Annotated in this window: 214 protein-coding genes, 1 tRNA gene and 3 pseudogenes (2 of these 218 only partly in view); 107 read left to right on the forward strand and 111 right to left on the reverse strand. The window is 66.6% G+C overall.

Annotated elements, in window-relative coordinates:
* Positions 1-138, reverse strand: partial view of an alpha/beta fold hydrolase gene (locus VXM69_RS15475; protein ID WP_367189857.1) — the start only. It extends 753 nt beyond the left edge of the window; the window shows 138 of its 891 coding nt (coding positions 1-138); its start codon is at positions 136-138; its stop codon lies off the left edge, out of view.
* Positions 139-244: 106 nt separating this feature from the next.
* Here VXM69_RS15475 and VXM69_RS15480 point away from each other — a divergent pair, with 106 nt between their 5' ends.
* On the forward strand, positions 245-1,141 hold the full coding sequence (locus VXM69_RS15480; RefSeq protein ID WP_034186292.1) for a LysR family transcriptional regulator: 897 nt from the start codon (positions 245-247) through the stop codon (positions 1,139-1,141).
* A 36-nt stretch (positions 1,142-1,177) separates the two neighbouring features.
* Here the strand turns inward: VXM69_RS15480 and VXM69_RS15485 are convergent, their stop codons facing one another.
* The 4 genes from VXM69_RS15485 to copC all read right to left on the reverse strand — a co-directional run bounded on the left by VXM69_RS15485 (position 1,178) and on the right by copC (position 4,164).
* A complete protein-coding gene (locus tag VXM69_RS15485; protein WP_200088286.1) occupies positions 1,178-2,113 on the reverse strand; it encodes a LysR family transcriptional regulator in 936 nt (311 codons plus the stop codon).
* 167 nt (positions 2,114-2,280) lie between these two features.
* The gene (locus VXM69_RS15490; protein WP_034186294.1) at positions 2,281-3,054 is read right to left on the reverse strand and encodes an SDR family oxidoreductase; all 774 of its coding nucleotides are present in this window, start codon (positions 3,052-3,054) and stop codon (positions 2,281-2,283) included.
* 169 nt (positions 3,055-3,223) lie between these two features.
* The gene (locus tag VXM69_RS15495) at positions 3,224-3,724 is read right to left on the reverse strand and encodes a DinB family protein (protein WP_367189858.1); all 501 of its coding nucleotides are present in this window, start codon (positions 3,722-3,724) and stop codon (positions 3,224-3,226) included.
* Positions 3,725-3,789: 65 nt separating this feature from the next.
* On the reverse strand, positions 3,790-4,164 hold the full coding sequence (gene copC / locus VXM69_RS15500) for a copper homeostasis periplasmic binding protein CopC (protein ID WP_034186296.1): 375 nt from the start codon (positions 4,162-4,164) through the stop codon (positions 3,790-3,792).
* A 114-nt stretch (positions 4,165-4,278) separates the two neighbouring features.
* Between copC and VXM69_RS15505 the strand changes: the two genes are divergently transcribed.
* The gene (locus tag VXM69_RS15505; protein WP_049032542.1) at positions 4,279-4,995 is read left to right on the forward strand and encodes a pseudouridine synthase; all 717 of its coding nucleotides are present in this window, start codon (positions 4,279-4,281) and stop codon (positions 4,993-4,995) included.
* 105 nt (positions 4,996-5,100) lie between these two features.
* Entirely contained in the window at positions 5,101-5,289 is a 189-nt protein-coding gene (locus VXM69_RS15510) for a hypothetical protein (RefSeq protein WP_034186298.1), read from the forward strand.
* On the opposite strand, the gene VXM69_RS15515 is transcribed toward VXM69_RS15510, so the two are convergent.
* Positions 5,272-6,309, reverse strand: coding sequence for an NAD-dependent epimerase/dehydratase family protein (locus tag VXM69_RS15515; RefSeq protein ID WP_367189859.1), 1,038 nt, complete (start codon positions 6,307-6,309; stop codon positions 5,272-5,274). The two genes, VXM69_RS15510 and VXM69_RS15515, sit on opposite strands and share 18 nt — an antisense overlap.
* A 107-nt stretch (positions 6,310-6,416) precedes the next feature.
* Between VXM69_RS15515 and VXM69_RS15520 the strand changes: the two genes are divergently transcribed.
* The 3 genes from VXM69_RS15520 (at position 6,417) to VXM69_RS15530 (ending at position 9,396) form a co-directional block, all read left to right on the forward strand.
* On the forward strand, positions 6,417-7,448 hold the full coding sequence (locus tag VXM69_RS15520; protein ID WP_034186300.1) for a CDP-6-deoxy-delta-3,4-glucoseen reductase: 1,032 nt from the start codon (positions 6,417-6,419) through the stop codon (positions 7,446-7,448).
* Between the two features lie 294 nt (positions 7,449-7,742).
* A complete protein-coding gene (locus VXM69_RS15525) occupies positions 7,743-8,927 on the forward strand; it encodes an acetylornithine transaminase (protein ID WP_034186301.1) in 1,185 nt (394 codons plus the stop codon).
* Between the two features lie 13 nt (positions 8,928-8,940).
* Positions 8,941-9,396 (forward strand): GNAT family acetyltransferase, encoded by a 456-nt coding sequence (locus VXM69_RS15530; RefSeq protein WP_034186302.1) that lies wholly within the window; start codon positions 8,941-8,943, stop codon positions 9,394-9,396.
* 21 nt (positions 9,397-9,417) lie between these two features.
* Here VXM69_RS15530 and VXM69_RS15535 read toward each other — a convergent pair whose 3' ends face one another.
* From VXM69_RS15535 to VXM69_RS15570, 8 genes are all read right to left on the reverse strand, one after another.
* Positions 9,418-10,089 carry a DUF2278 family protein gene (locus VXM69_RS15535; protein ID WP_034186303.1) on the reverse strand — a complete coding sequence of 224 codons (672 nt, stop codon included), beginning with the start codon at positions 10,087-10,089 and terminating at the stop codon, positions 9,418-9,420.
* 346 nt (positions 10,090-10,435) lie between these two features.
* Positions 10,436-11,152 carry an ABC transporter ATP-binding protein gene (locus tag VXM69_RS15540; protein WP_034186304.1) on the reverse strand — a complete coding sequence of 239 codons (717 nt, stop codon included), beginning with the start codon at positions 11,150-11,152 and terminating at the stop codon, positions 10,436-10,438.
* Positions 11,152-11,928, reverse strand: coding sequence for an ABC transporter ATP-binding protein (locus tag VXM69_RS15545; RefSeq protein ID WP_034178806.1), 777 nt, complete (start codon positions 11,926-11,928; stop codon positions 11,152-11,154). Before VXM69_RS15545 ends, VXM69_RS15540 begins: the two co-directional genes overlap by 1 nt.
* Positions 11,929-11,952: 24 nt before the next feature.
* Positions 11,953-13,122 carry an ABC transporter ATP-binding protein gene (locus VXM69_RS15550; protein ID WP_034186305.1) on the reverse strand — a complete coding sequence of 390 codons (1,170 nt, stop codon included), beginning with the start codon at positions 13,120-13,122 and terminating at the stop codon, positions 11,953-11,955.
* Between the two features lie 18 nt (positions 13,123-13,140).
* A complete protein-coding gene (locus VXM69_RS15555; protein WP_006478051.1) occupies positions 13,141-14,091 on the reverse strand; it encodes a branched-chain amino acid ABC transporter permease in 951 nt (316 codons plus the stop codon).
* 211 nt (positions 14,092-14,302) lie between these two features.
* A complete protein-coding gene (locus VXM69_RS15560) occupies positions 14,303-14,977 on the reverse strand; it encodes a hypothetical protein (protein WP_049031336.1) in 675 nt (224 codons plus the stop codon).
* Between the two features lie 269 nt (positions 14,978-15,246).
* Positions 15,247-16,227, reverse strand: a complete 981-nt coding sequence (ispH, locus tag VXM69_RS15565) for a 4-hydroxy-3-methylbut-2-enyl diphosphate reductase (protein WP_034186307.1) — start codon at positions 16,225-16,227, stop codon at positions 15,247-15,249.
* A gap of 2 nt (positions 16,228-16,229) precedes the next feature.
* Complete coding sequence (locus VXM69_RS15570; RefSeq protein WP_034186308.1) at positions 16,230-16,685, reverse strand: peptidylprolyl isomerase; 456 nt, start codon at positions 16,683-16,685, stop codon at positions 16,230-16,232.
* A 136-nt stretch (positions 16,686-16,821) separates the two neighbouring features.
* On the opposite strand from VXM69_RS15570, the gene radC reads away from it, so the two are divergent.
* From radC to nadB, 4 genes are all read left to right on the forward strand, one after another.
* On the forward strand, positions 16,822-17,595 hold the full coding sequence (gene radC, locus VXM69_RS15575; RefSeq protein ID WP_034186309.1) for a DNA repair protein RadC: 774 nt from the start codon (positions 16,822-16,824) through the stop codon (positions 17,593-17,595).
* A gap of 235 nt (positions 17,596-17,830) precedes the next feature.
* On the forward strand, positions 17,831-18,064 hold the full coding sequence (rpmB, locus tag VXM69_RS15580; RefSeq protein ID WP_367189860.1) for a 50S ribosomal protein L28: 234 nt from the start codon (positions 17,831-17,833) through the stop codon (positions 18,062-18,064).
* Positions 18,065-18,081: 17 nt separating this feature from the next.
* Positions 18,082-18,249: a 50S ribosomal protein L33 gene (gene rpmG, locus VXM69_RS15585; RefSeq protein WP_006478046.1), complete on the forward strand. Its 168-nt coding sequence runs from the start codon at positions 18,082-18,084 to the stop codon at positions 18,247-18,249.
* Between the two features lie 161 nt (positions 18,250-18,410).
* The gene (nadB, locus tag VXM69_RS15590; protein WP_034186310.1) at positions 18,411-19,997 is read left to right on the forward strand and encodes an L-aspartate oxidase; all 1,587 of its coding nucleotides are present in this window, start codon (positions 18,411-18,413) and stop codon (positions 19,995-19,997) included.
* 98 nt (positions 19,998-20,095) lie between these two features.
* On the opposite strand, the gene nadC is transcribed toward nadB, so the two are convergent.
* From nadC to purN, 6 genes are all read right to left on the reverse strand, one after another.
* Complete coding sequence (gene nadC, locus VXM69_RS15595) at positions 20,096-20,977, reverse strand: carboxylating nicotinate-nucleotide diphosphorylase (protein ID WP_034186311.1); 882 nt, start codon at positions 20,975-20,977, stop codon at positions 20,096-20,098.
* Entirely contained in the window at positions 20,974-22,110 is a 1,137-nt protein-coding gene (gene nadA / locus VXM69_RS15600; RefSeq protein ID WP_034186339.1) for a quinolinate synthase NadA, read from the reverse strand. The genes nadC and nadA overlap by 4 nt, the downstream gene beginning before the upstream one ends.
* 246 nt (positions 22,111-22,356) lie before the next feature.
* Positions 22,357-23,553 carry an acyl-CoA desaturase gene (locus VXM69_RS15605; RefSeq protein ID WP_034186312.1) on the reverse strand — a complete coding sequence of 399 codons (1,197 nt, stop codon included), beginning with the start codon at positions 23,551-23,553 and terminating at the stop codon, positions 22,357-22,359.
* A 220-nt stretch (positions 23,554-23,773) separates the two neighbouring features.
* Positions 23,774-25,156, reverse strand: coding sequence for a mechanosensitive ion channel domain-containing protein (locus VXM69_RS15610; RefSeq protein ID WP_059560318.1), 1,383 nt, complete (start codon positions 25,154-25,156; stop codon positions 23,774-23,776).
* Between the two features lie 18 nt (positions 25,157-25,174).
* The gene (locus VXM69_RS15615) at positions 25,175-26,440 is read right to left on the reverse strand and encodes an RsmB/NOP family class I SAM-dependent RNA methyltransferase (RefSeq protein WP_367189861.1); all 1,266 of its coding nucleotides are present in this window, start codon (positions 26,438-26,440) and stop codon (positions 25,175-25,177) included.
* The gene (gene purN / locus VXM69_RS15620; protein ID WP_367189862.1) at positions 26,437-27,099 is read right to left on the reverse strand and encodes a phosphoribosylglycinamide formyltransferase; all 663 of its coding nucleotides are present in this window, start codon (positions 27,097-27,099) and stop codon (positions 26,437-26,439) included. Before purN ends, VXM69_RS15615 begins: the two co-directional genes overlap by 4 nt.
* A 123-nt stretch (positions 27,100-27,222) precedes the next feature.
* Between purN and VXM69_RS15625 the strand changes: the two genes are divergently transcribed.
* From VXM69_RS15625 to dut, 5 genes are all read left to right on the forward strand, one after another.
* On the forward strand, positions 27,223-28,215 hold the full coding sequence (locus VXM69_RS15625) for a bifunctional riboflavin kinase/FAD synthetase (RefSeq protein WP_367189863.1): 993 nt from the start codon (positions 27,223-27,225) through the stop codon (positions 28,213-28,215).
* A gap of 102 nt (positions 28,216-28,317) precedes the next feature.
* Positions 28,318-31,155: an isoleucine--tRNA ligase gene (gene ileS, locus VXM69_RS15630; protein ID WP_367189864.1), complete on the forward strand. Its 2,838-nt coding sequence runs from the start codon at positions 28,318-28,320 to the stop codon at positions 31,153-31,155.
* A 2-nt stretch (positions 31,156-31,157) separates the two neighbouring features.
* A complete protein-coding gene (gene lspA / locus VXM69_RS15635) occupies positions 31,158-31,658 on the forward strand; it encodes a signal peptidase II (RefSeq protein WP_034186318.1) in 501 nt (166 codons plus the stop codon).
* A 67-nt stretch (positions 31,659-31,725) separates the two neighbouring features.
* Positions 31,726-32,937: a bifunctional phosphopantothenoylcysteine decarboxylase/phosphopantothenate--cysteine ligase CoaBC gene (coaBC, locus tag VXM69_RS15640; protein ID WP_124456210.1), complete on the forward strand. Its 1,212-nt coding sequence runs from the start codon at positions 31,726-31,728 to the stop codon at positions 32,935-32,937.
* 55 nt (positions 32,938-32,992) lie between these two features.
* Positions 32,993-33,439, forward strand: coding sequence for a dUTP diphosphatase (gene dut / locus VXM69_RS15645; protein WP_034186320.1), 447 nt, complete (start codon positions 32,993-32,995; stop codon positions 33,437-33,439).
* 54 nt (positions 33,440-33,493) lie between these two features.
* Here dut and VXM69_RS15650 read toward each other — a convergent pair whose 3' ends face one another.
* The 4 genes from VXM69_RS15650 to clpS all read right to left on the reverse strand — a co-directional run bounded on the left by VXM69_RS15650 (position 33,494) and on the right by clpS (position 38,491).
* Positions 33,494-34,264, reverse strand: coding sequence for a hypothetical protein (locus VXM69_RS15650; protein WP_124609500.1), 771 nt, complete (start codon positions 34,262-34,264; stop codon positions 33,494-33,496).
* Positions 34,265-34,396: 132 nt separating this feature from the next.
* Positions 34,397-35,776, reverse strand: coding sequence for an amino acid permease (locus VXM69_RS15655; protein ID WP_034186341.1), 1,380 nt, complete (start codon positions 35,774-35,776; stop codon positions 34,397-34,399).
* A gap of 103 nt (positions 35,777-35,879) precedes the next feature.
* Complete coding sequence (gene clpA / locus VXM69_RS15660; RefSeq protein WP_034186321.1) at positions 35,880-38,180, reverse strand: ATP-dependent Clp protease ATP-binding subunit ClpA; 2,301 nt, start codon at positions 38,178-38,180, stop codon at positions 35,880-35,882.
* Entirely contained in the window at positions 38,177-38,491 is a 315-nt protein-coding gene (gene clpS, locus VXM69_RS15665; RefSeq protein WP_006398529.1) for an ATP-dependent Clp protease adapter ClpS, read from the reverse strand. Before clpS ends, clpA begins: the two co-directional genes overlap by 4 nt.
* 290 nt (positions 38,492-38,781) lie before the next feature.
* Between clpS and VXM69_RS15670 the strand changes: the two genes are divergently transcribed.
* Together VXM69_RS15670 and VXM69_RS15675 are read left to right on the forward strand one after the other, a co-directional pair.
* Positions 38,782-38,949 carry a hypothetical protein gene (locus VXM69_RS15670; protein WP_154233702.1) on the forward strand — a complete coding sequence of 56 codons (168 nt, stop codon included), beginning with the start codon at positions 38,782-38,784 and terminating at the stop codon, positions 38,947-38,949.
* An 88-nt stretch (positions 38,950-39,037) separates the two neighbouring features.
* A complete protein-coding gene (locus VXM69_RS15675; protein WP_006488945.1) occupies positions 39,038-39,241 on the forward strand; it encodes a cold-shock protein in 204 nt (67 codons plus the stop codon).
* Between the two features lie 180 nt (positions 39,242-39,421).
* Here the strand turns inward: VXM69_RS15675 and VXM69_RS15680 are convergent, their stop codons facing one another.
* Entirely contained in the window at positions 39,422-41,020 is a 1,599-nt protein-coding gene (locus VXM69_RS15680; protein ID WP_367189865.1) for a multicopper oxidase family protein, read from the reverse strand.
* 621 nt (positions 41,021-41,641) lie between these two features.
* On the opposite strand from VXM69_RS15680, the gene VXM69_RS15685 reads away from it, so the two are divergent.
* Positions 41,642-41,866 (forward strand): hypothetical protein, encoded by a 225-nt coding sequence (locus tag VXM69_RS15685; RefSeq protein ID WP_034186323.1) that lies wholly within the window; start codon positions 41,642-41,644, stop codon positions 41,864-41,866.
* A 123-nt stretch (positions 41,867-41,989) separates the two neighbouring features.
* Here the strand turns inward: VXM69_RS15685 and VXM69_RS15690 are convergent, their stop codons facing one another.
* Together VXM69_RS15690 and icd are read right to left on the reverse strand one after the other, a co-directional pair.
* Positions 41,990-44,218 (reverse strand): NADP-dependent isocitrate dehydrogenase, encoded by a 2,229-nt coding sequence (locus VXM69_RS15690; RefSeq protein ID WP_367189866.1) that lies wholly within the window; start codon positions 44,216-44,218, stop codon positions 41,990-41,992.
* A gap of 277 nt (positions 44,219-44,495) precedes the next feature.
* Entirely contained in the window at positions 44,496-45,752 is a 1,257-nt protein-coding gene (icd, locus tag VXM69_RS15695) for an NADP-dependent isocitrate dehydrogenase (protein ID WP_006478026.1), read from the reverse strand.
* A gap of 278 nt (positions 45,753-46,030) precedes the next feature.
* Between icd and VXM69_RS15700 the strand changes: the two genes are divergently transcribed.
* The 6 genes from VXM69_RS15700 to VXM69_RS15725 all read left to right on the forward strand — a co-directional run bounded on the left by VXM69_RS15700 (position 46,031) and on the right by VXM69_RS15725 (position 53,259).
* Positions 46,031-46,609, forward strand: a complete 579-nt coding sequence (locus VXM69_RS15700; protein ID WP_069707082.1) for a pseudouridine synthase — start codon at positions 46,031-46,033, stop codon at positions 46,607-46,609.
* Between the two features lie 281 nt (positions 46,610-46,890).
* A complete protein-coding gene (locus tag VXM69_RS15705) occupies positions 46,891-47,106 on the forward strand; it encodes a hypothetical protein (protein ID WP_011352970.1) in 216 nt (71 codons plus the stop codon).
* Between the two features lie 159 nt (positions 47,107-47,265).
* On the forward strand, positions 47,266-47,766 hold the full coding sequence (locus VXM69_RS15710) for a DUF192 domain-containing protein (RefSeq protein ID WP_069707081.1): 501 nt from the start codon (positions 47,266-47,268) through the stop codon (positions 47,764-47,766).
* A 219-nt stretch (positions 47,767-47,985) separates the two neighbouring features.
* Positions 47,986-50,097 carry an elongation factor G gene (fusA, locus tag VXM69_RS15715; protein ID WP_034186327.1) on the forward strand — a complete coding sequence of 704 codons (2,112 nt, stop codon included), beginning with the start codon at positions 47,986-47,988 and terminating at the stop codon, positions 50,095-50,097.
* A gap of 165 nt (positions 50,098-50,262) precedes the next feature.
* A complete protein-coding gene (locus tag VXM69_RS15720) occupies positions 50,263-51,273 on the forward strand; it encodes a HoxN/HupN/NixA family nickel/cobalt transporter (RefSeq protein ID WP_034186328.1) in 1,011 nt (336 codons plus the stop codon).
* A gap of 297 nt (positions 51,274-51,570) precedes the next feature.
* Positions 51,571-53,259 carry a hypothetical protein gene (locus VXM69_RS15725; protein ID WP_367190188.1) on the forward strand — a complete coding sequence of 563 codons (1,689 nt, stop codon included), beginning with the start codon at positions 51,571-51,573 and terminating at the stop codon, positions 53,257-53,259.
* Positions 53,260-53,286: 27 nt separating this feature from the next.
* Here the strand turns inward: VXM69_RS15725 and VXM69_RS15730 are convergent, their stop codons facing one another.
* On the reverse strand, positions 53,287-54,132 hold the full coding sequence (locus VXM69_RS15730) for an aldo/keto reductase (RefSeq protein WP_059560297.1): 846 nt from the start codon (positions 54,130-54,132) through the stop codon (positions 53,287-53,289).
* Between the two features lie 166 nt (positions 54,133-54,298).
* On the opposite strand from VXM69_RS15730, the gene VXM69_RS15735 reads away from it, so the two are divergent.
* Positions 54,299-55,045, forward strand: coding sequence for a GntR family transcriptional regulator (locus tag VXM69_RS15735; protein WP_034191129.1), 747 nt, complete (start codon positions 54,299-54,301; stop codon positions 55,043-55,045).
* Between the two features lie 21 nt (positions 55,046-55,066).
* Here the strand turns inward: VXM69_RS15735 and VXM69_RS15740 are convergent, their stop codons facing one another.
* Together VXM69_RS15740 and VXM69_RS15745 are read right to left on the reverse strand one after the other, a co-directional pair.
* Positions 55,067-56,458: a CoA transferase gene (locus tag VXM69_RS15740; protein ID WP_367189867.1), complete on the reverse strand. Its 1,392-nt coding sequence runs from the start codon at positions 56,456-56,458 to the stop codon at positions 55,067-55,069.
* 185 nt (positions 56,459-56,643) lie between these two features.
* A complete protein-coding gene (locus VXM69_RS15745) occupies positions 56,644-56,967 on the reverse strand; it encodes a DUF2917 domain-containing protein (RefSeq protein ID WP_034191131.1) in 324 nt (107 codons plus the stop codon).
* 218 nt (positions 56,968-57,185) lie between these two features.
* Here VXM69_RS15745 and mdtD point away from each other — a divergent pair, with 218 nt between their 5' ends.
* Both mdtD and VXM69_RS15755 read left to right on the forward strand, forming a co-directional pair.
* On the forward strand, positions 57,186-58,622 hold the full coding sequence (gene mdtD / locus VXM69_RS15750) for a multidrug transporter subunit MdtD (protein ID WP_034191132.1): 1,437 nt from the start codon (positions 57,186-57,188) through the stop codon (positions 58,620-58,622).
* Between the two features lie 191 nt (positions 58,623-58,813).
* Positions 58,814-60,088: an EAL domain-containing protein gene (locus VXM69_RS15755; protein WP_367189869.1), complete on the forward strand. Its 1,275-nt coding sequence runs from the start codon at positions 58,814-58,816 to the stop codon at positions 60,086-60,088.
* Between the two features lie 19 nt (positions 60,089-60,107).
* Here VXM69_RS15755 and VXM69_RS15760 read toward each other — a convergent pair whose 3' ends face one another.
* The 3 genes from VXM69_RS15760 to VXM69_RS15770 all read right to left on the reverse strand — a co-directional run bounded on the left by VXM69_RS15760 (position 60,108) and on the right by VXM69_RS15770 (position 62,361).
* Positions 60,108-60,713: a methyltransferase domain-containing protein gene (locus VXM69_RS15760; RefSeq protein WP_059560288.1), complete on the reverse strand. Its 606-nt coding sequence runs from the start codon at positions 60,711-60,713 to the stop codon at positions 60,108-60,110.
* Between the two features lie 84 nt (positions 60,714-60,797).
* Positions 60,798-61,844 carry a 2-dehydropantoate 2-reductase gene (locus tag VXM69_RS15765; RefSeq protein WP_367189870.1) on the reverse strand — a complete coding sequence of 349 codons (1,047 nt, stop codon included), beginning with the start codon at positions 61,842-61,844 and terminating at the stop codon, positions 60,798-60,800.
* On the reverse strand, positions 61,837-62,361 hold the full coding sequence (locus VXM69_RS15770) for a DUF962 domain-containing protein (RefSeq protein ID WP_069707063.1): 525 nt from the start codon (positions 62,359-62,361) through the stop codon (positions 61,837-61,839). The genes VXM69_RS15765 and VXM69_RS15770 overlap by 8 nt, the downstream gene beginning before the upstream one ends.
* An 81-nt stretch (positions 62,362-62,442) precedes the next feature.
* On the opposite strand from VXM69_RS15770, the gene VXM69_RS15775 reads away from it, so the two are divergent.
* Together VXM69_RS15775 and chrA are read left to right on the forward strand one after the other, a co-directional pair.
* Positions 62,443-63,150 (forward strand): Crp/Fnr family transcriptional regulator, encoded by a 708-nt coding sequence (locus tag VXM69_RS15775; protein ID WP_367189871.1) that lies wholly within the window; start codon positions 62,443-62,445, stop codon positions 63,148-63,150.
* 87 nt (positions 63,151-63,237) lie between these two features.
* The gene (chrA, locus tag VXM69_RS15780) at positions 63,238-64,449 is read left to right on the forward strand and encodes a chromate efflux transporter (protein WP_367189872.1); all 1,212 of its coding nucleotides are present in this window, start codon (positions 63,238-63,240) and stop codon (positions 64,447-64,449) included.
* A 104-nt stretch (positions 64,450-64,553) separates the two neighbouring features.
* On the opposite strand, the gene sodB is transcribed toward chrA, so the two are convergent.
* The gene (gene sodB, locus VXM69_RS15785; protein WP_011352986.1) at positions 64,554-65,132 is read right to left on the reverse strand and encodes a superoxide dismutase [Fe]; all 579 of its coding nucleotides are present in this window, start codon (positions 65,130-65,132) and stop codon (positions 64,554-64,556) included.
* A gap of 227 nt (positions 65,133-65,359) precedes the next feature.
* On the reverse strand, positions 65,360-66,742 hold the full coding sequence (gene xseA, locus VXM69_RS15790) for an exodeoxyribonuclease VII large subunit (protein ID WP_059560276.1): 1,383 nt from the start codon (positions 66,740-66,742) through the stop codon (positions 65,360-65,362).
* Positions 66,743-67,192: 450 nt separating this feature from the next.
* On the opposite strand from xseA, the gene lpxK reads away from it, so the two are divergent.
* The 5 genes from lpxK (at position 67,193) to VXM69_RS15815 (ending at position 71,104) form a co-directional block, all read left to right on the forward strand.
* Complete coding sequence (gene lpxK / locus VXM69_RS15795) at positions 67,193-68,221, forward strand: tetraacyldisaccharide 4'-kinase (protein WP_367189873.1); 1,029 nt, start codon at positions 67,193-67,195, stop codon at positions 68,219-68,221.
* Positions 68,202-68,396, forward strand: a complete 195-nt coding sequence (locus VXM69_RS15800) for a Trm112 family protein (RefSeq protein ID WP_006482216.1) — start codon at positions 68,202-68,204, stop codon at positions 68,394-68,396. The genes lpxK and VXM69_RS15800 overlap by 20 nt, the downstream gene beginning before the upstream one ends.
* A 93-nt stretch (positions 68,397-68,489) precedes the next feature.
* Positions 68,490-69,281: a 3-deoxy-manno-octulosonate cytidylyltransferase gene (gene kdsB / locus VXM69_RS15805; protein WP_034191140.1), complete on the forward strand. Its 792-nt coding sequence runs from the start codon at positions 68,490-68,492 to the stop codon at positions 69,279-69,281.
* Positions 69,282-69,489: 208 nt separating this feature from the next.
* A complete protein-coding gene (gene adk, locus VXM69_RS15810) occupies positions 69,490-70,152 on the forward strand; it encodes an adenylate kinase (protein ID WP_034191141.1) in 663 nt (220 codons plus the stop codon).
* A 193-nt stretch (positions 70,153-70,345) separates the two neighbouring features.
* Positions 70,346-71,104, forward strand: coding sequence for an SDR family NAD(P)-dependent oxidoreductase (locus VXM69_RS15815; RefSeq protein WP_034190560.1), 759 nt, complete (start codon positions 70,346-70,348; stop codon positions 71,102-71,104).
* Positions 71,105-71,169: 65 nt separating this feature from the next.
* Here the strand turns inward: VXM69_RS15815 and VXM69_RS15820 are convergent, their stop codons facing one another.
* Both VXM69_RS15820 and murJ read right to left on the reverse strand, forming a co-directional pair.
* A complete protein-coding gene (locus VXM69_RS15820) occupies positions 71,170-72,012 on the reverse strand; it encodes a tetratricopeptide repeat protein (protein ID WP_034190561.1) in 843 nt (280 codons plus the stop codon).
* Positions 72,013-72,020: 8 nt separating this feature from the next.
* Entirely contained in the window at positions 72,021-73,571 is a 1,551-nt protein-coding gene (gene murJ / locus VXM69_RS15825; protein WP_034190559.1) for a murein biosynthesis integral membrane protein MurJ, read from the reverse strand.
* Positions 73,572-73,875: 304 nt separating this feature from the next.
* Between murJ and rpsT the strand changes: the two genes are divergently transcribed.
* Positions 73,876-74,148 (forward strand): 30S ribosomal protein S20, encoded by a 273-nt coding sequence (rpsT, locus tag VXM69_RS15830; protein WP_006482211.1) that lies wholly within the window; start codon positions 73,876-73,878, stop codon positions 74,146-74,148.
* A gap of 152 nt (positions 74,149-74,300) precedes the next feature.
* Here rpsT and VXM69_RS15835 read toward each other — a convergent pair whose 3' ends face one another.
* On the reverse strand, positions 74,301-74,621 hold the full coding sequence (locus VXM69_RS15835) for a DUF3579 domain-containing protein (protein WP_011546046.1): 321 nt from the start codon (positions 74,619-74,621) through the stop codon (positions 74,301-74,303).
* 413 nt (positions 74,622-75,034) lie between these two features.
* Between VXM69_RS15835 and argF the strand changes: the two genes are divergently transcribed.
* Positions 75,035-75,964, forward strand: a complete 930-nt coding sequence (gene argF / locus VXM69_RS15840; RefSeq protein WP_034190558.1) for an ornithine carbamoyltransferase — start codon at positions 75,035-75,037, stop codon at positions 75,962-75,964.
* Between the two features lie 93 nt (positions 75,965-76,057).
* Here the strand turns inward: argF and murB are convergent, their stop codons facing one another.
* Positions 76,058-77,107, reverse strand: coding sequence for a UDP-N-acetylmuramate dehydrogenase (murB, locus tag VXM69_RS15845; RefSeq protein ID WP_124670943.1), 1,050 nt, complete (start codon positions 77,105-77,107; stop codon positions 76,058-76,060).
* A 137-nt stretch (positions 77,108-77,244) separates the two neighbouring features.
* Here murB and VXM69_RS15850 point away from each other — a divergent pair, with 137 nt between their 5' ends.
* The gene (locus VXM69_RS15850; protein ID WP_011885818.1) at positions 77,245-77,730 is read left to right on the forward strand and encodes a YajQ family cyclic di-GMP-binding protein; all 486 of its coding nucleotides are present in this window, start codon (positions 77,245-77,247) and stop codon (positions 77,728-77,730) included.
* A 79-nt stretch (positions 77,731-77,809) separates the two neighbouring features.
* On the opposite strand, the gene plsY is transcribed toward VXM69_RS15850, so the two are convergent.
* The gene (plsY, locus tag VXM69_RS15855) at positions 77,810-78,448 is read right to left on the reverse strand and encodes a glycerol-3-phosphate 1-O-acyltransferase PlsY (RefSeq protein ID WP_034190556.1); all 639 of its coding nucleotides are present in this window, start codon (positions 78,446-78,448) and stop codon (positions 77,810-77,812) included.
* A gap of 116 nt (positions 78,449-78,564) precedes the next feature.
* Positions 78,565-79,056, reverse strand: coding sequence for a Cys-tRNA(Pro) deacylase (gene ybaK, locus VXM69_RS15860; protein WP_034190555.1), 492 nt, complete (start codon positions 79,054-79,056; stop codon positions 78,565-78,567).
* A 237-nt stretch (positions 79,057-79,293) separates the two neighbouring features.
* Between ybaK and VXM69_RS15865 the strand changes: the two genes are divergently transcribed.
* Entirely contained in the window at positions 79,294-80,856 is a 1,563-nt protein-coding gene (locus tag VXM69_RS15865) for a class I adenylate-forming enzyme family protein (RefSeq protein ID WP_367189874.1), read from the forward strand.
* A 35-nt stretch (positions 80,857-80,891) separates the two neighbouring features.
* Here the strand turns inward: VXM69_RS15865 and xerD are convergent, their stop codons facing one another.
* The 3 genes from xerD to queG all read right to left on the reverse strand — a co-directional run bounded on the left by xerD (position 80,892) and on the right by queG (position 83,609).
* A complete protein-coding gene (gene xerD / locus VXM69_RS15870; RefSeq protein ID WP_367189875.1) occupies positions 80,892-81,842 on the reverse strand; it encodes a site-specific tyrosine recombinase XerD in 951 nt (316 codons plus the stop codon).
* Positions 81,842-82,309: a methylated-DNA--[protein]-cysteine S-methyltransferase gene (locus tag VXM69_RS15875; protein WP_034190552.1), complete on the reverse strand. Its 468-nt coding sequence runs from the start codon at positions 82,307-82,309 to the stop codon at positions 81,842-81,844. Before VXM69_RS15875 ends, xerD begins: the two co-directional genes overlap by 1 nt.
* Before the next feature lie 64 nt (positions 82,310-82,373).
* Positions 82,374-83,609: a tRNA epoxyqueuosine(34) reductase QueG gene (gene queG, locus VXM69_RS15880; RefSeq protein ID WP_034190551.1), complete on the reverse strand. Its 1,236-nt coding sequence runs from the start codon at positions 83,607-83,609 to the stop codon at positions 82,374-82,376.
* A gap of 17 nt (positions 83,610-83,626) precedes the next feature.
* On the opposite strand from queG, the gene tsaE reads away from it, so the two are divergent.
* Positions 83,627-84,178, forward strand: coding sequence for a tRNA (adenosine(37)-N6)-threonylcarbamoyltransferase complex ATPase subunit type 1 TsaE (gene tsaE, locus VXM69_RS15885; protein ID WP_034190550.1), 552 nt, complete (start codon positions 83,627-83,629; stop codon positions 84,176-84,178).
* The gene (locus tag VXM69_RS15890) at positions 84,160-85,683 is read left to right on the forward strand and encodes an N-acetylmuramoyl-L-alanine amidase (RefSeq protein WP_034190549.1); all 1,524 of its coding nucleotides are present in this window, start codon (positions 84,160-84,162) and stop codon (positions 85,681-85,683) included. The genes tsaE and VXM69_RS15890 overlap by 19 nt, the downstream gene beginning before the upstream one ends.
* A 45-nt stretch (positions 85,684-85,728) precedes the next feature.
* On the opposite strand, the gene VXM69_RS15895 is transcribed toward VXM69_RS15890, so the two are convergent.
* A complete protein-coding gene (locus VXM69_RS15895; protein ID WP_175028951.1) occupies positions 85,729-86,607 on the reverse strand; it encodes an EamA family transporter in 879 nt (292 codons plus the stop codon).
* Between the two features lie 227 nt (positions 86,608-86,834).
* Here VXM69_RS15895 and VXM69_RS15900 point away from each other — a divergent pair, with 227 nt between their 5' ends.
* Positions 86,835-87,716 carry a pirin family protein gene (locus VXM69_RS15900; RefSeq protein ID WP_367189876.1) on the forward strand — a complete coding sequence of 294 codons (882 nt, stop codon included), beginning with the start codon at positions 86,835-86,837 and terminating at the stop codon, positions 87,714-87,716.
* 52 nt (positions 87,717-87,768) lie between these two features.
* Positions 87,769-88,617, forward strand: a complete 849-nt coding sequence (gene trxA, locus VXM69_RS15905) for a thioredoxin (protein WP_034190546.1) — start codon at positions 87,769-87,771, stop codon at positions 88,615-88,617.
* A 109-nt stretch (positions 88,618-88,726) separates the two neighbouring features.
* Here the strand turns inward: trxA and VXM69_RS15910 are convergent, their stop codons facing one another.
* Positions 88,727-89,584 carry a ThiF family adenylyltransferase gene (locus tag VXM69_RS15910; RefSeq protein WP_034190545.1) on the reverse strand — a complete coding sequence of 286 codons (858 nt, stop codon included), beginning with the start codon at positions 89,582-89,584 and terminating at the stop codon, positions 88,727-88,729.
* Positions 89,585-89,712: 128 nt separating this feature from the next.
* Here VXM69_RS15910 and pdxH point away from each other — a divergent pair, with 128 nt between their 5' ends.
* From pdxH to VXM69_RS15925, 3 genes are all read left to right on the forward strand, one after another.
* Entirely contained in the window at positions 89,713-90,357 is a 645-nt protein-coding gene (pdxH, locus tag VXM69_RS15915; protein ID WP_124670948.1) for a pyridoxamine 5'-phosphate oxidase, read from the forward strand.
* Positions 90,358-90,478: 121 nt separating this feature from the next.
* The gene (locus VXM69_RS15920) at positions 90,479-91,699 is read left to right on the forward strand and encodes a cyclopropane-fatty-acyl-phospholipid synthase family protein (RefSeq protein WP_034190543.1); all 1,221 of its coding nucleotides are present in this window, start codon (positions 90,479-90,481) and stop codon (positions 91,697-91,699) included.
* Positions 91,700-91,722: 23 nt separating this feature from the next.
* Positions 91,723-93,024, forward strand: a complete 1,302-nt coding sequence (locus VXM69_RS15925; RefSeq protein WP_367189877.1) for a DUF72 domain-containing protein — start codon at positions 91,723-91,725, stop codon at positions 93,022-93,024.
* A 38-nt stretch (positions 93,025-93,062) separates the two neighbouring features.
* On the opposite strand, the gene msrA is transcribed toward VXM69_RS15925, so the two are convergent.
* Positions 93,063-93,623, reverse strand: a complete 561-nt coding sequence (gene msrA, locus VXM69_RS15930; RefSeq protein WP_034190541.1) for a peptide-methionine (S)-S-oxide reductase MsrA — start codon at positions 93,621-93,623, stop codon at positions 93,063-93,065.
* Positions 93,624-94,212: 589 nt separating this feature from the next.
* On the opposite strand from msrA, the gene VXM69_RS15935 reads away from it, so the two are divergent.
* From VXM69_RS15935 to VXM69_RS15945, 3 genes are all read left to right on the forward strand, one after another.
* Complete coding sequence (locus VXM69_RS15935) at positions 94,213-95,619, forward strand: selenium-binding protein SBP56-related protein (protein ID WP_367189878.1); 1,407 nt, start codon at positions 94,213-94,215, stop codon at positions 95,617-95,619.
* The gene (locus VXM69_RS15940; protein ID WP_034190539.1) at positions 95,616-96,281 is read left to right on the forward strand and encodes a hypothetical protein; all 666 of its coding nucleotides are present in this window, start codon (positions 95,616-95,618) and stop codon (positions 96,279-96,281) included. Before VXM69_RS15935 ends, VXM69_RS15940 begins: the two co-directional genes overlap by 4 nt.
* Before the next feature lie 281 nt (positions 96,282-96,562).
* Positions 96,563-97,072 (forward strand): flavin reductase family protein, encoded by a 510-nt coding sequence (locus VXM69_RS15945; protein ID WP_069707051.1) that lies wholly within the window; start codon positions 96,563-96,565, stop codon positions 97,070-97,072.
* Here the strand turns inward: VXM69_RS15945 and VXM69_RS15950 are convergent.
* Positions 97,059-97,559, reverse strand: a complete 501-nt coding sequence (locus tag VXM69_RS15950; RefSeq protein WP_006477992.1) for an Lrp/AsnC family transcriptional regulator — start codon at positions 97,557-97,559, stop codon at positions 97,059-97,061. The two genes, VXM69_RS15945 and VXM69_RS15950, sit on opposite strands and share 14 nt — an antisense overlap.
* A gap of 130 nt (positions 97,560-97,689) precedes the next feature.
* Here VXM69_RS15950 and kynB point away from each other — a divergent pair, with 130 nt between their 5' ends.
* From kynB to VXM69_RS15980, 6 genes are all read left to right on the forward strand, one after another.
* Positions 97,690-98,331: an arylformamidase gene (kynB, locus tag VXM69_RS15955; RefSeq protein WP_034190537.1), complete on the forward strand. Its 642-nt coding sequence runs from the start codon at positions 97,690-97,692 to the stop codon at positions 98,329-98,331.
* A 28-nt stretch (positions 98,332-98,359) separates the two neighbouring features.
* On the forward strand, positions 98,360-99,610 hold the full coding sequence (kynU, locus tag VXM69_RS15960; protein ID WP_367190189.1) for a kynureninase: 1,251 nt from the start codon (positions 98,360-98,362) through the stop codon (positions 99,608-99,610).
* A 68-nt stretch (positions 99,611-99,678) separates the two neighbouring features.
* A complete protein-coding gene (kynA, locus tag VXM69_RS15965) occupies positions 99,679-100,602 on the forward strand; it encodes a tryptophan 2,3-dioxygenase (protein WP_367190190.1) in 924 nt (307 codons plus the stop codon).
* 256 nt (positions 100,603-100,858) lie between these two features.
* The gene (gene dalD, locus VXM69_RS15970) at positions 100,859-102,253 is read left to right on the forward strand and encodes a D-arabinitol 4-dehydrogenase (RefSeq protein ID WP_034190534.1); all 1,395 of its coding nucleotides are present in this window, start codon (positions 100,859-100,861) and stop codon (positions 102,251-102,253) included.
* Between the two features lie 83 nt (positions 102,254-102,336).
* Complete coding sequence (gene xylB, locus VXM69_RS15975) at positions 102,337-103,818, forward strand: xylulokinase (protein WP_367189879.1); 1,482 nt, start codon at positions 102,337-102,339, stop codon at positions 103,816-103,818.
* A gap of 47 nt (positions 103,819-103,865) precedes the next feature.
* Entirely contained in the window at positions 103,866-104,879 is a 1,014-nt protein-coding gene (locus VXM69_RS15980; RefSeq protein ID WP_080287921.1) for a sugar-binding transcriptional regulator, read from the forward strand.
* Between the two features lie 19 nt (positions 104,880-104,898).
* On the opposite strand, the gene VXM69_RS15985 is transcribed toward VXM69_RS15980, so the two are convergent.
* Positions 104,899-106,110 carry an MFS transporter gene (locus VXM69_RS15985; RefSeq protein ID WP_367189880.1) on the reverse strand — a complete coding sequence of 404 codons (1,212 nt, stop codon included), beginning with the start codon at positions 106,108-106,110 and terminating at the stop codon, positions 104,899-104,901.
* A gap of 163 nt (positions 106,111-106,273) precedes the next feature.
* Here VXM69_RS15985 and VXM69_RS15990 point away from each other — a divergent pair, with 163 nt between their 5' ends.
* A complete protein-coding gene (locus VXM69_RS15990; RefSeq protein WP_034190530.1) occupies positions 106,274-107,158 on the forward strand; it encodes a LysR family transcriptional regulator in 885 nt (294 codons plus the stop codon).
* 19 nt (positions 107,159-107,177) lie between these two features.
* Here the strand turns inward: VXM69_RS15990 and VXM69_RS15995 are convergent, their stop codons facing one another.
* The 8 genes from VXM69_RS15995 to VXM69_RS16030 form a co-directional block, all read right to left on the reverse strand.
* Positions 107,178-108,287, reverse strand: a complete 1,110-nt coding sequence (locus VXM69_RS15995; protein ID WP_034190529.1) for an ABC transporter ATP-binding protein — start codon at positions 108,285-108,287, stop codon at positions 107,178-107,180.
* A gap of 55 nt (positions 108,288-108,342) precedes the next feature.
* Complete coding sequence (locus tag VXM69_RS16000) at positions 108,343-109,056, reverse strand: HAD family phosphatase (RefSeq protein ID WP_069707175.1); 714 nt, start codon at positions 109,054-109,056, stop codon at positions 108,343-108,345.
* Positions 109,053-109,904, reverse strand: a complete 852-nt coding sequence (locus tag VXM69_RS16005) for a carbohydrate ABC transporter permease (protein ID WP_034190527.1) — start codon at positions 109,902-109,904, stop codon at positions 109,053-109,055. The genes VXM69_RS16000 and VXM69_RS16005 overlap by 4 nt, the downstream gene beginning before the upstream one ends.
* Complete coding sequence (locus tag VXM69_RS16010) at positions 109,901-110,854, reverse strand: carbohydrate ABC transporter permease (protein ID WP_006496497.1); 954 nt, start codon at positions 110,852-110,854, stop codon at positions 109,901-109,903. The genes VXM69_RS16005 and VXM69_RS16010 overlap by 4 nt, the downstream gene beginning before the upstream one ends.
* A gap of 112 nt (positions 110,855-110,966) precedes the next feature.
* Positions 110,967-112,292, reverse strand: a complete 1,326-nt coding sequence (locus VXM69_RS16015; protein WP_034190525.1) for a sugar ABC transporter substrate-binding protein — start codon at positions 112,290-112,292, stop codon at positions 110,967-110,969.
* A gap of 68 nt (positions 112,293-112,360) precedes the next feature.
* Positions 112,361-113,722, reverse strand: coding sequence for a D-tagatose-bisphosphate aldolase, class II, non-catalytic subunit (locus VXM69_RS16020; protein ID WP_069707176.1), 1,362 nt, complete (start codon positions 113,720-113,722; stop codon positions 112,361-112,363).
* A complete protein-coding gene (locus VXM69_RS16025; protein WP_034190523.1) occupies positions 113,710-114,666 on the reverse strand; it encodes a sugar kinase in 957 nt (318 codons plus the stop codon). Before VXM69_RS16025 ends, VXM69_RS16020 begins: the two co-directional genes overlap by 13 nt.
* Positions 114,667-114,744: 78 nt before the next feature.
* Complete coding sequence (locus tag VXM69_RS16030; protein WP_034190522.1) at positions 114,745-115,521, reverse strand: L-iditol 2-dehydrogenase; 777 nt, start codon at positions 115,519-115,521, stop codon at positions 114,745-114,747.
* A 330-nt stretch (positions 115,522-115,851) separates the two neighbouring features.
* Here VXM69_RS16030 and VXM69_RS16035 point away from each other — a divergent pair, with 330 nt between their 5' ends.
* Genes VXM69_RS16035 through VXM69_RS16050 form a run of 4 tightly spaced genes read left to right on the forward strand, consistent with a single transcriptional unit; the run spans position 115,852 to position 118,960 of the window.
* Positions 115,852-116,313: a Fur family transcriptional regulator gene (locus VXM69_RS16035; protein ID WP_011546084.1), complete on the forward strand. Its 462-nt coding sequence runs from the start codon at positions 115,852-115,854 to the stop codon at positions 116,311-116,313.
* Positions 116,314-116,359: 46 nt separating this feature from the next.
* Positions 116,360-117,286 carry a metal ABC transporter solute-binding protein gene (locus VXM69_RS16040; protein WP_367189881.1) on the forward strand — a complete coding sequence of 309 codons (927 nt, stop codon included), beginning with the start codon at positions 116,360-116,362 and terminating at the stop codon, positions 117,284-117,286.
* A gap of 14 nt (positions 117,287-117,300) precedes the next feature.
* Entirely contained in the window at positions 117,301-118,185 is an 885-nt protein-coding gene (locus VXM69_RS16045) for an ABC transporter ATP-binding protein (RefSeq protein ID WP_049033512.1), read from the forward strand.
* Positions 118,178-118,960 (forward strand): metal ABC transporter permease, encoded by a 783-nt coding sequence (locus tag VXM69_RS16050; protein ID WP_034190519.1) that lies wholly within the window; start codon positions 118,178-118,180, stop codon positions 118,958-118,960. The genes VXM69_RS16045 and VXM69_RS16050 overlap by 8 nt, the downstream gene beginning before the upstream one ends.
* Before the next feature lie 113 nt (positions 118,961-119,073).
* Here VXM69_RS16050 and fghA read toward each other — a convergent pair whose 3' ends face one another.
* From fghA to VXM69_RS16065, 3 genes are all read right to left on the reverse strand, one after another.
* Positions 119,074-119,922, reverse strand: coding sequence for an S-formylglutathione hydrolase (fghA, locus tag VXM69_RS16055; protein WP_034190518.1), 849 nt, complete (start codon positions 119,920-119,922; stop codon positions 119,074-119,076).
* A gap of 16 nt (positions 119,923-119,938) precedes the next feature.
* Positions 119,939-121,045 carry an S-(hydroxymethyl)glutathione dehydrogenase/class III alcohol dehydrogenase gene (locus VXM69_RS16060; RefSeq protein WP_124609875.1) on the reverse strand — a complete coding sequence of 369 codons (1,107 nt, stop codon included), beginning with the start codon at positions 121,043-121,045 and terminating at the stop codon, positions 119,939-119,941.
* 225 nt (positions 121,046-121,270) lie between these two features.
* Positions 121,271-122,722, reverse strand: a complete 1,452-nt coding sequence (locus tag VXM69_RS16065) for a xylulokinase (RefSeq protein ID WP_367189882.1) — start codon at positions 122,720-122,722, stop codon at positions 121,271-121,273.
* 439 nt (positions 122,723-123,161) lie between these two features.
* Here VXM69_RS16065 and VXM69_RS16070 point away from each other — a divergent pair, with 439 nt between their 5' ends.
* Positions 123,162-124,538, forward strand: a complete 1,377-nt coding sequence (locus VXM69_RS16070) for a nucleobase:cation symporter-2 family protein (protein ID WP_367189883.1) — start codon at positions 123,162-123,164, stop codon at positions 124,536-124,538.
* A gap of 144 nt (positions 124,539-124,682) precedes the next feature.
* Here VXM69_RS16070 and VXM69_RS16075 read toward each other — a convergent pair whose 3' ends face one another.
* From VXM69_RS16075 to VXM69_RS16090, 4 genes are all read right to left on the reverse strand, one after another.
* Positions 124,683-125,246 carry a chloramphenicol phosphotransferase CPT family protein gene (locus VXM69_RS16075; RefSeq protein WP_226228171.1) on the reverse strand — a complete coding sequence of 188 codons (564 nt, stop codon included), beginning with the start codon at positions 125,244-125,246 and terminating at the stop codon, positions 124,683-124,685.
* Between the two features lie 187 nt (positions 125,247-125,433).
* Positions 125,434-126,957, reverse strand: coding sequence for an efflux transporter outer membrane subunit (locus tag VXM69_RS16080; protein WP_367189884.1), 1,524 nt, complete (start codon positions 126,955-126,957; stop codon positions 125,434-125,436).
* On the reverse strand, positions 126,957-130,157 hold the full coding sequence (gene bpeB / locus VXM69_RS16085; RefSeq protein WP_034191218.1) for an efflux RND transporter permease BpeB: 3,201 nt from the start codon (positions 130,155-130,157) through the stop codon (positions 126,957-126,959). Before bpeB ends, VXM69_RS16080 begins: the two co-directional genes overlap by 1 nt.
* A 15-nt stretch (positions 130,158-130,172) precedes the next feature.
* Positions 130,173-131,447 carry an efflux RND transporter periplasmic adaptor subunit gene (locus VXM69_RS16090; RefSeq protein ID WP_367189885.1) on the reverse strand — a complete coding sequence of 425 codons (1,275 nt, stop codon included), beginning with the start codon at positions 131,445-131,447 and terminating at the stop codon, positions 130,173-130,175.
* Positions 131,448-131,846: 399 nt separating this feature from the next.
* Here VXM69_RS16090 and VXM69_RS16095 point away from each other — a divergent pair, with 399 nt between their 5' ends.
* A complete protein-coding gene (locus VXM69_RS16095; RefSeq protein WP_034189098.1) occupies positions 131,847-132,488 on the forward strand; it encodes a TetR family transcriptional regulator in 642 nt (213 codons plus the stop codon).
* Between the two features lie 37 nt (positions 132,489-132,525).
* On the opposite strand, the gene VXM69_RS16100 is transcribed toward VXM69_RS16095, so the two are convergent.
* Positions 132,526-133,197 carry a cysteine hydrolase family protein gene (locus tag VXM69_RS16100; RefSeq protein WP_049029735.1) on the reverse strand — a complete coding sequence of 224 codons (672 nt, stop codon included), beginning with the start codon at positions 133,195-133,197 and terminating at the stop codon, positions 132,526-132,528.
* A gap of 151 nt (positions 133,198-133,348) precedes the next feature.
* On the opposite strand from VXM69_RS16100, the gene VXM69_RS16105 reads away from it, so the two are divergent.
* On the forward strand, positions 133,349-134,338 hold the full coding sequence (locus tag VXM69_RS16105; RefSeq protein WP_034189096.1) for a helix-turn-helix domain-containing protein: 990 nt from the start codon (positions 133,349-133,351) through the stop codon (positions 134,336-134,338).
* A gap of 27 nt (positions 134,339-134,365) precedes the next feature.
* Here the strand turns inward: VXM69_RS16105 and VXM69_RS16110 are convergent, their stop codons facing one another.
* The 6 genes from VXM69_RS16110 to VXM69_RS16135 form a co-directional block, all read right to left on the reverse strand.
* Entirely contained in the window at positions 134,366-135,073 is a 708-nt protein-coding gene (locus VXM69_RS16110) for an SRPBCC domain-containing protein (RefSeq protein WP_034189095.1), read from the reverse strand.
* 28 nt (positions 135,074-135,101) lie between these two features.
* Positions 135,102-135,461: a DUF427 domain-containing protein gene (locus tag VXM69_RS16115; protein ID WP_034189094.1), complete on the reverse strand. Its 360-nt coding sequence runs from the start codon at positions 135,459-135,461 to the stop codon at positions 135,102-135,104.
* A 136-nt stretch (positions 135,462-135,597) separates the two neighbouring features.
* Positions 135,598-136,035, reverse strand: coding sequence for a carboxypeptidase-like regulatory domain-containing protein (locus VXM69_RS16120; RefSeq protein ID WP_034189093.1), 438 nt, complete (start codon positions 136,033-136,035; stop codon positions 135,598-135,600).
* Positions 136,036-136,135: 100 nt separating this feature from the next.
* Positions 136,136-137,617, reverse strand: coding sequence for a DegQ family serine endoprotease (locus tag VXM69_RS16125; protein WP_034189092.1), 1,482 nt, complete (start codon positions 137,615-137,617; stop codon positions 136,136-136,138).
* A gap of 111 nt (positions 137,618-137,728) precedes the next feature.
* Positions 137,729-139,075 (reverse strand): ATP-binding protein, encoded by a 1,347-nt coding sequence (locus tag VXM69_RS16130; protein ID WP_034189091.1) that lies wholly within the window; start codon positions 139,073-139,075, stop codon positions 137,729-137,731.
* Between the two features lie 3 nt (positions 139,076-139,078).
* Positions 139,079-139,741 carry a response regulator gene (locus tag VXM69_RS16135; RefSeq protein WP_034189090.1) on the reverse strand — a complete coding sequence of 221 codons (663 nt, stop codon included), beginning with the start codon at positions 139,739-139,741 and terminating at the stop codon, positions 139,079-139,081.
* A 186-nt stretch (positions 139,742-139,927) separates the two neighbouring features.
* On the opposite strand from VXM69_RS16135, the pseudogene dacB reads away from it, so the two are divergent.
* From dacB to VXM69_RS16150, 3 genes and pseudogenes are all read left to right on the forward strand, one after another.
* Positions 139,928-141,459 (forward strand): annotated as a pseudogene (gene dacB / locus VXM69_RS16140) (D-alanyl-D-alanine carboxypeptidase/D-alanyl-D-alanine-endopeptidase).
* Between the two features lie 338 nt (positions 141,460-141,797).
* Entirely contained in the window at positions 141,798-142,712 is a 915-nt protein-coding gene (locus tag VXM69_RS16145) for a sterol desaturase family protein (RefSeq protein ID WP_059560424.1), read from the forward strand.
* 95 nt (positions 142,713-142,807) lie between these two features.
* Positions 142,808-143,947: an SGNH/GDSL hydrolase family protein gene (locus tag VXM69_RS16150; protein WP_367189886.1), complete on the forward strand. Its 1,140-nt coding sequence runs from the start codon at positions 142,808-142,810 to the stop codon at positions 143,945-143,947.
* Between the two features lie 82 nt (positions 143,948-144,029).
* Here VXM69_RS16150 and VXM69_RS16155 read toward each other — a convergent pair whose 3' ends face one another.
* The 6 genes from VXM69_RS16155 to pyk all read right to left on the reverse strand — a co-directional run bounded on the left by VXM69_RS16155 (position 144,030) and on the right by pyk (position 150,831).
* Entirely contained in the window at positions 144,030-145,058 is a 1,029-nt protein-coding gene (locus tag VXM69_RS16155; RefSeq protein ID WP_367189887.1) for an L-threonylcarbamoyladenylate synthase, read from the reverse strand.
* Positions 145,059-145,069: 11 nt separating this feature from the next.
* Positions 145,070-146,266: a 5-(carboxyamino)imidazole ribonucleotide synthase gene (locus VXM69_RS16160; RefSeq protein WP_034189085.1), complete on the reverse strand. Its 1,197-nt coding sequence runs from the start codon at positions 146,264-146,266 to the stop codon at positions 145,070-145,072.
* Positions 146,267-146,346: 80 nt separating this feature from the next.
* The gene (purE, locus tag VXM69_RS16165; RefSeq protein WP_034189110.1) at positions 146,347-146,868 is read right to left on the reverse strand and encodes a 5-(carboxyamino)imidazole ribonucleotide mutase; all 522 of its coding nucleotides are present in this window, start codon (positions 146,866-146,868) and stop codon (positions 146,347-146,349) included.
* A gap of 21 nt (positions 146,869-146,889) precedes the next feature.
* A complete protein-coding gene (locus VXM69_RS16170) occupies positions 146,890-147,780 on the reverse strand; it encodes a phosphoribosylaminoimidazolesuccinocarboxamide synthase (protein WP_034189084.1) in 891 nt (296 codons plus the stop codon).
* A gap of 233 nt (positions 147,781-148,013) precedes the next feature.
* Positions 148,014-149,078 (reverse strand): class II fructose-bisphosphate aldolase, encoded by a 1,065-nt coding sequence (fba, locus tag VXM69_RS16175; protein ID WP_034189083.1) that lies wholly within the window; start codon positions 149,076-149,078, stop codon positions 148,014-148,016.
* Positions 149,079-149,394: 316 nt separating this feature from the next.
* On the reverse strand, positions 149,395-150,831 hold the full coding sequence (pyk, locus tag VXM69_RS16180) for a pyruvate kinase (RefSeq protein WP_034189082.1): 1,437 nt from the start codon (positions 150,829-150,831) through the stop codon (positions 149,395-149,397).
* Here pyk and VXM69_RS16185 point away from each other — a divergent pair.
* Positions 150,830-150,958, forward strand: coding sequence for a hypothetical protein (locus VXM69_RS16185; protein WP_021164118.1), 129 nt, complete (start codon positions 150,830-150,832; stop codon positions 150,956-150,958). The genes pyk and VXM69_RS16185 overlap by 2 nt on opposite strands.
* A 157-nt stretch (positions 150,959-151,115) precedes the next feature.
* Here the strand turns inward: VXM69_RS16185 and VXM69_RS16190 are convergent, their stop codons facing one another.
* The 3 genes from VXM69_RS16190 to VXM69_RS16200 all read right to left on the reverse strand — a co-directional run bounded on the left by VXM69_RS16190 (position 151,116) and on the right by VXM69_RS16200 (position 153,667).
* Complete coding sequence (locus tag VXM69_RS16190) at positions 151,116-152,312, reverse strand: phosphoglycerate kinase (RefSeq protein WP_034189081.1); 1,197 nt, start codon at positions 152,310-152,312, stop codon at positions 151,116-151,118.
* A gap of 279 nt (positions 152,313-152,591) precedes the next feature.
* Complete coding sequence (locus VXM69_RS16195) at positions 152,592-152,915, reverse strand: AzlD domain-containing protein (RefSeq protein ID WP_034189080.1); 324 nt, start codon at positions 152,913-152,915, stop codon at positions 152,592-152,594.
* Positions 152,912-153,667, reverse strand: coding sequence for an AzlC family ABC transporter permease (locus VXM69_RS16200; protein WP_059560435.1), 756 nt, complete (start codon positions 153,665-153,667; stop codon positions 152,912-152,914). Before VXM69_RS16200 ends, VXM69_RS16195 begins: the two co-directional genes overlap by 4 nt.
* A gap of 194 nt (positions 153,668-153,861) precedes the next feature.
* Here VXM69_RS16200 and VXM69_RS16205 point away from each other — a divergent pair, with 194 nt between their 5' ends.
* From VXM69_RS16205 to VXM69_RS16230, 6 genes are all read left to right on the forward strand, one after another.
* Entirely contained in the window at positions 153,862-154,785 is a 924-nt protein-coding gene (locus VXM69_RS16205) for a branched-chain amino acid transaminase (protein ID WP_034189078.1), read from the forward strand.
* 50 nt (positions 154,786-154,835) lie between these two features.
* Entirely contained in the window at positions 154,836-155,030 is a 195-nt protein-coding gene (locus VXM69_RS16210; protein ID WP_367189888.1) for a zinc-finger domain-containing protein, read from the forward strand.
* Positions 155,031-155,170: 140 nt separating this feature from the next.
* Positions 155,171-156,208 carry a lipopolysaccharide heptosyltransferase II gene (gene waaF / locus VXM69_RS16215; RefSeq protein ID WP_034189077.1) on the forward strand — a complete coding sequence of 346 codons (1,038 nt, stop codon included), beginning with the start codon at positions 155,171-155,173 and terminating at the stop codon, positions 156,206-156,208.
* Between the two features lie 115 nt (positions 156,209-156,323).
* Complete coding sequence (locus VXM69_RS16220; protein WP_034178922.1) at positions 156,324-156,770, forward strand: nuclear transport factor 2 family protein; 447 nt, start codon at positions 156,324-156,326, stop codon at positions 156,768-156,770.
* 34 nt (positions 156,771-156,804) lie between these two features.
* Positions 156,805-157,842: a hydrolase gene (locus VXM69_RS16225; RefSeq protein WP_034189076.1), complete on the forward strand. Its 1,038-nt coding sequence runs from the start codon at positions 156,805-156,807 to the stop codon at positions 157,840-157,842.
* Positions 157,835-158,419, forward strand: a complete 585-nt coding sequence (locus VXM69_RS16230; protein WP_059560438.1) for a DUF2946 family protein — start codon at positions 157,835-157,837, stop codon at positions 158,417-158,419. The genes VXM69_RS16225 and VXM69_RS16230 overlap by 8 nt, the downstream gene beginning before the upstream one ends.
* Positions 158,420-158,458: 39 nt before the next feature.
* On the opposite strand, the gene VXM69_RS16235 is transcribed toward VXM69_RS16230, so the two are convergent.
* Complete coding sequence (locus tag VXM69_RS16235; RefSeq protein WP_069706286.1) at positions 158,459-160,153, reverse strand: M48 family metalloprotease; 1,695 nt, start codon at positions 160,151-160,153, stop codon at positions 158,459-158,461.
* 178 nt (positions 160,154-160,331) lie between these two features.
* Here VXM69_RS16235 and moaC point away from each other — a divergent pair, with 178 nt between their 5' ends.
* Both moaC and VXM69_RS16245 read left to right on the forward strand, forming a co-directional pair.
* Positions 160,332-160,811 carry a cyclic pyranopterin monophosphate synthase MoaC gene (gene moaC / locus VXM69_RS16240; RefSeq protein ID WP_367189889.1) on the forward strand — a complete coding sequence of 160 codons (480 nt, stop codon included), beginning with the start codon at positions 160,332-160,334 and terminating at the stop codon, positions 160,809-160,811.
* 139 nt (positions 160,812-160,950) lie between these two features.
* Positions 160,951-161,934, forward strand: coding sequence for a tyrosine-type recombinase/integrase (locus tag VXM69_RS16245; protein ID WP_367189890.1), 984 nt, complete (start codon positions 160,951-160,953; stop codon positions 161,932-161,934).
* Between the two features lie 107 nt (positions 161,935-162,041).
* Here VXM69_RS16245 and VXM69_RS16250 read toward each other — a convergent pair whose 3' ends face one another.
* A complete protein-coding gene (locus tag VXM69_RS16250; RefSeq protein ID WP_367189891.1) occupies positions 162,042-162,584 on the reverse strand; it encodes a hypothetical protein in 543 nt (180 codons plus the stop codon).
* 25 nt (positions 162,585-162,609) lie between these two features.
* Positions 162,610-163,185, reverse strand: coding sequence for a hypothetical protein (locus VXM69_RS16255; protein ID WP_367189892.1), 576 nt, complete (start codon positions 163,183-163,185; stop codon positions 162,610-162,612).
* 83 nt (positions 163,186-163,268) lie between these two features.
* Here VXM69_RS16255 and VXM69_RS16260 point away from each other — a divergent pair, with 83 nt between their 5' ends.
* Positions 163,269-163,691 carry a transcriptional regulator gene (locus VXM69_RS16260; RefSeq protein ID WP_367189893.1) on the forward strand — a complete coding sequence of 141 codons (423 nt, stop codon included), beginning with the start codon at positions 163,269-163,271 and terminating at the stop codon, positions 163,689-163,691.
* Between the two features lie 33 nt (positions 163,692-163,724).
* On the opposite strand, the gene VXM69_RS16265 is transcribed toward VXM69_RS16260, so the two are convergent.
* Complete coding sequence (locus VXM69_RS16265) at positions 163,725-164,300, reverse strand: hypothetical protein (RefSeq protein WP_367189894.1); 576 nt, start codon at positions 164,298-164,300, stop codon at positions 163,725-163,727.
* Between the two features lie 136 nt (positions 164,301-164,436).
* On the opposite strand from VXM69_RS16265, the gene VXM69_RS16270 reads away from it, so the two are divergent.
* From VXM69_RS16270 to VXM69_RS16285, 4 genes are all read left to right on the forward strand, one after another.
* Positions 164,437-164,571: a hypothetical protein gene (locus tag VXM69_RS16270; protein WP_367189895.1), complete on the forward strand. Its 135-nt coding sequence runs from the start codon at positions 164,437-164,439 to the stop codon at positions 164,569-164,571.
* Between the two features lie 111 nt (positions 164,572-164,682).
* The gene (locus VXM69_RS16275; RefSeq protein ID WP_367189896.1) at positions 164,683-165,648 is read left to right on the forward strand and encodes a DUF932 domain-containing protein; all 966 of its coding nucleotides are present in this window, start codon (positions 164,683-164,685) and stop codon (positions 165,646-165,648) included.
* 88 nt (positions 165,649-165,736) lie between these two features.
* Complete coding sequence (locus VXM69_RS16280; protein WP_367189897.1) at positions 165,737-166,735, forward strand: YqaJ viral recombinase family protein; 999 nt, start codon at positions 165,737-165,739, stop codon at positions 166,733-166,735.
* 15 nt (positions 166,736-166,750) lie between these two features.
* The gene (locus VXM69_RS16285; RefSeq protein ID WP_367189898.1) at positions 166,751-167,653 is read left to right on the forward strand and encodes a hydrolase or metal-binding protein; all 903 of its coding nucleotides are present in this window, start codon (positions 166,751-166,753) and stop codon (positions 167,651-167,653) included.
* A gap of 15 nt (positions 167,654-167,668) precedes the next feature.
* Here the strand turns inward: VXM69_RS16285 and VXM69_RS16290 are convergent.
* Together VXM69_RS16290 and VXM69_RS16295 are read right to left on the reverse strand one after the other, a co-directional pair.
* Positions 167,669-168,831 (reverse strand): IS3 family transposase gene (locus VXM69_RS16290; RefSeq protein WP_175907396.1). Its coding sequence is split into 2 segments (ribosomal slippage): positions 167,669-168,576 and positions 168,576-168,831, totalling 1,164 coding nucleotides; the frame shifts between segments, so codons are not numbered across the junction.
* A 51-nt stretch (positions 168,832-168,882) separates the two neighbouring features.
* Positions 168,883-169,092, reverse strand: a complete 210-nt coding sequence (locus VXM69_RS16295) for a hypothetical protein (RefSeq protein WP_367189899.1) — start codon at positions 169,090-169,092, stop codon at positions 168,883-168,885.
* Positions 169,093-169,552: 460 nt separating this feature from the next.
* On the opposite strand from VXM69_RS16295, the gene VXM69_RS16300 reads away from it, so the two are divergent.
* The 9 genes and pseudogenes from VXM69_RS16300 to VXM69_RS16340 form a co-directional block, all read left to right on the forward strand.
* The gene (locus VXM69_RS16300; RefSeq protein WP_367189900.1) at positions 169,553-171,943 is read left to right on the forward strand and encodes a type I restriction-modification system subunit M; all 2,391 of its coding nucleotides are present in this window, start codon (positions 169,553-169,555) and stop codon (positions 171,941-171,943) included.
* Positions 171,934-173,196, forward strand: coding sequence for a restriction endonuclease subunit S (locus VXM69_RS16305; RefSeq protein ID WP_367189901.1), 1,263 nt, complete (start codon positions 171,934-171,936; stop codon positions 173,194-173,196). The genes VXM69_RS16300 and VXM69_RS16305 overlap by 10 nt, the downstream gene beginning before the upstream one ends.
* Entirely contained in the window at positions 173,193-176,249 is a 3,057-nt protein-coding gene (locus VXM69_RS16310) for a type I restriction endonuclease subunit R (protein WP_367189902.1), read from the forward strand. The genes VXM69_RS16305 and VXM69_RS16310 overlap by 4 nt, the downstream gene beginning before the upstream one ends.
* Positions 176,239-176,970: a M48 family metallopeptidase gene (locus VXM69_RS16315; RefSeq protein ID WP_367189903.1), complete on the forward strand. Its 732-nt coding sequence runs from the start codon at positions 176,239-176,241 to the stop codon at positions 176,968-176,970. Before VXM69_RS16310 ends, VXM69_RS16315 begins: the two co-directional genes overlap by 11 nt.
* 29 nt (positions 176,971-176,999) lie before the next feature.
* On the forward strand, positions 177,000-177,425 hold the full coding sequence (locus VXM69_RS16320; protein WP_367189904.1) for a DUF3293 domain-containing protein: 426 nt from the start codon (positions 177,000-177,002) through the stop codon (positions 177,423-177,425).
* Between the two features lie 70 nt (positions 177,426-177,495).
* The gene (locus VXM69_RS16325; protein ID WP_367189905.1) at positions 177,496-178,371 is read left to right on the forward strand and encodes a DUF3883 domain-containing protein; all 876 of its coding nucleotides are present in this window, start codon (positions 177,496-177,498) and stop codon (positions 178,369-178,371) included.
* 76 nt (positions 178,372-178,447) lie between these two features.
* Positions 178,448-178,861, forward strand: a complete 414-nt coding sequence (locus VXM69_RS16330) for a transposase (RefSeq protein WP_080298168.1) — start codon at positions 178,448-178,450, stop codon at positions 178,859-178,861.
* Positions 178,858-179,205, forward strand: a complete 348-nt coding sequence (gene tnpB, locus VXM69_RS16335; protein WP_038785480.1) for an IS66 family insertion sequence element accessory protein TnpB — start codon at positions 178,858-178,860, stop codon at positions 179,203-179,205. Before VXM69_RS16330 ends, tnpB (VXM69_RS16335) begins: the two co-directional genes overlap by 4 nt.
* Positions 179,206-179,256: 51 nt before the next feature.
* Positions 179,257-180,186 (forward strand): annotated as a pseudogene (locus VXM69_RS16340) (IS66 family transposase); the annotation flags it as partial.
* A gap of 24 nt (positions 180,187-180,210) precedes the next feature.
* On the opposite strand, the gene VXM69_RS16345 reads toward VXM69_RS16340, so the two are convergent.
* Genes VXM69_RS16345 through VXM69_RS16355 form a run of 3 tightly spaced genes read right to left on the reverse strand, consistent with a single transcriptional unit; the run spans position 180,211 to position 182,676 of the window.
* A complete protein-coding gene (locus VXM69_RS16345; RefSeq protein ID WP_367189789.1) occupies positions 180,211-181,776 on the reverse strand; it encodes an IS66 family transposase in 1,566 nt (521 codons plus the stop codon).
* Between the two features lie 31 nt (positions 181,777-181,807).
* A complete protein-coding gene (gene tnpB, locus VXM69_RS16350) occupies positions 181,808-182,158 on the reverse strand; it encodes an IS66 family insertion sequence element accessory protein TnpB (protein WP_121863073.1) in 351 nt (116 codons plus the stop codon).
* Positions 182,134-182,676, reverse strand: coding sequence for a transposase (locus VXM69_RS16355; RefSeq protein WP_175907237.1), 543 nt, complete (start codon positions 182,674-182,676; stop codon positions 182,134-182,136). The genes tnpB (VXM69_RS16350) and VXM69_RS16355 overlap by 25 nt, the downstream gene beginning before the upstream one ends.
* Between VXM69_RS16355 and VXM69_RS16360 the strand changes: the two genes are divergently transcribed.
* The gene (locus tag VXM69_RS16360) at positions 182,677-183,375 is read left to right on the forward strand and encodes an IS66 family transposase (RefSeq protein WP_367190191.1); all 699 of its coding nucleotides are present in this window, start codon (positions 182,677-182,679) and stop codon (positions 183,373-183,375) included. It abuts the gene before it with no gap.
* Positions 183,376-183,563: 188 nt separating this feature from the next.
* Here the strand turns inward: VXM69_RS16360 and VXM69_RS16365 are convergent, their stop codons facing one another.
* The 4 genes from VXM69_RS16365 to VXM69_RS16380 form a co-directional block, all read right to left on the reverse strand.
* The gene (locus VXM69_RS16365; RefSeq protein ID WP_367189906.1) at positions 183,564-184,142 is read right to left on the reverse strand and encodes a hypothetical protein; all 579 of its coding nucleotides are present in this window, start codon (positions 184,140-184,142) and stop codon (positions 183,564-183,566) included.
* Positions 184,143-184,269: 127 nt separating this feature from the next.
* On the reverse strand, positions 184,270-185,028 hold the full coding sequence (locus tag VXM69_RS16370) for a hypothetical protein (RefSeq protein ID WP_367189907.1): 759 nt from the start codon (positions 185,026-185,028) through the stop codon (positions 184,270-184,272).
* A 339-nt stretch (positions 185,029-185,367) separates the two neighbouring features.
* Positions 185,368-188,322 (reverse strand): DUF927 domain-containing protein, encoded by a 2,955-nt coding sequence (locus VXM69_RS16375; protein ID WP_367189908.1) that lies wholly within the window; start codon positions 188,320-188,322, stop codon positions 185,368-185,370.
* A 134-nt stretch (positions 188,323-188,456) separates the two neighbouring features.
* On the reverse strand, positions 188,457-189,278 hold the full coding sequence (locus VXM69_RS16380) for a hypothetical protein (protein WP_367189909.1): 822 nt from the start codon (positions 189,276-189,278) through the stop codon (positions 188,457-188,459).
* 351 nt (positions 189,279-189,629) lie between these two features.
* Between VXM69_RS16380 and VXM69_RS16385 the strand changes: the two genes are divergently transcribed.
* The 5 genes from VXM69_RS16385 (at position 189,630) to VXM69_RS16405 (ending at position 195,625) form a co-directional block, all read left to right on the forward strand.
* Positions 189,630-189,953 (forward strand): cyclic pyranopterin monophosphate synthase MoaC, encoded by a 324-nt coding sequence (locus tag VXM69_RS16385; protein ID WP_367189910.1) that lies wholly within the window; start codon positions 189,630-189,632, stop codon positions 189,951-189,953.
* A 113-nt stretch (positions 189,954-190,066) separates the two neighbouring features.
* Positions 190,067-192,760, forward strand: coding sequence for a type VI secretion system Vgr family protein (locus VXM69_RS16390; RefSeq protein WP_034189072.1), 2,694 nt, complete (start codon positions 190,067-190,069; stop codon positions 192,758-192,760).
* Positions 192,753-193,658, forward strand: coding sequence for a hypothetical protein (locus VXM69_RS16395; protein WP_034189071.1), 906 nt, complete (start codon positions 192,753-192,755; stop codon positions 193,656-193,658). Before VXM69_RS16390 ends, VXM69_RS16395 begins: the two co-directional genes overlap by 8 nt.
* A gap of 76 nt (positions 193,659-193,734) precedes the next feature.
* Positions 193,735-194,895, forward strand: a complete 1,161-nt coding sequence (locus VXM69_RS16400) for a hypothetical protein (RefSeq protein WP_034189109.1) — start codon at positions 193,735-193,737, stop codon at positions 194,893-194,895.
* A 295-nt stretch (positions 194,896-195,190) separates the two neighbouring features.
* Entirely contained in the window at positions 195,191-195,625 is a 435-nt protein-coding gene (locus VXM69_RS16405) for a hypothetical protein (protein WP_226194303.1), read from the forward strand.
* A gap of 181 nt (positions 195,626-195,806) precedes the next feature.
* Here VXM69_RS16405 and VXM69_RS16410 read toward each other — a convergent pair whose 3' ends face one another.
* The 9 genes from VXM69_RS16410 to recA all read right to left on the reverse strand — a co-directional run bounded on the left by VXM69_RS16410 (position 195,807) and on the right by recA (position 204,974).
* A complete protein-coding gene (locus VXM69_RS16410) occupies positions 195,807-196,157 on the reverse strand; it encodes a TonB family protein (protein ID WP_034189070.1) in 351 nt (116 codons plus the stop codon).
* A gap of 450 nt (positions 196,158-196,607) precedes the next feature.
* Entirely contained in the window at positions 196,608-198,386 is a 1,779-nt protein-coding gene (locus tag VXM69_RS16415) for a PglL family O-oligosaccharyltransferase (RefSeq protein ID WP_367189911.1), read from the reverse strand.
* Between the two features lie 152 nt (positions 198,387-198,538).
* The gene (locus VXM69_RS16420; protein ID WP_034189068.1) at positions 198,539-199,135 is read right to left on the reverse strand and encodes a pilin; all 597 of its coding nucleotides are present in this window, start codon (positions 199,133-199,135) and stop codon (positions 198,539-198,541) included.
* Positions 199,136-199,230: 95 nt separating this feature from the next.
* On the reverse strand, positions 199,231-199,935 hold the full coding sequence (locus VXM69_RS16425; RefSeq protein ID WP_034189067.1) for a TerC family protein: 705 nt from the start codon (positions 199,933-199,935) through the stop codon (positions 199,231-199,233).
* Positions 199,936-200,091: 156 nt separating this feature from the next.
* A complete protein-coding gene (gene sucD / locus VXM69_RS16430; RefSeq protein WP_006477916.1) occupies positions 200,092-200,973 on the reverse strand; it encodes a succinate--CoA ligase subunit alpha in 882 nt (293 codons plus the stop codon).
* 69 nt (positions 200,974-201,042) lie between these two features.
* Positions 201,043-202,209 (reverse strand): ADP-forming succinate--CoA ligase subunit beta, encoded by a 1,167-nt coding sequence (gene sucC, locus VXM69_RS16435; protein ID WP_006477915.1) that lies wholly within the window; start codon positions 202,207-202,209, stop codon positions 201,043-201,045.
* A gap of 68 nt (positions 202,210-202,277) precedes the next feature.
* On the reverse strand, positions 202,278-202,886 hold the full coding sequence (locus VXM69_RS16440; protein ID WP_034189066.1) for a DUF2889 domain-containing protein: 609 nt from the start codon (positions 202,884-202,886) through the stop codon (positions 202,278-202,280).
* 145 nt (positions 202,887-203,031) lie between these two features.
* Complete coding sequence (gene recX / locus VXM69_RS16445; RefSeq protein WP_301742371.1) at positions 203,032-203,901, reverse strand: recombination regulator RecX; 870 nt, start codon at positions 203,899-203,901, stop codon at positions 203,032-203,034.
* The gene (gene recA, locus VXM69_RS16450) at positions 203,901-204,974 is read right to left on the reverse strand and encodes a recombinase RecA (RefSeq protein WP_034189064.1); all 1,074 of its coding nucleotides are present in this window, start codon (positions 204,972-204,974) and stop codon (positions 203,901-203,903) included. The genes recX and recA overlap by 1 nt, the downstream gene beginning before the upstream one ends.
* Before the next feature lie 188 nt (positions 204,975-205,162).
* Between recA and VXM69_RS16455 the strand changes: the two genes are divergently transcribed.
* The 5 genes from VXM69_RS16455 to VXM69_RS16475 all read left to right on the forward strand — a co-directional run bounded on the left by VXM69_RS16455 (position 205,163) and on the right by VXM69_RS16475 (position 210,598).
* On the forward strand, positions 205,163-205,891 hold the full coding sequence (locus tag VXM69_RS16455) for a response regulator transcription factor (RefSeq protein WP_034189063.1): 729 nt from the start codon (positions 205,163-205,165) through the stop codon (positions 205,889-205,891).
* Positions 205,892-205,908: 17 nt separating this feature from the next.
* Positions 205,909-207,456, forward strand: a complete 1,548-nt coding sequence (locus VXM69_RS16460) for a sensor histidine kinase (protein WP_034189062.1) — start codon at positions 205,909-205,911, stop codon at positions 207,454-207,456.
* Positions 207,457-207,683: 227 nt separating this feature from the next.
* Positions 207,684-209,342, forward strand: coding sequence for an MFS transporter (locus VXM69_RS16465; protein WP_367189913.1), 1,659 nt, complete (start codon positions 207,684-207,686; stop codon positions 209,340-209,342).
* Positions 209,343-209,504: 162 nt separating this feature from the next.
* Positions 209,505-209,581, forward strand: a tRNA-Met gene (locus tag VXM69_RS16470).
* A gap of 324 nt (positions 209,582-209,905) precedes the next feature.
* Positions 209,906-210,598 (forward strand): hypothetical protein, encoded by a 693-nt coding sequence (locus tag VXM69_RS16475; RefSeq protein WP_367189914.1) that lies wholly within the window; start codon positions 209,906-209,908, stop codon positions 210,596-210,598.
* Positions 210,599-210,671: 73 nt separating this feature from the next.
* Here the strand turns inward: VXM69_RS16475 and VXM69_RS16480 are convergent, their stop codons facing one another.
* Complete coding sequence (locus tag VXM69_RS16480) at positions 210,672-211,646, reverse strand: LysR family transcriptional regulator (protein ID WP_049034673.1); 975 nt, start codon at positions 211,644-211,646, stop codon at positions 210,672-210,674.
* 176 nt (positions 211,647-211,822) lie between these two features.
* A complete protein-coding gene (locus VXM69_RS16485; protein ID WP_049034671.1) occupies positions 211,823-212,794 on the reverse strand; it encodes a GlxA family transcriptional regulator in 972 nt (323 codons plus the stop codon).
* Between the two features lie 117 nt (positions 212,795-212,911).
* Between VXM69_RS16485 and VXM69_RS16490 the strand changes: the two genes are divergently transcribed.
* The gene (locus VXM69_RS16490; protein WP_049034669.1) at positions 212,912-213,595 is read left to right on the forward strand and encodes a DJ-1/PfpI family protein; all 684 of its coding nucleotides are present in this window, start codon (positions 212,912-212,914) and stop codon (positions 213,593-213,595) included.
* Positions 213,596-213,654: 59 nt separating this feature from the next.
* On the forward strand, positions 213,655-213,966 hold the full coding sequence (locus tag VXM69_RS16495; RefSeq protein WP_034189052.1) for a cupin domain-containing protein: 312 nt from the start codon (positions 213,655-213,657) through the stop codon (positions 213,964-213,966).
* Positions 213,967-214,012: 46 nt separating this feature from the next.
* Here the strand turns inward: VXM69_RS16495 and VXM69_RS16500 are convergent, their stop codons facing one another.
* The 4 genes from VXM69_RS16500 to VXM69_RS16515 all read right to left on the reverse strand — a co-directional run bounded on the left by VXM69_RS16500 (position 214,013) and on the right by VXM69_RS16515 (position 218,590).
* Positions 214,013-214,297 carry a PAAR domain-containing protein gene (locus VXM69_RS16500; protein ID WP_034189051.1) on the reverse strand — a complete coding sequence of 95 codons (285 nt, stop codon included), beginning with the start codon at positions 214,295-214,297 and terminating at the stop codon, positions 214,013-214,015.
* Positions 214,298-214,442: 145 nt separating this feature from the next.
* Positions 214,443-215,645, reverse strand: coding sequence for a porin (locus tag VXM69_RS16505; RefSeq protein ID WP_367189915.1), 1,203 nt, complete (start codon positions 215,643-215,645; stop codon positions 214,443-214,445).
* A 116-nt stretch (positions 215,646-215,761) separates the two neighbouring features.
* Positions 215,762-217,234 (reverse strand): amidase, encoded by a 1,473-nt coding sequence (locus VXM69_RS16510; RefSeq protein ID WP_367189916.1) that lies wholly within the window; start codon positions 217,232-217,234, stop codon positions 215,762-215,764.
* A gap of 39 nt (positions 217,235-217,273) precedes the next feature.
* Entirely contained in the window at positions 217,274-218,590 is a 1,317-nt protein-coding gene (locus VXM69_RS16515) for an MFS transporter (protein WP_367189917.1), read from the reverse strand.
* Positions 218,591-218,789: 199 nt separating this feature from the next.
* Here VXM69_RS16515 and VXM69_RS16520 point away from each other — a divergent pair, with 199 nt between their 5' ends.
* Positions 218,790-219,707 (forward strand): LysR substrate-binding domain-containing protein, encoded by a 918-nt coding sequence (locus VXM69_RS16520; protein WP_049029828.1) that lies wholly within the window; start codon positions 218,790-218,792, stop codon positions 219,705-219,707.
* Between the two features lie 9 nt (positions 219,708-219,716).
* On the opposite strand, the pseudogene VXM69_RS16525 reads toward VXM69_RS16520, so the two are convergent.
* Positions 219,717-220,100: pseudogene (locus tag VXM69_RS16525) on the reverse strand (MAPEG family protein).
* 422 nt (positions 220,101-220,522) lie between these two features.
* On the opposite strand from VXM69_RS16525, the gene VXM69_RS16530 reads away from it, so the two are divergent.
* Together VXM69_RS16530 and VXM69_RS16535 are read left to right on the forward strand one after the other, a co-directional pair.
* Positions 220,523-223,630, forward strand: a complete 3,108-nt coding sequence (locus VXM69_RS16530) for a biosynthetic peptidoglycan transglycosylase (protein ID WP_301742357.1) — start codon at positions 220,523-220,525, stop codon at positions 223,628-223,630.
* 304 nt (positions 223,631-223,934) lie between these two features.
* On the forward strand, positions 223,935-224,180 hold the full coding sequence (locus tag VXM69_RS16535; protein ID WP_034189046.1) for a DUF1272 domain-containing protein: 246 nt from the start codon (positions 223,935-223,937) through the stop codon (positions 224,178-224,180).
* Positions 224,181-224,207: 27 nt separating this feature from the next.
* Here the strand turns inward: VXM69_RS16535 and VXM69_RS16540 are convergent, their stop codons facing one another.
* Positions 224,208-224,912: a FadR/GntR family transcriptional regulator gene (locus VXM69_RS16540; RefSeq protein WP_343727954.1), complete on the reverse strand. Its 705-nt coding sequence runs from the start codon at positions 224,910-224,912 to the stop codon at positions 224,208-224,210.
* 134 nt (positions 224,913-225,046) lie between these two features.
* Here VXM69_RS16540 and dgoD point away from each other — a divergent pair, with 134 nt between their 5' ends.
* Positions 225,047-226,195 carry a galactonate dehydratase gene (gene dgoD, locus VXM69_RS16545; RefSeq protein WP_034189044.1) on the forward strand — a complete coding sequence of 383 codons (1,149 nt, stop codon included), beginning with the start codon at positions 225,047-225,049 and terminating at the stop codon, positions 226,193-226,195.
* A 123-nt stretch (positions 226,196-226,318) separates the two neighbouring features.
* On the opposite strand, the gene VXM69_RS16550 is transcribed toward dgoD, so the two are convergent.
* On the reverse strand, positions 226,319-227,251 hold the full coding sequence (locus VXM69_RS16550) for a CopD family protein (RefSeq protein ID WP_034189043.1): 933 nt from the start codon (positions 227,249-227,251) through the stop codon (positions 226,319-226,321).
* 375 nt (positions 227,252-227,626) lie between these two features.
* Between VXM69_RS16550 and VXM69_RS16555 the strand changes: the two genes are divergently transcribed.
* Together VXM69_RS16555 and VXM69_RS16560 are read left to right on the forward strand one after the other, a co-directional pair.
* A complete protein-coding gene (locus VXM69_RS16555; protein WP_034189042.1) occupies positions 227,627-228,391 on the forward strand; it encodes a c-type cytochrome in 765 nt (254 codons plus the stop codon).
* A gap of 19 nt (positions 228,392-228,410) precedes the next feature.
* Positions 228,411-228,430: the beginning of a cytochrome c gene (locus VXM69_RS16560; RefSeq protein ID WP_034189041.1), read on the forward strand. The gene runs 1,279 nt beyond the window's last position; 20 of the gene's 1,299 nt are visible here — the first part of the coding sequence; the start codon lies at positions 228,411-228,413; the stop codon falls past the right edge of the window.

Here is a 228,430-nt window from a genome sequence, read left to right on the forward strand (position 1 = left end):
CGTCTCGGCCACCGCGGCCCAGCCGACGGGGCTGTCCGGCCAGCCGTGCAGCAGCACGGCCACGCGCTCGCCGCGCGGATTCCATTCGAGATAGGCAATATCGAGCGACGCGGTCGTCGCATGCATATAGGTCGTCATCGTGTACTCCGTTGGGCCAGCCTGAGCGCACGATGGTAGGCCGGCATTTCATCACGATTCACGGAGTATCATGATTCATTCATTGAATTCCACGTTGAATCGACCGATGGAACCGCTGACCGATCCTGCATCGACCGCGCTCGACATCACGCTGCTGCGTACCTTCCTCGAAGTCGTCGACAGCCGCGGGTTCGCACCGGCCGCCGACCGCCTCGCGCTCACTCCGTCGGCCGTCAGCGGCCACATCAAGCGGCTCGAACAGGCGGCCGGCACCGTGCTGCTGGCGCGCACGACGCGGCGCGTCGCGCTCACGCCGGCCGGCGACACGCTGTACGCCTACGCGCGCAACATCGTCGACATGGAGCGCGAAGTGCGCGCCCGGCTGCGCGGCGCGCCGGCGCACGGGCCGCTGCGCATCGGCGCGTCGGAGGACTTTGCCGGGGCGTGGCTGCCGCAGGTGCTGCGCGCGTTCCGCGACCGCTACCCGCGCACGTCGATCGAGCTGAAGGTCGGGATCACCGCGTCGCTGCTGCGCGAACAGACGCTCGGCCGGCTCGACGTCGTATTCGGCAAGCAGTGCCGGCAGGTCGATACACCGGGCGAACTGCTGTGGGAAGAACCGCTCGTGTGGGCCTACGCGTCGGATCGCGCGCTCGACGCGGACGGCGAAGTGCCGCTCGCGCTGTTTCCGCAGCCGTGCGTCTATCGCGAAGCGGCCGTCGCGGCGCTCGCCGCCGCGCTGCGGCCGTTCCGCGTACGGTTCGAGAGCAGCAGCATGGCCGGCTGCGTGTCGGCCGCGCTCGCCGGCTTCGCGGTCACCGCGCTTGCACGCAGCCAGCTGCGCGACGGCCTGCGCGAATGCGGGCCGCGGGACGGGCTGCCCGCGCTGCCGGCCGCGCGCTTCTATGCGTTTGCCGCGAAGCCCGACGGCCCAGGCGCGGCATTGATCGACGCGGTGCGGGATGCCGGGCGCGACAGGCGATTCGCGGCACCGGACGGCTGAAACATGCGCGACGGCGGCCGCGCCACCCGGCTGCCGTCAGTCGCCTTCCGTGCCCGGCCCCACCGCCGTCCCCGTCAGCGCATCCGTCATCAACTCGCCGAACCACTCGACGAACGCATTGAGCCGGCGCGACCGATGCCGGCGATGCGGATACACGGCCGACACGTCCATCGGCGCGGCGCGGTGGCCGGGCATCACGTCGACGAGCGCGCCGTTTTCCAGCAGATGCTCGACGTCGAACCGCGGAATCTGGATCAGCCCCATGCCGGCAATGCAGCCGGCGATGTAGGTTTCCGCATTGTTGACGATCACGCGGCTCGGCAGCGTCAGCATGTGCGTCTGCCCGTCGACGCAGTACTCCCATCCGAGCTCGCGCCCCGTCGTCGGCGACGCATAACCGATCGCCCAGTGCCCGTGCGCGAGCGCATCCGGATGCTCGGGCACGCCGCATTCGCGCAGGTAGTCGGGACTCGCGCAGTTGATCAGCGTGAACTGCCCGAGCGGCCGCACGACGAGGCTGCTGTCCGCGAGCCGCCCGACGCGGATCGCGCAGTCGACGCCCTCCTGCACGAGGTCGATCGAGCGGTCGGTCGAGCCGAGCGACAGTTGCAGCTTCGGGTAGCGGCGGAACAGCGACGGCAGCGCGGGCGCCACGACGCGGCGCGCGATCCGGCTCGGCACGTCGACGTTCAGCCGTCCGACGACGTCGCGGTCGCGGCGGCGGAACAGGCGGTCGAGTTCGTCGGCCTCCGCGAGCAGGCGCCGGCCGCGCTCGAGCAGCAGCGCGCCGTCGGCGGTGAGCTGCACCTGGCGCGTCGTGCGATGCAGGAGGCGCGTGCCGAGCCCCGTCTCGAGCTGCTGGACGGCCGCCGACACGGTTGCGCGCGGCACGTCGAGCGCGTGCGCGGCCTTGATGAAGCTGCCCATTTCGGCAACCTGCAGGAAGATTCTGACCTGATCCAGCTTGTCCATCGGCGGGGGAACGTAGGTTCGGACGGCGGTCGCCGCCAGCCGCCGCCCATCGCGGCACGGTCCGGCGGCACAACGAAAACGGGCGCGCGGCCTCGCGGCTGCACGCCCATTCATTGTCCACGCAAACGCGCCATTGCGGTGCGCCGCGCGGCGCGTGAACGGCCCCGTTACTTCGTGGTGTACCCGCCGTTGATCAGGATCGTCTGGCCCGTGATCCACCAGCCGTCGGTGACGAGATGGCGGATGAACGGCACGACGTCCTCGATGTCGGTCAGGCCGGTCTTGCTGAACGGCGACAGCGCGGCCGCCGTCTTGTGATACGCGACCGCGTCGGCGCCCTCGGCCGGATAGAAGAACGGCGTATCCATCGGGCCCGGCCCGACGGCCGTCACCGAGATCCCGCGGGCGCCGTATTCCTTCGACGCCGCGCGCGTGAAGTGCTCGACCGGCGCCTTCGACCCTTCGTACGCCGCATAGAACGGCGTGAACGCGCCGAGCAGCGACGTCACGAGCGTGACGAGCTTGCCGTGATCCTCGAGATGCCGCCCGGCTTCCTTGATGAAGAAGAACGCGGACTTGCTGTTGACCGCGAACATCTCGTCGTACTCGGCCTCGCTGATCTCGGTGAACGGCTTCTTCAGCACCTTGCCGACCGTGTTGATCGCGATGTCGATCTTGCCGAAGCGCTGCTTCGCGTCGTCGAACAGCTTCTCGACCGCGGCGGCCGTCGTCAGGTCGCCCTGGAACGTCGCGGCTTCCGCGCCGGCCGCGCGCACGGCGGCGGCCGTTTCCTCGGCCTGGGCCTGCGACGCCGCGCTGTTGTAGTGAATCGCCACCGCCTTCGCGCCGTGGCCGGCCAGATCCCGGGCGATCAGGCCGCCGAGATTCTTCGCGCCGCCTGCGATCAGGACGACCTTGTCTGCGAGCGTATGAGTTGCCACGGTTGACTCCTTTTTCGATGAGCGAAGCTAGGAGTGTAGGCACGTGCCACGCGCGGGTCAGCCGGTCGCGGCTGGATGGATTATCCAGAAAACCGATCCAATCCGGACGCAAATCCGTGGTCTGCCGTACCGACGGCGGCACCGGATCATGCTTGCCAAGGCCGGCGCTTCAGCGCGCGTAAAGCGCCGCGTCGATCTTGCCGAGCAGCCACTGCATGCCGGCCAGATGCTGCTGGTCGTGGCTGCACAGGTAGTGGACGAGCCCGCGCACGGTCAACGGACCGTAGCCTTCGAACTCGCCGGTGCGCTCGAACTGCTCGGGCGTGAGGCGCGACAGCAGCTCCAGCGTTTCGCGTCGCGCGTCGCGGATCGCCGCGAGCACGCCCGACGCGTACGCATCGGTGTAGCGGCGCTCGATCGCGAGCGCGTCGCCGTCGAGCGACATGAGCAGCGGCCGGTCTTCGTCGAGCATCCGCCGCAACCGCACCTGATAGCCGTCGATCTCGATGTCGCGCACGTGGCAGAGCTGCCCGAGTGGCGAGAAATGCTCGCTCGGAATCCCGGCCCAGTCGTCGGGTGTCCAGCGCGCATAGCCGTCGGGCACGGCCGCGAAATGCGCTTCGAGTTGACGGGGGAAATCGGCGAGTGCATCGAGCGTCGTCGGATTCATGCGGGAAACTCCCTGTCGGATAAGGGCGACGACAACCCTGGCACGGGCCTGCCGCCGCCGTTGCGTCACTTCACGCTGAAGCCGTACGCGCCCTGCGTGCGGTGCCCGTCGGTCGCGACGGCCACCCATTTCACCGTATAGGCACCGGCGCCGACTGCCGCGAGCGGCACCGTCATCCGCTTGCGGTTCGACGCGTCGATGCGCGCACGGCCGTCCGACACCGTCTTGCCGCCGCCGTCGACGACGACGATCGAGCTGAATGCCGGCTCCAGCGGCTCGGTGAAGTCGATCGTGACGGCAGCCGGCGCGGTCGCCACCGCCGCGCCCGCCGCCGGATCGCTCTTCGCGAGATGCGCGTGCGCGAAAGCAGCCGACGAGACGGTGGCGGCAACGATGACGGCGGCCGCCTGGCGACCGAACGGGAATGAATCGAAACGCATGGACTTTCCGTGAAGCATGAACGGGTGCCGCACCCCGCGCGGCGTTCCGGCAGCTTACCAGCGCAGGCGCGTTCATGCCGGTCATCCGCCGCCGCTTGATAGAATGCGCGCGCTATGGATCTCGAAAGCATTCTCTACACCCAGGGCTTCGGCTCGCGCCGCCAGTGCCGCGGCCTGATCGAAGCGGGCCGCGTCGCCGTCGCGGGCACGGCCGCGACCGATCCGGACGCCACCTTCGATACCGACGGCCTCGTATTCGAGGTCGACGATACGGCGTGGCCGTTCCACGAACGCGCGTATCTCGCGCTCAACAAGCCCGCCGGCTACGAATGCTCGCGCGATCCGCAGCACCACGCGAGCGTGTTCAGCCTGCTGCCCGCGCCGCTCGTCGCGCGCGGCGTGCAGTGCGTCGGCCGCCTCGACCAGGACACGACCGGCCTGCTGCTGCTGTCCGACGACGGCCAGTTCGTGCATGCGTACACGTCGCCGAAGCGCAAGGTGCCGAAGACCTACGTCGCGACCGTGCGCCACCCGCTCGACGACGCGCAGTTGAACGCGCTGCGCGGCGGCGTGCAGCTGCACGGCGAGCCGAAGCCGATCGCGGCCGTCGCCGCCGACGCGCGCGACACGCACGCGCTCGCGCTGACCGTCCTCGAAGGCAAATACCACCAGGTCAAGCGCATGGTGGCGGCGGCGAGCAATCGCGTCGAATTGCTGCACCGCGAAAGCATCGGCGGCTTCACGCTGCCGGACGATCTCGCGCCGGGCGCGTGGCGGTGGCTCGACGACGCCGACCTTTCAGCGCTGCGCAATCCCGTCAAAACCCTGTAAGGGAAAATCCGCACGACCGTTCGGTGCCCGGCCGCGTCTGGGCCGCAGGTTCCCCCGCTATACTGAAATCACAAGCTGCACGAGCAGCGATGCAGGGGAGACATCATGAACCTCAACCATTCTTTCGAACTGTCGTCGGTGATGATCGCGTTCGCGGTCATCGGTGTCATCGTGATCGGCGGCCTGCTGGCCATGATGCACATGAAGCACAAATATCATCCGAACCTGATTGGCGCACTGATCGGGGCGCTGCTGTGCTTCCTGCTGATCGAGGCGTTACCGGCGCTGACCTGAGGCGCTGCCCGGCGCGAGCGTTTGAAGGAAATCGTCTACGGTCGGATAGCGCAACGTCACGCACAATTCGGCCTTGAGCCGTGCGTTGGACAGGCGTCGCGACTCCCGCATGAACGACAGCAGCGTCGGTTCGAGCTGGCGTTCGGCGTCCGCGCGGCTGACGCGCGGCGGCCTCGGCAGGCCGAGCACCCGCGCGACCCGGTCGAAATACTCCCCCATCCGCAGTTCGCTGTCGTCCGACGCGTGCACGGCGCGCGCCGGCCTGCCGCGCTCGGCCGCGCGGCGCAGGATCGCCGCGAGATCATCCGCGTGGATGTGGTTCGTGTAGACGTCGTCGGCCGGCTCGAGCGCCGGCGTGCCGCGCTCGAGCCGGCCGACCGGCAGGCGGTTCGCCGCGTAGATGCCGGGAATGCGCACGATGCGCGCGGACAGCACGCCGCGCACCGTCGCCGCACGCAGTTGCCGCTCGGCCGACACGCGTCGGAACGCGCGCGGATTCGCGGGGCGCAACGGCTGCGTTTCGTCGATGCGCGCGCCGCCGCAGTCGCCGTATACGCCCGTCGTGCTCGCGTAGACGAGCCTCGGCGCGCGAAGGCCGTCGGGTACAATACGCGCTCCCCGAACGGGTGCGCCGGCCTGCCGTGCAGCGGTGCGCAGCGTTCGGAGCCGGCCGACCGCCGGTGCCGGCGGGGTCGCTGGCCGACGCGCGGGCATGGACGTTGCGGCGATCAGCGCACGCGTGCGCCGGTCGTCACGGCCGTCGGCCTGCGGCGGTGCGAGATGCAGAATCGTGCGAGCGAGACCCGCGAGGCGGCCGAGCGTCGCCCGGCGATCGAGGTCGCCGACGATCGGCGTCGCGCCCGCGGCCCGCAGTTCGTCGCGGCGGGCCGGGTGGCTCGTCAGCGCGAAGATCCGCAGGTTGCGGCGCGTGTCGCGCCATTGCGCGACGCAGCGCATGCCGACGTCGCCGCAGCCGACGATCAGTGCGCGCGGCCGGCGCAGGATTCGTGTCGCGATCATGTTGGTTGCGAAATCAGTAGCGGCCGTTGCGCGACGCGCAACGGTCTTGCATTGTAGCTGCCGTGCGCGACATGCACGGTCCCCCCATTTTGTTCTAGTTTGGTTCTATGGCATTCAACGTCACTCTCAAGCAAAGCGGCCGGCAATTCCAGGTCGAGTCGGACGAAACCGTGCTGGCTGCCGCGCTGCGCCAGAACGTCCATCTGCCGTACGGCTGCAAGAACGGCGCATGCGGCTCCTGCAAGGGCCAGATCGTGTCGGGCCAGATCGAACAGGGCCCGCACGCCGCGTCGGCGCTGTCGAACGACGAACGCACGCGCGGCCTCGCGCTGCTGTGCTGCTCGAAGGCCCAGTGCGATCTCGAAATCGACGTGCGTGAAATCGCCGGCGTCGACGGCGTGCAGGTCAAGAAGCTGCCGTGCCGGATCGCCGCGCTCGAACGCAAGGCCGACGACGTGATGGTCGTGAAGCTGCAGCTGCCCGCCAACGAGCGCCTCCAGTACCTCGCGGGCCAGTACGTCGAGTTCATCCTGAAGGACGGCTCGCGCCGCAGCTACTCGATGGCGAACGCGCCGCACGAGGAAGGCCCGATCGAGCTGCACATCCGCCACATGCCGGGCGGCAAGTTCACCGACCACGTGTTCGGCGCGATGAAGGAGCGCGACATCCTGCGCTTCGAAGGCCCGCTCGGCACGTTCTTCCTGCGCGAGGACTCCGACAAGCCGATCGTGCTGCTCGCGTCTGGCACGGGCTTCGCGCCGATCAAGGCGATCATCGAGCATGTGAAGCACTCGGGCATCACGCGCCCGATGACGCTCTACTGGGGAGCCCGCCGCAAGAAGGACATCTACCTCGACGAACTCGCCGAGCAGTGGGCACGCGAGATCCCGAACTTCAAGTACGTGCCGGTGCTCTCCGAGCCGGACGCCGGCGATCAATGGACCGGCCGCACGGGCTTCGTCCATCGCGCGGTGATCGAGGACCTGCCTGATCTGTCGGGCTACCAGGTGTATGCGTGCGGAGCGCCGGTCATGGTCGAATCCGCGCAGCGCGACTTCACGCAGCACCACGCGCTGCCGGCCGACGAGTTCTACGCGGACTCGTTCACGAGCGCCGCCGACCTCGCGCATCCGGTCTGAGCGGCGGGCCCGCCCGCGTCCCGCGCCGCACGCCGCGATGTCACATTCGCGGCATCGCGGCGGTTTACAGTGAGGCGCGGGATGCCTTATGCTTGCGCACATGAACTGCTTCCTGTCCACCCTTCGACGTCGCCGCTCGCCGCTCCGCCCGGATGCCGCCGGCTCGTCACGGACTCGCGCGTAACCCACACCGCTTCACCGGTTACGCACAAGCTGTTCGAACCCACCAGCCACGGCCTTCCGTGGCTTTTTTATTGCCTGTTTCCCTTTCAACGTCCGCTGGAGTCTGCTGCCATGCCCCTGAACGATTTTCCGATCGACTCGCTGATGTACATCACGAACCGCCCCGACATCGTGTTTACCCACGGCAAGGGTTCGTGGCTCTACGATCACACGGGCAAGCGCTATCTGGACTTCATCCAGGGCTGGGCCGTCAACAGCCTCGGCCACTGCAACGACGGTGTCGTCGAAGCGCTGAAGACGCAGGCCGAAAAACTGCTGAACCCGTCGCCGGCGTTCTACAACGAACCGATGGCGAAGCTCGCGGGCCTGCTCACGCAGCACAGCGTGTTCGACAAGGTGTTCTTCACGAACAGCGGCGCGGAAGCGAACGAAGGCGCGATCAAGCTCGCGCGCAAGTGGGGCCGCAAGTTCCGCAACGGCGCGTACGAGATCATCACGTTCGACCACAGCTTCCACGGCCGCACGCTCGCGACGATGTCGGCGAGCGGCAAGCCCGGCTGGGACACGATCTACGCGCCGCAGGTGCCGGGTTTCCCGAAGGCCGAGCTGAACAACATCAACTCGGTCGAGAAGCTGATCACCGACAAGACCGTCGCCGTGATGCTCGAACCGATCCAGGGCGAAGGCGGCGTGATTCCGGCGACGCGCGAATTCATGCAGGCGCTGCGTGCGCTGACGAAGCAGCACAACCTGCTGCTGATCGTCGACGAAGTACAAAGCGGCTGCGGCCGTGCGGGCACGCTGTTCGCGTACGAACTCGCCGGCATCGAACCGGACATCATGACGCTCGGCAAGGGCATCGGCAGCGGCGTGCCGCTCGCGGCGCTGCTGTCGAAGGCCGATGTCGCGGTGTTCGAGGCCGGCGACCAGGGCGGCACCTACAACGGCAACCCGCTGATGACGGCGGCCGGCTACTCGGTGATCTCGCAGCTCGTCGCGCCCGGCTTCCTCGAAGGCGTGCGCGCCCGCGGCGAATACCTGAAGCGCAAGCTGCTCGAGCTGTCGGAGGAGCGCGGCTTCGAAGGCGAACGCGGCGAAGGCCTGCTGCGCGCGCTGCTGCTCGGCAAGGACATCGGCCCGCAGATCGTCGAGAAGGCGCGCGACATGCAGCCCGACGGCCTGCTGCTGAACGCCGCGCGGCCGAACCTGCTGCGCTTCATGCCCGCCCTGAACGTGACGACCGACGAAATCGACCAGATGATGGCGATGCTGCGGTCGATCCTCGACACGCTCTAAGGAGACCGCCGCGATGGATGCCGCCGCCGATGCTGTCGCAATCCGCCCGTTCGACCGCGCCGATACCGATGCCGTGCTCGCGGTATGGCGCGACGCGTTCCCGCAATACGACGAAGCCGATGCGCCGCCGCACCGCGATCCGCTGCGATCGATCGCGCTGAAGCTCGCGACGCAGCCGGAGCTGTTCTTCGTCGCGACCAGCGGCGCGCGCGTCGTCGGCACGCTGATGGCGGGTTTCGACGGACATCGCGGCTGGCTCTACTCGTTCGGCGTCGCGAACGACGTGCGCCGGCTCGGCGTCGGCCGCGCGCTGATCGCGCATGCGGAACGCGCGCTCGCCGCGCGCGGCTGCCTGAAGATCAACCTGCAGGTGCTGCCCGGCAACGACGACGCGTGCCGCTTCTATGCGGCGCTCGGTTATCGCGTCGAGGAGCGCATCTCGTTCGGCAAGACGCTGCCGGCGGCGTGATGCCGGCGGCAGCGGCCCCTCTCAGCGCGTGATCGGCCCCGCGCCCGGCAGCGGATTGCCGAGCGCGTCGGTCGGCACGGCCTGCTGCTCGAACGCCGCGAAATACGCGGCCCACTGCGACGCGCTCACGCGCACGATCAGTGCGCCGTCCTGCCACACGTCGTTGTGGTCGTTATGGTCGTCGCCCGCGCGATGCAGATAGTTCGAGCCCGTCGAGCCCTGGTTCATGTGCGTGTCGTGAATGCCGTTGCCTTCCTTATAGGTACGGCCGAACACGACGACGTCGAGGCCCTGTGACTGCGCGGCGTTCACGAGCCGCAGCAGCGACGGAATCGGCTCCGGATTCTCGGTGCCGTCCATCACCGCACTCGCGCGCCACGCACCCGTCTCGTTCAGGATGTCGCTGCGCAGGTAGTCCAGTGCCGGCAGCGCGGCCTGCCCCGTGAGGTCGGTGTAGCCTTCGGCCGCGGCCGCGAGCGTCTCGGTGACGGGATGGTGGAAATCGTAGACGAGCTTGTAGTTCAACAGGTCGTCCGCATCGCTGGTGCCGACGTTGATCGCGACATCCCAGTCGCCCGACGGCAGCGCCAGCGTCAGGTGGATGTGATACTGGATCTCGCTGCCGTGCGGCGAGCCCTTCAGCTTCGCCACCGATGTCACCTTCGCCTTCACGAAACCGTAGTCCAGACTCATGCGTGCTCTCCGTGTTCGGATGGACCGTCGATGCTACGCGGCCCGTGTGTCGGTTTGCGGGCGACCGGCTGCGGGCGACCGGCTGCGGGCGACCGATTGCAGGCGACCGGCTGCGGGCGACCGATTGCAGGCGACTGATTGCAGGCGACCGGCTGCGCTCCATCATGCCCGCGCCGCATGCGCACCGCACCAGTCGAATGGAGTCGCGTCCGCGCACACAGTTCGGCACGAATCGCACAGCATGAAAAAAGGCTGTCACGGCATCCCGTGACAGCCTTTCGACAGCCCTGGCACAACGCACGCGGCATCTGCCGCCGCGCGTCACCGGGCCTGCGCCTTCTCTCGCTTACTCGCCCAGATACGCGGCGCGCACCTTCGGATCGTCGAGCATCTGCTTCGCGTCGCCTTCCATCGTGACCGTGCCCGAATCCATCACGTAGCCGCGGTCGGCCGCCTGCAGCGCGAGGCGCGCGTTCTGCTCGACGAGCAGCACCGTGATGCCCTCCTTCGAGATCTCGCGCACCACTTCGAAGATCTTCTCGACCATAATCGGCGACAGACCCATCGACGGCTCGTCGAGCAGCAGCAGCTTCGGCTTGCTCAGGATCGCGCGCGACATCGCCAGCATCTGCTGCTCGCCGCCCGACAGCGTGCCCGCGAGCTGCGACGCACGCTCCTTCAGCCGCGGGAAGAAGCCGAACATCCGGTCGACGTCCTTCTTGATCTGCTCGGTGTCGTTGCGCAGGTACGCGCCCATCTGCATGTTCTCGATGATCGACATCCGCGCGAAGATCCCGCGGCCTTCCGGCACCATCGCGAGGCCGCGCTTGAGCAGCTCGTGCGGCGGAATGCCCTTGATCGACTTGCCGTCGTACTCGATGTCGCCCGCCGAGTACGGCTTCAGGCCCGTGATCGCCTTCATCGTCGTGGTCTTGCCCGCGCCGTTCGCGCCGATCAGCGTCACGAGCTCGCCCTGACGGACTTCCATGTCAACGCCCTTGACGGCCTGGATGCCGCCGTAGTTGACCTGCAAGCCCTTGATTTTCAACATTGCCGCTGCCATCAGTGCACCCCTGCGCCGAGATATGCCTCAATCACCTTCGGATTCTTCTGCACGTCCTGCGGCAGACCCTCGGCGATCACCTTGCCGTAATCGAGCACCGTCATCCGGTTGCACAGCCCCATCACGAGCTTCACGTCGTGCTCGATCAGCAGGATCGTGCGGCCGTCCGAGCGGATCTTGTCGAGCAGGCGCGTGAGTTCGACCTTCTCGGTCGCGTTCATCCCGGCCGCCGGCTCGTCGAGCGCGAGCAGCTTCGGATCGGTGGCCAGCGCGCGCGCGATCTCGAGACGGCGCTGGTGGCCGTACGACAGGTTGCGCGACGTGTAGTCCGCGTACTGCAGCACGCCGACGTACTCGAGCAGCTCGATCGCGCGTTCCTTGATCTCGCGCTCTTCCTGGCGCTCGGCCGGCGTCTGGAACACCGCGCCGAGCAGCCCGTGCTTGGTGCGCACGTGGCGGCCCACCATCACGTTCTCGAGCGCCGTCATGCCGCCGAACAGGCGGATGTTCTGGAACGTGCGCGCGATGCCGGCCTTGGCCACCTGGTGCACGGCCGTCGGCGTGTAGTTCTGGCCGTCCAGCTTGAAGTCGCCGGAATCCGGCGTGTAGAGGCCCGTGATCACGTTGAAGAACGTCGTCTTGCCGGCGCCGTTCGGGCCGATCAGGCCGTAGATCTCGCCTTCCTTGATCTGCAGGCCGACGTCTGACAGTGCCTGCAGGCCGCCGAAGCGTTTGTTCACGCCCTGCACGGACAGTCGGATTTGCTTGTCGCTCATGTGTATATCCCCTGTGTCCGTCGATTAAGCGCGCACCGGCTTCTTGCTGTTGCGCTTCGCCAGTTTCGCGATCTTGTCCTCGTGCTTCGGCGCGGGCCACAGGCCTTCCGAGCGGTACAGCATGATGACGACCATCGCGAGGCCGTACAGCGCCTGACGGATCACTTCCGTATCGACGATGTCGTGGCCGAACAACGCATGCTGCAGCGGGCTCATCGTCGAGCGCAGGAATTCCGGGAAGATCGCGAGCAGCACCGCACCCAGGATCACGCCGGGGATGTGGCCCATGCCGCCGAGCACCACGCAGGCGAGCACCACGATCGATTCCCAGAACGTGAACGATTCCGGCGACACGAAGCCCTGGAACGAGCCGAACATCGCGCCCGACAGGCCGCCGAACGACGCGCCCATCGCGAACGCGAGCAGCTTCACGTTACGGGTGTTGATGCCCATCGCCTTCGCCGCGATCTCGTCTTCGCGGATCGCTGCCCACGCACGGCCGATGCGCGAGTGCTGCAGGCGCGTACAGACCCAGATCACCAGCAGCGAGCACAGCACGAACAGGTAGTAGTACATGTAGACCGACGGCAGCTGCAGGCCGAACAGCGAGTGCGTCTGCGACAGGTTGAAGCCGCCGACATGCACCGGATCGATGCCCGTGATCCCCTTCGGGCCGTTGGTGATGTTCACCGGACGGTCGAGGTTGTTCATGAAGATCCGGACGATTTCACCGAAGCCGAGCGTCACGATCGCCAGGTAGTCGCCGCGCAGGCGCAGCGTCGGCGCGCCGAGCAGGATCCCGAAGGTCGCCGCCAGCGCCATCGCGATCGGCACGATGATCAGGAACGGCACGTGCAGGCCGTTCGGCGCGAGCGCCGCGATCCACTCGAACTGCGAGGTCAGGTGCGGCGAGCTCAGCAATGCCGCCGTGTATGCGCCCACCGCGTAGAACGCGATGTAGCCGAGGTCGAGCAGGCCGGCGAAGCCGACCACCACGTTCAGGCCCAGCGCGAGCATCACGTACAGCATCGCGAAGTCGAGCACGCGGACCCAGTAGTTGCCGCCGGCCGAGCCGATCACGATCGGCGCCGCGATCACGAGGACGGCGGTCAGCAGGCCGATGACGATGGTCTTGGCGGTGTTGCGCTCTTCGACGAGCGACGTCGAGGATTCGATCGGTTGAATGGATGTCATGTTGTTTGCTCCCTTCCGTTACGCGCGATCCGCGACCCGTTCGCCCAGCAGGCCCGACGGACGGAACACCAGCACGATGATCAGCACGACGAAGGCGAACACGTCCTGGTAGTTGCTGCCGAATACGCCGCCCGTGAGGTTGCCGATGTAGCCGGCCCCGAGCTGCTCGATCAGGCCGAGCAGCACGCCGCCGACCATCGCGCCGCCGAGGTTGCCGATCCCGCCGAGCACCGCGGCGGTGAACGCCTTCATGCCGGGGATGAAGCCCATGTAGAAGTGCACGTTGCCGTATTCGGAGGCGATCATCACGCCGGCCAGCGCGGCGAGCGCGGAGCCGATCATGAACGTCGCGGAGATCACGAAGTTCGGGTTCACGCCCATCAGGCTGGCCGTATTCGGGCTTTCGGCGATCGCGCGCATCGCGCGGCCGAGCTTGGTCTTGTGCACGAGCAGCAGCAGGCCGCCCATCACGATGAACGCGACCGCGATGATCACGATTTCAGTCACGGAGATCACGGCGCCCGGCGTCGTGTCGGTGGCCTTGATCACGTTGATCGGATCGGTCGGCAGCAATTGCGGGAACGGCAGCGGGTTGCGCGACCAGATGATCATCGCCGCCGTCTGCAGCAGGATCGACACGCCGATCGCGGTGATCAGCGGCGCGAGGCGCGGCGCGCGGCGCAGCGGCCGGTACGCGACGCGCTCGATCGTGAAGCCGACGAACGCGCAGACGACCGCGGCGATGCCCAGGCCGATCGTCAGCGTCGCGACGTTGCCGAGTCCGGGAAAATGGTTCTGCAGCACGGTGATGGCCGACAGCGCGACCATCGCGCCGATCATCAGCACGTCGCCGTGCGCGAAGTTGATGATGCCGAGAATGCCGTACACCATCGTGTAGCCCAACGCGATGATGGCGTAGACACTGCCGAGCACCAGCCCGTTGAGAACCTGCTGGACGAAAATATCCATTTAAAGCTCCTTGGCCCGTGCTGCCGGAGGACGTTGCGCCCCGCGGGTAAGCGAGGAATCGCGCCTTCTCGGCGACACTGCGGGTACTAGTCGATACCGGTAAGGGTGGATCGTCCCGGCGCGCGCCGCCCGGCCTGTACGGCCGGACCTGCCGCCGGGGCGGATACAAAAACGGCACCGCACTGTTCCGGTGCCGTCATGAGTCCCGTCGCTAAATCGTCACGACGTCGAGGACGGTGTTCGTGGCCTCCTTGAAGTCGTGGGGCAGCATGCCGAGACGGCCTTCGTCCGGTTTCCCGGCATCCGTGCCTTGGCCCGTCCGGCGCGACGCAAGCGCCGCCCCCGGACGGATCGGATTCCGCGCCGCGCCGCCCGTCAGGACATGGCGGCCGCCGCACCCGACATTCGTCAGGACTGCGTCGGAATCCATCGTACGAACCAGACCGCGCGCCATGACCGGATCGGTCGTGGCGGCACGCTGTTTCATCGAATTGAAATGAAGGGGGGCCGGCGACATCTGCGCGCTGCCCGCGGCGGCGCGAGCGGCCGGCATCCGTCGAGCGGCGCGACCGGTCACCGTCGCGCCGCGACCGGCGGCTTGCCGCGACACGACCGGCATGCCCGCTGCCGGAGCGTTCGTCACGCCAAGCGCGTTGATTTCGTCAATCGTCAAACGTGCCCCGTATTCCTTGTCGTTACCCAATTGCGCGATACGGCACGCCGATGGCGCCGCACGACCGGGTCCGGCGACGCACGCGCCGCTGGCCGGCGGCGCCGCGAACGCCGCAGCCTTCCTGCCCGCCCTGTCGCCGCTCTTTTTGCTGCATCCGGCAAGCATTGCAACCGGTGCGGCGGCGGACTCGGCGTAAGCCAACTTCACATGCATCGAATGGTCTCCCGCGCCTTGCCAAAACCCGATTTCAAAGCCATTCCGGCTTGAAAACGGGCGCATTGTAACTCCATTTATAGGACGCCAATAATCCTGATTCGATGGGGTTTTCCTGCATTGCAACCAATTTTGAGAGACGGCTGGAAACATCGGGCGCAACCGGGTTGCACCATGCTTGCGAATATTGGTTGCGATTGTGATTTCGAGGCACCAAAAAAAGCGCGCCGGGAGGCGCGCTTCGGTGTTCCGCGGGTGCAATGCGGCAATCAGGCGGCAGGCGGCAGGTTCAACCCGCGCGGCAGCGGAAACGACACGTTTTCCTCGATGCCGTCGAGCGCGCGGACATTGCGCACGCCGAGCTCGCGCAGCCGCGCGATCACGGCCTGGGCGAGCACTTCCGGCGCCGACGCGCCGGCCGTCACGCCGATACGGCGCTTGCCGGCGACCCATGCCGGATCGATCTGGTCGGGTGCATCGACCATGTACGCGGCCACGCCGCGCTTCTCGGCCACTTCGCGCAGGCGGCTCGAATTCGAGCTGTTGGGGCTCCCGACGACGATCACGACGTCGCACTGCGGCGCCATGAACTTCACCGCGTCCTGGCGGTTCTGCGTCGCATAGCAGATGTCCTGCTTCTTCGGCTCGCGGATCTTCGGATACTTCGCCTTCAGCGCGCCGATGATCTCCGCGGCGTCGTCGACGGACAGCGTCGTCTGCGTGACGAGCGCGATGCGCTCGGGATCGGCGAGTTCGAGCTTCTGCACGTCCTCGACGCTCTCGACGAGATGCATGCCGCGCTCGACCTGCCCCATCGTGCCTTCGACTTCCGGGTGGCCCTTGTGCCCGATCATGACGATGTCGACGCCATCCTGGCGCATCTTCGCCACTTCGACGTGCACCTTCGTGACGAGCGGGCAGGTTGCGTCGTAAATGCGCAGCCCGCGCACGTCGGCCTCGTCGCGCACGGCCTTCGACACGCCGTGCGCACTGAAGATCACGGTGTTGCCGGCCGGCACTTCCTCGAGTTCCTCGACGAAGATCGCGCCTTTCTTCTTCAGATCCTCGACCACGTACTTGTTGTGGACGATTTCGTGACGGACATAGATCGGCGCACCGTGCATCGCGATCGCACGCTCGACGATCTCGATCGCGCGGTCGACACCCGCGCAGAACCCGCGCGGCTGGGCCAGCAGGATTTCGGCATCGGCGGCAACGGTTTGCCCGGACAGCGTATCGGTGTTGCTCATGATTACAGGATTCCGATGATTTTCACTTCGAACGTGAGCGCCTGGCCCGCGAGCGGATGATTGAAGTCGAACAGCGCCGAGGTCTCGCCGACCTCCTTCAGCACCCCTGCGTACCGGCCGCCGTCCGGTGCGTTGAACTCGATCAGTTCGCCCGGCGTGAAATCGTCGCCGACCATCCCGTTCTCGCGCAACGTCGACAGCGTCACGCGCTGGAGCATGTCGGGATTGCGGGGACCGAACCCCTGTTCCGGGGCTAGCTGAAAAGTCGAGTGGTCGCCCACCCGGAGCCCGAGCAGAATCTGTTCGAGCGAGGGCGCCAGTTGCCCCGCGCCCAGCAGCAGCGTGGCCGGCTTGTCGGAGAAGGTGTTGACGATGTCGGCGCCGTCGGCCAGTGCCAGCCGGTAATGCAACGTGACGTGGGAACCGGGCTTCACTTCGGATAGATCGATGAGGCTCATGAATTACTCGTTCAGTCGGCGCCCGATACGGCCGAATGGCCCGGCGCAAAGTCAATATTGTAAGTCACCTGAGCGAGCAAGGCGGAAAGTGCGACGACGTCGCGCACACCACCCTGCCGCCAATGGAGTTCCAAGCATGCTGTCACCCTGCCTCGCCCTGCCGCCGGCCGAATGCCGGGACAATGCCGATGCACCGGCCGATCCGCCCGGCCGCGTCATCCCGATTCGCCGGCGCAAGCGCCGCCCGGCCGACTGGCGGCCCGAGCGACCGCGCGAGCGCTTGCTGGAGCGCGGGCCGGCCGCGCTGACCGACGACGAACTGATCGCGCTGCTGCTCGGCACGGGCAAGCCCGGGCACGATGTCTTCATCACCGCCCGCGCACTGGTCGATCGGTTCAGGACGTTGCGCGGGCTGCTCGAAGCGAGCACCGACGATTTCGAGGCGCACCCCGGCATCGGCCCCGCGCGTGCCGCGCGGCTGGCCGCGATCATCGAGATCGCCCGGCGCGTGCTGAACGAGAAGGCGCAGGTGCGCACGCCGATCGATTCGCCCCGCGCCGTCGAGGATTGCCTGCGGCTGAGGATCGGCACGTGTCCGCACGAGGTGTTCGTCGCGGTGTACCTCGACGCGCGCAACGGCCTGATCGACATGGAGGAAATCACGCGCGGCTCGCTCACGCGGATGGCCGTCTATCCGCGCGAGATCGTGCGACGCGCGATGGTGCACAACGCCGCGTCGCTGATCGTCGCGCACAACCATCCGTCGGGCGCCGTACAGCCCAGCGCGGAAGACCGTCGCCTCACCCGCGTGCTGAAAGATGCGCTCGAACTCGTCGACGTGCGGCTGCTCGACCACATCGTCGTCGGCACCGGCGACACTTTTTCGTTCGCACGCGCCGGTTGGCTGTAGACTGTGCCGCGGCAGCCCGCCCCGGGCGCCGCAACGACGAAGCGAAATTAGGTTTGATTTTTCTGAACTTTTTCTGCTAGAATCGTCGTCTGTCTTTTTCCAACCAGTTCTAGCCATCGAAGGGCCTTGTCTGTAAGGGCTACGGCGTTCTGAGTGCAGCCATGGATCACGTGGCGGTGCGATGGAACCTTCACCGGCGATCGAACCCCGAATTTAGCGTATTAGGAGTGCTCTCATGGCACGCGTATGCCAAGTAACTGGGAAAGCGCCGATGAGCGGCAACAACGTTTCCCACGCCAACAACAAGACGAAGCGCCGCTTCCTGCCGAACCTGCAAAACCGCCGGTTCTGGGTAGAGAGCGAAAACCGCTGGGTGCGCCTGCGCGTTTCGAACGCCGGCCTGCGCCTGATCGACAAGAACGGCATCGATTCCGTGCTCGCTGAGCTGCGCGCACGCGGCGAAGCCTAAGCCCAAGGAGCACAATCATGGCAAAAGGCGCACGCGACAAGATCAAGCTCGAGTCCACCGCTGGTACGGGTCACTTCTACACGACCACGAAGAACAAGCGCAACATGCCGGAAAAGATGGCGATCAAGAAGTTCGATCCCGTCGTCCGCAAGCATGTGGAATACAAAGAAACCAAGATCAAGTAATCTCCGGTTTCTGCCAGCCTGACGGCGACCGAAAAGCCCCGCTCCTGCGGGGCTTTTTGTTTTGCGCGCACGCTCCGGCCCGACGCGGTATGCTCTTCCCTTTCCGCGGCCACGGCTGCCGGAACGCACAAGATCAAAAGCGTAAACGATGGAGATGCAGCATGAAATTCGACGTGGCGATCGTCGGCAGCGGCCTGGCAGGGCTGTCGGTCGCACTCAACCTGGCCAGCACGCGACGTGTCGCGCTGATCGCGAAACGTTCGATGATGGAGGGGGCAAGCGATAACGCGCAAGGCGGTATCGCGGCGGTCCTCGACTCGGCGGACAGTATCGAGAACCACGTCGACGACACGCTGGTCGCCGGTGGCGGGCTGTGCGACGAAGGCGCGACGCGCTACATCGTCGAGCACGGCCGCGAAGCGATCGAATGGCTGATCTCGCAAGGCGTGCCGTTCACGAAGGACGACGCGGCCGAACTCGGTTTTCACCTGACGCGCGAAGGCGGCCACAGCCACCGCCGGATCATCCACGCGGCCGACGCGACCGGCCATGCGGTGCTCGCGACGCTATCCGAGCGCGCGCGCCAGCATCCGAACATCACGTTCTTCGAGAACCACCACGCGATCGACCTGATCACGTCGGACCGGCTCGGCCTGCCCGGCCGCCGCTGTCACGGCCTGTATGCGCTCGACGTCGACAACGACCGCACGATCACGATCGAGGCGCCGCACACCGTGCTCGCCACGGGCGGTGCCGGCAAGGTCTACCTGTACACGACGAACCCCGACACCGCGACCGGCGACGGCATCGCGATGGCGTGGCGCGCGGGCTGCCGCGTGTCGAACATGGAATTCATCCAGTTTCACCCGACCTGCCTGTTCCATCCGTATGCGAAGTCGTTCCTGATTTCGGAAGCCGTGCGCGGCGAAGGCGGCCTGCTGAAACTGCCCGACGGCACGCGCTTCATGCCCGCGCACGACCCGCGCGCCGAGCTCGCGCCGCGCGACATCGTCGCACGCGCGATCGACTTCGAGATCAAGAAGCGCGGGATCGACTGCGTGTATCTCGACATCAGCCATCAGCCGGAAGCGTTCCTGCGCGAACACTTCCCGACGATCCATGCGCGCTGCCTCGAATTCGGCATCGACATCGCGAAACAGCCGATTCCCGTCGTGCCGGCCGCGCACTACACGTGCGGCGGCGTCGTCACCGATCTCGCCGGACGCACCGATCTCGCGGGCCTGTATGCGGTCGGCGAGACGTCGTGCACCGGGTTGCACGGCGCGAACCGGCTCGCGAGCAACTCGCTGCTCGAATGTCTGGTGATCGGCCGTGCGGCCGCCGAAGCAATCGAGGCGGCCGGCTTCGACGCCGACACGCCGGCGACGCTGCCCGCATGGGACGAAAGCCGCGTGTCGGATGCCGACGAGGAAGTCGTCGTTGCGCACAACTGGGACGAACTGCGCCGCCTGATGTGGAACTACGTCGGCATCGTGCGCACCGACAAGCGCCTCGAACGCGCCAAGCACCGGCTGTCGCTGCTGCGCGACGAAATCCACGAGTACTACGCGAACTTCCGCGTGACGCGCGACCTGCTGGAACTGCGCAACCTCGTCGATGTGGCGACGCTGATCGTGAAGAGTGCGCAATCGCGCCGCGAAAGCCGCGGGCTGCACTACAGCCGCGACTGGCCGCATACGCTGCCGAAGGCATTGCCGAGCGTGCTCACGCCGCGCGCGCGCCGCTGAGCGTATGCCCTTCCCGGCTACTGCCGGGGAGCGCCCACGAAAAAAGCCGCTGGCGTTTGCGCGCCAGCGGCTTTTTTGTCTGACCCGACGACGTTCGGTCAGTCGACGATCCGCATCGAATAGTCGGTCGCGCGCACGTCCTTCGTCAGCGCGCCGATCGAGATGCGATCGACGCCCGTTTCGGCGAACGCACGCACCGTCTCGAAATTGACGCCGCCCGAGACCTCGAGCACGGCCTTGCCGGCCGCGACACGCACGGCTTCCCGCATCATGTCGAGCGTGAAGTTGTCGAGCAGCACCGACTGCGCACGATGCGCGAGCGCCGTATCAAGTTGCGCGAGCGTCTCGACCTCGATCTGCACGGGTACGCCCGACTCCAGCGCAAATGCCGCATCGAGCGCCTCGCCGACCCCGCCTGCCGCCGCGATGTGGTTCTCCTTGATCAGGATGCCGTCGTACAGCGCGAGGCGCTGGTTCTCGCCGCCGCCGACGCGCACCGCATACTTCTGCGCAAGCCGCAGGCCCGGCAGCGTCTTGCGCGTATCGAGGATCTTCGCGCGCGTGCCTTCGATGCGATCGACGTAGCGGCGCGTCGCGGTCGCGACGCCCGACAGCAGCTGCAGGAAATTCAGCCCGTTGCGCTCGGCCGTCAGCAGCGCGCGCGCCGGCCCGTCGAGTTCGCAGACGGTCGAATCGGGCGTCATGCGGTCGCCTTCGCGATAGCGCCATTGCACGGTGATCGACGGATCGATCCGGGCGATCACCGCCTCGAACCACGGCACGCCGCACAGCACGGCTTCCTCACGCACGATGATCCGCGCCCGGCGGCGCCCGCCGGCCGGCACGAGCCGCCCGGTCTGGTCGCCGGTGCCGACGTCTTCCGCGATCGCGTCGGCCACGTTGCGCGCGATCGCGTCGTCGAATGCCGCGCCGTATTGCTCACGAACGCTGTCGAACAGCGGGGATACGGCGTCGCTCATGCGGCCCCCACGTTCGCAAACAGCCCCTGGTCGCGCTGCAGGTCACCGCTCGCCTGCACGCGCTTCTTGTGCGCGGCCGCGAACTCGAGCATCCGGTCGATCGGCAAACGCGCACGCTCGCCGATCGCGGGATCGACGAAGATCTCGTTGTGGCCGCGTTCGAGCACGTCCGCAAGGTTCGCGAGGCCGTTCATCGCCATCCACGGGCAGTGCGCGCAGCTCTTGCAGGTCGCGCTGTTGCCGGCCGTCGGCGCGGCGATGAAGGTCTTGCCGGGCGCGGCGAGCTGCATCTTGTGCAGGATGCCGAGATCGGTCGCGACGATGAAGTGCGTCGCGTCGAACTTGACCGCCGCATCGATCAGTTGCGTGGTCGAGCCGACGACATCGGCCTGCGCGACGACGTTTTCCGGCGACTCGGGATGGACGAGCACCTTCGCGTCCGGATATTCGGCGCGCAGCAGGTCGAGCTCGATACCCTTGAACTCGTCGTGGACGAGGCACGAGCCTTGCCACAGCAGCATGTCCGCGCCGGTTTTCTTCTGGATATAGCTGCCGAGATGGCGGTCCGGCGCCCAGATGATCTTCTCGCCGCGCGCGTGCAGGTCGGCCACGATTTCGAGGCCGATCGACGACGTGACCATCCAGTCCGCGCGCGCCTTCACGGCCGCGCTGGTGTTCGCGTAGACGACGACGGTGCGGTCCGGATGCGCATCGCAGAACGCCGAGAATTCGTCGACCGGACAGCCGAGGTCGAGCGAACAGGTCGCGTCGAGATCGGGCATCAGGATCCGTTTGTTCGGGCTCAGGATCTTCGCGGTTTCGCCCATGAAGCGCACGCCGGCGACGACCAGCGTCTGCGCGTCGTGATCGCGGCCGAAGCGGGCCATTTCGAGCGAATCGGCAACGCAGCCGCCCGTTTCGTCGGCCAGCTCCTGCAGCTCGGCATCCACGTAGTAGTGGGCGACCAGTACGGCCTTTTCACGGGCGAGCAGCGTCTTGATGCGCGCCTTCAATGCAGCGCGCTCCTCGGCGGACGGCGCGTCGGGCACCTTGGCCCATGCCTGCCCCACGCCGCACACGGTCCCTGCCGCGACGGGCCGGTCGTACTCGACGGGTTTGATCGTCGATTGCATCTCCATATCTCCTGTCGATCCGAGTGAGCGCTTTGGCGCTCACTCGGATCCCATGCTTCGCGGTCGGCCGGAGTGGGGTGCTCGGCGCCTGCTCCGCTCCCCTGCTCGCCCGGGGCACCCGCTCGCCACCGCCCCAAGCTTCATACCAATCCGCCCTGCCGAACGCCCATCAAAACCGGCGGCCCAAATGAAAAAACCCCGCCAACGCGGGGTTTGTGACGTCCTGAGATTCTAATCGATTTCGAATCAGGCGTAGCGACGCAGGCGCGTCGCGAATTCCTGCAGCGCCTTGATGCCGCTTTGTTCCGCGCGATGGCACCAATCCTGCAATTGCGCGAGGAGCTGTTCGCGCGACGCGGTCGAACGATCCCAGATCGCGGCCAGGTCCTGGCGCAGCTGGAAGTACGTATGCAGCTTCTGGCTGTTCGCGAAGATTTCCGGCAGCAGCTTCTTCTGCGGCTCGTCGAGGCCGTCGGCGTCCTTGTGGAACCACTTGCGCGCACCGCGCATCAGCTGGTACTTCTCGCTCGAGCCGAGTTCCTTCAGGTGCGCGAGCTCCTGGCGGTACGCACGCTTCACGGCCTTGCCGTAGCGCGCCATCACTTCGTAGCGGTTCGACAGCACGGCCTGCAGCGTTTCCTGGTCGAGCACCGTCTTCGGCTTGTTCAGGCGCGGCGTGGGCGCAACCTTCTTCACCTTCGCGAGACCGAACGCCGACATGATGCGGATGTACATCCAGCCGATGTCGAACTCGTACCACTTGTTCGACAGCTTCGCCGACGTCGCGAACGTGTGGTGGTTGTTGTGCAGTTCTTCACCGCCGATCACGATGCCCCACGGGAACAGGTTCGTGCTCGCGTCGGCCGAGTTGAAGTTGCGATAGCCCCAGAAGTGACCGAAGCCGTTGACGACGCCAGCCGCCCAGAACGGGATCCAGACCATCTGCACGGCCCACACGGTCAGGCCGATCACGCCGAACAGCGCGACGTCGATCACCATCATCAGGCTGATGCCGAGAATCGGGTACTTCGAATAGACATTGCGCTCGACCCAGTCGTTCGGCGTGCCGTGGCTGAACTTGCGCATCGTCTCTTCGTTCTTCGCTTCCGCGCGATACAGTTCCGCGCCCTCGAGGAACACCTTCCAGATCCCGCGCGTCTGTGGGCTGTGCGGATCTTCCTCGGTCTCGCACTTCGCATGGTGCTTGCGGTGAATCGCGGCCCACTGGCCCGTCAGCATGCCGGTCGTCATCCACAGCCACAGCCGGAAGAAGTGGCTCGCGATCGGATGCAGTTCCAGCGCACGATGCGCCTGGCAGCGGTGCAGATAGACCGTCACGCCGATGATCGTGACGTGCGTGACGGCGAGCGCGAACAGCGCGACCTGCCACCACGAAAAACGCAGGAGCCCGTGGGAAAGAAAATCGAGCAGGGAATTCAACAAGGCAGTTACCTGTGATGAGAGCGACGCCGGCTCGCGCAGGCGTCAGAAAAATGAAAGCATACCGCGTATAGACTTGGATTCTACTTCAACCGTTCCAAGTCTTTGTAAAAAATGAATATTTTCTTGCCCTGGCGCAACCGGAGCAGTCCACGGGCGGACTTGGACGGGCGTGCGATCCGGTTCCGGCCGCGGGGTCAAAGCATTTGACGGCCGGCGCGCGCTATGCAGCCGGTGCGCGCCCGTTCGCCGCGCCGTTCGCGGCCGCCGGATCGAGCCCGGCCGTCGTACCGGCGGCGGGAAAACCGTCCGGCAATCCGACCACGCGCACCTCGCGCTGCGGAAACGGAATCGAGATCCCGTGCTCGCTGAACAACCGCCAGATGTTGCGGTTCACGCTCGAACGCACGCCCGACGTGCCTTTCGCGGAATCCTCGATCCAGAAACCAAGCTCCAGGTCGATCCCGTCCGCACCGAAACTCACCAGATACGGCGTCGGCGCGGGCTCCGCCAGCACGCGCGGCACGTCCTTCGCCGCGTCGGCGAGCAGCGCGAGCGCGTGCTCGACGTCGCTCGTGTACGCGACCTGCACCGCGACCTTCGCATAACCGCGCGTCAGGTAAGACGACTGGTTCTGTACGACGTCGGTGATCAGCTTCTCGTTCGGGATCAGTGTCTCGTTACCGTCGAGGCCGCGCACGACCGTGTAGCGCGTGCGGATCTGCGTGACGACGCCCTGCAGCCCGCCGACGCTGATCGCGTCGCCGAGCCGCAGCGAGCGGTCGAGCAGGATGATGAAGCCCGACACGTAGTTGCTCGCGATCTTCTGCAGCCCGAAGCCGAGACCGACGCCCACCGCGCCGCCGAACACGCCGAGCACGGTCACGTCGATGCCGACCAGCGACAGCCCGATCAGGATCGCCGCGAATACGAGCAGCGCGCGGCCGACCCGCGACAGCACGACCTTCAGGTTCGCGTCGAGCGTGCTCGCGCGCGTGAGGCGATCCTCGAGCACCGAGCCGAGCCACATCGCGACCATCAGCGTCACGCACACCCACAGCGCGCCCGAGATCACCGACAGCAGCGTGAGATGCGCATTGGCGACGCGGAACTGCACGCTGTCGAGCCAGCCGAGCACGTCGCGCTGGATCCCGAGCACGGTCAGCACCATCGCGGCCCACACGACGGTCGACACTACCTTCTCGACGATCGACAGCCACGCATGCGTGTGGCCGTCGCGCGCGAACACGCGCCGCGCGAAGAAGAACAGCACGTAGATCAACCCGATGCCGAACAGCGGCACGAGCGCGAGCTGCAGCAGCGACGTCGACATGAACGGGTCGAACGCGAGTTGCGCGGCGCCGACGAAGACGCTGCCGAACAACGGGAACAACGCGCGCTTCAGGCTTTGCGCGCCCGCGCCGGGCGCACGTCCGGCCGCCCGGCGGCGCGCATCGATGCGGCCGTGCACGAAGCGCGCGGTCACCCACGCGAAGCACAACGCGCCGACGAGAATCGCCGCCTGCCAGATCATCACCGGCTGGTGGAAGTCACGAATGACCGATTCCAGCCGGTGCGACAGCAGGCGGCTCTGCAGATTTTCCATCGTCCGTCCGGGCAGTCGTTACTGCGCGGCGCGCCGTTCGAGCACCGCGGCGAAGAAGCCGTCGGTCGCGTGTCGATGCGGCCACAGCGACAGGTAGTCGCCCGTCTCCAGCTCGATGCGCTGGTCGGCCAGCACCTTCTGCGCCGGCACCAGCACGAACTCGGGATGATCGGCCAGGAACTGTTCGACGATGCGCTCGTTCTCGGCGTCGAGCATGCTGCAGGTCGCATAGACGAGCCGCCCGCCCTTCTTCACGAGACGCGCGGCGCTCGCGAGGATCGACGCCTGCTTCGGTGTCAGCTCGTCGATCGCCGTGCGCGACTGGCGCCACTTCAGGTCCGGATTGCGGCGCAGCGTGCCGAGGCCGCTGCACGGCGCATCGACCAGCACGCGGTCGATCTTGCCGGCGAGCCGCTTGATCTTCGCGTCGTGCTCGCTGTCGATCAGCACCGGGTTCACGTTCGACAGCCCGCTGCGCGCGAGGCGCGGCTTCAGCTTCGCGAGGCGCTTCTCCGACACGTCGAACGCATAGAGCCGCCCGGTCGAGCGCATCATCGCGCCCAGCGCGAGCGTCTTGCCGCCCGCACCGGCGCAGAAGTCGACGACCATTTCGCCGCGGCGCGGCGCGACCAGCGAGCACAGCAGCTGGCTGCCTTCGTCCTGCACCTCGATCGCGCCTTCCTCGAACAGCTTCAGGCGCGTCAGCGCCGGCTTGCCGACCACCCGCACGCCGAACGGCGCGAACGGCGTCGCGCCCGCCTCGATGCCGCTCACGCGCAGCGCTTCGATCACCTGGTCGCGCGTCGCCTTCTGCGCGTTGGCACGCAGGTCGAGCGGCGCCGGGTAGTTCAGCGCGGCGGCAAGCTGCGCGAGCTCCTCGCCATCGAAACGGGCCGACAGCGCCTGATGGATCCAGTCGGGCAGGTTCGAGCGAATGCGCACCGGCAGGCTCGCCGGATCGATCTTCGACACGTGCTCGAGCCAGGCGGACTCGGTGTCGGACAGGAACGGCTTCAGCGCATTGCGGCCGACCGTCTGCATCAGGCCGAGCAGCGTCAGGCGCCGCGCCGGCGTACCCGTGCCGCTTTCGGCGAGGTGCGAAAACTCCATTTTCCGGCGCAGCACCGCGAACACGGCCTCGGCGATCACGCCGCGCTCGGCGTGCCCGAGCTTCGGGTGCGCGCGGAAGAACCGGCTCGTCGTCGCATCGGCGGGGCCGGCGAATTTCAGCACCTCGGCCAGCAAAGTCTCGGTCTGGCCAATCAGGAATCCGTGCAGCTTCATACGCCCTCGCTCGTTTCGGTATGCGGTTGATCCGCGAAAATCCAGCGCGCCTCTTCCGGCGCGACCACTGCACGGCCGTTCTCGAGGCGCAGACGCCCCTCGACGAACCAGCGCACCGCGCGCGGATACAGCACATGCTCGACGCTCAGCACGCGCCGCGCGAGCGCGGCCGCGTCGTCGCCGGCGCGCACGGGCACCGCGCCCTGCGCGACGATCGCGCCGCTGTCGAGCTCGGGAATGACGAAATGCACGCTCGCGCCATGCAGCGCGACGCCCGCGTCGAGCGCCTGCTGATGCGTATGGATACCCTTGAAGCTCGGCAGCAGCGACGGATGGATGTTCAGCAGCCGGCCTTCGTATCGTCTGACGAATGCGGGCGTGAGGATGCGCATGAAGCCGGCGAGAACGACGAGATCGGGGGCGAAACGGTCGATCTCGGCGGCGAGCGCCGCGTCAAAGCTGTCGCGGCCGTCGAACGGCCGGTGGTCGACCACCGCCGTCGCCACCCCGTGCGACGCGGCAAAAGCCAGGCCGGCCGCATCGGGCCGGTTGGCGATCACGGCGGCAATCTCGGCCGGCCAGCGTTCCTGCGCGCATGCGCGGACGATGGCCTCCATGTTGCTGCCGCGACCGGAAATCAGGATCACGAGTTTTTTCATCCGCGAATTTTACCATTCGCCCCCGCGTTTCCCGCCTTCTCGGCCGCCGGCCCGTCCGAACGTTTATAATCTTCTGCTTTGCGGCATCCCACCGCCCATTCCCCGACCGCTGCATCCGCTATCGTGAAAGTCTTCCGCGGCCTGCCCAACGCCGAGAGCCGTGCCCCGTGCGCGCTGACGATCGGCAACTTCGACGGTGTCCATCGCGGCCACCAGGCCCTGCTCGCGCGCGTGCGCGCGGCAGCGGACGCGCGCGGCCTGCCCGTGTGCGTGATGACGTTCGAGCCGCACCCGCGCGAATTCTTCAATCCGGCCGGCGCGCCGCCGCGCATCGCGATGCTGCGCGACAAGCTCGAGGCGCTGCGCGATCACGGTGTCGACCGCGTCGTCGTCGAGCACTTCAACCATACGTTCGCGAGCCAGTCGCCGCAGGCGTTCGTCGAACGCACGCTGGTGAACGGGCTGCACACGCACTGGATGATGGTCGGCGACGATTTCTGCTACGGCGCGAAACGCGCGGGCACCTTCGACACGCTGAAGGCGGCCGGCGAGCAGTACGGCTTCGAGGTCGAGCAGATGGGCACGGTGGCCGGCAGCGACGGCACGCGCATTTCCAGCTCGGGCGTGCGCGCCGCGCTCGCGGCCGGCGATCTCGACGCGGCCGCGCAGGCGCTCGGCCACGGCTACGCGATCAGCGGCCACGTCGCGCACGGGCTGAAGCTCGGCCGCGACCTCGGTTTCCCGACGCTGAACCTGCCGATCGCGCACAAGCGGCCGGCGCTCGCGGGCATCTTCGTCGTGCAGGTGCACGGCCTCGGCCCCGACCCGCTGCCGGGCGTCGCGAGCCTGGGCCTTCGCCCGACCGTCGACGATTCCGGCCGCGTGCTGCTCGAAGTGCACCTGCTCGACTGGCATGGCGACGCGTACGGCAAGCTCATCCGCGTCGAATTCCTGAAGAAGCTGCGCGACGAGGCGAAATTCGACGACCTCGAGGCGCTGTCGCGCGCGATCGCCCTGGACGTCGCGAACGCGCGCGCGTACTTCATCGAACGCGACCGTGCGCCGGGCAGCCGTGCCACGGGCTTCTCGACGTCGGCAACCGACCGAATTAGCTGATCCGGACGGCGGCGCCCGGCGCCGCACCCTCGCGCCGCCCACTCGCGCGCATCCCCGATTCACGACGCCCGAGCGTCTCCCGATTTAGATAGCGATCCCATCATGAGCAACAAGAAAGCCGATTCGAAACCGCAGGCCAAGTATCCGGTCAACCTGCTCGACACGCCGTTCCCGATGCGCGGCGACCTGCCCAAGCGCGAGCCGCAGTGGGTCAAGGAATGGGAGGAGCGCGGCCTCTACGAGAAGATCCGCGCGGCCAGCAAGGGCCGGCCGAAGTTCATCCTGCACGACGGCCCGCCGTATGCGAACGGCGACATCCACCTCGGCCACGCGGTCAACAAGATCCTGAAGGACATCGTCGTCAAGTCGCGCAACATGGCCGGCTTCGACGCGCCGTACGTGCCGGGCTGGGATTGCCACGGCATGCCGATCGAAATCCAGATCGAGAAGCAGTTCGGCAAGTCGCTGCCGGCAGCCGAAGTGATGAGCAAGGCGCGTGCGTACGCGACCGAGCAGATCGAGAAGCAGAAGGTCGGCTTCAAGCGCCTCGGCGTGCTCGGCGACTGGGCGAACCCGTACAAGACGATGAACTTCGTGAACGAGGCGGAAGAGATCCGCGCGCTCGGCAAGATCATCGAGAAAGGCTACGTGTACCGCGGGCTGAAGCCGGTGAACTGGTGCTTCGACTGCGGCTCGGCGCTCGCCGAGGCGGAAGTCGAGTACAAGGACCGCACCGATCCGACGATCGACGTGATGTTCGCGTTCGCGGAACCGGAAAAGACCGCGCAGGCGTTCGGCCTGCCGGCACTGCCGCGCACCGAGGGCGGCATCGTGATCTGGACCACCACGCCGTGGACGATCCCCGCCAACCAGGCGCTGAACCTCCATCCGGAAATCGTCTACGCGCTGGTCGACACCGAGCGCGGGCTGCTGATCATCGCGCAGGAGCGCGTCGAAGCCTGCATGGCCGACTTCAAGCTGACGGGCCGCGTCGTCGCGACCGCGCCGGGCGTGAAGCTCGCCAACCTGCGCTTCCACCACCCGCTCGCATCGGCCCACCCCGGCTACAAGCGTACGGCCCCCGTCTACCTCGGCGACTACGTGACGACCGACACGGGTACCGGCGTCGTGCACTCGTCGCCCGCGTACGGCATCGAGGACTTCATGTCGTGCAAGGCGCACGGGATGACCGATTCGGACTTCATCAACCCGGTGATGGGCGACGGCCGCTACATCGAATCGCTGCCGCTGTTCGGCGGCCTGTCGATCTGGGACGCGAACCCGAAGATCGTCGACGCGCTGAACGCGGCCGGCTCGCTGCTGCGCAGCGAGAAGTACACGCACAGCTACATGCACTGCTGGCGCCACAAGACGCCGATCATCTACCGCGCCACGTCGCAGTGGTTCGCCGGCATGGACGTCACCCCGCGCGACGGCGGCAAGACGCTGCGTGAAACGGCGCTCGAAGGCGTCGACGCAACCGCGTTCTACCCGTCGTGGGGCAAGCAGCGCCTGTTCAGCATGATCGCGAACCGTCCCGACTGGACGCTGTCGCGCCAGCGCCAGTGGGGCGTGCCGATGGCGTTCTTCGTGCACAAGGAAACCGGCGAGCTGCATCCGCGCACGCTGGAGCTGCTCGAGGAAGTCGCGAAGCGCGTCGAGCAGTCGGGCATCGAGGCGTGGCAGTCGCTCGACCCGCGCGAGCTGATCGGCGACGACGCGAACCTGTACGAAAAGAACCGCGACACGCTCGACGTGTGGTTCGACTCGGGCACGACGCACTGGCACGTGCTGCGCGGCTCGCACAAGGATCAGCTGCAATTCCCGGCCGACCTGTACCTCGAAGGCTCGGACCAGCATCGCGGCTGGTTCCACTCGTCGCTGCTGACCGCGTCGATGATCGACGGCCGCGCGCCGTACAAGGGCCTGCTCACGCACGGTTTCACGGTCGACGGCGAAGGCCGCAAGATGAGCAAGTCGCTCGGCAACGGGATCGACCCGCATGAAGTCGCGAACCGCCTCGGCGCGGAAATCATCCGTCTGTGGATCGCGTCGACCGACTACTCGGGCGAACTCGCGATCTCCGAGGAAATCCTGAAGCGCGTGACCGAAGGTTATCGCCGCATCCGCAACACGCTGCGCTTCCTGCTCGCGAACCTGTCGGACTTCGACTTCGCGCAGCACGCGGTGCCGGTCGACGAATGGCTCGAGATCGACCGCTATGCGGTCGCGTTCTCGCAGCAGTTGCAAACGGAGCTGCTCGGCCACTACGAGAAGTACGAATTCCACCCGGTCGTCGCCAAGCTGCAGACGTACTGCTCGGAAGATCTCGGCGGCTTCTACCTCGACGTGCTGAAGGACCGCCTGTACACGAGCGCGGCCGACTCGCGCGCGCGCCGCTCGGCACAAACGGCGCTGTACCACCTGACGCACGGCCTGCTGCGCGTGCTCGCGCCGTTCCTGTCGTTCACGGCGGAAGAAGCGTGGAAGGTGTTCCAGCCGGCCAGCGACACGATCTTCACGGAAACCTACTATGCGTATCCGGAGGTCGCCGGCTCGGCCGCGCTGATCGAGAAGTGGGCGCTGCTGCGCGAGGTGCGCGGCAACGTGACGAAGGCACTCGAGGAAGCGCGCACCGCGAACCGCATCGGCTCGTCGCTGCAGGCCGAAGTCGCCGTGCACGCGAGCGGCGCGCGTTACGACGCGCTCACGAGCCTCGGCGACGACCTGAAGTTCGTGCTGATCACGTCGGCCGCGACGGTCGTCAAGGTCGACGACGAAGCGCAGGAAAGCGTCGACGTGGCCGCCTCGAAGTACCAGAAGTGCGAACGCTGCTGGCACTACCGCGAAGATGTCGGCGCGCACGCCGATCATCCGACGCTGTGCGGCCGCTGCTTCTCCAACCTGTTCGAAAACGGCGAAATCCGGAGCGCTGCTTAAATATGGCGAAAACCCTGTCGAAACCGGCCAGCGGCGCGCTTGCGCCCTGGCTCGGCATTTCGCTGATCGTGATCCTGTTCGACCAGTTGTCGAAGATCGCGATCCTGAAAACGTTCGCGTACGGCGCGCAGCACGCGCTGACGTCGTTCTTCAACCTCGTGCTGGTGTACAACCGCGGCGCCGCGTTCGGCTTCCTGTCGACCGCCGGCGGCTGGCAGCGCTGGGCGTTCACCGCGCTCGGCATCGGCGCGACGCTCGTGATCTGCTTCCTGCTGAAACGCCACGGCCAGCAGCGGCTGTTCAGCCTCTCGCTCGCGCTGATCCTCGGCGGCGCGCTCGGCAACGTGATCGACCGGCTCGTCTACGGCCACGTGATCGACTTCCTCGATTTCCACCTCGGCGCCTGGCACTTCCCGGCGTTCAACCTCGCCGATTCCGCGATCACGGTCGGCGCGGTACTGCTGATCTACGACGAGCTGCGTCGCGTGCGCGGCTCGCGCTAAACGCGCATACTCGGCGTCGACGGCCGGCTTCGCGCCGGCCGTTCCGTTTGACCCTTGGAGGCCTGAGTTGGCACACGCAGAACTCGCAGGAAAACACCTCGTTCTCGGCCTGACGGGCGGCATCGCCTGCTACAAGATCGCCGAGCTCACGCGGCTGCTCGTGAAGGCCGGCGCGACCGTGCAGGTCGCGATGACCGAAGCGGCCACCCAGTTCATCACGCCCGTCACGATGCAGGCGCTGTCGGGCCGGCCCGTCTACACGAGCCAGTGGGATGCGCGCATCGACAACAACATGGCGCACATCGACCTGTCGCGCGAGGCCGACGCGATCGTGATCGCGCCAGCATCGACGGACTTCCTCGCGAAGCTCGCGCACGGGTTTGCCGATGACCTCCTGTCGACGCTGTGCGTCGCACGCGACTGTCCGCTGCTCGTCGTCCCCGCGATGAACCGCCAGATGTGGCAGAACCCCGCCACGCAGCGCAACGCCGCGCAACTGCGCGCGGACGGCGTGTCGGTGCTCGGCCCGGATTCGGGTGCGCAGGCATGCGGGGAAGTCGGCGACGGCCGCATGCTCGAGCCCGAGGCGATCTATGAAGCCATCGTCGCGCACTTCGCGCCGAAGGTGCTCGCGCACCGGCGCGTGCTGATCACGGCCGGGCCGACGTTCGAACCGCTCGATCCCGTGCGTGGCCTGACGAACCGCTCGAGCGGCAAGATGGGCTTCGCGCTCGCACGCGCCGCGCAGCAGGCCGGCGCCGACGTGCATCTCGTCGCGGGGCCGGTCGCGCTCGACACGCCGTGGGGCGTGTACCGCCAGGACGTGCAGACCGCGCAGCAGATGTACGACGCGGTGATGCATGCGGTCGCCGATGCCGACATCTTCATCGCGGTGGCCGCGGTGGCCGACTGGCGCGTCGATCAGCCGGCCGAGCACAAGATGAAGAAGACGGCCGACCGCAAGATGCCGGCGCTCGCGTTCGTCGAGAACCCCGACATCCTCGCGTCGGTCGCGGCGCTGCCCGATCCACCGTTCTGCGTCGGTTTCGCGGCCGAAAGCGGCGACCTCGACGTACACGGCGACGAAAAGCGCAAGCGCAAGAACGTGCCGCTGCTCGTCGGCAATCTCGGCCCGCTGACGTTCGGCCGCGACGACAACGAAGTCGTGCTGTTCGAAGCGGCCGGCCTCACGCGCCTGCCGCGCGCCCCGAAGGACGAACTCGCGCATGCGCTCGTCGCGGAAATCGCGAAGCGCCTGCCCGACAACCGCCTGATCTGATCACCCGCGCGGCGGCGCTGGCCGCCGCGCCCTTCCCGACCGATTCGACGACCGCATGAAACTCGACCTGAAGATTCTCGACGCGCGCATGCGCGACTACCTGCCCGCCTACGCGACCACCGGCAGCGCGGGCCTCGACCTGCGCGCGTGCCTCGACGCCCCGGTCACGCTGCGGCCGGGCGAAACGACGCTCGTCCCGACGGGCCTCGCGATCCACCTCGCCGATCCCGGCTATGCGGCGCTGATCCTGCCGCGCTCGGGCCTCGGCCACAAGCACGGGATCGTGCTCGGCAACCTGGTCGGCCTGATCGACTCCGACTACCAGGGCCAGTTGATGGTCTCGACGTGGAACCGCGGCCAGACCGAGTTCGTGCTGAACCCGTTCGAACGGCTCGCGCAGCTCGTGATCGTGCCGGTCGTGCAGGCGCAGTTCAACATCGTCGACGATTTCGCCGAGAGCGATCGCGGCGAAGGCGGCTTCGGCAGCACCGGCCGCCACTGATCGGCATCACACGAAAAAGGGGCCGCGCGGCCCCTTTTTCTTTTCCGTTCATCGTCACTCGCCGGCCGGCTGCGCGATCCGCGCGGGCACCGGTTCGCGCCGCCGCGCCTGCGCGATGCTCGCATAGATGACCATCGCGACCAGCACGGCGAGCAACACGGCCGACGAGCCGACCGTCCCGAGCGCGAGGCCGCCCTTCGCGACCGGCTTCGTCAGCAGGTCGCCGACCGTCGCGCCGAACGGACGCGTGAGCACGAACGCGGCCCAGAACAGCAGCACGCCGGAGATCCGCGTGAAGTAGTGCGCGAGCACGATCACCGCCAGCAGCCCGCCGATCAGCAGCGCGCCGCCGCCGAAGCCGAGCCCCGAGCTGTCCGCGAGGAAATCGCCGAGCGCGGTGCCGAGCGTGTTCGAGAACAGGATCGCGATCCAGTACAGCAGTTCGACCTTGCGCGTGCGGATCAGGTCGACCGACAGCGATTCGCCGCTCAGGCGCCAGACCGCGAAGATCGCCAGCAGGATCGCGACGAGGATCGACGAACCGGCTGCGTAGCCGAGGCCGAGCGTGCGGTCCATGAAGTCGGACATCGTCGTGCCGGCCGTGCTCGTCGCGACGATCACGGCCCAGTAGACCGCCGGGCGATAGCGCGTCGTCCGGAGCTGGGCGCCCAGCGTCACGAGAAAGAAACCGAACAGCAGGATCGAGCTCACCGCGTAGCCGACGTTCAGCGTCATCGACAGCAGGTCGCCGCCGGTTTCGCCGAGCGTCGTCGCGCAGATCTTCATGATCCAGAACGCGAGCGTGATTTCGGGAAGTTTGTTCATTCGAACCCCATTTGCAGGAAGCGGCGAGCCGGCGCGTGCCGGCCCGCCTTGCGGACAGGATCGAATGTAGTCGCCGCCGGCTTAACGGAACCTTAGCGAACGTGAAGCCGGTGCACGAGTACGCCGGCGCCGTCAGCGCGCGTGTTCGTGCCGGTAATGCAGCGCGTACGCGAGCGTCAGCAGCACGGCGAACACGACGCCGACCACCATCGTCATCCGGAATTCGCGCGTGAACGCGGTGGTGAGCAGGATCGCCGCGACGAGCGCCGCGCCGAGCAGGCTGCCGAACGGGTGGCCCCACATCCGGAACGCGAGCACGGGGCCGCGATACCGCGCACGGAAGCGCAGGTGCGTGATGAAGATCATCAGCCACGTGAACAGCGCGCCGAACATCGCGATCGCCATCATCACCGTGAACGCGGTGTCGGGCGCGAGCGCGACCAGCACGGCCGCGACCGCGACGCCGCTGGTCGAGATCCACAGCGCCGCGCGCGGCACGCCGTTCGCGCCGAGCCGGCCGAACACCGCGGGCGCGAGCCGTGCGCGCGACAGGCTGAACATCATCCGCGTCGTCACGTAGAGCTGGCTGTTCATCGCCGACAGCGCCGCGACCAGCAGCACGAAGTTGATCACGCCGGCCGCGTACGGCACATGCGTCGCGGCCATCACCTTCACGAACGGGCTCTCGTCGGTACCGGCCGCCGTCCACGGCACGATCGCGAGCATCAGCGACAGCGTCAGCAGGTAGAACAGCACGAGCCGGAACACCGTCGAGCGGAACGCGCGCGTGACCGCGTGCTGCGGATCGCGCGCCTCGCCGGCTGCGATCGCGACGGCTTCGATGCTCATGTAGCTGAAGATCGCGACGATCACCGCGACCCAGGTGCCCCACGGCCCCTTCGGCATGAAGCCGCCGTGCGCGGTGTAGTTGGCGAAACCGATGCCCGATGCGGCCGGCGCCGACCAGACCAGATACGCGCCGAGCACGATGAACACGACGATCGCCGCGATCTTCAGCAGCGAGAACGCGTATTCGACCGTGCCGTACAGCGTGACGCTGGCGAGATTCACGGCGATCAGCAGCGCGGAGAAGCCGATCACCCAGTACCAGCCGGGTACGGCGGGGAACCAGTACTTCATGAACACGGCGATCGCGCTGATTTCGGTACCGATCGCGAATACGACCGCGAACCAGTACGCATAGCGCACCAGAAAGCCCGCGAGCGGGCCGACGTAGTGCTCGGCATACGCGCCGAACGAGCCGGCCGTCGGGTGCGCGACCGTCATTTCCGCGAGCGCGCCCATCAGCAGCAGCGCGATCAGCGCGCCGATCGCATAGGACACGAGCACGCTCGGGCCCGCGAGCCCGATCGCGAATCCGCTGCCGAGGAACAGCCCCGTGCCGATCGCGCCGCCGATCGCGATCATCGCCATCTGCCCCGACGTCAGCGCGTGGCGCAACCCTTGTTCGCGCGCGACGATATCGTCGAACGACCGTTGTTGTTGTGTCACTGCGTTACCACTCCCCTGCACCACCATCGCGCCGCCGGCGCCGGATAAAACGAAACGGCGCGGAGAACTTCCCGCGCCGTTCGCATGAACAACGAATTATCGCTTACTCGACTTCGACCGTCTCTTCGTTCGGCTTGTGCGGCGGATTCGCCAGCTTGTCGAACGACAACTGCACCTTGTCGTTTTCGTCGACGTCGACCGTCACGTGACCGCCGTTGAGGAGCTTGCCGAACAGCAGCTCGTCGGCCAGCGCGCGCCGGATCGTGTCCTGGATCAGCCGTTGCATCGGCCGCGCGCCCATCAGCGGGTCGAAGCCGTGCTTCGCGAGATGCTTGCGCAACGCGTCGGTGAAGAGCGCGTCGACCTTCTTCTCGTGCAGCTGTTCCTCGAGCTGGATCAGGAACTTGTCGACCACGCGCATGATGATTTCCTCATCGAGCGAGCGGAAGCTGATGATCGAATCCAGGCGGTTGCGGAACTCCGGCGTGAACAGGCGCTTGATGTCGGTCATCTCGTCGCCCGTTTCGCGGCGCGTCGTGAAGCCGATCGTCGCCTTCTGCATCGACTCGGCGCCCGCGTTCGTCGTCATGATGATGATGACGTTGCGGAAATCCGCCTTGCGGCCGTTGTTGTCCGTCAGCGTGCCGTGGTCCATCACCTGCAGCAGCACGTTGAAGATGTCCGGATGCGCCTTCTCGATTTCGTCGAGCAGCAGCACGCAATGCGGCTTCTTCGTGACGGCTTCGGTCAGCAGGCCACCCTGGTCGAACCCGACGTAACCCGGCGGCGCGCCGATCAGGCGGCTCACCGCGTGACGCTCCATGTATTCCGACATGTCGAAACGGATCAGCTCGATGCCGAGCGTGAACGCGAGCTGGCGCGCCACTTCGGTCTTGCCGACGCCCGTCGGGCCGGAGAACAGGAACGCGCCGATCGGCTTGTCCATCTTGCCGAGCCCCGCGCGCGCCATCTTGATCGAGGCCGCGAGCGCGTCGATCGCCGGATCCTGGCCGAACACGACGCTCTTCAGGTCGCGGTCGAGCGTCTGCAGCTTGCTGCGATCGTCCTGCGACACGCTTTGCGCCGGCACGCGTGCGATCTTCGAGATGATTTCCTCGATCTCGCTCTTGCCGATCGTCTTCTTCTGCTTCGACTTCGGCAGGATGCGCTGCGCGGCGCCGGCCTCGTCGATCACGTCGATCGCCTTGTCCGGCAGGTGACGATCGGTGATGAAGCGCGCCGACAGTTCGGCCGCGGCCGACAAGGCACCCGACGAATACTTGACGCCGTGATGCTCCTCGAAGCGCGATTTCAGCCCGCGCAGGATCGCGACCGTCTGCTCGACGCTCGGCTCCGTCACGTCGACCTTCTGGAAGCGCCGCGACAGCGCCGCATCCTTCTCGAAGATGCCGCGATACTCGGTGAACGTCGTCGCGCCGATGCACTTGAGCGTGCCCGACGACAACGCCGGCTTCAGCAGGTTCGACGCATCGAGCGTGCCGCCCGACGCGGCGCCCGCGCCGATCAGCGTATGGATTTCGTCGATGAACAGGATCGCGTGCGGGCGCTCCTTCAGTTCCTTCAGCACCGTCTTCAGACGCTGCTCGAAATCGCCGCGGTACTTGGTGCCCGCGAGCAGCGCGCCCATGTCGAGCGAGTACACCTGCGCGTTCGCGAGGATGTCCGGCACTTCGCCGCGCGTGATGCGATACGCGAGCCCTTCGGCGATCGCGGTCTTGCCCACGCCGGCTTCGCCGACGAGCAGCGGATTGTTCTTGCGGCGACGGCACAGCACCTGCACGACGCGCTCGACTTCGGGCTCGCGCCCGATCAGCGGATCGATGCGGCCGTCCTTCGCCATCTGGTTCAGGTTCTGCGTGAACTGCGCGAGCGGCGTTTCCTTCTGCGCGTTCGCGTCTTCGCTTTCCGCGTTCGCGTCGGTCGACTTCGCGGCTTCGCCGTTGTTCGTCTTCGCGATGCCGTGCGAAATGAAGTTCACCACGTCGAGGCGCGTGACGCCCTGCTGCTGCAGGTAGTACACGGCGTGCGAATCCTTCTCGCCGAAGATCGCGACCAGCACGTTCGCGCCGGTGACTTCCTTCTTGCCGTTCGACGTCGACTGGACGTGCATGATCGCGCGCTGGATCACCCGCTGGAAACCGAGCGTCGGCTGGGTATCGACATCGTCGGTACCCGGGACGGTCGGTGTGTTGTCGTGGATGAAATTGCGCAGGTTCTGACGCAAGTCCTCGATGTTTGCCGCGCACGCGCGCAACACCTCGGCTGCCGTCGGATTATCCAGCAGGGCCAGCAGCAGGTGCTCGACCGTGATGAACTCATGGCGCGCCTGGCGTGCTTCCATGAACGCCATGTGCAGGCTGACTTCCAATTCCTGGGCAATCATGCTTCCTCCATCACGCACTGCAGCGGATGCCCGGCCTGCCGCGCATGGGTAACGACTTGCTCAACCTTGGTCGACGCGATGTCCCGCGTATAGACCCCACATACCCCTCGCCCTTCGCGATGGACCTTCAGCATGATCTGCGTGGCCGTCTCGCGATCCTTCTTGAAATACTCCTGGACCACCATCACGACGAATTCCATCGGCGTGAAGTCGTCGTTCAGCAGCACCACCTTGTACATCGAAGGCGGCTTGAGCTTCTGCTGCTTGCGTTCCAGGACGGTACTGTCCTGCTTGTCCGGGATAATCGCCATACACCCATTCTAAACAACTCGGACAGGCCCGCAATCCTGCCATAACCCGACCGACCGGCCGGCGCCCTCCCCGGTATCCCGGAACACGCTATCGTCTTCGTGCCATACGAAAGCCGGCTGCGGTGCCGGCTTTCACGCGTGGCGCGGAACACGAACCGTCAGGGGGCAACTGCACCGGAGCGTCGTGTCCGCATCCAGTATCCCACAAGCCGGGACGACTCGAACGCGTGTCACTCGAGCCTGGTATATGAGCCGATTATGCGGCTTTTCAAGCCCCGGCGCTCGGCGGCATGCTGCAAAGCAAAGCCGGAAAAACCCTGAAAATGGGTTCTTTACAACGACCCTCTAAACGTCTAAAAATTCCTCTTGACACTCCAATAAAGAGCGCCAACAATCAAGCTGGCACTTTTTTCAATTCGCCGGTTGGCGAAATGAATGAGGCCGAGGTGAGCTTGTGAGGGGGGAACGGCTGCATTTTCCGGTCGTTTAGCTTTTCGAGCGTGCTCGTGGTAAGTAGCAGCGACTGTGTGACAGGGGAAGTAGGAAATGGCAACTGGTATCGTTAAATGGTTCAACGACGCGAAGGGCTTCGGTTTCATCACTCCCGACGAGGGCGGTGAGGATCTGTTTGCGCACTTCTCGGCTATCACCATGAATGGCTTCAAGACGCTGAAGGAAGGCCAGAAGGTGAGCTTTGACGTCGTCCAAGGGCCGAAGGGCAAGCAAGCGTCGAACATCCAGGCCGTATAAGGCATCGGATATCTGACGAAGAAACCCGGCGCATTGCGCCGGGTTTCTTTTTTGGAGGCCGGCCATTCGATAATCGATTGGCCGGCCTTTTCGTTCAATCCCGATAATTGAACACACATTGTCTTGTCACACATGCAGATCGGATATCGATCCCGCACGTGAAACATATTCACGACTTCGTTACACGACCTTCAGCGTGCCCATCATGCCGAGATCCTCGTGTTCGAGAATGTGGCAATGAAACATGCGCTCTCCGGGCATGTCTTGCGTGACGAGAATCGACACGGTTTCACCGCTGCGCACGTTCACGGTATCGCGCCATGCGCGCAACGGTTCGGTCGTGCGCGCGCCGCCCGACGCGCGCTCGATCACCTGGAACTGCGTGCCGTGCAGGTGGAACGGGTGATCCATGTCGGTGCCGTTGCGGATCTCCCAGCGCTCGACGTCGCCGCGGCGGCTCGTCAGCGTTGCACGGTGCGCCGCATAGGTTTCGCCGTTGATCATGAAGCGCATGCCGGCCGGCCGGCCGTGCGCCGCGCCCTTCATCATCGCGTCCATGTCCATTTCCTCGCCGAACTCGACCGTCTTGCGCGCAACCGGTTCGCCCAGCGGCGGTACCGTGCGCAGCGTGGCCGGCAACGCGCGCGCGGCGGCGGGCGCGAACGCGACATCGGCCAGTGCCAGCGCCGGATCGGCCGGCAGGCTGCCGTGGCCGTCGTCGTGCGACATCGCCATCTTGCGGCGGTCGTATTCGGCCGCCTGCAGCACCGCGCGCGATGCGCGGTCGCCCGCGCGCACGAGCAGCTCCGCACGCTCGCCCGGCGCGATCAGCAACGACGTCACGCGGCGCGGCGCATCGAACAGCCCGCCGTCGGTACCCACGTGCTCGAACGCACGGCCGTCGTCGAACGCGACGCGCAGGTAGCGCGCGCTGCACGCGTTCCACACGCGCCAGCGCTCGTCGCCCGCGATGTCGATGCGCGGCCGGCGCGCGCCGTTGACCAGGACGAACTGACCTTCGCGGCCGTTCATCCAGTCCATCATGTCGTTCGGCGCAATCGTGCCATCGCGCGCAAGCTTCAGGTCCGACACGAACAGGTTGCGCTCGGGCCAGCCGGCGAGCGGATCGTCCGCGGCGCGCACGATGAACGGGCCGGCCAGCCCGCGAAATACCTGCTCGGCCGTCATCATGTGCGGATGCGGGTGGTACCAGTAAGTGCCGGCGCTGCCCTTCGGTAGCGTGAAACGGTACACGCGCGACGCGCCGGGTGCGACGGGATCGGACGGATTGCCGTCCTGGTCGGGCGGCACGGGCAGGCCGTGCCAGTGGATCGTCGACGGCTGCGGCAGCCGGTTCACGAACTTGATTTCGACCGTGTCGCCCTCGCGCACGTCGATCAGCGGGCCGACGACGGGGCCTTGCGCGCCCGCGCCGAACTGCCAGAACGTGGTCGGCCGCGTGCCGCGCAGCATCGGGCGCGCGACGGGTTGCGCGACCAGCGTCGCCCGGAACGTACCGGGCTCGCGGCTTTCGTTCGCGAGCGTGCGCAACGTCGCGAGCGGCGCGCCGGCCGGCAGCGCGTCGGCGGCCGCGAGCGCGGCCGGCGCGGGCTTGCCGTGCCCCGCATGGTCCGCCATCCCCGACATGCCCGGCATGTCGTCCATCGAATCCATGCCGGCCATGCCCGCATGACCGGCATGCTGCGCCCACGCGGTGCGCGCGAACAGCGACGCGGCTGCGACGCCGATGGCGCGCGACAGGAAGGTTCTCCGTCTCATCAATCGATCCTCGTTATCCATGCAGCGTCGCACGACCGCCACGACGCACGCGCCGGCCGGCCGGACCGCCGGTGCGCGACGCGAAACCTGATGCCCGCGTCATCATAACCGCTGGCTCCGCTCGAACGGCGCCGCCCCGGCCGGGCGGCGATACGCCGCAGCGCTACTGCTTACGGCCCTTCGGCAGCGATCGCCCCTGCCCTGAACCATGCCCGCCGCCGCATCCAGCCGCCCGTTTCGCCCCTACCGTCGGCCACCCGGTCGGCGCGTGTCGCGCCACCCCTCCACGAAACCGCCAATTTTTCACGATGCGGAACAAGTCCCTGCGTTGTAAAAATTCGTGGTGCAGGGCACAAATTTCCCGTTTCGCGATGGCAAAAAACGTTCCGCAATACGGAACATAGAAAATAATCTATTGTTTTTAAACATGAATTTTTGTTTCGAGAAGCCGTTCTAGTTGCACCATCCAACCGGGTCGCGGACGTAGACTTTGTTCCATGCACTGACGCTTCGCCACGACGTTCGATACGGAACCCGGCGCAAGCAGCCAGTCGGGCCACAGCCGGCCGAGCCGGCAGGCGGCACACCAGAATCGCTTGTGATCAGAAAGGGAGAACGGAAATGAAGGGATTTCGCTTTGGTTCAGCGCTCGGGTCGTTCTACATCCTGCCGGGTAACGGCGGCTGGGAAGCGACGTTCGGCAACGCCCTGCTCGGCGCATTCTCGTGCCCCGAAGTCGCGGCCGACCACATCTCCCGCGGCGACTGCGAACACCTGTCCGAACTGGACACGGCCACGCTCGAGGTGCCGCACGAAATCGCCGAATGGGAAATCGTTCACGTCTGAATGGCAAGTCTGCAACGAAAAACGCCCCGGGCGACCGGGGCGTTTTCATTGGATGTCGGACGGCGAACGGCTAACCGCGCCGCGTCGACATACGCATCGGCTCGCGCGATCGCGCGGCCCGCGTCAGACGACTGCGTCGACGATGCCGTTCAGCGTCGCGCTCGGGCGCATCGCCTGGCTCGTCAGGTCGACGTTCGGACGGTAGTAGCCGCCGATCGCCTGCGCCTTGCCTTGCGCGGCCGCCAGTTCTTCCAGGATGCGCGCTTCGTTGTCGGACAACGACTTCGCCACGCCTTCGAACTGCGCCTTCAGTGCGGCGTCCTCGGTCTGCTCGGCCAGCGCCTGCGCCCAGTACAGGCACAGGTAGAAGTGGCTGCCGCGGTTGTCGAGGCCGCCGACCTTGCGCGCCGGCGACTTGTTCTCGTCCAGGAACTTGCCGGTCGCCTGGTCGAGCGTCTTCGCGAGCACGACCGCCTTCGGGTTCTGGTATGCGTTGCCGAGGTGTTCGAGCGACGCGGCCAGCGCGAGGAATTCGCCGAGCGAATCCCAGCGCAGGAAGCCTTCCTCGACGAACTGCTGCACGTGCTTCGGTGCCGAGCCGCCCGCGCCCGTTTCGAACATCCCGCCGCCGGCCATCAGCGGCACGATCGACAGCATCTTCGCGCTGGTGCCGAGCTCCATGATCGGGAACAGGTCGGTCAGGTAGTCGCGCAGCACGTTGCCGGTGACCGAGATCGTGTCCTTGCCCGCGCGGATGCGCTCGAGCGAGAAACGCGTCGCGTCGACCGGCGTCATGATGCGGATGTCGAGACCGTTCGTGTCGTGATCCTTCAGGTAGCGTTCGACCTTCGCGATGATCTGCGCATCGTGCGCGCGCGCCGGATCGAGCCAGAACACGGCCGGTGCGCCGGTCGCACGCGCGCGATTGACCGCGAGCTTGACCCAGTCCTGCACCGGTGCGTCCTTGGTCTGGCACATGCGCCAGATGTCGCCCGACTCGACCGCGTGCTCGAGCAGCACGTTGCCGGCTTCGTCGGTGACGCGCACGACGCCGTCCGCCGGGATCTGGAACGTCTTGTCGTGCGAACCGTATTCTTCGGCCGCCTGCGCCATCAGGCCGACGTTCGGCACGCTGCCCATCGTGACCGGATCGAATGCGCCGTGCTGCTTGCAGTCCTCGATCACGGCCTGGTAGACGCCTGCGTAGCAGCGGTCCGGAATCACGGCCTTCGCGTCGTACAGCGCGCCGTCCGGGCCCCACATGCCGCCCGAATCGCGGATCATCGCCGGCATCGACGCGTCGACGATCACGTCGCTCGGCACGTGCAGGTTCGTGATGCCCTTGTCCGAGTTGACCATCGCGAGGCGCGGGCGCACCGCGTATTCGGCTTTCACGTCGGCTTCGATCGCTTCGCGCGTGTCGGCCGGCAGGTCCTTCAGGCGCGCGTACAGGTCGCCGATCCCGTTGTTCGGGTTGAAACCGACCTGCGCCAGCACGTTCGCGTGCTTCGCGAGCGCGTCGCGATAGAACACCGACACGAAGTGACCGAACAGGATCGGGTCCGAGACCTTCATCATGGTCGCCTTCAGGTGCACCGAGAACAGCACGTCCTGCGCCTTCGCGTCGGCGATCTGCGCGTCGATGAAGCTGCGCAGCGCATTGCGGCTCATCACCGATGCGTCGATCACTTCACCGGCCTTCACGGCCGTCTTTTCCTTCAGCACCTTCTTCGCGCCGTCGGTCGTCGTGAGCTCGATCTTCACGCTGCCGGCCTCGGCGATCAGCGCCGACTTCTCGCTGCCGTAGAAGTCGCCTTCGCTCATGTGCGCGACGTGGGCCTTCGACGTCGCCTTCCATGCGCCCATCTTGTGCGGATGCTTGCGTGCATAGTTCTTGACCGACAGCGGCGCGCGGCGGTCGGAGTTGCCTTCGCGCAGCACCGGGTTCACCGCGCTGCCCTTGATCTTGTCGTAGCGTGCCTTGACCGCCTTCTCTTCGTCCGTCGACGGGTCTTCCGGGTAGGCCGGCAGCTTGTAGCCCTGCGCCTGCAGTTCGGCGATCGCGGCCTTCAGCTGCGGCACCGATGCGCTGATGTTCGGCAGCTTGATGATGTTCGCTTCCGGCTTCAGCGTGAGCTGGCCCAGCTCGGCCAGATCGTCGGAACCCTTCTGCTCGGGCGGCAGGATGTCCGCGAAGGCCGCGATGATGCGGCCGGCGAGCGAGATGTCGCGCGTTTCGACGGCGACGCCGGACGAGCGCGTGAAGGCCTTGACGATCGGCAGCAGCGAATAGGTCGCGAGCGCGGGCGCTTCGTCGGTGAGGGTGTAGATGATCTTGGGCGAAGTGGACATGGTCGATGCGTTGCTACGTGAAATGGGACTGAGGAGCGCCGGCGGGTAACCGGCGGGGAGCGACCAGGTCGGTCGCGAAAGGGGCGCCGGGTTCAGCCGGGCGATGGTGTTGCGAGGGCCGTCATGTTCTACCTTGCAGGGCCTCCGGGCCGCTTCGCGGCGCCGCGGCCCGCATGCCGGACCGCCCTGCCAACAAACCTGCCATCCACGAAACGCTCCGGCGCCGGCAGTCAGCACCGGAGCGGCCGGCATGCGCCGGCCCACCCCGGAAGGGGTCTTACATGTTCTCGATCAGCACTTCGCCGAAGCCGGAGCACGACACCTGCGTCGCCCCTTCCATCAGGCGCGCGAAGTCGTACGTGACGCGCTTCTGCAGGATCGACTTCTCCATCGCGGCGATGATCGTGTCGGCCGCTTCCGTCCAGCCGAGGTGGCGCAGCATCATTTCCGCCGACAGGATCTCGGAACCGGGGTTCACGTAATCCTTGCCCGCGTACTTCGGCGCCGTGCCGTGCGTCGCCTCGAACATCGCGACCGAATCCGACAGGTTCGCGCCCGGCGCGATCCCGATGCCGCCGACCTGCGCGGCCAGTGCGTCGGAGATGTAGTCGCCGTTCAGGTTCAGCGTCGCGATCACGTCGTATTCGGCCGGGCGCAGCAGGATCTGCTGCAGGAACGCGTCGGCGATCGAATCCTTGATCACGATCTCGTTGCCCGTCTTCGGGTTCTTCACGCGCATCCACGGGCCGCCGTCGATCAGCTCGCCGCCGAATTCCTTCTGGGCCAGCGCGTAACCGGCGTCACGGAACAGGCCTTCCGTGAACTTCATGATGTTGCCCTTGTGCACCAGCGTGACCGACTTGCGATCGTTGTCGATCGCGTACTGGATCGCCTTGCGCACGAGACGCTCGGTGCCTTCCGTCGACACGGGCTTGACGCCGATCCCCGAGGTTTCCGGGAAGCGGATCTTCTTCACGCCCATTTCGTCCTGCAGGAACTTGATGACCTTCTTCGCCTGCTCGGAACCCGCGGCCCATTCGATGCCCGCGTAGATGTCTTCCGAGTTCTCGCGGAAGATCACCATGTCGATCTTCTGCGGCTCGCGCACCGGCGACGGCACGCCCTTGAAGTACTGGACCGGGCGCAGGCACACGTACAGGTCGAGTTCCTGGCGCAGCGCGACGTTCAGCGAACGAATGCCGCCGCCGACCGGGGTCGTGAGCGGCCCCTTGATCGACACCACGTATTCCTTCAGCACCTGCAGCGTCTCGTCCGGCAGCCACACGTCCGGACCGTACACCTTCGTCGCCTTCTCGCCCGCGAAGATCTCCATCCAGTGGATCTTGCGCTTGCCCTTGTAGGCATGCGCGACCGCCGCGTCGACGACCTTGATCATGACCGGCGTGATATCGAAGCCCGTACCGTCGCCTTCGATATAGGGAATGATCGGCTGATCGGAAACGTTGAGCGAGAAGTCCTTGTTGACGGTGATCTTGTCACCGCCTTCCGGAACCTTGATGTGCTGATACGGCATGATCGACTCCAGTGACGTGGCTGAGCAGGTGATGCTGGTCGAAGCTGCGCGCGCGGCGGGGGCGCGGCATGGCCACCCCGTGACGGGCAACAGCGAGCCGCTATTCTAGCGCCCCAACCGGGCACTTCGGCATGAACCGCGGCACTGCGTATCAAGACCTCACTTATGTCTTATATAAGACAGAGGACTTGCCGTTCCGTATTATGCATTAAGATTCCGCCATTTGCCATAGACCGCCCGCCTCCGCGTCCCGCGGCGCGCCGGGCGGGCGCCCCGCCATGAACCTGATCGCCCTCAACAAGCCGTTCGGCACGATTTGCCAGTTTTCCGCGCACGAGACGCGCCCGTCGCTCGGCGACTGGGTAAAAACGCCCGGCGTGTATGCGGCCGGCCGGCTGGACGCGGACAGCGAAGGCTTGCTGCTGCTCACCGACGACGGCGCGCTGCAGGCGCGCATCGCGGAGCCGCGCCACAAGCTCGTGAAACGCTACTGGGCGCAGGTCGAGGGCGCGCCCGGCCCGGCCGACCTGAAGGCGCTCGCGCGCGGCGTCGACCTCGGCGACTACGTGACGCGGCCGTGCCGCGCCGAATTCATCGAGCCGCCCGACACGCTGTGGCCGCGCACGCCGCCGATCCGCTATCGCGCCGCGATCCCGACCACGTGGATCGAACTCGCGATCACCGAGGGCAAGAACCGGCAGGTGCGCCGGATGACCGCGGCCGTCGGCTTCCCGACGTTGCGCCTGGTGCGCGTCGGCATCGGCGCGCTGGACATATTTGCGCTCGGCATTGCGCCGGGCGAAACAATCGCACTGCCGCCGAGCGCGCCATGGGACGGTTTCGCGCCCGCCGGATGACGAATTCGGGAGGCGCGCATTTTTCGTCATCTTTTTCGTCAACCGCCCGCGAAGATCGCGCGTTAAACCACGCAGATGCCAACCTTAGCTATCCGGCATTGGCAGCCGAACCCGTGTTTGCGTCACGAAAGCGACGTTTTTCTCGAATACGATTCGGCGCCCGCAGCGCAATGAGAAATTTCTCGAAGCGTCTGTCAACCGAAAGGTGGATGGCACCGTTAGACGACATGACTCCTATTGCCGGGTCATTTGGTTAATTAACTAAAGCTGAGGAACACAACATGAACAAACTGATCGCCGCTCTGGTCGCTGGCCTCTTCGCAACGGCTGCTTTCGCACAAGCTTCGGCTCCGGAAGCTGCTCCGGCAGCAGCAGAAGCTGCTTCGGCACCGGCTAAGCACGCTGCCAAGAAGCACCACGCTGCCAAGAAGCACCACAAGGCATCGAAGAAGGCTGCAGCAAGCGACGCAGCAGCACCGGCAGCTGCTTCGAACTAAGTAAGCAAGCTGTAATAACGCAGTCAAGAACACGCAGTCTTGCCGTTCTTACGGCGTTGAAAGGCAGATCACCGCAAGGCGATCTGCCTTTTTCTTTTTGTGCCCGCCGGCGCGCATCGCGTACCATGCGGGTCTCGTTTTCCAGACAGGAGCCATGCTGTGCAATTCTCCCTGCGCTCGTCGCTCGGCCGCCTAGCGCGCGCCGCCGTCTTTCCCGCCGCGCTCGCCGTCCTCGCGCTCGGCATGCAGGCCGCCGCCGCGCAGGTGCCGCCCGGCGCCAAGCAGCCGAGCGAGTTCCCGCGCGTGAAGCTGCGCGCCGGCATGTACATGATCGACGCGGCCGTCGCCGCGAACGACGCCGACCGCGAACAGGGGCTGATGTACCGTTCGCAGCTCGCGCCCAACGAAGGCATGCTGTTCGTCTTCAACGAGAACGCCGTGCACTGCTTCTGGATGAAGAACACGCTGATCCCGCTGTCGATCGCGTTCATCCGCGCGGACGGCACGATCACCGACATCGACGAGATGCGGGCGGAGACGACCGACAACCACTGCCCGCGCAACAACGGCGTCTACGCGCTCGAAATGGGCAAGGGCTGGTTCGCGGCCAAGGGCATCAAGCCCGGCATGAAGCTCGACGGCCTGCCGAAGGCCCAGTAACGGTCTTTTCCGCGGCGGCGCGCCGCGCACCGACCGAAGCCGGCCGCCCGCTGCGCGCCGGTTTTTTTTCGCCTGCCGGCGGCAACGCCCCGCTTGATTCCGCCGCTGCTGGCCGCATCTGCAAAAGCCACGCGCAAGCGCTATGCTTGAAGTCTCGCTTGTTCCAGCCCGGGCCGGCCCAGTCGGCCCGCTTAAGATCCGAACCACCAGGAGGTTCACGTGCCCCGCAAAACCCCCATCGAGCGCTATCGCAATATCGGGATCAGCGCTCACATCGATGCCGGCAAGACCACGACGACCGAGCGCATCCTGTTTTACACCGGCGTGAGCCACAAGATCGGTGAAGTGCACGACGGCGCGGCCACGATGGACTGGATGGAGCAGGAGCAGGAACGCGGCATCACGATCACGTCGGCGGCGACCACGGCCTTCTGGAAGGGTATGGCCGGCAACTATCCGGAACACCGCATCAACATCATCGACACGCCCGGGCACGTCGACTTCACGATCGAAGTCGAGCGCTCGATGCGCGTGCTCGACGGCGCGTGCATGGTCTACGACTCGGTCGGCGGCGTGCAGCCGCAGTCCGAAACCGTATGGCGCCAGGCAAACAAGTACAAGGTGCCGCGCATCGCGTTCGTCAACAAGATGGACCGCATCGGCGCCGACTTCTTCCGCGTGCAGAAGCAGATCGGCGAGCGCCTGAAGGGTGTCGCCGTGCCGATCCAGATTCCGATCGGCGCCGAAGATCATTTCCAGGGCGTCGTCGATCTCGTGAAGATGAAGGCGATCGTGTGGGACGACGAAAGCCAGGGCGTGAAGTTCTCGTACGAGGAGATCCCCGCGAACCTCGTCGAGCTCGCGCACGAATGGCGCGAGAAGATGGTCGAGGCGGCGGCCGAAGCGAGCGAGGAATTGCTCGAGAAGTACCTGCACGACCACGAGTCGCTGACCGAGGACGAGATCAAGGCCGCGTTGCGCAAGCGCACGATCGCGAACGAGATCGTGCCGATGCTGTGCGGCAGCGCGTTCAAGAACAAGGGCGTGCAGGCCATGCTCGACGCGGTGATCGACTACCTGCCGTCGCCGGTCGACGTGCCCGCGATTCTAGGCCACGACTTCGCCGACCCGGAAAAACCGGCGGAACGTCATCCGAGCGATGACGAGCCGTTCTCGTCGCTCGCGTTCAAGATCATGACCGACCCGTTCGTCGGCCAGCTGATCTTCTTCCGCGTGTATTCGGGCGTCGTCGAGTCGGGCGACACGGTGCTCAACGCGACGAAGGACAAGAAGGAACGGCTCGGCCGGATCCTGCAGATGCACGCGAACGAGCGCAAGGAAATCAAGGAAGTGCGCGCGGGCGACATCGCGGCGGCCGTCGGGCTGAAGGAAGCGACGACGGGCGACACGCTGTGCGATCCGGCCAAGCCGATCATCCTCGAGAAGATGGAATTCCCCGAGCCGGTGATCTCGCAGGCCGTCGAGCCGAAGACGAAGGCCGACCAGGAAAAGATGGGCCTCGCGCTGAACCGTCTCGCGCAGGAAGATCCTTCGTTCCGCGTGCAGACCGACGAAGAGTCCGGCCAGACGATCATCTCGGGGATGGGCGAGCTCCACCTCGAAATCCTGGTCGACCGGATGAAGCGCGAATTCGGTGTCGAAGCGACGGTCGGCAAGCCGCAGGTCGCGTATCGCGAGACGGTGCGCACGACGGCCGCCGACGTCGAGGGCAAGTTCGTCAAGCAGTCGGGCGGCCGCGGCCAGTACGGCCATGCAGTGATCACGCTGGAGCCGAACCCGGGCAAGGGCTACGAGTTCCTCGACGAGATCAAGGGCGGCGTGATTCCGCGCGAGTTCATCCCGGCCGTCGACAAGGGCATCACCGAAACGCTGAAGAGCGGCGTGCTCGCGGGCTACCCGGTCGTCGACGTGAAGGTGCACCTGACGTTCGGCTCGTACCACGACGTCGACTCGAACGAAAACGCGTTCCGGATGGCCGGCTCGATGGCGTTCAAGGAAGCGATGCGCAAGGCGAAGCCCGTGCTGCTCGAGCCGATGATGGCCGTCGAAGTCGAGACGCCCGAGGAATTCATGGGCAACGTGATGGGCGACCTGTCGAGCCGTCGCGGCATCGTGCAGGGGATGGAAGACATCGCGGGCGGCGGCGGCAAGCTCGTGCGCGCCGAAGTGCCGCTCGCGGAGATGTTCGGCTATTCGACGTCGCTGCGTTCGGCCACGCAGGGCCGCGCGACCTACACGATGGAGTTCAAGCAGTACGCGGAAACGCCGGCCAACGTGTCGGAAGGCGTGATCAGCGCGAAAACGAAGTAAGCGCCGGGCGCGCGCGCCCCGTCGCATGCACGCAAGGCCCGTCCGGTTCCGGACGGGCTTTTTTTTCACCCGGCGCGCGCGGGGTTCGCGGCTTTTTGATCGGCATGCCAGGCATTTTTTTCGCGTGCCACAATGGATGGCGAATTGTCAGATGGAACCCGCCCGATGCCGCCCACCCCTGCCCTGCGCCGCCTGCTGATCCTTTATGCCGGCCTGATCACCGCGAACGTCGCGGTCTGGCTGTGGGCGCTCGCGGTGCTGCGCGACCATCCGCTGCTGCTCGGCACCGCGGCAATCGCGTACGGGCTCGGGCTGCGTCACGCGGTCGACGCCGATCACATCGCCGCGATCGACGTCGCGACGCGCAAGCTGATGCAGGATGGCCAGCGTCCGGTGAGCGTCGGTTTGTTCTTCTCGCTCGGCCATTCGACCATCGTGATCGCCGCGACGCTCGGCATCGCGCTGACCGCGTTCGCGCTGCGCGACCGGTTCGATGCGTTCCGTGAAATCGGCGGCACGATCGGCACGGCCGTATCGGCCACCTTCCTGCTCGTGCTCGCGTGCGTGAACCTGCTGATCCTGCGCGACGTCTGGCGACGCTATCGCGGCGCATCCGGTCACGCGCACGACGATGCGCATGTACACCGCCCTGCCGGGCTCGTCTCGCGACTGCTGCGCCCGCTGTTCCGGTTCGTGTCGAAGAGCTGGCACATGTATCCGGTCGGCGTGCTGTTCGGGCTCGGTTTCGATACTGCAACCGAAATCGGCCTGCTCGCGATCGCCGCCGCGCAGGCGAGCCAGGGGCTGCCGGTCTACACGGTCATGCTGTTTCCCGCGCTGTTCACCGCCGGCATGACGCTGATCGACTCGACCGACAATGTGCTGATGATTCAGGCATACGGCTGGGCGATGGACGATCCGCAGCGCAAGCTGCTCTACAACGCGAGCATCACGTTCGTGTCGGCGGCCGTTGCACTGGCGATCGGCGGGATCGAGGCGGCCGGACTCCTGGCCGACAAGCTGTCGCTGACGGGCCCCGTGCGCGATACGCTCGATGCGCTCGGCGATCGCTTCGGCTCGATCGGCTACGGCATCATCGCGCTGTTCCTCGTCTGCTGGATCGCGTCGATCCTGTTCCATCGCTGGCAGCGCGCAGCCGACGCGCCCGCACGCTGAGCCGCCCGCGAACGCTCAGACGTTTCAATCCGGAAACAAAACACCCCCACGACGTTGCATGCGCCCGTCGCGTGCTCACGTGCGCGTTGCGCGACGGGCACAAGCGGCCGATGGCACGAATCTCGCAGAGAGGGATTCGCACGGCGGGCCCGCGTGCCGATCCGCGTTCGCGGCTGGCGTCAAGCGTCGGCCCGAACGCAATCGGCCGCCGACCGGACAACGAATCCTTGCTGGCCCCCTGCACCACACGTAGATAGTCGCGCGGCAACGAGGCATCGCGCGCATGGGGAGGCCATGATGCATAAGACGAAACAACCGTCCCGCCCGGCGGGACGGCGCCCTCGTGCAACCTTGCTGGCCGCAGCCGCGTTGGCGTGCTGCTGCTCGTATGCCGTCGCACAAACCACCACACCCGACTCCGCACCCGACGCAAGCGCCAGCGCGGACACCATCATGACGCTGGTCGCGGACGCTTCGTCATGCGCCGCCAATCCGGCCGCGTGTGCGGGGCAGGTTCATGCCGGTCATGGGATCGGCGGCGGTAAAGGTGCCGGCCCAAGTGGCAGCGGCGGCGGCAGTCCTGGGCCGGGTAACGGCAATGGCGGCGGCAGCGGTGCAAATAACGGGAACGGCGCCGTCGGGCCTGCCGGTGTCGGTGGAGCGACAGGCGGCACATCCGGCGGTACGAGCGGCACGGGTCGCGGAGGCAACGCGTCCGGTAACGGTGGTTCAGGTGGCGGTACTTCGGGCAGCGGTACTTCGGGCAGCGGTACTTCGGGTGGCGGCACTTCGGGTGGCGGCACTTCGGGTGGCGGTACTTCGGGTGGCGGCACTTCGGGTGGCGGCACTTCGGGTGGCGGTACTTCGGGTGGCGGTACTTCGGGTGGCGGTACTTCGGGCGGCGGTACTTCGGGTGGCGGTACTTCGGGTGGCGGTACTTCGGGCGGCGGTACTTCGGGTGGCGGTACTTCGGGTGGCGGTACTTCGGGCGGCGGCACCTCGGGCGGCGGTACTTCGGGTGGCGGCACTTCGGGTGGCGGTACTTCGGGTGGCGGTACTTCGGGTGGCGGTACTTCGGGTGGCGGTACTTCGGGTGGCGGTACTTCGGGCGGCGGTACTTCGGGCGGCGGTACTTCGGGTGGCGGTACTTCCGGAAGCGGAGGCCATGGCGGACACGGAGGTGGAGGCGACGGAGACGGTGGTGGTCATGGCAATGGTGGCGGCCATGGCGACGGTGGCGGCCATGGCGACGGTGGCGGCCACGGTGACGGCGGTGGTCACGGTAATGGTGGCGGCCACGGCGATGGCGGTGGTCACGGCGATGGTGGCGGCCACGGCAACGGTGACGGTGGTGGTCACGGCAATGGCAACGGCAGTGGCGGCTCAGGCAACGGCAATGGTGCCGGCGGCAATGGCGGCCATGGCAGTGGTAGCGGTAATGGCGGTTCGGGCAACGGCAACGGTGGTCACGGTAACGGCGGCGGCAACGGCAATGGCGCTGGCGGTAACGGCGGCCATGGCAGTGGCAGCGGCAATGGCGGTTCGGGCAACGGCAACGGTGGCCACGGTAACGGCGCCGGCAACGGCAATGGCGCTGGCGGTAACGGCGGCCATGGCAGTGGCAGCGGCAATGGCGGTTCGGGCAACGGCAACGGTGGCCACGGTAACGGCGGCGGCAATGGCAATGGCAACGGCAGTGGCGGCGCTGGCAACGGTGGTGCCAACGGCGTTGGCAACGGCAATGGCGCTGGCGCTGGCGGTAACGGCGGCCATGGCAGCGGCGGCGGCAACGGCAATGGGGCCGGCAGCAACGGTGGCCAAGGCAACGGCAATGGTGGCCACGGTAACGGCGGCGGCAATGGCAACGGTAACGGCAGTGGTGGGGCCGGCAATGGCGGCGCCAACGGTGTCGGCAATGGCCACGGTACCGGCAACGGCAATGGCGGCGGTCACGGCAACGGCGGATCGTCCGGCGGCAACCACTGACCGGAAGCGTTACCCGGCCGGGTGCCGTCAGAGCATCTCGAGCGCGCGCTTGCTGCGAGGCGGACGGAAGTATGCGTCAAGCTGGGCGCGCTCGTCCTCGCTCAATTCGAGATCGAGCGCGGCGCGATTGTCGCGCACGTGCTCGATCCTCGACGCCTTCGGGATCGCGAATACGCCCGGCTGCGCGAGCACCCATGCCAGCGCGACGCGCATCACCGATACGCCGCGCAGCCGCGCGATCTCGTCGAGCGGCGAACGCTTCGGCAACCGTCCGTGGTCGACCGGGCTGTATGCCATCGCCGGGATCCGGTGGTCGGCGAGCCACGGCAGCAGGTCGAATTCCGGGCCGCGCCGCGCAATGTTGTAGAGGATCTGGTTGGTCGCGCAGGCGCCGCCGCCCGCCCCGCCGACGAGTTCCTCCATATCGGCCGTATCGAAGTTGCTCACGCCCCAGTGACGAATCTTGCCCGCGCGCCGCAGCGTCTCGAAACCCTCGACCGTCTCCTCGAGCGGCACCGAGCCCCGCCAGTGCAGCAGGTACAAGTCGAGGCGATCGGTGCGCAATCGCTTTAGGCTCGCGTCGCACGCGGCGACGACGCCGCGCCGGCTCGCATGATGCGGATAGACCTTGCTGACGAGAAAGACGTCATCGCGCAGGCCCGCGAGCGCCTCGCCGACGAGTGCCTCGGTCGCGCCGTCGCCGTACATCTCGGCCGTATCGACCAGCGTCATCCCGAGTTCGACACCTTCACGCAGCGCGGCGATCTCGTCCGCCCGGCGGGCCGGCCGCTCGCCCATTTCCCAGGTGCCCTGGCCGAGCTTCGGAATCGTCTCGCCGTCCGGCAGGACGACCGTGGCGATCGTGTCTGTCATGCGTTCCTCGTTGCGGATTCGTGGCCGCGCACCGCGGCCGAAGCATGGAATACGACGTGTCAGTGTAGTCAATCGGCGCGGCGTCGGCCTATTGCACGGCAAAAACCGGCTATAACGGTGCCGCATGATGACTTAGAATGGCCGCAACCTGATCGATACCCATTCCATGAAGGCACCCACGGACGACCGGTGGCAAGACCTGCGCCCCGACCCCGACAACGACACGCCGCTGTACCTGCAGCTCGCCCGCAAGCTCGGCGATGCGATCCACGACAACCGCTGGACGGCCGGCGAGGCCCTGCCTTCGGAGCGCGTGCTGTCCGATGCGCTCGGCGTATCGCGCATCACCGCGCGCAAGGCGATCGCGCTGCTCGTCGAGCAGGGCTTGATCCGCCGCACACAGGGCGCGGGCAACTTCATCCAGCCGCGCTACGAGGATCCGCTGTCGCGACTGTCGAGCTTCAGCGAAATGCTCGAGCGCCGCGGCTTCAAGCCGAGCTCGCAATGGCTCGCGCGCGAAATCCAGCCGGCGAACCGCGACGAAGTGATCCAGCTCGGACTGTCGCCGGCCGCATCGGTGACACGCCTGAAACGCCTGCGTCTCGCCGACGGCATCGTGATGGCCGTCGAGAACTCGACGTTCCCCGCCACACTGATTCCCGATCCGCAGGCGATCGCCGGCTCGCTGTACAGCTATCTCGAAGCGCGCGGCACGCCGATCGTGCGCGCGCTGCAGCATTTCCGCGCGGTCAACGCGACCGACGAGATCGCCGAACAGATGGGCATCGCGCCGCACGACGCGCTGCTGCTGATCACGCGGATCGGCTATACGTCGGACCAGCGCGCCATCGAACTGACCGATACCTACTGCCGCAACGACTACTACGACTTCGTCGTCGAACTGCGCAAGTAACACCGGCCGCGCAGCCGGCATCTACAGCCAGCGCGCATCGTCGGTGCCGGGCGGCACGGGCGGCCGCGCGAACGCCGGCGGCGTGGCCGACAACCGCTCGGCCGGGCGCACGGTGTCGAGCATGCCGAACGGCGACGCGACGCGATCGATCCGGTCGCGCACGTCGGCAGCCGCGAGATCGGGCGCATGCAGGCCGTCCTGCACATTGCCGAACGACTGCAGCCAGCGCCCCGTCTGCGCGAGCGACATCCGCACGTGCCAGCTTCCCCCTTCGCACGATCGCCGCGCGAGCGCGATCATCGCGCCGAACGCCGCGAGATAGCCGGTCGCATGATCGAGCGCCTGGCAAGGCAGAGGGCGCGGCGCATCCGCATGGGCGGCCTGCTGCTCCCGCCATGCGATCCCGCTCGCCGACTGCACGAGACTGTCGAAGCCGCGCCGCCCCGCCCACGGCCCCGCATGCCCGTATGCCGAGATCGACACGCACACGATGCCGGGCCGCCGCTGCGCCAGCGCCTGCGGCGCGAAACCGCGGGCGGCGAGCGAGCCGGGCCGGTACGACTGCAGGAACACGTCCGCGTCGCGCACGAGCGCGTGCAGCGTCTCGACACCCGCCGTATCGCGCAGGTCGATCCATGTCGAACGTTTGCCGCGCCCGTTGTCGATCACGAGCGGCGCGATGTTCGGCAGGTGCGGCCCGTTGACGAGCAGCGTCTGCGCGCCGTGCGACGCGAGCGTGCGGCCCGCGACCGGGCCCGCCATGATGCGCGTGAGATCGAGCACGCGCACGCCCGCGAGCGGCGGCCCGGCTTCGCCGCGGCCGATCGGTTCGAGCGGCGCATCGCCGATCCGCTCGATGTCGAACAACGGCAGCGACGCGATCGCGCGCGCCTGCTCGTGCGCCGCCCATTCGTCAGGGGTTCTGATCAATGCCGCGCACAGGCCGGCCTCGGCCAGCGCGGTGTCGAGCGCCGCGCCGTCCCATCTGCGGATCGCCGCGGCGACGTCGGCGCGCTGCGCGCCGCAACCGAGTACGGCGAGGATCCCGCGCAGGTGATGCGGGAAGTTCGCATGCAGCTGGATCCAGCGCCCGTCGCCCGTCTCGAAGAAGCCCGTCACCGGATGACGCAACTCCGGCGGCGGGCCGTCGTCCACACGCAGGTAGCGTTCGCTGCGGAACGCGACCAGCGCATCGCGCACCGACACGTCGACGGATTGCGCGACGCCCGTGCGAAGCCGGTGACATTCGGCCGCCGCGAGCCCGGTTGCCGCGATCGTCGCTGCCGCGAGCGTGCCGACATGAAACGTCGACGGCAACGTCGGGTCCCGCCCCGTCACGGTCACGCGGGCGAGCGCGTCGCGATCGCCGTGTGCGCTTTGCCACAGATGCGTCAATGCGAATTCCGGCGTCATGGTGAAGGGGCGATGGAGGACACGGAATCGAGTCTAGAATTCGCGCCCGGCGCAATCAATCCCGATCGCGCGAATCGATGCGCGGGCACGCTTCAGGAGGCCGGCAAGCGCGATCGGCGCCAGATCCGTCCGCGGCGCCGGGTACCTCCGCCATCCGCCGCGTTCGCGCAAGCGCCCCGCGCACGCTACATCGGCAGCGACGCGGCCGCGTGGCGCCGGCCGTCCCGCCACGCGACGAGCGGCCGCCACCACGCATGCACAACACGCGCGGCCGGTGCCGCGTGCGGCCCGAACGCGAACGTCGCGCCGCGTGGCCCCGCGCTGACCCATACGCGCACGCCGGGCTCGAACGTCAGCGAATCGCCGGCGCGCAGCCAGTGGTCGTCGAGCCGGCCCTCGACGGTCACCCACACGTCGCCGTCCGCCACCTGCAGTGCGGTGCGATCGACGATCCGCCACCGTGCGGCCGGCTCGTCGCCGTCGATCACGTAAAGTCGCAGTTCGCGCATGGCAGCCTCCTGGTCGCACGGTTTCGATGGCACCAGTATTTCGGACAGTGACAGCACGCGGACAGATACGGCTGCAGACACTTTTAGCTGAACTGTACTGGTCGAGCGACGAGGACGGCATCCGACCGCCGGATTTCGCGTCACGCCGGGTGCCGAACCTGCACGGCCCATCGGGTTTCCCTACAATGTCGGCTGTCCCGCGCCACCGCCCCGCTCCCATGTTCCAGCGCCCGCCTGCCGCCGCCCCCGGCGAAAAAAATCTCACCGTGATGCTCTGGCTCGTTGCGACGGGCTTCTTCATGCAGACCCTCGATTCGACGATCGTCAACACGGCGCTGCCGTCGATGGCCGCGAGCCTCGGGGAATCGCCGCTGCGGATGCAGTCGGTCGTGATCGCGTACTCGCTGACGATGGCGGTGATGATCCCCGTGTCGGGCTGGCTCGCCGATACCTTCGGCACGCGACGCGTGTTCTTCAGCGCGATCCTGGTGTTCTCGCTCGGTTCGCTGCTGTGCGCGAATGCGCATACGCTCTCGCAGCTCGTCGCGTTCCGCGTCGTGCAGGGAGTCGGCGGCGCGATGCTGTTGCCGGTCGGGCGGCTCGCGGTGCTGCGCACCTTTCCGGCCGAGCGTTATCTGCCCGCGCTGTCGTTCGTCGCGATCCCGGGCCTGATCGGCCCGCTGATCGGACCGACCCTCGGCGGCTGGCTCGTGAAGATCGCGTCGTGGCACTGGATCTTCCTGATCAACGTGCCGGTCGGCGTCGCGGGCTGCATCGCGACCTTCTACTCGATGCCCGATTCACGCAACCCGGCCGTCGGCCGCTTCGACCTGAAGGGCTATCTGCTGCTGACGATCGGCATGGTCGCGATCTCGCTGTCGCTCGACGGGCTCGCCGATCTCGGCATGCAGCACGCCGCCGTGCTGGTGCTGCTGATCCTGAGCCTCGCGTGCTTCGTCGCGTACGGGCTGTACGCGGTGCGTGCGCCGCAACCGATCTTCTCGCTCGACCTGTTCCGGATCCACACGTTCAGCGTCGGGCTGCTCGGCAACCTGTTCGCGCGGATCGGCAGCGGCGCGATGCCGTACCTGATCCCGCTGCTGCTGCAGGTGAGCCTCGGCTACTCGGCGTTCGAGGCGGGGCTGATGATGCTGCCGGTCGCGGCGGCCGGGATGTTCTCCAAGCGGATCATCACGCGGCTGATCACGCAGCACGGCTACCGCAAGGTGCTGCTCGCGAACACGATCATGGTCGGCGTGATGATGGCAAGCTTCGCGCTGATGCGCGACTCGGTGCCGGTGTGGGTGAAGGTCGTGCATCTCGCGCTGTTCGGCGGCTTCAACTCGATGCAGTTCACCGCGATGAACACGCTGACGCTGAAGGATCTCGGCACGGGCGGCGCGAGCAGCGGCAACAGCCTGTTCTCGCTCGTGCAGATGCTGTCGATGAGCCTCGGCGTGACGGTCGCCGGCGCGCTGCTCGCGACGTTCACGGGCATGCTGCGCACCGTGACGCCGAGCAATACGCTGCCGGCGTTCCACGCGACCTTCATCTGCGTCGGGATCATCACGGCCGCGTCGGCGTGGATCTTCGCGCAGCTCGCGCCCGAGATCCGCAGCACCGCGCGCAAGACCGACCCGTCCGAGCGCGCGTGACGCGCGGTGCGCCGTTTCGGGGGCCGCGCCGCCGCCACGCGCACCAGGACGGTGCAGACCGCCCCCGGCAACGCACGCGCCGATGCGCCCCGTCCCGGCCGCGACGGGCGGCCGCACGCGGCGCGATGCCGTGCATGCTTCTTGCTGGCCTATTCTCTAGGTAAACTGGCAGTCTTCCATCGGCCGACATCATGAGCATGATCGAAATCGATCCCCCCGGCTTTCAGCCGCCCCGCCCCGTCGCCGGCGACGACGGGAACCGGCGCACCGTGCTGTACGGCGGATACACCGTGTTCAGCGTGTTCCAGCCCGTTTTCTCGGTGTCGCACCGCCGCGCGATCGGCTATCACGCGTCGCTGCGTGCGCACGACGAGGAAAGCCGCCAGGTGGCGTCGCACGAGGTTTTCACGCAGGCGGCGCGGCGCGGCGACCTGCTCGAACTCGGCCGGCTCGCCGAATCGTTGCATCTCGGTAACTTCCACGCGTTCGACAGTCACGACGAATGGCTCTTCCTGAGCCTGCATCCGGCCGCGCTGATGGACACCGTCTACGGCGACGCGCTGCTCGCGAACCTGAAGGCGCTCGGGCTGCCGCCGCACCGCGTGGTGCTCGAGGTACCCGAGCAGGCCGGCGGCGAAACGCCGCGCTACGCGGCGATCGTCGACGGGCTGCGCAAGGCCGGCTTCCTGATCGCGCTGGGCGGGTTCGGCGCGAAGCATTCGAACATCGACCGCGTGTGGCACCTGCATCCCGACATCGTCACGCTCGACCGCGGCATCCTCGCGCAGGCGAGCGAGCACTCGCACCTCGAACGCGTGCTGCCGGGACTCGTGTCGCTGCTGCACGAATCCGGCCAGCTCGTGCTGATGGGCGGCCTGTCGACCGAACGCGACGCGCTGATCGCACTCGAATGCGACGTCGATTTCGTGCAGGGCCAGTATTTCGCGGGGCCGAGCGTCGACCCCGTGCAGCCGCAGGCCGCCGCGGGCTGCATGGATACGCTGTCGGCCGCACTGCGGCTGCGCGTCGCGCAACGCGAACGCACGCAGGCGGAACGGCTCGCGCCGTACGTCGCCGCGCTCGAGGAAGCGAGCCAGAAGCTCAGCGCGGACGCGCCGCTCACCGACGCGGCCGCCGCCGTGCTCGGGCTGCCGGAAACCGCGCGCTGCTTCCTGCTCGATGCATCGGGGCGCCAGATCGGCGACAACGTGCTCGCGCGCGGCAGCGTGTCGCAACGCGCGAAGCGCTTCCGTCCGCTGCTGCATTCCGAAGGGGCCAGCTGGGAGCGCCGCCCGTACTTCATCGACGCGATGCGGGCGCCGGGCCGCGTGCACCTGACGGCGCCCTACCTGTCGATCAACGAGGCGCACCTGTGCGTGACCGCGTCGATCGCCGCGCCCGCTGCGACCGGCATGCAGGTGCTCTGCGTCGACATCAACTGGGAAGCGGCGCTCAACCGCGAGTAAGCGCGACGGCGCGCCGCCGTCACGCGGCGCCGCCCGCCTTGCGCACGATCAGCCGGTGTACGCGCTTGCCGGACGACGCGCCGACGACCTCGTGCTCGTCGATCACCTGCACGTCGGCGCCGAGTGCCGCATGCATCCGCGCCGAATCCAGTGCCGTATAAAGTCGGCCGCGCTCGTCGCGCGACGTGCCGTGTCCCGCCACCCGCCAGCTCAGGTACAACGTGCCGCCCGGCATCAGCAGATCGGCCAGCCGCGCGGCCGCCGCTGCCGCATCGGCCTGTTCGAGGTGCATGACGACCGTCTCGCACAGTACGTTGCGAAACGCGCCGGACGGCACACCGGCCAGCGCCGGCAGCGCGGCGAGCTCGAAGCGCAGGTCCGGATGGTGCCGGCGCGCCTCGTCGAGCAGCGCGGCGCTCGCGTCGTAGCCGCGGACGTCGAAACCGCACGACGCGAGCCAGGCCGTGTCGCGGCCGGCGCCGCAGCCGACGTCCGCGGTCGGCCCCGGCGAGAAATATTGCTCGAGCAGCGCGTACATGTCGTCGGGCGCGGCCTGGTCGAGCCAGTCCTGCGCATATCGCGCGGCATGGGCGTCGTACGCGTCGAGCGTCGGGCGATCCACCATGGTGAGTGCTCCGCAAGGGCGTCGTATGACGCACCCCGCATCTTAGCCGTTGCGCGTGGCCTGCGGCGCCGCGCGCGACCCGGCCTACGCGGCCCGCACGTCGCCCGCGCGTGGCGCCCGCGCGATCAGTTCGGCCCACAGCGCGTCGCTGCGCCACGCCGGGCGCACGACCGCGCCTTCCGCGTCGTGGACGAGCGCGCACAGGCGCGCATTGACGGGCGCCTGCGCGCCGAAGCGCGCGGCCAGCCGCACGATCTCGCCGTTGATCCACTCGACCTCCGTCGCACGGCGCGCCGCAAGATCGTCGGACATCGACGAGCGCGCAAGCGGGTCGATCGCCAGCATCCGGCCGCCGAGCACACGGAAAGCCGCGTCGGGCAGATCGAGCACGGCAGGGACCCAGCCGGCCGGCAGCGGCGTGAGCCGCGCCGGCCGGATCGCGGCGCGTGCCAGCCAGTGCAGCGCCTCGCGCTGGGCCAGCGCGACGCAGCGACGGTACGCGCGTTGCGCAAGCTCGTCGCGCAGCGACAGGTTCGCGAGCGCATTGACCGCATTGTTCAGGTTGAGCAGCAGCTTCGCCCACTGCACGGCCCGCATGTCGCGATGCAGCGAGAGTGGCAGCCCGGCACGCGCGAATGCGCCGACGAACGGCTGCAGCGCGGACGACGCGTCGGCCGCGAGCGCGCCGGCCGAACCCTGGTGAAACGCACCGGGCCCGCGCTCGATCACATTGAACGGCACCATGCCGGCCAGCACGGTCGCTTGCGGCAGCGCGTCGCGCAACGTGTCGGCATGGTGCAGGCCGTTCTGGAAGCTGATCACGACCGTGCCGGGCCGCAGCACGCCGGCCAGTTGCCCGGCTGCCTCCCGCGTGGCGGCCGACTTCACCGCGACCAGCACGAGCCGTGCGTCGGCCGCGGCGGCCGGCTCGGTCGCGAACGCGACATCGGCCGCCGCGAGCGTCGCGCGATAGCCCCGCCGGTCGGTCAGCGTGAGCCCGTGCCGGTGAATCGCATCGCCGATCCGCGCGCGGCCGACGAGCGTCACGTGCGCACCGCCCGCCGCGAGCCGGCCGCCGAGATAACAGCCGACGGCACCTGCGCCGAACACGCAGACCGGCGCATCAGACATGCGAGTGCGCGCCGCCGTGCACGGGGCCCGCGCGCCGCTCGACTTCGCGACGCACGTCGCCACGCAGCCCCGCGAAGAACGCGACTTCGGCCACGACGAACAGCGGCCCGACCATCAGGCCGACCAGGTCGTCGACGAACGCGGGCTTGCGCCCTTCGAACCAGTGCCCGACGAATTGCACGATCCAGCCGACGACGAACGCGCCGATGCCGATCGCGAGCCATTGCGCGGTCGGCAGCAACGCGAGCGACTGCGCGGCCCACAGGCCGAGCGCGAACAGCGCGGTCATCACGATCCCGAACCGCAGGTCGAGGCGCAGGTAGAACACGACGAACGCGACCGCGAGCAGCAGCGCCGGCGACAGCGCGACGCCGGCCAGCATCCCGACCGCCGGCCGCGACAGCAGCACCTCGACCGCGAACACGATCATCGGGATGCCGACCAGATGCGTCGCGATGTTGCGCGCGTCGCGATGGTAGGCCGCATACTGCGAAAGATGGTCTTCGAGCGTCTTCATCGCGTCTCCTGGTCGGTTATTGAGCGCTATGATGCGCGTCACGCCCGACAACCTCTGTCAGCTACCCGACATCGCGTGCCCATGTCAGCTCCGCTCGCCCCGTACCTGCCGCAGATCGAAGCGAACCCGTGGTTCGCCGCGCTGCCGCCCGCGTTGCGCGCGGACCTGCTCGCCGGCGCGGCGCTGCGCCGCCTGCCGGCCGGCCACGCGCTGTTCCGGCGCGGCGACCCGCCGTGCGGGCTGTACGCGGTCCTGGCCGGTTCACTCACGATAGGTGCGGTCGACCCGCAGGGCAAGGAAGCGCTGTTGACGGTGGCCGAGCCCGTCACGTGGTTCGGCGAAATCGCGCTGTTCGACGGCCAGCCGCGCACGCACGACGCCATCGCGCTCGACGACGCGCTGCTGCTGCACGTCCCGCAGGCCGCGCTGCTCGCGATCCTCGATGCGACGCCGCAATACTGGCGGCAGTTCGCGCTGCTGATGGCGCAGAAACTGCGCCTGAGCTTCCTGACCGTCGAGGCGATGAGCGTGATGCCGGCCGCGCAGCGGCTCGCCGCGCGCCTGCTGATGATCGCCGAAGGCTACGGCGGCATCAGCGCCGGGCGCACGCGCGTGCGGCTGTCGCAGGAAACGCTCGCGTCGATGCTGTCGCTGACGCGGCAGACCACCAACCAGTTGCTGAAGGCGCTGCAGGCCGACGGCGTCGTGCGGCTGCACGTCGGCGAGATCGAGCTGGTCGACATCGACGCGCTGCGCCGCGCGAGCGGGCTGGGCGACGGCACGCGCTGAGCAGCGCGTACCGCGCTGTCGCACGCCGCCCCGCCGCCGCCGCGTTGCGCTATCGTGTCGGCTCGTCCGATCTCCCCGCGCCCCATCTTGAATCCATCGACCGCCGCCGCCCCGCCCCGTCATCCGTGGCCCGTCTTCGTCGCGTTCCTGCGGCTCGGCCTCACGTCGTTCGGCGGCCCGGTCGCGCACCTCGGCTACTTCCGCGCCGAATTCGTCACGCGGCGCGGCTGGCTCAGCGAACGCACATATGCGGATCTCGTCGGGCTGTGCCAGTTCCTGCCGGGGCCCGCGAGCAGCCAGGTCGGGATGGCGATCGGCCTCGCGCGTGCCGGCTATGCGGGCATGTTCGCCGCGTGGCTCGGCTTCACGTTGCCGTCGGCGCTGCTGATGATGCTGTTCGCGCTCGGCGTTCACGCGACGGGCGCACCGATCGAAGCCGGCGCGCTGCACGGGCTGCGCATCGTGTCGGTCGCGGTGATCGCGCAAGCCGTCTGGGGGATGGCGCGCACGCTGTGCCCCGATGCGCGCCGCGTCACGCTGATGGCCGCGGCCGCGTGCGTCGCACTGCTCGCGCCGGCCGCGTGGACGCAAATCGCGGTGATCGCCGCGGCCGGTGCCGCCGGCCTCGCACTGTTGCCGCAACCGGCACGCGACGCGCACGAACCGTTGCCGCTTCACGTGTCGCACCGCGCGGGCATGCTGTGGCTCGCGCTGTTCGCGGCGCTGCTCGTCGCGCTGCCGTTCGCGGCCCGCGCGCTCCACTCCGATACGCTCGCCGTCGTCGATGCGTTCTTCCGCACCGGCGCCCTCGTGTTCGGCGGCGGGCACGTGGTGTTGCCGCTGCTGCAGGCGGCCGTGGTCGCGCCCGGCTGGGTCGGCGATTCGACGTTCCTTGCCGGGTACGGCGTCGCGCAGGCCGTGCCGGGACCGCTGTTCACGTTCTCGGCGTTCCTCGGCGCCTCGCTGCGCGACGCGCCGAACGGCTGGCTCGGCGGCACGCTCGCGCTGGTCTCGATCTTCGCGCCGTCGTTCCTGCTGATTGCCGGCACCGCACCGTTCTGGGAGCGCCTGCGCCGCAGCACGCGCATGCAGGCCGCGCTCGCGGGCGTGAACGCGGCCGTCGTCGGGCTGCTGCTCGCCGCGCTTTATCACCCGGTCTGGACCGACACGATCGTCGCACCGCGCGACCTGGCCGCCGCGCTCGTCGCCTACGTCGCGCTGGTGTTCTGGCGCGTGCCGCCATGGGCCGTCGTGCTTGCGAGCGCGGAACTCGGCTGGGCGCTCGGGCTGGCCGCCTGATCCGGCACGCGCGCCGCCTGCCCGCGCGACAAAAAACAAAAAAGCCCTCGAAACGAGGGCTTTTTCGGGGTGCTGCGCGCCGTGGCGGCACGCCGGCGCCGGACTTACGCGAAGTTCTTCGCCGCGAAGTCCCAGTTCACGATGTTCCAGAACGCTTCGACGAACTTCGGACGTGCGTTGCGGTAGTCGATGTAGTACGCGTGTTCCCACACGTCGATCGTCAGCAGTGCCTTGTCGGCGGTCGTCAGCGGCGTCGCCGCGTTGCTCGTCGACACGATGTCGAGCGAACCGTCAGCCTTCTTCACGAGCCATGCCCAGCCCGAACCGAACGTGCCGACTGCGGCCTTCGTGAACGCTTCCTTGAAGGCGTCGTACGAACCCCACTTCGCGTTGATCGCGTCGCCCAGCGCGCCCGTCGGTGCGCCGCCGCCGTTCGGCGACAGGCTGTTCCAGAAGAACGTGTGGTTCCAGATTTGCGCGGCGTTGTTGAAGATGCCGCCCGACGACTTCTTCACGATCTCTTCCAGCGACAGGTTTTCGAATTCCGTGCCCGGGATCAGATTGTTCAGGTTCGTCACATAAGCCTGATGGTGCTTGCCGTAGTGGTACTGGATCGTCTCGAGCGAGATGGTCGGCGCGAGTGCGTCTTCAGCGTACGGGAGCGGCGGGAGCGTATGAGCCATGGCGATTCCTTCGTTGAGTATGTAGGGAGGGCGTGTTGGATGCTGCCGAGCGTCCGATTGTAGGCGAGACCGAATAACCCCGCAAACTCGCGGGCCATTTATCCGCGGTATGCGGAAAAGCGATGTTCGCGCGGCGTCCGGCAGGACGAACCCGACGATGCGCAGCATCCGTTCCCGCGCACGATGCGTCCGTTGCGGCGGCCTTCGCCCGCCTTACGGCGATTACGTCAGATCGTATCGGTCAGCCGCGGCTGCACGTCGGCGAGCGACACGTCGGCCGAGCCTTCGGCGAGATGCACGGTCAGGCGCCGCTGCGGCTTCAGCGCGTTCGGCGCGCGCACCGCGCGGCCCGTCTGCGCATCGATCAGCGCCGCATAGCCGCGCTCGAGCGTGCGCTGCGGGCTCAGCACCTCGAGCCGCGCCGCACAGGCCGACACGCGCGCCGTGTCGCGTTCGTGACGGCGCTGCCACGCAACCGCGAGCCGTTGCGACAGCCCCGCGAGCGCCTGGCGCGCCTGCGACGGATCGGGCCGCGCGCGCTGCCAGCGCAGCTGCACGAGCGCGAAACGCGCACGCGCATCGCGCACCGGCCGCGACGCCGCCGACGCGAGCCGCACCGCGAGTTGCTCGACGTGCGTACGCTGCCGCTGCAGCCGCTCGGCCGGGCTCACGAGCCGGCGCGAGAGCCAGTCGAGCTGCTGCGCGCGCTGCTCGAGCCGGCGCGCCATGCCGCGCGCGAGCGCACGCCGGCGGTCGTCGACCTCGCGCAGCAGCAGCGCGCGCTGCGGGCTCGCGAGCTCGGCCGCGCCGGTGGGCGTCGGCGCGCGCACGTCGGCCGCGAAATCCGCGATCGTGAAATCGGTTTCGTGCCCGACGCCGCTCACGACCGGCAATTCGCTCGCCGCGATCGCGCGCGCCAGCGCTTCGTCGTTGAACGACCACAGATCCTCGATCGAGCCGCCGCCGCGGCAGACCAGCAGCACGTCGACCTCCCGGCGCGCATTCGCGGCCTCGACGGCCGCGACGAGCTTCTCGGCGGACCCGGCGCCCTGCACGGGCGCCGGATAGACGATCACCGGAATGTGCGGCGCGCGGCGGGCGAGCGTGGTCAGCACGTCGCGCAGCGCGGCGGCCTGCAGCGACGTGACGATGCCGATCGCACGCGGATGCGCCGGCAGCGGCCGCTTGCGCTCGGGCGCGAACAGGCCCTCGCCTTCGAGCTGCGCCTTCAGCCGCAGGAACGCCTCGTACAGGCGCCCCTGCCCGGTGCGCCGCACGGCCTCGACATTGAGCTGCACTTCGCCGCGCGGCTCGTACATCGTGACGACCGCGCGCACCTCGATCCGGTCGCCTTCGCGCGGCGTGAATTCCGCATACTGCGCCCGGCCGCGGAACATCACGCAGCGCATCTGCGCCTGCTGGTCCTTGATCGAGAAATACCAGTGGCCGCTCGCGGCGCGCGTGAAATTCGACACTTCGCCCGAAATCCACAACAGCGGAAACGAACGCTCGAGCATCGTCGAAATCGCGCGATTGAGCGCCGAAACGGGAATCACGTCGTCGCCGCCGCGCGTCGCGCCGGGTGCGGAAAAAGGGGTGTCGGAAAGCATGGGCGGTCGGATGAATGCTGGCGGCGACACGATAGTCCGACACGCGCGCGGCGTCCAGCGCCGGCCGCATTCGCCGCGGCACGCGGAAGGTGTCCACACTCTGGCAATCTTCCGCGTAAAACGCATTAAAACCGCTGGAAAACCCAGACGATTGACGATAACGCATTGATTTTTATATATTTTTAAATCTTTCGAAATGATTCTCATCCGATTCGATGCCCGCCCGGCGGGCGTTTGAGGTGCTCGGGCGGGGAGTTTTTCACAGAGTTATCCACAGCCCGTCCCGATCCGGCCCCGCGAGCCGCGTCGGCCGGCCGCGCTTGCCGCGGCCGCCCGCGGCGCGCTAGAGTGCCGCCTTCCGCAGACCCCGCGGCACGCGCCGCCCAACGGAGAATCCGCCTTGACGAATCCGTCCCACGCCGCGGCGCACGATGCGCCGCGCCCGGCCCGATGAGCGCGCCCGGCGGCCCGCTCGCGCGGCTCGAAGCGCACCTGACACGCGAATGGCAACGGCGCCGCGCGCTCGCCTGGGCGCTCACGCCGTTCGCCTGCGTGTTCGGCCTGTGCGCGGCGCTGCGACGCACCGCTTACACGCAGGGCTGGAAAAAGCCGGTCGACGTCGGCGTGCCCGTGGTCGTGGTCGGCAACGTGACCGTCGGCGGCACCGGCAAGACACCGACCGTGATCGCACTCGTCGACGCGTTGCGCGCGGCCGGCTTCACGCCCGGCGTCGTGTCGCGCGGCTACGGCGCGAACGTGACGGCGCCGACCGCCGTCACGCCGGCGTCGCGCGCGAGCGCGGCCGGCGACGAACCGCTGCTGATCGCCCGCCGCACCGGTGCGCCCGTATGGGTGTGCCCCGACCGCGTCGCGGCCGCGCGGGCGCTGCGCGCCGCGCACCCGGACGTCGACGTGATCGTCAGCGACGACGGCCTGCAGCACTACCGCCTCGCGCGCACGGTCGAGCTCGTCGTGTTCGACCACCGGCTCGGCGGCAACGGCTTCCTGCTGCCGGCCGGGCCGCTGCGCGAGCCGCTGTCGCGGCACCGCGACGCGACGCTCGTCAACGACCCGTACAGCGGCACGCTGCCGCCGTGGCCCGACACCTACGCGCTCGCGCTGACGCCGGGCGCCGCCTGGCACCTCGACCAGCCAGCGCTGCGCCGTCCGCTGTCGCAGTTCGCCAACGAGCGCGTGCTCGCCGCGGCCGGCATCGGCGCGCCGGAACGCTTTTTCGCGACGCTGCGCGCGGCCGGGCTCGCGCCGGCGACGCGCGCGCTGCCCGACCACTACGCGTTCGCCGACAATCCGTTCATCGACGACGCGGTCGATGCAATCCTGATCACCGAGAAGGATGCAGTAAAATTGGGCGCTTCCTGGCGCGATGCCCGACTGTGGGTCGTCCCCGTCGAAGCCGCGCTCGACCCTCGCCTCATTGCCCTCGTTGTGGAGAAACTCCGTGGACGCTCGCCTGCTTGAAATCATTGTGTGCCCTATCTGCAAAGGCCCGCTCCACTACGACCGCGCCGCGCAGGAGCTGATCTGCAATGCGGACAAGCTCGCCTACCCGATCCGCGACGGCATCCCCGTGATGCTCGTCGACGAAGCGCGCCAGACCGTCGAAGGCACGCCGGTCGATCCGGCCGGCCGCTAAGCCGCCCGCGGCGCCCCGGCCGGGGCGCCAAACCCTGCCGGCCGCCCGGTTCCGGACGCGCCGCCTGCCCCGTTCTTCTCACCGCTCACCCCGATGACTCACCCGCAACCCTTCATCGCCGTCATTCCCGCCCGGCTCGCGTCGACGCGCCTGCCGAACAAGCCGCTCGCCGATCTCGGCGGCAAGCCGATGGTCGTGCGTGTCGCCGAGCGCGCGCGCGAGGCGGGCGCACGGCAGGTGCTCGTCGCCTCCGACGCGCAGAGCGTGCTCGACGCGGCGCGCGACCACGGCTTCGAAGCGGTGCTCACGCGTGCCGACCATCCGTCCGGCACCGACCGGCTCGCGGAAGTCGCGGCGGCCTTCGGGTGGAGCGACGACACAGTCGTCGTCAACGTGCAGGGCGACGAGCCGCTGATCGACCCCGTGCTGGTGCGCGACGTAGCGTCGCACCTGGCCGCGCATCCGGCCTGCGCGATCGCGACCGCCGCCCACCCGATCCACGACGCGGCCGACGTGTTCAACCCGAACGTCGTGAAGGTCGCGCTCGACGCGCAAAGCGTCGCGCTGTACTTCTCGCGCGCGCCGATTCCGTGGAGCCGCGACGCGTACCAGCCGCACTGGCCGGACGTCGCGGCCATGCCTGCGCCGGCTTTCCCGGTCTATCGGCACATCGGCCTCTATGCCTATCGCGCACGTTTCCTGCGCACTTATCCGTCGCTCGCGCAGGCGCCGATCGAACAGGCCGAGCAGCTCGAACAGCTGCGCGCGCTGTGGCACGGCGAGCGCATCGCGGTGCGGATCACCGAGTCCGCGCCCGAAGCCGGGATCGATACGCCGGCCGATCTCGCGCGCGTGCAGGCCCTTTTTCGGCCGGGTTCAAAATAACCCGTGGCATAATCAGGCGATTGTGCGAGCCGTCCGCGACCAGCGCGTTCTCGCTTGACCCCGCCCGCGGCCTTGCTGGCAGCCGCGCGTCGCCCAAGTCGACGCGCCGCATCAGACCGGCCCGCCGCGCGCCAGGCAAGCCCCGCGCCCGCCGTCGCCGGCACCTTTGAGGCTCGCCACACGAATCTACATACTTGGAGATATCACCATGCGTTTGATCCTGTTGGGCGCGCCCGGCGCGGGAAAGGGCACCCAGGCAAACTTCATCAAGGAAAAGTTCGGCATCCCGCAAATCTCGACGGGCGACATGCTGCGCGCGGCCGTGAAGGCCGGCACGCCGCTCGGCGTCGAAGCGAAGGGCTACATGGACGCCGGCAAGCTCGTGCCGGACGCGCTGATCATCGGCCTCGTCAAGGAGCGCCTGAAGGAATCCGACTGCGCGAACGGCTATCTGTTCGACGGTTTCCCGCGCACGATCGCGCAGGCTGACGCGATGAAGGAAGCCGGCGTCGCGATCGACTACGTGCTCGAGATCGACGTCCCGTTCTCGGAAATCATTGAGCGCATGAGCGGCCGCCGCACGCACCCGGCGTCGGGCCGCACGTACCACGTCAAGTTCAACCCGCCGAAGGTCGAGGGCCACGACGACGTGACGGGCGAACCGCTGATCCAGCGCGACGACGACAAGGAAGAAACCGTCAAGAAGCGTCTCGAAGTGTACGAAGCGCAGACCAAGCCGCTGATCACGTATTACGGCGATTGGGCACGGCGCGGCGAGGAAAACGGCCTGAAGGCACCGCAGTATCGCAAGATCTCGGGTCTTGGCGCCGTCGAGGAAATCCGCGAGCGCGCGTTTGACGCGCTGAAGTAAGCCACGCGTCGCGCATCCGCGAAAGCCGCCCTTTTCGGGCGGTTTTTTTTCGTCCGGCCGCGATTCGGGCGACCATGCTGGTATCGCCTCCGTCAGATGACGCCCCGTACAATCGGCATCGGACGGAACAACCGCTTTGCATGGGACCTCCCTAGGCGCTAAAGCGCCAAGGGCGGTCGACACGGAGACAGTCATGGAAATTCGCGGCAACGTGTTTCTGATCACGGGCGGTGCATCGGGCCTCGGCGCCGGCACCGCGCGAATGCTCGCGCAGGCCGGCGGCACGGTCGTGCTCGCCGACCTGAACGAAGCGGCCGGCACCGCGCTCGCGACCGAACTGGGCGGCATATTCGTACGCTGCGACGTGTCGAGCGAGGCCGACGCACAGGCCGCCGTCGACGCGGCGACACGCGCGGGCACGCTGCGCGGCCTCGTGAACTGCGCAGGCATCGCGCCGGCCGCGAAAACCGTCGGCAAGGACGGCGCTCACCCGCTCGACGTGTTCGCGAAGACGATCAACGTGAACCTCGTCGGCACGTTCAACATGATCCGGCTCGCGGCCGCCGCGATGGCCACGACCGCTCCGACCGCGGAAGGCGAGCGCGGCGTGATCGTCAGCACCGCGTCGGTCGCCGCCTTCGACGGACAAATCGGCCAGGCCGCGTACGCGGCATCCAAGGCCGGTGTCGCCGGCATGACGCTGCCGATCGCGCGCGACCTGTCGCGCAGCGGCATTCGCGTGATGACGATCGCGCCCGGCCTGTTCGAGACGCCGATGCTGCTCGGCATGCCGCAGGACGTGCAGGACGCGCTCGGCGCAATGGTGCCGTTCCCGCCGCGGCTCGGCAAACCGGCCGAATACGCGATGCTGGTCCGCCAGATCGTCGAGAATCCGATGCTCAACGGCGAAGTGATCCGCCTCGACGGCGCGATCCGGATGCAGCCGAAGTAAGCGCACAAGAAAAACGCCCGCGATGCGGGCGTTCTTGCTCGTTCCTGCAACGGTGCGACGGCGGCTCAGTCCTCGCCGTCGCGTTGCATCCGCTGCCGCAATTCGGTGACCTGCGATTCGACGACGGTCGCGTCGTCCGCCTCCGGCCGCTCGCCCAGATACTGCTCGAGATCCTCGAGCGCGGGGCGCAGGTAGTCGAGCCGCGCATACGCGAAGCCGCGGTCGCGCACCTCGTCGAGCTGCTCGGGCAACAGGATCACGAGCCGCTGCTGTACCGCGAGCAGCCGCTGCCAGCGTTCCGTCTGCAGATAGATCGTCTTCAGGTTGCGCAGCATCCGCGCGATGATCTCGCGGCTCGTCGCCGGTTGCAGCAGCGCGCGCAACGCGCTGTCGACCGCGCCGGCCGCGCGCGCGACGTACGGCTCGAGCATCTCGACCATCTCGGCCTCGGACAGCGAATGGCCGTTGGTCGGATCGATGATCAGGTCGCCGTCCGGCAGCGTGACGCGCAGCAGGAAATGGCCGGGGAACGACACGCCGCGCGCCGGCACGCCGATCTGCTCGGCAAGCTCCAGATACAGCACCGACAGCGAGATCGGAATCCCGCGCCGCCGCTTCAGCACGGCGTTCAGGTGGCTGTTATCGGGGTCGTAGTAATCGTTGTGATTGCAGGCGAAGCCGAGTTCGCGGAAGAAGAAATCGTTCAGCGCGGCGACGCGGCCCTTCAGGTCCGCATCGTCGGCGAGCCGCCGGCGCAATCGCGCCGCCAGCATGTCGAGTTCGGCCAGCGTGCCCTGCAGGTCGAGGTCGGGATACGCGTCCTGCGCCAGCGACAGCGCGGTTTCCGTGACGGGCAGACTGTCGTCGTCCGCCACGAGCGTGCTGAAGTAGTCGAGGACGCGGGTCATTGCGGTCGTCACTTTGCGCGCCTTCTGAAGTAAGCGTATTTGAAGCCCATCACCCACAACATACCGAAATATAGTGCAGCGAACAGCACGAGGCACGCCGCCATCAGCGCAATGCGCTCGAGCGGCTGCGTGCGCATCCCGGTCCAGTCGAAGCTGATCGCGCACCAGTGCATCAGGCCCGCGAGCACGAGCGCCGCGCCGACGAGCTGCATGAAGAAGCGCAGCCAGCCCGGCGAAGGCTGGTAGATGCCGCGCTTGCGCAGCCCGAAGAACAGCAGCAGCGAGTTCAGGCACGCGCCGACGCCGATGCTCAGCGTGAGGCCCGCGTGGCCGATCAGCGGCACGAACACGTAGTTCGAGAGCTGCGTGACGATCAGCACGCCGATCGCGATCTTCACGGGCGTCTTGATGTCCTGCTTCGCATAGAAGCCCGGCGCGAGGATCTTGATCAGGATGATGCCGACAAGGCCGATCCCGTAGGTCGCGAGCGCGCGCGAGACCATCGTGACGGTATGCGCGTCGAACTTGCCGTAGTTGAACAGCGTCGCGGTGAGCGGCGTCGCGAAGAAGAACAGCGCGAGTGCGCTCGGCGCCGCGAGCAGGAACGTGACGCGCAGCCCCCAGTCGAGCAGCGCGGAATATTCGTGCGAATCGGCATCGACGTGCGCCTTCGACAGGCTCGGCAGCAGGATCGTGCCGAGCGCGACACCCAGCAGCGCCGTCGGGAATTCCATCAGGCGGTCGGCGTAGTTGATCCACGACACGGCGCCCTGCCCGAGCCGCGACGCGATATTGGTGTTGATGATCAGCGACAGTTGCGCGACCGACACCGCGAACGTCGCGGGCACCATTTTCGCGAGCACGCGCTTCACGCCCGGGTGACGCAGCGCGCGCAGCGGGTTCAGGCCGATCAGCGGCACCATGTCGATCTTCTTCAGCCCCGGCAGCTGCACGAGGAACTGCAGCACGCCGCCGACGATGACGGCCCACGCGAGCGCGTAGACCGGCACCTTCAGGTGCGGCGCGACGAACACGGCCGCGGCAATGAACGCGACGTTGAGCAGCACCGGCGCGAACGCGGGCAGCGAGAAGCTCTTGTACGTGTTGAGCACGCCGGACGCGAGCGTCGTCAGCGAGATGAACACGATGTACGGGAACATGATCTGCGTCATCGTGACCGCGAGCGGAAACGCCTGGCCGTCGGTGTGCAGGCCGGACGCGACCGCGAACACGACCCACGACGCGCCGGCGATCCCGACGACCGACAGCACGGCAAGCGCCCACGCGAGCACGGTGGACATCGCGTCGACGAGCGCCTTCGTCGCATCGTGCCCCTGCTGGTTCTTGAACTCGGCGAGGATCGGCACGAACGCCTGCGAGAACGCGCCTTCGGCGGACAGGCGGCGCAGCAGGTTCGGAATGCGGAAGGCGACGTAGAACGCGTCGGTGTATTGACTGGCGCCGAACGCACGGGCGATCAGCGTCTCGCGGGCCAGTCCGGTCACGCGCGACAGCAGCGTGAAGCCGCTGACCGTCAGCAGGGCTCGGAATAGATTCATGGGGCGCTTATTATACGGACGTTGCGCGACCCGGCCAGCGGCCGACGCCGAAAAGCGCAGCGGCAGCCGGCGCCTCGTCCCGCGGGTATCACTTCGAACTTGCCACTCGCTTGATTTTGTTGCTATAATCGCCGGTTTCTGGGCTCGTACATGCGCGGCAACTGCCGTTTTCATGTCCCTGCCTCGGTTAAAATCACCGTTTTTTTATGCGCCCCTGGGCAATCGTTCTCAGGGGACGGATCGAAAAGCAGCGCTTGGCCGTCAGGCTCCAAGCTCTGGAAACAGGACAGGATAAGGAACCGTCATGGCTAACTCCGCACAAGCACGCAAGCGCGCCCGCCAGGCCGCGAAGGCAAACTCGCACAACTCGGCGCTGCGCTCGAAATTCCGTACCGCGATCAAGTCGGTTCGCAAGGCTGTTGAAGCCGGCGACCAAGCAAAGGCTGCCGAGCTGTTCAAGGCTGCCGTGAAGACGATCGACACGATCGCCGACAAGAAGATCGTTCACAAGAACAAGGCCGCTCGCAGCAAGAGCCGCCTCGCCGCAGCCGTCAAGGGTCTGCAGGCAGCAGCGTAAATCCGGTGCGCCCGCTCGCGCGGGCGTTCCTGTTTCCTGCGATCGCAAAAAAGCCCGCCTAGGCGGGCTTTTTTGTTGCCTGTCGCCCGCGCATCACGCCGGGCGGCGGGTCTTGCCGCGGCGGGCGCAGCCTGCGCCCTCGCCCGCCGGCATCACTTCTTCGTGTTGTAGTCCGGCAGCTCGCACGCCTCGGTGACGACGAGGTTGTTGTCCTTCGCGAAATTCAGCACGAAATCGAAAGCCATCGGTTCGATGTCGCGCAACCGCGAATCGAGGATCACGCACTTCAGGTCGCCGAGCATCGTCGGGCGCACGTACAGCGAATACTTGAGACGCGCATTCGGCCCACTCGCCCCCGGCCCGAAGCAGGCCATCACACCGGCCAGACGTTCCGACCAGTCGCTCGGGCGAAACTTTTTCCCGTCTTTCGTGATGCCCTGGATGAAGAATTCGGTCGGAGGGGTTTCAGCCATGTGGTTACCCAAGTGACGGCCCGGCGATGTCCAGGCAACAGCGCCTGGATACGCGAACACAAAGCTGGAACGGACGGCGGCACAAGCGTTCCGATATCCCGAAAACGGGACGCCGGTGCGCGCCGCCGGCGGACTGCACCGGATTTGTGCAGCGCACGGCTTGTGTCCGGCAGAGCGCGAAAAGCCTTGCCTGCCGGGCTGGAGAAAACTTTCGGATTATACCGCAGCGCGCCATCGCGCGTCGTCCCGACCGCCCCCTTCCCGCGCTGTCCGCCGCCCGCCTCGATCGTGCCCCGCTTCGCTCCGCGGCTCGTCAAAGCACAGAAAATCCTTTATGCTGCTTTGAGTTATCCACACCCGACGGCGGCGCCGTCCGGCCTCGCTGCCGGGTGAAACCCGCCGTATTTCGCTTCATGACCGCCAAAACCATTCGTCACTACCTGCAGTTCAAGGATTTCTCGCTGGAAGATTACGAGTACGTGCTCGAGCGCACGGGTATCCTGAAGCGCAAGTTCAAGAACTACGAGACCTACCACCCGCTGCACGACCGCACGCTCGCGATGATCTTCGAGAAGAGCTCGACGCGCACGCGCCTGTCGTTCGAGGCCGGGATCTTCCAGCTCGGCGGCCACGCCGTCTTCATGAGCACGCGCGACACGCAGCTCGGCCGCGGCGAACCGGTCGAGGATTCCGCGCAGGTCATCTCGCGGATGGTCGACATCATCATGATCCGCACGTTCGAGCAGGAGGTCATCAAGCGCTTCGCGGACAACTCCCGCGTGCCGGTGATCAACGGCCTGACGAACGAGTACCACCCGTGCCAGGTGCTCGCCGACATCTTCACGTACTACGAGCACCGTGGTCCGATCGCCGGCAAGACCGTCGCGTGGGTCGGCGACGCGAACAACATGCTCTACACGTGGATCGAGGCCGCGCAGATCCTCGGCTTCAAGCTGCGCCTGTCCACGCCGCCCGGCTATGCGCTCGACATGAAGCTCGTGTCGCCCGACAGCGCGCCGTTCTACGAGGTGTTCGACGATCCGAACGAAGCGTGCAAGGGCGCCGACCTCGTCACCACCGACGTGTGGACGAGCATGGGCTTCGAGGCCGAGAACGAGGCCCGCAAGCAGGCGTTCGCCGACTGGTGCGTCGACGAGGAAATGATGGGCCATGCGAACCCGGACGCCCTCTTCATGCACTGCCTGCCCGCGCACCGCGGCGAGGAAGTGACGGCCGGCGTGATCGACGGCCCGCAGAGCGTCGTGTGGGACGAGGCGGAAAACCGGCTGCACGTGCAGAAGGCGCTGATGGAGTTCCTGCTGCTCGGCCGCCTCAAGCACTGATACCGATCCGCCGGAACGCACCCGCATGAAAAAGCGCCGATCGTCGATCGGCGCTTTTTGTTTGGGCGTGCGGGAAACGGCGCGAAGCCCGCGTTACAGGCAGACCGGCTCGGCCTCCAGCTCGACACCGAATTGCGCACGCACGTCGGCCTGGATCGCCTGCGCCAGCGCGAGCACGTCCGCGCCCGTCGCACCGCCGCGATTGACGAGCACGAGCGCCTGGCGGTCGTGCACGGCCGCCGCACCGAGCGCGCGGCCCTTCCAGCCGCAGCGGTCGATCAGCCAGCCGGCCGCGAGCTTCACGTGCCCGTCCGGCTGCGGATACGACACGACCTCGGGTGCGCGGGCGCGCAGCGCCTCGAACTGCGCGGCGCCGATCACCGGATTCTTGAAGAAACTGCCCGCATTGCCGAGCACGAGCGGATCGGGCAGCTTCGCGCGGCGGATCGCGACGACCGCGTCGAACACGTCGCGCGGCGTCGCCGCATCGGGCGCGATGCCGCGTGCGTCGAGCTCGCGCGTGACGTCCGCGTAGCCGAGCCGCGGCGCCCATTGCTTCGGCAGCCGGAACGTCACGGACACGATCGCGAACCGGCCGCGCCCGTCCCGCTTGAAGAAGCTGTCGCGGTAGCCGAACGCGCAGCGCGCGGCGTCGAAGCGCTCGCGGCGCCCCGTCGCCAGCTCGACCGCGACCAGCGAGTCGAAATACGCTTTCATTTCGAGGCCGTACGCGCCGATGTTCTGGATCGGCGCGGCGCCGACGGTGCCGGGAATCAGCGCGAGGTTCTCGAGACCCGGCATCCCGTGCTCGAGCGTCCACGCGACGAACCCGTGCCAGCTCTCGCCGCCGCCGGCCTCGACGTACCACGCGTCGTCGTCCTCGCGCACGACACGGCGGCCGGCGATCTCGTCGAGCAGCACGATGCCGTCGAAATCGCGCGTGAACACGACGTTGCTACCGCCGCCGAGCACGAGCCGCGGCAGGTGCGCGACGCGCGCGTCGCGGTGCAGCGCCTCGAACTGCGCCGCATGCGTGATGCGTGCGGCGAAGCGCGCGTTCGCGGCGATGCCGAACGTGTTGTGGGCAGCGAGCGGATGGTCGGGGAGCAGCGACAGGGCGGAATCGTCAGGAGGCATCGGCATTCGCGGTCACGTCGCCCCGGGCCGGCAGACGGCCGGCCTTGGGCAAACGGAGGGGCATCGGTAAAATGGCAAACAGTCCGCAATTATAGCGAGTGCCCGCGCGCCAGCCGGGTGCCCGCACCTCAAGGGAGAATGCCATGCCATCGTTCGACGTCGTTTCCGAAGCGAACATGATCGAAGTGAAGAACGCCATCGAGCAGTCGAACAAGGAAATTTCGACGCGCTTCGACTTCAAGGGCTCCGACGCGCGCGTCGAGCAGAAGGAACGCGAGCTCACGCTGTTCGCCGACGACGATTTCAAGCTCGGCCAGGTCAAGGACGTGCTGATCGGCAAGCTGGCCAAGCGCAACGTCGACGTGCGCTTCCTCGACTACGGCAAGGTCGAGAAGATCGGCGGCGACAAGGTCAAGCAGATCGTCACCGTGAAGAAAGGTGTGACCGGCGATCTCGCGAAGAAGATCGTGCGCCTCGTGAAGGACAGCAAGATCAAGGTGCAGGCAAGCATCCAGGGCGACGCGGTGCGCGTGGCCGGCACGAAGCGCGACGACCTGCAGAGCGTGATCGCGATGCTGCGCAAGGACGTGACCGACACGCCGCTCGACTTCAACAACTTCCGCGACTGATCGCCGGCCGATCCGTCACGTCATCCTGCCGGGCCCCGCACACGCGGCGCGCCCGGCCCGCGGCAGCCGCCGCGCTTTCTCAGGCTTGCCCGCCGTCCTGCGCGCCGCCGTCCGCGGCCGCCTTCTTCTTGTCGCCGATCCGGCTCTCCTGCCCCGCGAGCAGCTTCGCAATGTTGCCGCGGTGACGCCACACAAGCAGCACGCTCATCGCGAGCACGGCCCATGCGACCGGGTTGTGACCCGTGCCGAACAGGAACACGTCGAACACCGGCGCGAACACGGCCGCCACCAGCGCCGCGAGCGACGAATAGCGGAAGAAGAACGCGACGATCAGCCAGGTCAGCGCGGTCGCGAGCCCGAGCACCGGGTGCACGGCGAGCAGCACGCCCGCCGCGGTCGCGACGCCCTTGCCGCCCTGGAAGCGGAAGAACACCGGATACAGATGGCCGAGGAACACGGCGATCGCGACCCATGCGATCGCGACATCGGGCAGGCCCAGGCGCCGCGCGAGCCAGACGGCAATCCAGCCCTTGAACGCGTCGCCGACGAGCGTCAGGATCGCGGCCTTCTTGTTGCCGCTGCGCAGCACGTTGGTCGCGCCGGGATTCTTCGACCCGTACGAGCGCGGGTCGGCCAGGCCCATCGCGGCGCTGACGACGACGGCGAACGACACCGAACCGATCAGGTAGGCAACGAGGGCGGCGAGCAGGATCTGCATGCGGAGGACTCTTCTTTCAACGTATCGGTAAAGGGACGGCCGTGCGCGGCAAGCCGGCGAGCCGAAACGGCGCCCATTCTACCGAACGGGCGCGGGGTGCCACGAAGGTGAAACCCTCAGTCGACGCTCGCGCACTGCACGGGCCGTGCGCCGAGCAGCGACACGAGCACCGCCGGCGCAAGGCTGACGAGGTAGCCGCGGCGGCCGCCGTTCAGGTAGATCGTCGGCAACTCGAGGATCGACGCCTCGACGTAGACGGGCATCGTCTTGCGCGTGCCGAACGGCGACGTACCGCCGACGAGATAACCCGAATGGCGGTTCGCGACCTCCGGCTTGCACGGCTCGACGCGCTTCGCGCCGATCTGCCGCGCGAGGTTCTTCGTCGACACGGTGCGGTCGCCGTGCATCAGCACGATCAGCGGCTTCGCGTGCTCGTCTTCCATCACGAGCGTCTTCACGACGCAGTGCTCGTCCGCGCCGAGCTGGCGCGCCGATTCGCCGGTGCCGCCATGCTCGACGTAGTCGTACGGATGCTCGCCGAACGCGACGCCATGACGGCGCAACAGCTGGGTCGCCGGGGTTTCGGACACGTGTCTGGATTTGCTCATGGCGGCATTTTAATGGCGAACGACCAGCAGGCGGGCGGCGATGTGCGCGGCCGACGGTATACTCGCCGCCCGTTTTCCGCCGGGCGGCCGCCTGCGCCGCCGCCATTGCGCCCGTCATCATTGCAGACATCGCGAAGGGCTATTGCCCGATTGGCCGATTGTGGCGCGCGCGCCGTCATGGCACGATCGTTCGCAAACATCGTCAAGCCGCCGCCCGGCCCCTTTTCTGGAGACGCCATGCCCTCGCCCATCCGTTCATCCGAGTCGCTCGACGTCGACGCCCTGCTCGCCGCGCTGCCGCGCCGCATCGCCGACGTGCCCGCGCGCTGGGCCGCGCAGGCGCCCGCGCACCCGGCGCTGATCGAGGATGCGCGCCGACTGTCGTACGGCGAGCTGGCGCAGGCCGTCGATGCGGCGGCCGCGCGACTCGCGAGCCTCGGCGTGCAAGGCGGCGACCGCGTGATGATCGTCGCGGAAAACTGCGTCGCGCAGATCGTGCTGCTGTTCGCGGTCGCCCGCCTCGACGCATGGGCGCTCGTGTCGAACGCGCGGCTGTCGGCCGGCGAACTCGACGCGATCGCCGCGCATGCGCGCCCGAAGCTGGTCGCGTTCACGACCGACGCATCGCCCGACGCGCGCGCGCATGCCGCGCGGCTCGGCGCGACGCCCGCCGGCGCGCTGCCGGTCGACATCGGCGCGTGGTCGTATCGCGTCGACGCAGGCGCGCCCGCCGAACCGGTCGCCGCCGACAGCGCCGCGCAATGCGCGGCGCTGATCTATACGACCGGCACGACTGGCACGCCGAAGGGCGTGATGCTGTCGCACCGCAACCTGCTGTTCATCGCGGCTACATCGAGCGCGCTGCGCCGCGTGTCGCCCGACGACGTCGTCTACACGGTGCTGCCCGTATCGCACGTGTACGGGCTCGCGTCGGTCTGCCTCGGCAGCCTTTACGCCGGCGCGACGCTGCGGCTCGCGCCGCGCTTCTCGCCGGAAGCCGTGCGCGTCGCGCTCGCCGACGAAGGCGTCACGATCTTCCAGGGCGTGCCCGCGATGCACGCGAAGCTTCTCGAACACCTGCACACGCACGGCCACGCGTGGCACGCGCCGCGCCTGCGCTTCGCGTATTCGGGCGGCTCGCCGCTCGACGCGAACCTGAAGGCGCGCGTCGAGCGCCAGTACGGCGTGCCGCTCCACAACGGCTACGGGATGACCGAAAGCAGCCCGACGATCACGCAGACGCCGCTCGACGCGCCGCGCGCCGACGGTTCGGTCGGCGTGCCGATTCCGGGCGTCGAGCTGCGGATCGTCGCGCCGGACGGCACCGACGTGCCGCCGGGCGACGTCGGCGAGATTCGCGTGCGCGGGCCGAACGTGATGCTCGGCTACTACCGCAACGCGGACGCGACGCGGGCGGCCGTGTCGCCGGACGGCTGGCTGAGCACCGGCGATCTCGCGCGGCAGGGGGCCGACGGCGCGGTGACGATCGCGGGCCGCAGCAAGGAGCTGATCATCCGGTCGGGTTTCAACGTGTATCCGGTCGAGGTCGAGCAGGTGCTGAACGCCCATCCGGACGTCGTGCAGGCGGCCGTGATCGGCCGCGCGGTCGAAGGCAACGAGGAAGTGCTGGCGTTCGTCGAGCTGGTGCCGGGCGCGAGTGCGGACGAAGCGGTGCTGCACGCGTGGTGCGCGGAGCGGCTCACGCCTTACAAGCGCCCGGCCCGCATCCGCGTGCTCGACGCGCTGCCGGCCGCGTCGACCGGCAAGGTGCTGAAACACAAGCTGCGCGACCTGGCCTGACGCCGGCCGGCGCGCCTGGCGGCACGCACCGCGCGCTAGCCGCGCGGGTGGTGCTGCGCGTGCAGCGTCTTCAGCCGCTCTCGCGCGACGTGCGTGTAGATCTGCGTGGTCGAGATGTCGCTGTGGCCGAGCAGCATCTGCACGACGCGCAGGTCGGCGCCGTGGTTCAGCAGGTGCGTCGCGAACGCGTGCCGCAGCGTGTGCGGCGACAGGTGCGCGCGCACGTCGGCCTGCCGCGCGTGACGCTTGATGATGTTCCAGAACTGCTGGCGCGTCATCCCGTCGCCGCGCGCGGTCACGAACAGCGCATCGGCCGCGCGCGCGCCGAGCAGCGCCGGCCGCGCGTCGCGCAGGTAACGCTCGATCCAGCCGTGCGCCACTTCGCCGAACGGCACGAGCCGCTCCTTCGAACCCTTGCCCATCACGCGCACGACGCCTTCGTTCAGGCCGACCTCGACCGTCTTCAGCGTCACGAGCTCGCTCACGCGCAGCCCGCTCGCGTACATCAGTTCCAGCATCGTGCGATCGCGCAGGCCGAGCGGCGTGCCGGTGTCGGGGGCGCCGAGCAGCGCCTCGACCTGCGCCTCGGACAACGTCGACGGAAACCGCGCCGCCTGTTTCGCGGACGTGATCCGCAGCGTCGGGTCGGCGCTCGCGCGATGCTCGCGCACGGCCCACCCGTAATAGCGACGGAACACCGACAGCCGCCGGTTCGACGACGTCGCCTTGCCGTCGCTGCGCGCGGCGATGTAGCCCGTCACCATCGCCTCGTCGGCCTTGTCGAGCGGCGCGTCGTGCGTCTCGGCCAGCCATTGTGAAAACAGCACCAGATCGCACCGGTAGGCGTCGAGCGTATTGCGCGCCAGCCCGTGCTCGAGCCACAGCGCATCGCAGAACACGTCGATCGACGCGCGGCTCGCGAGCAGCGCGGGCGAGGCCGCGGCGACCTCGCCGTCGGCGTCGGAAGTCATCAGGGGTTCGCTCATCAGTACGGCACGCCTTCGTGCGCCAGCAGCCAGCGCTTCACTTTCTGGTAATAACCGTTGTCGTCGTGGTTCGCGAAGCCGCCGAGGCCGCCCGCCGCGACGACGCGATGGCACGGGATCACGAGCGGGAAGTAGTTCGCGCCGCACGCCTGGCCGACCGCGCGCGGCGCACTGCCGATCCGCTTCGCGACCTGGCCGTAGGTCAGCACCGTGCCGGGCGGGATATCGCTGATCACGTCCCACACGCGGTGCTGGAACGCGCTGCCGACTTCGGCGAGCGGCAGGTCGAAGCGCGCCGACGCACGCTCGAAATAACGTTCGATCTGCTTGACCGCACGCTTCGCGAGCGGCGAGTCCGGATCGACCGACTTCACCGATTCGGGCAGATAGACGATCTCGCGCACCACCGCGGCGTCCGTGCGGATGCCGACCTTGCCGAACGGCGCGTCGATGACTGCGTTGAACATTGCCCTCTCCTGGCCGATGAATGCGCGCGTCGCTGCCGCGCGCCGACGACACTTTACGCTGCCTTCACGCGGCACGCAGCGCCCATTCGACATGCTCGCGCACGACCGGCGACGGATCGTCGGCCCGCGCGCGCAACGCGGCGACGATCGCGTCGCGCGCCGGCGGCGCGAGCCGGTCCGCGCCTGCGCGCAGCGCATTGCCGAGCCCGACCGCGAGATTGCGCAGCCAGCTTTCATAACCGATGCGCCGGATCGCACTGCCCTGCATCCGCGTATCGAACGTGTCCGCATCCCACGCGAACAGCTCGACGAGCGTCGCGCGGTCGAGACCGTGCCGCACGTCGAAATCGGCGACGGGCGCGGCCTGCGCGAACTTGTTCCACGGGCAGACGAGCTGGCAGTCGTCGCAGCCGTACACGCGATTGCCGATCATCGGCCGCAGCGCTTCGGGGATGCTGCCTTTCAGTTCGATCGTCAGGTACGAGATGCAGCGGCGCGCATCGACGCGATACGGCTCGACGATCGCGCCGGTCGGGCATGCGTCGATGCAGCGCGTACAGCTGCCGCAGTGCGCGCCGGGCGTCTCGGGCGCGGCGTCGGGCGCCGTGTGCGCGTCGGTCGGCAGCGGCAGGTCGACGTAGATCTCGCCGAGGAAGAACAGCGAACCGGCATCGCGCTGCAGCAGCAGCGTGTGCTTGCCGCGCCAGCCGACGCCGGCCTTCTGCGCGAGTTCGACCTCGAGCACCGGCGCCGAATCGGTGAACACGCGGTAGCCGAACGCGCCGATCTCGTGCTCGATGCGCTCCGCGAGCGTCTGCAGCCGGTTGCGCAGCACCTTGTGATAATCGCGGCCGCGTGCATAGATCGACACGACGGCCGCCTGCGGATCATCCAGCCGGGCGCGCTCGCGGGCGCGCCAGTCGTGCGGCACGAGCGCGCCGGGCGCGCCGCCGCGCGCATCGCCGGCGAGCGTTTCGGCCGGCAAATAGGCGAGCCGCACGGAAATCACGCGTCGCGTACCGGCCACAAGTTCGGCCGGGCGCGCGCGTTTCATCCCATGTTTCGCCATATAATCCATTTCGCCGTGGTATCCGGCTTCCAGCCAGGCGGCGAGGCCTGCTTCGGCATCCGAGAGATCGGTATCGCTGATGCCGATCGCCCCGAAACCCAATTCGCGCCCCCACGCCCTGATGCGCGCGGCGAGCGCAGTCAACGCCGCATCGTCGAGCGCGCACGGCGCCGCGCCTTCGGCACGAGTCGAAGGCCTGTCGGATGCGGCGAGTTCCGGTAATCGGTTCATCGCACTATTTTACGAGAATGCCAGCCACGTCCCATACGCCTCACGCCACCACGCTGCCCGCCCCGCTCGCGGAGCGCGTGATCGCACTCGCCGACGAAGCGGCGACCGAGGCATTCGGCACCCGCTTCGCGCACGCGCTCGACGCGGCGCGCATCGCGCTCGATCGCGCGCATGCGTTCGACGGGCTCCAGATCCAGCTGGTCGGCGATCTCGGCGCGGGCAAGACGACCCTCGTGCGCGCGATCCTGCGCGGCCTCGGCCATCAGGGCCGCGTGCGCAGCCCGACCTACACGCTCGTCGAGCCGTACGCGCTCGAACGCAGCGACGGGGAACTCGAGGTCTATCACTTCGATCTGTATCGATTCAACGATCCGGCCGAATGGTCCGACGCAGGCTTTCGCGAATATTTCAATTCGAGCGCGATCTGCCTGGTCGAATGGCCGCAACAGGCGGGCGCCCTGCTCGGCGTGCCCGATCTGGTTTTCTCGCTCGACGTGGATGGCGACGGCCGCGCCCTCACCGTCCGGGCGTACAGCGCTTCAGGAAAGGCATGTCTCGAAAGATGTTGATCAAACCGTTCCGCTCGATCGAATCGGCGGCCACCGCGACGCACAACTGGCGGCGCCGCCAGATCCTGCGCGCGGGTGCGTCGACGCTGGTGCTCGGTCTCGTCGCGCCGCGGCTCGCGCACGCATCGTCGGTGCTCGGCGTGCGCGTGTGGCCCGCGCGCGATTACACGCGCGTCACGATCGAATCCGACCAGCCGCTGCAGAATAGCCAACAGCTGCTGCAGGGTCCCGACCGTCTCGTCGTCGACCTGACCGGCCTCGATCTCGACCAGGCGCTGCGCGACCTCGTGTCGAAGATCGCGCCGAACGACCCGCAGATCCAGTCGGTGCGGGTCGGCCAGTATCAGCCGCACGTCGTGCGGATGGTGTTCGACCTGAAGGGCTCGGTGAAGCCGCAGGTGTTCACGCTGCCGCCCGTCGGCACCTACAAGTACCGGCTCGTGTTCGACCTGTATCCGGCCGTCGCGCCCGATCCGCTGTCCGACCTGATCGCGCAGACGGAACGCAAGGAGCAGGCGCTCAACGACACGACGCGCGCGCAGCAGATGCAACCGCCGACCACGCTGTCCGGCCCCGGCACGCCGCCCTCCACGGGCGACAACAGCGACGCGTTCTTCCAGCGTTTCGCGCAGAACACGCCGGCCGCGCCGCATACGCCGCCGGCCGCCGGCACGCCTTCGGCACCGCCGAAGCCGGCCGTCAAGCCGCCGCCCGTCATCGCGCGCCGCGACGACAGCGACGACGACGGCGACACCTACAAGTTCACCGCGCCGAAATCCGGCAAGGGCGGCACGGTGCGCCTGCTGACGGTCGCGATCGATCCGGGCCACGGCGGCGAGGATCCGGGCGCGATCGGCGGCGCCGGGACGTACGAGAAGCACATCGCGCTCGATATCGCGAAGAAGCTGCGCGCGAAGATCGACGGCGCGCCGAACATGCGCGCGATGATGACGCGCGACGCCGACTTCTTCGTACCGCTGAACGTGCGCGTGCAGAAGGCGCGCCGCGTCGGCGCCGACCTGTTCGTGTCGATTCACGCGGACGCGTTCACGACGCCGTCCGCGCGCGGCTCGTCGGTGTTCGCGCTGTCCGACCACGGCGCGACGAGCGCCGCGGCGCGCTGGATGGCGAACAAGGAAAACTCGTCGGACCTGATCGGCGGCATCAACATCAAGACGGCGGACGCGGCCGTGAACCGCGCGCTGTTCGACATGTCGACGACCGCGCAAATCCGCGACTCGCTGCGCTACGGCAACTACGTGCTGAAGGAAGTCGGCGGCATCAACAAGCTGCACAAGGGCTCGGTCGAGCAGGCCGGGTTCGCGGTGCTGAAGGCGCCCGACATTCCGTCGATCCTCGTCGAGACCGCGTTCATCAGCAACCCCGACGAAGAGCGCAGGCTCAACGACGACAGCTATCGCGACGAGATGGCCGACGCGATCTTCCGCGGCATCAAGCGTTACTTCGCCGCGAATCCGCCGCTCGCGAAGAACCGGATGGCCTGACGGCTGCCCCTTCCCTGCCGCCGGCACGCGTGGCGTGCCGGCGCGTCACGACGCCGCGAAGCGGCGCAGCACTTTCCCGCCGAACACGTTCACGGCGAGCCCGCCCATCACGAGCACGGTGCCGATCAGCTGCGTGCGCGTCAGATGTTCGTCGAGCAGCAGCGCCGACGACGCGAGCCCGACGACCGGCACCAGCAGCGAGAACTGCGCGACCTGCGCGGCCGGGTAACGCGACAGCAAGCGGCTCCACAGCCCGTAGCCGAGCAGCGTCGCGACGAACGCGAGATAGACGACCGCGAAGATCGATGCGCGGTCGAGCCCGGCGAGCGCGGTCGCGATGCGCTGCGGCCCCTCGAACCACAGCGACAGCAGGAAGAACGGCACGGGCGGCACGAGGCTCGCCCACACCACGAGCGACACGAGGTTCGCCTTCCCGACCTTCTTCGTGACGATATTGCCGAACGCCCACATCGCGGCCGAGCAGATCGTCAGCAGGAAGCCCGCGAGCGTCATCGCGCGGCCGCCCTGTGCGGCGATCACGACGAGCCCGCCGGCGGCGATCGCGAGCCCGACCAGGTTCTGCACACGGAGCCGCTCGCCGAGAAACAGCATCGCGAACACGAGCGTGAAGAACGCCTGCGACTGCAGCACGAGCGATGCGAGGCCGGCCGGCATGCCGACGTACATGCCGGTGAACAGGAACACGAACTGGCCGAGCTGGATCGTCGCGCCGTACAACACCAGCAGGCGCCACGGAATCCGCGGCCGGCGCACGAAAAACACCGCGGGCACGGCCGCGAGCGTGAAGCGCAGCGCGCCGAGCAGCATCGGCGGCATCCCGTGCAGGCCGACCTTGATCACGACGAAGTTCACACCCCACGCAAGGATCACGACCAGCGCGAGCAGCAAGTCCTTCGGGGCCATCATCGGCGTCTCCTCGATTCGAATCGTTGTGCAAAGCCCCCGTCCTGTCGCTTCGCGCCAGCCCCCGAGGGGGTCGGGAAAACCTGGGGCGGCCCGGCGTTTTCCCGAGAAGCGCGTCAGTCTACCGGGTTTCGCCGCGCGGCCCGATACCCGCGCGGCGCGCATGGAATCGACGGCGGGCGCCCAGTACAATGACCGGCATCCCCCGCCGCCCCACTGGAGCCGCCATGACCGACTCGATCAAAGCCCTGCTGAAGCCGCACGTGCGCGACATCGGCAACCTGCAGGTGCGCCGCACGCTGCCCGCACTCGCCGCGCGTCTCGTCGGCCCGTTCATCTTCTTCGATCACATGGGGCCGGCCACGCTGCCGGCCGGCACGGGGCTCGACGTGCGCCCGCATCCGCACATCGGGCTCGCGACCGTCACCTACCTGTTCGACGGCGCGATCCTGCACCGCGACAGCCTCGGCTCGCTGCAGGAAATCGTGCCGGGCGACGTGAACTGGATGACGGCCGGCCGAGGGATCGTCCACTCCGAACGCACGCCCGATGCGCAGCGCGCCAGCGGCCATACGGTGCACGGCATCCAGACCTGGGTCGCGCTGCCGCAGGCGCACGAGACGACCGAGCCGTCGTTCGAGCACCATGCGGCCGACACGCTGCCCAAGCGCAACGAAGACGGCGTGGCGCTGACGGTGATCGCCGGCGACGCATTCGGGCTGCGCTCGCCCGTCACGACGTTCTCGCGCACGCTGTACGTCGCGGCCGAATTCGCGGCCGGCGGCCGGCTCGAACTCGATGCGTCGCACGAGGAGCGCGCGGTCTATGTGGTCGACGGCGAGCTCGCGATCGACGGCACGCCGGTGCCGGCCGAACAGATGGCCGTGCTCGCGCCGGGCGCCACGGTCACGCTGACGAGCGGCAGCGGCGCGCGCGCGATGCTGCTCGGCGGCGACAAGATCGACGGCGAACGCTTCATCGAGTGGAATTTCGTCGCCAGCAGCCGCGACGCGATCGAGCGCGCGAAAGCAGCGTGGACGCGCCAGGAACTGGGCAAGGTGCCGGGCGAGACCGAGTGGATTCCGCTGCCCGAGCCGAAGCCGCGTTGAAAAAGGGGCGCGCCGCCCCCATCCTGACGATATTCGAACCGAAGAGAACGACATGGACACCACGCTTGCCACTTTCGAGAAAGACGTCATCGAGGCGTCGCTGGACACGCCCGTGCTGGTCGACTTCTGGGCGCCGTGGTGCGGCCCCTGCAAGACGCTCGGCCCGCTGCTGGAAAAGCTCGAAGCCGACTACGAAGGCCGCTGGAAGCTCGTGAAGGTCAACGTCGACGAGAACCAGGAACTGGCCGCGCACTTCCAGACGCGCAGCATCCCGCACGTGATCGCGTTCGCCGACGGCCGCCCGGTCGATCAATTCGTCGGCGTCCTGCCCGAAGGCCAGTTGCGCGCGTTCCTCGACCGGCTGCTGCCGGCGCCCGAGGAAGCCGAGCGCCGCGCCGCGCAATACGCGATCGCCGAGCAGCGCTACGACGATGCGCTCACGCACCTCGAAGCGGCGCTCGCGCTGAACCCCGGCTTCGACGACGCGCGCCTCGACCTGATCGAACTGCTGCTCGCGCACAACCAGGTCGACGCCGCGCGCGCCGAGACCGAGCGCCTGTCGCCGCAAACGGTGCAGAACGGCGATCCGCGCTACCAGGCGATCAAGACCCGATTCGATGCGCTCGACGCCACGGCCGACCTGCCGCCGACCGACGCGCTCGAAGCCCGCATCGCGGCGAACCCGGCCGACCTCGACGCGCGCTTCGACCTCGCGCAGAGCCTGATCGCGCGGCGCGCGTACGAAGGCGCGGTGGAGCAGTTGCTGGAAATCGTCAAGCGCGACCGCGCATACGGCGACGATCTCGGCCGCCGCACGTTGATCTCGGTGTTCGAGCTGGCCGGCGATCGCCCCGATCTCGTCGCCGGGTGGCGACGCAAGCTGAGCATGGCGCTCAACTGACCCGATACGGCGATTCAGCCGGGCCGCCACGGCCCGGCCGGACGCCGGATCGCTTGCGGCGCACGACTCGCGCCGCACCCTCAATCGTCGATGCGCGCGCGTCGCGCGCTCAGCCGGCGGCCCGCGCCGCGATCGCGCGCAGCGCATGCGCGGCGGCCGCGAACCCGAAGCTCGCGGTCACGCACACGCTCGAGCCGAATCCCGCGCAGTTGAGCCCCGCGACATGCGCGGCCGCGGACGGCTCGGCACCGTCCTCGAGGTCGCACGCGGCCGCTTCCGGATAGATCAGCGGCTCGTCCGAATACACGGCGCTGACCTTGAAACGCGCCTTCGGCCCGCGCGGAAAACCGTGCTGCTTGCGCAACTGCGCACGCACCTTCGACAGCAGCGGATCCTGGATCGTCAGCGCGAGATCGTCGATGCGGATGCGCGTCGGGTCGAGCTGGCCGCCCGCGCCGCCCACGACGATCAGCGGCTGCCGCTTCGCGACGCACCATGCGATCAGCGCGACCTTCGTGCGCACGCTGTCGATCGCATCGATCACGTAGTCGAAGCCGCCGCCGAGCAGCGCGTCGAAGTTGTCGGGCTCGACGAAATCCTCGATCCGGTTCACACGGCACGCGGGATCGATCAACGCGATCCGCTCGGCCATCGCGTCGACCTTCGGCTTGCCGTAATTGCCGTCGAGCGCGTGGATCTGCCGGTTCGTATTGCTTTCCGCGACGTTGTCGAGATCGATCAGCGTCAGCGTGCCGACCGCGTTGCGCGCGAGCGCCTCGGCCACCCACGACCCGACGCCGCCGATGCCGATCACCGCGACGTGCGCGCGCTCGAACGCGGCGGCCGCCGGCGCGCCGTACAGGCGCGCGACGCCGCCGAAGCGCCGCGCGCGATCCACGTCAAGCTGGATTTGCGGGGTCGGGGTAAGATCAGAAGAACTGGGCGGGGCAGCGTCGGCAGCGGACATGGCAGCAAGGAAAACGTAAGTCGTGCAGCCCTCTATTTTGCCTGAACTCCCCGCTCGCACGCGCCACTGTGCACGCACGATTCCCGCGCGTTCGCTATACTGGCCCCAGATTGAAGCGTTTGCATAACATGACGACTCTCGCCGATCTCCGCATCAACTATTCACGTGCTTCGCTCGACGAAGCCGATGCCGCCCCCAGCCCTTTCGCCCAGTTCGATCGCTGGTTCAAGGAGGCGCTCGCCGCCAAGCTGCCCGAGCCGAACACGATGACGCTCGCGACCGTCGGCGCCGACGGCCGGCCGTCGGCGCGGATCGTGCTCATCAAGGGCGTCGACGAGCGCGGGTTCGTCTTTTTCACCAATTACGAAAGCCGCAAGGGGCACGATCTCGCCGTGCATCCGCAAGCCGCGCTGCTGTTCTACTGGATCGAGCTCGAACGCCAGGTGCGCATCGAAGGCCGGATCGAGAAAACCAGTGCGGAAGAAAGCGACCGCTATTTCGCGTCGCGCCCGCTCGGCTCGCGCATCGGCGCATGGGCGTCCGACCAGAGCACCGTGATCGACAGCCGCGCGACGCTCGAAGCGCGCGAACAGGCCGTCAGCGAACGCTACGGCGACAACCCGCCGCGCCCGCCGCACTGGGGCGGCTACCGCCTCGTGCCCGACTCGATCGAGTTCTGGCAAGGGCGCCCGTCGCGGCTGCACGACCGCCTGCTCTATACGCGCGACGCCTCGACGGCGGCGGGCTGGACGATCTCGCGCCTGTCGCCGTAAGCGCGGCGCCGGCGCACGCCGGTCGTGTCTCGTGTTGCATCCGGGCGCCCGCTTCGCAAGCGGCGGGCGCCGGTCAAGATACTTGGCTGTATTCGATTCAACGAACAAACGGAGAATCCAAATGTTCTGGGAAAAGAAGCTGGCACAGTGGGCGGACGAAGTACGGGCGAAAGCGAACATACCGGCGCGCCTCGTGCTGTGGAACGGCGAGCAACTCGATTTCGGCACCTTCAGCGCACCGCAGGTCACGCTGAAGGTAAACAGCGCGTCGGCGTTGCCGCTGCTGCTCGAACCGAGCCTCGACAATCTCGGCGAGGCGTACGTGAAGGGCAAGATCGACATCGAAGGCAAGCTGTCGGACATCATCAACATCGGCTACTCGCTCGCCCGCAGCACCGTGACGAGCGCGAGCAAGCTCGCGCGCGTGAAACGCTACTTCAATCATTCGAAGAGCACCGACAAGAAGGCGATCCAGTACCACTACGACGTCTCGAACGCGTTCTACCAGTTGTGGCTCGACGAGAACATGGTGTACTCGTGCGCGTACTTCGAGAACGGCGACGAGGATCTCGCCACCGCGCAAATCAAGAAGATCGACCACATCCTGACGAAGATCCAGCTCGAGCCCGGCCAGCGCCTGCTCGACATCGGCTGCGGCTGGGGTGCGCTCGTGCTGCGCGCCGCGCAGAAGTTCGGCGCGACGTGTCTCGGCGTGACGCTGTCGCAGAACCAGTTCGACCTGGCGACCGCGCGTGTAAAGGCCGCGGGGCTGGAAGACAGGATCGAGATTCGTCTGCAGGATTACCGCGAGATCGAAGGCCAGTTCGACCGCATCACGAGCGTCGGGATGTTCGAGCACGTCGGCCGCAAGAACCTGCCGCTCTACTTCTCGCGCATCCATGACCTGCTCGCCGACGACGGCATCGCGATGAACCACGGGATCACGTCGACCGACGCGGAAAGCGGCGAGACGGCGCTCGGCGGCGGCGAATTCATCGACCGCTACGTGTTCCCGGACGGCGAGCTGCCGCACATCAGCCTCGCGCTCGAAGCGGCGCAGCGCGGCGGGCTCGAAGCGGTTGACGTCGAAAGCCTGCGCCGGCACTATGCGCGCACGCTCGACATCTGGACGGAAAACTTCGAGGCGAAGGCCGACCAGGCGAAAGCCCTCGTCGACGACGAAAAATTCCGCATCTGGCGCGTGTATCTTGCCGGCTGCGCGTATGCATTCGAGCACGACGACGTGTCGATCTTCCAGATCGTGTGCCGCAAGGCCGGACGCAGCGCGAAAACGCTGCCGTGGTCGCGGCGCTATATGTACGAACACGCGCTGCCGCGCTAGGCGGCGCTTCACGCTGGGCATGCATGGGTGACGGCAGGACGCGGCGCAAGACGCCGCCGGAACGACAGCAGCGCGACGACACGGACGGGTCGCACGCCGACGGGCAATTCGACCTGTTCGGCGTGCCGGCGGACGCGGCACGCGCGTCGCCGTCACCCACTGACGCCCCCCACCCCGCCCGCACCGATGAACCGGTGACGCCGCAGGCGCAGGACGAAGCGCCGCCGGCACCGCGTGCCCGGGCCCCCTCCCGCGCGGCCGACGACGAACCGGCACCGTCCTCGGGGCTGCTGTGGGACGAACCGTCGCCGCCCGCCGCGCCGCCGAAGAAGGGCCGGCGCAAGCGCGGCGTGCTGCCCGCGCCGATCTCGGCGGACGTTGCCGACGCCGCGGCCGGCCTGCCGCCGAACGTCCGGCTCGGCACGTCGTCGTGGTATTTCCCCGGCTGGAACGGCATCGTCTACGACGGCGATTTCACGCAGACGAAGCTGTCGCGCGAAGGGCTCGAAGCGTACGGCGCGCATCCGCTCCTCAGGAGCGTGAGCCTCGACCGGTCGTTCTACGGCCCGCTGTCGGTGGCCGACTACCTGCGCTACGCGCAGCAGGTGCCCGACGACTTCCGTTTCGTCGTGAAGGCGCCGGCCTCGGTGACCGACGCGGTGATCCGCGGCCGCCGCGGCGAACCGTCGGGACCGAACCCGACCTTCCTCGACGCCGCGCTCGCGACCCGCGAATTCGTGCAGCCATGCCTCGAAGGGCTCGGCCGGAAAGCCGGCGTGCTCGTGTTCCAGTTCTCGCCGCTGCCCGACCCGTTGCTTGCCGAACCGGCCGCGCTGATCGACCGGCTGACCGCGTTCTTCGCGGCGCTGCCGCCGCTCGCGCCGGCAGCCGACGGCCCGCGTTACGCGATCGAGATCCGTGACGCGAGCCTGCTCACGCCGCGCTTCATCCGCGCGCTCGCGTCGCTCGGCGTGCGCTACTGCGTCGGGCTGCACGCGCGAATGCCCGACCCGCTGCGCCAGGCCGCCGCGCTCGCGCTGCTCGACGGCGACGCACCGGGCCCGCTGATCGTGCGCTGGAGCCTGCACGGCGGCTTCAAGTACGAACAGGCGAAAGCGAAATACGAGCCGTTCGACAAACTCGTCGACGAGGATCCGGCCACGCGCTCGGCGCTCGCCGAACTGGCCGCGCGCTACGCGCTGGCCGGGCAGCCGGTGATCATCACGATCAACAACAAGGCGGAAGGCTCCGCGCCGCTGTCGTGCATCGCGCTCGCGCGCGAAATCGCCGCCGCGTGCGCGCAGTGGCGCAACGAGGCGGCGTAACGGAGGGGGCGTAACGCCCGGCCCGGCCGGCTACCCGCTTACGCGCCGCGCAGCGACTTCAGCCGGTGCGAGAACTTCTGCCGGAATTTCGCGAGCTTCGGCCCGATCACGACCGAGCAGTAGCCCTGCCCCGGGTTGCGCGCGTAATAGTTCTGGTGATAGTCCTCGGCCGGCCAGTAGTTGCCGTCGAGCGGCACGACCTGCGTGACGATCGGCTGGCCGAACACCTGCTCGCGCTCGAGCTCGCGGATCACGTCGAGCGCCGTGTCGCGCTGCGCATCCGAATGCGTGAACACGACCGACCGGTACTGCGTGCCGACGTCGTTGCCCTGCCGGTTCAGCTGGGTCGGATCGTGCGTCGCGAAGAAGATCTCGAGGATCTCGCGATACGCGATGCGCGCCGGATCGAACGTCACGTTGACGACTTCCGCGTGGCCCGTGTCGCCTTCGCAGATGTCGCGGTAGCCCGGATTGCGCGTATGGCCGCCCGCATAACCCGACTGGACGGCCGTCACGCCGTCGACGTCGAGAAACACGGCCTCCGTGCACCAGAAACACCCGCCTCCCAAAGTCGCGGTTTCAAGCATCTCGTTCCCCATGAATTCAGACCCTCGTTGATGACGGCCGCGGCACGCCCGTGCCGGCTGCCGCCGTTCCATCCCGCCGCCGCGCGGCCCGCGATGCGGGGCACGGCGACACTCCGGCAAGTATCTCACTCGCGCGCGAACCTGGCAGATTGCACAGGTGCCGCGCGCGACTCGCCGCACGTTTCTCGTCTACACTGAGGCACGCGCGAGCGGCGGCAAACCCGTCGCCGCGCACGCAGCGCCCGATGCATGCCCGACCCTGATGCAAACATCATCTGCCGGAACATCGATATGCACGCCTTAACAGAATTCGCCTGCGTCGCCCGCGTGGCCGTCGTCGCGCCGCGGGCCGCCGCTTCAACCGTACCAACGCCAGGCCACGCGTCCGTCCCGCCCCCGGCGCGGCGCTCCCGCGTATTGCCTTTACCGGCTTTCCCCGCTTTCACGATCTGATGCATGGCAACGCGCGTGGCACCGACACGTGCGTCCGCCTGCCGATCGCATCCGCCGGCACGATGCGCGCCGCGCGGCCATCCCGACCCGCACGCCCGCAACGAACGGCCGTGCGTTCACGATCCGAACCCATCGAGAGGGCATCACCATGAGCATGCGGCCTGACCCGACGTTTCATGCTTCACCCGAGCTTGCGATGCAGGCGCCGGCGGAGGAATTTGCCTATACGTTGTTGCTGAGCCCCGATTTTTCCAGACCCGACGCGCTCGCCGTGATCGACGTGAAGCCCGGATCGCCGACCTACGGAAAAATCGTGCATACGGTGACGATGCCGAACACCGGCGACGAGTTTCACCACTTCGGCTGGAATGCGTGCTCGTCGTCGCTGTCGCCGCTGACCGGCCATGCGTTCCTCGAGCGCCGCTTCCTGATCATCCCGGGCCTGCGCTCGTCGCGCATCTACGTGATCGATACGAAGCCGCACCCGACGCAGGCGCGCATCCACAAGATCATCGAGCCCGACGAGATCTTCGCGAAGACCGGCTACTCGCGCCCCCACACCGTGCATTGCGGCCCCGAAGGCATCTACGTGAGCACGCTCGGCGGCGCGGGCAAGGACGGCACCGACGGCGCGCCCGGCATCTTCATCATGGATTGCGAGACGTTCGACGTGCTCGGCCGCTGGGAGATCGACCGCGGCTCGCAGGACAAGCACTACGACTTCTGGTGGAACCTGCCGCGCGACTACATGGTGTCGAGCGAATGGGCGCTGCCGCCGCAGTTCGAGAACGGCATCGTCCCCGAGGACCTGCTCGCGAACAAGTACGGGCACCGGCTGCATTTCTGGGACCTGCGCGCGCGGCGCAACGTGCAGACGATCGATCTCGGCGCGCAGCACCAGATGGCGCTGGAGGTACGGCCCGCGCACGACCCGGCGCGCGAATACGGGTTCGTCGGCGTCGTGGTCGACACGACCAACCTCGAAGGCTCGATCTGGACCTGGTGGCGTGAGGACGGCAAGTTCCATGTGAAGAAGACCGCGACGATTCCCGCCGAGCCGGCCACGGCCGATGAGCTGCCGCCGCTGCTGCAGGGATTCGGCGCGGTGCCGCCGCTCGTGACCGACATCGACCTGTCGCTCGACGACCGCTTCCTGTACGTGTCGTGCTGGGGCACCGGCGAGATGCGCCAGTACGACGTGTCGGATCCGCACAATCCGGTGCTCGCGGGGTCGGTACGCATCGGCGGCATCGCGCGCCGTGCGCCGCACACGAACGGCCGCCGGTTCGCAGGCGGCCCGCAGATGGTCGAGATCAGCCGCGACGGCCGGCGCGTGTACTGGACCAATTCGCTGTATTCGACGTGGGACGACCAGTTCTATCCGGACGGCGTGCCGGGCGCGCAGGTGCTCGCGCATGCGGGGCCGGACGGCGGGCTGACGCTCGCCGGCGACTACTGGGTCGAATTCCCCGACGGCTATCGCGCGCACCAGATCCGGCTCGAAGGCGGCGACTGCTCGACCGACTCGTTCTGCTATCCGTCGGTCAGGCGTTGAACGCCGGCCTGCACGCGCAGGTCGCCCTGTGGGCGGCCGTGCTCGCGAGCGGCGTCTATCACGGGCTCAATCCCGCGATGGGCTGGCCGCTCGCGGTATCGAACGCGCTGATGACGCGCCGCGGCACCGCGCTCGTCGCGGCGCTCGGCTATCTCGCGCTCGGCCATGCGCTCGCGGTCTTCGCGGTGATGCTGCCGTTCGGGCTGCTCGCCGCGCTGCTCGCGTGGCAGTCGGCGATCCGGATCGGCGCGAGCGCGCTCGTGATCGGCTTCGGCGCCGTGCTGCTGATCCGGCGCCGGCACCCGCGCGCGCTCGCGCGAATCCCGCCGGCGCGGCTCGGCCTGTGGTCGTTCGCGGTCGCGATCGCGCACGGCGCGGGGCTGATGCTGGTGCCGGTCTACCTCGGGCTGTGCGGCCTCGACCGCGATGCGGGCCACCGCGCCGCGACCGTGCTCGTCGATGCGCATCTCGGGATGGCACTCGTCGTCGCGGCCGTGCACGCGGCCGCGATGATCGCCGCGGGCGGCGGGCTCGCATGGCTCGTGTACCGCTATCTCGGGCTGAAGTTCGTGTCGCGGAGCTGGTTCAATCTCGATGCCGTGTGGGCATCGAGCCTGATCGTGACGGGCGCGCTGTCGCTCGGACTGGCGGCGGCGCGATAGCGCGGGAGCGACGGCCGGCAGGATGCGCCGGCGCGGCACCCGAACGGGCACGACGGCCAGGCCGCCCACCCGCGGCAGCGCATCCCGCCGCGCGACGCAGTGTTCGCTATGCCACCCTGCCCCCGCGATGCGCCGTCCGGCCGGGCCCGCCAGCCCCGATTCCGCTAAAATCGGGCCATGCGCACCCCTTCCCAATCGACCGCCTTGTCGCCTTTCGTCCGCCGTGCCCGCGCCACCCGCGTCGCGCCGCGCCTGCCTGTCTCGTTCCGGATGGTGGCCCGATGAGCCGCGCCAACCCGCCGGATTTCGATGCGGCCGCCTTCCGGCAGGCACTCGGCCAGTTCGCGACGGGCGTGACGGTGATCACGACGCGCGCACCGTCCGGGCAGCTGATCGGCATCACCGCGAGCTCGTTCAACTCGGTTTCACTCGATCCGCCGCTGGTGCTGTGGAGTCTCGCGCACAAATCGGCGTCGACGCCCGTGTTCCGCGGCAACAGTCATTACGTGGTGAACGTGCTCGCGGCGTCGCAGCTCGACCTGTGCAAGCGCTTCTCGACCTACAAGGGCGACCGCTTCGAAGGGATCGCGCATGCGGCCGGCAACTCGGGGATGCCGGTGCTCGACGGCGCGCTCGCGTGGTTCGAATGTCACAACCGCAGCCGCTACGACGAAGGCGACCACGTGATCTTCGTCGGCGAAGTCGAACGCTGCGGCGTGCGTGCGGTATCGGACGCGACCCCGCCGCTGGTGTTCCACGGCGGCGGCTTCCACGGCCTCACACCGCTTTGATCGCCCCCGTGCGCGCCAGCCCGACCGGCGCGCCGGCTTCATCCTTCAGCGTCTGCAGCACGATGTTCGAACGGATGTCCATCACGCCCGGCGCCTTGTAGAGCCGGTTCAGCACGAAATCCGAATAGTGCTTGAGGTTGTGCGCGAGCACGCGCAGCAGATAGTGGCTCTCGCCGGTCACGACGAACGCGCCGACCACCTCCGGCCATTCGCGCAGCGCTTCCGCGAAGCGCTCGTGCCATTGATTCTCTTCGTTGCGCATCGACACCTGTACGAACGCCTCGAGCTCGAAGCCGAGCTTCTCGCGGCTCAGGCACGCGCGATAGTGCTCGATCACGCCCTGCTCCTCGAGCAGGCGCATGCGGCGCAGGCAGGCGGACGGCGAAAGCGAAATGCGTTCCGCCAGGTCGAGATTGCTGATTCTGCCCTCCTCCTGCAGTACCGCCAGAATCCGGCAGTCGGTGGCATCGAGCGTGATCGCGTGCATTTTTGGTCCCCGTTTTCCCTCTCAGTCGAATTATCTGCCAATCCGGCGGATTGTCCATGTTTATTTCGCAAGCACTTTCTGCGAGCGTCCACCTATCATTCGAAGCATCGACTCACCGATTCGTCATGCCATGGACACCCTCTGGGACATCTCGCCGCCTGTCAGCCCCGCCACGCCCGTGTGGCCGGGCGATACGCCGGTTTCCGTCGAACGCGTATGGCGGATGGAAGCCGGCTCGCCGGTCAACGTCGCGCGCGTGACGCTGTCGCCCCACACCGGCGCGCACTGCGATGCGCCGCTGCATTACGACGCCGACGGCGCGCCGATCGGCGCCGTGCCGCTCGACACCTATCTCGGCCCGTGCCGCGTGATCCATTGCATCGGCGCATCGCCGGTCGTGCAGCCGGCCGACATCGCGGCCGCGCTCGACGGCGTGCCGCCGCGCGTGCTGCTGCGCACCTGTGCGCGCGCCAGCGTCGAGCAGTGGGACAGCGATTTCTGCGCGGTCGCGCCCGCGGCCGTCGACCTGCTCGCCGCCCGCGGCGTGAAGCTGATCGGCATCGATACGCCGTCGCTCGACCCGCAGGAATCGAAGACGATGGACGCGCATCACCGCGTGCGCGCGCACCGGATGGCGATCCTCGAAGGCATCGTGCTCGACGACGTGCCGCCCGGCGACTACGAACTGATCGCGCTGCCGCTGAAATTCGCGACGCTCGACGCGAGCCCCGTGCGCGCGGTGCTGCGCGCGCTGCCCGCGCATGCTTCCTGATTACCCCGACCCACGACCCCACATCATGATCAAGACCCGTGAAGACGCGCTCGCGCTCGACCGCGACGACCCGCTTGCCCCGCTGCGCGACCAGTTCTCGCTGCCCGACGGTGTGATCTACCTCGACGGCAACTCGCTCGGCGCGCAGCCCCGCGCGTCGGCCGCGCGTGCGCAGCAGGTGATCGGCGCCGAATGGGGCGAAGGCCTGATCCGCAGCTGGAACACGGCCGGCTGGTTCGCGCTGCCGCGCCGTCTCGGCGACAAGCTCGCGACGCTGATCGGCGGCGCGCCCGGCGAAACGGTCGTCACCGATACCATCTCGATCAACCTGTTCAAGCTGCTGTCGGCGATGCTGCGCCACCAGGCCGGGCGCGCGCCCGAACGCCGCGTGATCGTGTCGGAACGCTCGAACTTCCCGACCGACCTGTATATCGCGCAGGGGCTGATCGAACAGCTCGGCGGCGCTTACGAGCTGCGCCTGATCGACGATCCGGCCGACCTGCCCGCCGCGCTCGGCGCGGACACGGCCGTCGCGATGATCACGCACGTGAACTACCGCACCGGCTACATGCACGACATGCCGGCCGTCACGCAGCTCGTGCACGACGCGGGCGCGCTGATGCTGTGGGATCTCGCGCACTCGGCCGGCGCGGTGCCGGTCGACCTGAACGGCGCGCGCGCGGACGGCGCGGTCGGCTGCACGTACAAGTACCTGAACGGCGGCCCGGGCTCGCCCGCGTTCGTGTGGGTGCCGCAGCGCCATCACGCGCATTTCTCGCAGCCGCTGTCCGGCTGGTGGGGCCACCGCGCGCCGTTCGCGATGCAGCCGGGCTTCGCGCCCGATCCGGGCATCGCGCGCTTCCTGTGCGGCACGCAGCCGATCGTGTCGATGTCGATGGTCGAATGCGGGCTCGACGTGTTCCTGCAGACCGACATGCAGGCGATCCGCCGCAAGTCGCTCGCGCTGATCGATGCGTTCATCGCGCTCGTCGAAGCACGCTGCGCGGGCTTGTCGCTGAAGCTCGTCACGCCGCGCGCGCATCACCAGCGCGGCTCGCAGGCGAGCTTCGAACATCCGCACGGCTACGAAGTGATGCAGGCGCTGATCGCGCGCGGCGTGATCGGCGACTACCGCGAGCCGTACGTGCTGCGCTTCGGCTTCACGCCGCTCTATACGCGCTTCGCCGACGTGTGGGACGCCGTCGAAACGCTGCGCGACATCCTCGCCACCGACGCGTGGAAGGCGCCCGAGTTCGCCGAACGCGGCGCGGTGACCTGACCGTCATTACCCGGCGCGCGCCGCGCGTTCGTCATTCAAATCTGGAGAGAGTCGTGAATTCTGGTCATATGCAGCCACCCGGCGACGACGCGCCGGCGGGTTGCCCGTTCTCGGGCGCACGCGCCCCCCAACCGGCACCGGCCGCGCACGAAGCGCCGCACGTGCCCGGCGATGCCGGCTGGCACAACGCGCAACTCGATTTCTCGAAGTCGATGAGCTATGGCGACTACCTGTCGCTGAATTCGATCCTCGATGCGCAACATCCGCTGTCGCCCGATCACAACGAGATGCTGTTCATCATCCAGCATCAGACGAGCGAGCTGTGGATGAAGCTCGCGCTGTTCGAGCTGCGCGGCGCGCTCGACGCGGTGCGCACCGACGCGCTGCCGCCCGCGTTCAAGATGCTCGCGCGCGTGTCGCGCATCCTCGAGCAACTGGTGCAGGCGTGGAACGTGCTGTCGACGATGACGCCGTCCGAATACTCGGCGATGCGCCCGTACCTCGGCCAGTCGTCGGGCTTCCAGTCGTACCAGTATCGCCAGCTCGAATTTCTGCTCGGCAACAAGAACGCGCAGATGCTGCAGCCGCATGCGCACCGGCCCGACCTCCTCGAACAGGTGCGCGCGACGCTCGAAGCGCCGTCGTTCTACGACGAAGTCGTGCGCCTGCTCGCGCGGCGCGGGTTCCCGATCGCGGCGCAACGGCTCGATCGCGACTGGACGCAGCCGACACGGCACGACGAGACGGTCGAAGCCGCATGGCTCGAGGTGTATCGCCACCCGCAGCAGCACTGGGAGCTGTACGAGATGGCGGAGGAACTCGTCGATCTCGAGGATGCGTTCCGCCAGTGGCGCTTCCGTCACGTGACGACGGTCGAGCGCATCATCGGCTTCAAGCAGGGCACGGGCGGCACGAGCGGCGCGCCGTACCTGCGCAAGATGCTCGACGTCGTGCTGTTCCCCGAACTCTGGCACGTGCGCACCACGCTGTAACGCCCGTCATGCGCCCGCCGTCACGACGACGTGCGGGCCGCCCCCTGCCTTCATGCGGCCGCACGCCGCCGACACCGTTTTCCCATCCGGCCCTTTGCGCGCGCGGCTCCCGCGCCGTGCCCGCGCCGCCGCAGTGCACCATCGAAATGCCGTTTCCCCGCCTTGACTTTCGCTCGCCCGAATACGATCATTCGCTCACATAAAGAGCAAATGATCGTATTCGACTGAGAAGACTGGCACGAACAGGAGACAACGGATGAGCGAATCGCCCTCCGCCCGCGCGCCCGTGCTGCTGCACATCGGCGCTGGCTCGTTTCACCGCGCGCACCAGGCGTGGTATCTGCATCGCGTGAACGCGGCCGTCCCGGCCGACGAACGCTGGTCGCTGACCGTCGGCAACATCCGCGACGACATGCGCGCGACGATGGACGCGCTCGCCGCACAGCACGGCGCCTACACGCTCGAAACCGTCACGCCGCAAGGCGAGCGTGCGTACGAGACGATCCGCGCGATCACGCGCGTGCTGCCGTGGTCGATCGACCTCGCCGCGCTGGTCGACGCCGGTGCCGATCCGGCCTGCCGGATCGTGTCGTTCACCGTCACCGAAGGCGGCTACTACCTCGACGAACACAACCGGCTCGACGTCGCGAACGCCGATCTGGCGGCCGACCTGCAGGGCGCGCGCACGACGCTGTACGGCGCGCTCGCGGCGCTGCTCGCCGAACGCGTGAAGCGCGGCGCGGGCCCGCTCACGCTGCAGAGCTGCGACAACCTGCGCAACAACGGCGCGCGCTTTCGCGCGGGGATGCGCGAATTTCTCGAACGGCGCGGCGAAACGGCTCTTCTCGCGTGGTTCGACGCGCACGTCGCGACGCCGAGCGCGATGGTCGACCGCATCACGCCGCGCCCGACCGCCGACGTGCGCGAACGCGTGCGCGCGGCCACCGGCATCGACGATGCGTGCCCGGTGATGGGCGAATCGTTCATCCAGTGGGTGATCGAGGACCGCTTCGCGGCCGGCCGGCCGCGCTGGGAACTGGCCGGCGCCGAGCTCGTCGACGACGTGCACCCGTACGAGGAAGCGAAGATCCGCATCCTCAACGCGACGCACAGCTGCATCGCGTGGGCCGGCACGCTCGCGGGCTACACCTACATTCACGAAGGCACGCACGACGCGGCGATCCGCCGCTTCGCGCACGACTACGTGACGCAGGACGTGATCCCGTGCCTGAGCCCGAGCCCGCTCGATCTCGCGCGCTACCGCGACGTCGTGCTCGAACGCTTCGGCAACCCGTACGTGCTCGACACCAACCAGCGCGTCGCGGCCGACGGCTTCTCGAAGATCCCCGGCTTCATCGCGCCGACGCTCGTCGAATCGTTCGCACGCGGCGCGGCGCCGGTGGCCACCGCCGTGCTGCCCGCGTTGTTCCTGCGCTTTCTCGAACGCTGGGCGCGCGGCCTGCTGCCGTATGCGTACCAGGACGGCGTGATGGACGACGGCGCCGCGCGGGCGATCGCCGAAGCCGACGACCCGGTCGTCGCGCTGGGCGCGAGCCGCGCGCTGTGGGGCTCGCTCGCCGGCAACGCGGCGCTGTTCGAGGCGCTGCGCGGCGCGCTCGCGCGGGTCGACGCATGGCTGGCGCAGCGCTGACGCGCATCCGGGCGAACCTGCCTTGGCACGTGCGCTGCCGCGCGGCTAAAGTAGCGACTCCCCACTGACGGAACGGATCGCTCATGTATCTCGGCATCGACCTCGGCACCTCGGAAGTGAAGGTATTGCTGCTGGCCCCCGACGGCACGGTCGTCGGCACGGCCGGCACGCCGTTCACCGTGTCGCGGCCGCATCCGCGCTGGGCGGAACAGCATCCGGACGACTGGTGGCAAGGCACGCTCGCCGCGCTCGCCACGTTGCGCGAGCGGCACCCGCACGCGTTCGCGCAGGTGCGCGGCATCGGCCTGTCGGGGCAGATGCACGGCGCCGTGCTGCTCGGCCGCGACGATCGCGTGCTGCGCCCGGCGATCCTGTGGAACGACATGCGCAGCGCCGACGAATGCGCGCTGCTCACCGAGCGCGCGCCCGATCTCCATGCACTGGCCGGCAATCTCGCGATGCCGGGCTTCACCGCACCGAAACTGCTGTGGGTCGCGAAGCACGAACCCGACGTGTTCGCCGCCACCGCATGCGTGCTGATGCCGAAGGACTACCTGCGGTTCCGGATGACCGGCGCGAAAGTGTCCGACCCGTCGGACGCGGCCGGCACGCTGTGGCTCGACGTCGCGCGCCGCGACTGGTCCGACGCGTTGCTCGCCGCCTGCGACATGACGCGCGACCAGATGCCGCGCATCGTCGAGGGCAACGCGCCGTCCGGCACGCTGCGCGCGGACGTCGCACGCACGCTCGGGCTGTCGGAGGCCGTCGTGGTCGCGGGCGGCGGCGGCGACAACGCGACGAGCGCGCTCGGCATCGGCGCGATCCACGCGGGCGACGGCTTCGTGTCGCTCGGCACGTCGGGCGTGCTGAGCGTGGTCGGCGACCGCTTCATGCCGAACCCCGCGTCCGCCGTCCATGCGTTCTGCCATGCGATTCCCGATCGCTGGCAATTGATGAGCGTCGTGCTGTCGGCCGCGAGCTGCCTGCGCTGGGTCTGCAAGCTGACGGGCACCGACGAGCCCGCGCTGCTCGCCGAAGTCGAAGCGCTCGACGCCGACGCGCTCGCGACGGCGCCGCTGTTCCTGCCCTACCTGTCCGGCGAACGCACGCCGCACAACGACCCGTATGCGCAGGGCGTGTTCTTCGGCATGACGCATGCGACCGAGCGCGCGCATCTCGGCTACGCGGTGCTCGAAGGCGTGACGCTCGGCCTCGCCGACGGCCTCGACGCATTGCATGCGGCCGGCGTCGAAACCGACCAGCTGTCGCTGATCGGCGGCGGCGCGCGCAGCGCGTTCTGGGCGCAATTGCTCGCCGACGCGCTGAACGTGCGCACGCGCCAGATCGGCGGCGGCGAAACGGGCGCGGCGCTCGGTGCGGCGCGGCTCGGCTGGCTGGCCGTCGGCGGTGATCCGCACACGGTGCTGACCAAGCCGCCGGTGCGTGCCGAATACGCGCCGGACGCCGCCCGCCATGCACGGCTGCGCGAACGCCTCGACGCATTCCGCTCGCTGTACCGTCACGTACAGCCGCTGTACGAACCGTCGCGCACGCGGCTCGCATAGGCGCGACCGCGAGGCAGCGCACGACATGCGTTACAGTGGACGCCGTCGTGCGGCCTGCCGGCCGGCCCGCGGGGCGGCCCCCTGATCCAAACCGAATCGCTATCGTGTCCAAGTCCTCAGAAAAACTCGATCTCGCCACCCGTGCCGCGTGGCTCTACTACGTCGCGGGCGACACGCAGAACGAAATCGCCGAGAAGCTGCAGGTCTCGCGCCCGGTCGCGCAGCGCCTCGTCGCGTTCGCGGTCGAGAAGAACCTGATCCGCGTGCGCGTCGATCACCGGCTCGCCGACTGCCTCGATCTCGGCGCGCAGCTGTCGAAACGCTACGGCCTCGCGATGTGCGAAGTCGTGCCCGTCGATGCCGATGCGCCCGACGCGATCGACCGCAAGCTCGCGGTCGCCGGCGCGCAGGTAATGGAGCGCTACCTGAACGAAACACGGCCGATGGTGATCGCGGTCAGCAGCGGCCGCACGCTGAAGGCCGCGGTCGCGCAGATCGCGCAGATCGACCGCCCGCAGCACAGGCTCGTGTCGATGGTCGGCGCGATCGCGGCCGACGGTTCGTCGAACCGCTACGACGTCGCGCAGTACATCTCCGAGAAAACCGGCAGCAAGCATTTCCTGCTGCCCGCGCCGCTGTTCGCCGACAGCGACGCCGAGCGCGCGCAGTGGTGCAATCACCGGCTGTACCGGATCGTCGAGGCGCTGTCGGGCCAGGCCGACGTCGCGTTCGTCGGGATCGGCAACATCGGGCCGCACTGCCCGCTCTACGAAGACGGCTTCATCACCGAACAGGAACGCGACGAGATGACCGCGCTCGGCGCGGTGGCCGAGCTGCTCGGCGTGCCGATCGACGCGCAGGGTACGCAGATCACGGTGTCGACCAGCGCGCGCGTGACGAGCGTCGCACTCGCGACGCCGCCGAAGCTGCCGACGATCGCGTTCGCCGGCGGCCCGAAGAAACATGACGCGGTGATCGCCGCGCTGCGCGGCGGCTGGCTGTCGGGGCTCGTCACCGACGAAACCTGCGCGCGCGCCGCGCTCGCCGCGAAGGCAGCCTGACGCCGCCGGTGCCGCCCGCTCAGGCCGCGCGCGGCGCCGGGAACGCGTGCCGGCGCGCGCGCCACGCGCCGATCCACGCGGCCGCCAGCAGCGCGACGAGCACCCACGGAATCGCGCCGGCGCCCGTCGCGCCGAGCAGCATCCCGCCCGCGATGCCGCCGCCGGCGATCGCGAGGTTCCACACCGTCACGAGCATCGACTGCGCGACGTCGGCCGATTCCCCCGCCGCGTTCGCGGCGGCCGTCTGGAACAGCGTCGGCGCGCCGCCGAACGCGAGCCCCCACAGCGCGACGCCCGCATAGACGATCGCCATCCCGGACCCGGCGCCGAGCATCAGCGCCGCAAGCGCGAACAGCGCGATGCTGGCGAGCGTCAGCCGTCGTTGCGCGGCGCCGATCCATGCGCCCGTCAGCGCGATGCCGGCCAGCGACGCGAGGCCGAACACGAACAGCACCACATCGACCTGCGCGCCCATCCGCACGCCTGCCAGGAACGGCGCGACATACGTGTACAGCATGTTGTGCGCGAGCACGTACGCGAACATCACGGTCAGCACCGGCCGCACGCCGGGCAGCATCATCACGCCAAGCACGGGCTCGCGCGCGCCGGCGGGCTGCCCCGCGTAATCGGGCACGCGCAGACGGATCCAGCCGATCAGCGCGAGCGCCGCCAGCGTGATCAGCGCGAACGCGACGCGCCAGCCGAGCGCCGCGCCCAGCGCGGTACCGGCCGGAATGCCAACCGACATCGCGACCGGCGCGCCGAGCATCGCCACCGCGATCGCACGGCCGCGCAGCGACGCATCGACCATCCGGCTCGCGTAGCCGGCCAGCAGCGCCCACAGCAGCCCCGCCGCCATGCCGGCGACGAAGCGCGCCACGAGCGTGAGCGCGTAGTATGGCGACACGGCCGTCAGCGCGTTCGACACGACGAAGCCGGCGAGCGCCGCGAGCAGCAGGCGGCGCCGGCGCATCGCGCGCGTCGCGGCGACAAGCGGGATCGCCGCGACGATCGAGCCGAGCGCATACACGGTCACGAGCTGGCCGATCAGCGCCTCGGGCACGCGCAGGTCGGCGCTCATCAACGGCAGCAGGCCGGCCGGCAGCGCTTCGGTGAGGATCGTGATGAAGGCGGCGGTGGCGAGCGCCAGCAGGTTCGCGACCGGCAGGCGCTCGGCCGCCTGCACCGGGCGGCCGGCAACGCGGCTGTCCATCGACGGGCAATCGCTCATGACGCGCTCCCGGTTTCGACGCGACGGGCGGTGACAGGCAGGAATGACATGGCGTGACCTCGAACGGTGAAGGAACGCCCATCGTAGGGAGCCGGCGCGGGAAGAAAAACCGGGGTAGAGTTCCGGACAATCCGGACATCGATGTCCGCAATCGGGAACCGGCATGGAAAATCTGGGCGGCTTCGTCGTGTTCGTTCAGGTCGCGGAAACGCGCAGCTTCGTCGCGGCCGGCCGCGCGCTCGGGCTGTCGGCATCGGCGATCGGCAAGCGCATCGCGCGGCTTGAGGCGCGCCTGAACGTGCGGCTCTTTCACCGCAGCACGCGCAGCATCACGCTGACGGCCGAAGGCGCGCGTTTTCTCGAACGGTGCCGGCGCGTGATCGCCGAGCTCGACGCGGCCGAACAGGAACTGACGCACAGTGCCGAAGCGCCGCGCGGGCGGCTGCGCGTGAGCCTGCCGACGATCGGCACGCTGCTGCTGCCGGTGCTCGCCGATTTCATGGCCGCGTATCCGGAGATCGAGCTCGACATCGATTTCAGCGACCGGCTCGTCGACGTCGTCGACGAAGGATTCGACGCGGTGCTGCGCACCGGCCAGCCGTCGGACTCGCGGCTGTCGTCGCGGCTGCTCGGCCATTTCCGCCAGCACCTCGTCGCGTCGCCCGCCTATCTCGACCGGCACGGCACGCCGCGCACGCCGGCCGATCTCGCGCGTCACCGCTGCCTGCACTACCGCTTCCCGAGCAGCGGCCGGCTCCAGACCTGGCCGCTGCGCGTGCCGCGTCACGGCCCGCCGCCCGAGGTGCCGGTCACGATGGTCAGCAACAGCGCGGAAGCGCGCCTGTGCTTCGTGCTGCGCGGGCGCGGCATCGCGTGCCTGCCGGAGTTCTTCGTGCACGACGCGCTGGCCGACGGCACGCTGCGCACGGTGCTCGACGAGCACGTCGCGAGCCGCACGCCGTTCCATGTGCTGTGGCCGTCGGGCCGGCACCCGACGCCGAAGCTGCGCGCGTTCGTCGACTACCTGGCCGACCACCTGCGCATCTGAGCGGCGCGGGCGGCGGTCGTCACGCGGCCTTCGCGTGCGCGCTCAGCCGACGGAACGCGTGGCCTTGCTCGTCGAACAGGTGGCAGTGCTCGGCCTGCGCATGCACGCGCAGCGCCTCGCCGGTGCGGTACGTGTCGAGCGGCGGAATCCGCGCGATCAGCCCGTCCGGCGCGGCGGCCGACTCTGCATACAGATAGGCGGCATCGCCGAGCGACTCGACCGCCATCGTCCGCGCGGCCACCCCGTCCGCGGCGGCGTCGACCAGCAGGTGCTCGGGCCGCACGCCGACGGTCACCGCGGCGCCGCGCTGCAGCGCGCTCGCGTCCACCGCCACGCGCTGCGTCTCGCCGCTGTCGAAGCGCACGAGCACGCCGCCCGCGTCGGCCGATTCGACCGTGCCCTTCAGGAAGTTCATCTTCGGCGAGCCGATGAAGCCCGCGACGAACTGGTTCGCCGGCGCGTGATACAACGTGTTCGGCGTGCCAACCTGCTGCACCGCGCCGCCCGACAGCACGACGATCTTGTCCGCGAGCGTCATCGCCTCGACCTGGTCGTGCGTCACGTAGATCATCGTCGTCTTCAGCTCGTCGTGCAGCCGCGCGAATTCCAGCCGCATCTTCACGCGCAAGGCGGCGTCGAGGTTCGACAGCGGTTCGTCGAACAGGAACACCTTGGGCTTGCGCGTGATCGCGCGGCCGATCGCGACGCGCTGCCGCTGGCCGCCCGACAGCTGCTTCGGCTTGCGGTCGAGCAGGTGATCGATGTGCAGGATCTTCGCGGCCTGCTTCACGGCCTGGTCGATCTCGGGCTTCTTCGCGCCCGCGAGCTTCAGGCCGAACGCCATGTTGTCGTACAGCGTCATGTGCGGGTACAGCGCATACGACTGGAACACCATCGCGATGCCGCGCTTCGCGCTCGGCACGTCGTTGACCTTCGCGCCGTCGATCAGCAGGTCGCCGTTCGAAATGTCCTCGAGGCCCGCGATCATCCGCATCAGCGTGGATTTGCCGCAGCCGCTCGGCCCGACGAACACGACGAATTCGCCGTCGGCGATGTCGAGGTTGACGTTGCGCAGCACTTCGGTGTCGTCGTAGCGCTTCGCGATGTTGCGCAGGAGCACGCTTGCCATGATCTGTCTCCATTCGTTCGTGATGCGCCGCCTCGCCGGCGGCGCGCAATCGTTGCTAGTTCGGCAGCACCGCACCCGTCGCCTGCCAGCGCGCGACGTAGCCGGGCAACTCGTGCATGTCGTCGAATACGTGACGCGCGCCGATCCCGCGCAGCGCGTCGATCTGGGCCGCCGATGCATGCCCGCCGCCGACGAAGCCGAGCACGGTCATGCCGGCCGCGGCCGCCGCGGTGATGCCCGTCACGCTGTCCTCGACCACGAGGCAGTGCGCGGGCGCCGCGCCGAGCGTGTGCGCGGCCGCGAGGTACACGTCGGGCGCGGGCTTGGGCCGCGCGACGGCATCCGCGCAGAACAGCCGGTCGCCGAAGAAGCGCGCGAGGCCCGTGCGCGCGAGCGCCGCCTCGACGTATGCGCGGTAGCTGTTGCTCGCGCAGGCCGTCGTCAACGGGATCGCGGCCAGTGCGGTGTCGATGCCGTCGACCATCGGCGCATTGACGGCCGCCGCCTCGACCGCGCGGCGGATCGCGTCGACGTCGGCGGCCGACAGCGTGCGGCCGACGGCCTCGCCGGCACCGGCCAGCACGCGCTCGATGCGCAGCCCGAGCAGCGGCATCACGGCCGGCCGCGCGTCGACGCCCGGCCAGCGCGCATCGAGTTCGCGCACGATCACGTCGGCGGCCACGGCCTCGCTGTCGATCAGCACGCCGTCGCAATCGCAGATCAGGACGTTCGCGCCGTGGCCGGCAGCCCCCTCGCCGGCCGCGCTCATTTGACCGCCCCGAACGTGAGCCCGCGCACGAGCTGCTTCTGCGACAGCCAGCCGACGATCAGGATCGGCGCGACCGCGAGCAGGGAAGCGGCGGACAGCTTCGCCCAGAACAACCCTTCGGGGCTCGAGTACGACGCGATGAACACCGTCAGCGGCGCGGCGTTCGAACTCGACAGGTTGATGCTCCAGAACGCCTCGTTCCACGACAGGATCACGAGCAGCAGCGCGGTGGACGCGAGCCCCGGCAGCGCCATCGGCATCAGCAGGTAGACGATCTCCTGCCACGTCGACGCGCCGTCGATGCGCCCGGCCTCCAGGATGTCCTTCGGGATTTCGTTGAAGTACGTGAAGGTCATCCACACCGCGATCGGCAGGTTGATCAGCGTGTAGACGATCACGAGCCCCGATACCGTATCGAGCAGCCCCGCGTTCTTCCACAGCAGATAGATCGGCACGAGCACGCCGACCGACGGCATCATCTTCGTCGACAGCATCCACAGCAGCACCTTCTGCGTGCGATGGTTCGGAAAGAACGCCATCGCGTAGGCGGCCGGCACCGCGAACAGCAGCGAGATCACCGTGACGCCGGCCGAGATCAGCACCGAATTCCACGCGAACGCGAAGTAGTTGCTGCGCGCGAACACCTCGCGGAAGCTGTCGAGCGTCGGCATGAAGAACAGCGTCGACGCGTAGGCCTGCTGCTCGGTCTTGAACGCGGTGATCGCCATCCAGAAGATCGGGAAGAACAGCAGCAGCGCGATCAGCCACGCGAGCGTGCCGGGCAACGCGCGCCGCACGAGGTCGAACACGGCCGGCCCGCGCCGGCCTTCGAAGGTCAGGTCGCTCATTTCTCGTACTCTCCCTTCAGGTTGCGCGCGAGCATCCGCACGAGGAAGAACGACACGACGTTCGCGACCACCACGGCGATGATGCCGCCCGCGGACGCGAGGCCGACGTCGAACTGCTGCAGGCCCAGCGCGTAGATCAGGTAGGACAGGTTGGTCGTCGCGTCGCCCGGGCCGCCGCCCGTCGTCGTATAGATTTCCGCGAAGATCGACAGCAGGAAGATCGTCTCCATCATCACGACCACGGCGATCGCACGCTTCAGGTGCGGCAGCGTGATGTAGAAGAACATCGCGATCGGGCCCGCGCCGTCGATGCGCGCGGCTTCCTTCTGCTCCTGGTCGAGCGACTGGATCGCGGTGAACAGGATCAGGAACGCGAACGGCAGCCACTGCCACGCGACGATGATGATCACCGCGGTGAGCGGGTAGTCGGCGAACCAGTCGATCGGCGTCATCCCGAGCGCACGCATCGCGTTCGCGACGAGCCCGTACACCGGGTGCAGGATCATGTTCTTCCAGATCAGCGCGGAGACCGTCGGCATCACGAAGAACGGCGCGATCGCGAGCAGCCGCGCGACGCCCTGCCCGTAGAACTTGCGGTCGAACAGCACGGCCATCAGCACGCCGCCGACCACCGTGATCGCGAGCACCGCGCCGATCAGCACGAGCGTGTGCCAGATCGCGGGCAGGAACGACGGATCGGTCGCGAGGAAGCGGTAGTTGTCGAACCCGGCGAAACCTTTCACGTCCGGGTTCAGCAGGTTGTAGCGCGAGAACGAATACCAGATCGTCATCGCGAGCGGAATCGACATCCACAGCAGCAGCACCGCGACGGACGGCGACACGAGCCAGCTCGCGCCGCCGCGCGCGCGGCGCGGCGCGCCCGGCGGCGACGACGCGTCGCCGACCGACGGCGCGTGGGCGTGACTCAGGGGAAGACGCAGGTGACGCATGATCGGAGTCCCTCCGGTTGATGCGCGGGCGCGAACGGCCTGCCCGCCTTTCGGCTTCGCCGGCCCGCGGTGTGCAACGGCGCACGCCGCGGGCCGCGTGACTGCCGGCGCGTTACTTCTTGTAGCCGGCCTGCCGCACCGCGCGGTCGGCGGCGGCCTGCCCGGCGGCGAGCGCCTGGTCGACCGTCATCTGGCCCGCGACCGCGCCCGCGATCGACTGGCCGACCACCGTGCCGAACGACTGGAATTCAGGAATCCCGACGTACTGCACGCCCGTGTACGGCACCTTCTTCAGCGACGGATCGTTCGGGTCGGCCGTCTCGATCGCCTTCAGCACGAAGTCGGAGAACGGCGCGGCGGCCTTGTACTCGGGGCGCTGGTACGTCGACGCGCGCGTGCCCGGCGGCACCGATGCCCAGCCTTCGTCCTTGCCGACCATCTCGATGTACTGCTTCGACGTCGCCCACGCGATGAACTTGCGCGCGGCGTCCTGCTGCTTCGACGTCTTCGGCACGGCCAGCGCCCATGCCCACAGCCAGTGCGAACCCTTCGGCGTGGCGGCCACCGGCGCGGCCGCGAAACCGATCTTGTCGGCCACCTGCGACTGCTGCTTGTTGTAGAGCATGCCGGCCGCGACCGTCGCGTCGATCCACATCGCGCACTTGCCCGAGGCGGTCAGCGTCAGGTTCTCGTTGAAGCCGTTCGAGCTCGCTCCCGGCGGGCCGTCCTTCTTCAGCAGGTTCACGTAGAACGAGATCGCCTTCTTCCATTCGGGCGACGTGAGCTGCGCGTTCCAGTTTTCGTCGAACCAGCGCCCGCCGAACGTGTTCACCACCGTCGACACGTACGCCATGTTCTCGCCCCAGCCGGCCTTGCCGCGCAGGCAGATCCCGTAGGTGCCCTTCGCCTTGTCGGTGAGCTTGTCCGCGAATTCGGCGATCTGGTCGTAGGTCGGCTGGTCGGGCATCTTCAGCCCCTTCGCCGCGAACAGGTCCTTGCGGTAGAACGTCATCGAGCTTTCGACGTAGAACGGCAGCGCGTAGAGCTGGCCGTTGTACGACAGGCTGTCGCGCGCGGTCTTCACGATGTCGTTCAGGTCGTAGTCGGCGGGCAGCCCGGTGATCGGCGCGAGCCAGCCGCGCTTGCCCCACTGCGGCGTCTCGTAGGTGCCGATCGCCATCACGTCGAACTGGCCGCTGCCGGTCGTGATGTCGGTCGTCGCGCGCTGGCGCAGCACGTTCTCCTCGAGGATCACCCAGTTCAGCTTGATGTCGGGGTTCGCCTTCTCGAACGCCGGCGACAGCTTCTTCAGCTCGATCATGTCGGGGTTGTTCAGCGTCGCGATCGTCAGCGTGCCGGCGGACGCGGCGCAGGCCGCCGTCGCGAGCGCGGCTCCGGCAAGGCAGCGTGCGGCGGCGTCGAGCATCTTTCGTTGCATGGCATGTCTCCTGTGTTTGTTCGAAGTGTCGTCGGTGTTGCGTGTTGCGTCGTTTCCTTCGCGGCCCGTCATGCCGGCCGCTGCATCCCGCACGCGCGCGCATAGTGCGCGATCACGTCGCGTATCCGGTGGCGCACCCAGGCGCGCGGCTCCTGCGCAAGGCCGCCCGCGCGGCACGCCGCGTAGACGTCCGGCAGCCACTGCGCGACGAGCGTCTCCGGCACCGGCTGCCGCGCGAGGTTGGCGAACAGCTGCTCGACCGCGGCCGCGACGGCCGGCTGCAGCCAGTAGTAGCGGATCCGGTCGCTGTAGCTGAACTGGCGCGCGAGCCGCTGCTCGGCCTCGTCGCCGCGGTAGTACGGCGCCCAGTGCTCGGGCTGCGCGCGCATCGCGGCGTCGACGACCTCCCGCAGCCGCGAGCGCTGCGCGACGTCGTCGATCAGCGCCTCCTCGATGAACGTCAGCGCGAACAGCGCCTCGCGCAGCGCGAACGTCAGCGCCGGGCCGACCTTCAGCACCGCGAAGTGGTCGCGCACGAGCGCGGCGAGCGCGCCTTCGGTCTGGTAATCGGTCGAGTGCGCCTCGAACACGAGGCGCGGTGTCTGCAGGATACTCGCGCCGAGCGACGCCGCCTTCGCGCTGTCGTAGTCGAGCACGTGGCGATCGTCGAAGTCGACGCCCGGCTGCGCGACGACCGCGACCACGCGTGTCCATGCGTCGTCGAGGCCGGCCGCCGCGAACGCGCGGCGGTGCGCGTCGAGCGTCGCCGCGACGCTGTCGCTGCGCGTGACCGAGATCCGCGCGATCGCCGCATCGTCCGCTTCGTTCGCGCCGCCGCTCACTTCGCCGCCCGGCGTCGGCACCTCGGTGCCGATCACGTAGACGGGCGCGAGACCGGCACGCGCCGCCGCGTCTTCCGCCGCGCGGCACAGCTCGGCCGCGCGCGCGGCGATCGTGCGATCGTCGAGCCGCACCGGATCGTCCGCGCACGCCATGCTCGCATCGAGGTGGATCTTCTCGAAGCCGGCTTCGACATACGCGGCGACCATCGCGACCGCCTCGCGCATCGCGTCGGCCGCGCGGCGGTGCCGCCACGGGTTCGGGCCGAGATGGTCGCCGCCGAGCACGAGCGCCGACGGCGCGAGCCCGCAACGCGCGGCGATCGCATCGACGTCGCGGCGAAAATCGGCGGGCGTCATGCCCGTATAGCCGCCGAGATGGTTCACCTGGTTGCAGGTCGCCTCGATCAGGAGCGGCGAGCCGTCCGCGCGCGCGGCTTCGCACGCGGCCTCCAGCACGAGCCGGTGCGCGCTGCAGATCGAATAGATGCCGCGCTGCGCGTCGGCGCGGTTCGCGTCGAAGATCATCCGCAGCACCGCGTCCGCGTGCGCGGTGCGCGGACGGTCGGCAAGGGTCGTCAGGCCGGACATGCGATACCTCGTTCGGTCAGGAAACGGTCGATCTCGGCCGCATCGCTGTTGCCCTCCATCGGGCCGCGCCGCGTCACCGCGATCGCGCCGGCCGCGTTCGCGCGGCGCAACGCGGCATCGATCGGCACGCCCGCGACGAGGCTCGCGACGAGCGTGCCGCCGAAGCAGTCACCGGCACCGGTCGGGTCGACTTCGTCGACCGGAAAGGCCGGCGCGTCGACGCGGTTCGCGCGATCGAACGCGACGCTGCCTTGCGCGCCGCGCTTCAGCACGACGCGCTCGAGCAACGGGTGCGTCGCGAGCAGGCCCGCGATCGCGCGCTCGGCCGGTTGCGGCCCGCAGAAGAACGGCAGGTCGGCCTCGCTCGGCAGGAACAGGTGGCACGCGGCGAGCATCTCGTCGAGCGCCGCGCGCATCGGGCGAAAGCTCAGCATCTCGGGGCGCACGTTCGGATCGAACGACACCTTCGCGCCGGCGCGCGCGGCCTCGATCACGCCGCGCTGCACGGCCGCGATCGCCGATTCGCTCGTCAGCGACGAGCCCATCACGTGGAAGTAACGGCAGCCGTCGAACATCGCGGCATCGACGTCGGACGCATCGACGCACGCGGCCGCGCTGGTGGACAGCGTGAAGACGAAGCTGCGCGAGCCGTCGTCGCGGTACGCGACGAACGCGGTGCCGGTCGGGCGCGCGACGCGGCGGATGCGCGCGACCTCGACGCCGTCGCGTTCGAGCCGCGCGACGATCGCGTCGCCGAACGCGTCGCGGCCGACGCAGCCCGCATACGCGACGCGCGCGCCGAGCCGCGCGGCCTGGTCGGCGAAGATCGCCGGCGCGCCGCTCGGAAACGGCCCCGCGAACAGGCCCGGCGTATCGAAGCCCTGGCCGCGCTCGGCGGCGACGAATTCGGCGAGCAGTTCGCCGGCCACGACGATCTCGGCCATCAGGCGTGCCCTCCTCGTCCGACCGCGGCCGCGTCGTCGCGGGCCGGCCGGCAGGTTGCGCGTGCGAGCGACATCACGTCAGCTCATCCAGTTGCCGCCGTCGACGTTCAGCGTCTGGGCGGTGACGTAATCGGCGTCGGCCGATGCGAGGAACAGCGCGGCGCCCGTCAGGTCGCCCGGCACGCCCATGCGGCCGAGCGGCACGGCTTCGCCGACGAGCCGCTTCTTCTCGCCGAGCGGCCGGTTCTCGTAGCGCGCGAACAGCGCATCGACCTGCTCCCACATCGGCGTGTCCACCACGCCCGGCGCAATCCCGTTCACGTTGATCCGGTGCGGCGCGAGCGCGAGCGCGGCCGACTGCGTATAGCTGATCACCGCGGCCTTGGTCGCGCAGTAGTGCGAAACGAGTGCCTCGCCGCGACGGCCGGCCTGCGACGACATGTTGACGATCTTGCCGCCGCGGCCCTGCTCGACCATTCGCTGCGCGACGGCCTGCATCAGGAAGAACAGCCCCTTCACGTTGACCGAGAACAACCGGTCGAACACGTCCCACGATTCGTCGAGGAGCGGCCGCATGTCGAACAGCGCCGCATTGTTGAACAGGATGTCGACGCCGCCGAAGCGCTCGACCGCCGTGGCGACGATCCGCTCGATGTCGTCGCGGCGCGTGACGTCCGCAGTGACGGCCACCGCGCGGCCGGGGTTCGCCTCGATCAACCGCGCGAGCGAGCCGCCGGCGGGCTTCAGATCGACCAGCACGCAGCGCGCGCCCTCATCCAGATAGCGTTGCGCGACCGCCTCGCCGATGCCGCTTGCGGCGCCCGTCAGGATCGCGACCTTGTCTTCCAGTCTCACTGGCTGTCTCCGGTTTGTTCTGCTGTACGACGGTCGCGAGGTGAGCGAACGCTCGCAAACCGATCAATTGCTCTGTTTGTGATCGAATGATCGGATACGCGATTCACGCTGTCAAGGCGACGCGACGGCTTTCTATGACGCGCTGCGGCACAACCGCGCACGACGGCGGCCCGTCGCGCACGCCCGGCAAGGCGCCGCGCACGCGGTGCGGCGCAGTGGGATCGACGGTGAAGGGGACGGAGCGAGGCAGGAAACGGGGAATTCACGCTGCACGGCGCGACGATACGTTATATCATCACGATACTGTGTTTCATCGCCCTGCTTTACGCCATGGCTACCTCATCGTCCATTGACGCCCGGCTGTCCCGGGCCGACGCATTCGCCGCCGAGCACGGGCTCGCGTGGACGCCGCTGCGCCGCCAGGTCTACGAGCGCGTGCTGGCCGCGCAGCGCCCGATCGGCGCGTACGACCTGCTCGCCGAACTCGAACCGCAACGCGGCCGCGTGCCGCCGACGACCGTCTATCGCGCGCTGGATTTCCTCGTCGAGCACGGCTTCATCCACCGGATCGAATCGAAGAACGCGTTCTTCGCATGCTGCGAGATCGGCGTGCCGCACGAAGGCCAGTTCCTGATCTGCGATTCATGCGGCGACACCGTCGAGATTCCCGGCGGCGACCTCGCGAAGCAGTTGTCCGCGAGCGAACCCGCGCACGGTTTCGAAGTTCACCACCAGGTCGTCGAGCTGAGCGGCCTGTGCGGACACTGCAAGCGCAAGCCCGCGCAGCGCTGACGCCGAATCGCGCGGCGCACGCGCCGCCCTTCCAACGAGGAGTTCCATGTCCATTGCCCTGAAGCGCCGCACGCCGCGGCGTGCCCTGTCGCCTGTTCGCCGCGTCGCCGCCGCGTTCGCCACGTTCGCCGCGCTGTCGCTCGCGGCGCCCGCGTTCGCGCAGGCCGCGACCGTCAACGTCGTCGCCGCCGAGAATTTCTACGGCGACGTCGCGACGCAGATCGGCGGCAGCCGCGTCGCGGTCACGAGCATCCTCAGCAATCCCGACCAGGATCCGCACCTGTTCGAAGCGAGCCCGAAGACGGCTCGCGCGCTGCAGCACGCGCAGGTCGTGATCTACAACGGCGCCGACTACGACCCGTGGATGGCCAAGCTGCTCGGTGCGTCGAAACAGGCGAAGCGCGCGACGATCGTCGTCGCCGACCTCGTCGGCAAGAAGGCCGGCGACAACCCGCACCTGTGGTACGACCCGGCGACGATGCCCGCCGCCGCGCGCGCGATCGCCGCCGAGCTCGGCCGTGCCGATCCGGCGCACAAGGCCGAATACGATGCGAACCTGCAGAAGTTCGTCGCGTCGCTGAAGCCCATCGACGACCAGGTCGCCGCGCTGCGCGCGAAGTACAAGGGCGTGCCCGTGACGGCCACCGAGCCGGTATTCGGCTACATGTCCGACGCGATCGGTCTCGACATGCGCAACCAGCGGTTCCAGCTCGCGACGATGAACGACACCGAGGCCAGCGCGCAGGACGTCGCCGCGTTCGAGAACGACCTGCGCAAGAAGCAGGTGCGCGTGCTGATCTACAACAGCCAGGCCGAAGAACCGATGACCAAACGCATGCTGAAGATCGCGCGCGACGGTGGCGTGCCGACCGTCAGCGTCACCGAGACGCAGCCGGTCGGCAAGACCTTCCAGCAATGGATGGCCGGCCAGCTCGACGCGCTCGGCGCCGCGCTTTCCGCCGGCAAGCCATAAACGACCGTAACGACATGACCGCCACTCCCCATGCACTCGCCGTCGATCGCGTCACGCTCGAACTGGGCGGACGCACGATCCTGCGCGACGTCAGCTTCTCGATCGAGCCCGGCGAATTCGTCGGCGTGCTCGGGCCGAACGGCGCGGGCAAGACGACGCTGATGCGCGCGGTGCTCGGGCTCGTGCCCGTGTCGGCCGGCACGCTGTCCGTCGGCGGCGTGCCGGTCGTGCGCGGCAACCCGTCGATCGGCTACATGCCGCAGATCAGGAGCGGCCTCGCGAACCGCCGGATGCGCGGCTACGACTTCGTCGCGATGGCCGCCGACGGCCACCGCTGGGGGCTGCCGCACACGAACGCGGCCACGCGCCGCGACGTCGACCGCGTGCTCGATCTCGTCGGCGGCCCGACGCTCGCGCGCCGGCCGCTGTCCGAGCTGTCGGGCGGCGAACGGCAGCGCCTGCTGCTCGCGCAATGCCTGCTCGGCAATCCGAAGCTGCTGCTGCTCGACGAGCCGCTGATCAGCCTCGACCCGAACCACCAGCGCGGCGTCGTCGAGCTCGTGCGCACCGTGCAGCGCGAGCTCGGCATCACCGTGCTGTTCTCCGCGCACGAACTGAATCCGCTGCTGAACGCGCTCGATCGCGTGCTGTATCTCGGCAACGGCGTCGCGGCGCTCGGCACCGTCGACGAGGTGATCACGAAGCCCGTGCTGTCGCGGCTCTACGGGTCGCCGATCGACGTGATGCGCGTGAACGGCAAGATCTTCGTGATGTCGGGCGACGTCGAGATCGAGAAGCACGACCACGAACACGAGGACGACGACGGCCACTCGCACGGCGGCGGCCACGGCCATCACCACCACGGACACGCCCATCCCGGGCATTCGCACGATGTTTGACTACGACTTCATGATCAACGCCTTCGCGGCGTCGGGGATCGTCGCGGTGCTCGCGGGCATCGTCGGCTACTTCCTGGTGCTGCGCGGGCAGACCTTCGCCGGCCACGCGCTGTCGCACGTCGGCTTCACCGGCGCGACCGGCGCGGTGCTGCTCGGCATCTCGCCGATCTGGGGAATGGTCGGCTTCACGCTCGCGGCCGGGATCGGGATGGGCGCGCTCGGCGAAAAGCTCGCGGGCCGCGACGTCGCGATCGGCGTGATCCTGTCGGGCGCGCTCGGCTTCGGCCTGCTGTTCCTGCATTTCTATACGTCGTTCGCGACGCAGGTCACCGCGCTGCTGTTCGGCAACGTGCTCGCGGTCAGCCACGACACGCTCGCGGTGCTCGCGGGCATCGGCGCGGTGAGCCTCGCCGCGCTCGCGCTGATCGCGCGCCCGCTGCTGTTCGCGTCGCTGCAGCCCGAGCTGGCCGAAGCGAAGGGCGTGTCGCTGCGCACGGTGTCGATGCTGTTCCTCGCGGTGTGCGCGCTCGCGGTGGCCGCGGCGACGCAGATCGTCGGCGTGCTGCTCGTGTTCACGCTGCTGGTCGGGCCGGCCGCGGCCGCGCAGAACGTGTCGACGCGCTTGTCGACGGGCGTGCTGCTCGCCGCGCTGTTCGCACTGTTCGAGGCGTGGGCCGGCATCGTGCTCGCGTATCACACCGACTGGCCGACGAGCTTCTGGATCACCGCACTGTCGGCGCTCGTGTACGGCGCGAGCCTGTTGCGGCGCAACTGACCGCCGCCCGACGCGAAGTCAAAACGCCGGCGTGCCCGAAGGCAGCGCCGGCGTTTTTTATTGCCCGCGAATTCGTGCGGCGCGCCCCGTGCGCGACCGGCTTCCCTCTCCGCTCACCCAACCAGCACACGCGCATGATGCGCAATGTGATCGGCGATGAACGTCGAGATGAAGTAGTAGCCGTGGTCGTAGCCCGGATGACGACGCAGCGTCAGCGGCTGGCCGGCCTTCGCGCAGGCGGCCTCGAACACGTCGGGATTCAGCTGGTTCGCGAGGAATTGATCGGCCAGCCCCTGGTCGACGAGGATGCCTTCCGCGAACTTCGGCGCATCGGCGCGCGCGACGAGCTCGCTCGCATCGTGCGCCTTCCAGGCGTCGCGATCGTCGCCGAGGTAGCCCGAGAACGCCTTTTCGCCCCACGGGCAGCGCGTCGGCGCGGCGATCGGCGCGAACGCCGACACCGACCGGTACAGGCCCGGATGGCGCAATGCGAGCGTCAGCGCGCCGTGCCCGCCCATCGAGTGGCCGAAGATCCCGAGCCGCGCGCCGTCGATCGGCAGCTCGGCCGCGACGAGCGCGCGCAGCTCGCCCGTCACGTACGACTCCATCCGGTAATGCGCGGACCACGGCGCCTCGGTCGCATCGACGTAGAAGCCCGCGCCGACGCCGAAATCCCACGCATCGGTCTCGCCCGGCACGCCCGCGCCGCGCGGGCTCGTATCTGGCATCACGAGCGCGATGCCGTGCTGGGCCGCGTACTGCTGCGCGCCGCCCTTGATCGCGAACGTCTCGTCGGTACACGTGAGGCCCGCGAGGTAGAACAGCGCCGGCACGCGGCCGTGCGCCGCCTGCGGCGGCAGGTACACCGAGAACTTCATCGGCAGGCCGATGGCCGCCGAATCGTGACGGTAGAAGCGCTGCTCGCCGCCGTGGCACGCATGCGAGGAAACGAGTTCGAGCATGACGGTGCGCTCCCGCTCAGTACAGCACGACCGAACGGATCGACTCGCCGGCCTTCATCAGGTCGAAACCTTCGTTGATCCGCTCGAGCGGCAGCGTATGCGTGATCAGGTCGTCGATGTTGATCTTGCCTTCCATGTACCAGTCGACGATCTTCGGCACGTCGGTGCGGCCGCGCGCGCCGCCGAACGCCGAGCCCTTCCACTCGCGGCCCGTCACCAGCTGGAACGGACGCGTGCTGATTTCCTCGCCCGCCGCGGCCACGCCGATGATGAACGACTGGCCCCAGCCCTTGTGCGTGCACTCGAGCGCCTGGCGCATCAGCTTCACGTTGCCCACGCATTCGAACGAGTAGTCGGCGCCGCCGTCGGTCAACTGCACGATGTGGTCGACGACGTTCTCGACTTCGTTCGGGTTGATGAAGTGCGTCATCCCGAACTTCTTCGCGAGCGCCACGCGCTTCGGGTTGATGTCGACGCCGATGATCTTGTCCGCGCCGACCATCTTCGCGCCCTGGATCACGTTCAGGCCGATCCCGCCGAGACCGAACACGACGACGTTCGCCCCCGCCTCGACCTTCGCCGAGTACACGACCGCGCCGACGCCCGTCGTCACGCCGCAGCCGATGTAGCAGATCTTGTCGAACGGCGCGTCCTCGCGCACCTTCGCCACCGCGATTTCCGGCACGACGATGTAGTTCGAGAACGTCGACGTCCCCATGTAGTGGAACAGCGGCTTGCCGTCGAGCGAGAAGCGCGACGTCGCGTCGGGCATCAGGCCCTTGCCCTGCGTCGCGCGGATCTTCTGGCACAGGTTGGTCTTGCGCGACAGGCAGAACTTGCACTCGCGGCATTCGGGCGTATAGAGCGGAATCACGTGATCGCCCTTGCGCACGGTGCCGACGCCGGGGCCGACGTCGACCACCACGCCCGCGCCTTCATGGCCGAGGATCGCCGGGAAGATCCCTTCCGGATCGGCGCCCGACAGCGTGTAGTAGTCGGTGTGGCAAATGCCGGTGGCCTTCACCTCGATCAGCACTTCGCCGGCGCGCGGCCCTTCGAGATCGACTTCCTCGATCGTCAGCGGCGCACCCGCCTTCCATGCAATCGCGGCTTTCGTTTTCATCGTGTCACTCCTGTCTGTCTGTGAGGTCGGCCCGGGTGCGCGCTGCGGCGCCCGCCGGGTTCCATGCAAAGCTGTCGAAGCCGTGCCGCGCGGCATCGTGCGCGGCACCGCAACGGAATCCCGTGCTCGCCATGATCGCCGCTCCCGGCACGCACCGCGTGCGGGAAACGGTCGTCGGCTTGCCACGATGCGTCATGGCTGACGCAAAAGAACAAGTGTTCGAGTTTAAACGCCCGTCGTGAACCATGCATCCGTGCGCGCATACAGATCGATGAAGCGCGCGTGGCGCGCGGCCAGCGAGCGGTCCTCGCGCGGCACGGCGACGGGCGACGCGGCGGGCGCCAGCGCGCGCAACGCGTCTTCCCGCCAATGCCCGATCGCGACGCCCGCGAGCAGCGCCGCACCGCGCGTCGCGGCATTCGGGCAGTCGATCGCGTGCAGCGACGCGCCGAGCGTGTCGGCGAGCAGCTGGCGCCAGCGCGGATCGACCGAGCCGCCGCCCGCGAGACGCAGCGTCGTCACCGGGTCGCGGCGGTCGGCATCGCGAATCGCATCGAGCCCCGCACGCAACGCGAACGCGACGCCTTCGAACGCCGCGCGCATCATCGCGCCGCGCGTGTCGCCGAGCCCGAGGCCGAGCCAGCCGCCGCGCGCGTCGGGGTTCATCCACGGCGAACGCTCGCCCGTCAGGTACGGCAGGAAGCACAGCCGTTCGGACGCCGGCCGCGCGAACGCATCGTCATACGCGTCGGCCCATCCCGCATAACCCAGCCAGCCGCGAACGGCTTCGAGCGCGAGCCCGACGTTCTGCATCGCGGCCATCGTGTAGTAGCCGCCGCCGGCCGCGGTGCGATAGCGGTGCAGCCCGCGCCGCGCGGGCGGCAGCGTATCCGCGAGCACGACGATCTGGCCGCCGCTGCCGGTCGTCAGCAGCGCGTCGCCCGCGGCAACCAATCCGCTGCCGAGCGCCGCGCACGCCGTGTCGGCCGCGCCCGTCGCCAGCGGCACGCCGGCGGGCAGGCCGAGCGCCGCGGCGGCCTGCGCGCCGAGCGTGCCGCCGCGCGCGGTCGACGCGCGCACCGGCGCGAAGCAGTCGGCCGGCAAGCCGAGCGCCTCGATCAATGCCCGATCCCACGCGCCATCGGGCGTCGCGAGCGCGGTCGCGCACGCGTCGCTCGGGTCGGCCGCGACGTCGCCGCCCAGCGCGATGCGCAGCCAGTCCTTCGGCTGCACGGCGCGGCGTGCGGCGCGCAGCGCATCGGGTTCGTGCGCGGCCAGCCAGCGCAGCAGCGGGCCGGCCATGCCGGGCGCGACGGGGTTCGGGGCGACGGGCAATCCGGCGACGGGCAATCCGGCTGCGTCCGCTTCGCGCGCCGCGCGCGTGTCGGGCCACAGCAGCGCGGGCCGCACCGGTTGTCCGGCCGCGTCGATCAGCACGACGCCGTGCATCTGGCCCGAGAAGCCGATCGCCGCGACCTGCGCACGCTCGCCGGCCGGCAGCCGCGCGGCCGCGCGCACGAGCGCCTGCCACCACGTATCGGGCGCGATCTCGGCCCAGCCGGGCTGCGGCGACGACAGCGCATAAGGTTCGCTCGCGACTGCCCGCTCGACGCCATCTGCATCGAGCGTGACGAGTTTGATGGAGCCGGTGCCGAGGTCGATTCCGAGCAGGCGCATGACGGGTAGGCGAATTCGAATGAACGGATGTCGATGATAACGGGATCGCGATATGCGCCCCGGCTTTTGCCGCCACGCCGGCGCGCCGGACATGCGGCCGGCCGACCGGTTTCACCGGGCCGCAACCCGCACGCAAAAGCGGGCGTTAGCGGGTTAACCCGGCACGAATTTGCATCGGTCCTTTTTGCCACTATGCGGCCCGCCCGATACAGACCATAAAGCAGCCCATATTTGGCACGGGGGTCAGCGCTATTTTGAAGGGCTATAAAACCGGGGAACCTCACTCCTGCGGCAGTTTCCCGATGATCGACACCCTGCTCCATGCCGAAACGGCATATCGAACCTGCAAAGAACGGAATAGTACCCAGCGCTCTTGTTGCGTGGATTCATTCCGCATAACTTCGTATCACCCCGAAAACAAGATCATGGAGTGAGACAGATGCAATCGAACACGGTCCATCCGTGCGATGAGGTGCTGCCGACCGGCAAGCTGGTAACGCTTGGCCTGCAGCACGTCCTCGTCATGTACGCCGGCGCCGTTGCCGTGCCGCTTATCGTTGGCGCCGCACTCAAGCTGCCGAAAGACCAGATCGCGTTCCTGATCAGCGCCGACCTGTTTTCGTGCGGTATCGCCACGCTGATCCAGACGCTGGGCCTGTGGATCTTCGGGATCCGCCTGCCCGTCATCATGGGCTGCACGTTCGCGGCGGTCGGCCCGATGATCGCGATCGGCACGAACCCCGGCCTCGGCATTCTCGACATCTTCGGTTCGACGATCGCGGCCGGCATCATCGGCATCGTGCTCGCGCCGATGATCGGCAAGCTGTTGCGGTTCTTCCCGCCGGTGGTCGTCGGCACCGTGATCGCGGTGATCGGGCTGTCGCTGATGGAAGTCGGCATCAACTGGGCGGCCGGCGGCGTCGGCAACCCGGAGTACGGCAGCCCGGTCTATCTCGGCCTGTCGCTGCTCGTGTTGACGCTGATCCTGCTGATCAACAAGTACGGCCGCGGCTTCGTCGCGAACATCTCGGTGCTGCTCGGCATCGTCGCCGGCTTCGCGATCGCGTTCGCGATCGGCCGCGTGAATACCGACGGCGTCGCACACGCGCCGTGGGTCGGCTTCGTGATGCCGTTCCACTTCGGCCTGCCGCACTTCGACCCGCTGTCGATCGTGACGATGGTCACGGTGATGTTCGTCACGTTCATCGAATCGACCGGCATGTTCCTCGCGGTCGGCGACATGGTCGATCGCCCGGTCAACCAGGAGCGCCTGGTGCGCGGCCTGCACGTCGACGGCCTCGGTACGCTGATCGGCGGCATCTTCAACTCGTTCCCGCATACGTCGTTCTCGCAGAACGTCGGCCTGATCGGCGTGACGGGCGTGAAGAGCCGGTTCGTGTGTGCGACGGGCGGCGTAATCCTCGTGCTGCTCGGCCTGTTCCCGAAGATGGCGCAGGTCGTCGCGTCGGTGCCGCCGTTCGTGCTCGGCGGCGCGGGCATCGTGATGTTCGGGATGGTGGCCGCGAACGGCATCAAGGTACTGTCCAAGGTCGACTTCGTGAACAACGCGCACAACCTGTTCATCGTCGCCGTGAGCGTCGGCATGGGCCTCGTGCCGGTCGTGTCGCCGCACTTCTTCTCGAAGCTGCCGCCCGCGCTCGCGCCGATCCTGCACAGCGGCATCCTGCTGGCGTCGGCATCGGCCGTGATCCTGAACATCGTGTTCAACGGCGTGAAAGGCGAGAAGGATGCGCGCTGCGAGATCCGCCGCGCCGGACACGACTTCGACGGACGTCCCGCCGACGTGCACCACTGATCGCCCCGCGCCGGACGACGGCGCGACGCGACGCGATAACGCAAGACGCCACGGCATGCCGTGGCGTTTTGCTTGTTCCCTGCTGGGCCCACGCGGCCGTGGCGCCGTGGACGCCACGTACGCGCCCCCGCGAGGCGCCACGCGTCAGCCTCCGTGCAACGCCAGCGCCCGCATGATGTTTCGCGCGCAGGCCTCCGGCGTGGCCGTGCTGGTATCGACGCTCACATCGTAGGTCATGCCCGCATGCACCCTGTCGTACTGCCAGCGCGCGAGCCCCGCGAGACGATCGCCCCGTCGCCGCTCCCGTTCCTCGAGCACCTCCAGCGGACAGTGGACGCCGACCAGGCTGACCGTAAACGGCGCCAGCAAACGGGCGTACTCGGCCTTCTCGTCGCCCAGCAGCACCTCGTCGACGATCAGGTTGTTGCCCTGCTCCGCCAGCGCGACGATCGCGTGGCGCATCCCCTGCATCGCTCGCCGGGCAACCGGCCCGCTGCTGATCGACACCACGTTCCTGCCGTCCTCGACGAACGACGAAAACGTGAATCCGGCCGCGTCGTTCAGGTAGCGCGCGGGCAGCATGTCGAGAAACGCATCCATCCGGACGTGCAGGTACGGGCTGGCCAGCAGCGCCTGGAGCGCATGCGCGAGCGACGTCTTGCCTGAACTGCCCGCGCCGTTGAGCAGGATGATCCGGGTCGTTTTCATGCAGCGAGTGTACCTGCGCGTGTTGAACGACACCGGACGGGTGGGCGGAACGCCGATGCGATTGCCGGCACGTCGGCGCGGACACAAAAAAGAAAACGCCACGGATTGTGGCCCGTGGCGTTCTCGTTTCCGCATACAGCCGGTTCCAGGGACAGGCGCGGCTGGCCGCCCCTGCCCTTCGTTGCACTTACCCGTTCGTCGCGGCCGCCGACGCAGCAGCCGGAGCAGCCGCCTTGTCGTAGTCGACCGGCGCATCCGGCGCGCGCGGCGTTTCGCCGGCCCGCTGGATCCAGCCGCCGCCCAGCGCGCGGTACAGGTCGACCAGGTTCGTCCAGCGCGCCAAACGTGCGCTGATCAGCGTCTGCTGGGCCGAGTACAGGTCCGTCTGCGCCGTCAGCACCGACAGGTAGCTGTCGACGCCGTTCTTGTAACGCAGGTCCGACAGGTCGAAACGACGCTGCTGCGCATGCTCGTTGCGCTCCAGCGCCGCGATCTGCTGGTCGTACGTGCCGCGTGCGGCGAGACCATCCGCCACTTCGCGGAACGCCGACTGGATCGCCTTCTCGTAGTTCGCGATCTCGATGCGCTTCTGCACGTTCGCGAGGTTCAGGTTCGCGATGTTCTGTCCGCCTTCGAAGATCGGCATCGTGATCTGCGGCGCGAACGACCACGCCGCCGTGCCGGCCTTGAACAGGCCGCCGAGCGTCGGGCTGCCGGTGCCGAATGCGCCCGTCAGCGAGATGCGCGGGAAGAACGCCGCACGTGCCGCGCCGATGTTCGCGTTCGCGGCCAGCAGCGTCTGCTCGGCCTGCATCACGTCCGGACGACGCGTCAGCAGATCCGACGGCAGCCCGGCCGGCACGTCCGTCAGCAGGTTCTGCGCGTCGAGCGGCATGCCCGCCGGCAGGTCGTCCGGCAGCGGTTCGCCGATCAGCAGCACCAGTGCGTTCAGCGCCTGCGCACGCGCACGCGCCTGCGCCTGCTGGTTCGCGAGCGCCGTCTCGACCACCGTCTGCGCCTGACGCAGCTCGAGCTCCGAGCCCGTACCGTTGTCGAACTGCAGCTTCGTCAGGTCGTACTGCGCCTGCGCGGACTTCAGCGTGTTCTCCGTGACCTTCAGCAGGTCGTCGGTCGACAGCAGCGTCAGGTACTGGTCGGCCACGGAAGACACCAGCGAGATTTCCGAAGCCTGCCGCGCGTACGACGTCGACAGGTACTGCGCGAGCGCCTGGTCCTTCAGGCTCTGCACGCGGCCGAACAGGTCGAGCTCCCACGATGCCGACAGCCCGACGTTGTAGGCACGCGAGATATACGGCGCACCGGTCGTCGACAAGCCCTGCGGCACGCGCTGGACGTTGCCCGTGCCCGTACCGTCGAGCGTCGGGAACAGGCCCGCGCGCGTGATCTGGTACTGCGCGCGCGCCGCCTCGATGTTCAGCACCGACACGCGCAGGTCGCGGTTGTTCTTCAGCGCGATCTCGATCAGCCGCTGCAGGCGCGGATCGACGAAGAATTCGCGCCAGCCGATGGTCGTCGCCGCCTGGCCGTTCGCGCTGCGCGCGCCGGCCGCACCCGGCTGCGTCGCGTAGACGCCGCCGGCCGGGTACGCCTGCGCGACGGGTGCATCGGGCCGCTTGTAATGCGGCGCCATCGTGCAGCCCGTGGCAAGGAGCGCGACCGCGATTGCAGTCAAAGCGTGTTTTTGCATCATCACTGTCCCTTGTTGCCTTCGTCGCCGTTGCCCGGCTTCTCTTCGTGGTGCGAGTGCTCCTGAGCCAGGCGCAGCGCCTCGTCGACGTCTTCCTTCTCGCCGCTGAAGATCGCGCGGATCTTCACGAAGAACATCGGGATCATGAAGATCGCGAGGAACGTCGCCGTGATCATCCCGCCGATCACGCCCGTACCGATCGCATGCTGGCTCGCCGAACCCGCGCCGTTGCTGATCGCGAGCGGCATCACGCCGAGAATGAACGCGAGCGACGTCATCAGGATCGGACGCAGCCGCAGGCGCGCCGCTTCCAGCGCGGCCTCGATCGGCCCCATCTTCTCCGTCATCTGCAACTCGCGCGCGAATTCCACGATCAGGATCGCGTTCTTCGCGGACAAGCCCACGGTGGTCAGCAGGCCGACCTGGAAGAACACGTCGTTTTCCAGACCGCGCATCGTGGCCGCGAGCAGCGCACCGATCACGCCGAGCGGCACCACCATGATCACCGAGAACGGGATCGACCAGCTTTCATACAGCGCCGCGAGACACAGGAACACGACGAGGATCGAGATCGCGTACAGGATCGGCGCCTGCGAACCGGACTGGATTTCCTGGAACGACAGGCCGGTCCACGAATAGCCGATACCGACCGGCAGCTTCTTCGCGAGCCCTTCCATCGCGGCCATCGCCTGGCCGGTCGACTTGCCCGGTGCGGCCTGACCCTGGATTTCCATCGCCGACACGCCGTTGTAGCGCTCGAGCTTCGGCGAACCGTACGTCCAGTGGCCGGTCGCGAACGAACTGAACGGCACCATCCCGCCCGACCCGTTGCGCACGTACCAGACGTTCATGTCTTCCGGCGTCATCCGGAACGGCGCGTCCGCCTGCACGTACACCTTCTTGATCCGGCCGTCGGTGTCGAGGAAGTTGTTCACGTACTTCGACGCCCATGCGATCGAGAACGTCTGGTCGATCGCATCCGCCGTCACGCCCAGCGCATTCGCCTTCTCGCGGTCGATGTCGACCTTGTACTGCGGCGTGTCGTTCAGGCCGTTCGGGCGCACGCCCTGCAGCGTCGGATCCTTCGAAGCCATCCCGAGCAACTGGTTACGCGCGGCCATCAGCGCATCGTGGCCGAGACCGGCGTTGTCCGTCAGCTCGAAGTCGAAGCCGGCAGCCGTGCCGAGTTCGGGAATCGACGGCGGGTTGAACGGGATCACGATCGCGTCCTTGTAGCCCGCGTAGCGCCCGAACATCCGGCCGATCAGCGCCTGCACCTTCTGGTTCGCGTGCTGACGCTGCGAGTAATCCTTCAGGCGCACGAACACGAGACCGGAGTTCTGGCCGCGGCCCGCGAAGCTGAAGCCGTTGACCGTGAACGCCGACTCGACGATTTCCTTCTCGTCCTTCAGCAGGTAGTCGGAAATGTTCGCGAGCGTCTTCGCGGTCGTCTCCTGCGTCGAACCCGACGGCGTCTGCACGATCACGAACATCAGGCCCTGGTCTTCATCGGGCAGGAACGACTTCGGCAGGCGCACGAACAGCAGCCCGACCGCGACGATCACGACCAGATAGATGATGAGCCAGCGGCCCGAGCGCTTGATCACGTGGTGCACGCCGACGTGGTACTTGTCGCGGCTGTTGTTGAACGTGCGGTTGAACCAGCCGAAGAAGCCCTTCTTCTCTTCGTGATGCCCTTGCGGGATCGGCTTGAGGATCGTCGCGCACAGTGCCGGCGTCAGGATCAACGCGACGAGCACCGACAGCACCATCGCCGACACGATCGTCAGCGAGAACTGGCGATAGATCGCACCGACCGAGCCGCCCGAGAACGCCACCGGCACGAACACCGCCGACAGCACGAGCGCCACGCCGACCAGCGCGCCGGTGATCTGGCCCATCGCCTTGCGGGTCGCCTCCTTCGGCGACAAGCCCTCTTCCGCCATCACGCGCTCGACGTTCTCGACCACCACGATCGCATCGTCGACCAGCAGGCCGATCGCGAGCACGAGGCCGAACATCGACAGCGTGTTGATCGAGAAGCCCACCATCGACATGATCGCGAACGTGCCGAGCAGCACGACCGGCACCGCGATCGTCGGGATGATCGTCGCCCGCAGGTTCTGCAGGAACAGGTACATCACCAGGAACACGAGCACGATACCTTCGAGCAGCGTCTTGACCACTTCCTCGATCGACAGCTTCACGAACGGCGTCGTGTCGTACGGATACTTCACGACGAGGCCGTGCGGGAAGAACGGCGAGAGCTCGTCGATCTTCGCGCGCACGGCCTTCGCGGTCGCGAGCGCGTTCGCGTTGGTCGCGAGCTGGATACCGAGTGCCGCGGTCGGCTGACCGTTGTACTTCGTGTCGAAGTTGTAGTTTTCGCCGCCGAGGCCGATCTGCGCGACGTCCTTCAGGCGAACCTGCGAGCCGTCCTGGTTGACCTTCAGCAGGATGTTGCCGAACTGCTCGGGCGTCTGCAGCAGCGTCGATTCGGTGATCGTCGCCTGCAGCACGGTGCCCGGCTTCGCCGGCGTGCCGCCGAGCTGACCGCCCGCGATCTGCACGTTCTGCGCGGTGATCGCCGAGCTGACGTCGACCGGCGTGAGGCCGTAGTTGGTCAGGCGGGTCGGGTCGAGCCAGATCCGCATCGCGTACTGTGAGCCGAATAGCGTGACGGTACCGACGCCGTTCAACCGGCTGATCGGATCCTTCACGTGCGACGCCACGAAGTTCGCGAGGTCGTACTTGTTCATGCTGCCGTCTTCGGAGTTGAAGGCGAGCACCAGCAGGAAGCTGCTGCTCGACTTCGTCACCGACAGGCCGAGCTGCTGCACGACCTGCGGCAGAACCGGCGTCGCGAGCGACAGCTTGTTCTGCACCTGCACCTGCGCGATGTCGGCGTTGGTACCCGGCGCGAAGGTCAGCGTGATCGTCGCGTTACCCGAGTCGTCGCTTGTCGACGACATGTACAGGAAGTTGTCGAGACCGCTCATCTGCTGCTCGATCACCTGCGTCACCGTGTCTTCCACCGTCTTCGCGGAAGCGCCCGGATAGTTCGCGGTGATCTGGATCGATGGCGGCGCGATCGTCGGATACTGCGAGATCGGTAGCGTGAAGATCGCCGCAACCCCGGCCAGCATCAGGATGATGGCGATCACCCACGCGAAGATCGGGCGATCGATAAAAAACTTTGCCATGAAACAGGCTCCCTGTTATTGCGCGCTCGAAGCAGCGGCAGCACTCGCCGGCACGGCGCCCGATGCAGCGGCGCCGGATGCGGCAGCGGTGCCGGAACCGGCGGCAGCCGGCGCGGCGGAGGCAGCGGCACCCGACGCGGCATCGGCCGCCGGTGCGAGCTGCGCGGGGACCGACTTCACGGTCGCACCCGGGCGCACCTTTTCGCCGCCCTGCACGATCACGTGATCGCCCGCCTGCAGACCGCCTTCGACGATCCAGTTCTGACCCTGCATGCCGGTCGTCTTCAGCGGACGCGGCTCGACCTTGTTGCTGGCGTTCACCACCAGCGCGATCGCCTGCCCCTTCTGGTCGTGCGTGACGCCGATCTGCGGCACCAGGAACGCGTTCTCGTTCACGCCTTCCTCGATCCGCGCGCGCACGAACATCCCCGGCAGCAGCACGCGGCCCGGGTTCGGGAACACCGCGCGGATCGTCACCGAGCCGGTGGTCTGGTCGACCGTCACGTCCGAGAACTGCAGCTTGCCCGCTTCCGAATAGGTCTTGCCGTCTTCCAGGATCAGCGACACCTTCGCCGCGCCCGGGCCGCTCGTCTTTAGGCGCCCGCTCTGCACGTCCTGGCGCAGCTTCAGCCCTTCGAGGCTCGACTGCGTGAGGTCCACGTACACCGGATCGAGCTGCTGCACGGTCGACATCAGCGTCGCCTGGCTCGCCTGCACGTACGCACCCGGCGTCACTTGCGAGATGCCGACGCGGCCCGTGATCGGCGACACGACATCCGTATAGCCGAGGTTGATCTGCGCGGTGTCGACCGCCGCCTTGCCGGCCGCGACGTCCGCCGCGGCCTGGCCCTGCGTGGCCACCGCGTTGTCGTAGTCCTGCTTGCTGACCGCGTTCGCGGCCACCAGCACCTTGTAGCGCGCGACCAGCGCGTTCTGCGTGACGAGGTTCGCCTGCGCCTTCGCGAGCGTCGCCTTCGCGCTGTTCAGCGCGGCGACGTACGGCGCCGGGTCGATCTTGTACAGGCGCTGGCCGGCCTTGACGTCGCTGCCTTCGGTGAATTCACGGCGCAGCACGATGCCGTCGACCCGCGCGCGCACCTGCGCGACGAGGAACGCGCTGGTGCGGCCCGGCAGGTCGGTGAAGACCGGTACGGCCTGCGGCTGGACGGTGACGACGCCGACTTCAGGTGTTTGCGGCGGCGGTGCCGATTCTTTTTTTCCGCAGGCAGCCAGGAAAACCGCGGCTGCCGCGACAGTGATCAAGCGGTATGGAACCCGTTCGACGCGCATGGAGCGACCTCTGTGTGTAACCAATGGAATAAGTGCAGCACCCGGCGGGAGCGCAACACGGATGCGCCTCGCGGCGCAGATCGAACACCTGAATTACTGGACTGCTGGCTACAGCACGTCGGCACGAAACCTCTATGCCGACGGGATGCCGCGAACTGCGGACTGGTACTTTGGCGGGAATCAGCAGAGTGGGATATTAACTGATTGCCACTTGGGTCATTCGATCGTAGGGTGGTATTGTATATACATTCATGGATGTATGTAAAAAGCCCGTTTGTACTCCGCCGACTGTCCAGTCTTACAGATTGTTACCCGTCGCAAGCATAGCCCGTCTCAATGATGGCCGCGAGGGGTTGCGGACCCTAAATTCACCTACGATCGATCCAATCAGGCCTGCACATGGTCAGACGTACCAAGGAGGAGGCGCTCGAGACGCGCAACCGCATTCTCGACGCCGCCGAGCACGTGTTCTTCGAGAAGGGCGTGTCGCACACGTCGCTCGCGGACATCGCCCAGCACGCCGGCGTGACGCGCGGCGCGATCTACTGGCACTTCGCGAATAAAAGCGAGCTGTTCGACGCGATGTTCGACCGCGTGTTCCTGCCGATCGACGAACTGAAGCGGATGCCGCTCGACGCACCGGGCGGCGATCCGCTCGAGAAGGTGCGCAAGATCCTGATCTGGTGCGTGCTCGGCGTGCAGCGCGATGCGCAGCTGCGGCGCGTGTTCAGCATCCTCTTCATGAAGTGCGAGTACGTCGCGGACATGGGGCCGCTGCTGCAGCGCAATCGCGCCGGGATGAGCGAGGCGCTGCACGCGATCGACGCCGATCTCGCGATGGCCGTGCGGCTCAAGCTGCTGCCCGAGCGGCTCGATACGTGGCGCGCGACGCTGATGCTGCACACCCTCGTCAGCGGCTTCGTGCGCGACATGCTGATGCTGCCCGACGAGATCGACGCCGAGCAGCATGCGGAAAAGCTCGTCGACGGCTGTTTCGACATGCTGCGCTACAGCCCCGCGATGCTGAAGGACGGCGGCTGACGCGCGGCGGTCGCCGCACCGTCCGGTTGCTGCCGCGTCAGGCCGCCTTCGCGCGTTGCGCGCGGGCTCGCCGGTTCGACGCGGCCACCGAATCGCGCGCCGGCATCGCCGCGCCAGACAGTCCCGCGATCCACGCGTCGGTCGACATCACCGCCGCGAAATTCGACTGGAACACCACCGTGTACGCGCGGTGAATCTCCTCGGCGCTCGCCGTGCCCGCTTCGTTCTCGTAAGGCAGCGCGCCCGTCGCGTCGTTCAGGTACTCGATCTTCAGCCCCGCATGCGCAGCGTGATAGACGGTCGACGCATTGCAGTTGTGCGTCATGTAGCCGGCCACCGCGAGCGTGTCGATCCCGTGCGCATCGAGCCACGTGCCAAGATCGGTCCCGGCGAACGAGCTCGCCTGCGTCTTCTCGACCAGATGCGCGTACGGCCGGCTGGCGACCACCGCGTGCAGCGCGACGCCGTCGGAGCCGGGCGCGAAGATCGGCGCGCCGGCCGGCGCGACGTGCTGGACCACGATCACGGGCACGCCGGCCGCGTGCGCGGCGTCGATCGCGCGGCCGATGTTCGCGAGCGACACGTCGAGCGGCGGATACTCGATCGGCAGGTTGCCCGTCACGTATTCGTTCTGGACGTCGATGACGATCAGGGCGCGGCGGGCAGCGGGATGAGCAGCGGAAGACGGGACGGCGTTCGAATTCGACATGGCGGGCTCCTGGTCCGGGAGCGCTACCCCGCCCGGAAGGGGGCGGCCGGCAGCGCGATGGGATGCATTGTCGGGCCACGGCGTTTGCCCGGACAGTGGCCCGATAGCCATTCTTCGATAAAATCGGGCCATCCCCATTCCGGAGCCCGTCATGGCCGCTGCCGCGTTGCCCGCCCCGCCCGCGCCGACCGTCGTCGCCGTGATCGCATACGACGGCATCAGCCCGTTCCACCTGTCGGTACCGTCCGTCGTGTTCGGCAAGGAACGCGACGCGGCCGCGTCGCCCGCGTTCGAGTTTCGCGTCTGCTCGGCCGAGCGCGGCGCGCTCGCGACGACGGGCGGCTTCACGATCGCGGCGCCGTACGGGCTCGATGCGCTCGACGACGCGGACATCGTCGTCGTGCCCTCCTGGCGCGATCCGGACGAAGTGCCGCCCGATGAACTGCTCGACGCCGTCCGCGCGGTCGCCGCCCGCGGCGCGCAGCTCGTCGGCCTGTGCCTCGGCGCGTACGTGCTCGCCGCGGCCGGCCTGCTCGACGGCCGTCCGGCCACCACGCACTGGGCATGGGCCGACGATTTCGCCCGGCGCTTTCCGCGCGTGAAGCTCGATCCCGACGTGCTGTACGTCGACGACGGCAATCTGACGACGTCGGCCGGCACGGCCGCGGGGCTCGACTGCTGCCTGCACGTGGTGCGGCGGCGCTTCGGCTCGGATGCCGCGAACCGGATCGCGCGCCGCCTCGTGATTCCGCCGCACCGCCAGGGCGGGCAGGCCCAGTACGTTCCGCAGCCGGTCGCCGCGCACCCGCGCGATGCGCGGCTCGCGGGCCTGCTCGACTGGGTGCGCGCGCATCTCGACGCCGCGCATGGCGTCGATTCGCTCGCCGAACGCGTGCTGATGAGCCGGCGCACGTTCACGCGCCACTTCCGCCAGGCGACGGGTACGACCGTCACCGCATGGCTGCAGGCCGAGCGGCTCGCACGCGCGCAGCACCTGCTGGAAACCACCGGACAATCGATCGACGCGATCGCGCAGGCTGCCGGCTACGGGTCGAGCGTGTCGCTGCGCCAGCATTTCGCGGGCGCGCTCGGCACGTCGCCGTCCGCCTATCGAAGGGAATTTCGCGGCGCCGGCGCCTGAACCGGCGCCGACGCGCGGTAAGGCCGCTCAGCCGCCGTTGATCCAGCGTGCCGCGTAGAGCAGCAGCGCGACGAACACGATCATCGCCGCCCAGGCCCAAACCGGCACCGTGCCGGAGCCGCGATGCGGGAGCGCGCTGGCCGCGCGCCCGGTCAGCGCGCCGCCCAGGTGCGGCGGCAGCGCGCGCTTCGTCGCGGCCATCAGCGACGCGGGCCGCAGGAACACATGCTGGCGGCGCGGCGCGGCCGAGCGCGCGCGATTCGGCGCGAGGCCGTGCTTCGCCTGCACGACCGCGCAGAACTCTTGGAAGAAATCATCGGTCCACTCGCGCAATGCGTTGTCGATCTGCCGCCCCGGCAGCTCGGCAAGCGGCCCGCTCGCCGTCGCCCAGACCACGTACTCGATGCGCGTCGCGTTCGCGTCGTCATCCGGCATCAGCACGAGTTCGACCTGGCCGCGCAGCGCGCCGAGGCCGTCGGCGCGCGCCTTGAAACTCAGCACACGGCGCGGCCGCCCTTGCGCGTCGCCCTGCTCGGCGGCCGCGTGTGCGCGCACGTCGTAGCGCGCGCGCAGCGGGCCAAGCGGCACCGTGATCGTCAGCGCGAACTCGCCGTGCGCGAGCTTCACGAACGATTCGCAATGGTCGAAGCTCGCCCGCAGCAACGCGAGATCCTCGAACGCCTCCCGCACGACAGGCGGCGCGAGCGCAACGCGTAACGTGTCGTTCAGTTCCATGACGCCTCCCCGATGAACCCGCGCCGCATCAGGACGTCTCGACGAGACTGTCGATCCGCGCGACATCGAAGGCGACGTAGTGCGCAAGCACGGACGCTGCCTCCGTCGGTTCCTCGTAACTCCATGCGGCGTTCTCGATCACGCCGTCTTCCGTCTGCAAGTCGAAATGCACGGCCGGCCCCCTGAACGGGCACGCGGTCGTGAAACCCGACTTCACGAGCCGGCGCATGTTGACGTCGCCGCGCGGCAGGTAATGGATGTCCGGCAGTCCCGTTTCGCGGACGGTCAGCGCGCGATGCGAATCGGCATACGTGATGCCGCGATGGATCACGCGAACGCGATGGCGGTTCGGCACGATTTCGAGTCGAGGGTCGGCTGCATCGGACATCGTTTCTCCTTCGGGCGCCCCGGCAGGCAAACCGGGCGCAGGAAACGAAAAAAAGCCACGGCACGCGTGCCGTGGCTTTCATTATGGGCGAAACTTCGTCCGATTGCGCGACCTGGGCGCGGCCGCGCGCGGCGGGCTACTGCGCGCTCCACTGGAACGCGGTTTTCGCGCCGCCCTTCGCGCCGACCGTGACGGCGCGCGATTCCTCGTTGCCCTGGTACGACGCATGCACCGTATAGCGTCCCGGCGGCACCTTCACGAGCATGTACGGCCCGCGCGCGTCGGTCTTCAGCACTTCCGTGCCCTTGCCGTCGACGATCCGCACGTGGACGTCGGCCAGGAACTCGCCGCCCTTGCCGGTGAAGCGCAGCGCCAGCGGCCACTTCGCCTCGTTGTGCTGGAACGCCGTCGATTCGTCCTGCCCGACGCCGCCGGACACGAAGGTGACGTCACCCTGCTGGCGCGCGGCCGGCAAGCCGTCGGACTGCGCGTACGCGCCGGTCGCACCGGCTGCGAGGCCGGCGGCCAACGCCACGGCGACGGCAAATCGGGACACGTTGCGTGGATATTGCATGGCTCTCTCCTTGGGGTCGGAACACATACGGGGCGCCGCGTCACGCGGTCGAGCGGCGGCGCCCGCCGCGGCCGGCCGAGCCGGCCGTCGGCCATGCCGGTCAGCTCAGGTCGACCGGCACGAAGATCTGCGCATTATCGCGCTGGATCAGAAGAGCAAGACTGTTGCCCGCGCCCTTGACCGCGTCGCGCAACTGCTCGGGGCTCGTGACCGGGCGGCCGTTGACCGCGAGGATCACGTCGCCGGGCTGGATACCCGCATTGGCAGCCGGACCGCCGGCCTGCTGCACGATCAGCCCGTGCGACAGGTTGTCGGCACTGCGCTCCTGCGGCGACAGCGGACGCACCGCGACACCCAGGCGGCCCTGCTCGACCGGCCCGCCGTCGTTCGACGCGAGCTTCGCATCGGCCATCGCGCCGAGCGTCACGCTGATCGACTTCTTCGACTTGTCGCGCCAGATCTGCAGGTCGGCCTTCGAACCGGGCTTCAGGTTCGCGATCTGCGCGGGCAGCGACGTCGAATCGGCGACCGGCGAACCGTTGACCGACAGGATCACGTCGCCCGGCTGCAGGCCGGCCTTCGCGGCCGGGCCGTTCGGGTCGACCGAGCTGACCAGCGCGCCGTCCGGCTTCGGCAGCCCGAACGAACTGGCGAGCGTCTGGTTCAGCCCCTGCACGGCGACGCCGAGGCGGCCGCGGCTCACGTGGCCGGTCTTCACGAGCTCGTCCTTGACCTTGATCGCCTCGTTGATCGGGATCGCGAACGACAGGCCCTGGAAACCGCCCGTCTGCGAGTAGATCATCGAGTTGATGCCGATCACCTCGCCCTGCAGGTTGAACAGCGGGCCGCCCGAGTTGCCGGGGTTCACCGGCACGTCGGTCTGGATGAACGGCGTGTAGTTCTCGTCCGGCAGCGCGCGCGACTTCGCGCTGATGATGCCCGACGTGACCGTGTTGTCGAAGCCGTACGGCGAGCCGATCGCGACGACCCACTGGCCGACCTTGCTCTGCGCCGGATCGCCGATCTTCACGGTCGGCAGGCCGCTCGCGTCGATCTTCAGCACCGCGACGTCGGACTGCTTGTCGGCGCCGACGACCTTCGCCTTGTATTCGCGCTTGTCGGTCAGCTTGACCGTGACGACGTTCGCGCCGTCGATCACGTGCGCATTGGTGAGGATGTACCCGTCGGAGCTGATGATGAACCCGGAACCGAGGCTCGCGCTCGGCTGGTCGTCGGGCTGCGCGTCGCCGCCCATGCCCGGCACCTGGCCGTAGAAGTGCTTGAAGAACTGGTAGAACGGGTCGCTCGGGTCGATCGGCAGCTGCGGCTGCGGCACGCGCCGCGACACCTGCTTCACGACGTGCTTCGCGCTGATGTTCACGACCGCCGGGCCATAGGTCTCGACGAGCCCGGAGAAATCGGGAATGCCGGTCTTGGCGGCCGCTTCGGCCGGCATCAGCGCGGCCTGCGCGGGCGTGATGATCTGCGGATCGGCGCGGCGCGTACCGGCGAAATAGCCGGCTGACAGGGCGGCCGCCACGGCGACCGCGACGGTGCCGCGCGCAAGGAATCGGGTATTCATCGTAGGACCTCCTCTTTGTTAGGACGCAGCGTAACGACCCTGACTTAAAGGAGGCTTAATCAGCCTTAAGCGGGGCTTAAGCGGCCGCCGGCGGCCGCCCGGCGGCACGCGTCACGCGGATTCGGAAGGCTGCGGCGCCTCGGCGGGCATCTCGGCGTCGCGGAACACGACGCTGACGAGCAGGCCGCCCGCGGCCGCGTCGCCGAGCGACACCGTCGCGCCCTGCTGGGCCGCCACGCGCTTGACGATCGCGAGCCCGAGCCCGCTGCCCGCCACGTCGGTGCGCGCCCGCGCGGAGCTGTCGCGGTAGAAGCGGTCGAACACGCGCTCGCGTTCGTCGGCCGGGATGCCGGGCCCGCTGTCGCCGATCTGGACGCACGCGCGGCCGGCCGCGTCGCGGGTCAGCGACACGTCGATGCGGCCGCCGTCCGGCGTGTACTTCACCGCGTTGTCGAGCAGGTTGCCGAACATCACGCGCAGCGCGCCGATGTCCGCGACGACGCTCGCCGCGCGCGTCTCCTCGAAGCCGAGATCGATGTCGCGCCGCTGCGCGAGCGGCGCATGCGCGGTCACGCATTCGGCGAGCAGCGCCTGCAGGTCGACCGGTTCGCGCATCGTCGCGCCGTCCGGCTCAGCACGCGCGAGCGCGAGCAGTTGCTCCGTGAGGCGCGTCGCGCGCGACACGCCGTCCTGGAGATCCGCGACCGCCTCGCGGCGCGACGCGTCGTCCTTCGCGCGGGCGACGAGCTGCGCCTGGATCTGCACGGCCGCGAGCGGCGTGCGCAACTCGTGCGCGGCGTCGGCGACGAACGCCTTCTGCGTGTCGAGCGCGGCCGACAGCCGCGCGAGCAGCCCGTTCAGCGCGCGCACGAGCGGCTGCACCTCGAGCGGCAGGCGCGCGTCGGGCAGCGGATCGAGCGCTTCCGGCCGGCGCGCCTCGACCGCGCGCGTCACGCGGCCGAGCGGCGCGAGGCCGCGCCCGACGATCACCCAGACGGCCGCGCCGAGGAACGGCAGCAGCACGATCAGCGGCCACAGCGTGCGCAGCGCGACGTTCGCCGCGAGCCGGTTGCGCACCGACAGCGGCTGGGCGAGCTGCACGACGTTGTCGCCGACGATCGCGCCGTACACGCGCCATTCGCCGCGATCGGTGCGCTCGGTCGAGAAGCCGAGTTCCGCGCGCGGCGCGATCGGCGCACGCGGATGCGAGAAGTACATCAGCACGCCGTTGCGGTTCCAGATCTGGATCACGATGCCTTCGTCGCCGTTGGTGCGCGAGCCGAACACCTGCGAGAACGGCTCCGACGGCAGCGCCGCGGCGATTTCCTGCAGCTGGTAGTCGAACAGCTCGTTCGCCTCCGCGAGCGCCTGCCGGTAGATGAGCCAGCCCGCGATGCCCACGCCCGCGACGACGATCGCGAGCAGCCAGATCAGCAATTGATGACGAATCGACCTCACGCGTCAGCTTTCCTTGACGACCATGTAGCCGAGCCCGCGCACGTTGCGGATCAGGTCCGAGCCGAGCTTCTTGCGCAGCGCGTGGATGTAGACCTCGACGGTGTTGCTGCCGATCTCCTCGCCCCAGCCGTACATCTTTTCCTCGAGCTGGCTCTTCGACAGCACCGCACCGGGCCGCGCGAGCAGCGCCTCGAGCAGCGCGAACTCGCGCGCGGACAGCGCGACGGGCGCGCCGTCGAGCGTCACCTGATGCGAAGCGGGGTCGAGCGTCAGCGCGCCGTGGCGGATCAGCGACTCGCTGCGCCCGGCCTGGCGGCGGATCAGCGCGCGCATCCGCGCGCCGAGCTCGTCGAGGTCGAACGGCTTGACGAGGTAGTCGTCGGCGCCCGCGTCGAGCCCCTTCACGCGGTCGGCGATCGCGTCGCGCGCGGTGACGATCAGCACCGGCAGCGACAGCCCGCGCGCGCGCAGCGTGCGCAGCACGTCGACGCCGTCGCGCTTCGGCAGGCCGAGATCGAGCAGCAGCAGGTCGTACGTCTCGCCGCCGAGCGCCGTGAGCGCCGCGTCGCCGTCCTGCACCCAGTCGACCGCAAAGCCGTCCGAGCGCAGCGCCTTGCGCACGCCCTCCGCAATCATTCGATCATCTTCGACGAGCAGTATCCGCATCGGGACAGGTATCCATGGGGCGAGTCAAACACGCCGACCATTGTAGCGCCGCGAATCGCGTGCGCGGCACCGTGCAATGCAACAGTAAGGCGGATTGCAAGGGGCCCGCGCGGACTTGTCTCTACAATGTGCGCTTTGGCGCCGCCGCGCGCCCTGCCCGAGCCCCTGCTTTTCCCGTATTCGCCCATGCCGATTTCCGATCTTTCCGCCCGGTTCGCCCCCGCGCCCGCCTGTGCCTGCGCGCGGCCGCCGTCGTCGCCACCTGCACGGCCCTCGCGTTCGCACCGCCCGCGCAGGCCCGCAAGAAATCCCACAAGGACGCGCGCAAGACCGCCGTCGTGTCGCCGGCCGCGCGCGCGGCCGGCCTGCCGGCGTCCGTGCTCGTCGCGCTGCAGCGCGCGAAGGTGCCGGCCTCGGCGATGAGCGTCGTCGTCGAGCGCGTCGGCGATCCCGAGCCGCTGATCGCGTGGAATGCGAGCCGGCCGATGCTGCCGGCCTCGACGATGAAGCTCGTGACGACCTTCTCGGGCCTGTCGATCCTCGGCCCCGACTACCGCTGGCGCACGACCGCGTACACGGACGGCACGGTCGATCCCGACGGCACGCTGCAAGGCAACCTGTACATCAAGGGCACCGGCGATCCGAAGCTCGTGCCCGAGGAGCTGATCGACCTCGTCGACAAGCTCCGCAAGGCCGGCGTCAAGCGCGTGGCCGGCGGCCTCGTGCTCGACAAGAGCTATTTCGCGGCGTCGACGCGCGACCTGCCGTCGTTCGACGACGATGCCAGCGCGCCGTACAACGTCGGCCCCGATCCGCTGCTGTACGCGTTCAAGGCCGTGTCGTTCACGGTCACGCCGGGCGACGACGGCAAGGTGGCCGTCGACGTGCTGCCGCCGCTCGCGAACCTGTCGATCGACAACCAGCTCGTCGAAGGCTCGGGCTCGTGCAGCGCGGCCGCCGCGGCCGCGCGCCCGACGCTGTCGGCCGGCGGCGGGATCATGACGGCGTCGTTCGCCGGCGACTACCCGCTGCGCTGCGGCGCGCACACGACCAACCTCGCGATCCTCGATCACACGACGTTCTTCGCGCGCGGCTTCCTCGCGCTGTGGCAGCAGGACGGCGGCACGATCGCCGGCCCCGTGAGCGAAGGCAAGGTGCCGACCACCGCGCGGCCGCTCGCGGTGCACCACAGCCCGGTGCTCGGCAGCATCGTCTACGACATCAACAAGTTCAGCAACAACGTGATGGCGCGCAACCTGTTCCTGACGATCGGCGCGGTCGGCGGCAAGCCGCCCGCGACGCCCGAACAGTCGAGCCGCGTGATCCAGGCGTTCCTGCAGAAGAACGGCATCGCGATGCCCGACCTCGTGCTCGAGAACGGCTCGGGCCTGTCGCGCGAAGAGCACGTGAGCGCGCAGTCACTCGCCGCGCTGCTGCAGGCCGCGAACGCGAGCCCCGTCGCGCAGGCCTTCATCGATTCGCTGCCGATCGCCGGCATCGACGGCACGATGAAGAACCGCCTCACCAACGCCGGCGTGCTCGGCAACGCGCACATCAAGACCGGCACGCTGCGCGACGTGCGCGCGATCGCGGGCTACGTCGGCGGCGCCGACGGCCAGAGCTACATCGTCGTCAGCTTCATCAACAACGATCACGCGGAAGCCGCGCGCGCCGCGCACGACACGCTGCTCGAGTGGATCTACGCGGGCGCGCACTGACGCGTTGACGCACCGCACATCGCGCAACGGGCCGCCCTCGCGGGCGGCCCGTGCCGTTTTTCCGCCGCGCCCGCGCTCGCCTTTCGCATTGCCCGGTTTGAAACGCCGCCGCCGCCGGCGCGCGCCGCACCGCGCGCCGGCCGCGCCCGTAAAACAGGGCCGCACCGCCCGGCCCCGTGCCGCGCGGCTTCCGTAGAAACCCTGTCCTCAGAGGGAACCCTCTACGCTGCCCCCTCGCCTAGCGCGTGGCGATTGCGTAGGCTGTTGGCCTGACCGATATCTACAACGGGCCACACGCCCGGCCTCATGGCTTGCAGGGGAAAGAAGGAGACACGCCCATGCGATTCGACGTCGAATTGCTTCTGCTCGCGCTGGCGCCCGTCTTCCTGCTCTGCATCGCATGGGAGGCCTGGCACCTCGCCCGCACACGTGCGCAAGACCCTGTCTATGCGTGGCGCGACACGCTGTGCAACGCGGCGCTCGCGCTGATGCACCAGGGCGCCGACAAGATCGCGTGGCTGTTCGTGATTCCCGTCTATGCGTACTGCTACCGGCACTATCGTCTTTACACGTGGCACGACAGCTGGCTGTCGTTCGCGGTGCTGTTCGTCGCGCAGGACTTCCTCTACTACGTGTTTCATCGCGCGAGCCATCGCGTGCGCTGGCTGTGGGCCGCGCACGTCGTACACCACTCGTCCGAGCGGATGAATTTCTCGACCGCGTTCCGCCAGAGCCTGATGTACCCCGTCGCGGGCATGTGGGTGTTCTGGCTGCCGCTCGCGTTCGCCGGCTTTCCGCCGCAACAGGTCGTCGGCATCGTGCTGATCAACCTCGCGTTCCAGTTCTTCGTGCACACGCAGGCGATCGGCAAGCTCGGCTGGCTCGAATACGTGCTGAATACGCCGTCGATCCATCGCGCGCACCATGCGCGCAACGCGCGCTACATCGACCGCAATTACGCAGGCGTCCTGGTGATCTGGGATCGCCTGTTCGGCAGCTATGTCGAGGAAACGCCCGACGACCCGCCGCAGTACGGAATCGTCGAGCGGCTCGGCTCGAACAACCCGCTCGTCGCGACGTTCCACGAATGGGTGTCGATGGCGTCCGACGCGTTGCGCGTCGACGGATGGGGCAACAAGCTGCGCGCGATTTTCGGCCCGCCCGAATGGGCGAGCGCTTATCATGCGCAGATTGCCGAGGCCGCGAACCAGGATCCGCGCACCGTGCCGCTGGCGGCTGCGCGTGACCGATAAACCGTTTCAGCCAACGGCCGCCGCGCAGCCCGGAACCGAGCAGGCACGCGGCAGATGAGAAACACATCAGGCCATATCTACGAGGAGATCGAACGATGCAGACACAACAACACGCACCTTCCCGCACCCGTCAGCGCATGCTGCGCACCGCGCAGGTCGCGATCGCCGGCGCCGCGCTCGCGCTGCTCGCCGCGTGCGGCGGAGGTGACGACAACAACAGCAGCAGTTCGTCGAACACGCCGCCGTCGGGCGTGAAGATGCAGGTCGTGTCGTTCGGCGACAGCCTGTCCGACGCGGGCACCTACTCGCAGATCAAGCTCGGCTTCGGCGGCGGCCGCTTCACGACCAACCCGGGCCAGGTGTGGACGCAGAACGTCGCGCAGTACTACGGCGACACGCTGCAGCCCGCGAACCAGGGCGGCTTCGGCATCCCGCTGCAGGCCACCGGCGGCCTCGGCTACGCACAAGGCGGCTCGCGCGTGACGCTGCAGCCGGGCATCGGCCACGCGGACGCCAGCGTGCCGAACGCCGACTACGCGCAGGCAACGACGACGCCGATCGCCGACCAGGTCAAGCAGTACCTGTCGCAGCACGGCAGCTTCAACGCCGGCCAGATCGTGCTGATCAACGGCGGCGCGAACGACATCTTCTATCAGGCGCAGGTCGCGCAGGCGCAAGGCAACACGCCGGCCGCGCAGCTCGCGGCCGCGCAGGCGATCGGCCTGGCCGCGCAGCAGCTCGGCGGGATCGTCCAGCAGATCGTCGCGGCAGGCGCGACGCACGTGTTCGTCGCGAACGTGCCGGACATCGGCGGCACGCCACTCGCGCTGCAAGGCGGCACGCAGGCCGCGTTCACGCAACTGTCGGGCCTCTTCAACAAGACGCTCGTCGGCACGCTCGCCGCGCTGAAGGTCGATACGACGAAGTATGCGGTGGTCGATTCGTTCACGTGGCAGGACGGCATCGCGGCCAACTACCAGGCGAACGGCTTCAGCGTGTCGAACACCGACACCGCCTGCAACCTGAAGGCGATGGTCCAGGCCGCCACGCAGTACGGCGTCGCGAACGCAACCGCCTTCGGCTCGTCGCTGTTCTGCTCGCCGCAAACCTACACGGTCGCGAATGCGGACCAGACCTACATGTTCGCCGACACGGTCCACCCGACGACGCGCCTGCATGCGCTGTTCGCGCAGTACGTCGAGCAGCAGATCGCGAAGTCCGGCGTCGGCAAGTAAGCCGCCGGCCATGCGCCCAAACGAAAACGCCCGACCGGTTCGCCGGTCGGGCGTTTTTTTCATGCGTGAAGCGCGATGAACGTCAGTCGCGCGCCTCGAACGCGGCAGCCGCGCGGCCGAGGCGATCGTTGACCGCGATCCATTCGACGGTCTCGGGCAGCTTCTCGACGAGGATACGCGCGACTTGCGCACGGTCGAGCGCGCGCAGCATCCCGTACAGGTCGCGCGCATAGGCCCGCGGATCTTCCGGCGCCGCGACGAAATGCACGCCGTCGGCTTGCGCCCAGCGCCCCGCGCGCGAAGCACGGGCGACGAGCGCGACCCGTTCGCCATCGGTTTGCGCGGCCGCGAGCAGCGGCTCGAGCGCGTCGAACGGCAGCAGCGCGAGCGGCGTGCGCGGCGCGTAATGCGCTTTCAGCGTGCCCGACGCGCGCGGTGCGGTCGCGTCGCTGCCGTCCGGCAGCTTCGGCGTGCGGCCGAGCACGTCGGCGATCTGTTGCGGCGTCACGTGGCCCGGGCGCAGCAGCGCCGGGAAACCGCGCGACAGATCGAGAATCGTCGATTCGATGCCGACTTCGGATGCGCCGCCGTCGAGCACGTGCACGGTGTCGCCGAATTCGTCGCGCACGTGCTGCGCGGTCGTCGGGCTCACGTGGCCGAACCGGTTCGCGGACGGCGCCGCCACACCGCCGTGGCCGCCGCGCCGCGCGCTGAACGCGGCCAGCAGCGCCTGCGCGACCGGATGGGACGGGCAGCGCAGCCCGACCGAATCCTGTCCGCCGCTCACGGCATCCGGAATGCGGGCGTGGCGCTTCAGGATCAGCGTCAGCGGGCCCGGCCAGAATGCATCGATCAACGCGTGCGCGTCGGCCGGTACGTCGTCGGCCCAGTAGCCGGGGTCACCGCCCGGCGGCAGGTGCACGATCACCGGATGGTTCGCGGGCCGCCCTTTCGCCGCGTAGATGCGCGCGACGGCTTCGGGATTGGCCGCGTCGCCGCCGAGCCCGTAGACGGTCTCGGTCGGGAACGCGACGAGCTGCCCCGCGTCGAGCAGCGCGGCGGCCGCGTCGATCTGCGCGAGCGTCACGGAGGTCGGAAGATCGATGGACATCGGCCGGCGCCTCAGTCGAGCGGCACGCGCAGCAGCTGCGCGCACGCGGTGGCCGCGGCAACGGCCTCGTCGCGCGTCTCGGCCGTGAAGTTCACGTGGCCCATCTTGCGGCCGACGCGCGCTTCTTCCTTGCCGTACAGGTGCAGGTGCGCGGCCGGCATCGCGGCGACCGTGTCCCACGGCGGCGTGACGGCATCGGCCGCCGCACCGTGCGGAAACCACACGTCGCCGAGGATGTTCAGCATCGCGGCCGGCGAATGCTGGCGCGGATTGCCGAGCGGCATGCGCGTCATCGTGCGCACCTGCTGCTCGAACTGGCTCGTTGCGCACGCATCGACCGTGTAGTGGCCGGAGTTGTGCGGGCGCGGCGCCATTTCGTTCGCGACGAACGAGCCGTCTTCCAGCACGAAGAATTCGACGCACAGCACGCCGACGTAGCCGAGCGTATCGGCGATCCGCACGGCGGCCTGCTGCGCCTCCGCGACGCGCGCGGCATCGGCGGCCGGCGCCGGCACGACCGTCAGCGCGAGGATGCCGTTGTGGTGCACGTTCTGGGCGAGCGGGAACGCGGCCGAGCGGCCGTCCGCGCCGCGCGCGATCAGCGCCGACACTTCGTATTTCAGCGGCAGGCGCTTCTCGAGCACGCACGGCACGCCGCCGAGCGCCGCATGGGCGTCGCGCGCTTCCCGCGCGGTGCTCACACGCACCTGGCCCTTGCCGTCGTAGCCGAGGCGCGCCGTCTTCAGGATGCCCGGCAGCACCGCGCCGAGCGCGGCATCGTCGAGCGCGGCGAGCGCCGCCGGCGATTCGATCACGACGTGCGGCGCGACCGGCACGCCCGACGCCTCGATGAAGCGCTTCTCCGCGATCCGGTCCTGCGCGACCGCGACGCAGCGGCCGGCCGGCGCGACGAACGTCGTGCGTGCGAGGAAATCGAGGCTCGCGGCCGGCACGTTCTCGAACTCCGTCGATACGGCGTCGCACAGGTCGGCCAGTTCCGCGAGCGCGGCTTCGTCGTCGTACGCCGCGCGCAGGTGGCGGTCGGCGACCGTGCCGGCGGGACTCGTCGGATCGGGATCGAGCACGGCGACGCGATAGCCCATCGACTGGGCGGCAAAGCAGAACATGCGGCCGAGCTGGCCACCGCCGACCATGCCCAGCCACGCGCCGGGCAGGATCGGGGAAACGGAATCAGGAGTTGCGGTCATGTCAGTGGTCGGTCGCGGCGGGCGCTGCCCGCCGCAGTGGGAAAGTCAGGCAGCCGCGACGCGCGGCCGCCGGTGCGCCGTCATTCGAGCGGCGGCAGCACCATCGCGTGCGCGGCTTCGTTCTGGCGCACGCGGAACGCGGCGAGCCGGTTCGCGTAGTCGACCGAGTTGCCGGACAGGATCGACACCGCGAACAGCGCGGCATTCGCGGCGCCGGCCTCGCCGATCGCGAACGTCGCGACCGGCACGCCCTTCGGCATCTGCACGATCGAGTGCAGCGAATCGACGCCCTTCAGGTACTTGCTCGCGACCGGCACGCCGAGCACCGGCACCGTGGTCTTCGCGGCCAGCATGCCGGGCAGGTGCGCGGCACCGCCGGCGCCCGCGATGATCGCGCGCAGCCCGCGCTCGCGCGCCTTCTCCGCGTAATCGAACATCTCGTCGGGCATCCGGTGCGCGGACACGACCTTCGCTTCGTACGGTACGCCGAATTCCTGCAGGATCGCGACCGCGTGCTTCATCACGTCCCAGTCGGAACTCGAACCCATCAGCACGCCGACGAGCGGCGCACCGTGCGTGTGGGCAGTCTGGACTTCACTCATGTCGTGCATTCCTTCCTTCTCTCAGACGAGCGACTGGCCCGTGATGCGCTCGAGCGCTTCCTGGTACTTCGCGGCCGTCTTCTCGACGACGTCGGCCGGCAGCGCCGGCGCCGGCGCCGTCTTGCCCCACGGCTGCGCCTCGAGCCAGTCGCGCACGAACTGCTTGTCGAACGACGGCGGGTTCGTGCCGACTTCGTACTGGTCGGCCGGCCAGAAGCGCGACGAATCGGCCGTCAGCACTTCGTCCATCAGGTACAGCTTGCCGTGGTTGTCGAGGCCGAATTCGAACTTCGTGTCGGCGATGATGATGCCGCGCGTCGCCGCGTAGTCGGCCGCTTCCTTGTACAGCTTGATCGAGATGTCGCGGATCGTCGCGGCCAGCTCGGTGCCGATACGGCGCTCGGTCTCCTCGAACGTGATGTTCTCGTCGTGCTCGCCCATCTCGGCCTTCGCGGCCGGCGTGAAGATCGGCTCGGGCAGCTTCTGCGCGTTCTGCAGGCCTGCCGGCAGCTGCACGCCGCACACGGCGCCCGATGCCTGGTATTCCTTCCAGCCGCTACCGGCCAGGTAGCCGCGCACGACCGCTTCGATCATGATCGGCTCGAGGCGCTTGACGACCACGCCGCGGCCCTGCACCTGCTCGACCTCGTCGGCCGCGACGACCGCTTCCGGCGCGTCGCCCGTCAGGTGGTTCGGCACGATGTGCGCGAGCTTGTCGAACCAGAAGTTCGCCATCTGGTTCAGCACGCGGCCCTTGTTCGGAATCGGCTCGCCCATCACCACGTCGAACGCCGACAGGCGGTCGGTCGTGACGATCAGGAGCTTGTCGTTGCCGACCGCGTAGTTGTCGCGGACCTTGCCGCGACCGAGGAGCGGCAGCGAGCGGAGCGTGGATTCGTAAAGGGTAGACATCGTCTTTTCGCAGATAAGGAGCCAAACAAAAAGGGAAACGCCGTTCCCCGCGGCAGGCGGGAACGGCGGTCTTGCAATGCGTCGGCGAACCGGCGGGCGACGGCGCCCGGCGGTTGCCGGCCGGCCCTTGTTCGGCCGGACGGAGCGGCTACCGGGGCCGGATCGAATCCGGCAACCGGGCGGCCAGCCCTTGCCCGGCGGCAGTACCGGGCGGGGGCAATCGTACTACAGTCTCAGCGCACGACCTGCGCGAGCGCGCCGGACTTGTACTGCTCGGCGATCTTGTCGAGCGCCACCGGCTTGATCTTGCCGGCCTGGCCTTCGCAGCCGAACGCGAGGTAGCGGTCGACGCAGACCTGCTTCGCCGCTTCGCGCGCGGGCTTCAGGTAGTCGCGCGGATCGAACTTGCCCGGGTTCTCGAACAGGTAGCGGCGGATCGCGCCGGTGATCGCGAGACGCAGGTCGGTGTCGATGTTGATCTTGCGCACGCCGTGCTTGATGCCTTCCTGGATTTCCTCGACCGGCACGCCGTAGGTTTCCTTCATGTCGCCGCCGAATTCGCGGATCTCGGCGAGCAGCTCCTGCGGCACCGACGACGAACCGTGCATCACGAGGTGCGTGTTCGGGATGCGCGCGTGGATTTCCTTGATGCGCTGGATCGACAGGATGTCGCCCGTCGGCTTCTTCGAGAACTTGTACGCGCCGTGCGACGTGCCGATCGCGATCGCGAGCGCATCGCACTGCGTGAGCTTCACGAAGTCGGCGGCCTGCTCCGGATCGGTCAGCAGCTGCTCGCGGGTCATCGTGCCTTCCGCGCCGTGGCCGTCTTCCTTGTCGCCCTTCATCGTCTCGAGCGAGCCGAGCACGCCGAGTTCCGCTTCGACCGTCACGCCGATCGAGTGCGCCATCTCGACGACCTTGCGCGACACGTCGACGTTGTACTCGTACGACGCGACCGTCTTGCCGTCGGCCTCGAGCGAACCGTCCATCATCACGCTCGTGAAGCCGCTGCGGATCGCCGCCATGCAGACCGCCGGCGACTGGCCGTGATCCTGGTGCATCACGACCGGGATGTGCGGGTAGGACTCGACGGCTGCTTCGATCAGGTGGCGCAGGAACGGCTCGCCCGCGTACTTACGCGCGCCGGCCGATGCCTGCATGATCACGGGCGCGCCGACCTGGTCCGCCGCCGCCATGATCGCCTGGACCTGCTCCAGGTTGTTCACGTTGAAGGCCGGCAGGCCGTAACCGTGCTCCGCCGCGTGGTCCAGCAATTGACGCATTGATACGAGAGGCATTGTGGAACTCCTTGGAATGAAAACCGGTGCGCCCTGACGCCGGCGCGGCATCCGCCCCCGTTCGACCCGGGGCGAGGCGGCGCGGCTGAGCGTCGAATAGCCGCATTTTATCGCGAAGCGCCTCCGATTCCGACCGCCCGGTGGCGCTCACTCGCAATTTGTTACGTTCGCACGGCACAATGCGGGCAAAAAAGAGAAAAAAAGCCGCGCGGGGCTTCGAACCCCACGCGGCTTTCGCGTGAAAAACGGTGCCAGACCAGCTTCCGGCCGATCCCGGCGGCCGGCCCGCCAGGCCGGCCCGATGCTCAGCGGGCGCTCAGTAGTGTTCGCCGACCCGCACGATCTTCAGCGTGTTGGTGCCGCCCGCCTGCCCCATCGGCTCGCCGACCGTCAGCACGACCATGTCGCCGTGCTGCACGTAGCCCTGCTTGACGACGATCTCGAGCGCCGCCTGCAGCGCCGAATCGCGGTCGCTGTTGAAGTCGACGTGCAGCGGCGTCACGTTGCGGTACAGCGCCATCGTGCGCTCGCTGCCGACGCGCGGCGTCAGCGCGAAGATCGGCACGTGCGTGTAGTGACGCGACATCCACAGCGCGGTCGCGCCCGACTCGGTCAGCGCGATGATCGCCTTCGCGCCGAGGTGGTACGCGGTGAACAGCGCGCCCATCGCGATCGACTGGTCGATCCGCGTGAACGTGCGGTCGAGGAAATCCTTGTCGAGCTCGACATGTTCCGACTTTTCCGCTTCGACGCACACGGCCGCCATCGTCTCGATCGTGACGACCGGGTACTTGCCGGCGGCCGTCTCGGCCGACAGCATCACCGCGTCGGTGCCGTCGAGCACCGCGTTCGCGACGTCCGACACTTCCGCGCGGGTCGGCACGGGTGCATGGATCATCGATTCCATCATCTGCGTCGCGGTGATCACGAGCTTGTTCGACTCGCGCGCCATCCGGATCATGCGCTTCTGCAGCGCCGGCACGGCCGCGTTGCCCACTTCCACCGCGAGGTCGCCGCGCGCGACCATGATGCCGTCGGACGCGTCGAGGATGCTCTGCAGCGCCGGAATCGCTTCCGCGCGCTCGATCTTCGCGATCATCTTCGGCTTGATGCCGTACGGCGCGCCCGCGATGTTCGCGAGCTGGCGCGCCATTTCCATGTCGGTCGCGTTCTTCGGGAACGACACCGCGACGAGGTCCGCGCCGAGCGACATCGCCGTGCGGATGTCTTCCATGTCCTTCGCGGTCAGCGCCGGCGCCGACAGGCCGCCGCCCTGGCGGTTGATGCCCTTGTTGTTCGACAGCTCGCCGCCCACCTTGACGATCGTGTGGATCTCGTCGCCGAGCACGCGCTCGACGGTCAGCACGATCAGGCCGTCGTTCAGCAGCAGCAGGTCGCCCGGACGCAGGTCGCGCGGCAGTTCCTTGTAGTCGAGGCCGACGCGCTCGTCGTTGCCGAGCTCGCAGGCGGCGTCAAGGATGAACGGCTGCCCCGGCACGAGCGTGGTCTTGCCGTTCTCGAACTTGCCGACGCGGATCTTCGGACCCTGGAGGTCGGCCATGATCGCGATCTCGCGGCCAACCTTGCGGGCGGCCTCGCGCACCATCTCGGCGCGCTGGCGGTGATCGTCGGCCGTGCCGTGCGAAAAATTGAGCCGCACGACGTCGAGGCCCGCCTGCATCATCTGCAGCAGAATCTCCGGCGAACTGGAAGCCGGGCCGATCGTGGCGACTATCTTGGTGGCGCGCTGCATGAAACTCCTCATCTGGATCAAGGTGGATGCGCTGGGTGAAACGCTGCGAGAGCCGGAAGCGGCGGGCCCAGCGGCGGCCGTTCCGGGGGGCGTGCCGGTGCTTGCGCCCGGCATCGCTTTGTTCTGAATCTCGTGGTGCTGGTCGGCCGCGTCGCCGGCGGCCACCGGTGCGCGCGGGGCGGTGTTCGCCCGCGCGGGCGCGCGTTTGCGCTTGCCCGCGCCGGCCGGCGGCTCCGCTTTCGCGGAGCGCGCGGCCTTCGTCACCCCTGCGCGCGCCGCCACGCTCAGGCCGCCCGCGTTTCGAGCACTTCCACCGCCGGCAGCTTCTTCCCCTCGAGGAACTCGAGGAAGGCGCCGCCGCCCGTCGAGATGTAGCTGACCTGGTCGTGGATGCCGTACTTCGCGATGGCCGCGAGCGTGTCGCCGCCGCCCGCGATCGAGAACGCGGACGATTTGGCGATCGCTTCGGCGAGCGTCTTGGTGCCGTTGCCGAACTGGTCGAACTCGAACACGCCGACCGGGCCGTTCCACACGATCGTGCCGGCCTTCTCGAGCTGGCTCGCGAGCGCCTTGGCCGTATCGGGGCCGATGTCGAGGATCATGTCGTCCGCTTCGATGTCGGCGACCTGCTTCACCGTGGCCGCGGCCGTCGGCGAGAATTCCTTCGCGGTGACGACGTCGGTCGGGATCGGCACCGACGCGCCGCGCTCGCGCGCCTCGTCGATGATCGCCTTCGCCTCGGCGACGAGATCGGCTTCCGCGAGCGACTTGCCGATCGACAGGCCGGCCGCGAGCATGAACGTATTCGCGATGCCGCCGCCGACGATCAGCTGGTCGACCTTGCCGGCCAGCGACTTCAGGATGGTGAGCTTGGTCGATACCTTCGAGCCGGCGACGATCGCCACCAGCGGGCGGGCCGGGTTGCCGAGCGCCTTGCCGAGCGCGTCGAGCTCGGCGGCCAGCAGCGGGCCCGCGCACGCGACCGGCGCGTACTTCGCGATCCCGTGCGTGGTCGCTTCCGCGCGGTGCGCGGTGCCGAACGCGTCGTTCACGTACACGTCGCAGAGCTTCGCCATCTTCTGGGCGAGCTCGTCCGAATTCTTCTTTTCGCCCTTGTTGACGCGGCAGTTCTCGAGCAGCACGACCTGGCCCGGCGCGACGTTCACGCCGTTCTCGACCCAGTTCGACACCAGCGGCACGTCGCGGCCGAGCAGCTCGGCGAGGCGCTTCGCGACCGGCGCGAGCGAGTCTTCCGGCTTGAATTCGCCTTCGGTCGGACGGCCGAGGTGCGACGTGACCATCACGGCCGCGCCGGCGTCGAGCGCGGCCTGGATGGCCGGCACGGACGCGCGCACGCGGGTGTCTTCGGTGATGTTGCCCTGGTCGTCCTGCGGGACGTTCAGGTCGGCGCGGATGAACACCCGCTTGCCGGCGAGCTGGCCGGCGGCGATCAGGTCGGTAAGACGCTTGACTTGGCTCATGTTGAACAGATTGAAGTAGTGGATGGGGAAAGGGGGTTCACGCTGGACGTGCGCGGGCTGCCGCGAAAGGGCGCCGGATGCGGCCGTGGCTGGCGGTTCGCATGACGCGCACGGGTAAAAAATCTCGAACGGGCATTCTAGCCGATCCACCTGGCAGACTGACCCGCGGGCGGCGAATTCCGCCTATTTGGAATCGCGCGCGCAAACCGGCACATTGCCGCGACGCAGCAATGGCCGCCCGCGGGCGGCCCGTGCCCGGCAGGCCGGAACGACGATTCATCAGAAGATCAGGCGCAGCACGGTGAACACGACCATGCCGACCACGATCGTGCCGAGCATGCTGCGGCGCCACAAAAACCAGCCGAGGCCGGCGAGCGCCGCGTAGAACGGATGGTTGGACAGTGCGAACGACAGCCCGGCCGGCGTTTCGAGCACGTCGGGCAGCACGACGGCGACGAGCGCGGCGGCCGGCGCGTAGCGCAGCGCGCGCTGCGCGCGTTCGGGCAGCACGGTGCGCTCGCCGCCGATCAGGAACAGCGCGCGCGTGACCGCCGTGACGATCGTCATCCCGATGATGACGATCCAGATCTCCGTCGCGCTCATTCGATCTCCTTCTCGTGCACGGTTTCGGTGCGGATGCGCCGCCAGTCGGCCCGTTCGACGAAGAAGTCGGCCGTGCAGCCGGCCGCCAGCGCGGCGAGCACCGCGAGCGGCAGCGCGAGCCGGTACGGCAGGTCGAACGCGATCAGCGACACGATGCCCGCGACCGCGACGGCCGCGAGCGTCGAGCGGTTCGCGACCGCCGACACCATGATCGGGATCAGCGCGAGCGTGCCGGCCAGCTCCAGCCCCCAGCTCGCGGGAAAGAAGCTCGCGAGCAGGATGCCGGCGAGCGACGACACCTGCCACGACACCCAGCTCGCGAGCGCCATCCCCCAGAAATACGCTTCCTTGCCCGGCACGTGGCCGTAGGCGAAACCCTGTTTCTGGAACAGCAGGTAGATCACGTCGCCGTTGAAATAGCCGATCGCGAGACGCCGCCACAGCGGCAGGTAGGAAAAATGGGGCGCCAGCCCGGCGCTGAAGATCACGAAGCGCGTGTTGACCATCGCGGCCGTGAGCAGCACGGTCCAGATCGGCAGCTTCGCCGCGAGGAGCGGCAGCACCGCGAGCTGCGACGAGCCCGCGTAGACCAGCAGCGACATCGCGCTCGCCTGCCCGAGCGTCATGACCGACTTGCTCATCGCGATGCCGGTGACGAGGCCCCAGGACAGGATCGCCATCAGTGTCGGGGAATAGTCGCGCGCGCCCTGGATCAGCGCGAAGCGGTCGGTGGCGGACAATCGAGCGAGCATGGGAAAACGGGCCGCAGCGGGCGGTTCGTCGGGACGCCGGCGCCTCCTGCCGATGCATCCCGTCATTATTGGAATCGGTACCGGCCGATTATAGCGCCGGCCCCGCGCCGACCGACCGGATCGCCTTCAAATGACGCTAAAATATGCGTCTTTCCGGCTCAACGCTGCATACAACCGCATCCCAGGAGAAATCTATGTCAATGGCCGACCGCGACGGCAAGATCTGGATGGACGGCAAGCTGATCGACTGGCGCGACGCCAAGATCCACGTCCTGACCCATACGCTGCACTACGGCATGGGTGTCTTCGAGGGCGTGCGCGCGTACAAGACGGCCGACGGCAGCACCGCGATCTTCCGCCTGCCCGAGCACACGAAACGTCTGCTGAATTCGGCGAAGATCTTCCAGATGGACGTGCCGTTCGACCGGGAAACGCTCGAAGCCGCGCAGCTCGCGGTCGTGCGCGAGAACAAGCTCGAGTCGTGCTACCTGCGCCCGATCATCTGGGTCGGCTCGGAAAAGCTCGGCGTGGCCGCGAAGGGCAACACGATCCACGTCGCGATCGCCGCGTGGCCGTGGGGCGCGTACCTCGGCGAGGACGGCCTCGCGAAGGGCATCCGCGTGAAGACGTCGTCGTTCACGCGCCACCACGTGAACGTGTCGATGGTCCGCGCGAAGGCGTCGGGCTGGTACGTGAACTCGATCCTGGCGAACCAGGAAGCGACGGCCGACGGCTACGACGAAGCGCTGCTGCTCGACGTCGACGGCTACGTGTCGGAAGGCTCGGGCGAGAACTTCTTCCTCGTGAACAACGGCAAGCTGTACACGCCCGACCTGGCGTCGTGCCTCGACGGCATCACGCGCGACACGATCATCACGCTCGCGCGCGACGCCGGCATCGAGGTCATCGAGAAGCGCATCACGCGCGACGAGGTCTACACGGCCGACGAAGCGTTCTTCACCGGCACGGCCGCCGAAGTCACGCCGATCCGCGAACTCGACAACCGCACGATCGGCAGCGGCGCGCGCGGCCCCGTCACGGAAAAGCTCCAGTCGGCGTTTTTCGATATCGTGTCGGGCAAGAACGCGAAGTACGCGCACTGGCTGACGAAGGTCTGAGCGCGCCGCGCCACCGACCGCCCCACACAAGAGTGATAAGAGAAAGTCTCATGAGTGAAATCAAGGAAATGCCGCTGGTCGAGCTGACGGCCAAGGATCTTCCCGCCTACTGCCCGAACCCGGCGATGGTACGCTGGAGCGCGCACCCGCGCGTCTTCATCGACGTGTCGCACGGCGAGGCGCGCTGCCCGTACTGCGGCACGCGCTACAAGCTGCGCGACGGCGAAGTCGTCAAGGGCCACTGAGCCCGGCCGGCCGGGCCCGCGGGCCCGCCGACCGCAAGGCGGCGCAGCCGGACAGCCGGCGCGCCGCCCTTCCCCATTCTGGCAACCCGAACGCGGCGCGACGCGCGCCGTGCTTCATTACGACATCGGAAGTCCACCTGATGCGTCGAGCGCTGGTTATCGCACCGAACTGGATCGGTGACGCATTGATGGCGCAGCCGCTTTTTGCGCTGCTGAAGAAACTCCATCCCCGCATCGCGATCGATGCGGTCGCACCCTCATGGGTCGCGCCCGTGCTCGAGCGGATGCCCGAGATCCACGATGTCTACGCGACCGATCTCGCCCACGGCAAGCTGCAGCTGCTGCGCCGCTGGCAGCTCGCGAGCGACCTGCGCGACGTCGGCTACGACGCGGCGTACGTGCTGCCGAATTCGCTGAAATCCGCGGTGATCCCGTGGCTCGCGAACATTCCGCTGCGGATCGGCTACACGGGCGAGCACCGCTACGGGCTGCTGAACGTGCGGCACGCGAATCCGGCCAGGTCGGGCGAACGCCCGCCGATGACGACCCACTACGCGGCGCTCGCGTACGCGCCGGGCGCGAAGCTGCCCGAGTCGATGAAGACGCTGCCCGCGCCGCGCCTCGACGCGGACCTGAACGAGACGGCGCGCGTGTCCGCGCGTTTCAATCTCGATACGCGCAAGCCGCTCGTCGTGTTCTGCCCGGGCGCCGAATACGGCCCGGCCAAGCGCTGGCCGCCCGAGCACTTCGCGACGCTCGCGACGATCGTCCACCAGTCGTTCCCGTACACGCAGATCGTCGCGCTCGGCTCGCAGAAGGACGCGGCCGCCGCGCAGGCGATCGCCGACCACGCGCCGAACGTGCGCAACCTGTGCGGGCAGACGTCGCTGTCCGAGGCGTGCGCGCTGATCGCGCGCGCGAACGCGGTCGTCACCAACGATTCGGGGCTGATGCACGTCGCGGCCGCGCTACGCCGGCCGCTCGTCGCGCTGTACGGATCGACCGATCCGCGCCACACCCCTCCGCTGTCGGACCTGGCGAAGGTACAATGGCTGCATCTCGAATGCAGTCCCTGCTTCGAACGCGAGTGCCCGCTCGGCCACCTGAAGTGCCTGCGCGAACTCGGTCCCGAGCAGGTATTCGGCGATTTGCGCGGCATGCTCGTCGGGCAGCGCTGACCCTGACCGGCAGCGTCGCACGGCGCGCCGGGCAATCCGATTCACCGGTGTACGGCGGCTCCATCCGGGCCGCCGTGCTGAATACGGCGCGCGACGCGCGCGAGAGATAACCCCGATGCCACGTTTTGCCCGCCTTTTCGAAGCCGCTGCCGATACGCTCAACGCCTACTACCAGGCCGTCGCCGATGCCAATCTCGACGCGCTGCTGGCGTTGTGGATCGACGAGGATTTCGCCAGCTGCGTATGGGCGGACGGCGAGCATCTGCACGGCCTCGACCAGATCCGCAGCGGGCTCGCGAACCGGCTCGCCACGCGCCCCGTGACGATCGAGCCGCTCGACATCCGCGTGTACGACAGCCTCGGCACGGTCGTCTATACGATTGCCGAAGCGCATCAGCAGGCCGACCTGACGGCCGAACCCGACATGGTTTTCGCGACGTACGTGATGATTCACGAACGCGGCGAATGGCGCATCGCGCACATCCACGCGAGCCCGATTCCCGAACAGGCGGCCGGGCAGTTCGCCGCCAAGATCCGTCACGGTCAGGGTCCGCTGCACTGACGAAAAGACGAAGCAACGCATACGCGGGGCGATCATGAGTACGGCTTCTCCGCCCACTTCGCCGCTGACCGGGGCTCCGGCTCCGGACAACGACACACTGCGCTATCGCGCACCGCGCTGGCTGCCGAACAGCCATGCGCAAACCATCGTGCCCGCGCTGTTCGCGCGGCGTCCGGTCGTCGCCTACCGACGAGAGCGATGGGAAACCCCCGACCACGACTTCATCGATCTCGACTGGGTCGCCCATCTCGACAGCGCGGCGCCCGCGCCCGACGCGCCGCTGTTCGTACTGTTCCACGGCCTCGAAGGCAGTTCCGGCTCGCACTACGCGCTCGCGATGATGGCCGCCGCGCGCGCGAAGGGCTGGCACGCCGTCGTGCCGCACTTCCGCAGTTGCAGCGGCGAGCTCAACCGCCAGCCGCGCTTCTACCATCTCGCGGACAGCGCCGAAGTCGACTGGATCCTGCGCCGACTCGCCGCGCAGCATCGCGGGCCGCTGGTCGCCGCCGGCGTGTCGCTCGGCGGCAACGTGCTGCTGCGCTGGCTCGGCGAGCATCGCAGCGACACGTCGATCCTGCGCGCCGCCGCCGCGATCTCGACGCCGATCGACGTGCACGCCGGCGGCCGCGCGCTGTCGCAGGGGTTCGCGATGGTCTACACGCGCAGCTTCCTGAAGACGCTCAAGCGCAAGGCGCTGGCAAAGCTCGACCAGTACCCGGGGCTGTTCGACCGCGAAGCGATGCTGCAGGCCGTGACGATGCGCGACTTCGACGAGGTCGTGACCGCGCCGCTGCACGGCTTCGCGGACGCCGACGATTACTGGACGAAGGCGACCACACGGCCGCTGCTCCCCGCGATCGACGTGCCGACGCTGATCCTCAACGCCCGCAACGACCCGTTCCTGCCGGAATCGGCGCTGCCCGGCCCGGCCGACGTGTCGCCGGCCGTCGAGCTCGACCAGCCGGCGGACGGCGGGCACGCGGGCTTCATGACCGGGCCGTTCCCCGGCCGCCTCGACTGGCTGTCGGCGCGAGTGTTCGGCTATTGCGCGAAATTCGTCGACCATGGATGACATCGTCCGGCAGGCGCTCGCCAAATGGCCCAACGTGCCGCACTGTACCGGCTGGCTGCTGCTCGACCGGCGCGGCGAATGGCGGCTGCGCGACGACGCGGCCCAGGCGGCCGGCGAGCTCGGCTCGCCGATCCGGCATGCGGCGCTAAACGCATTCATCGGCCGCAACTACGAATGCGACGCGCAGGGCCGGTGGTTCTTCCAGAACGGCCCGCAGCGCGTCTACGTCGAGCTCGCCTATACGCCGTGGGTCGTCCGGCTCGCCGAGCGCGACGGACAACTCGTGCTCGCCGACCAGACGGGTGCGCCGTTCGAGCCGGACGAAGCGTGGCTCGACGATGCGGGCGGCGTGCTGTTTCGCGACGGCGGCACGCGGCGCATCGCGGCGCTGCACGATCACGACCTCGGGCTGTTCGCCGATCACGCGGATTTCGATGCGGAACCGCCCGTGCTGCGCTGGCGCGACGGCCGCACGCTGCCGCTCGGCAGCATCGCCTGCGCGGACGTGCCCGCCCGGTTCGGCTATGTCGCGAGCCCCGCCCATGACGCAGGACAGGCGGCCGGCAGCGGCAACTGACGCACCGCCGCCTCGCCCACGCAAGCCGCGCGACGGCCGCTATCCGCGGCCGTTCTTCTCGTCCTCGCGCTCTTCCTTGTAGCGCGCCTCGAACTCCAGCAACCGCGCGCCGATGATCGACTGCTCGTAGAACGACACGTCCTTCGCGTCGCGCGCTTCCTTCAACTGCCGGATCGCCGACGGCCACGCGCCGTCGAGCGCCAGTTTCTCCGCGAGCGCGCGGCGCCGCGCGAGCACGTCCCCCTTGCCGTCGCTCGCCTTCGCGAGATAGTCCCACCAGTCGGGCTGCTCGGGATCGGCCTTCGCCTGCGCCCGCGCGAGCGTCTGCGCGTCGGCAAAGCGGCGCGCGGCGATCAGCGCCTGCAGATGCGCGACGATCGCCGCGTGCGACGCCGGCCAGCGCCGCTGCGCGAGCGCCGCGAGCCGCACCGCGTCGTCGGTCCGGCCCGCGCGGCGCGCGATCTCGGCGGCCAGCACGTCGAGGCTCGGCGAACTCGTGTCCGGATCGTTCTCGCGCCGCTCGCGTGCATCGAACGCCGCGCGCGCCGACGCGAGTGCGTTGCCGGCCGCGTCGTATTCGCCGAGCAACAGGTCCGCGAGCGCGATGCCGTACCAGTTCGCCGCAACGTTCGGCGCCGTCCGGTCGTCGATCTCGAGCTGCATCCGGCGAGCCTCGGCCGAGATGTCGGTCGGCGCGCGGTTCTGCAGGATGCGCAGCCGCGCGCGCACGAACCCGTATTCGGCCGACTGGCGCGGTTGCCGGTACGGCGCGCGGCGCGCGCGATCCTCCATGTCCGCGATCCGCTCGCCGGTCAGCGGGTGCGTACGCGCGTAGGCCGGCACGCCCGCGTCGCCCGTCGACGCGCGGTCGAGCCGTTCGAAGAAGCCCGGCATCCCGTACGGGTCATAACCCGCGCCCGCGAGCAGCTGGAAACCGACGCGATCGGCCTCGCGCTCGGCCGAACGCGAGAAGCGCAGCTGGTTGTCGACCGCGTACGCCTGCCCGCCCATCGCGATCGCGCTGCCGAGATCGCCGCTGCGCGCGAGCACGCCGGCCAGCACGCCGAGCAGCATCGTCGCGAGCGCCGTGTAGCCGCTCTTCTCGCTCGCGCCGATCATCCGCGCGATGTGCCGCTGCAGTACGTGACCCATCTCGTGGCCGACCACCGACGCGAGCTCCGACTCCGTCTGCGTCGTGACCACGAGCCCGCTGTTGATTCCGATGAAGCCGCCCGGCATCGAGAACGCGTTGATCTGCGGATCGCGCACCGGGAACAGGTCGAAATCCGGCGTGTAGCCGCCGATGAAGCGCGCGGCGGCCGCCGCCGCGAGCCGTGCCGCCATCGCGTTCAGGTAGTCGCGCACGAGCCAGTCGTCGAGATAGTCGGGATCGCGCCGCACTTCGCGCATCACGCGCTCGCCGAGCCGGCGCTCGGCCTGCGGCGTCAGCGAACCGCCGGAACCGTCGCCGAGGTCGGGCAGCTCCAGCGCACGAAGCGGCGCGCGCAGGCTCGCGGCCGGCGCCGACGCGCCGCCGGCGCCCGAGAACCGGCTCTCCGCGCCGCCGTACGTGCCGAACACGCCGGTCGCGATGCCGGACGGCACGGTGGAAATCGCCGGGGAGCCGCCCGTCGCCGGCTCGAGCGGGGGCGCGGGCGTGCTCTGCGCATGGCCGCCCGGCGGCAGCGCGAGCGCGGCCGACAGCGACACGGCAAGCAACTGTTTGACACGCATGGCAGGATGAAAACGACGCCGTCCCGCGCGCCCGGCGCGCATCGCGGCGTCTGGTCTGAATATTCGGGTCATTGTACCGGCGCGGCGGCCACTGTCCCGTGCCACGCATGCGCCATCTGCGCCCCCGAGGACGCGAACGCCGCTGCTATGATAAGCGCCCGTTGAGACGGAGCATGACATGTCAGGACTCACCCATTTCGATGCCGCCGGCCATGCGCACATGGTCGATGTCGGCGACAAGCAGGAAACCCGGCGCATCGCGATCGCGCGCGGCACGATCCGGATGCTGCCGGCCACGTTCGCGCTGATCCGCGACGGCAAGGCCAAGAAAGGCGACGTACTCGGCGTCGCACGCATCGCGGCGATCCAGGGCGCCAAGCGCACGGCCGACCTCATCCCGCTGTGCCACCCGCTCGCGCTGACGCGCGTGGCCGTCGACTTCGAACTCGACGACGCGCTGCCGGGCGTCCACTGCGTCGTGCAGGTCGAGACGTTCGGCCGCACCGGGGTCGAGATGGAAGCGCTGACCGCCGTGCAGGTCGGGCTGCTGACCGTCTACGACATGTGCAAGGCGGTCGATCGCGGGATGGTGATCACCGACGTGAGCGTGCGCGAGAAACGCGGCGGGAAGTCGGGAGACTGGAAGGCGGGAGAGTAAGGCGTTGTTTTTGCTAATGTTTTCAGCCTAATTATCTGCCCCCAGTTTGTACGCTTGCCGCCGCTTTTCGCCTGCATCGGAGCCTCGAAAAATCTGAGAACCGGGTTTTGTCCAACGCCTGTCCAAGTGAGAAGGCGAAATGGCATCGATCCGTCAAAGAAATGGGCGCTGGCAAGCACGCGTCACCCGTCTTGGTTTCCCAGACGAAACCAAAACATTCGAAACGAAGACCGCAGCCGTAAAATGGGCTCGCTCTATCGAAACCCGGCTGGACCAAGGTTCCCCTCTGTCGCACAGAGGTAATGCAGATGCCCTTTTCGGCGACATCCTCAAGCGCTACCGTGAGATGGTCTCGCCAGGCAAACGCGGAGGATCAGACGAGCAAATTCGAATTCGAATGCTCTTGCGCCAGCGTCTTGCCGGTTACAGCATGATCAACCTCACGCCAGCGGTAATCGCCGAGTTTCGTGACGGCCGACTCGCTACTGTCTCGCCCGGCACCGTCATCAGAGACTTGGCATTGATCTCCAGCGTCATCAACCATGCACGCACGGAATGGGAAATCCACGTCCCGAATCCCTGCGAGATGGTTCGCAAGCCCGAGCAACCACAAGGTCGCTGCCGAACGCTCAGCGAATCTGAACTAACCGCGCTGATGGAGGCGGTAAAGCCACTTGGTCGACGTAGCACATGGATCGAGCCCCTCGTGCAGCTTGCCCTGGAAACGGCCATGCGACGAGGGGAACTCTTAACTCTCACATGGACGCAGATTGACTTGGCAAACCGAATCGCCAAATTGCCCGTGACCAAAAATGGCAGCACCCGGACTGTCCCGCTGTCACTCAACGCCGTCAAAATTCTATCGGGACTTCCCCGGCATGATACTGACCGTGTCTTTCCGATCACTCATATGGCTGTCTCTGCTTCGTTCAAGAAAGCCTGCATCCGCGCCGGGATCGAGGACTTCCGATTCCACGATCTACGCCACATGGCAGCTACCCGATTGGCAGAGAAACTGCCGAATGTGATCGAACTGGCGGCCGTTACAGGACACCGAAGCGTGCAAATGCTAAAGCGTTACTACCACCCTGACGCTACGGTTCTGGCTCGCAAACTCGACTAGCGAGTGTCGAAACAGGAGCCTCGTTGCTCCAATTTGACGTGTCCGAATGGATCGAAAAAATATTGATCGGTCCATTGCGGACTTTTTTCAGGATTGCCGGCGATCCCCTATTCGCATCCCGCCACGCCGACGTATCGCCATTCCGACCTCACTTGCGTGTCACCGATGGAGCGTCGCTCTTCCCTGACCTGAGACACGAAATTCTTACCGAGATAGCAGGCCGTGATCTTGAGGCTCTGCTCGGCGTCGTCCTTGTCATAGAACCAACCGCTGGCGACTTCGATGGTCGGACTCTCCGAAAGCGGAATCTTTCCCTTGTAGCGGGCTGAGAACGTCGGTACACCGGCTGAACGCTTGATCGCACCAGCATATCGCCTGAAATCGAGGCCGATAGTCCCACAAATACACGAAGAGCAGACACGCTCTTGTTGGCGAAGGTGTTCGGGAAGCCAGTTCCAACTCAATGCCTCCAATTTCCCGGAGTGCATGCCACAGACTTGGCAGGCGAAGAAGTGATCATACGTGCCGACAGCGGCGGCTCCAATTGCAACAGCAGCGCCAATGGCAACAATCTCGGGCAAGGCGACAACAACGCCCACCGCAGCCATTACTCCGCCGGCTACCCCGATCCAGCCTGTTTTTTTCATCATTCACGACCTCGTTGAACTCACGTCGTTACAGGACCAGTGCCTTGATCTGCTTCAACTCGTCCGAGTTCAGTGCTTCGCTCTTCGCCAGAGGCACGAGCGCACTGAGGAAGTCTTCAGGCGCCTCCCTCGGTCGGCGGGCCTGAAGCTCGGCGAGCACGCTTTTCTTGCGCTCGGTGAACTCGGTCTCATCGAGCAAGTTGGCCTTGAACAGACGATATAGCTTGTCGATTTGGGCAGAAAATTCATGCGCGGCTACCGTCTCTGACGCCAGCTTTGCGGCAGCAGCTTCGGCATCTTCTTTTGCCTGCCGGGCCTGCCGCACTTTGCCATTGAATTTTTCCGCAGTCCGATGCGCGTCGATCGCTCCATAGAGGATGAGTGGGACTACGAGTAGCCATGCGCCGACACCGAACAGCATGCCACTGACGACCGCGCCGCCGAACAACAACGCGGCCTTCGTAAGTTCCCCGTTGTAGAGTTGTCCGGCCCCGACACAGACAATGCTCAGGACGGCCGCTAAGGCAGAGTTCTTCTCGCTCGGTTGAATGCTTTCGTTATCAAGTGGATTCGTCACGTTACCTACCCCAGGGATCACGATCATGTTGCATCGATCATAAACTTAATGGTAGATATCAACAACCATTTGGTTGTCACGAGTGAGCATGGTTTTCGCACACTGGCGGCATGCCAGATCTTGATGAAAAGAAAGCCTTCGCCGACCGATTGAAGCAAGCCCTCAAGCGCAGCCCGAAGTCTGTCGAAACTGCGTCGGAACTGGCGACGCAATTCAATCTCCGTCATCGCGCCGAGCCGATCACGCCGCAAGCCGCCCAGAAGTGGCTGACGGGTTCGGCTCGCCCAACGGTCGACAAGATCAAGACGTTGGCAGACTGGCTCGATGTGTCCGATCAGTGGTTGCGCTTTGGTGTCACGGATATGAAACGGAGCCGGCCACCGAAGGGTACAAAAGCGACCGACGACGTAATCCAGCCAACCGAGGATGAGCTGAAGCTGTTGCGTCGTTTACGTAGGATGTCCGCCTATCGTCGTCAGCTTGTCGAGGGAATGATTGAACAGTTCAGCTTGGACGACGAAGTATGGAAATAGCAAATCGCCCTTCGCAATCTTTTGTCGGATAATTTATTTCCCTCTAAGCAACGCTACCCCAAATTTGTCCGGTGTCCCATTAGGCCGAAATACGTCAAATGACCGTACCAGAGACGGTTCCAACTTCACCTTGGTTGCGTCCAAACCATTCTTGCGGCCGAAGCTGGCTTGAAGAGCGAGTAACGGATCGGCTGCGGTAGCAGCATCTTGACGAAAGAATGCCAAAAACCAATTGGTTCCATTGGGATTCAGTGATTTGATCTTTGCAAGATCTCGATGCACCTTCCCGACGCTGAAGTCACCAGCCTCAATCAACATCGGTATGCCGCCATTGCACGGCCTTAACCAAAGGTCCACCTGTTTCGGCGCACCCTTTTTACTCGATTTATAAGGCTCTTCGTGGCGAATATCGTACCCAGACAGAACAGCACTCATTAGCATCGCTTCATAGATAGCGGTGACGATGCCGGTTTCATAGAAGGTGCTAACATTCGGTTTTGATTTTTTCGAACCCTTCCTGTCCGTTGTCAAAATCAGCAGACGTGCGGCTAGCGTCCAGACTGCCGGCTCAACGAGTCTAAAAATTGTAGTTGGAATTTTTCCGGGCATGAGTGCACTCCATAGCTTTTATATTATGCATTAAGTTTTATTTAAAAAAAATATCAATTCGATCATATCCATATGCGATTCTTGGTATAAGGAAATGTGAGAGAACGCTAATCTTCCATCCAACCAAGGAATCACGATGAAAAATGCTGTTGTTAGTTTCGTGTTGGTCGTTCTGATCGAGGCGGTAAGCGCAGTTGTTGCATATCTCAAGGCTCAATTAATGGGCAACTTGAGCCGAGCCGACGACGGTCCCGACTACGCCGACCGCTGAAAGACGCCCCGCCAATCTTATCCCTGTCGTTCTGACGGGTCATTTCCTTTTCATCGCAACATCCGCTCGAATTGTCCGAGCCGGATCCGCTCGTCTATTCATGGAGCTCATATGCATCTCATCAAATCAATGGCCTATGTCGGGGACACTCCCTGGCACGGTCTCGGAAGTCAACTTGCCCCGCATCAACCCCTCGAAGTCTGGGCCAAAGCTGCCGGCATGGACTGGGACATCGAAGCTTCCGAGGTCCGCTTTGTCGCCGGCAAAGATGGCCTCGGCTCGATTCACGCTTTCCCCGAACAGAAGGTGCTTTACCGCAGCGACACGAAGGAGCCGCTGTCAGTTGTCTCGGATCGCTACAAGGTCGTTCAGCCGATGCAGATTCTTGAGTTCTACCGGGACCTGACCGAAGTGGGCGGCTTCGAGCTTGAAACCGCTGGGGTATTGAAAGGTGGCAAGAAGCTTTGGGCGTTAGCCCGGACCGGCCAGACCGTTAGCCTGAAGGGCAACGACGAAGTGAACGGCTACCTTCTACTGGCTACAGCCTGTGACGGGACGATGGCGACGACGGCGCAGTTCACATCGGTGCGCGTCGTCTGCAACAACACACTGCAAATCGCCCTGGGAGACAGCAACGGAGCGATCAAGGTTCCGCATCGCAGTCAGTTTGACCCGCTTGCAGTGAAACGACAACTCGGCATTGCCGTGTCGTCGTGGGACGCGTTCACGGTTCGGATGCGTGTCTTGTCCGAACGGCAGATCAAGCAAGACGCCGCTCAAGAGTATTTCCGCCGTGTCTTCGCCTATGCCCCATCCCCGCTTCCTGCTTCTATCGATACGGGGACAAACGATCGGGCCATCAAAGCAACGGCAGAGTTGTTCGCCGGAAGTGGGAACGGCTCGGACCTTGCTTCTGCCGCCGGTACGGCATGGGGCCTTGTCAATTCCGTGACGGAGTACATCGACCATCATCGCAGAGCCAGAAGCGACGACCATCGCCGAGATACTGCTTGGTTTGGCAATGGCGCAGCGCTGAAGCAACGGGCGTGGGACGAGGCGATGCGCTTTGCTGTCTAAATTATGTAGCAATCCAAATTGTACTTCAACTCACCCAGCCCGGTCGAACTTCGATTCACCGGGCTTCTTTCATTTGAAGGGGAAAAACATGAGCATCGCAACAGTTACTGCCGGGGCAACGCGTAGAAAGGCAGCACTCCGTCTCGTCGAAACGAAGACGTTGGCCCGAGACGACTGGCTGAGCGTGAGGAAATCAGGAATCGGGGGCAGTGATGCTGCGTCTGCGGTCGGTTTGAATCCGTACAAGAGCCAGCTCGAACTGTGGTTGGAGAAGACCGGCCGTGATGCCGACCTCGAAAAGCCCGATCCCAAAGACACAACAACACCGGTCTATTGGGGAACGCTGCTCGAACCGATCGTTGCCGCGGCCTACACCCAGCAGACGGGAAATCGGGTGCGCAAGGTCAACGCTGTGCTTCGCCACCCGTTCATACCGTTCATGCTGGCGAATCTCGATCGTGAAGTCATCGGCGCGGATGTACAGGTCCTCGAATGCAAAACCGCCGGTATCAACGGAGCAAAGCTCTGGCGGGAAGGCGTGCCAGAGTATGTCGAACTTCAGGTCCAGCATCAACTTGCCGTAACAGGGAAACAATCTGCACACGTCGCTGTTCTCGTCTGCGGCCAGCAACTTGATGTGCATCGCATTGACCGTGACGACGACCTCATCGAGAAGCTGATCGAACTCGAAGCCCGCTTCTGGCAGTACGTGGAAACGGATACGCCGCCCCCGGCTGATGGCTCCGACTCGGCAGATCGAGCGTTGCGTTCTCTGTTCCCGAGAGACGCCGGAAGCACGGTTGACTTCTCCGACGACCGCAATCTGTCAGCGACGTTTGCTGATCTGGTTAGCGTCCGGGCCGAAATCGAGACTCGGGAACAGCTCGAATCCCAGCTCAAGCAACGCATCCAGCAGGCCATGGGCGAAGCGTCTCGGGCGATCTTCGAGACCGGCGAAGTCTCGTTCAAGCGCAGCAAAGACGGTTCGGGCATCGACCTGAAGAAGCTTTTGGTCGATCACCCGGAGTTTCAGCAGCAGTACGCCATCACCAAGCCCGGCTCCCGCCGGTTTCTTGTCTCAGTCTAATCAACGGAGGGAATCATGCTGAAAGGATTGGCGATTACGCCGCCTGTAATCGGGCGGATCTCGATCGGGCGTGTCGTGGAGAAGAACGGCAAGCGATTGCCCGAGAAAGACGACCAGTTCACGATAACGACGCAGGTTCAAAATCGAGACGGCTGGATGCTGCATCCGTTCGACGAGGCTCTGCGTCAGGCAAACGGCGGCGGCAAACTTCGCTCGATCCCAGTGAGAGTGCTGTTCAACGATCCCGGGCTGAACCTGCGGGCCGAATATAGCCTGTTCGATCGAGAAACTGGCCGCCCGGTTTGCGTCGGCAACGGCGACACGTGCCGGCGAGTCACGAACGAAGGCGTCGAAATGTTGTCTTGTCCTTCACCCGATGTTTGTCAATACAGCAACGGCCACTGCAAACCCTACGGTCGGTTGAATGTCGTCATCGGCGACGAGGACGAGCTGGGCTCGTTCATCTTCCGGACCACTTCGTTCAACTCGATCCGGACGCTTTCGGCAAGGCTGCGATACTTCAGCGCTGCTTCTGGTGGCCTGCTGGCAACGATGCCTTTGGAACTGAAGCTTCGAGGGAAATCGACGACGCAAAGCTACAGATCTGCAATCTATTACGTCGATCTGGTCATTCAGTCCGGATTCACCCTCGAAGAAGCCATCGCTCGGGCTCGGGAACTGGACAATCAGCGCAAAGCTTCGGGCTTCGACCAAGCCGCACTCGACGTTGCAGCACAGCTCGGGTTCGGCAACGGCGCGTTCGAGGAGTCGAGCGAAGACGCTCCTTCTGTTGTCGAAGAGTTCTACCTGGAAGACAGCGGTGGAGCCGATGCTGAAGCTGGTGGCGGCGCTGGCAATGCGAGTCTGAAGTCCAAGCTCGATCGTCGTGTCGCTTCGAGACAAGGGAATGAGCAATGATCCTCCTTGTAGTGGTCAACCAACCCCGGACACTGCGTTAAGTTTTTCTTCCGCAACAGCCGGCGCCAGTCCGTCATTGAACTGATGCGGCCGTATCCAGTTGTACCGATGCATCAGGTAGTGGCTGATATCCCGGTGTGCTTCCTGCGCCGACATGTAACCCACTGACGGCAGCCATTCTGTCTTGAAGCTGCGGAACAGCCTCTCCATCGGAGAATTGTCCCAACAGTTTCCGCGACGGCTCATGCTCTGCTGTATCCGATAGCGCCACAGGCGCTGACGGAATTTCCGACTCGCATACTGACCGCCCTGATCCGAGTGGAATAGCAACCCTTGTGGCCGACCACGCTGCTCATAGGCCATGTCCAGCGCCTGCACGACCAGATCGGCATCCGGGCGTGTCGAGAACGCCCAGCCGACGACTCGGCGCGTGAACAAATCAAGTACGGCGGCCAGGTAATGCCAACGGCCTTGCGCCCAGACATACGTGATGTCGCCACACCAGACCTGATTCGGCGCATCAACCTCGAACTGACGGTTGAGATGGTTCGGAATATCGATCCGCTCGACCGTAGCTTGCTTGTACGCATGGCTGCCGGGCTGCTTGCAGATCAACCCCAGCTCTTCCATCAAGCGACTTACCTTGAAGCGGCCAATCGCCGTGCCTTCCTCGCGCATCATGCCCATGATGCTGCGGCTGCCAGCAGAGCTTCGACTCTCGACGAACAGTTCGTGCACCCGGTGGCGCAACGCCATACGCTCGGCATCTACGCGCTGGGCACGCTCCCGGTACGCATACAGACAGGACCGCGATACGTCGAATACCGCGCACATCAGTTCGACTGATTCGCCTGCGCAGATCTGATCAATTACTTCGTACGTTCTATGCCTTCCGACATCAAGAGCGCGGTAGCCTTTTTTAAAATGGCCTTCTCACGCTCGAGGCGTTCGATACGCGCCTCGAGTTCCTGAATGCGTTGCTGATCCGGCGTGATTGCCTTGCCCTGCGGCGTGACACCCTGACGCTCCATTTGAAGCTGGTGCACCCAGCGGCGCAGTACCGTCTCGCCGACGCCGACCGAGCGACTCGCCTCCATATGGCTATAGCCCTGGTCGAGCACCAGACACGCGGCTTGCTGTTTGAACTCCGGGGAAAACGTACGACGTCGCTTGGTCATTAGACACCTCTTCATGGCGAGCATTCTCGCCTAAATCAGTGTCCGGGTTCATTAGACCACTACATCCTCCACGCTATCTTCTGGCTCGTCATCGCTCCGGTCGTCTGGATCGTCATCGGCGTCGCCTGGCTCTACTTCGGACAGAGGTTGCTGAACTGCTTTGTCGGGCAGTGAAATGCCTGTTGCTCTTGCTTCGGCGAGAGCTTTTTTAGGTTCAATCGACTCAAGCGTGCCGTAGTTTGCCGGATCGTTCTTCCGCAACGACTGAGCCCTCCCGGCGCCCGCCGAATTTTGGAAATTCGTTGGGGGAAATGACCAAAGGCCAAGCCCGCGATCGCCGTGACAGCCGTGACATGCATAATCCGGTCGGTGACAGGATGAAACCCATGCCCAGCAACGCTTGTGACAAGGTGACAGATGTGACAACTGGAAACCCAACCTGTATCCCGTTGAGGGCGAGGCAGAACAGTAGCGGGAAATCCGATGCCTCCCGCAAATTCGTGCTCTTTCTCCTGTCACATTTGTCACCTTGTCACAAGCCTTATCTGGAGCGGATTTCCAGCTAACACGCTTCGTCACATAAGCGCCACGCCAGTGACGCCCCTCCTCCTGTCCTGTCGCCGACACCTGTAAAATCCCACAATATCTCTGGGCGTAGACGGAGCGTCGCTAGATCAGCCTCTGCCAAGCATCCCGGGCCGCTGTTGACCAAATACCATCTATGGCAATCAAGAAATCCGAGCTTTACAGTTCCCTCTGGAAAGGGTGCGACGAACTTCGTGGAGGCATGGACGCCTCCCAGTACAAGGACTACGTTCTCGTCCTGCTGTTTGTCAAGTACGTTTCCGACAAATATTCCGGCCAACCAGACGCTCTACTCGATGTACCGGCCGGCGGGAGCTTCGCCGACATGGTTGCTTTGAAGGGTGACAAGGAGATTGGCGATAAGCTCAACAAGATCATCAGCAAGCTTGCCGAAGCGAACGACCTGAAGGGCGTGATCGATGTCGCCGACTTCAACGATCCCGAGAAGCTCGGCAAAGGCAAGGAGATGGTGGACCGTCTGTCCAACCTCGTTTCGATTTTCGACACCTCCGAGCTCGACTTCCGGTCGAATCGAGCCGAAGGCGACGACATCCTCGGTGACGCATACGAGTATCTGATGCGCCACTTCGCAACCGACTCCGGGAAATCGAAGGGACAGTTCTATACCCCAGCCGAAGTTTCTCGTGTCATGGCGAGGGTCATCGGCATCGGGGGTGCCACGAGTTCTGACCAAACGATCTACGACCCGACATGCGGCTCGGGATCGCTGCTCATCAAGGCTCACGACGAAGCCAAGGGCTCCGCTGGAGTTGACCTGACTATCTACGGCCAGGAAATGGACAATGCCACGTCCGCACTAGCCAAGATGAACATGATCCTGCACGACTGCCCGACTGCGGAAATCTGGAAGGACAACTCACTGTCTAGTCCTCACTTCGTCCAGACCAACGGCCTTCTGAAGACCTTCGACTTTGTCGTTGCTAATCCCCCATTTTCAACAAAAGCCTGGGGTAACGGATTCGATCCTGCGAACGACCTGTATCACCGGTTCGACCTGGGCATTCCGCCGGAGAAAAACGGTGACTATGCCTTTCTGCTGCACATCCTGACCTCACTCAGAAGCACTGGCAAGGGAGCGGTCATTCTTCCTCACGGTGTTCTCTTTCGGGGCGGAGCTGAAGGTGCGATCCGGAAGCAGATCGTCCAGCGAGGCTACATCAAGGGCATCATCGGCCTGCCGGCCAACCTGTTCTACGGCACGGGCATCCCGGCATGCATCATTGTGCTCGACAAGGAACATGCTGGTGCTCGCAAGGGCATCTTCATGATCGATGCTAGCAAGGGCTACGTGAAGGACGGCAATAAGAACCGCCTGCGAGCCCAGGACATTCACAAGATCGTTGACGCCTTCAACAAGCAGACCGAGATCCCGAAATTTTCCCGCCTTGTGCCCGTTTCGGAAATCGCTGACAACGACTTCAACCTGAATATCCCGAGATACATCGACAGCACCGAGCCCGAAGACTTGCAGGACATCGCAGCTCACCTACTCGGCGGCATTCCCGATCACGACATTGACGATCTCGCTCGCTACTGGACCGTCCTGCCGAGCGTTCGGTCGGCTTTGTTTGATACTGCGAATCGACTTGGCTATAGTGAACTGAAGGTTCCGGCGAACGCTATCAAAGCGACGATCTTCGGCCACCCCGAGTTTGCTTCGTTCACGAAAACCGTCCACTCCCACTTCGATCAATGGAAAGCTGAAAACGTCTCGCTTCTCACCGGCATCGAGATTGGCGACCATCCCAAGGCGTTAGTCGAGACAGTCTCCGAGAGCTTGCTCGAAACCTTCAAGGCGGTGCCACTTCTCGATGCCTACGACGTCTACCAGCACCTGATGACGTATTGGGTTGAAACGATGCAGGACGATGTGTACATGCTGGCTCATGACGGGTGGACTGCGCTGGCCGACGGCAAGCCGAACACGGATCTGATTCCGACATCGCTTATCGTTGCCCGCTACTTCGCTGACGAGGCGAAGGCCATCGAACAGCTCGAAACGGAGCGTGATTCGATCACCCGCCAGATGGAAGAACTCGACGAGGAGCATGGCGGTGAAGACGGGTTGTTGGCCGAAGCCAAGACCGAAAAAGGAAAGCTTACGAAGGTCAGCGTGAAGGCTCGCCTATCCGATATCAAGAAGGATTCTGACGCTACTGACGAACGAAAGCTCCTGAACGAATACCTCGAATTGACCGAGCAGGAAGCTGCGGCGAACAGGAAGGTGAAGGACGCACAGAAGGCTCTGGATGGCAAGGTCACGGGCCAGTACGGCAAGCTCGCTGAAGCGCAGATCAAGATGTTGGTCGTTGAGGACAAATGGCTGGCTACGCTCGCCGCCGACGTTCAGACCGAGCTTGACCGTGTGTCGCAGGCCCTGTCCGGCCGTATCAAGGAGCTTGCGGACCGGTATGCAACGCCGCTGCCGAAGCTGACAGCTGAAGTTGAGGCACTCACTGCCCGTGTCGATGAACACCTGGCGAAGATGGGGTTTGTATGGAATTGAAGCCGGGTTACAAGCGGACCGAGGCAGGAGTGATCCCGACGGATTGGTCGTACGCCAAGCTTGACGAGATCAGCCTGATGTCTTCTGGCACGACGCCAGCAAGGAGTCTCGCTAATCGGTATTACCGAAACGGCACGACCCCTTGGGTAAAAACGCTCGATTTGAACAATGCGGAGATCTTCGAGACGGATGAGTGCGTCACTACTGCTGCTGTCGAGGAAACGAGTCTGCGGCCGTATCCGGTCGGATCCGTGCTCGTCGCCATGTACGGTGGCTTCAATCAAATAGGTCGAACAGGACTTCTTCGAGTTCCAGCTGCGGTGAATCAGGCGATCACAGCAATTCAACCCAATCGCACTGAATTGCATCCGGAATTCCTCCTTGCAACATTGAACTTCAAGGTTGACTACTGGAAGGCAGTTGCAAGTAGCAGCCGAAAAGACCCAAATATCACAAGCCAAGACATTCGGTCGTTTCCTCTCGCCTATCCGTCAGTCGTCGAGCAGCAAGCCATCGCTACGACACTCCGCGACGTCGATGCCCTGATCTCGTCGCTGGATAGCCTCATTGCCAAGAAGCGTGACATCAAGCAAGCCACGATGCAGCAATTGCTCACGGGCAAGCAACGTCTTCCGGGGTTTAGCGGGGAGTGGCAGATGAAGCGCTTGAAGGAGCTGGGTACTACCTATGGTGGGTTGATTGGAAAGAACAAAGATGACTTTACCCATGGTACAGCGTATTACGTCCCGTTCGTCAATGTAATAGCGAACGTAGTCATCGACTGCGAAGCCTTCGATACGGTAAATGTGTGTATAGGCGAAACGCAGAATCGTGTTCTCAAAGACGACTTGTTGTTCAACGGCTCCTCCGAAACGCCTGACGAAGTTGCGATGTGTGCGTTGGTGGCACATGACATCGATGATCTCTATTTGAACAGCTTTTGTTTCGGTTTCCGCCTAAAAAGCGACGCTCAAGTAAATGGTTTGTTCATGGCCTATTACCTCCGTGGGCCAGTGGGGCGTGATCTCATCAAGTCGCTAGCGCAAGGCTCAACCCGCTACAACCTGTCCAAGGTGGCTTTGCTCGATGCTGTGCTTCAACTCCCAGGAAAAGCAGAGCAAACCGCAATCGCTTCAGTCCTCTCCGACATGGACACTGAAATTGCCGCACTCGAACACAAGCGGGACAAGACCCGTGCCCTCAAGCAAGGGATGATGCAAGAACTGTTGACTGGGAGAATCCGTCTCGTATGAGCACTGTCGGCCAAAAAGAGAAGAAGACGCAGGAGCGTGTCGTCAAACTGTTTCGGGACTCGCTGGGGTACGAGTACCTGGGCAATTGGATCGACCGTGTCGGGAACCGGAACGTCGATCACGAGCTGCTGGCCAGTTTCCTCAAGCGACAGGGCTACGACGATGCCCTCATCACCCGAGCCATACACCTTCTCGACAAGGCCGCAGGCGACCAAAGCAAGAGCATCTACGATCGGAACAAGGCTGTGTACGAGATGCTTCGCTACGGCATTCACGTAAAGCCGGAAATTGGCGAGCAAGTGCAGACTGTCTGGCTGATTGACTGGAAGCAACCCCTCAGCAACGACTTTGGTATCGCAGAGGAAGTGACAGTTAACGGTGCTGATCCGAAAGCCAACACGAAGCGCCCAGACATCGTTCTCTATGTGAACGGTATCGCTCTCGGAGTGCTCGAGCTAAAGCGCTCCACCGTCTCAGTCTCGCAAGGCATCCGGCAGAACCTCGACAACCAGAAGAAAGTGTTCATTCAGCACTTCTTTTCGACCATGCAATTCGTCATGGCGGCCAACGATACCGAGGGACTTCGCTACGGCACCATCGAAACGCAGGAGAAGTACTACCTTACGTGGAAAGAAGATAGCCCGATCGAGAATCTGCTGGATCGCCACGTCACCCAGATCTGCAGCAAGGCTCGCTTGCTTGAACTGATCCACGATTTCATCGTGTACGACGCCGGCACGAAGAAACTCTGTCGGCAGAATCAGTACTTCGGCGTCAAGGCCGCACAGAACCACGTGAGACGCCGGGAAGGCGGGATTATCTGGCACACACAGGGTTCTGGTAAGAGCCTCACGATGGTCTGGTTGACGAAGTGGATTAGGGAGAACGTCAAGGATGCCCGTGTCCTCATCATTACAGACCGGACCGAGCTGGACGAGCAGATCGAAAAGGTCTTCAAGGGCGTCAACGAGGAAATCTTTCGCACGAAGAGCGGCGGCGATCTGATCACCAAGCTCAACGCCACGACGCCGTGGTTGCTCTGTTCGCTGATCCACAAGTTCGGCGGCAAGGAAGACAGCGAAGAGTTCGGCGATGTTGCGGGCTACGTCGAGGAAATGAAGCGAGCGCTTCCGCCCGACTTCCGGGCCAAGGGCGACATCTACGTTTTCGTCGATGAGTGCCACCGGACCCAATCCGGCGAGCTGCATAAGGCGATGAAAGCAATCCTGCCGAATGCGATGTTCATCGGCTTTACCGGTACGCCGCTGCTCAAGGCTGACAAGGCAACGAGTCTCGAAGTTTTCGGCTCGTACATCCACACCTATAAGTTCGACGAGGCTGTTCGTGACGGCGTGGTGCTTGATCTGCGCTACGAGGCCCGTGACGTCGATCAGCACATCACCTCGACAAAGAAGATCGACCAGTGGTTTGAATCGAAGACCAAGGAACTGACCGACCTCGCCAAGGCCCAGCTCAAGCAGAAATGGGGGACCATGCAGCGAGTCCTTTCCAGCCAGTCTCGGTTGGAGAAGATCGTCGCCGACATTCTGCTCGACATGGCAACCAAGGATCGGTTGATGAGCGGTCACGGCAACGCGATGCTCGTATCCGGAAGCATCTATCAGGCCTGCAAATACTACGAGCTATTCAGCAAGACCGACCTCGCAGGCAAGTGTGCAATCGTCACTAGCTATCGGCCAGCTACTGCGGATATCAAGGGTGAAAGCGCGGAAGGGCTCACGGAAAAACTGAGCCAGTACGAGATCTACACGAAGATGCTCAACGGCCAAGATGCTGAGTCATTCGAAAAGGATGTCAAGAAAAAGTTCATCGACGAGCCCGGACAAATGAAGCTGTTGATCGTCGTTGACAAGCTGCTGACCGGCTTCGATGCCCCCTCCGCGACGTACCTGTACATCGACAAGCAGATGCGTGATCATGGACTGTTTCAGGCGATCTGCCGAGTGAACCGGCTCGATGGCGACGACAAGGAATACGGGTATGTCATCGACTACAAGGATCTCTTCAAGAGCATCGGCAGTGCTGTTCACGACTACACCTCGGGAGCGCTCGACGGTTACGACAAGGACGACGTGGCCGGATTGCTGGAGGATCGCCTGATCAAGGCCCGAGAGCACCTCGAAGAAGCCCGTGAGGCTATCAAGGCTCTCTGCGAACCGGTGGAGGCACCAAAGGACACCGCAGCATATCTTCGATATTTTTGTGCGAAGGACTCAGGAAACGACGAGCAGCTGAAGGAGAACGAGCCGATACGCTTGGCCTTGTACAAATTCACCGCTGCGCTCATCCGAGCCTATGCTGCCATTGCTAACGATCTTGATGAAGCGGGCTACTCGTCCGCAGAAATCGAGAGCCTGAAGGAAGAAACCAGCCACTTCGAAAAGGTTCGCAACGAGGTCAAGCTCGCCAGCGGAGACTACATTGACCTGAAGATGTACGAACCGGCCATGCGCCATCTGATTGACACGTACATCCGAGCTGACGACAGCGAGACGATTTCCGCATTCGATGACACGTCCTTGATCCAGCTTATCGTTGAGCGTGGCGTCGGGGCGGTAGACAAGCTTCCCAAAGGGATTCGTGAGAACAAGGATGCGGTAGCAGAGACGATTGAGAACAACGTCCGCAAGCTCATCATCGACGAGCAGCCGATCAATCCCAAGTATTACGAGAAGATGTCCGAGCTTCTTGACGCTTTGATTGAGAAGCGAAAGGCTGATGCCGTCGCCTACGAAGAGTACCTTGCCGAACTCGTCAAACTGGCAAAGCAAGCACAAAGCCCATCGTCGGGTTCGACCTACCCTGCTTCGCTGAAATCCGTCGAACAGAAGGCGCTGTACGACAACCTCGACAAGGACGAAAATCTCGCGGTGAGCGTCGATCATGCGATCTTGGTTGCTCGTCAGGATGACTGGCGCAGCAATATCATGAAGACTCGGAAGATCCGCAATGCGATCAAATCAGTCTTGGGCGAAGACGACGCCCGAATTGATGCAATTCTCGATCTCGTGAAGAGCCAGCATGGTTACTGAGGTTCACCACTACATCACGGTGAGCGGGCTGTCGGTCGAAATCGTCCGGAAGTCGATCAAGAACCTCCACCTCGGAGTCTATCCGCCGAATGGACGAGTGCGTGTAGCTGCTCCGCTCACGGTCAGCGACGACGCCATTCGCTTGGCGGTAATCGGCAAGCTGGGATGGATCCGCAGGCAGCGAGAGAAATTCGAGGCCCAACCTCGTCAATCGAAGCGAGAAATGGTCAGTGGTGAGAGCCATTACTTCCAGGGGCGACGCTACCGAATCAGAGTCGTGTTTCACGACGGACCCGCAACGGTCGTGCTGCGCAACAAAACCATGATGGAGATCAAGGTCCGACCAGGAATGAGCGCCGAGCAGCGCCTGAAGGTCATCGAGCGCTGGTATCGAGAACAACTGAAGGCGATGATCCCCCCTATGCTTGAGAAGTGGCAGTCGCTACTTGACATCAAGGTTGCCGATTGGGGCGTCAAGAAGATGAAAACCAAGTGGGGTAGTTGTAGTATCGATGCCGGTCGCATTTGGCTGAATCTTGAACTGGCGAAAAAGCCCGTCCAGTGCCTTGAATACATCGTCGTCCATGAATTGGTTCATTTGACGGAGCGACACCACAACGATCGTTTCATGGCGTTAATGGACCATCATCTGCCCCATTGGCGCACCTATCGTGAAGAATTGAATCAAGCACCACTGGCACATGAAGACTGGCCTCATTGAACAGACTAGAAAGCAATCGGGAAGCGCTTGTGACCACACATTCGAACATCGACCCAGCCACGATCCAAGCCTATCGTGAAACCTTATACTGCGTGGAAGGTGAATGGTCCATGACGCTACGTGTCGGTCAGCGGAGCAAGGCGCTCGCTGCGCTACAGGAAGCATCAGGCGTCGAATCGAGCGCCTTTCTGACCGCATGGAATCCATACAGCCGAAAGTGCGACGACGGGACCAACGTCAATCGCCAGCAGGCTCTGGCTGATGAATTGACGGCGATGGGCCTGCGCTTTGTTCCTGGCGTCGGCCGTCACCCGTCTAGCACGTGGACTGAGCCGAGCTTTCTTGTGCTTGGGGTCTCGTTTGAAGCGGCGAAACGGCTTGGCATGCAGTACGAGCAGAATGCCATCATCTGGTGCGGAGCAAAAGTGATGCCGGAGCTGGTATTGCTGCGATAAACTGGAACTTATTTAGACCTACCAAAAACCGTTCTGATACAGGTTGAGCCGTTGAACGACGAGGAATGCAATGCAGAACGAGGTGCCCCCGGTAGTATTGAAATATCTCGACAATCGGCGCTTGGCTGGGAAAAATCTTTCTGCGACCGAGTTGCTTACGAAACTTGGTGTCAAAGATGCTCGAAACTTGAACTCTGAGTATGCGTGGAGGCGCCAGGGCGACCCGGAAGTAATTTGCACCGTGTGGGCGGAATTCATCCAAATCGATCCACGTGGGCGGTGGTACACGAAGGAACGTCTTCAGGCCGAGACACGACTGGGCGGAGGAGAGCGAACGCCGGTCCAGAAGCGTCGAGGACAAGAACGAATCGACCTGCTTCGGTTGGCAGCAAACAGCGGAAAGGCAGTGATTGCTTTCCTACAGATCAATCAAAAGTCTATTAAAGAGCTTGAGCAGAACGAAAGCGCTGCAACTAGCGTACGTGTTAAGGATGACGAAGTCTGGCACGTGGTGGGGTGGGATGAGGCGAAAAAGGAAGCTTGGTTGGTTCGTGGCACTGATCCGTGGATACCAACCGTCAACCAGGCTGATCTTACATTCGACGAAGCACAGCCAGGTTCGCCCGATACGAGCGAAACCCCGCCATCGGGCTCGGAAAACGACTCCAATTTTGGGTTTCCGGATGCCGATACCCGCAAGAAGGTCGAGAAAGCTGCTGTTGACTTTGTGACACTCCACTACGATTCGGAAGGATATCGTGTCGATAACGAAGAGAAGTCAAACCTCGGCTATGATCTCGCCATTTTTGATTCAACGACCGGCGAGCTAATTGCTGCTGTCGAAGTAAAAGGTACGAGCGGAGACGCTCCCAACTTTTATATTACTCGCAACGAGAGAGCATGCGCTGCGAAGCTCGGAGTGTGGCAACTTGCAATTGTGACGTAAGCACGAGACCAGTACCGTCTGTGAACGCTCGGTGACGAGTGCCATGATGTCCTGTGAAGGACACGAATGACCAGTCGTGTCCACGATAGGAGTTGTGGACAGAGTGACTCAGACAGTCGAGATCCCGCCGAAACGGCAAACTCGCCGACATCCCACGGAATGGAAGCGGACCATCGTCGCGCTGACATTCGAGCCCGGCGCATCGGTCGCCCGTGTTGCTCGCGAGAACGGCATCAATGCCAATCAGGTGTGGGCATGGCGTCGCCTCCATGCGCAAGGCCTGCTAACGGACGATGCGATTCCAGACGCAATGCTGCCGGTTGTCGTCAACGAACCGTCTCAGCCGTCGATGGCGCTCGAGGTGCCGACTGCGACCGACAACATACCGTCCGGCTCGATCCAGATCCAGCATGGCAAGACGTCGATTCGCATCGAAGGCGCGCCAGACCCGGACGTGCTGCGTTCTGTTCTCGATCGCATTTTACGATGATCGGTCTGCCTCAAAACACGCGGATCTGGATCGCGGCGGGCGTCACCGATATGCGATGCGGCTTCAATTCGTTGGCCGCGAAGGTACAGACGGTGCTGGAGAAAGATCCGTTCTCTGGACACGTGTTCGTGTTCCGGGGCAAGCGCGGTGACCTGCTGAAGTGCTTGTATTGGAGCGACGGCGGGCTATGTTTATTGGCGAAGCGGCTCGAGAAGGGGCGTTTTGCGTGGCCGCGTGCTGACGCCGGCGTGGTCGCGCTCACAACCGCCCAACTGTCGCTCTTGCTCGAGGGTTTCGATTGGCGGCAGCCGGTCGAAGCCGCGCGCCCACGCAGCGCGCTGTAAACCATTGTTAACTGGTGCTCGCGTGATCATGGGCAGTCGTAAACTGTCCTCATGGAATCGACCTCGACCGCGCTGCCCGACGACATCGACGCTTTGAAAGCGTTGCTGCGTGAGCGCGACGCCCAGGTCGCCGAGCTGCGGCAGCAACTCTCGTCGCGCTCACTTGAGATCGAGCACCTAAAGCTCACGATCGCGAAACTGCGCCGCATGCAGTTCGGCCGTAAATCGGAGAAGCTGGATCGTCAGATCGAGCAGCTCGAATTGCGGCTGGAGGATCTGCAGGCCGACGAAGGCGCCGCCGATGTAGCAGCCGCTCCCGAGGCAAAGCGGCCGCGCCGCGAAGGTCCGAGCCGCAAGCCGCTACCCGAACATCTTGAACGCGAAGAGCGCGTCCATCTGCCCGCCGATGATGACTGCCCCGATTGCGGTGGACAGCTCAAGCCGTTGGGCGAAGACGTCGCGGAGCAACTCGAATACGTGCGTGCGCACTTCCGTGTGATCCGTCATCGCCGCCCGAAGCTGGCCTGCGCGCGCTGCGATCGCATCGTGCAGGCTGCGGCGCCGAGCCGCCCGATCGATCGGGGCATCCCGGGTCCGGCGCTGCTCGCCCACATCGCCGTGTCGAAGTTCGCGTACCACCTTCCGCTGCACCGCCAGGCGGTGATGTACGCGCGTGACGGCGTCGAGATCGATCCCGGCGCGATGGGCTACTGGATGGGCAGCATCACGGCGCTGCTCGCACCGTTGGTCGACGCCGTGCGCCGCTACACGCTGGCCTGCGGTAAGGTGCATGCGGACGACACTCCGCTGCCGGTGCTGGCGCCGGGCAACGGTCGAACGAAGACAGGACGTCTCTGGGTCTACGTGCGCGATGATCGGCCGAGCGGCTCCGACGAACCGCCGGCGGCCTGGTTCGCCTACACGTCAGATCGCCGCGGTGAGCATCCGCAGCGACATCTCGCTGACTTCACTGGTGTGCTGTACGCGGTCTTTTAACGACGCCCCTCAGTGGTTGAGGGCAGCAGGCATTCTCCAAGGCATGAGATCGGCGTAGTCGTCGGCAGTTGCAGCGAGCGGCAACCTGGTGAACAGCCAGACCAGATAGCGATACGGCTCGATGCCGTTCGCCTTGCACGTCTCGACGAGGGAGTACAGGTTGGCACTGGCCTGCGCGCCGGCGACAGTATCGGAGAACAGCCAGCCCTTGCGGCCGACGACGAACGGCCGGATCGCGTTCTCGCACAGGTTGTTCGAGATCGGCCAGTTGCCGTTACCGACGTAGCGGACCAGCTTGGGCCACTGTCCGCTCATGTACTGCAATGCCTTGCCGAGCAGACTCGACGGCACGACGCCTGGCAGATGCTCGACCAGCATGCGCTCGATGATGGTGAGCACGCGGGCGCTGTACCGGGCACGCAGTCGCTGCCGGCGTTCAGACTTCCACTTCGCGCTGCGCGCCTCGGCCGCGAACAGCTTGCCGATCAGCACGACGAAGCGCGTCGCCAGTAGGTCCGGCGAGCGTGCCGCCTTCGGCACCGACTCCTCGGCCTTGATGAAGCCGCGGCGCACGTGTGCCCAGCATCCGAGATGCACGAGCTGGTGATCGTGGGCGATGCCGTTGTAGAGCTCGTACCCGTCAGTCATCAGCACGGTGCCAGGCTGCACGCCGGCATAGAGCTTCTGCGCATGCTGGGCGCCGCGCCCCGGCGAGTACGAGAACATCCGCACAGGCGGCCCCGAGCCGTTGATCTGCGCCCACAGGTAACTCTTTGCTTGCGGCCTTCGTCCCGGTTCCTTCAGCACCTGGAACGTTGTCTCGTCGCCGTAGATCAGGTCCGATTCGAGCAGCGCGTCGCGCATCAGATTGATCACCGGCTGCGTGGCGAGCCCCACCCGCACTACGCTGGCGGCCAGCGTGTTCGACGAGATGGCGCCGCCGAAGCGACGCAGCAGCGTGGCCTGGCGATACAGCGGCATGCCGTACTGGTACTTGCCGGTGATGATCCACGCCAGCGCGGATTCCGTGAGCAGCCCGCGAGGGATGATACGCGCCGGTGCGGGCGTGACCTTGATACCGAGATCGCAGCATGGGCACGCGTATTTGACCCGTTGGTGCTGAACGACGCACACTTGCTCGGGAATCACGTCGAGCTGTTCGCTCGTTTCCACGCCGATCTCGACGAGAGCATGGCCATCATGCGCGCAGAACCGTTCGGACTCGGGCAACTCGTGTCGCACGACCTCGCGCGGCAGGTTCGGATCGAGTGGTTTGCGCCCACGCTTGCCGCGCGTGTGAGCGGCGACCGATGTGCCGGGCATATCCTCGCGCGCGGGCGCGTCGGTAGTCGTCGCCAGCGCCTCGGCTTCGTTGAACAGACCGAGCTGGTCAGCATGGCGCGCTTCGCTCGATGCGCCGAACAGTTCGTGCTTGTAGGCCCGCAGTTTCTCCTCGGCCAGATCGCGCTGAGCCGTCACGAGTCGAAGCTCACCGCGCAGCGCATCGCGTTCGGCGCTCGCGGCAATCAGCGCCTCGTACTCCTCGGCGCTCAACATGACGGGATTGTTCGGCATGGCCGGTTAGACCATGTCGCCCTCGTCGTGTTCAGCTCATCCGCGCGTAATATCGCTGGGGATGCTTCTGGATCACGGCCAGGTCGATTCCGTCGAGCAGCCAGTGCAACTGCTCAGCGCTGAGCGTGATCGTGTCGCCTCCGTTCGGCCAGACGAAGCGGTCGGCTTCGAGTCGCTTGAGCAGCAACCAGAAGCCGTTGCCGCCCCAGCCGAGAATCTTGATGCGATCGCGTCGTCGGTTGCCGAACACGAACAGCGCCGAGGTCATCAGATTCAGGCGCATCGCCTGTTCGACCAGAATCGACAACCCGTTGATGCCCATGCGGAAGTCGACTGGATCGCGATGCAGATAAACCTTCAGCTCTTCGTCGAACCGGAACACGGCAGCCTCCCGAGCATCTGGATCACCGTGGCCAGCTCATCGACACTCGCCTCGCCGAGATCAAATTCGACACCATTGGACAAGCGCACATGTAACGAGAGCGCCATCAACGACGGGGCTGGTGGCAGTACTGGGGAAACGGCAGGCACGGTCGACGCAGTCGTGACGACAGGAACGAATGCCCGCGCTTCACTCATCGGAACCCGACGGGCAGTGCCCGGAATGTCGATCGATACGCCGTCGATCACCAGCGGGTCCGGCCTCGTTGGGGTTTGCAGCGTATGCTGCTGATGGCGCGAGATCCAGCGGCGCAACTGATTCGGATTGACGTCATGGTCCATAGCCGCCCGGGCGATCGATACCCCCGGCTTCAGGCAAAACTCGACCAGCTCCCGCACGGCATCTTCATCAAATTCCCGCCGGCCATCCCGTCGTTGGCCAACTACCAGTCTGCTTCGAAGGTCCTGTTTCTCTGTCATCATGGTCTGAGTGCATGTGTCCACGCGGACACTTAGCATCTGACCTTATGCCTACCATTGGTAGGGCGTCGTTTATTGACGGCTTACGGTGTGCTGCAGGCCGATGCGTTCGCGGGCTATGCCGAGCTATATCTCGACGGGCGCGTCCAGGAAGCCGCATGTATGGCTCACGCGCGCCGGAAGATCCACGACCTGCATGCGGTGCGCCCCAACGCCGTGACGGAGGAGGCGCTGCGCCGGATCGGCGCGCTCTACAAGATCGAAGAGCAGATCCGCGGCAAGCCGCCCGACGAACGGCGCAGTGTGCGCCAAGCGCGGGCGGTGCCGCTGCTCGACGACATGAAGCGTTGGTTCGAAGCGACGCTCGCCAACCTCTCTGCAAAATCTGACACGACCAAGGCGATTCGGTACGCGCTGAATCGCTGGCCAGCGCTCGTCTACTACTGCAGCGATGGGTGTGCGGAGATCGACAACCTGATTGCCGAGCGAGCATTGCGAGCCGTCGCTCTCGGACGGCGGAACTATCTGTTCGCCGGCGCCGACTCCGGTGGCGAACGTGCCGCCGCGATGTATAGCCTGATTGGCACGGCGCGCTTAAACGGCCTCGATCCCGAGGCGTATCTCGCCTACGTGCTCGAGCGCATCGCCGACTATCCGGCTAACCGCGTCGACGAGCTGCTGCCGTGGAACGTGGCGCCGTCGCTGCCGCCTACTGCTCGCGTCGACCCCATCCGATAGCGTCGCAGAGCTCCGCAGTCAACAACCTGCACTACGGTACTGCTCGGGCGCTTACATTGTGACCGATGCACTCAATGAGCCTAAACTCACCATCTTATCGGCGGAAGAGATGGAGGAGCTATTCGATTTCACCGTGGTTGCGTGGCGTTGCACTCATGGCCAGTGACTGTCCGGTTTGGATGGTCAGGCTACAGTTCACCCATCAAGTCTTCGAGATACGATGCCATGGCAATTGCAGACTCGATGTAGCTCGCTACTGCCGGCTTTGTGAATTGTGTGTCAGGTCCATGAACAGCTTCATTACGCAACAAACGAAGTTCCTCGAAGACCGACAACTGACGGGCGTTCAAAATTCCGGCTTTGCGCAGCGTCTCCAGGAGACGTAACGGCCCCGGACTTGAGGTGACTGTGCCTAAACCTCTCTCCCGAATCATACGGACTGCAGCAGCTTCGACTTGCAACCAAGCTTCGAGTATTGCTGCTCGTGGCGAAATCTCCGCAATCTCCTCAAGCTTGGCTTCCAGCACAAATTTCGATTGTCCTGCGATGGCGGTATCTTGCCCCGACGATGGAACGGTTTCCTTCACTTCAGCTGCGACAGCTCTTGCTGTCTCCCCAAACTCGAATTCCACATCTCTGTACTTGATACGTCTCAACGAACTACTGACGGCGGGGAGATACTTGCGTACGGCAAAAAGGCACGCAGCAATCGTTGCCGGCCATATGATCGCTTCGATAACTTTGCTAATGAAGGTTAGCCAGTCCACAACACTCCTCCGCGGTTGCACTTACCAGACACATTCAACGCGGAATGCAATGCCCGATATGGAATTGGTTATAAGGTCTTAGCATGGCTGGCAAGCGCTATCAGCATACCTTGACCGCAATCCTGAATCAGCGAACGGAGGCGAGAAGGTCATCCACCGAAGCTTCGAGTACGCCCCATGACGTCTTGCATGTTGCGAGATCGAAATTCGCCCGCGTTGTTACCTCCACCCATGGATGTACAACGTTCCTTGATTCTCGCAAAGCATGGCTGAATTTTCCTCGGTCTGTTTTCAGCCAACCGAGGTCAACAGCGACATCAATCAATGAATTCAGCGTCCAGTCTTGAATCGCCGGGACTTTGCCTTGCCTGTCGCGTGGGGCTTTAGACGATTGATAGGCTTGCGCAGGTTCAAGATTTGCACGAGCCAGCAAGAGCGCCTCCAGGATACTACCCATCATGATCACGGCAGACGTGAAGCATTCGACATGGATACACTTTTGCGCCTCCCTCCATCGACGATCAATAGAGTCCTTCAGATTCGGCAACGTCGTTGTCAGCCGGGATACGTCGGGGGGCGCAATGATAACCTTTTGAGGTTTCGCCAGCGACCCGGACTCAATGAATTTAATGGCACTGCGGATGTACCCAGCCAGCGCCTCCAATCGAACTCTGCGACTCTGCGCGTCGAAGTCCGGATTGGCATTCATTTCCTCGACAAATGTGTGCGGCAAGCCATCGACTGCATCGAAGATGTGCTTCGCCTCCCGCACCTTGGCATCGACCTCTCTCAAGTTGGTGTAACGATCGAAAGCGGCCAGGCCCGTGGAAGTCGTGATTTCCTGCAACAGTCCCCGCAGCAACGTCAACGCTTGAGTCTTTTCCATTCTATAAATCTCGGTAGCAGTGCAGGACGATTCTCGCGCAGAATTTACTGGTCGGCAACGATGTTTCACTGTGACAAGTGTGGCACTCCCGCGCCGACCACATCTCCCCGAAAGCTCCCGTCCAGCAAGTCTGTGACAGCGTGACAATGGTGACAATTAAAAATGCTACTTTTGAAGGCTTAACGAAGATGACGGCTCTGAGAAACTATTCGCTCCCGACACGATGCGTGCCTCTCTACGATCGTCACAATTGTCACGCTGTCACATCCCAAGCCAGCTTCATATTCAGCGATTTTAGGCTGTAACAGCGCTATCACGACTGTCACGCCCCCTACGTCTCTACGCCGCTATCGGAACAATCTCGGCGGTACCATCTACAGACACAACGTGGAAGTCGGGATCGAAGCCAACAATCCGAGCGTCGATACAATATACGCGGGGCGGATTGGGCAATCCGGCAAGGCGAACAGTCCGTGACGAAGGGGTCGACATCAGACCATATCGAACCAACACTTCGGTGACTTGCTTCCAACTCAAGCCTTCGCACACTCTGGTTTTGAAGGGCTCAGGTAGTACGTAATACATGCCGCCATTTTCCGACGTACTGAAAAAGCCCGCTCGATTCGCAATCGTCCGGGAGTCGTCTGTACCTTCGAGTCCTTCATGCCCCACCCTTTGAAACGCCGCCTGTCCGTTCTGCTCGAAGAAGTGTTGTACTTGGCGCAGTGCCTGCATCTCCTCACTAGCGCCCGTACCTCCACGTTCGGCGAGCCACGAGTCCAAGCAACGCTCTACCATCGTGATTGATTGGTCCGTTGTCCAGAAGACTATGCCAGCCTCTGACGCCATTGAGCCAGCAAGGGCAAGCAAGGCAAACCGCCGAGTGGCGCGGCCGACCTGACCATCCGCGTTCAGACGAAATAATCGAGCCTCAATCTCCTGCAATCGCTCCTTCAACTTACTGCAAAATACATCCTGCCCCTGCGCGGCGAGTTCTCGGGTCAAATACTCCAGCCAGGCATTCCCCACTACGCCAAACACGCGAGAACTGGCAATCGAGAGGTGATCGGCCAACGCCCTGCTGTTACCGAAATCTCCGACCACGTCGAACAATCCCAAACCTTGACCTGCATCGGCGGGCATGTTGAGCAAGCGAACTTCCATGCCAGCACGGACGCGCTGCCCGCCAGCTTCGACGTGTTGTTGCAATGGAATTTCGCCGGTCGACATGAACATCAGTCTCCACTGCAAAAGTCGAGACCGGTCGCCCGATCGGGTCATGCGAGTCTTGCCCTGCCCGTTGCCCAGCATGTAAATGGTGTCGCCAACTTCGCTTGGAGATGCCTGATTCATTTCATCCAGCAACAGCACGCAGTCGTTGAGACCAGCGGCTACGATCTCCAATCCGTTCGACGTGGAACGCCAAGACTTGATGATCTGATCTGGCCTACCCCATATCGAAGCCGCAACACGGAGGGCGGTTGTTTTCCCAACACTGCTGGCTCCGACGAAATGAACGCCGCCGCTTTCCATGCCGACCAGATGTAACAGCGGTCCGGCCAAGGCTGCACAGACTGACAACATCAAGCGAGAATTTCCAGAACATGGGCCACCAATTTCGGCGTTCCAAGTCGCCAGTTCGCCTTCGAGCCCAAAAGCATCGCTCGCCGGCGCATCGGGATCAAGGGCAATCGGTTCGGAGGCGACGCCGTACACATTGTTTTGCTGCACGAACGCTCCGCCGTTCCAGCCAACGCTCCTGACGAGCCGATGCGTGTCCCGAGGCGTTGCGTGCTCAAGGTATTGCTGAAAATCTACCCAGTTGTACACGACAACGCCGAGGTCGTTCATTTCGGACTTCAACGCTCGCACATCGGACAAACGAGAGCGCGGCAAGATATGCCGCGTTGATTGCCCGTCTGGTGTATGCAGAATCAGTTCAAGGCTCCATCCCGTCCTCTCACTGTCGCGCAATTGCCGAACGATGTCGACCCGAGAACATATCTGACTCGTATAAGGCTCGCCATCCTTGCCTCGCTTTACGACAAAAACAAGCCCATCAGTAATCGTATAAGTATTGCCCGAACTCCATGACACACAAGACTGTTCAGGTTTGACCAGCAGGTGTCCATCTGCGTCAACTCTATCGAGCCTTACCTCTATAAACGCATCTGATAAGGCATGCGAAATAACGAAACTGTCCAATGCAAGCTCCAAGACATCCGCCGCGTCCCACCCCTTCAGATCGCCAATTTTCTCCTCGTAGACCCAACCCTTCAGGGTACACAACGCACGCATCAAGGACTCGACATCGACCATTCCAATATTCGTCTTGGGATCAACCGCATGAATCAGTTGAATCACTCTTTCCTGATATTTCAGACCGGGGTCGTCGTTGTCACGCCAAATCACGACGTTGCGTCCAGCGAGCGGAGACCAATCCGTCTTCGACGGTGCTGATGCTCCACCAACGGATGTCACCGCTACAGCAGAGGGCAGCATCTGTTGCAAAGCCAGCGCCGCTTTCTCTCCTTCGACAACGTATACTTGCTGATCATTGTTCGCACCGGCGAGCGCATTCAAACCGAAGAGCGGGCGCAGCCCCTCCGGCATTCCACCGGCCCAGCAAAGCGTTCCATCCTCGCGCTTGCCAACGCGCAAGGTCACAAAGGTCTTCCCGCCATCTGCTTTGCGCAGGCGTAGTTGGACGAAGCACAGTTTCCCGCTGGCGTCCGTATAGTCATATCGACCTTCCACGGCCAAACCACGCGACACGAATTGGCGAACATCAAGCTCAGGACTACCGTCAGGGATAGGCTCCATGAGCCGTGGTGCGGCTGACGAAGCGGATCTTTCCTGCTGCTGACGATGAACCGCACGAATCAAATCCAATACTGGCGGGTCAGTAGGCTCGGTCTCAAGCCTTGCCTGAAAACGCTTCGCAGCTTCAGTCGGCCCGCAGTCCCAGATATAGCTAGCAAGGGAGATCAAGTCCCCGCCTGAGCACTCGTCTTGAATCGCAAAGTCGGCGTATTTCCCCGATTCAACGTTGATCTTGAACGAACCAAGCTCACAGTCGCTACGCTTCGGGTTGATTGCAACAAATTCGTGCCCCTGGTATTCGCCTTCTAGACAGAGGATCTCCTCGACGACCGTGGAGAAATTTGCAAGAGCCAGCTCGGCAAGCTGCCCGAAATCGATCCGTCGTGCCCCGCCGTGGGTCCCGGCAAGGGACGAGGCGTTCGTGAACCGGTTATTCGGAGCGGGCGTTAGTGTTTCTGGAACTGAAGACATATGAGGATTCCTGCAATATAGCTCTGGTCACACGGAACATCCGTGTACCCGCTAGGAACCCAATGTTCGTCGCCTGATTTGCCTAACATAGCGAATCAGGCAACTTTTTAAAAAAAATACTATAAATCAATAATTTACAGTGCATTCCGACCGAAAACCCGGTTGCGGCGCACCTCCCTCGCTTTCGCCTGGAACGTCTGCCAGGCCGCCCCTCTGAGTGGAGCTTCGCCGTTATTGAACAGAACATTGCGGACGGTGCTGTCGCTGACACTTTGGGACAACCTCGCCCGAGCCCTCCTCGCGACGCGCCGGGCCAGCTCAGCACGGGAGAGATTGGGAGTTTCAGACGCTACCTGCAAGGCGATCTCGCTAAACAGTTGGTGTTTTTGCTGCGTCTCAGCACGAGGGCCGGTCTGTTGCCCGTATCCAGCGCCGCGACTCTGCCGTTCAACCCTAGCCTGATGACGGGACAGTTCGTAGAGCCCTTGAGGCATCCCCCAGGAAGAAGCCTCTGCCCATCGGAGAAAAGCAGTCACCCGTATGGGCATGTTGCCCCCCAGCGATTCGTTCGCTAACCAGCCACCTCGCATAGCATGTCGAACTGCCTCGATCCGGCGCTGATACTCCTCCTCATGGACGCCATAGCAGGGGACCTCGCCAGCCATACAAACGAGTTCGGCCGCTGCAATAGCAGACTTGGGATCAATGCCCAGCGACAGCAGGACTAGCTCACGAGGCCCGGACCAAAAACAGTCAAACCACTCTTCGAATCGCGCCGGGTAGATTTCCGCCAGATTCCAGACGTCATCTTCGATCGCAGACGTCGACGTGGCGTCGCAGTCTTGATTGATCTTGCCCGGCGACTCAATCTCGGTCGCGGAAGGCGCTCGACACAGCACGATGCCAGCTACGTCGGCAGCCTGATTAGAAAAAAAGGAAGTGGGGAAATCGTCCACGTCATGAACCCTCGAAATCGTTGCGATCAGCCATACACCGGCCTGACGATTTGGACACGTCATTGACGGACATAGCCATGAAACGAGCAAGGGGAACAGAACACCACCAGGGCCGGTACATAGCCGGCGGCTCGTGCTTCCAGATCCCAGGCCAAGCAAGATGATGGGAATCAGCGCATCTACTCTACGCCTTCCCATACTTCTTTGCTTATTGCGGCCCCATTTTTCTCCGTAAGTGCCCCTACGGCCCTCGTCATATGCTGCGTTTGGCGATTACCAGGCAACGTGCTTGTGCATCTAGCTTCGTGCCGGGACGAACTCGTCAAGACACCCCGGTGCCCCCTTGATTGCGTGCGCAGGTTGCATTTCGCCGATCACGACGTTACTTTTGCATCGGGCAGACGTAATTTCTGTCCGTTTTTTGTCCAACTGCGGTGGGCAAAACCCTCAAAATCAGGGCATTTTCGAGTCACGGCGTCAGACAGTGAATCGGGCCAAGACCCTTGCACAACAAGCGTCTCCTGGGAAGCGCTGACCGCCGTGCAGGTCGGGCTGCTGACCGTCTACGACATGTGCAAGGCGGTGGATCGCGGGATGGTGATCACGGAGGTGAGCGTGCGCGAGAAGCGCGGCGGGAAGTCGGGGGACTGGAAGGCGGGAGACGCGGCGGAGTGAGCGCCCGGGCGCCGCCTGCCCGTTATTGCGAGATAAAACCGTTTATCTCATACAATTACCGGATTCCGCACGAGAGAGCGTGCGAACCAGCACAACAAAAGCGAGCACTGGTGATGAATTCGCAAGCGTTAAGAAGCGCCTTGTTGGCCGGACCGGTCCAGCATGAGCGCCTGGTCAAATTGGATACTCCGCTCGGCCCCGACGTCCTGCTGCCGCATCGCGTCACGGGGCGATCACGGCTCGGACGCCATTTCGAGTTCACCGTCGATACCGTGTCGGTATCCGATAACCTCGAACTCAAGAAACTGATCGCGCAGCCGGTGACGCTGTGGATCCAGCAGACCGATCGGTCGTACGCGCCGCACAACGGCTACGTGCATGCGGCGCGCCGACTCGGCTCGGACAGCGGCGTCACGCACTATCAGATCGCCTTTGCGTCGTTCCTCCACTTCCTGAAGTTCCGCCGCGACCAGCGCATCTGGCAGAACCGCTCGGCGGACGACATCATCGCCGACGTGCTGAACCAGCACCCGCAGGCCAAAGGCCGCTTCACGTTCAAGCTCTACCAGCCGCTGCCGTCTCGCTCGTTCTGCATGCAACACGAGGACGACTGGAATTTCGTGCATCGCCTGATGGAATCGGAAGGCCTGTACGGTTTCTGGGAACAGGACAAGGACGGCAAGTCGCACCGGCTCGTCATCGTCGATCGCATCGACGCGTTGCCCGCGCTGTCGCCGCGAACCGTGCGCTTTCATCACGCGGGCATGGGCGACGAAGCCGACACGCTCGTCCAGTTCACCGGTACGCGCACGCTGCGAAGCGTCGCGCGCACCACGCGCACGTTCGACTACAAGCAGCCGCCCACCGCGTCGAATCCGAAAGCCACCCATACGCCGACGATCGCCAACCAGGGAGATTTGCCGCCGCAGCTCGAAGTCTACGAATATACGGGTGCCTACACGTATCCCGAGCAGTCACGCGGCGACCATCTGTCGAAGATCTGGATGGAAGAGCAGGAATCGCACGCCAAGCGCTTTCACGGTGTCGGCGGCGTGCGGCGCATGGACGCGGGACGTACGTTCGAGTTCACCGAACACCCCGAACACGACAAGGACGACGCCGGCCAACGCGAATTCGCCGTAATCGAGACGGCGTGGGTCATCGTCAACAACCTGCCTGTCGCGGACGGAAGCGCCCATGCCACATTCCCGCATAGCTTGCGGGCCGAAGTCGACGGCATCACGCAGGCACGCGCCGGCGACGCATCGCGCGTTCGCCATTCCGACGGCAGCGAGGGCTTTTTCCAGGTCAGCGTCGAAGTACAGCGCACGACCATCCCGTTCCGCAGCCCGCTCGAGCATGCGAAACCGCCGATGCAGCTGCAATCGGCGATCGTCGTCGCGCCGCAAGGCGAGGAAGTCCACACCGACGAGCTCAACCGGGTCAAGGTCCGCTTCCACTGGGACCGCCTAAACGACGGCGACGAGCGAGCGTCGTGCTGGCTGCGCGCCGCGACGGCGGACTCGGGCAACGGTTACGGCGCCGTCCACCCGCACCGCGCCGGCGAGGAAGTGCTGGTCGATTTCCTCGGCGGCGACTGCGATCGCCCGATCGTCGTCGGCAAGCTGTACAACGGCGCGACGAGCCCGCAGTGGCACAGCAACGGCATCTTGTCCGGATACCGGTCGAAGGAATACGCGGGTGCCGGCTACAACCAGCTGGTGCTCGACGATGCGACCTCGCAGAACCGCGCGCACCTGTACAGCAGCCAGACCAACGCGCATCTGCATCTCGGCTACCTGATCGACCACACGGGCAACAACCGCGGCAGTTATCTCGGCAGCGGCTTCGACCTGCGCTCGGACGCATTTGGTGCGGTTCGTGCGAACCGCGGCCTGTACGTCACGACGTATCCGAAACCGCCGGCGAGCCAGCCACTCGACGTCCAGGAGACGCAGCAGCAGCTCGTCAGGGCGGAAGGCCTGATGGAGGCCATGTCGGAAGTCAGCGCGCAGCATCAGGGCGAGTCGCTCGACCCCGGCCACTCGGCGCTCAAGCAGTTCACCGACGCGACGCAGAACAGCGTGAGCGGCGGCACGTCGGGCGGCCGAACCGCCGGCGGCGGGACCGGCAGCGCCAATGCGTTCAAGGAGCCCGTGATGCTGTTCGGCAGCCCAGCCGGCATCGGGATGTCCACGCAGCAGTCCGCGCAACTTGCCGCGGACCAGCACATCAACCTCGTCAGCGGGCAAAGCACGCACGTCGCCGCCGGGAAATCGCTGATCGCGAGTGTCCTCGACCGTATCAGTCTGTTCGCGCAGAACGCGGGGATCAAGCTGTTCGCCGGCAAGGGCAAGGTCGAAGTGCAGGCGCAGGCAGACAACATCGAGCTGACCGCGCAGAAGGCGCTGAAGTTGATCGCCGTCACGCAATCGATCGAAGGCGCCGCGGCAAAGGAGATCCTACTGACGTCCGGCGGCGCCTACATCCGCATCGCGGACGGCAACATCGAGGTGCACGCGCCCGGCACGATCGACATCAAGGGCGCGCAGCATGCGTTCAGCGGCTCCACGCACCTGTCGCAAACGATGCCGACGCTGCCGAACTCGTCCGGCAACTACGACCAGGCCTTCATCGCGCACTGGGCCGGCACCGACATTCCGGTCGCGAACACGCGGTACCAGATGTTCTCGAACGGCAAGCTGCTCTCGGAAGGCGTCACCAACGCGGCAGGCGAAACCGGGCTCACGCAGAGCCACGTGCCGCATGACGTCGTCGTCAAGTTTCTAGGGAAATCGAATGGCTGACGGACAACAGGAGAAGGTGCTCGGCACCGGTGCGGGGATGCTAACCCCGACGGGATATCAGGATCGGCCGAAGGTGCAGATCAACATCTGCGACAAGCACGTAACGCCGGCGGCCGATTCCATTATCGGAACCTGTCCATACTACTACCGGCCACTGCATGGCGAGTACTGGGAAACGGTCGAAAAGGTCAGCAAATCGAGTATCTGGGCGACCGTCAAGAAATTCGCCACGTCATGGGATCCGTGGAAAGACACGAAAGTTGCCCGTGAGTTGCTGCATCGGCGGGAGAATCTGATAGAAGCCGCAAGCACTGATTCCGACTGGTCACGCCACGGTAATTTCATGATGCGTCATATCGGGTGCGGACATAAGCCGCCGGGATACTATGTCAGCTATGGTTACTACTACTGCTCGAATTACGGTAAATACCTGCTTCCAGAGTTGAGCGACAAAGGCAAGGCATGGCTGGCAAGCGCACGCTGGTTCCTGCAGCACTATCTGGAACAGGGTTTGCAGCAGAACATGCGTGGCGACACCATTTCCATCAGGGGCAAGAAGCCGAACAGCGGCGCCTGCGTGATGAACGTGCCGCAGTACACGCTCGAACTGGACGACGAAACGTTCAAGACATACGCGTTCAAGACCCATCCTCTCGCCTATCTCGACGGTGGTCTGGCCGGGCTCGGGCCTGTCGATATGTTCTATATCCTGAAGCAACCCAACACTCAGGAATGGGGGGATGTCAGAACGCTCTACCAAGCATTCGACAGTGGTGTCGGCGTGGGCAAACAATACGTCGACAATACCGTGGAATACGCGAAAAAAGCAGGTGATGCGGTCAACGAACATGTCATCGACCCTGTTGCACAGGCAATCGAAAAACTGATGCCGAAATGAAATGACGAGAAAACTCCTGAAGCTGTCGCTGGGTGCGGCAGTCGCGCTCATTGTATTGATTGTCGGGTACTCATATATGTCGAATGACTGGCAGGTCGTTTCCAACACTTTCATGAAGAACAGCAAGCCCTATGGCGGGGGCGACTTCGCGATATCGGGAAACGAGGCGATCACGCTGAAGATCAGCGATCCTGAAATCACCTTCAAGCCATACGCCGAATGGAAGGACAAGGAAAAGGCCGAGCCGACCGAAGCCTGGATGAACGACAGCCGTGAAACGCTGAACCGGACGTCGGTCGAATTCTGGCGGGGCCCGGTAAACGGTGACATGACGCGCCATTTCAACCAGGCAGGCCAGAACGCCGCCTGGTGGCACGCGAAGGATTGGACGGTCGAATTCATCAGCACCGGCTGGATGGACTACAAGTCCCCTCAGCCTGCCGACGGCCTGACGCCGCAAGTGACCAAGCTCTGGAAGTCATCCAACGGCGGACGCGACTGGGTGCAGCTCGCGTGGCCAGAAGACCGGAACATCGGTCGCCTGTTGTTTCTCGATCCGCAGCGCGGCTATGCGATCGGCTGGGGCCCGCACGTGTGGCGCACGTCCGACGGCGGTCAATCGTGGCGGGAAGTCGAACTGCCGCCGGGCGCCGCGGAGGCCGGCAAACCTCGCCGCACATTTGACGGCATCGACCTCGGCCCGGACGGTACCTTGCGCGTGGCATACCACGTCGAGAAATCCGCGCACGCTTTCGCCGGAAGCGTCGTCTATCGGCTCGGTTGGGAGCAATCCGCGTTCGCCCTGGATGCCGTTTTGCCTGAACAGGTGATCGTCAACCTGTCCTCGTCACCGGTCGCGTCGAATCGCTATGCGCTCTACGCCCTGTCGCGCCTCGGTGAACCGCTCAATTCCGGCAATCCCGCCGACAAAGGACAACGCGTCGGTGCCATTTCCACCTGGACGAACAGTGCACCCGAGCAGGTTCAGCAGTTGCATACGTTTGACGACAAGCTGACGCTCGATAGCCTGAGCGTCGGCCGGGACGGATTGCTGCTCGTCTACGCAACCGACTCCAGCCGCAACGGCACACCGCTCGATCTCACGTTCGTCAGCAGCGACGCGGGAAAGACCTGGAGCTCGAGCACGGAGAAACCGACTCAGGGAGGATATTTCAACGCCCAAACGAACACGCTGTATTCGCTGGTCGCCTATACGCTCAAGAAGCGGCAGTTCTGACCGTCCCGATGCGGTTACCGCGGGGCCCCCGTCGCGATTCGGGCGTCGGCTCCGCGGCCGGCTGGGGCCCCGCATATGGCGGGCTTCGGACGGCGGAAACACGTGGCAAGCGATCGATCCGCCGGCCGACGCGCACGTCGGCAGCGGAACGCGTCAGAATTTCAATGCAATCAGCCTCGGCCCGGACGGTGCTCTGCGGATCGCCTACCCTGTCGCACAGACTGCCGAAGCACCGGCTCACAGCTCGGTCGACCGGCTCGACTGGGGGCAGCACGCATTCGTGACGGATACCGTGATGCCAGGCCAGGTCATCACAGCGCCCGGCACCACGCCGAAGGGATCACGTCATTCAGTGTACGCGCTGTCGCATCTCGACGAGCCGCAAAACGGCAAGGGGCACGACAATGGCCACCGGACGGGCGCCATTTCCACGTGGACGACCGACCATCCCAAGGTCGTGCAGCAACTGCGCACGTTCGACGAGAAGCTCACGCTCGCCAGTATGAGCATCGGTCGCAACGGCCTCCTGCTCGTCCACGCAACCGATCCGAACTCCGGAAGCGGCGGTACCGGCGGCGGCGCACCAATCGACCTGACGTTCAGCAGCACCGACGCCGGCAAGACTTGGAATAAAACGACCGACAAGTCCGCACAGGGCGGCTACTTCGACGCACAGACCAACACGCTGTACTGGCTGCACGGATTCACGCTGAAGAAGCGGACCTTCTGATCGCGTGCTGGAGGCGTTGCCGGCCGGTCTGCGCCGATACGGCGAGCCGGCCCGCTACGGCTCGCCCGAGATGCTGCGCACACGAACCGCGAGCGCTCGGCACCCCTACCGCGTATATCGACTTTCGATAGCCACGCACAACCGGTGCAGCCGCCGACGCACGACGTGCACTGCCCGCGCTTCACTGGCCGCGTGACGGCTCGAACACGAACGGTTGGGTCAGCAGGAACGGATTCGCGGTCGCGCCCGTCTGCACGCAGGTCGCGTGCGTCATCGCGTCGACGGCCGCGCGATCGGCCGCCGCGTTGCGGCTGCTCGTCGTCACGGTGACGTTCTGCGCTTCGCCGGACGTCGTCATCAGCGCGCGCACGAGCACGGTCGCTGGGCGGGTGAGCGGCTTCGCGGTATCCGGATAGACGGCGCGCGGGATGTGACAGGTCAGCTTGCTTTCCTGCGACGACGACAGCATCGCGCAACCGGACAACAGCATTGCGACGGCGGGCAGGATCAGGTAGGTCGAGCGAATAGCCATGGTCGAATATCGTTCTGGGTATTGTTCCGTTCCGGACGAACGCGCCATCCCGCGCAAGCGTGCCCCGGGCCGCATCACGTGCGTCACACTGCGCCGCGGCCAGCGGACCGGCGCCCCGTTACGGCCGCGCGGCCGACGATGCTCGGCCGCGATCCTGTCTGGCGGCGCTCCCGGATGACCGGGATGCTGCCTGTCTTCCCGCCGGCCAACCCCGACGGCCGCGGGCACGCGAGCGCTTCCGCGCATTGTGCACGCGCCGCCCGGTCAACGGCGGCAATTTGACAATGGTTGACGCGAATCGGCGCGCATGCAGCCGGAATCCACACGATTCGCGACGTAATCGACATGCGGCGGGCTTCGCCCCGTTCGTCCCGTTTCCCCGGGCCGCCCCGCCCGATGCCCGCCGCCGCTGCATCACACTGCGGCACGCGCCGGCGTGCGCGGCGCACCTCAATCCGAATCGTTGTCGTCCGAATCGTCGGCCGCATCGGCCGGCACTTCCCCGTACTTCGCGACGACGGCCGCCTTGAACGTCTTCAGCGCCGGCTGCTGGTCGCAAAGCTTGTACAACAGCGCCAGTTGCTGCGGCCAGTCCTTCAGTTCCTTCGCGAACACGTGCAGGCGTGCGACGGTATCGAGCGCGTCGGCTTCGCGGCCCGCCAGCGCCTGCAGCGCCGCGTAGCGACGCAGCACCGTCTCGCCGGGCAGCAGCGCGATCGCGCGCTCGTGCGCCGCGAGCTTGGCCGGCAGGTCATCCGCCGAAATCGGCAGCAGCGTGGCCGCACCGTACTCGCCCCACGCGCCGAACAGCCGCGACGGCGCCTCGCGGTACTGCGCGGCCGGATCGCTGCCGTAATAGAGCACTTCCGCGCGCTGGTAGTCGCGCAGCACGGGTACCGCCGCCAGCACGCCGCCGAACGACAGCACCGCGAACAGCCCGAACGCGACGCGGCCCGGCAGGATACGCAACGGCTTCACGTCGAGCAGCCCGATCACGAACATCGCCGGCAGCAGGAAGAACATGTACTGCTGCGGATACTCGACCAGCGCGTGCATCAACAGGATGCCGATCAGCGCGAAGCCGAATACGCGCATGCTCGACTGCGGCGCGCGCACCGCCCGCACGAACCACGCCACGAGCGTGACGACGAGGATGCCGAGGCCAACGAGGCCGGACTTCGCGAGCAGGTCGATGAAGATGTCGTGCGAGTTGTTCGCGATCTCCACGCCGCCGAGCGTGCGCACGAGCGCGAACTGATGCGACGGGAATTCGCCCCAGCCGACGCCGAGCAGCGGATGCTCGCGGAACATCGCAAGCCCGTACTTCCACAGCGCGAGGCGCGGCGCGATCTGCCCCGCGTCGCGCATGCGGTCGGCCGCCGATTCCGCGAGATTCAGGTGATAGTGCACGTTCGCCCAGCGCACCGCGACGTTCACCGCGATGAACGCGACCGCGAGCACGACCGGGATCAGCCACGCTCGCGCATTGCCCGGCGCGCGGCGCGATTCGAGCCACGCCATCCAGAAGCCCGCGACGACCATCACCGCGACCTGCAGCCACGGCCCGCGCGACACCGTCAGCGCGAGGCCGACCGACAGCACCAGCGACAGCGCGAGCCATGCCCACACCGCGAGCCGGCGCGTCTGCACGAGGTACAGCGCACCCGCGAGCGCGAACGCGATGTAGCTGGCCAGGTGGTTCGCCTGCGCCATGTTGCCGTACGGACGGCGGTCGACCGCGATGTTGTACATCACGACGAACGGCGAAACGGACGATTCGAGGTGAAACAGCTGCACGATCTGGGTGCCGACCGCGAACACGCCGCCGACGATCAACGCGCCGGCCATCATCCGCGACACCGCTTCGGCCAGCCCGTCGCGAGCGAGCGCATACCCGGCCTGCATCGCGACCAGCGCGGCCGCGAGGTAGCCGACCGCCAGCCAGTTCATCGACGGCACCTTGAGCGGGATCAGCGCGGTCTGCGCGATCAGCACGGCGGCAAACCCGAGCGGCACGACGAACGCGGCCGGCGCGGCAAACGGCTCGGCCGGCCGGTCGGTGCGCGTGAGCAGCACGACGGACAGCCCCACCAGCAGATACAGCACCAGCGCGGAAAACTCGGAATAGAAGGTCGGGATCGGATACGTGTGATTCGTGATCGCGTACGGCACGATCAGGGCGACAGCCAGCGCAACGAGCGACAACGAACGGGAAAAAGTAGAAGGCATGAGCGAACCGGATGTCAGCAACCGGCGCACTATACAAAACTTTCCCCCTCTGTGCGGGGCCGTCGCGCCGCAGCCGGGCGCGAAACGACGCCCCCGGCCGGCCGAAGCGGCGGCCCGCGCGCCGTACGCGCCGCCGACCGCCGCCTCCGGCGCTATGCGCGGCACTCCGCGGGCGCGAATTTCGCGGGCAGCGTCGCGGTGGCGCTCGGCAACGGCCCGGCCCCCGGCGCCGGCAGCGACGACGCGTCCTTGCCGGCGGCGAAGCACTCCCACGCAATCGCACCGGCCTGCATCGCACCCTTTTTAAGCGCCACGCGCGCGGTGGGCGCATCGGCCTTGTCGGGTACGGACGGCACGAGCACCAGCGTATTCGCGCCGGCCGCGGCGACGCGGGGGGTGAACGCGACGGTGATCTGGCCGGTGTTGCCGTCGATGGCCACCGATTCGACGTTGCGGGTCGCGGCCGGCGGGCCGTAGCCGCCATCGAGGCTCGCGCCGCTCGCCGCGTTGTCGGCCACCGCGAGCCGAGCGGACGACGCAAGCGCAAGCCCCTCGCCGACCCGGGAACGCGCGAGGTAATCCTGATACGCGGGAATCGCATAGGCCGCGACGACGCCGACGATCGCCAGCACGATCATCAATTCGATCAGCGTGAAGCCGGCCGGCCGCCAGCGCGGCGCGGGCCGGTTCGCGCGCCGCAGATCTGCGGCCACGCGACGGAACAGGGAAACGGAAAAGGCTTCGAACATGGCAGGCTCCGGAAACGAAAAACGCCTGCCGATCAAGGCAGGCGTTTCGATCGTAGCCAGCGGGCCGTGAAGCCGGCAGTCGGCCGGACGGCCAGTCAGCGCGCGTGCGGCGCGCCGTGGCGCTTCCTGAGTGCGTAACCGATCGCCACGACGAACAGCGCGCCCGCGATGCTCGCGCCGTAGAGCACCGGCTGTGTATCCAGCACCGCCCAGCGGTCGCCGACCGGGTCGTTGACGATCAACCCGCCCGCGATCCAGCCGAGCAGCCCGGCGCCGAACGCCACGACGATCGGGAAACGGTCGAGCAGCTTCAGCACCAGCGTGCTGCCCCACACGATGATCGGCACGCTGACGACGAGCCCGAAGATCACCAGCGCGATCCGGTGCGACGGATCGGCCTGTTCGGCCGCGCCGGCGATCGCGATCACGTTGTCGAGGCTCATCACCGCATCGGCGATCACGATCGTCTTCACGGCGTCCCACAGCCGGCTGGCCGGCTTGATGTCGTCGTGCGCGTCGGCGGCCGGCGCCATCAGCTTGATGCCGATCCACAGCAGCAGCAGCCCGCCGCCGAGCTTCAGGAACGGCACGTCGAGCAGCGCGACCGCGAAGGTGATCAGCGCGACGCGCAGCAGGATCGCGCCGGCGGTACCCCAGACGACGCCGCGCAACCGCTGGTTGGCCGGCAAGTTGCGGCAGGCGAGCGCGATCACGACCGCGTTGTCGCCGCCGAGGAGGATGTCGATGACGATGATCTGGAGAATGGCGCCCCAGTGCAGCGATGTCAGGAATTCGAGCATGGCGGTGAGGACAGGACAGCGGCCGCGTCGCAGGCGGCCCGGTTCATCGCCGGCACATGCGCGACGCATGCCCGGTGCTTACGAATTCATTGCGCGAGCATAACAAAAAACGCCGGCAAAGCCGGCGTTTTCTGCAGGACGAACCCCGGGGAAATATTACAGCGCCTTCTTCAGCAGACGGCCCATTTCCGACGGGTTGCGCGTGACGGTGATGCCGCACGCTTCCATGATTTCCAGCTTCGCTTCGGCCGTATCCGCACCGCCCGAGATCAGCGCGCCGGCGTGGCCCATGCGCTTGCCCGGAGGCGCCGTGACGCCCGCGATGAAGCCGACGACCGGCTTCTTCATGTTGTCCTTGATCCACTCCGCCGCATTGGCTTCGTCCGGACCGCCGATTTCGCCGATCATCACGACCGCATCCGTGTCCGGATCGTCGTTGAACATCTTCATCACATCGATGTGCTTCAGACCGTTGATCGGGTCGCCGCCGATACCGACCGCCGACGACTGGCCGAGGCCCAGTGCCGTCAGCTGCGCGACCGCTTCATACGTCAGCGTGCCCGAACGCGACACGACGCCGATGCGGCCCTTGCGGTGGATGTGGCCCGGCATGATGCCGATCTTCAGTTCGTCCGGCGTGATCGTGCCCGGGCAGTTCGGCCCGAGCAGCAGCGTCTTGCGGCCTTCGCGACGCATGCGGTCCTTCACTTCGATCATGTCGCGCACGGGGATGCCTTCCGTGATGCAGATCGCGAGATCGAGGTCGGCTTCGACCGCTTCCCAGATCGCGGCCGCCGCGCCTGCCGGCGGAACGTAGATGACCGACACGGTCGCGCCGGTTTCCGCCTTCGCTTCCTTGACGCTCGCGTAGATCGGAATGCCTTCGAAGTCTTCGCCGGCCTTCTTCGGGTTCACGCCCGCGACGAATGCTTCGCGGCCGTTTGCGTATTCACGGCAGGCGCGCGTATGGAACTGACCGGTTTTGCCGGTAATGCCCTGCGTGATGACCTTCGTGTCCTTGTTGATCAGAATCGACATGTATTTTGACCTCTGTTCGATGGGCGTCGCGTGCAAACCGCGCCGCCCTACGTGTTCATTAGCGCGTGCTTACTTGCCTGCGGCAGCCGCGACGACCTTCTGCGCAGCCTCTTCCATGCTGTCGGCCGAGATGATCGGCAGGCCCGAATCGGCCAGCATCTTCTTGCCGAGGTCTTCGTTCGTGCCCTTCATGCGCACGACGAGCGGCACGTTCAGGTTCACGGCCTTCGAACCGGCGATCACGCCTTCCGCGATCACGTCGCAGCGCATGATGCCGCCGAAGATGTTCACGAGGATCGCCTTCAGGTCCGGGTTCTTCAGCATCAGCTTGAACGCTTCCGTGACCTTCTCGGTCGTCGCGCCACCGCCGACGTCCAGGAAGTTCGCCGGCTCGCCGCCGAACAGCTTGATGGTGTCCATCGTCGCCATCGCGAGGCCTGCGCCGTTCACGAGGCAGCCGATGTTGCCGTCGAGCGAGATGTACGCGAGGTCGAACTTCGACGCTTCGATTTCAGCCGGATCTTCTTCGTCCAGATCGCGGTAAGCGACGATTTCCGGGTGGCGGAACAGCGCGTTCGAGTCGAAGTTGAACTTCGCGTCGAGTGCGGTGACCTTGCCGTCGCCGGAGACGTTCAGCGGGTTGATTTCAGCCAGCGATGCGTCGGTTTCCCAGAATGCCTTGTACAGGCCTTGCAGGATCGCGCGCGCTTGCGGGATCGAAGCAGCCGGCACGCCGATCTTCGCGGCGAGATCGTCGGCCTGGGCGTCGAGCAGGCCCGTCGACGGCTCGACGATGACCTTGTGGATCAGTTCCGGGTGCTTCTCGGCAACTTCCTCGATGTCCATGCCGCCTTCGCTCGAACCCATCAGCACGATCTTTTGCGAGATGCGGTCGACGACGAGGCTGACATACAGTTCCTGCTTGATGTCGGCGCCTTCCTCGATCATCAGACGGTTGACCTTCTGGCCTTCCGGACCGGTCTGGTGCGTGACGAGCTGCATGCCGAGGATCTGGTTCGCGTATTCGCGCACCTGCTCGATCGACTTCGCCACCTTCACGCCGCCGCCCTTGCCGCGGCCACCCGCGTGGATCTGAGCCTTCACGACCCATACCGGGCCGCCGAGCTCTTCCGCCACCTTGACGGCTTCGTCAACCGAGAACGCCGGCTTGCCGCGCGGTACCGCGACTCCGAATTTCCGCAGGATTTCCTTACCCTGGTACTCGTGAATCTTCATGCGTGATTCCCTTCAGTCTGAGAGTTGGATGAAAAGTCGCTTAAGACGCTTCTTCGAATGATTTCCGTTCATTCCTTCGTGCTGCCGTCACCGGGCATATCCGGCCGAATCGGGCCGTACCAGCGCGGGTAGTACTGCCGCACGACCTCGCCGTCGAACCGCAGCGCACGGCAGCGGCCGAGCTGGAACGGCGGTTCGGCGGGCGCGCCGTCGTGATCCGGCCCTTCGCCGCCCTCCTCGCGCACGTTCCACACGTCACCGGCGAACGCCTGGATCGCCGCCGTCGGCAGCACGGCGCACAGTTCGGTGAGATGGGAGCAGCCTGCGACGCCGGCGAGCAGCCGGTTCGCGTTGCGGCGGAAATTGCGGAAGAGATTGAGCCCGATGAGGGCCCGGTAGGCAGGCGGGGCGGATTGACAGTGACCGGGATACGGCACCCATTCCGAAGACGCTTCGGCGTCGACGACATTGAGTTCACGATCGATAGTCACGCGCAGCCAGAGTTCGTGGATCGGCAGGCCTTGGGGCCGGATGCCCGACGCAAGCGCGACATCGCGCGGCTTGTGGTCGGTCAGGCAGGCTTCGATGTCCCACAAGCCGTCGCCGCGCTCGTAAGCTTCCGCTCGGATTGCGCGTCGATGTCGCAACTGACGGGGCACGGGCTCGGATAGCGGCATGCTGGAGGTTGAGGCCGAAGAGGAAAACCCATGGATTTTAGCATATTGGGTATTTGAGACAGTTTGACGCGACGGCGGGTATTCCCGCCTGTCCGGAGGCGGTTGCATTGCAGCAAAATCGCGCGCCACGCGCGCGACCGGCCGGTCAGTCGTCGATCGGGAAATCGTCGCCGACCTTCAGCAACTTCACGATGGTCGCGCTCGAGAAGCCGCGCGCGGCAAGAAAGCGGGCCTGCTTCGCACGCTCGGCCGGCGTTTGCGGCAGTGCACCGAATTTCTTGCGCCAGACGGCCTGCGCACGGGCCCATTCGGTCTCGCGCAACTGCGCGTTCACTTCCTCGACGAGCGTGTCGCCGACTGCGTGACGCTTCAGCTCGCTGACGATGCGCGCGACGCCGACGCGCGATGCGCGGCGATGCACGAGGCTCTCGGCGAAGCGCGCATCGGACAACCAGCCGTCCTTTTCCAGCGCATCGAGCACCGGCTCGACGGATTCTTCTTCGCCGACGTAAGGCGCGAGCTTGCGCGCGAGTTCCACGCGACTGTATTCACGCCTCGACAAATAGCCGAGCGCACGGCCCTTCAATGAACGTGGCGGTTTCGACGACTTGCGTTCGGCGGTCCCGGGCGTGTCGCCGGATGAAGTACCGGAAGACGCACCGGACGCACGGCGCGTGCGGCGCGGATGCTGGCTGCTGCGGGTATAGACGTCTTCCCGTGCCGGCGCCGACGCATCGGCTGCGCGATCGCCCGGGAAGCGGACACCGGACACGCGACGGCGTGACCGGTCGTGCGCGTCGAACGATTCGTCGTCGTCGAACGGATCGTCGGGCGCGGCAATCTCAAACGAAACGAGGGCATCGCCGGATGCCCTCGTCACGGTGCGGTTCGCGGCATCGCTGCCCGCGGCCCGCCGGTCGGCGCCCGAGGATCCGGCTCGCCGGCCGGAGCGACCCGCCGCTTCGGGCGCGTCGCTCTCCGCCGGCTCGCCAGCCTGACCTCGGCGCGCAACCATCACTCTTCTTCGTCCACCGCCTCGGCTTCGTTGCCGACTACGCCATCGGGCATGCTGGCGACACCGAGCGATTCACGGATGCGGTTCTCGATCTCGCGTGCGATTTCCGGATTTTCACGCAGGAATTCACGCGCGTTGTCCTTGCCCTGGCCGATCTTCTCGCCGTTGTAGCTGTACCAGGCGCCCGCCTTGTCGACGATCTTCGCCTGCACGCCGAGATCGATGATCTCGCCCTGGCGCGAAATGCCTTCGCCATACAGGATGTCGAAAATCGCTTCGCGGAACGGCGGCGACACCTTGTTCTTGACGACCTTCACGCGGGTTTCGTTGCCGATCACCTCGTCGTTCTTCTTGATCGAGCCGATCCGGCGGATGTCGAGACGCACTGACGCATAGAACTTCAGCGCGTTGCCGCCCGTCGTGGTTTCCGGGTTGCCGAACATCACGCCGATCTTCATCCGGATCTGGTTGATGAAGATCACGAGGCAGTTCGTGCGCTTGATCGTGCCGGTCAGCTTGCGCAACGCCTGCGACATCAGGCGGGCCTGCAGACCCGGCAGCGAATCGCCCATCTCGCCTTCGATTTCGGCCTTCGGCACAAGCGCCGCGACCGAGTCGATGACGATCATGTCGATCGAGCCCGAGCGCACCAGCGCGTCGGTGATTTCGAGCGCCTGCTCGCCGGTGTCCGGCTGCGAGATCAGCAGTTCCGGCACGTTCACGCCGAGCTTCGACGCGTATTGGACGTCGAGCGCGTGCTCGGCGTCGATGAACGCCGCGGTGCCGCCCAGCTTCTGCAGTTCGGCGATGACCTGCAGCGTGAGCGTGGTTTTACCCGACGATTCCGGACCGTAGATCTCGACCACCCGGCCGCGCGGCAGGCCGCCGACGCCCAGCGCGATGTCGAGACCCAGCGAGCCCGTGGAGACGACCTGGATGTCCTCGGCCGCTTCGCCGTCGCCCATCCGCATGATCGACCCCTTGCCGAACTGCTTCTCGATCTGCGCGAGTGCGGCCGCCAGCGCCTTGCTCTTCTCGGCGGTCATCCCGGAGCCCTTCTTGCTATCTTCCATGAATCGTCCTTTGCTATGATGAGCAGCGTCTGTTAAAGGCGCGCCCGCTTTCAAGCGCCGCCCACGAATGCAGACACTGTATAAAAAAACAGTAGTTTATGCAAGCCCGCAATGCGGGGCGTTGTACACGAATAACTCCGGAGACAGCCGCGTCGGCGCGAACGCCTCGCCGGCCATCGGTCAGCAACATGCGAATCCTCATCGCCGAAGATGACAGCATACTCGCGGACGGCCTCACCCGGTCACTCCGCCAATCGGGCTATGCGGTCGATCACGTGAAGAGCGGCGTCGATGCCGACACCGCGCTGTCGATGCAGACTTTCGACCTGCTGATCCTCGATCTCGGACTCCCGAAAATGTCCGGGCTCGAAGTGCTCAAGCGCCTGCGCGCGCGCAACTCCAACCTCCCCGTGCTGATCCTGACGGCCGCCGACAGCGTCGACGAACGCGTGAAGGGGCTCGACCTCGGCGCCGACGACTACATGGCCAAGCCGTTCGCGCTCAACGAGCTCGAGGCGCGCGTGCGCGCGCTGACCCGGCGCGGCGCGGGCGGCGGCCCGACCGTCGTGCGCCACGGCTCGCTCGCGTTCGACCAGGTCGGCCGCATCGCGTACGCGAACGATCACGTGCTCGATCTCTCCGCGCGCGAACTCGGCCTGCTCGAAGTGCTGCTGCAGCGGATCGGCCGGCTCGTGTCGAAGGAGCAGCTGGTCGATCACCTGTGCGAATGGGGCGAGGAAGTCAGCAACAACGCGATCGAAGTCTACGTGCACCGGCTGCGCAAGAAGATCGAACCGAGCGGCGTGCGGATCTCGACCGTGCGCGGCCTCGGCTATTGCCTCGAGAAGGCCGCGCCCGCCGCGCCGGCCGATACGGCAGCGCCTCAGCCCGCGACGGCCGGCACGCCGCTGCGCTGACGGCGGGCGGCGCCGCGATGGCCACGCCGGCCCATTCCCGCCATCCGACCGGCGCGCCGTCGTCGGCCGCCGACGAGGCGCGCGACGCGCGCTACGAGAACCCGTTCGCGCCGCCCGACGAAACCGAATCGCCCGAGGCGCCGCGCCCGCGCTCGCTGTTCGGCGAGATCCTCGACTGGATGCTCGCGCCGCTGCTGCTGCTGTGGCCGATGAGCATCGCCGTCACCTACCTCGTCGCGAAGACGATCGCGAACGGCCCGTTCGACCGTGCGCTCGAAACCAACGCGTACGTGCTCGCCCGGCAGATTCATCCGGTCAACGGCGTCGCCGAGCTGACGCTGCCGGAGCAGACGCGCGACTTCCTGCGCGCGGACAACGTCGACAGCGTTTACTTCCAGGTGCTCGGCACGCGCGGCGAACTGGTCGCCGGTGAAGCCGACATGCCGCTGCCGCGCGACGAGGACCGCCCGCCGCCCGGCGTCGTCGTGTTTCGCGACGACCTGCTGCGCGGCAACGACGTACGCGTCGCCTATACGACGGTCGCCCTGCCGCAATCGAGCGGCGCGCAGCCCGTGCTCGTGCAGGTCGGCGAGACGCTCGACAAGCGCAACGCGCTCGCGAACGACATCATCAAGGGCGTGATCCTGCCGCAGTTCGTGATCCTGCCGCTCGCGATCCTGCTCGTGTGGTTCGGGCTGTCGCGCGGGCTCGCGCCGCTCAACGCGCTGCAGGCGCACATCCGCGCGCGGCGGCCCGACGACCTGTCGCCCGTCGAGGCGCAGCGCGCGCCGCCCGAGATCGAACCGCTCGTCACGTCGTTCAACGACCTGCTCGCGCGCCTCGAACAGAACATGGCGCTGCAAAAGCGCTTCATCGCCGACGCCGCGCACCAGATGAAGACGCCGCTCGCGGGCCTGCGCACGCAGGCCGAGTTCGCGCTGCGCCACCCGGTCCCGCCCGACGTGCAGCGCTCGCTCGAACAGATCGCGACGAGTTCCGAGCAGGCCGCGCGGCTCGTCACGCAGCTGCTGGCGCTCGCGCGCGCCGAGAACCGCGCGAGCGGACTCACGTTCGAGCCGGTCGAGATCGCCGCGCTCGCGCGGCGCGCGGTGCGCGACTGGGTGCAGGCCGCACTCGCGAAGCGGATGGATCTCGGCTACGAAGGGCCGCCGGACGACGCGCCGCTCGACGTCGACGGCAATCCGGTCATGCTGCGCGAGATGCTCGGCAACCTGATCGACAACGCGATCCGCTACACGCCCGAAGGCGGCCGCATCACCGTACGCGTGCATGCCGACCCGGCGGCGCGGCTCGTGCATCTCGAAGTCGAGGATACGGGCCCCGGCATCCCGGCCGCCGAACGCGAACGCGTCGTCGAGCGCTTCTACCGGATCCTCGGCCGCGAAGGCGACGGCAGCGGCCTGGGGCTCGCGATCGTGCGCGAGATCGCCACCCAGCACGGCGGCACGCTGACGCTCGACGATCACGTCTACCAGCAGGCGCCGCGCCTGGCCGGCACGCTCGTGCGTGTCAGCCTGCCGCTGACCGGCACGGCCCCGGATTAACCCTGACGCGCGCCGCCGGCAGCCGGCGCAAATGCGTCGAAACCGGCGATTTACCGGACGATCGCACCACAATCGACGCGTGTAGCGGCCGATTCGGCACGGGTTAACGTGCAGTCGTTTTGTGCGCGCGAGTCAGTCCGCCGTAAGTTTCCGTGCCAATAATCGTCGTCAGGCCCGCCCCTCCCAAGGCGGCCGCATATCTATATCAAGGGACTTGGAGACGATTCATGGCAACGTTAGGCGGGCAAATTTCGCACTCGCCGATGACGGGCGAAGAGAAGAAGGTGATCTTCGCGTCGTCGCTCGGCACCGTGTTCGAGTGGTACGACTTTTACCTGGCCGGCTCGCTCGCGGCCTACATCGGCAAGAGCTTCTTCTCCGGCGTCAATCCGACCGCCGCGTTCATCTTCACGCTGCTCGGCTTTGCAGCCGGCTTCGCGGTGCGGCCGTTCGGCGCGATCGTGTTCGGCCGGCTCGGCGACCTCGTCGGCCGCAAGCACACGTTCCTCGTGACGATCGTGATCATGGGCGTCTCGACGTTCGTGGTCGGCTTCCTGCCCGGCTACGCGTCGATCGGCATCGCCGCGCCCGTGATCTTCATCGCGATGCGGCTGTTGCAGGGCCTCGCGCTCGGCGGCGAGTACGGCGGCGCGGCGACCTACGTCGCCGAACATGCGCCGGCGAACCGTCGCGGCTTCTACACCGCGTGGATCCAGACGACCGCCACGCTCGGCCTGTTCCTGTCGCTGCTCGTGATCCTCGGCGTGCGTACGTTCATCGGCGAGGAAGCGTTCGGCAGCTGGGGCTGGCGCGTGCCGTTCGTCGCGTCGATCCTGCTGCTCGCCGTGTCGGTGTGGATCCGGATGCAGCTGAACGAATCGCCGGTGTTCCTGCGCATCAAGGCGGAAGGCAAGACGTCGAAGGCGCCGCTGACCGAAGCATTCGGCCAGTGGAAGAACCTGAAGATCGTGATCCTCGCGCTGATCGGCCTGACGGCCGGCCAGGCCGTCGTGTGGTACACGGGCCAGTTCTACGCGCTGTTCTTCCTGACGCAGACGCTGAAGGTCGACGGGGCCAGCGCGAACATCCTGATCGCGATCGCCCTGCTGATCGGCACGCCGTTCTTCCTGTTCTTCGGTTCGCTGTCGGACAAGATCGGCCGCAAGCCGATCATCCTCGCGGGCTGCCTGATCGCGGCGCTGACCTACTTCCCGCTGTTCAAGGCGCTCACGCACTACGCGAACCCGCAGCTCGAGCTCGCGACGCAGAAGGCGCCGATCACGGTCCTGGCCGACCCGGCCACCTGCTCGTTCCAGTTCAACCCGGTGGGCACGTCGAAGTTCACCAGCTCGTGCGACATCGCGAAGAGCGCGCTCTCGAAGGCCGGCCTGAACTACGAGAACGTCGCGGCACCGGCCGGCACGCTGGCCCAGATCAAGGTCGGCGACACTGTGATCCAGACCTACGACGGCAAGGCGGCCGACGCGAAGGCGCAGGGCGCGGCGTTCGACAAGACGCTCGCATCGACGCTGAAGGGGGCCGGCTACCCGGCGAAGGCCGACCCGGCGCAGCTCAACTGGCCGATGACGATCGTGATCCTGACGATCCTCGTGATCTACGTGACGATGGTGTACGGCCCGATCGCCGCGATGCTGGTCGAGATGTTCCCGACGCGGATCCGCTACACGTCGATGTCGCTGCCCTATCACATCGGCAACGGCTGGTTCGGCGGCTTCCTGCCGGCGACCGCGTTCGCGATCGTCGCGGCGAAGGGCGACATCTATTCGGGCCTCTGGTATCCGATCGTGATCGCGCTGGCCACCTTCGTGATCGGCCTGCTGTTCGTCAAGGAGACGAAGGACTCGAACATCTACGCGCAGGATTGAGGTTGTCCGGGCGGGCGGATGCGGGTTGCCGGACGGGTGTTCCGGCGACCGGCAAACCGCCCTGCCGCAAGGGCGTCGTGGGTCATCCGGCAACTTTTTTCACGGGAGATGGAAAAAGCTGTTGACAGCCAGGCGGCCGACCGACATAATTCAATTCTTCACGGCGAATTAGCTCAGTCGGTTAGAGCGACGGAATCATAATCCGCAGGTCCGGGGTTCGAATCCCTGATTCGCCACCAAATGCGAAAAGCCGCTGTTTCTTTCGAAACAGCGGCTTTTTTCATTGCTGCGTGGCTCCGGCAGCAGCCCCCGCCGATAAACATCGCGTACGCCCGGTCCAGCGGGTTCCGCAATCGGGATCCCTCATGCGCTTAATGGCATCCGCCAGCATGGCCCGTTCCGGCGTGTCGCGACCGCCCACCCATCCCGTTTTTTCCCGACGTTCGTCGCTCCCGCGGCGAAATCACATCGCGTCGACCGCTCCGGTCTCCGCCAGCATCCGCCGGCTGTAGGCAAGATCGCGAACCGGCCACGACGAAATCCGGTCGAGATCGGTGGCAGGTGTGGTGGCCGTGCTGGTTGGCATGCGGGTCGTTTCACCGCGAGACGACCTGGACAAAAGCAAGATCGACGCAATCCTGAAGGCCGCGCTCGCGGACAAGAACACCGCTCCGACCGACGCCTGCGTCAGCCTGGCCGGCGCCGAACTTCCTGCGGACGTCAATGCGAAGGATTTGCCGAGGGTCGACGGCGTAGTGAGATCAGACGTGCAGGCATTGATCAACCGCGGACTGATTACCGTGAAATTCAATGCAGGCAAAGGACGACCGACCGTGAGAAATCCGGACTACGAATCACGCGACACCCATGTCCCGTTGAGCCACATCGCGCTCACCTCCGTCGGAAAGTCGTTCTACCGGTACGAGGAACTCGAGACGACCGACGGGTCGGTTCCCGGTGGACGGGCGCTCCTCATGGTGAACCTGTTCTACGCGCACGTGACCTATGGTGGCGTCGAAAAATTCATGGAGCCGTCCAAGAATCCGTTCGACGACAATCCGCACCTGGTCTCGTGGGTCAATTTCCTGTGGAAGCCGGGTCGGCCAGCCACGCCGTGGCTGGCCGACCCGGACCTGCTGGGCTCGCTGACGTTTTATCCCGAAGAGGACGGCTGGGCGCACAAGGGCATTCTCCTCGAACGGGACGACAACGGGCACTGGACGCTTGGAGAAAATCCGTACGCGATCCGCTGGTAGGCCCGCCATAAGACGTGACGGTTCAGCTGCCCGACGATCGACGGATGAGGCATTCACGGCAAGTCTCGTCGCCTTACGCCGCTACCGCCCCTCTCTGCTGCTTCGCCGCCTGCGCCCCCACCCGCCCCCGCCAGTTCTCCCCGCCCTCCAGCGCCGGCGTCGACTCGAACACCTCCGCGATCCAGTCGGCGAACACCCGCACCTTCTGCGACAGATGCCGGTTGTGCGGATAGACGATCGAAATCGGCTTCGGCTTCGGATTGCAGTCCGGCAGCACCTCGACCAGCGAACCGTCGAGCAGGTTCGGCAGCACCATGAACAGCGTCGGCTGGATCATCCCGAACCCTTCGAGCCCGCACGTCACGTAGGCATCCGAATCGTTGACCGTCACGCTGCCGTTCATCCGCACCTCGAACGGCTTGCCGTCGATCATGAACACCCACGGAATCGCCCGCGCGCCGTGGCTCGAACGGAAATTCACCGCATGGTGCTCGGCGAGATCGGCGATCTCGTGCGGCTCGCCGTGACGCTCCAGATATTCCGGCGACGCGCAGGTCACGCGCTTGAGCATGCCGATGCGCCGCGCGACCATCGACGAATCCTCGAGCGGCCCGACGCGGATCATGCAGTCGATGCCTTCCTCGACCGGATCCACATAGCGATCGGACAGCCCCAGCTCGAGCGTGATGTCCGGATAGCGCTGCCGGAAAATCGACAGCGACGGCAGCACGATGCGCCGCCCGAGCGAGCTCGGCATGTGGACGCGCAACACGCCGCTCGGCTTGCGGTTGCCGGCCTGGAAACTCGCGTCGGCTTCCGCGATCTCCGAGATGATCTTCGTGCAATGCTCGTAGTACGCGGCGCCCTCCGGCGTCAGCGACAGCCGGCGCGTCGTCCGGTGCATCAGGCGCACGCCGAGCAGCGCCTCGAGATTCTGGATGATGGTCGTCACCGACGCGCGCGGCATCGCGAGCGTATCGGCCGCGCGCGTGAAGCTGTTCGCGTCGACCACACGGGTAAAAACTTCCATTGCCTGGATTCGGTCCATCCTGCTTCCCCCTTCGAATCGCCAACAGAACAGAATAGAGCGCGCGACGGGCACGGCACAAGCCCCCGCCTATTGTTCTCCGATCCTGAATAGTTTCGGCATTTCGGACTCGAAACCGACCGGTTTCCGTTCAGTTCCGGACAGCAGCCGCTCCGTCCTCGATCACGCCCCGCACGTCATCGCACGAAGCGTTCGCGATAGCCCTGCGGCGACACACCGAGCACGCGCACGAAACTGCGCCGCAGCGTCTCCTCCGAACCGAAGCCGCAGCGCGCGGCGATCCGCTTGACGGGCCACGCCGTTTCGCCGAGCAGGCGCTGCGCGGCCTCGACGCGGATCTGCTCGACCGCGCGTGCGGGCGTACGGCCCGTTCCCGCGCGATAGTGGCGTACGAAGCTGCGCTCGCTCATGCGTACGCGCTCGGCCAGCGCGGGCACCGACAGGTCGGCCGTCAGGTGCTCGGCCATCCATGCATGCAGTTCGCCGAACCGGTCGTCGGTGCGCTGCATCGACAGCATCGCGCTGAACTGCGCCTGCCCGCCCGGACGCTTCAGGAACACGACGAGTTCGCGTGCGACGTCGAGCGCGGTCGCGCGCCCGAGATCCTCCTCGACCAGCGCGAGCGCGAGATCGATGCCGGCCGTCACGCCGGCCGACGTCCACAGCGCGCCTTCGCGGATGAAGATCGGATCGGACTCGACGCGCACGTTCGGGTAGCGCGCCGCGAATTCGTCGCAGCGCGCCCAGTGCGTGACCGCGCGCCGCCCGTCGAGCAGCCCGGCCTCGGCGAGCAGGAATGCGCCGGTACAGACCGACGCCACACGCCGCGCGCGCCCGGCCTGCTGCCGCACCCAGCGCACCAGCCGCGCATCCTTCGACGCCGCATGCACGCCCTTGCCGCCGGCGACGATCAGCGTATCGGGAGGGCGGGCAGCCGAGCGCAGCGACTCGGCCATCACGACGAGCCCCGACGACGTCTCGACGGGCCCCGCGTCGACCGCCACGACGCGCGGCGCATACGGCGCCGGCTGCCCGCGCTCCAGCGCGAGCTCGTTGACGGAGGCGAACACCTGCAGCGGCCCCGACACGTCGAGCAGTTGCGCGCGCGGGAACGCGAGGACCAGGATCGAACGCGGAGCGGCAGGCATGGCGATTGGCTGAAAACGTGGGTGATATGGCAATTTCGCCAAACACTACGCGCCTAGAATCGATCTGTCCATCCCGTGCCGGCAACGGCGCGCTCCATGTCCACTCGGAGTCTTCGCATGACCCTGCATATCGGCCTTCTCGTATTTCCGGGCGTCCAGCAACTCGACCTCACCGGCCCGCACGACGTGCTCGCGTCGCTGCCCGACGCAGCCGTCCACCTGGTCTGGAAGTCGCGCGACGCCGTCGCGTCGAGCAGCGGCCTCGCCCTCACGCCGACCTGCACGTTCGACGACTGTCCGCCGCTCGACGTGATCTGTATCCCGGGCGGCATCGGGATCAACGAACTGCTGCTCGACGCCGAAACGATCGCGTTCGTGCAACAGCGCGCGGCCGCCGCACGCTATGTGACGTCGGTCTGTACGGGTGCGCTACTGCTCGGCGTGGCCGGCCTGCTGCACGGGCGGCGCGCGACGACGCACTGGGCGTTCCACGCGCTGCTCGAACCGCTGGGTGCGGTGCCCGTGCGCGAGCGCGTGGTGCGCGACGGCAACCTGATCACGGGCGGCGGCGTGACGGCCGGCATCGACTTCGCGCTGACGATCGCCGCCGAGCTGGTGGGCGACGAAGAAGCGCAGGCGATCCAGTTGCAGCTCGAATACGCGCCCGCGCCGCCGTTCGCTGCCGGCTCGCCCGACACCGCGCCGGCAGCGGTCGTGAAGCGCGTCACCGAACGGTCGGCCGCCGGCTTCGCGAAGCGCAAGGCGATCGTCGAGCAAGCGCTGCGCGCGACGTCGCGCTGAATGCGGATACCAATGAAATGACGGAAACACGACGCGCATTCGCGCCGGAGCACGCATCGATGAACATTGTCCGGAGTGCAGACTACACGGCGGACCGCGCATGGGGCGCGCTCGACATCGCAAAACTGAACGGCATCACGGTCCGGCTGCACTGGACCGACGCGCCCTATCGATGGCACGTGAACGACGGCGAGGAGGTGTTCGCGGTACTCGACGGCCGCGTCGAGATGCGCTATCGCGAAGCGGGCGTCGAGCATGCGGCGGTGCTGGAAACGGGCGATGTCTTCCACGCGACGGCCGGCATGGAGCATGTCGCGCACCCGCTCGGCGAAGCGCGCATCCTCGTGATCGAAACGGAAGGCAGCGTCTGACGGCGGCCTGCAGCCGCGCGACGACGACGTACGACGAAGGCGGGCTTCAGCCGGTGATCGTCCCCGTTGCCTGCGACGGAATCAGCTTCGGCTGCGGCGTGCACAGACACTGGCACAGGTCGTGTTCGAGCGCGACGACCTTGCCCATCACGGTCATCGTCCGCTCGCCGCCGTCCGACACGATCACGCCGGTGGTCTTGCACGCGGCGCAGAGCACCGGTGCGCCGAGATAGGCGAGTTCGCGTCCGTCGAACGACGAGTTGGCGATCCCTTCGAGCACCACGCCACCGTGGTCGGTCGTGTCGCCTTTCAGAATGAATTTGCGGCTCATGTGTCGGTTCTTCCCTCGGAAACGCCGCGCGGCGCGGCAACGCGGCCGCATGCGGGCAATCGGAATCCGCCCGTCGGTCGCGGGCGTTCCGCGAGCATATCACCGCGCGCGGCGGCCGCCTGCCGGTTGCCGCGCCCGCCCCCCGTCAGAACTTGTGCCGGATGCCGATCCGCGCCCCGAACTGGCGGTCGTTCGCCGACGCGCCGGGGCCGTTGATCGCGGCGACCGCCGCGCGCCCCGTCGAGTCGGTGCCCGATGCGCGCTGATAAACGGCGGTCAGGTACACGTCGGTGCGCTTCGACAGGAAGTAGTCGAGCCCGGCCGCGACCTGGTGGTACGTCGCACCGTCGCGGCCGTTCACGCCACCGCCGCGCGTGTAGTCGTACGCGACGCCGCCGAACAGGTAAGGCGTGAACTGGTAGCGCACGCTGGCCTCGACGTTGTTGAACACCGCGTTGCCGGACACGCCGCCGGGGTTCGGCCCGGACGACAGGTCGCCGAGTCGACGGAACGACGTGTTCGTGTACATCGCGCCGAGCGTCACCGCGCCGATCGCGTAGGTGCCGCCCGCCGCCGCCACCTGCAGCGTGCGCGCCGACGCATAACCGGCATACACGGGCGACAGCATGTTGTTGCCCGGCACGCCGCCGACGACCGGCGCGGGGCTGCCGGTCGTGCCGAAGAACGACACGTTCGGATTGCGCGCATTCAGGTAACCGGCCGCGACCACGAGCGGCCCGCGCGCGTAGCCGGCCGTCATCGACCACACCTGGTTGCGCGTCGCCGCGCCCGCGATGCCGCCCACGCCGTACATGGCCGCGAAGCGGAATCCGCCGTAGTCGCGGCTCGTGAACTTGATCGCGTTGTTGGTCGAGTTCGCGTTGTTTACGTTATCGAGATCGCCGGGGTGCGCAACCATGTAGCCGCCGAACAGCGCGGCGGCCTCGAGCGGCCCGAGGAAATCGACGTTGGTGTCGTACTGACGCCCCAGCGTGACGGTGCCGAACGGCCCCGACAGCCCGACGAACGCCTTCTTGCCGAAGATCAGCCCGCCCTGCCCGAGCTTGCCGGTGCTCGGGTCGAAGCCGTTCTCGAGCGTGAAGACGGCCGCCAGCCCGCCGCCGAGATCCTCGACGCCGCGCAGCCCCCAGCGGCTCGCCTGCTGCACGCCACCGCGCATCCGCCACGCCGGCTTGCCGCTCACGGCACCGTTCGGGCCGGCGACCGCGAGATTGCTCGTGTAGGTCAGCCCCTCGTCGATAATGCCGTACAGCGTCACGCTGCTCTGTGCGTGCGCCGCACCCGCGATCAGCGCGACGCCCGCGCCTGCCAACAGCCGTTTTTTCATCTGAAGGTCTCCATTGCGCGGGTCGAATGGCAAAACGCAGGCGTGCGCGTCCCCCGCAGGCGCGCGGCCTGCTCCGGTGCACACCGGAACGGTCAGCGGTGAATCGGGGAAGACGGCTAGCGCATCGCGTCGGCGACGACGGCGGGCGAAACCCGGCGGCGGCCGGCCGCGACTTCGTACGCGTGACCGAACTGCAGCACGCCCCAGTCGTCGCGGTAGCGGCCGACGATCTGCATGCCGATCGGCAAACCGGTCGCGCCGAAGCCGCACGGCACCGACAGGATCGGCGCCTCGGTCGACGACAGGTACCAGCACACGCGCATCCAGTCGATGTACGACGTGCTCGCGACACCCTGCACGTGCGCAGGCGAGCGCAGGTCGACGTCGAACGGCATCATCTGCGTGGCCGGCAGCACGTAGAACGCGTAGCGCTGCATGAACGCGCGCATCCGCTCGAACAGCCGCGTCTTGCGCACGAACATGCGGCCGAGATCGGCGGCCGTCAGCGACCGATGCAGCCGGTATTCATCGTGAATCTCGGGCTTCAGCGCCGCACGCTGCGCTTCGTCGAATCCGTCGACCAGCGTGCCGATCATCCATGCGCGCTCGATGCGGAACACGTCCTCCGCATCGGACAGGTCGGGATCGTCGAATTCGACTTCGCAGCCAAGCGCCGCGAACACACGCGCCTGCGCATCGACCGCCCGACCGATCTCCGGATCGACCGGCACGCCAGGCAAGCCGCGCGACATCGCGATGCGAGTGCCGCGGAAGTCGCGTTCGAGCGGCTGCGCGAAGCGTACGCCCGGTTCCGCGAGTTCGGTCGCGGTCTCGCCGCTCGGCCCGGCGATCGCCGACAGCAGCAGCGCGGTATCGGCCACGTCGCGCGCCATCGGCCCGTCGACGCCGAGCGTCGCCCAGCCGTTCAGGTCCGGCGCGCGCGGCACGCGGCCCGGCGACGGCCGCAATCCGACCACGTTGTTCCACGCGGCCGGATTGCGCAGCGACCCGCCCATGTCGCTGCCGCACGCGAGCGGATTCATCCCGCACGCGAGCGCGGCGGCCGCGCCGCCGCTGCTGCCGCCCGCCGAACGCGTCAGGTCCCACGGGTTGCGCGTCGCGCCGAACACGTCGTTGAACGTGTGCGACCCGGCGCCGAATTCGGGCGTGTTCGACTTGCCGATCATCAACGCGCCGGCGCTCGCGCAGCGGCGCGCGACGAGCGCGTCATGCTGCGGCACGTGATCGGCGAACAACGCCGAGCCGTACGTCGTGCGCACGCCGCGCGTCGCGGTGAGATCCTTCTGCGACACCGGCAGACCGTGCAGCGGCCCCTGCCATGCGCCGCGCATCCAGCCGGCGTCGATGTCGCGCGCACGAGCGCGCAGCAGGTCGGGATCGACGACGGTCACGAGCGCGTTCACGCGAGGGTTCACCGTCGCGATCCGGGCGAGATGCGCGTCGAGCAGGTCGCACGCGCTGATCTGCCGGGTCATCAGCAGGTCGAGCATCGTGCGGGCGGACAGGTCGCACAGTTCGCCGGCCGTGACGTCGGCGGGCGGTGAGGAAAGCGAAACGGTGGCGGTCATACGGTTCGGCGCGAGGAGGAAAGAAGGAGACGACGGCAATCACGCATCGTGTTCGCTGCGATCCGACGCGAACGCGAGCGCGACGAGCGACAGCACGCCGCAGACGATCACGTACCACGCGGGCGCAGCCGGATTGCCGGTCGCGCCGATCATCCACGTGACGATGAACTGCGCGAAGCCACCGAAGATCGACACGCCGCCCGCATACGCGATCGACAGCGCGGTGGCGCGCGTGCTCTTCGGGAACAGCTCGGCGAGGATCACGCCGTTCGCGCCGGCGTTGATCGAGTGCAGTGCGGCGAGCAGCATCACGACCGCATACATCGTCGCGATCGACGGCACCGCGCGGATCAGCCAGAAGCCCGGCAGGATCAGCACGGTCAGCGCGACGCGCGACCACAGCGCGACGCGCTTGCTGCCGGTGCGGTCGGACAGCCGCCCGCCGATCGGCGCGGCGACGAACATCACCGCGCCGGAGAGGATCCCGCACCACAGCGCGGTATCCATCGGCAGGTGCAGCACCTTGATCGCGTACGTCGACATGTAATACAGCACGATGAAGTGCGCGGCCGTGCCGCCGACCACGAGGCCGAGCGCGGTCAGCACGGCACCGCCGTCGCGCCGCAGCACGGTGCCGAGCACCGCCGACGAACGCCGCGCGGCCGCGGCCGGCGCGTGCTGTTCGATCGCGCTGAAGCGTGCGCGCAGGTAGAGGCCGATCGGCGCGATCAGCACGCCCAGCAGGAACGGCACGCGCCAGCCCCACGTTTCGAGCGAGGCGGTATTGAGGAAATGCGACAGCAGGAAGCCGACGAACGAGCCGGCGAGCGCCGCGGCGCCCTGGCTCGCGAACTGCCAGCTCGTGTAGTAGCCGCGTTCGCCGGCCGGCGCGCGCTCGGCGAGCAGCGACGTCGATACGCCGACCTCGCCGCCGGCCGAAAAGCCCTGCAGCAGCCGCGCGACGACGACCAGCACGGGCGCCGCGAGGCCGATCTGCGCATAGGTCGGCAGCACGCCGATCATCCCGGTGCCGATCGCCATCGTGACGAGCGTGAGGTTCATCGCGGGCACGCGGCCGAAGCGGTCGGCGACGAGCCCGATCACGACGCCGCCGACCGGCCGCGCGATGAAGCCGACGCCGAAGGTCGCGACCGACATCAGCAATTGCTGCTGCGCGGAAACCGCGGGAAAGAACAGTTTGCCGAGCAGCACCGCGAAGAAGCTGAACACGGTGAGATCGAAGAATTCGAGGCCGTTGCCGATCGTGATCGCGACAATCAGCTGACGATTGGACGGGGATGCGGCAACGTCGCCGACATGCCCGCCGAACATGCTGTCTGCTCGAGGCGCCTTCATGAAGGTATGTCTCCGTACTGGTTACGCGTGTCGTGTGCCCGGCCCGTTCGACGGCCTGCGCACGCAGTCTAGGCATTCAAAATACGCAGCCCGGAGCGACATTTTTCGATCGTGATAACGCACGGTTATCGCGTGCTTTCCCCGCCGCGACGCGGTGTAGGATACGAACGTCGCCACTGCCGCCGCGCCCCGCCTCGCCGTGAAACACCACCAGCTCCGGGCGCTTGCCGCCATCGCCGAACACGGCAGCCTGCGCGCGGCCGCGCGCGCGATCCATCTGTCTCAGCCCGCGCTGACGAAGGCGATTCGCGAACTCGAACTCGATCTCGGCGTGCCGCTCGTCACGCGCAATGCGCGCGGCGCGCAGCTCACGCGTTTCGGGCAGGCCGTCTACGCACGCGCGCGGCTGATCCTCGCGGAGATGCAGCACGCGCGCGACGACGTGATCCAGCTGTCGGGCGGCAAGGAAGGCGCGCTCGCATGCGCGCTGACGCCGCTGGTGTCGCTCGGCTTCCTGCCGGCCGCGCTCGACGCCTTTCGCCAGCGGATGCCGACGATCCGCCTCGACGTGCGGGAAGGGTTTCTCGACACCGCGCTGCCGCGGCTGCGCGACGGCTCGCTCGACTTCGTGATCGCGATCGTCGATGCGGCACGGCTGTCGCCGGAATTCACGTTCCGGCCGCTGCTCGAATCGGAACTGATCCTGATGACGCGCGCGAGCAATCCGCTGCGTCACTGCACGTCGCTCGCGCAGTTGCAGGACGCGCAATGGATCCTCAACACGTCGCCGGAAAGCATCGGCCGGCTGCTGCAGGACGTGTTCGTCGCGCACGGCTATCCGGCGCCGCGGCCGATCGTCGAATGCACGTCGTTCAGCGCGGCGTTTTCGCTGTCGGTCCACACCGACACCGTGTCGTGCGTGCCGAAGCGCTTCATGGAAGTCGACTGGATCCGCGAGCGGATGGTCGCGATCGACGTGGCGGAAACGATTCCGTCCGTGTCGGTCGGCGTGCTCACGCGCCGCGATGCGCTGAACACGCTGGCCTGCGACTACCTGATCCACTGCTTCGTCGAAGCCGTGCGCCGGCACGATCGCGCGGCGCTGCTGTGGCGGTAGCGGCGCCGCTCAGGCGAACAGCGCGATGCACGGCGCGGCTCCGCACGGATAGGTGCCGAGCGCGCCGGTGAACCGCACGGGATTCGGGTCGGCCATCGTCGGCCAGACGAGCAATAAGACGACCAGCAGGCAGCGGCACACGGTTGCCGCGACGATCAGCGCGAGGATCACGCGCGCCGACATGGAGAAACAGCACGGCGAGAAACGGCGCATATTCGGCTGTCTTGCCATGCGCGCGCGCGCGACCTTGTCGAGCCCGTTCGTCGGGTCGGGCGCATACCCGGCTCCGATGGTGTGCCGAAAGCGCGTGACGGACACGACGAGCCCGAGCCCGCCGAACGGCAGCAGCCCGAGGATGGCCGTGCACACGAGCGCGACGGGATGGATCGTCATGGGACGCCGGGCGTAAGCGGAAATGCGCCGTACCTCCGGCGATCGTACTCGCCGTCGGCGCGCGCGGCTATCGCGGAAACCCGTAGCGTCGCCGGGCGACGGCGCGCGTTCCACGCGCGGGTTCCGGCCCGAATTGCAGCGGCACCGCAACGCACGAAATCCGTGCATCGTCCGGCGGCCCGGCCACGCGGGCCTGCCCGCCGCCGCTTCCTGCCGCGCGGGCTGCGCCGCGCGCCACGCGCAAACGTTACGCCGCGACGGCGCGCACCATCGCGGCGCGGCGCCCGTTGCCGCGCCTCACGGGCACGCGCGTTGCATCGGCGCATCTCGGTAGTCGACGCCCTTGGCAGCCCGCTGCGGAGGACTACACTAATCCTTAATGGGGTGCGGCCGGACAACCGCGCCCTCAGGGAGACGCCGCCATGAATCGGCCGCTGAATCGTATCCTACCGCGCGTGACCGGTCCCGCATCGGTCTGGACGTGGGTCAAGTGGTCTTTGCTCGCCGCACTGCTGATCGCGGTGGCGATCGTTGCGCGGCTCGTGCAGACCGAGATCGAAACGTCCCGGATGCAGGCGCATTACCTGTCCGAACTCACCCGCGACGTCGGCTACACGATCGAAACGGGCCCGAGCGATCACATCCGCTTCCCCGCGAACGGCCCCTACGACCAGCGCCTCGGCTACGCGCTGCTTCCGGCATTCCAGCAGCGGCTGCTCGCGCGCGGTTTCGTCGTCGGCAAGCAGGCGCGCGATTCGCAGCGGATGCTGTCGCTCGGCGATCGCGGGTTGTTCCTCCCTTACGAAGAGAAGGACCAGGCCGGCCTGATGCTGTTCGATTCGACCGGCGCACCGCTGTTCGCGACCGTGTTCCCGCAGCGCGTGTACGCCGACTTCGACACGGTGCCGCGTGTGGTCGTCGATTCGCTGCTGTTCATCGAGGATCGCTATCTGCTCGACGCGAACGAGCCGAACCGCAACCCGGCGATCGACTGGGGTCGCTTCAGCCGCGCGCTCGCCGACCAGGCGCTGCACGTCGTCAACCGTCACCAGGCGCGCCCGGGCGGCAGCACGCTCGCGACGCAGATCGAGAAGTTCCGCCATTCGCCCGAAGGCCGCACCGCGACGCCGCCCGAAAAGCTGCGGCAGATCGCGTCCGCGTCGGTGCGCGCGTACCTGAACGGCCCGCAGACGATGCTCGCGCGCCGCACGATCGTCGTGCGCTACCTGAACTCGGTGCCGCTCGCCGCCCGGCCGCATGTCGGCGAAATCACCGGCATCGGCGACGGTCTCGCCGCGTGGTACGGCCGCGACTTCAACGACGTGAACCGGATCCTGTCCGCGCCGACGACCGGCGACAACATCGACGAACAGGGCAAGACGTTCCGCGAGGTGCTGTCGCTGATCATCGCGCAGCGCGCGCCGTCGTATTTCCTCAACCGCGGTTATCCGGCGCTGCAGAAGCTGACCGACAGCTATCTGCGGCTGCTGTCGAACGGCGGCGTGATTTCTCCCGCGCTGCGCGATGCCGCGCTCGCCGCGCAGATCGAGCGCAGCGCGCCGCCCGCCGCCGCGCACGTGCAGTCGTTCGTGTCGCGCAAGGCCGTGACGTCCGCGCGCGCATCGCTGCTGTCGGCGCTCGGCATCAGCGACCTGTACCAGCTCGACCAGCTCGACCTGCAGGCGACCAGCACGCTCGACAACGGCGTGCAGCAGGCCGTCGCCGAACGGCTCGCGCAGGCGTCGACGCGCGACGGCGCGCAGGCCGCCGGCCTGTACGGTTTCGAGATGCTCGCGCCGAAGGACGACCCATCGCACCTCACGTACAGCTTCACGCTGTACGAACACCGCAACGGCGCGAACCTGCTGCGCGTGCAGACCGACAGCGTGAACCAGCCGTTCGACGTGAATCGCGGCGGCCGTATCAACCTCGGCTCGACCGCGAAGCTGCGCACGCTGATCACGTACCTGCAGATCGTGTCCGACCTGCATGCGCGTTACGCGAGCCTGTCGAACGCCGAGCTCGCGCGCGTGAAGCCCGACCCGATCGACCAGTTGTCGCGCTGGGCGCTCGACTACCTGTCGCATACGCGCGACCGCTCGCTGCAGGCGATGCTCGACGCGGCCGTCGAACGCAAGTACTCGGCGAGCCCCGACGTTTTCTACACGGGCGGCGGCGCGCAGGTGTTCTCGAACTTCGAAAAGTCGGACAACGGCCGCATCCTGACGCTGCACGCGGCGTTCGAGCACTCGGTCAACCTCGTGTTCGTGCGGCTGATGCGCGACATCGTCCACTACGAGATGCTGCAGGCGGCCGGCCCCTCGTCGTCGTGGCTCGGCGATCCCGACCAGCGCCGGCGTTACCTGCAGCAGTTCGTCGACGGCGAAAGCCAGGTCTACGTGAGGCGCTATTACACGCGCTACGCGGGCAAGGCACCCGACGATGCGCTCGCGCTGCTGCTGCGCGACGTGCGCAAGTCGCCGCCGAAGATCGCGACCGTGCTGCGCAGCGTCGCGCCGAACGAATCGCTCGCCTGGTTCGATGCGCAGATGCGCGCGCAGCTGAAGGGCACGCCGGCCGCGACGCTGTCCGACGACGATCTTGCCGCGCTCTACGCGAAGTACGCGATCGGTCGCTTCAACCTCAACGACCGCGGTTATATCGCAAGCGTGCATCCGCTCGCGCTGTGGACGCTCAACTACCTGCGCGCGCACCCGACGGCGTCGCTCGCCGAGGTCCAGCGCGACAGCCGCGATGCGCGTTTCTACACGTACTCGTGGCTGTACAAGACGCGCTACCACGCGACGCAGGACCGGCGCATCCGCCGCATGGTCGAGCTGCGCGCGTACGCGGAGATCACGAAGTCGTGGCGCGCCCTCGGCTACCCGTTCGCGGAAGTCACGCCGTCCTATGCGGCGGCGATCGGCGCGTCGGGCGACCAGCCCGACGCACTCGCGAAACTGATCGGCCTGATCGCGAACGGCGGCCAGAAGGCGCCGACCGAGACGATCACGCGGCTCGACTTCGCGAAGGGCACGCCGTACGAAACGCGCTTCGTGCGCGCGGCCGCGCAACCGCAGCCGATGCTGCCGCCGGAGGTCGTCAACGTGGCGCACACGCTGCTGCGCGACGTCGTGCTGAACGGCACCGCGCGCCGCCTCGCGGGCGGCCTCACGCTACCCGACGGCAAGACGCTCCCGGTGTACGGCAAGACGGGGACGGGCGACCAGCGCTTCAACGTCTACGCGCGCGGCGCGCGGCTGATCGAGTCGCGCAAGGTCAACCGCAGCGGCACGTTCGTGTTCGTGATCGGCGACCGGTTCTTCGGGGTCCTGACGGCAACCGCGCACGAACCCTACGCGGCCCGCTACGACTTCACGAGCGCGATGGCCGTGCAGTTGCTGAAGTCGATGGCGCCGGCGCTCGCGCCGCTGATCGAGCGCCCGGCCGGCACCGGCACGCGGACGGCCGGCCCGGCGCCGCAAGCGGAAACGCCCGCGCCGGACGCCGCGTCGGCGCAACCGTCCTGATTCCCGATGACTGCACGACCGGTCGCGCCGCCGCGCGCCGCTCGGCGCGGGCGGCCATCGTCGTGCCCGGCGGGCGGCGCGTCGAGGTAGACATTCTCGAGACGGCAGACGTTGGCCGCCGCCGTACGACGGCGGTTTCCGCGATCCAGCACGTCCGTCTCCCGGAGCGGCGCGCGCCTCGCACGGCATCCGGGCGAACACCGTTGGCCAGGCCGATCCAAACGCGTACAGTAGCGTTCGCATGCGCCGCCCGCGACGTCGGGCGGCACGCGTCCCGCCCCTCGTCGACCCAGGAAAAACCATCATGCTCGAACTGCGTCCCGGCTGCGAATGCTGCGACAAGGACCTGCCGCCCGATTCGGCGGAGGCGCGCATCTGTACGTTCGAATGTACGTTCTGCGCGACCTGCGCCGACGACGTGCTGAAGGGTCGCTGCCCGAACTGCGGCGGCGACCTGGTCGCGCGCCCGCGCCGGCCGGCGAGCCTGCTCGCGAAATACCCAGCGTCGACGGAACGCGTCGTCAAGCCGGGCGGCTGCGCGAACGCCTGACGGCGCCGCGCCGCCCGCCTCTTTCCGTCACGACATCTCGATCCGCGCGCGCGTCACCGCGAGCAGCGACGCCATCGCGCGGCGCGCACCGTCCTCGTCGCGCGCGCGGATCGCGTCGCTGACGGCCAGGTGCTCGGCGAGCGACGCGTTGTAGACGTCGGCCCGGCGCGCATTCAGGTGCAGTTGCGCCTCGAGCGTGCGGTCGATCAGCGTGCCGAGCGGCACCAGCAGTTCGTTGCCGCCGGCCTCGAGCACGCTCAGGTGAAAGCGCAGGTCGGCGCGCACCCATTCGTCGACGGTGCGTGCGGCGGCCATCGCGCGCGCCGCGCCGTCGATCGCGGCGAACGCTTCCGGCGTATGCGCGCGCGCGGCCAGCGCGGCCGCGTACGGCTCGATCATCTCGCGCATCTCCTGCAGCTTCAGCGCGAAGGCGAGCGGCGGCGCGACGCGCGCATACCAGTCGAGCAGGTCGGCATCGAGCAGGTTCCACGCACGGCGCGGCCGCACGCGCGTGCCGACCTTCGGCCGCGACTCGACGAGCCCCTTCGACGTCAGCGTGCGCAACGCCTCGCGCATCACCGTGCGGCTCACGCCGTACCTCTCCATCAGGTCGGGCTCCCTCGGCAGCAGCGATTCGGGCGGATGGTCGCCGCGCAGGATCGCCGTCGCCAGCTGGAAGGCCGTCTGTCCATGCAGGTCGCGTTGAATGGTCGTTCTCCGTTGATCCGGCAGGCCGGCTGCCCACTATCTGCACAATAATGCTATTAATACTATTTTTTATCGGGCTACGCTAGGATAACCGTGAAAGCACGCGACCGTGCGCCGCGCCCGAGCGGCCGCGCCGGTCAACCATGGAGACTCGCGTCATGAAAATCACCCGCCTCGAAACCTTTGTCGTCCCGCCGCGCTGGCTGTTCCTCAAGATCGAAACCGACGAGGGCATCGTCGGCTGGGGCGAGCCGGTCGTCGAAGGCCGCGCGCACACGGTCGAGGCCGCCGTGCAGGAGCTGGCCGACTACCTCGTCGGCCGCGACCCGCTGCTGATCGAAGACCACTGGCAGGTGATGTACCGCGCGGGCTTCTACCGCGGCGGCCCGATCACGATGAGCGCGATCGCCGGCGTCGATCAGGCGCTGTGGGACATCAAGGGCAAGCATCACGGCGTGCCGGTGCACGCGTTGCTGGGCGGCCAGGTGCGCGATCGCATCAAGGTGTATTCGTGGATCGGCGGCGACCGGCCGAGCGACGTCGCGAACAATGCGCGCGCGGTCGTCGAGCGCGGCTTCAAGGCCGTCAAGATGAACGGCTCCGAGGAACTGCAGATCGTCGATACCTACGACAAGGTCGAGCAGGTGATCGCGAACGTCTCGGCCGTGCGCGACGCGGTCGGCCCGCACGTCGGGATCGGCGTCGACTTCCACGGCCGCGTGCACAAGCCGATGGCGAAGGTGCTCGCGAAGGAGCTCGACCCGTACAAGCTGATGTTCATCGAGGAGCCGGTGCTGTCGGAGAACGCCGAGGCACTGCGCGACATCGTCAACCAGACCAACACGCCGATCGCGCTCGGCGAACGGCTGTACTCGCGCTGGGACTTCAAGCACATCCTCGCGGGCGGCTACGTGGACATCATCCAGCCCGACGCATCGCACGCGGGCGGCATCACCGAGTGCCGCAAGATCGCGACGCTCGCGGAAAGCTACGACGTCGCGCTCGCGCTGCACTGCCCGCTCGGCCCGATCGCGCTCGCCGCGTGCCTGCAGCTCGACGCGGTCAGCTACAACGCATTCATCCAGGAACAAAGCCTCGGCATCCACTACAACCAGGGCAACGACCTGCTCGACTACCTGCGCAACCCCGAGGTGTTCCGCTACGAGGACGGCTTCGTCGCGATCCCGCAGGGCCCGGGGCTCGGCATCGACGTGAACGAGGAGAAGGTGCGCGAGATGGCGAAGACCGGCCACCGCTGGCGCAATCCGGTATGGCGCCATGCGGACGGCAGTGTCGCCGAGTGGTAAGCGCGACGCGCATCGCGCGCGGCCGAGGCCCGCGCGGTACGCCCCGATGTCGGCACGGCCGCCCGACAGGCGGCCGTGCCTGCATGCGCGGCACCGTTGCGTGACGCCGCGCGCAACGGGCCGTCAGCCGAGCGCCGCGAAGCCCGGCACGCTGAACGACAGCACGGCTGCCGCGACGAACACGCCGATCATCGTCATCCCTTCGAGATGCAGGATATTGCGGAACGTGTGCGCGTCCTCGGTCGACGCGGTGCGGCGCAGGCGCGGCAGCGCCGAGAAGCGGTTCAGGCCGCCGAGCACGAGCGCGAGCGCGACGAGCAGCAGCTTCAGCAACAGCACGCGCCCCCACGTGCTGCCGTCGAGCGGCGCGAGCGAGCCGCCGAGCCCGCGGATCGCATTGAGCGCGCCCGTGCCGAGCACGAACACGACCGCGGCGATCGACGTGCGCGACAGGTGCTGGCCGATGCGGATCAGCGCGCCGCGCGCGACCGACGAGCCGAGTGCCGGCAGCACCGCGAGCCCGCCCGCGAGCACGAGGCCGCCCCACACCGCCGTCGCGAGCAGGTGCAGCGTCTGTACGCCGACCGCCGCGGACAGTGCGCCCGTATCGGCTGCATGGCCGAGGGAAGCCTTGCCGGCCGCGATCACGATCACCGCGAACCACAGCACCGCGTGTGCGACGGGGCCGTCCGGCTTCGCGAGCGCGACGATCGCGAGCACCAGGGCGCCGGCGAACGCGACGCTCCACGCAAAGCCCGTATGCGTCTGCATCAGCATGACCGGGATCGCGGCGAACGCGCCGCCGAGCCCCGCGCCGCTCATCGTCGCGGCCTCGTAGACGAGCCAGCCGAGATCCGCGAGCACCAGCGCCAGCGCCGCCGCGACCAGCGAATGTTGCGCGCGCAGCCACGCCGGATGCGACGGCGAGATGACCGGCCGTGCGCCGTCCTTGCCGAGCCACGCCTTGAGCAGCGCCGAGCCGACCGCCATCGCGAACGCGGCGTCCATCAGCGCCGCGAGCGCGACCTGACCGATCCACAAGCTGTCGAACTTCATCGCGCGCACCCTCCCGAAAGCGACGGGCCGGCGAGGCGACAACGGGACGGACGGCGTGAGGAAGGCAACGGCACGGTAGAAAACGTCATTGATGAATCCGGAAACGGGAGAAATGACTGGACCAGCGGCGGAGGCGGCGCCGCGCGACCCGCGAGTGTACGGTCTTCGATGGGGAAAACGCACGCCGGTTCACACAGCGGCGTCGCAATACGCGTCAAATTGTCGCAAGTCGCAAACAGACAGGAACCGATGTCCTTTTGCCAAATAGCCGTCATTACCCATCGATGATAGAATGCCGCGTCGCAGCAGCCCGGCTGTCCTGCCGTCCATGCGCCGAGCCGATCGTAGCCCGGACAAGGTCCCCGACGAATAATCATGGAGTCTCGTGTGTCTTCAAGACGCCTCTTCCGTCCGCTGCTCGCCGTTCTGATGATCGGCGGCGCGGGCCTTATGAGCGCTGCCCAAGCGCAGACCAAGCCCACGGAGCAAGCGCACGCCCAGCAGGCGCCGCTCAAGGCACCCGATACCATGGCCGAGCGTGTGCGCGGCTGTACTGCATGCCACGGCGTCCACGGCCAGGGCACCGACAACGACTATTTCCCGCGTCTTGCCGGCAAGCCGGCCGAGTACCTGTACAACCAGCTCGTCAACTTCCGTGACGGCCGGCGCAAGTACCCGCCGATGAACTACCTGCTGACGTACCTGAACGACGACTACCTGCGCGAAATCGCCGAGCACTTCTCGGCCGAACGTCCGCCGTATCCGACGCCGGCGAAGCCGACGCTGCCGGCTGCGACGCTCGCACGCGGCAAGCAGCTCGTCACGCAAGGCGATCCGTCCCGCAAGCTGCCGGCCTGCGTGGCCTGCCACGGCGCAGGGCTGACCGGCATGCAGCCGGCGATCCCGGGCCTCGTCGGCCTGCACGCCGATTACCTGAGCGCGCAGCTCGGCGCCTGGCGCTCGGGCAACCGTCACGCGAAGGCACCGGATTGCATGCACGACATCGCGTCGAAGCTTTCCGACGAAGACGTGACGGCTGTGACCGCATGGCTCGCCGCGCAACCGGCGCCCGCCAACCCCGTGCCGGCCCCGGCGCGTTCGATGAAGACTCCGCTCGCCTGCGGCAGCGAACCGCAATAAGGCAAGGGAGACAGACACAATGAAACGCAAGTCCCTGTT

Source organism: Burkholderia sp. Ed8, from assembly GCF_040761425.1.
Classification (GTDB): Bacteria; Pseudomonadota; Gammaproteobacteria; order Burkholderiales; family Burkholderiaceae; genus Burkholderia; species Burkholderia seminalis.

Coding starts and splice junctions, on each gene's coding strand:
- VXM69_RS16010 (WP_006496497.1), bottom strand. CDS start 110,854: ATGCGTCACCTGCGTCTTCCCCTGAGTCACGCCCACGCGCCGTCGGTC.
- VXM69_RS16245 (WP_367189890.1), top strand. CDS start 160,951: ATGGCATCGATCCGTCAAAGAAATGGGCGCTGGCAAGCACGCGTCACC.
- VXM69_RS15540 (WP_034186304.1), bottom strand. CDS start 11,152: ATGGCAGCGGCAATGTTGAAAATCAAGGGCTTGCAGGTCAACTACGGC.
- VXM69_RS16225 (WP_034189076.1), top strand. CDS start 156,805: ATGAGTACGGCTTCTCCGCCCACTTCGCCGCTGACCGGGGCTCCGGCT.
- ispH (WP_034186307.1), bottom strand. CDS start 16,227: ATGAGCAACACCGATACGCTGTCCGGGCAAACCGTTGCCGCCGATGCC.
- VXM69_RS16200 (WP_059560435.1), bottom strand. CDS start 153,667: ATGCTCGCTCGATTGTCCGCCACCGACCGCTTCGCGCTGATCCAGGGC.
- xseA (WP_059560276.1), bottom strand. CDS start 66,742: ATGCTTTCCGACACCCCTTTTTCCGCACCCGGCGCGACGCGCGGCGGC.
- VXM69_RS15820 (WP_034190561.1), bottom strand. CDS start 72,012: ATGACCCGCGTCCTCGACTACTTCAGCACGCTCGTGGCGGACGACGAC.
- VXM69_RS15555 (WP_006478051.1), bottom strand. CDS start 14,091: ATGGATATTTTCGTCCAGCAGGTTCTCAACGGGCTGGTGCTCGGCAGT.
- VXM69_RS16370 (WP_367189907.1), bottom strand. CDS start 185,028: ATGGAAAAGACTCAAGCGTTGACGTTGCTGCGGGGACTGTTGCAGGAA.
- VXM69_RS16075 (WP_226228171.1), bottom strand. CDS start 125,246: ATGAAAACGACCCGGATCATCCTGCTCAACGGCGCGGGCAGTTCAGGC.
- rpmB (WP_367189860.1), top strand. CDS start 17,831: ATGGCACGCGTATGCCAAGTAACTGGGAAAGCGCCGATGAGCGGCAAC.
- VXM69_RS15530 (WP_034186302.1), top strand. CDS start 8,941: ATGGATGCCGCCGCCGATGCTGTCGCAATCCGCCCGTTCGACCGCGCC.
- VXM69_RS16405 (WP_226194303.1), top strand. CDS start 195,191: ATGCCAGGCCAGGTCATCACAGCGCCCGGCACCACGCCGAAGGGATCA.
- VXM69_RS16235 (WP_069706286.1), bottom strand. CDS start 160,153: ATGCGTGTCAAACAGTTGCTTGCCGTGTCGCTGTCGGCCGCGCTCGCG.
- VXM69_RS16025 (WP_034190523.1), bottom strand. CDS start 114,666: ATGGCCGAGATCGTCGTGGCCGGCGAACTGCTCGCCGAATTCGTCGCC.
- VXM69_RS16145 (WP_059560424.1), top strand. CDS start 141,798: ATGCGATTCGACGTCGAATTGCTTCTGCTCGCGCTGGCGCCCGTCTTC.
- lspA (WP_034186318.1), top strand. CDS start 31,158: ATGGCGAAAACCCTGTCGAAACCGGCCAGCGGCGCGCTTGCGCCCTGG.
- VXM69_RS15545 (WP_034178806.1), bottom strand. CDS start 11,928: ATGAGCGACAAGCAAATCCGACTGTCCGTGCAGGGCGTGAACAAACGC.
- VXM69_RS16125 (WP_034189092.1), bottom strand. CDS start 137,617: ATGAATACCCGATTCCTTGCGCGCGGCACCGTCGCGGTCGCCGTGGCG.
- purE (WP_034189110.1), bottom strand. CDS start 146,868: ATGAGTGAAGTCCAGACTGCCCACACGCACGGTGCGCCGCTCGTCGGC.
- VXM69_RS15515 (WP_367189859.1), bottom strand. CDS start 6,309: ATGATCGCGACACGAATCCTGCGCCGGCCGCGCGCACTGATCGTCGGC.
- VXM69_RS15485 (WP_200088286.1), bottom strand. CDS start 2,113: ATGGACAAGCTGGATCAGGTCAGAATCTTCCTGCAGGTTGCCGAAATG.
- radC (WP_034186309.1), top strand. CDS start 16,822: ATGCTGTCACCCTGCCTCGCCCTGCCGCCGGCCGAATGCCGGGACAAT.
- VXM69_RS16045 (WP_049033512.1), top strand. CDS start 117,301: ATGACCGCCACTCCCCATGCACTCGCCGTCGATCGCGTCACGCTCGAA.
- VXM69_RS16355 (WP_175907237.1), bottom strand. CDS start 182,676: ATGCTAAGTGTCCGCGTGGACACATGCACTCAGACCATGATGACAGAG.
- VXM69_RS15765 (WP_367189870.1), bottom strand. CDS start 61,844: ATGTCTGATGCGCCGGTCTGCGTGTTCGGCGCAGGTGCCGTCGGCTGT.
- VXM69_RS15510 (WP_034186298.1), top strand. CDS start 5,101: ATGAACCTCAACCATTCTTTCGAACTGTCGTCGGTGATGATCGCGTTC.
- VXM69_RS16150 (WP_367189886.1), top strand. CDS start 142,808: ATGCAGACACAACAACACGCACCTTCCCGCACCCGTCAGCGCATGCTG.
- VXM69_RS16280 (WP_367189897.1), top strand. CDS start 165,737: ATGAGCATCGCAACAGTTACTGCCGGGGCAACGCGTAGAAAGGCAGCA.
- fghA (WP_034190518.1), bottom strand. CDS start 119,922: ATGCTCGAACTCGTTTCCTCGCATGCGTGCCACGGCGGCGAGCAGCGC.
- VXM69_RS16500 (WP_034189051.1), bottom strand. CDS start 214,297: ATGAGCCGCAAATTCATTCTGAAAGGCGACACGACCGACCACGGTGGC.
- VXM69_RS15570 (WP_034186308.1), bottom strand. CDS start 16,685: ATGAGCCTCATCGATCTATCCGAAGTGAAGCCCGGTTCCCACGTCACG.
- VXM69_RS15730 (WP_059560297.1), bottom strand. CDS start 54,132: ATGACAGACACGATCGCCACGGTCGTCCTGCCGGACGGCGAGACGATT.
- rpsT (WP_006482211.1), top strand. CDS start 73,876: ATGGCTAACTCCGCACAAGCACGCAAGCGCGCCCGCCAGGCCGCGAAG.
- VXM69_RS15505 (WP_049032542.1), top strand. CDS start 4,279: ATGGATCTCGAAAGCATTCTCTACACCCAGGGCTTCGGCTCGCGCCGC.
- nadB (WP_034186310.1), top strand. CDS start 18,411: ATGAAATTCGACGTGGCGATCGTCGGCAGCGGCCTGGCAGGGCTGTCG.
- VXM69_RS16250 (WP_367189891.1), bottom strand. CDS start 162,584: ATGATGAAAAAAACAGGCTGGATCGGGGTAGCCGGCGGAGTAATGGCT.
- VXM69_RS15560 (WP_049031336.1), bottom strand. CDS start 14,977: ATGCATGTGAAGTTGGCTTACGCCGAGTCCGCCGCCGCACCGGTTGCA.
- VXM69_RS16190 (WP_034189081.1), bottom strand. CDS start 152,312: ATGAGCCAAGTCAAGCGTCTTACCGACCTGATCGCCGCCGGCCAGCTC.
- VXM69_RS15995 (WP_034190529.1), bottom strand. CDS start 108,287: ATGGCAAGCGTGCTCCTGCGCAACATCGCGAAGCGCTACGACGACACC.
- VXM69_RS16305 (WP_367189901.1), top strand. CDS start 171,934: ATGGAATTGAAGCCGGGTTACAAGCGGACCGAGGCAGGAGTGATCCCG.
- bpeB (WP_034191218.1), bottom strand. CDS start 130,157: ATGGCAAAGTTTTTTATCGATCGCCCGATCTTCGCGTGGGTGATCGCC.
- VXM69_RS15865 (WP_367189874.1), top strand. CDS start 79,294: ATGCCCTCGCCCATCCGTTCATCCGAGTCGCTCGACGTCGACGCCCTG.
- purN (WP_367189862.1), bottom strand. CDS start 27,099: ATGAAAAAACTCGTGATCCTGATTTCCGGTCGCGGCAGCAACATGGAG.
- VXM69_RS16400 (WP_034189109.1), top strand. CDS start 193,735: ATGTCGAATGACTGGCAGGTCGTTTCCAACACTTTCATGAAGAACAGC.
- VXM69_RS15495 (WP_367189858.1), bottom strand. CDS start 3,724: ATGAATCCGACGACGCTCGATGCACTCGCCGATTTCCCCCGTCAACTC.
- VXM69_RS16550 (WP_034189043.1), bottom strand. CDS start 227,251: ATGAAGTTCGACAGCTTGTGGATCGGTCAGGTCGCGCTCGCGGCGCTG.
- clpS (WP_006398529.1), bottom strand. CDS start 38,491: ATGGCGATTATCCCGGACAAGCAGGACAGTACCGTCCTGGAACGCAAG.
- VXM69_RS15775 (WP_367189871.1), top strand. CDS start 62,443: ATGTCAGCTCCGCTCGCCCCGTACCTGCCGCAGATCGAAGCGAACCCG.
- VXM69_RS16100 (WP_049029735.1), bottom strand. CDS start 133,197: ATGTCGAATTCGAACGCCGTCCCGTCTTCCGCTGCTCATCCCGCTGCC.
- VXM69_RS16310 (WP_367189902.1), top strand. CDS start 173,193: ATGAGCACTGTCGGCCAAAAAGAGAAGAAGACGCAGGAGCGTGTCGTC.
- copC (WP_034186296.1), bottom strand. CDS start 4,164: ATGCGTTTCGATTCATTCCCGTTCGGTCGCCAGGCGGCCGCCGTCATC.
- ileS (WP_367189864.1), top strand. CDS start 28,318: ATGAGCAACAAGAAAGCCGATTCGAAACCGCAGGCCAAGTATCCGGTC.
- dut (WP_034186320.1), top strand. CDS start 32,993: ATGAAACTCGACCTGAAGATTCTCGACGCGCGCATGCGCGACTACCTG.
- dalD (WP_034190534.1), top strand. CDS start 100,859: ATGAGCGAATCGCCCTCCGCCCGCGCGCCCGTGCTGCTGCACATCGGC.
- VXM69_RS15985 (WP_367189880.1), bottom strand. CDS start 106,110: ATGAGCGATTGCCCGTCGATGGACAGCCGCGTTGCCGGCCGCCCGGTG.
- VXM69_RS16530 (WP_301742357.1), top strand. CDS start 220,523: ATGAATCGGCCGCTGAATCGTATCCTACCGCGCGTGACCGGTCCCGCA.
- VXM69_RS16420 (WP_034189068.1), bottom strand. CDS start 199,135: ATGTTCGAAGCCTTTTCCGTTTCCCTGTTCCGTCGCGTGGCCGCAGAT.
- xerD (WP_367189875.1), bottom strand. CDS start 81,842: ATGAGCGAACCCCTGATGACTTCCGACGCCGACGGCGAGGTCGCCGCG.
- VXM69_RS16205 (WP_034189078.1), top strand. CDS start 153,862: ATGTCAATGGCCGACCGCGACGGCAAGATCTGGATGGACGGCAAGCTG.
- VXM69_RS15935 (WP_367189878.1), top strand. CDS start 94,213: ATGAGCATGCGGCCTGACCCGACGTTTCATGCTTCACCCGAGCTTGCG.
- VXM69_RS16555 (WP_034189042.1), top strand. CDS start 227,627: ATGGAGTCTCGTGTGTCTTCAAGACGCCTCTTCCGTCCGCTGCTCGCC.
- VXM69_RS15875 (WP_034190552.1), bottom strand. CDS start 82,309: ATGTTCAACGCAGTCATCGACGCGCCGTTCGGCAAGGTCGGCATCCGC.
- VXM69_RS16490 (WP_049034669.1), top strand. CDS start 212,912: ATGACCCTGCATATCGGCCTTCTCGTATTTCCGGGCGTCCAGCAACTC.
- recX (WP_301742371.1), bottom strand. CDS start 203,901: ATGGTTGCGCGCCGAGGTCAGGCTGGCGAGCCGGCGGAGAGCGACGCG.
- VXM69_RS16160 (WP_034189085.1), bottom strand. CDS start 146,266: ATGACCGCAACTCCTGATTCCGTTTCCCCGATCCTGCCCGGCGCGTGG.
- VXM69_RS16060 (WP_124609875.1), bottom strand. CDS start 121,045: ATGAAAACGAAAGCCGCGATTGCATGGAAGGCGGGTGCGCCGCTGACG.
- tsaE (WP_034190550.1), top strand. CDS start 83,627: ATGCCAGCCACGTCCCATACGCCTCACGCCACCACGCTGCCCGCCCCG.
- VXM69_RS16070 (WP_367189883.1), top strand. CDS start 123,162: ATGCAATCGAACACGGTCCATCCGTGCGATGAGGTGCTGCCGACCGGC.
- VXM69_RS16005 (WP_034190527.1), bottom strand. CDS start 109,904: ATGAGCGACCTGACCTTCGAAGGCCGGCGCGGGCCGGCCGTGTTCGAC.
- plsY (WP_034190556.1), bottom strand. CDS start 78,448: ATGCAGATCCTGCTCGCCGCCCTCGTTGCCTACCTGATCGGTTCGGTG.
- VXM69_RS16255 (WP_367189892.1), bottom strand. CDS start 163,185: ATGATCGTGATCCCTGGGGTAGGTAACGTGACGAATCCACTTGATAAC.
- rpmG (WP_006478046.1), top strand. CDS start 18,082: ATGGCAAAAGGCGCACGCGACAAGATCAAGCTCGAGTCCACCGCTGGT.
- VXM69_RS16000 (WP_069707175.1), bottom strand. CDS start 109,056: ATGAGCGCGGCCGGCGAGGGGGCTGCCGGCCACGGCGCGAACGTCCTG.
- VXM69_RS16395 (WP_034189071.1), top strand. CDS start 192,753: ATGGCTGACGGACAACAGGAGAAGGTGCTCGGCACCGGTGCGGGGATG.
- VXM69_RS15950 (WP_006477992.1), bottom strand. CDS start 97,559: ATGCACGCGATCACGCTCGATGCCACCGACTGCCGGATTCTGGCGGTA.
- VXM69_RS15925 (WP_367189877.1), top strand. CDS start 91,723: ATGGGTGACGGCAGGACGCGGCGCAAGACGCCGCCGGAACGACAGCAG.
- VXM69_RS16135 (WP_034189090.1), bottom strand. CDS start 139,741: ATGCGGATACTGCTCGTCGAAGATGATCGAATGATTGCGGAGGGCGTG.
- VXM69_RS15910 (WP_034190545.1), bottom strand. CDS start 89,584: ATGTCCGCTGCCGACGCTGCCCCGCCCAGTTCTTCTGATCTTACCCCG.
- sodB (WP_011352986.1), bottom strand. CDS start 65,132: ATGGCTCATACGCTCCCGCCGCTCCCGTACGCTGAAGACGCACTCGCG.
- VXM69_RS15760 (WP_059560288.1), bottom strand. CDS start 60,713: ATGGTGGATCGCCCGACGCTCGACGCGTACGACGCCCATGCCGCGCGA.
- VXM69_RS15535 (WP_034186303.1), bottom strand. CDS start 10,089: ATGAGTCTGGACTACGGTTTCGTGAAGGCGAAGGTGACATCGGTGGCG.
- VXM69_RS16510 (WP_367189916.1), bottom strand. CDS start 217,234: ATGACCGCCACCGTTTCGCTTTCCTCACCGCCCGCCGACGTCACGGCC.
- VXM69_RS16460 (WP_034189062.1), top strand. CDS start 205,909: ATGGCCACGCCGGCCCATTCCCGCCATCCGACCGGCGCGCCGTCGTCG.
- VXM69_RS16325 (WP_367189905.1), top strand. CDS start 177,496: ATGCAGAACGAGGTGCCCCCGGTAGTATTGAAATATCTCGACAATCGG.
- VXM69_RS16495 (WP_034189052.1), top strand. CDS start 213,655: ATGAACATTGTCCGGAGTGCAGACTACACGGCGGACCGCGCATGGGGC.
- VXM69_RS16040 (WP_367189881.1), top strand. CDS start 116,360: ATGTCCATTGCCCTGAAGCGCCGCACGCCGCGGCGTGCCCTGTCGCCT.
- VXM69_RS16265 (WP_367189894.1), bottom strand. CDS start 164,300: ATGCCCGGAAAAATTCCAACTACAATTTTTAGACTCGTTGAGCCGGCA.
- VXM69_RS16345 (WP_367189789.1), bottom strand. CDS start 181,776: ATGCCGAACAATCCCGTCATGTTGAGCGCCGAGGAGTACGAGGCGCTG.
- VXM69_RS16095 (WP_034189098.1), top strand. CDS start 131,847: ATGGTCAGACGTACCAAGGAGGAGGCGCTCGAGACGCGCAACCGCATT.
- msrA (WP_034190541.1), bottom strand. CDS start 93,623: ATGGGGAACGAGATGCTTGAAACCGCGACTTTGGGAGGCGGGTGTTTC.
- VXM69_RS15725 (WP_367190188.1), top strand. CDS start 51,571: ATGCATAAGACGAAACAACCGTCCCGCCCGGCGGGACGGCGCCCTCGT.
- VXM69_RS15615 (WP_367189861.1), bottom strand. CDS start 26,440: ATGAAGCTGCACGGATTCCTGATTGGCCAGACCGAGACTTTGCTGGCC.
- sucD (WP_006477916.1), bottom strand. CDS start 200,973: ATGTCGATTCTGATCAACAAGGACACGAAGGTCATCACGCAGGGCATT.
- waaF (WP_034189077.1), top strand. CDS start 155,171: ATGCGTCGAGCGCTGGTTATCGCACCGAACTGGATCGGTGACGCATTG.
- VXM69_RS15705 (WP_011352970.1), top strand. CDS start 46,891: ATGAACAAACTGATCGCCGCTCTGGTCGCTGGCCTCTTCGCAACGGCT.
- kynB (WP_034190537.1), top strand. CDS start 97,690: ATGGACACCCTCTGGGACATCTCGCCGCCTGTCAGCCCCGCCACGCCC.
- VXM69_RS16515 (WP_367189917.1), bottom strand. CDS start 218,590: ATGAAGGCGCCTCGAGCAGACAGCATGTTCGGCGGGCATGTCGGCGAC.
- VXM69_RS15675 (WP_006488945.1), top strand. CDS start 39,038: ATGGCAACTGGTATCGTTAAATGGTTCAACGACGCGAAGGGCTTCGGT.
- argF (WP_034190558.1), top strand. CDS start 75,035: ATGACCGCCAAAACCATTCGTCACTACCTGCAGTTCAAGGATTTCTCG.
- ybaK (WP_034190555.1), bottom strand. CDS start 79,056: ATGAGCAAATCCAGACACGTGTCCGAAACCCCGGCGACCCAGCTGTTG.
- VXM69_RS16155 (WP_367189887.1), bottom strand. CDS start 145,058: ATGTCCATCGATCTTCCGACCTCCGTGACGCTCGCGCAGATCGACGCG.
- VXM69_RS15755 (WP_367189869.1), top strand. CDS start 58,814: ATGAGCATGATCGAAATCGATCCCCCCGGCTTTCAGCCGCCCCGCCCC.
- VXM69_RS15740 (WP_367189867.1), bottom strand. CDS start 56,458: ATGACGCCGGAATTCGCATTGACGCATCTGTGGCAAAGCGCACACGGC.
- VXM69_RS16050 (WP_034190519.1), top strand. CDS start 118,178: ATGTTTGACTACGACTTCATGATCAACGCCTTCGCGGCGTCGGGGATC.
- VXM69_RS16110 (WP_034189095.1), bottom strand. CDS start 135,073: ATGGAACTGAACGACACGTTACGCGTTGCGCTCGCGCCGCCTGTCGTG.
- VXM69_RS15680 (WP_367189865.1), bottom strand. CDS start 41,020: ATGAGACGGAGAACCTTCCTGTCGCGCGCCATCGGCGTCGCAGCCGCG.
- VXM69_RS16270 (WP_367189895.1), top strand. CDS start 164,437: ATGAAAAATGCTGTTGTTAGTTTCGTGTTGGTCGTTCTGATCGAGGCG.
- VXM69_RS15920 (WP_034190543.1), top strand. CDS start 90,479: ATGTTCTGGGAAAAGAAGCTGGCACAGTGGGCGGACGAAGTACGGGCG.
- VXM69_RS16035 (WP_011546084.1), top strand. CDS start 115,852: ATGGCTACCTCATCGTCCATTGACGCCCGGCTGTCCCGGGCCGACGCA.
- VXM69_RS16210 (WP_367189888.1), top strand. CDS start 154,836: ATGAGTGAAATCAAGGAAATGCCGCTGGTCGAGCTGACGGCCAAGGAT.
- VXM69_RS15610 (WP_059560318.1), bottom strand. CDS start 25,156: ATGGAAAATCTGCAGAGCCGCCTGCTGTCGCACCGGCTGGAATCGGTC.
- VXM69_RS15735 (WP_034191129.1), top strand. CDS start 54,299: ATGAAGGCACCCACGGACGACCGGTGGCAAGACCTGCGCCCCGACCCC.
- VXM69_RS15525 (WP_034186301.1), top strand. CDS start 7,743: ATGCCCCTGAACGATTTTCCGATCGACTCGCTGATGTACATCACGAAC.
- VXM69_RS16020 (WP_069707176.1), bottom strand. CDS start 113,722: ATGTCCGGCCTGACGACCCTTGCCGACCGTCCGCGCACCGCGCACGCG.
- VXM69_RS15890 (WP_034190549.1), top strand. CDS start 84,160: ATGTCTCGAAAGATGTTGATCAAACCGTTCCGCTCGATCGAATCGGCG.
- kdsB (WP_034191140.1), top strand. CDS start 68,490: ATGACTCACCCGCAACCCTTCATCGCCGTCATTCCCGCCCGGCTCGCG.
- moaC (WP_367189889.1), top strand. CDS start 160,332: ATGTCAGGACTCACCCATTTCGATGCCGCCGGCCATGCGCACATGGTC.
- VXM69_RS15520 (WP_034186300.1), top strand. CDS start 6,417: ATGGCATTCAACGTCACTCTCAAGCAAAGCGGCCGGCAATTCCAGGTC.
- VXM69_RS16465 (WP_367189913.1), top strand. CDS start 207,684: ATGGCAACGTTAGGCGGGCAAATTTCGCACTCGCCGATGACGGGCGAA.
- VXM69_RS15720 (WP_034186328.1), top strand. CDS start 50,263: ATGCCGCCCACCCCTGCCCTGCGCCGCCTGCTGATCCTTTATGCCGGC.
- VXM69_RS16425 (WP_034189067.1), bottom strand. CDS start 199,935: ATGCTCGAATTCCTGACATCGCTGCACTGGGGCGCCATTCTCCAGATC.
- adk (WP_034191141.1), top strand. CDS start 69,490: ATGCGTTTGATCCTGTTGGGCGCGCCCGGCGCGGGAAAGGGCACCCAG.
- VXM69_RS15770 (WP_069707063.1), bottom strand. CDS start 62,361: ATGAAGACGCTCGAAGACCATCTTTCGCAGTATGCGGCCTACCATCGC.
- VXM69_RS16080 (WP_367189884.1), bottom strand. CDS start 126,957: ATGATGCAAAAACACGCTTTGACTGCAATCGCGGTCGCGCTCCTTGCC.
- VXM69_RS16170 (WP_034189084.1), bottom strand. CDS start 147,780: ATGTCTACCCTTTACGAATCCACGCTCCGCTCGCTGCCGCTCCTCGGT.
- VXM69_RS16115 (WP_034189094.1), bottom strand. CDS start 135,461: ATGTCCGATGCAGCCGACCCTCGACTCGAAATCGTGCCGAACCGCCAT.
- VXM69_RS16410 (WP_034189070.1), bottom strand. CDS start 196,157: ATGGCTATTCGCTCGACCTACCTGATCCTGCCCGCCGTCGCAATGCTG.
- kynA (WP_367190190.1), top strand. CDS start 99,679: ATGCAGCCACCCGGCGACGACGCGCCGGCGGGTTGCCCGTTCTCGGGC.
- VXM69_RS16480 (WP_049034673.1), bottom strand. CDS start 211,646: ATGGACCGAATCCAGGCAATGGAAGTTTTTACCCGTGTGGTCGACGCG.
- VXM69_RS16230 (WP_059560438.1), top strand. CDS start 157,835: ATGGATGACATCGTCCGGCAGGCGCTCGCCAAATGGCCCAACGTGCCG.
- pyk (WP_034189082.1), bottom strand. CDS start 150,831: ATGCAGCGCGCCACCAAGATAGTCGCCACGATCGGCCCGGCTTCCAGT.
- VXM69_RS15990 (WP_034190530.1), top strand. CDS start 106,274: ATGGAAAATCTGGGCGGCTTCGTCGTGTTCGTTCAGGTCGCGGAAACG.
- icd (WP_006478026.1), bottom strand. CDS start 45,752: ATGCCGTATCAGCACATCAAGGTTCCGGAAGGCGGTGACAAGATCACC.
- VXM69_RS16090 (WP_367189885.1), bottom strand. CDS start 131,447: ATGCGCGTCGAACGGGTTCCATACCGCTTGATCACTGTCGCGGCAGCC.
- VXM69_RS16440 (WP_034189066.1), bottom strand. CDS start 202,886: ATGCCGCTATCCGAGCCCGTGCCCCGTCAGTTGCGACATCGACGCGCA.
- queG (WP_034190551.1), bottom strand. CDS start 83,609: ATGAACCGATTACCGGAACTCGCCGCATCCGACAGGCCTTCGACTCGT.
- VXM69_RS15745 (WP_034191131.1), bottom strand. CDS start 56,967: ATGCGCGAACTGCGACTTTACGTGATCGACGGCGACGAGCCGGCCGCA.
- VXM69_RS15700 (WP_069707082.1), top strand. CDS start 46,031: ATGAACCTGATCGCCCTCAACAAGCCGTTCGGCACGATTTGCCAGTTT.
- VXM69_RS15835 (WP_011546046.1), bottom strand. CDS start 74,621: ATGGCTGAAACCCCTCCGACCGAATTCTTCATCCAGGGCATCACGAAA.
- VXM69_RS16390 (WP_034189072.1), top strand. CDS start 190,067: ATGAATTCGCAAGCGTTAAGAAGCGCCTTGTTGGCCGGACCGGTCCAG.
- VXM69_RS15815 (WP_034190560.1), top strand. CDS start 70,346: ATGGAAATTCGCGGCAACGTGTTTCTGATCACGGGCGGTGCATCGGGC.
- VXM69_RS16285 (WP_367189898.1), top strand. CDS start 166,751: ATGCTGAAAGGATTGGCGATTACGCCGCCTGTAATCGGGCGGATCTCG.
- nadA (WP_034186339.1), bottom strand. CDS start 22,110: ATGCAATCGACGATCAAACCCGTCGAGTACGACCGGCCCGTCGCGGCA.
- VXM69_RS16535 (WP_034189046.1), top strand. CDS start 223,935: ATGCTCGAACTGCGTCCCGGCTGCGAATGCTGCGACAAGGACCTGCCG.
- VXM69_RS16220 (WP_034178922.1), top strand. CDS start 156,324: ATGCCACGTTTTGCCCGCCTTTTCGAAGCCGCTGCCGATACGCTCAAC.
- VXM69_RS16275 (WP_367189896.1), top strand. CDS start 164,683: ATGCATCTCATCAAATCAATGGCCTATGTCGGGGACACTCCCTGGCAC.
- VXM69_RS15670 (WP_154233702.1), top strand. CDS start 38,782: ATGCTGCAAAGCAAAGCCGGAAAAACCCTGAAAATGGGTTCTTTACAA.
- VXM69_RS16485 (WP_049034671.1), bottom strand. CDS start 212,794: ATGCCTGCCGCTCCGCGTTCGATCCTGGTCCTCGCGTTCCCGCGCGCG.
- pdxH (WP_124670948.1), top strand. CDS start 89,713: ATGACGACTCTCGCCGATCTCCGCATCAACTATTCACGTGCTTCGCTC.
- tnpB (WP_038785480.1), top strand. CDS start 178,858: ATGATCGGTCTGCCTCAAAACACGCGGATCTGGATCGCGGCGGGCGTC.
- dgoD (WP_034189044.1), top strand. CDS start 225,047: ATGAAAATCACCCGCCTCGAAACCTTTGTCGTCCCGCCGCGCTGGCTG.
- recA (WP_034189064.1), bottom strand. CDS start 204,974: ATGGAAGATAGCAAGAAGGGCTCCGGGATGACCGCCGAGAAGAGCAAG.
- VXM69_RS16315 (WP_367189903.1), top strand. CDS start 176,239: ATGGTTACTGAGGTTCACCACTACATCACGGTGAGCGGGCTGTCGGTC.
- VXM69_RS16105 (WP_034189096.1), top strand. CDS start 133,349: ATGGCCGCTGCCGCGTTGCCCGCCCCGCCCGCGCCGACCGTCGTCGCC.
- VXM69_RS15945 (WP_069707051.1), top strand. CDS start 96,563: ATGAGCCGCGCCAACCCGCCGGATTTCGATGCGGCCGCCTTCCGGCAG.
- clpA (WP_034186321.1), bottom strand. CDS start 38,180: ATGATTGCCCAGGAATTGGAAGTCAGCCTGCACATGGCGTTCATGGAA.
- VXM69_RS16120 (WP_034189093.1), bottom strand. CDS start 136,035: ATGCAATATCCACGCAACGTGTCCCGATTTGCCGTCGCCGTGGCGTTG.
- VXM69_RS15550 (WP_034186305.1), bottom strand. CDS start 13,122: ATGACATCCATTCAACCGATCGAATCCTCGACGTCGCTCGTCGAAGAG.
- VXM69_RS15685 (WP_034186323.1), top strand. CDS start 41,642: ATGAAGGGATTTCGCTTTGGTTCAGCGCTCGGGTCGTTCTACATCCTG.
- mdtD (WP_034191132.1), top strand. CDS start 57,186: ATGTTCCAGCGCCCGCCTGCCGCCGCCCCCGGCGAAAAAAATCTCACC.
- VXM69_RS16195 (WP_034189080.1), bottom strand. CDS start 152,915: ATGAGCGCGACGGAGATCTGGATCGTCATCATCGGGATGACGATCGTC.
- VXM69_RS16065 (WP_367189882.1), bottom strand. CDS start 122,722: ATGCGCCTGCTCGGAATCGACCTCGGCACCGGCTCCATCAAACTCGTC.
- VXM69_RS16015 (WP_034190525.1), bottom strand. CDS start 112,292: ATGCAACGAAAGATGCTCGACGCCGCCGCACGCTGCCTTGCCGGAGCC.
- VXM69_RS15690 (WP_367189866.1), bottom strand. CDS start 44,218: ATGTCCACTTCGCCCAAGATCATCTACACCCTCACCGACGAAGCGCCC.
- VXM69_RS15900 (WP_367189876.1), top strand. CDS start 86,835: ATGACCGACTCGATCAAAGCCCTGCTGAAGCCGCACGTGCGCGACATC.
- VXM69_RS16375 (WP_367189908.1), bottom strand. CDS start 188,322: ATGTCTTCAGTTCCAGAAACACTAACGCCCGCTCCGAATAACCGGTTC.
- VXM69_RS16260 (WP_367189893.1), top strand. CDS start 163,269: ATGCCAGATCTTGATGAAAAGAAAGCCTTCGCCGACCGATTGAAGCAA.
- VXM69_RS16415 (WP_367189911.1), bottom strand. CDS start 198,386: ATGCCTTCTACTTTTTCCCGTTCGTTGTCGCTCGTTGCGCTGGCTGTC.
- VXM69_RS15650 (WP_124609500.1), bottom strand. CDS start 34,264: ATGAACAAACTTCCCGAAATCACGCTCGCGTTCTGGATCATGAAGATC.
- VXM69_RS16300 (WP_367189900.1), top strand. CDS start 169,553: ATGGCAATCAAGAAATCCGAGCTTTACAGTTCCCTCTGGAAAGGGTGC.
- xylB (WP_367189879.1), top strand. CDS start 102,337: ATGTATCTCGGCATCGACCTCGGCACCTCGGAAGTGAAGGTATTGCTG.
- fba (WP_034189083.1), bottom strand. CDS start 149,078: ATGCCTCTCGTATCAATGCGTCAATTGCTGGACCACGCGGCGGAGCAC.
- lpxK (WP_367189873.1), top strand. CDS start 67,193: ATGAGCGCGCCCGGCGGCCCGCTCGCGCGGCTCGAAGCGCACCTGACA.
- VXM69_RS15895 (WP_175028951.1), bottom strand. CDS start 86,607: ATGGCCCCGAAGGACTTGCTGCTCGCGCTGGTCGTGATCCTTGCGTGG.
- nadC (WP_034186311.1), bottom strand. CDS start 20,977: ATGAGCGACGCCGTATCCCCGCTGTTCGACAGCGTTCGTGAGCAATAC.
- murJ (WP_034190559.1), bottom strand. CDS start 73,571: ATGAATCTATTCCGAGCCCTGCTGACGGTCAGCGGCTTCACGCTGCTG.
- VXM69_RS15850 (WP_011885818.1), top strand. CDS start 77,245: ATGCCATCGTTCGACGTCGTTTCCGAAGCGAACATGATCGAAGTGAAG.
- VXM69_RS16505 (WP_367189915.1), bottom strand. CDS start 215,645: ATGAAAAAACGGCTGTTGGCAGGCGCGGGCGTCGCGCTGATCGCGGGT.
- murB (WP_124670943.1), bottom strand. CDS start 77,107: ATGCCGATGCCTCCTGACGATTCCGCCCTGTCGCTGCTCCCCGACCAT.
- sucC (WP_006477915.1), bottom strand. CDS start 202,209: ATGAAGATTCACGAGTACCAGGGTAAGGAAATCCTGCGGAAATTCGGA.
- trxA (WP_034190546.1), top strand. CDS start 87,769: ATGGACACCACGCTTGCCACTTTCGAGAAAGACGTCATCGAGGCGTCG.
- VXM69_RS16455 (WP_034189063.1), top strand. CDS start 205,163: ATGCGAATCCTCATCGCCGAAGATGACAGCATACTCGCGGACGGCCTC.
- VXM69_RS16185 (WP_021164118.1), top strand. CDS start 150,830: ATGAAACTCCTCATCTGGATCAAGGTGGATGCGCTGGGTGAAACGCTG.
- VXM69_RS15480 (WP_034186292.1), top strand. CDS start 245: ATGGAACCGCTGACCGATCCTGCATCGACCGCGCTCGACATCACGCTG.